Source organism: Rhodococcus sp. GB-02, from assembly GCF_053470465.1.
The window spans coordinates 2,471,732-2,701,443 of sequence record NZ_JBPUKE010000001.1 but is presented as its reverse complement, the minus strand read 5'-3'; the positions used below and the strand labels follow the sequence as shown (position 1 = coordinate 2,701,443).

General features: G+C 63.0%; 222 protein-coding genes, 2 tRNA genes, 1 other RNA gene and 3 pseudogenes (2 of these 228 running past the window's edge). 90 read left to right on the top strand and 138 right to left on the bottom strand.

Annotated features, from left to right (window positions below):
• The 3 genes in view from ACSW29_RS12810 to ACSW29_RS12800 are tightly spaced (at most 29 nt apart) and all read left to right on the top strand, a layout consistent with a single transcriptional unit that may run on beyond the window.
• A protein-coding gene (locus tag ACSW29_RS12810; RefSeq protein ID WP_448277374.1) for a class I SAM-dependent methyltransferase crosses the window boundary here: on the top strand, positions 1–336 show its 3' portion. It extends 474 nt beyond the left edge of the window; 336 of the gene's 810 nt are visible here — the last part of the coding sequence; its start codon lies off the left edge, out of view; it ends in the stop codon at positions 334–336.
• A 29-nt stretch (positions 337–365) separates the two neighbouring features.
• Entirely contained in the window at positions 366–1,892 is a 1,527-nt protein-coding gene (locus tag ACSW29_RS12805; RefSeq protein ID WP_448277440.1) for a 1,4-alpha-glucan branching protein domain-containing protein, read from the top strand.
• Positions 1,889–3,133 (top strand): glycosyltransferase family 4 protein, encoded by a 1,245-nt coding sequence (locus ACSW29_RS12800; RefSeq protein ID WP_317827910.1) that lies wholly within the window; start codon positions 1,889–1,891, stop codon positions 3,131–3,133. Before ACSW29_RS12805 ends, ACSW29_RS12800 begins: the two co-directional genes overlap by 4 nt.
• 8 nt (positions 3,134–3,141) lie before the next feature.
• Here ACSW29_RS12800 and ACSW29_RS12795 read toward each other — a convergent pair whose 3' ends face one another.
• Together ACSW29_RS12795 and ACSW29_RS12790 are read right to left on the bottom strand one after the other, a co-directional pair.
• On the bottom strand, positions 3,142–3,777 hold the full coding sequence (locus ACSW29_RS12795) for a maleylpyruvate isomerase family mycothiol-dependent enzyme (RefSeq protein ID WP_230812791.1): 636 nt from the start codon (positions 3,775–3,777) through the stop codon (positions 3,142–3,144).
• Between the two features lie 97 nt (positions 3,778–3,874).
• Positions 3,875–4,630 (bottom strand): acyltransferase, encoded by a 756-nt coding sequence (locus tag ACSW29_RS12790; protein WP_230812790.1) that lies wholly within the window; start codon positions 4,628–4,630, stop codon positions 3,875–3,877.
• 137 nt (positions 4,631–4,767) lie between these two features.
• Here ACSW29_RS12790 and ACSW29_RS12785 point away from each other — a divergent pair, with 137 nt between their 5' ends.
• Positions 4,768–6,075, top strand: coding sequence for an outer membrane protein assembly factor BamB family protein (locus tag ACSW29_RS12785; RefSeq protein ID WP_448277373.1), 1,308 nt, complete (start codon positions 4,768–4,770; stop codon positions 6,073–6,075).
• Between the two features lies 1 nt (position 6,076).
• On the opposite strand, the gene ACSW29_RS12780 is transcribed toward ACSW29_RS12785, so the two are convergent.
• Genes ACSW29_RS12780 through ACSW29_RS12760 form a run of 5 tightly spaced genes read right to left on the bottom strand, consistent with a single transcriptional unit; the run spans position 6,077 to position 10,792 of the window.
• Positions 6,077–7,234, bottom strand: a complete 1,158-nt coding sequence (locus tag ACSW29_RS12780) for a THUMP-like domain-containing protein (protein ID WP_448277372.1) — start codon at positions 7,232–7,234, stop codon at positions 6,077–6,079.
• A 1-nt stretch (position 7,235) separates the two neighbouring features.
• The gene (locus ACSW29_RS12775) at positions 7,236–8,252 is read right to left on the bottom strand and encodes a class I SAM-dependent methyltransferase (RefSeq protein ID WP_003944733.1); all 1,017 of its coding nucleotides are present in this window, start codon (positions 8,250–8,252) and stop codon (positions 7,236–7,238) included.
• A gap of 53 nt (positions 8,253–8,305) precedes the next feature.
• On the bottom strand, positions 8,306–9,085 hold the full coding sequence (locus ACSW29_RS12770; RefSeq protein ID WP_230812784.1) for an enoyl-CoA hydratase/isomerase family protein: 780 nt from the start codon (positions 9,083–9,085) through the stop codon (positions 8,306–8,308).
• Positions 9,086–9,095: 10 nt separating this feature from the next.
• Positions 9,096–9,914, bottom strand: coding sequence for an NUDIX hydrolase (locus ACSW29_RS12765; protein ID WP_230812783.1), 819 nt, complete (start codon positions 9,912–9,914; stop codon positions 9,096–9,098).
• Between the two features lie 56 nt (positions 9,915–9,970).
• Positions 9,971–10,792 (bottom strand): ABC transporter ATP-binding protein, encoded by an 822-nt coding sequence (locus ACSW29_RS12760; RefSeq protein WP_003944728.1) that lies wholly within the window; start codon positions 10,790–10,792, stop codon positions 9,971–9,973.
• A gap of 51 nt (positions 10,793–10,843) precedes the next feature.
• Here ACSW29_RS12760 and glgX point away from each other — a divergent pair.
• Positions 10,844–12,886, top strand: a pseudogene (gene glgX / locus ACSW29_RS12755) (glycogen debranching protein GlgX); the annotation flags it as partial.
• Here glgX and yczE read toward each other — a convergent pair.
• The 4 genes from yczE to ctaD form a co-directional block, all read right to left on the bottom strand.
• A complete protein-coding gene (gene yczE, locus ACSW29_RS12750) occupies positions 12,799–13,593 on the bottom strand; it encodes a membrane protein YczE (protein ID WP_448277439.1) in 795 nt (264 codons plus the stop codon). The pseudogene glgX and the gene yczE overlap by 88 nt on opposite strands.
• 38 nt (positions 13,594–13,631) lie before the next feature.
• Positions 13,632–14,417: a peptidyl-tRNA hydrolase gene (locus ACSW29_RS12745; RefSeq protein WP_448277371.1), complete on the bottom strand. Its 786-nt coding sequence runs from the start codon at positions 14,415–14,417 to the stop codon at positions 13,632–13,634.
• Entirely contained in the window at positions 14,414–15,634 is a 1,221-nt protein-coding gene (gene serB / locus ACSW29_RS12740; RefSeq protein ID WP_020969288.1) for a phosphoserine phosphatase SerB, read from the bottom strand. The genes ACSW29_RS12745 and serB overlap by 4 nt, the downstream gene beginning before the upstream one ends.
• Positions 15,635–15,751: 117 nt before the next feature.
• Entirely contained in the window at positions 15,752–17,542 is a 1,791-nt protein-coding gene (gene ctaD, locus ACSW29_RS12735; RefSeq protein ID WP_448277370.1) for an aa3-type cytochrome oxidase subunit I, read from the bottom strand.
• Positions 17,543–17,892: 350 nt separating this feature from the next.
• Between ctaD and ACSW29_RS12730 the strand changes: the two genes are divergently transcribed.
• From ACSW29_RS12730 to ACSW29_RS12720, 3 genes are all read left to right on the top strand, one after another.
• Positions 17,893–18,888 carry an ABC transporter substrate-binding protein gene (locus tag ACSW29_RS12730; RefSeq protein WP_448277369.1) on the top strand — a complete coding sequence of 332 codons (996 nt, stop codon included), beginning with the start codon at positions 17,893–17,895 and terminating at the stop codon, positions 18,886–18,888.
• Positions 18,889–18,937: 49 nt separating this feature from the next.
• Entirely contained in the window at positions 18,938–20,014 is a 1,077-nt protein-coding gene (locus ACSW29_RS12725; RefSeq protein WP_448277368.1) for an iron-siderophore ABC transporter substrate-binding protein, read from the top strand.
• 66 nt (positions 20,015–20,080) lie between these two features.
• Positions 20,081–20,554: an NUDIX hydrolase gene (locus tag ACSW29_RS12720; protein ID WP_448277367.1), complete on the top strand. Its 474-nt coding sequence runs from the start codon at positions 20,081–20,083 to the stop codon at positions 20,552–20,554.
• A 141-nt stretch (positions 20,555–20,695) separates the two neighbouring features.
• Here the strand turns inward: ACSW29_RS12720 and nrdF are convergent, their stop codons facing one another.
• Positions 20,696–21,661, bottom strand: coding sequence for a class 1b ribonucleoside-diphosphate reductase subunit beta (nrdF, locus tag ACSW29_RS12715; RefSeq protein ID WP_230812777.1), 966 nt, complete (start codon positions 21,659–21,661; stop codon positions 20,696–20,698).
• Between the two features lie 170 nt (positions 21,662–21,831).
• Between nrdF and ACSW29_RS12710 the strand changes: the two genes are divergently transcribed.
• Together ACSW29_RS12710 and ACSW29_RS12705 are read left to right on the top strand one after the other, a co-directional pair.
• A complete protein-coding gene (locus tag ACSW29_RS12710) occupies positions 21,832–22,749 on the top strand; it encodes an SPFH domain-containing protein (RefSeq protein ID WP_317825527.1) in 918 nt (305 codons plus the stop codon).
• A gap of 12 nt (positions 22,750–22,761) precedes the next feature.
• The gene (locus ACSW29_RS12705) at positions 22,762–22,974 is read left to right on the top strand and encodes a hypothetical protein (protein ID WP_448277366.1); all 213 of its coding nucleotides are present in this window, start codon (positions 22,762–22,764) and stop codon (positions 22,972–22,974) included.
• Between the two features lie 61 nt (positions 22,975–23,035).
• Here the strand turns inward: ACSW29_RS12705 and nrdE are convergent, their stop codons facing one another.
• From nrdE to nrdH, 3 genes are all read right to left on the bottom strand, one after another.
• Positions 23,036–25,219 (bottom strand): class 1b ribonucleoside-diphosphate reductase subunit alpha, encoded by a 2,184-nt coding sequence (nrdE, locus tag ACSW29_RS12700; protein ID WP_003944756.1) that lies wholly within the window; start codon positions 25,217–25,219, stop codon positions 23,036–23,038.
• The gene (nrdI, locus tag ACSW29_RS12695; RefSeq protein ID WP_230812772.1) at positions 25,177–25,656 is read right to left on the bottom strand and encodes a class Ib ribonucleoside-diphosphate reductase assembly flavoprotein NrdI; all 480 of its coding nucleotides are present in this window, start codon (positions 25,654–25,656) and stop codon (positions 25,177–25,179) included. Before nrdI ends, nrdE begins: the two co-directional genes overlap by 43 nt.
• An 82-nt stretch (positions 25,657–25,738) precedes the next feature.
• A complete protein-coding gene (gene nrdH / locus ACSW29_RS12690; protein WP_019747886.1) occupies positions 25,739–25,969 on the bottom strand; it encodes a glutaredoxin-like protein NrdH in 231 nt (76 codons plus the stop codon).
• 291 nt (positions 25,970–26,260) lie between these two features.
• On the opposite strand from nrdH, the gene ACSW29_RS12685 reads away from it, so the two are divergent.
• A complete protein-coding gene (locus ACSW29_RS12685; RefSeq protein ID WP_448277365.1) occupies positions 26,261–27,088 on the top strand; it encodes a siderophore-interacting protein in 828 nt (275 codons plus the stop codon).
• Positions 27,089–27,160: 72 nt separating this feature from the next.
• Here ACSW29_RS12685 and ACSW29_RS12680 read toward each other — a convergent pair whose 3' ends face one another.
• Entirely contained in the window at positions 27,161–27,727 is a 567-nt protein-coding gene (locus tag ACSW29_RS12680; RefSeq protein ID WP_317825525.1) for an NAD(P)H-dependent oxidoreductase, read from the bottom strand.
• A gap of 106 nt (positions 27,728–27,833) precedes the next feature.
• Between ACSW29_RS12680 and ACSW29_RS12675 the strand changes: the two genes are divergently transcribed.
• Both ACSW29_RS12675 and ACSW29_RS12670 read left to right on the top strand, forming a co-directional pair.
• Complete coding sequence (locus tag ACSW29_RS12675) at positions 27,834–28,433, top strand: TetR/AcrR family transcriptional regulator (protein WP_003944690.1); 600 nt, start codon at positions 27,834–27,836, stop codon at positions 28,431–28,433.
• 35 nt (positions 28,434–28,468) lie between these two features.
• On the top strand, positions 28,469–29,248 hold the full coding sequence (locus ACSW29_RS12670; protein WP_448277364.1) for an META domain-containing protein: 780 nt from the start codon (positions 28,469–28,471) through the stop codon (positions 29,246–29,248).
• 19 nt (positions 29,249–29,267) lie between these two features.
• On the opposite strand, the gene ACSW29_RS12665 is transcribed toward ACSW29_RS12670, so the two are convergent.
• Positions 29,268–29,822 (bottom strand): nucleosidase, encoded by a 555-nt coding sequence (locus tag ACSW29_RS12665; protein WP_317825523.1) that lies wholly within the window; start codon positions 29,820–29,822, stop codon positions 29,268–29,270.
• 68 nt (positions 29,823–29,890) lie between these two features.
• On the opposite strand from ACSW29_RS12665, the gene nadE reads away from it, so the two are divergent.
• A complete protein-coding gene (gene nadE / locus ACSW29_RS12660; protein WP_448277363.1) occupies positions 29,891–30,715 on the top strand; it encodes an ammonia-dependent NAD(+) synthetase in 825 nt (274 codons plus the stop codon).
• 3 nt (positions 30,716–30,718) lie between these two features.
• Here the strand turns inward: nadE and ACSW29_RS12655 are convergent, their stop codons facing one another.
• The 4 genes from ACSW29_RS12655 to moaA all read right to left on the bottom strand — a co-directional run bounded on the left by ACSW29_RS12655 (position 30,719) and on the right by moaA (position 32,617).
• Positions 30,719–30,934, bottom strand: a complete 216-nt coding sequence (locus ACSW29_RS12655) for a hypothetical protein (protein WP_448277362.1) — start codon at positions 30,932–30,934, stop codon at positions 30,719–30,721.
• Positions 30,935–30,965: 31 nt separating this feature from the next.
• Positions 30,966–31,163, bottom strand: a complete 198-nt coding sequence (locus ACSW29_RS12650) for a hypothetical protein (RefSeq protein ID WP_448277361.1) — start codon at positions 31,161–31,163, stop codon at positions 30,966–30,968.
• Between the two features lie 145 nt (positions 31,164–31,308).
• On the bottom strand, positions 31,309–31,566 hold the full coding sequence (locus tag ACSW29_RS12645) for a MoaD/ThiS family protein (RefSeq protein ID WP_230812759.1): 258 nt from the start codon (positions 31,564–31,566) through the stop codon (positions 31,309–31,311).
• Positions 31,559–32,617: a GTP 3',8-cyclase MoaA gene (moaA, locus tag ACSW29_RS12640; RefSeq protein WP_448277360.1), complete on the bottom strand. Its 1,059-nt coding sequence runs from the start codon at positions 32,615–32,617 to the stop codon at positions 31,559–31,561. The genes ACSW29_RS12645 and moaA overlap by 8 nt, the downstream gene beginning before the upstream one ends.
• 111 nt (positions 32,618–32,728) lie before the next feature.
• Here moaA and ACSW29_RS12635 point away from each other — a divergent pair, with 111 nt between their 5' ends.
• The 4 genes from ACSW29_RS12635 (at position 32,729) to ACSW29_RS12620 (ending at position 37,006) form a co-directional block, all read left to right on the top strand.
• A complete protein-coding gene (locus ACSW29_RS12635) occupies positions 32,729–33,931 on the top strand; it encodes a molybdopterin molybdotransferase MoeA (RefSeq protein WP_448277359.1) in 1,203 nt (400 codons plus the stop codon).
• Between the two features lie 14 nt (positions 33,932–33,945).
• On the top strand, positions 33,946–34,932 hold the full coding sequence (gene moaCB, locus ACSW29_RS12630) for a bifunctional molybdenum cofactor biosynthesis protein MoaC/MoaB (protein ID WP_448277358.1): 987 nt from the start codon (positions 33,946–33,948) through the stop codon (positions 34,930–34,932).
• Positions 34,925–35,338 carry a molybdenum cofactor biosynthesis protein MoaE gene (locus ACSW29_RS12625; protein WP_448277357.1) on the top strand — a complete coding sequence of 138 codons (414 nt, stop codon included), beginning with the start codon at positions 34,925–34,927 and terminating at the stop codon, positions 35,336–35,338. Before moaCB ends, ACSW29_RS12625 begins: the two co-directional genes overlap by 8 nt.
• Before the next feature lie 228 nt (positions 35,339–35,566).
• Complete coding sequence (locus tag ACSW29_RS12620; protein ID WP_347872134.1) at positions 35,567–37,006, top strand: DEAD/DEAH box helicase; 1,440 nt, start codon at positions 35,567–35,569, stop codon at positions 37,004–37,006.
• 32 nt (positions 37,007–37,038) lie between these two features.
• Here the strand turns inward: ACSW29_RS12620 and bluB are convergent, their stop codons facing one another.
• From bluB to ACSW29_RS12605, 3 genes are all read right to left on the bottom strand, one after another.
• Entirely contained in the window at positions 37,039–37,668 is a 630-nt protein-coding gene (gene bluB, locus ACSW29_RS12615) for a 5,6-dimethylbenzimidazole synthase (protein WP_448277356.1), read from the bottom strand.
• A complete protein-coding gene (locus ACSW29_RS12610) occupies positions 37,665–38,717 on the bottom strand; it encodes a CobW family GTP-binding protein (protein ID WP_448277355.1) in 1,053 nt (350 codons plus the stop codon). Before ACSW29_RS12610 ends, bluB begins: the two co-directional genes overlap by 4 nt.
• Positions 38,718–38,798: 81 nt before the next feature.
• Positions 38,799–39,401, bottom strand: a complete 603-nt coding sequence (locus ACSW29_RS12605; protein WP_317825514.1) for a lipocalin family protein — start codon at positions 39,399–39,401, stop codon at positions 38,799–38,801.
• A 203-nt stretch (positions 39,402–39,604) separates the two neighbouring features.
• Between ACSW29_RS12605 and ACSW29_RS12600 the strand changes: the two genes are divergently transcribed.
• The gene (locus tag ACSW29_RS12600) at positions 39,605–42,139 is read left to right on the top strand and encodes an alpha/beta fold hydrolase (RefSeq protein WP_448277354.1); all 2,535 of its coding nucleotides are present in this window, start codon (positions 39,605–39,607) and stop codon (positions 42,137–42,139) included.
• Between the two features lie 10 nt (positions 42,140–42,149).
• Here ACSW29_RS12600 and ACSW29_RS12595 read toward each other — a convergent pair whose 3' ends face one another.
• Positions 42,150–43,265 carry an NAD(P)/FAD-dependent oxidoreductase gene (locus tag ACSW29_RS12595; protein ID WP_448277353.1) on the bottom strand — a complete coding sequence of 372 codons (1,116 nt, stop codon included), beginning with the start codon at positions 43,263–43,265 and terminating at the stop codon, positions 42,150–42,152.
• Between the two features lie 391 nt (positions 43,266–43,656).
• Between ACSW29_RS12595 and ACSW29_RS12590 the strand changes: the two genes are divergently transcribed.
• Both ACSW29_RS12590 and ACSW29_RS12585 read left to right on the top strand, forming a co-directional pair.
• Positions 43,657–44,502, top strand: coding sequence for an acyltransferase (locus ACSW29_RS12590; protein WP_448277352.1), 846 nt, complete (start codon positions 43,657–43,659; stop codon positions 44,500–44,502).
• Between the two features lie 345 nt (positions 44,503–44,847).
• Positions 44,848–46,059: a hypothetical protein gene (locus ACSW29_RS12585; RefSeq protein ID WP_448277351.1), complete on the top strand. Its 1,212-nt coding sequence runs from the start codon at positions 44,848–44,850 to the stop codon at positions 46,057–46,059.
• A 1,239-nt stretch (positions 46,060–47,298) separates the two neighbouring features.
• Here ACSW29_RS12585 and ACSW29_RS12580 read toward each other — a convergent pair.
• The 7 genes from ACSW29_RS12580 to ACSW29_RS12550 all read right to left on the bottom strand — a co-directional run bounded on the left by ACSW29_RS12580 (position 47,299) and on the right by ACSW29_RS12550 (position 52,003).
• Complete coding sequence (locus ACSW29_RS12580) at positions 47,299–47,967, bottom strand: hypothetical protein (RefSeq protein ID WP_448277350.1); 669 nt, start codon at positions 47,965–47,967, stop codon at positions 47,299–47,301.
• Positions 47,967–48,482, bottom strand: coding sequence for a hypothetical protein (locus ACSW29_RS12575; protein WP_448277349.1), 516 nt, complete (start codon positions 48,480–48,482; stop codon positions 47,967–47,969). The genes ACSW29_RS12580 and ACSW29_RS12575 overlap by 1 nt, the downstream gene beginning before the upstream one ends.
• Positions 48,483–48,548: 66 nt before the next feature.
• The gene (locus ACSW29_RS12570) at positions 48,549–48,866 is read right to left on the bottom strand and encodes a hypothetical protein (RefSeq protein ID WP_448277348.1); all 318 of its coding nucleotides are present in this window, start codon (positions 48,864–48,866) and stop codon (positions 48,549–48,551) included.
• 81 nt (positions 48,867–48,947) lie between these two features.
• A complete protein-coding gene (locus ACSW29_RS12565) occupies positions 48,948–49,433 on the bottom strand; it encodes a hypothetical protein (protein ID WP_448277347.1) in 486 nt (161 codons plus the stop codon).
• A gap of 322 nt (positions 49,434–49,755) precedes the next feature.
• Positions 49,756–51,552 (bottom strand): AAA family ATPase, encoded by a 1,797-nt coding sequence (locus ACSW29_RS12560; protein ID WP_448277346.1) that lies wholly within the window; start codon positions 51,550–51,552, stop codon positions 49,756–49,758.
• Positions 51,549–51,680 carry a hypothetical protein gene (locus tag ACSW29_RS12555; RefSeq protein ID WP_448277345.1) on the bottom strand — a complete coding sequence of 44 codons (132 nt, stop codon included), beginning with the start codon at positions 51,678–51,680 and terminating at the stop codon, positions 51,549–51,551. Before ACSW29_RS12555 ends, ACSW29_RS12560 begins: the two co-directional genes overlap by 4 nt.
• Before the next feature lie 89 nt (positions 51,681–51,769).
• Positions 51,770–52,003 (bottom strand): helix-turn-helix domain-containing protein, encoded by a 234-nt coding sequence (locus ACSW29_RS12550; RefSeq protein WP_448277344.1) that lies wholly within the window; start codon positions 52,001–52,003, stop codon positions 51,770–51,772.
• 206 nt (positions 52,004–52,209) lie between these two features.
• Here ACSW29_RS12550 and ACSW29_RS12545 point away from each other — a divergent pair, with 206 nt between their 5' ends.
• Together ACSW29_RS12545 and ACSW29_RS12540 are read left to right on the top strand one after the other, a co-directional pair.
• Complete coding sequence (locus tag ACSW29_RS12545; RefSeq protein WP_448277343.1) at positions 52,210–52,608, top strand: hypothetical protein; 399 nt, start codon at positions 52,210–52,212, stop codon at positions 52,606–52,608.
• Complete coding sequence (locus tag ACSW29_RS12540; RefSeq protein WP_448277342.1) at positions 52,605–53,780, top strand: tyrosine-type recombinase/integrase; 1,176 nt, start codon at positions 52,605–52,607, stop codon at positions 53,778–53,780. The genes ACSW29_RS12545 and ACSW29_RS12540 overlap by 4 nt, the downstream gene beginning before the upstream one ends.
• A gap of 61 nt (positions 53,781–53,841) precedes the next feature.
• Here the strand turns inward: ACSW29_RS12540 and ACSW29_RS12535 are convergent.
• The 13 genes from ACSW29_RS12535 to ACSW29_RS12475 all read right to left on the bottom strand — a co-directional run bounded on the left by ACSW29_RS12535 (position 53,842) and on the right by ACSW29_RS12475 (position 65,175).
• Positions 53,842–53,917, bottom strand: a tRNA-Ala gene (locus tag ACSW29_RS12535).
• 145 nt (positions 53,918–54,062) lie between these two features.
• Entirely contained in the window at positions 54,063–54,803 is a 741-nt protein-coding gene (locus ACSW29_RS12530; protein WP_230812730.1) for a DsbA family protein, read from the bottom strand.
• Positions 54,804–54,845: 42 nt separating this feature from the next.
• Positions 54,846–55,334, bottom strand: a complete 489-nt coding sequence (locus tag ACSW29_RS12525; RefSeq protein ID WP_317825506.1) for a MauE/DoxX family redox-associated membrane protein — start codon at positions 55,332–55,334, stop codon at positions 54,846–54,848.
• Between the two features lie 25 nt (positions 55,335–55,359).
• Positions 55,360–56,613 carry an MFS transporter gene (locus tag ACSW29_RS12520; RefSeq protein WP_317825505.1) on the bottom strand — a complete coding sequence of 418 codons (1,254 nt, stop codon included), beginning with the start codon at positions 56,611–56,613 and terminating at the stop codon, positions 55,360–55,362.
• Positions 56,614–56,655: 42 nt separating this feature from the next.
• Positions 56,656–58,293, bottom strand: coding sequence for a phosphoglucomutase (alpha-D-glucose-1,6-bisphosphate-dependent) (gene pgm / locus ACSW29_RS12515; protein ID WP_448277341.1), 1,638 nt, complete (start codon positions 58,291–58,293; stop codon positions 56,656–56,658).
• Between the two features lie 97 nt (positions 58,294–58,390).
• Positions 58,391–58,735 (bottom strand): fluoride efflux transporter CrcB, encoded by a 345-nt coding sequence (gene crcB, locus ACSW29_RS12510; protein WP_317825503.1) that lies wholly within the window; start codon positions 58,733–58,735, stop codon positions 58,391–58,393.
• Positions 58,732–59,109 carry a fluoride efflux transporter FluC gene (locus ACSW29_RS12505; RefSeq protein WP_448277340.1) on the bottom strand — a complete coding sequence of 126 codons (378 nt, stop codon included), beginning with the start codon at positions 59,107–59,109 and terminating at the stop codon, positions 58,732–58,734. The genes crcB and ACSW29_RS12505 overlap by 4 nt, the downstream gene beginning before the upstream one ends.
• Positions 59,110–59,132: 23 nt before the next feature.
• Positions 59,133–59,936, bottom strand: a complete 804-nt coding sequence (locus ACSW29_RS12500) for a DUF1295 domain-containing protein (RefSeq protein WP_448277339.1) — start codon at positions 59,934–59,936, stop codon at positions 59,133–59,135.
• Positions 59,933–61,249, bottom strand: a complete 1,317-nt coding sequence (locus ACSW29_RS12495; RefSeq protein WP_448277338.1) for a class I SAM-dependent methyltransferase — start codon at positions 61,247–61,249, stop codon at positions 59,933–59,935. Before ACSW29_RS12495 ends, ACSW29_RS12500 begins: the two co-directional genes overlap by 4 nt.
• Positions 61,246–62,535 carry a cyclopropane-fatty-acyl-phospholipid synthase family protein gene (locus tag ACSW29_RS12490; RefSeq protein WP_317825499.1) on the bottom strand — a complete coding sequence of 430 codons (1,290 nt, stop codon included), beginning with the start codon at positions 62,533–62,535 and terminating at the stop codon, positions 61,246–61,248. The genes ACSW29_RS12495 and ACSW29_RS12490 overlap by 4 nt, the downstream gene beginning before the upstream one ends.
• A complete protein-coding gene (locus ACSW29_RS12485; protein WP_448277337.1) occupies positions 62,532–63,275 on the bottom strand; it encodes a DUF1365 domain-containing protein in 744 nt (247 codons plus the stop codon). The genes ACSW29_RS12490 and ACSW29_RS12485 overlap by 4 nt, the downstream gene beginning before the upstream one ends.
• Positions 63,266–64,546, bottom strand: a complete 1,281-nt coding sequence (locus tag ACSW29_RS12480; protein ID WP_448277336.1) for an NAD(P)/FAD-dependent oxidoreductase — start codon at positions 64,544–64,546, stop codon at positions 63,266–63,268. The genes ACSW29_RS12485 and ACSW29_RS12480 overlap by 10 nt, the downstream gene beginning before the upstream one ends.
• The gene (locus ACSW29_RS12475) at positions 64,543–65,175 is read right to left on the bottom strand and encodes a dienelactone hydrolase family protein (RefSeq protein ID WP_317825496.1); all 633 of its coding nucleotides are present in this window, start codon (positions 65,173–65,175) and stop codon (positions 64,543–64,545) included. Before ACSW29_RS12475 ends, ACSW29_RS12480 begins: the two co-directional genes overlap by 4 nt.
• A 52-nt stretch (positions 65,176–65,227) precedes the next feature.
• Here ACSW29_RS12475 and ACSW29_RS12470 point away from each other — a divergent pair, with 52 nt between their 5' ends.
• From ACSW29_RS12470 to ACSW29_RS12455, 4 genes and pseudogenes are all read left to right on the top strand, one after another.
• Positions 65,228–66,046: a GNAT family N-acetyltransferase gene (locus ACSW29_RS12470; RefSeq protein ID WP_317825495.1), complete on the top strand. Its 819-nt coding sequence runs from the start codon at positions 65,228–65,230 to the stop codon at positions 66,044–66,046.
• A gap of 109 nt (positions 66,047–66,155) precedes the next feature.
• Positions 66,156–66,488 (top strand): annotated as a pseudogene (locus ACSW29_RS12465) (DUF222 domain-containing protein); the annotation flags it as partial.
• 143 nt (positions 66,489–66,631) lie between these two features.
• Positions 66,632–67,435, top strand: a complete 804-nt coding sequence (locus tag ACSW29_RS12460) for an HNH endonuclease signature motif containing protein (RefSeq protein WP_448277335.1) — start codon at positions 66,632–66,634, stop codon at positions 67,433–67,435.
• Between the two features lie 76 nt (positions 67,436–67,511).
• Positions 67,512–68,501, top strand: coding sequence for an alkaline phosphatase family protein (locus ACSW29_RS12455; protein WP_448277334.1), 990 nt, complete (start codon positions 67,512–67,514; stop codon positions 68,499–68,501).
• 100 nt (positions 68,502–68,601) lie between these two features.
• Here ACSW29_RS12455 and ssrA read toward each other — a convergent pair.
• The 3 genes from ssrA to ACSW29_RS12440 all read right to left on the bottom strand — a co-directional run bounded on the left by ssrA (position 68,602) and on the right by ACSW29_RS12440 (position 71,599).
• Positions 68,602–68,972: a transfer-messenger RNA gene (gene ssrA / locus ACSW29_RS12450) on the bottom strand.
• 66 nt (positions 68,973–69,038) lie between these two features.
• Positions 69,039–70,631, bottom strand: a complete 1,593-nt coding sequence (locus tag ACSW29_RS12445; RefSeq protein ID WP_448277333.1) for an SDR family oxidoreductase — start codon at positions 70,629–70,631, stop codon at positions 69,039–69,041.
• 20 nt (positions 70,632–70,651) lie between these two features.
• Complete coding sequence (locus ACSW29_RS12440) at positions 70,652–71,599, bottom strand: NAD(P)/FAD-dependent oxidoreductase (RefSeq protein ID WP_230812704.1); 948 nt, start codon at positions 71,597–71,599, stop codon at positions 70,652–70,654.
• A gap of 65 nt (positions 71,600–71,664) precedes the next feature.
• On the opposite strand from ACSW29_RS12440, the gene ACSW29_RS12435 reads away from it, so the two are divergent.
• Positions 71,665–72,249: a helix-turn-helix domain-containing protein gene (locus ACSW29_RS12435; protein ID WP_448277332.1), complete on the top strand. Its 585-nt coding sequence runs from the start codon at positions 71,665–71,667 to the stop codon at positions 72,247–72,249.
• Positions 72,250–72,285: 36 nt separating this feature from the next.
• Here the strand turns inward: ACSW29_RS12435 and ACSW29_RS12430 are convergent, their stop codons facing one another.
• From ACSW29_RS12430 to prfB, 7 genes are all read right to left on the bottom strand, one after another.
• The gene (locus ACSW29_RS12430; protein WP_448277438.1) at positions 72,286–73,143 is read right to left on the bottom strand and encodes an EamA family transporter; all 858 of its coding nucleotides are present in this window, start codon (positions 73,141–73,143) and stop codon (positions 72,286–72,288) included.
• A gap of 8 nt (positions 73,144–73,151) precedes the next feature.
• A complete protein-coding gene (gene smpB, locus ACSW29_RS12425; protein WP_003942330.1) occupies positions 73,152–73,625 on the bottom strand; it encodes an SsrA-binding protein SmpB in 474 nt (157 codons plus the stop codon).
• Between the two features lie 87 nt (positions 73,626–73,712).
• Positions 73,713–74,618, bottom strand: coding sequence for a permease-like cell division protein FtsX (gene ftsX / locus ACSW29_RS12420; protein ID WP_003942367.1), 906 nt, complete (start codon positions 74,616–74,618; stop codon positions 73,713–73,715).
• A gap of 81 nt (positions 74,619–74,699) precedes the next feature.
• Positions 74,700–75,380 carry a cell division ATP-binding protein FtsE gene (ftsE, locus tag ACSW29_RS12415; RefSeq protein ID WP_020969258.1) on the bottom strand — a complete coding sequence of 227 codons (681 nt, stop codon included), beginning with the start codon at positions 75,378–75,380 and terminating at the stop codon, positions 74,700–74,702.
• A gap of 71 nt (positions 75,381–75,451) precedes the next feature.
• Positions 75,452–75,937 (bottom strand): hypothetical protein, encoded by a 486-nt coding sequence (locus tag ACSW29_RS12410; RefSeq protein WP_124566371.1) that lies wholly within the window; start codon positions 75,935–75,937, stop codon positions 75,452–75,454.
• Positions 75,934–76,818 carry a mechanosensitive ion channel family protein gene (locus tag ACSW29_RS12405; protein ID WP_003942304.1) on the bottom strand — a complete coding sequence of 295 codons (885 nt, stop codon included), beginning with the start codon at positions 76,816–76,818 and terminating at the stop codon, positions 75,934–75,936. Before ACSW29_RS12405 ends, ACSW29_RS12410 begins: the two co-directional genes overlap by 4 nt.
• Positions 76,819–76,840: 22 nt before the next feature.
• On the bottom strand, positions 76,841–77,947 hold the full coding sequence (gene prfB, locus ACSW29_RS12400; RefSeq protein WP_003942364.1) for a peptide chain release factor 2: 1,107 nt from the start codon (positions 77,945–77,947) through the stop codon (positions 76,841–76,843).
• A gap of 133 nt (positions 77,948–78,080) precedes the next feature.
• On the opposite strand from prfB, the pseudogene ACSW29_RS12395 reads away from it, so the two are divergent.
• From ACSW29_RS12395 to ACSW29_RS12385, 3 genes and pseudogenes are all read left to right on the top strand, one after another.
• Positions 78,081–78,266, top strand: a pseudogene (locus tag ACSW29_RS12395) (carbonic anhydrase); the annotation flags it as partial.
• A gap of 64 nt (positions 78,267–78,330) precedes the next feature.
• Positions 78,331–79,113 carry a histidinol-phosphatase gene (gene hisN / locus ACSW29_RS12390; protein WP_448277331.1) on the top strand — a complete coding sequence of 261 codons (783 nt, stop codon included), beginning with the start codon at positions 78,331–78,333 and terminating at the stop codon, positions 79,111–79,113.
• A 137-nt stretch (positions 79,114–79,250) separates the two neighbouring features.
• On the top strand, positions 79,251–80,789 hold the full coding sequence (locus tag ACSW29_RS12385) for a multicopper oxidase family protein (protein WP_448277330.1): 1,539 nt from the start codon (positions 79,251–79,253) through the stop codon (positions 80,787–80,789).
• Here the strand turns inward: ACSW29_RS12385 and ACSW29_RS12380 are convergent.
• Together ACSW29_RS12380 and ACSW29_RS12375 are read right to left on the bottom strand one after the other, a co-directional pair.
• Positions 80,783–81,421, bottom strand: coding sequence for a response regulator (locus ACSW29_RS12380; RefSeq protein ID WP_230812689.1), 639 nt, complete (start codon positions 81,419–81,421; stop codon positions 80,783–80,785). The genes ACSW29_RS12385 and ACSW29_RS12380 overlap by 7 nt on opposite strands.
• Entirely contained in the window at positions 81,418–82,563 is a 1,146-nt protein-coding gene (locus tag ACSW29_RS12375) for a sensor histidine kinase (protein WP_448277329.1), read from the bottom strand. Before ACSW29_RS12375 ends, ACSW29_RS12380 begins: the two co-directional genes overlap by 4 nt.
• Before the next feature lie 103 nt (positions 82,564–82,666).
• Between ACSW29_RS12375 and ACSW29_RS12370 the strand changes: the two genes are divergently transcribed.
• From ACSW29_RS12370 to ACSW29_RS12360, 3 genes are all read left to right on the top strand, one after another.
• Positions 82,667–84,115 (top strand): acyl-CoA dehydrogenase family protein, encoded by a 1,449-nt coding sequence (locus ACSW29_RS12370; protein ID WP_050655137.1) that lies wholly within the window; start codon positions 82,667–82,669, stop codon positions 84,113–84,115.
• A 27-nt stretch (positions 84,116–84,142) separates the two neighbouring features.
• Positions 84,143–85,348, top strand: coding sequence for an acyl-CoA dehydrogenase family protein (locus ACSW29_RS12365; protein WP_003942363.1), 1,206 nt, complete (start codon positions 84,143–84,145; stop codon positions 85,346–85,348).
• A gap of 173 nt (positions 85,349–85,521) precedes the next feature.
• The gene (locus ACSW29_RS12360) at positions 85,522–87,156 is read left to right on the top strand and encodes an acyl-CoA synthetase (RefSeq protein WP_448277328.1); all 1,635 of its coding nucleotides are present in this window, start codon (positions 85,522–85,524) and stop codon (positions 87,154–87,156) included.
• Positions 87,157–87,162: 6 nt separating this feature from the next.
• Here the strand turns inward: ACSW29_RS12360 and ACSW29_RS12355 are convergent, their stop codons facing one another.
• The 3 genes from ACSW29_RS12355 to ACSW29_RS12345 are packed head-to-tail and all read right to left on the bottom strand — an operon-like array spanning position 87,163 to position 90,714.
• Positions 87,163–88,491, bottom strand: a complete 1,329-nt coding sequence (locus ACSW29_RS12355) for an amidohydrolase family protein (protein ID WP_448277327.1) — start codon at positions 88,489–88,491, stop codon at positions 87,163–87,165.
• Between the two features lie 40 nt (positions 88,492–88,531).
• The gene (locus ACSW29_RS12350; protein WP_448277326.1) at positions 88,532–89,509 is read right to left on the bottom strand and encodes an isopenicillin N synthase family dioxygenase; all 978 of its coding nucleotides are present in this window, start codon (positions 89,507–89,509) and stop codon (positions 88,532–88,534) included.
• A gap of 14 nt (positions 89,510–89,523) precedes the next feature.
• On the bottom strand, positions 89,524–90,714 hold the full coding sequence (locus ACSW29_RS12345) for an ABC transporter substrate-binding protein (protein WP_448277325.1): 1,191 nt from the start codon (positions 90,712–90,714) through the stop codon (positions 89,524–89,526).
• Between the two features lie 251 nt (positions 90,715–90,965).
• On the opposite strand from ACSW29_RS12345, the gene ACSW29_RS12340 reads away from it, so the two are divergent.
• The 4 genes from ACSW29_RS12340 to ACSW29_RS12325 are packed head-to-tail and all read left to right on the top strand — an operon-like array spanning position 90,966 to position 94,419.
• Entirely contained in the window at positions 90,966–91,748 is a 783-nt protein-coding gene (locus ACSW29_RS12340) for an ABC transporter ATP-binding protein (protein ID WP_317825482.1), read from the top strand.
• Positions 91,745–92,647 (top strand): ABC transporter permease, encoded by a 903-nt coding sequence (locus ACSW29_RS12335; RefSeq protein WP_347872103.1) that lies wholly within the window; start codon positions 91,745–91,747, stop codon positions 92,645–92,647. Before ACSW29_RS12340 ends, ACSW29_RS12335 begins: the two co-directional genes overlap by 4 nt.
• A complete protein-coding gene (locus tag ACSW29_RS12330; protein ID WP_448277324.1) occupies positions 92,644–93,714 on the top strand; it encodes an isopenicillin N synthase family dioxygenase in 1,071 nt (356 codons plus the stop codon). Before ACSW29_RS12335 ends, ACSW29_RS12330 begins: the two co-directional genes overlap by 4 nt.
• A 60-nt stretch (positions 93,715–93,774) precedes the next feature.
• Positions 93,775–94,419 (top strand): GntR family transcriptional regulator, encoded by a 645-nt coding sequence (locus ACSW29_RS12325; protein WP_317825554.1) that lies wholly within the window; start codon positions 93,775–93,777, stop codon positions 94,417–94,419.
• A 105-nt stretch (positions 94,420–94,524) separates the two neighbouring features.
• On the opposite strand, the gene ACSW29_RS12320 is transcribed toward ACSW29_RS12325, so the two are convergent.
• Positions 94,525–94,598, bottom strand: a tRNA-Met gene (locus tag ACSW29_RS12320).
• A gap of 450 nt (positions 94,599–95,048) precedes the next feature.
• Here ACSW29_RS12320 and ACSW29_RS12315 point away from each other — a divergent pair.
• Positions 95,049–95,603: a transglycosylase family protein gene (locus ACSW29_RS12315; protein ID WP_019747833.1), complete on the top strand. Its 555-nt coding sequence runs from the start codon at positions 95,049–95,051 to the stop codon at positions 95,601–95,603.
• Positions 95,604–95,692: 89 nt separating this feature from the next.
• On the opposite strand, the gene ACSW29_RS12310 is transcribed toward ACSW29_RS12315, so the two are convergent.
• Entirely contained in the window at positions 95,693–98,608 is a 2,916-nt protein-coding gene (locus ACSW29_RS12310; RefSeq protein ID WP_230812673.1) for a UPF0182 family protein, read from the bottom strand.
• Positions 98,609–98,782: 174 nt separating this feature from the next.
• Between ACSW29_RS12310 and ACSW29_RS12305 the strand changes: the two genes are divergently transcribed.
• Complete coding sequence (locus tag ACSW29_RS12305; protein ID WP_448277323.1) at positions 98,783–99,385, top strand: PPA1309 family protein; 603 nt, start codon at positions 98,783–98,785, stop codon at positions 99,383–99,385.
• A 12-nt stretch (positions 99,386–99,397) separates the two neighbouring features.
• Here the strand turns inward: ACSW29_RS12305 and ACSW29_RS12300 are convergent, their stop codons facing one another.
• Positions 99,398–100,420: a YlbL family protein gene (locus ACSW29_RS12300; protein WP_317825479.1), complete on the bottom strand. Its 1,023-nt coding sequence runs from the start codon at positions 100,418–100,420 to the stop codon at positions 99,398–99,400.
• Positions 100,421–100,543: 123 nt separating this feature from the next.
• Between ACSW29_RS12300 and ACSW29_RS12295 the strand changes: the two genes are divergently transcribed.
• From ACSW29_RS12295 to ACSW29_RS12285, 3 genes are all read left to right on the top strand, one after another.
• Positions 100,544–101,944 carry a zinc-dependent metalloprotease gene (locus ACSW29_RS12295; RefSeq protein ID WP_448277322.1) on the top strand — a complete coding sequence of 467 codons (1,401 nt, stop codon included), beginning with the start codon at positions 100,544–100,546 and terminating at the stop codon, positions 101,942–101,944.
• 101 nt (positions 101,945–102,045) lie between these two features.
• Positions 102,046–102,978 carry a hypothetical protein gene (locus ACSW29_RS12290; protein WP_448277321.1) on the top strand — a complete coding sequence of 311 codons (933 nt, stop codon included), beginning with the start codon at positions 102,046–102,048 and terminating at the stop codon, positions 102,976–102,978.
• A 4-nt stretch (positions 102,979–102,982) separates the two neighbouring features.
• Positions 102,983–104,326, top strand: coding sequence for an ABC1 kinase family protein (locus tag ACSW29_RS12285; RefSeq protein ID WP_230812669.1), 1,344 nt, complete (start codon positions 102,983–102,985; stop codon positions 104,324–104,326).
• A gap of 26 nt (positions 104,327–104,352) precedes the next feature.
• Here ACSW29_RS12285 and ACSW29_RS12280 read toward each other — a convergent pair whose 3' ends face one another.
• Both ACSW29_RS12280 and ACSW29_RS12275 read right to left on the bottom strand, forming a co-directional pair.
• On the bottom strand, positions 104,353–104,619 hold the full coding sequence (locus ACSW29_RS12280; protein WP_269590699.1) for a WhiB family transcriptional regulator: 267 nt from the start codon (positions 104,617–104,619) through the stop codon (positions 104,353–104,355).
• 569 nt (positions 104,620–105,188) lie between these two features.
• Positions 105,189–107,327, bottom strand: a complete 2,139-nt coding sequence (locus ACSW29_RS12275; protein ID WP_448277320.1) for an ATP-dependent DNA helicase UvrD2 — start codon at positions 107,325–107,327, stop codon at positions 105,189–105,191.
• A gap of 103 nt (positions 107,328–107,430) precedes the next feature.
• Between ACSW29_RS12275 and ACSW29_RS12270 the strand changes: the two genes are divergently transcribed.
• Complete coding sequence (locus tag ACSW29_RS12270) at positions 107,431–107,688, top strand: mycoredoxin (RefSeq protein WP_003942350.1); 258 nt, start codon at positions 107,431–107,433, stop codon at positions 107,686–107,688.
• Positions 107,689–107,718: 30 nt separating this feature from the next.
• Here the strand turns inward: ACSW29_RS12270 and nudC are convergent, their stop codons facing one another.
• On the bottom strand, positions 107,719–108,618 hold the full coding sequence (nudC, locus tag ACSW29_RS12265; protein WP_007731249.1) for an NAD(+) diphosphatase: 900 nt from the start codon (positions 108,616–108,618) through the stop codon (positions 107,719–107,721).
• A 38-nt stretch (positions 108,619–108,656) separates the two neighbouring features.
• A complete protein-coding gene (locus tag ACSW29_RS12260; protein WP_230812664.1) occupies positions 108,657–109,724 on the bottom strand; it encodes a potassium channel family protein in 1,068 nt (355 codons plus the stop codon).
• A 168-nt stretch (positions 109,725–109,892) separates the two neighbouring features.
• Between ACSW29_RS12260 and ACSW29_RS12255 the strand changes: the two genes are divergently transcribed.
• Positions 109,893–110,294: a DoxX family protein gene (locus ACSW29_RS12255; RefSeq protein ID WP_230812662.1), complete on the top strand. Its 402-nt coding sequence runs from the start codon at positions 109,893–109,895 to the stop codon at positions 110,292–110,294.
• On the opposite strand, the gene ACSW29_RS12250 is transcribed toward ACSW29_RS12255, so the two are convergent.
• Together ACSW29_RS12250 and ACSW29_RS12245 are read right to left on the bottom strand one after the other, a co-directional pair.
• A complete protein-coding gene (locus ACSW29_RS12250) occupies positions 110,291–113,683 on the bottom strand; it encodes an ATP-dependent helicase (protein ID WP_448277319.1) in 3,393 nt (1,130 codons plus the stop codon). The two genes, ACSW29_RS12255 and ACSW29_RS12250, sit on opposite strands and share 4 nt — an antisense overlap.
• Entirely contained in the window at positions 113,684–117,046 is a 3,363-nt protein-coding gene (locus ACSW29_RS12245; protein ID WP_317825473.1) for an ATP-dependent helicase, read from the bottom strand.
• A 52-nt stretch (positions 117,047–117,098) separates the two neighbouring features.
• Here ACSW29_RS12245 and ACSW29_RS12240 point away from each other — a divergent pair, with 52 nt between their 5' ends.
• From ACSW29_RS12240 to ACSW29_RS12230, 3 genes are read left to right on the top strand one after another with little or no spacing between them, the layout of a single operon-like run.
• Positions 117,099–117,887, top strand: a complete 789-nt coding sequence (locus tag ACSW29_RS12240) for an alpha/beta hydrolase (RefSeq protein ID WP_317825553.1) — start codon at positions 117,099–117,101, stop codon at positions 117,885–117,887.
• Positions 117,888–117,897: 10 nt separating this feature from the next.
• Positions 117,898–118,194: an MGMT family protein gene (locus ACSW29_RS12235; RefSeq protein ID WP_448277318.1), complete on the top strand. Its 297-nt coding sequence runs from the start codon at positions 117,898–117,900 to the stop codon at positions 118,192–118,194.
• Between the two features lie 50 nt (positions 118,195–118,244).
• Positions 118,245–120,002 (top strand): NTP transferase domain-containing protein, encoded by a 1,758-nt coding sequence (locus tag ACSW29_RS12230; protein ID WP_448277317.1) that lies wholly within the window; start codon positions 118,245–118,247, stop codon positions 120,000–120,002.
• 18 nt (positions 120,003–120,020) lie between these two features.
• Here the strand turns inward: ACSW29_RS12230 and ACSW29_RS12225 are convergent, their stop codons facing one another.
• Together ACSW29_RS12225 and ACSW29_RS12220 are read right to left on the bottom strand one after the other, a co-directional pair.
• Positions 120,021–120,419 carry a hypothetical protein gene (locus ACSW29_RS12225; RefSeq protein ID WP_317825471.1) on the bottom strand — a complete coding sequence of 133 codons (399 nt, stop codon included), beginning with the start codon at positions 120,417–120,419 and terminating at the stop codon, positions 120,021–120,023.
• The gene (locus ACSW29_RS12220; RefSeq protein ID WP_347872093.1) at positions 120,416–120,994 is read right to left on the bottom strand and encodes a hypothetical protein; all 579 of its coding nucleotides are present in this window, start codon (positions 120,992–120,994) and stop codon (positions 120,416–120,418) included. The genes ACSW29_RS12225 and ACSW29_RS12220 overlap by 4 nt, the downstream gene beginning before the upstream one ends.
• A gap of 77 nt (positions 120,995–121,071) precedes the next feature.
• On the opposite strand from ACSW29_RS12220, the gene ACSW29_RS12215 reads away from it, so the two are divergent.
• Positions 121,072–121,839, top strand: a complete 768-nt coding sequence (locus tag ACSW29_RS12215) for an 8-oxoguanine DNA glycosylase OGG fold protein (RefSeq protein ID WP_448277316.1) — start codon at positions 121,072–121,074, stop codon at positions 121,837–121,839.
• 3 nt (positions 121,840–121,842) lie between these two features.
• Here ACSW29_RS12215 and ACSW29_RS12210 read toward each other — a convergent pair whose 3' ends face one another.
• From ACSW29_RS12210 to ACSW29_RS12180, 7 genes are all read right to left on the bottom strand, one after another.
• Positions 121,843–122,490, bottom strand: coding sequence for a maleylpyruvate isomerase family mycothiol-dependent enzyme (locus tag ACSW29_RS12210; protein WP_448277315.1), 648 nt, complete (start codon positions 122,488–122,490; stop codon positions 121,843–121,845).
• Entirely contained in the window at positions 122,435–123,184 is a 750-nt protein-coding gene (locus tag ACSW29_RS12205; RefSeq protein ID WP_347872230.1) for a sirohydrochlorin chelatase, read from the bottom strand. The genes ACSW29_RS12210 and ACSW29_RS12205 overlap by 56 nt, the downstream gene beginning before the upstream one ends.
• Positions 123,171–124,331: a uroporphyrinogen-III synthase gene (locus tag ACSW29_RS12200; RefSeq protein WP_347872091.1), complete on the bottom strand. Its 1,161-nt coding sequence runs from the start codon at positions 124,329–124,331 to the stop codon at positions 123,171–123,173. Before ACSW29_RS12200 ends, ACSW29_RS12205 begins: the two co-directional genes overlap by 14 nt.
• Positions 124,328–124,741 carry a nitrite reductase small subunit NirD gene (gene nirD / locus ACSW29_RS12195; RefSeq protein WP_230812643.1) on the bottom strand — a complete coding sequence of 138 codons (414 nt, stop codon included), beginning with the start codon at positions 124,739–124,741 and terminating at the stop codon, positions 124,328–124,330. Before nirD ends, ACSW29_RS12200 begins: the two co-directional genes overlap by 4 nt.
• Before the next feature lie 90 nt (positions 124,742–124,831).
• Entirely contained in the window at positions 124,832–127,333 is a 2,502-nt protein-coding gene (gene nirB / locus ACSW29_RS12190) for a nitrite reductase large subunit NirB (protein ID WP_230812641.1), read from the bottom strand.
• A 52-nt stretch (positions 127,334–127,385) separates the two neighbouring features.
• Positions 127,386–128,786, bottom strand: coding sequence for an MFS transporter (locus ACSW29_RS12185; RefSeq protein WP_448277437.1), 1,401 nt, complete (start codon positions 128,784–128,786; stop codon positions 127,386–127,388).
• Positions 128,787–128,899: 113 nt separating this feature from the next.
• Entirely contained in the window at positions 128,900–130,162 is a 1,263-nt protein-coding gene (locus tag ACSW29_RS12180; RefSeq protein ID WP_448277314.1) for a CynX/NimT family MFS transporter, read from the bottom strand.
• A 104-nt stretch (positions 130,163–130,266) separates the two neighbouring features.
• On the opposite strand from ACSW29_RS12180, the gene ACSW29_RS12175 reads away from it, so the two are divergent.
• Positions 130,267–130,947, top strand: a complete 681-nt coding sequence (locus tag ACSW29_RS12175; RefSeq protein ID WP_448277313.1) for a FadR/GntR family transcriptional regulator — start codon at positions 130,267–130,269, stop codon at positions 130,945–130,947.
• Here the strand turns inward: ACSW29_RS12175 and ACSW29_RS12170 are convergent.
• The 3 genes from ACSW29_RS12170 to ACSW29_RS12160 are packed head-to-tail and all read right to left on the bottom strand — an operon-like array spanning position 130,944 to position 134,125.
• Positions 130,944–131,798 (bottom strand): TIGR02569 family protein, encoded by an 855-nt coding sequence (locus ACSW29_RS12170; RefSeq protein ID WP_007731227.1) that lies wholly within the window; start codon positions 131,796–131,798, stop codon positions 130,944–130,946. The two genes, ACSW29_RS12175 and ACSW29_RS12170, sit on opposite strands and share 4 nt — an antisense overlap.
• A gap of 45 nt (positions 131,799–131,843) precedes the next feature.
• Entirely contained in the window at positions 131,844–133,031 is a 1,188-nt protein-coding gene (gene moeZ / locus ACSW29_RS12165; RefSeq protein ID WP_448277312.1) for an adenylyltransferase/sulfurtransferase MoeZ, read from the bottom strand.
• A 47-nt stretch (positions 133,032–133,078) separates the two neighbouring features.
• Positions 133,079–134,125: a DUF3152 domain-containing protein gene (locus tag ACSW29_RS12160; protein ID WP_448277436.1), complete on the bottom strand. Its 1,047-nt coding sequence runs from the start codon at positions 134,123–134,125 to the stop codon at positions 133,079–133,081.
• A gap of 330 nt (positions 134,126–134,455) precedes the next feature.
• Between ACSW29_RS12160 and ACSW29_RS12155 the strand changes: the two genes are divergently transcribed.
• The gene (locus ACSW29_RS12155; protein WP_230812633.1) at positions 134,456–135,127 is read left to right on the top strand and encodes a TetR/AcrR family transcriptional regulator; all 672 of its coding nucleotides are present in this window, start codon (positions 134,456–134,458) and stop codon (positions 135,125–135,127) included.
• 69 nt (positions 135,128–135,196) lie between these two features.
• Here the strand turns inward: ACSW29_RS12155 and ACSW29_RS12150 are convergent, their stop codons facing one another.
• Both ACSW29_RS12150 and ACSW29_RS12145 read right to left on the bottom strand, forming a co-directional pair.
• Positions 135,197–135,427 (bottom strand): DUF3107 domain-containing protein, encoded by a 231-nt coding sequence (locus ACSW29_RS12150; RefSeq protein ID WP_230812632.1) that lies wholly within the window; start codon positions 135,425–135,427, stop codon positions 135,197–135,199.
• Between the two features lie 108 nt (positions 135,428–135,535).
• The gene (locus ACSW29_RS12145; RefSeq protein ID WP_317825550.1) at positions 135,536–136,231 is read right to left on the bottom strand and encodes a ferritin-like fold-containing protein; all 696 of its coding nucleotides are present in this window, start codon (positions 136,229–136,231) and stop codon (positions 135,536–135,538) included.
• Positions 136,232–136,631: 400 nt separating this feature from the next.
• Here ACSW29_RS12145 and ACSW29_RS12140 point away from each other — a divergent pair, with 400 nt between their 5' ends.
• Positions 136,632–138,221 (top strand): DEAD/DEAH box helicase, encoded by a 1,590-nt coding sequence (locus ACSW29_RS12140; RefSeq protein ID WP_448277435.1) that lies wholly within the window; start codon positions 136,632–136,634, stop codon positions 138,219–138,221.
• Between the two features lie 9 nt (positions 138,222–138,230).
• The gene (locus ACSW29_RS12135) at positions 138,231–139,433 is read left to right on the top strand and encodes an Rv3212 family protein (RefSeq protein WP_448277311.1); all 1,203 of its coding nucleotides are present in this window, start codon (positions 138,231–138,233) and stop codon (positions 139,431–139,433) included.
• A gap of 15 nt (positions 139,434–139,448) precedes the next feature.
• Here the strand turns inward: ACSW29_RS12135 and ACSW29_RS12130 are convergent, their stop codons facing one another.
• Entirely contained in the window at positions 139,449–140,246 is a 798-nt protein-coding gene (locus ACSW29_RS12130; RefSeq protein ID WP_317825462.1) for a ParA family protein, read from the bottom strand.
• 71 nt (positions 140,247–140,317) lie between these two features.
• Here ACSW29_RS12130 and ACSW29_RS12125 point away from each other — a divergent pair, with 71 nt between their 5' ends.
• Positions 140,318–140,941: an acid phosphatase gene (locus tag ACSW29_RS12125; RefSeq protein ID WP_317825461.1), complete on the top strand. Its 624-nt coding sequence runs from the start codon at positions 140,318–140,320 to the stop codon at positions 140,939–140,941.
• 42 nt (positions 140,942–140,983) lie between these two features.
• A complete protein-coding gene (locus ACSW29_RS12120; protein WP_003940724.1) occupies positions 140,984–141,463 on the top strand; it encodes a GNAT family N-acetyltransferase in 480 nt (159 codons plus the stop codon).
• A gap of 20 nt (positions 141,464–141,483) precedes the next feature.
• Here ACSW29_RS12120 and ACSW29_RS12115 read toward each other — a convergent pair whose 3' ends face one another.
• Positions 141,484–141,966, bottom strand: a complete 483-nt coding sequence (locus ACSW29_RS12115) for a hypothetical protein (RefSeq protein WP_230812619.1) — start codon at positions 141,964–141,966, stop codon at positions 141,484–141,486.
• 41 nt (positions 141,967–142,007) lie between these two features.
• On the opposite strand from ACSW29_RS12115, the gene ACSW29_RS12110 reads away from it, so the two are divergent.
• Positions 142,008–142,964, top strand: a complete 957-nt coding sequence (locus tag ACSW29_RS12110; protein ID WP_448277310.1) for a diacylglycerol/lipid kinase family protein — start codon at positions 142,008–142,010, stop codon at positions 142,962–142,964.
• A 255-nt stretch (positions 142,965–143,219) separates the two neighbouring features.
• Complete coding sequence (locus ACSW29_RS12105; protein ID WP_003940950.1) at positions 143,220–143,474, top strand: WhiB family transcriptional regulator; 255 nt, start codon at positions 143,220–143,222, stop codon at positions 143,472–143,474.
• 119 nt (positions 143,475–143,593) lie between these two features.
• Here ACSW29_RS12105 and ACSW29_RS12100 read toward each other — a convergent pair whose 3' ends face one another.
• Both ACSW29_RS12100 and ACSW29_RS12095 read right to left on the bottom strand, forming a co-directional pair.
• Positions 143,594–145,096 carry a sensor histidine kinase gene (locus ACSW29_RS12100; RefSeq protein WP_230812615.1) on the bottom strand — a complete coding sequence of 501 codons (1,503 nt, stop codon included), beginning with the start codon at positions 145,094–145,096 and terminating at the stop codon, positions 143,594–143,596.
• 8 nt (positions 145,097–145,104) lie between these two features.
• Positions 145,105–145,320, bottom strand: coding sequence for a biotin/lipoyl-binding carrier protein (locus tag ACSW29_RS12095; RefSeq protein WP_007731208.1), 216 nt, complete (start codon positions 145,318–145,320; stop codon positions 145,105–145,107).
• 136 nt (positions 145,321–145,456) lie between these two features.
• Here ACSW29_RS12095 and ACSW29_RS12090 point away from each other — a divergent pair, with 136 nt between their 5' ends.
• Positions 145,457–145,531, top strand: coding sequence for a 50S ribosomal protein bL37 (locus ACSW29_RS12090; protein ID WP_022597109.1), 75 nt, complete (start codon positions 145,457–145,459; stop codon positions 145,529–145,531).
• A 120-nt stretch (positions 145,532–145,651) separates the two neighbouring features.
• On the opposite strand, the gene rsrA is transcribed toward ACSW29_RS12090, so the two are convergent.
• Both rsrA and ACSW29_RS12080 read right to left on the bottom strand, forming a co-directional pair.
• Complete coding sequence (gene rsrA, locus ACSW29_RS12085) at positions 145,652–145,933, bottom strand: mycothiol system anti-sigma-R factor (protein WP_003940722.1); 282 nt, start codon at positions 145,931–145,933, stop codon at positions 145,652–145,654.
• Entirely contained in the window at positions 145,930–146,628 is a 699-nt protein-coding gene (locus ACSW29_RS12080; protein WP_374227958.1) for a sigma-70 family RNA polymerase sigma factor, read from the bottom strand. Before ACSW29_RS12080 ends, rsrA begins: the two co-directional genes overlap by 4 nt.
• A 207-nt stretch (positions 146,629–146,835) precedes the next feature.
• On the opposite strand from ACSW29_RS12080, the gene ybaK reads away from it, so the two are divergent.
• Positions 146,836–147,330, top strand: coding sequence for a Cys-tRNA(Pro) deacylase (gene ybaK, locus ACSW29_RS12075; protein ID WP_317825457.1), 495 nt, complete (start codon positions 146,836–146,838; stop codon positions 147,328–147,330).
• Between the two features lie 24 nt (positions 147,331–147,354).
• The gene (locus ACSW29_RS12070; protein WP_230812611.1) at positions 147,355–148,083 is read left to right on the top strand and encodes an SIMPL domain-containing protein; all 729 of its coding nucleotides are present in this window, start codon (positions 147,355–147,357) and stop codon (positions 148,081–148,083) included.
• Between the two features lie 3 nt (positions 148,084–148,086).
• Here the strand turns inward: ACSW29_RS12070 and ACSW29_RS12065 are convergent, their stop codons facing one another.
• Complete coding sequence (locus tag ACSW29_RS12065) at positions 148,087–148,839, bottom strand: SOS response-associated peptidase (protein WP_317825455.1); 753 nt, start codon at positions 148,837–148,839, stop codon at positions 148,087–148,089.
• A gap of 49 nt (positions 148,840–148,888) precedes the next feature.
• On the opposite strand from ACSW29_RS12065, the gene aroA reads away from it, so the two are divergent.
• Entirely contained in the window at positions 148,889–150,202 is a 1,314-nt protein-coding gene (gene aroA / locus ACSW29_RS12060) for a 3-phosphoshikimate 1-carboxyvinyltransferase (RefSeq protein WP_448277309.1), read from the top strand.
• Positions 150,151–151,188, top strand: coding sequence for a ribosome small subunit-dependent GTPase A (gene rsgA / locus ACSW29_RS12055; protein WP_230812605.1), 1,038 nt, complete (start codon positions 150,151–150,153; stop codon positions 151,186–151,188). The genes aroA and rsgA overlap by 52 nt, the downstream gene beginning before the upstream one ends.
• Before the next feature lie 105 nt (positions 151,189–151,293).
• On the opposite strand, the gene ACSW29_RS12050 is transcribed toward rsgA, so the two are convergent.
• The 6 genes from ACSW29_RS12050 to ACSW29_RS12025 form a co-directional block, all read right to left on the bottom strand.
• Positions 151,294–152,535 carry a fatty acid desaturase family protein gene (locus ACSW29_RS12050; RefSeq protein ID WP_317825453.1) on the bottom strand — a complete coding sequence of 414 codons (1,242 nt, stop codon included), beginning with the start codon at positions 152,533–152,535 and terminating at the stop codon, positions 151,294–151,296.
• 138 nt (positions 152,536–152,673) lie between these two features.
• A complete protein-coding gene (locus tag ACSW29_RS12045) occupies positions 152,674–153,936 on the bottom strand; it encodes a fatty acid desaturase family protein (RefSeq protein ID WP_317825452.1) in 1,263 nt (420 codons plus the stop codon).
• 24 nt (positions 153,937–153,960) lie between these two features.
• On the bottom strand, positions 153,961–155,079 hold the full coding sequence (locus ACSW29_RS12040; RefSeq protein WP_230812599.1) for a ferredoxin reductase: 1,119 nt from the start codon (positions 155,077–155,079) through the stop codon (positions 153,961–153,963).
• A 92-nt stretch (positions 155,080–155,171) separates the two neighbouring features.
• Complete coding sequence (locus ACSW29_RS12035) at positions 155,172–155,672, bottom strand: DUF6912 family protein (protein WP_020969223.1); 501 nt, start codon at positions 155,670–155,672, stop codon at positions 155,172–155,174.
• 23 nt (positions 155,673–155,695) lie between these two features.
• Positions 155,696–157,105 carry a WS/DGAT/MGAT family O-acyltransferase gene (locus ACSW29_RS12030; RefSeq protein WP_230812598.1) on the bottom strand — a complete coding sequence of 470 codons (1,410 nt, stop codon included), beginning with the start codon at positions 157,103–157,105 and terminating at the stop codon, positions 155,696–155,698.
• Positions 157,099–157,524, bottom strand: a complete 426-nt coding sequence (locus tag ACSW29_RS12025) for an HAD-IA family hydrolase (protein WP_317825450.1) — start codon at positions 157,522–157,524, stop codon at positions 157,099–157,101. Before ACSW29_RS12025 ends, ACSW29_RS12030 begins: the two co-directional genes overlap by 7 nt.
• Before the next feature lie 131 nt (positions 157,525–157,655).
• On the opposite strand from ACSW29_RS12025, the gene ACSW29_RS12020 reads away from it, so the two are divergent.
• Positions 157,656–158,177, top strand: a complete 522-nt coding sequence (locus tag ACSW29_RS12020; RefSeq protein ID WP_317825449.1) for an Rv3235 family protein — start codon at positions 157,656–157,658, stop codon at positions 158,175–158,177.
• A 50-nt stretch (positions 158,178–158,227) separates the two neighbouring features.
• On the opposite strand, the gene secA is transcribed toward ACSW29_RS12020, so the two are convergent.
• The 18 genes from secA to ACSW29_RS11930 all read right to left on the bottom strand — a co-directional run bounded on the left by secA (position 158,228) and on the right by ACSW29_RS11930 (position 178,704).
• Positions 158,228–161,071 carry a preprotein translocase subunit SecA gene (gene secA, locus ACSW29_RS12015; RefSeq protein WP_448277308.1) on the bottom strand — a complete coding sequence of 948 codons (2,844 nt, stop codon included), beginning with the start codon at positions 161,069–161,071 and terminating at the stop codon, positions 158,228–158,230.
• Positions 161,072–161,202: 131 nt separating this feature from the next.
• The gene (gene hpf / locus ACSW29_RS12010; RefSeq protein ID WP_003940893.1) at positions 161,203–161,883 is read right to left on the bottom strand and encodes a ribosome hibernation-promoting factor, HPF/YfiA family; all 681 of its coding nucleotides are present in this window, start codon (positions 161,881–161,883) and stop codon (positions 161,203–161,205) included.
• Between the two features lie 175 nt (positions 161,884–162,058).
• Entirely contained in the window at positions 162,059–162,757 is a 699-nt protein-coding gene (locus tag ACSW29_RS12005; RefSeq protein ID WP_347872085.1) for a ComF family protein, read from the bottom strand.
• A gap of 30 nt (positions 162,758–162,787) precedes the next feature.
• Positions 162,788–164,566 (bottom strand): MtrAB system accessory lipoprotein LpqB, encoded by a 1,779-nt coding sequence (lpqB, locus tag ACSW29_RS12000; protein WP_347872084.1) that lies wholly within the window; start codon positions 164,564–164,566, stop codon positions 162,788–162,790.
• Entirely contained in the window at positions 164,563–166,302 is a 1,740-nt protein-coding gene (gene mtrB, locus ACSW29_RS11995) for an MtrAB system histidine kinase MtrB (protein WP_269590691.1), read from the bottom strand. The genes lpqB and mtrB overlap by 4 nt, the downstream gene beginning before the upstream one ends.
• Positions 166,299–166,976: an MtrAB system response regulator MtrA gene (mtrA, locus tag ACSW29_RS11990; RefSeq protein ID WP_003941013.1), complete on the bottom strand. Its 678-nt coding sequence runs from the start codon at positions 166,974–166,976 to the stop codon at positions 166,299–166,301. Before mtrA ends, mtrB begins: the two co-directional genes overlap by 4 nt.
• A gap of 116 nt (positions 166,977–167,092) precedes the next feature.
• Entirely contained in the window at positions 167,093–167,734 is a 642-nt protein-coding gene (locus ACSW29_RS11985; protein WP_448277307.1) for a dTMP kinase, read from the bottom strand.
• An 80-nt stretch (positions 167,735–167,814) separates the two neighbouring features.
• The gene (ahcY, locus tag ACSW29_RS11980) at positions 167,815–169,293 is read right to left on the bottom strand and encodes an adenosylhomocysteinase (protein WP_021332564.1); all 1,479 of its coding nucleotides are present in this window, start codon (positions 169,291–169,293) and stop codon (positions 167,815–167,817) included.
• A 60-nt stretch (positions 169,294–169,353) separates the two neighbouring features.
• Positions 169,354–169,995 carry a TetR family transcriptional regulator gene (locus ACSW29_RS11975; RefSeq protein ID WP_317825445.1) on the bottom strand — a complete coding sequence of 214 codons (642 nt, stop codon included), beginning with the start codon at positions 169,993–169,995 and terminating at the stop codon, positions 169,354–169,356.
• Between the two features lie 48 nt (positions 169,996–170,043).
• Positions 170,044–170,226, bottom strand: coding sequence for a rubredoxin (locus ACSW29_RS11970; RefSeq protein ID WP_448277306.1), 183 nt, complete (start codon positions 170,224–170,226; stop codon positions 170,044–170,046).
• Positions 170,223–170,408 carry a rubredoxin gene (locus tag ACSW29_RS11965; RefSeq protein ID WP_317825443.1) on the bottom strand — a complete coding sequence of 62 codons (186 nt, stop codon included), beginning with the start codon at positions 170,406–170,408 and terminating at the stop codon, positions 170,223–170,225. The genes ACSW29_RS11970 and ACSW29_RS11965 overlap by 4 nt, the downstream gene beginning before the upstream one ends.
• Positions 170,408–171,634, bottom strand: coding sequence for an alkane 1-monooxygenase (locus ACSW29_RS11960; RefSeq protein WP_448277305.1), 1,227 nt, complete (start codon positions 171,632–171,634; stop codon positions 170,408–170,410). The genes ACSW29_RS11965 and ACSW29_RS11960 overlap by 1 nt, the downstream gene beginning before the upstream one ends.
• A 111-nt stretch (positions 171,635–171,745) precedes the next feature.
• Positions 171,746–173,242 carry an amino acid permease gene (locus ACSW29_RS11955; protein ID WP_317825441.1) on the bottom strand — a complete coding sequence of 499 codons (1,497 nt, stop codon included), beginning with the start codon at positions 173,240–173,242 and terminating at the stop codon, positions 171,746–171,748.
• 86 nt (positions 173,243–173,328) lie between these two features.
• Positions 173,329–174,285 (bottom strand): cation diffusion facilitator family transporter, encoded by a 957-nt coding sequence (locus tag ACSW29_RS11950; RefSeq protein WP_448277304.1) that lies wholly within the window; start codon positions 174,283–174,285, stop codon positions 173,329–173,331.
• Positions 174,286–174,304: 19 nt separating this feature from the next.
• Complete coding sequence (manA, locus tag ACSW29_RS11945) at positions 174,305–175,558, bottom strand: mannose-6-phosphate isomerase, class I (protein ID WP_448277303.1); 1,254 nt, start codon at positions 175,556–175,558, stop codon at positions 174,305–174,307.
• Complete coding sequence (locus tag ACSW29_RS11940; protein WP_448277302.1) at positions 175,559–176,653, bottom strand: tobH protein; 1,095 nt, start codon at positions 176,651–176,653, stop codon at positions 175,559–175,561.
• Between the two features lie 163 nt (positions 176,654–176,816).
• Positions 176,817–178,190 (bottom strand): phosphomannomutase/phosphoglucomutase, encoded by a 1,374-nt coding sequence (locus ACSW29_RS11935; RefSeq protein WP_230812563.1) that lies wholly within the window; start codon positions 178,188–178,190, stop codon positions 176,817–176,819.
• A gap of 127 nt (positions 178,191–178,317) precedes the next feature.
• Positions 178,318–178,704, bottom strand: a complete 387-nt coding sequence (locus tag ACSW29_RS11930) for a DUF3499 domain-containing protein (RefSeq protein ID WP_007731177.1) — start codon at positions 178,702–178,704, stop codon at positions 178,318–178,320.
• An 80-nt stretch (positions 178,705–178,784) separates the two neighbouring features.
• Here ACSW29_RS11930 and ACSW29_RS11925 point away from each other — a divergent pair, with 80 nt between their 5' ends.
• Positions 178,785–179,273: a metallopeptidase family protein gene (locus ACSW29_RS11925; protein ID WP_230812560.1), complete on the top strand. Its 489-nt coding sequence runs from the start codon at positions 178,785–178,787 to the stop codon at positions 179,271–179,273.
• Positions 179,274–179,448: 175 nt separating this feature from the next.
• On the opposite strand, the gene ACSW29_RS11920 is transcribed toward ACSW29_RS11925, so the two are convergent.
• Complete coding sequence (locus tag ACSW29_RS11920) at positions 179,449–179,727, bottom strand: WhiB family transcriptional regulator (RefSeq protein ID WP_020907098.1); 279 nt, start codon at positions 179,725–179,727, stop codon at positions 179,449–179,451.
• 380 nt (positions 179,728–180,107) lie between these two features.
• Between ACSW29_RS11920 and cofD the strand changes: the two genes are divergently transcribed.
• Genes cofD through ACSW29_RS11905 form a run of 3 tightly spaced genes read left to right on the top strand, consistent with a single transcriptional unit; the run spans position 180,108 to position 183,046 of the window.
• Positions 180,108–181,100: a 2-phospho-L-lactate transferase gene (gene cofD / locus ACSW29_RS11915; protein ID WP_448277301.1), complete on the top strand. Its 993-nt coding sequence runs from the start codon at positions 180,108–180,110 to the stop codon at positions 181,098–181,100.
• A complete protein-coding gene (locus tag ACSW29_RS11910) occupies positions 181,097–182,482 on the top strand; it encodes a coenzyme F420-0:L-glutamate ligase (RefSeq protein WP_347872080.1) in 1,386 nt (461 codons plus the stop codon). Before cofD ends, ACSW29_RS11910 begins: the two co-directional genes overlap by 4 nt.
• A gap of 3 nt (positions 182,483–182,485) precedes the next feature.
• Complete coding sequence (locus tag ACSW29_RS11905; RefSeq protein WP_230812556.1) at positions 182,486–183,046, top strand: NUDIX hydrolase; 561 nt, start codon at positions 182,486–182,488, stop codon at positions 183,044–183,046.
• Between the two features lie 12 nt (positions 183,047–183,058).
• Here ACSW29_RS11905 and ACSW29_RS11900 read toward each other — a convergent pair whose 3' ends face one another.
• Genes ACSW29_RS11900 through rfbD form a run of 4 tightly spaced genes read right to left on the bottom strand, consistent with a single transcriptional unit; the run spans position 183,059 to position 186,741 of the window.
• The gene (locus ACSW29_RS11900) at positions 183,059–183,832 is read right to left on the bottom strand and encodes an SGNH/GDSL hydrolase family protein (protein WP_230812555.1); all 774 of its coding nucleotides are present in this window, start codon (positions 183,830–183,832) and stop codon (positions 183,059–183,061) included.
• 32 nt (positions 183,833–183,864) lie between these two features.
• Entirely contained in the window at positions 183,865–184,947 is a 1,083-nt protein-coding gene (locus tag ACSW29_RS11895) for a sugar phosphate nucleotidyltransferase (protein ID WP_019747766.1), read from the bottom strand.
• Positions 184,944–185,858: a glycosyltransferase family 2 protein gene (locus ACSW29_RS11890; protein WP_448277300.1), complete on the bottom strand. Its 915-nt coding sequence runs from the start codon at positions 185,856–185,858 to the stop codon at positions 184,944–184,946. The genes ACSW29_RS11895 and ACSW29_RS11890 overlap by 4 nt, the downstream gene beginning before the upstream one ends.
• Positions 185,859–185,901: 43 nt before the next feature.
• Positions 185,902–186,741 carry a dTDP-4-dehydrorhamnose reductase gene (gene rfbD / locus ACSW29_RS11885; protein WP_317825432.1) on the bottom strand — a complete coding sequence of 280 codons (840 nt, stop codon included), beginning with the start codon at positions 186,739–186,741 and terminating at the stop codon, positions 185,902–185,904.
• Positions 186,742–186,807: 66 nt separating this feature from the next.
• Between rfbD and ACSW29_RS11880 the strand changes: the two genes are divergently transcribed.
• Entirely contained in the window at positions 186,808–188,340 is a 1,533-nt protein-coding gene (locus tag ACSW29_RS11880) for an LCP family protein (protein WP_448277299.1), read from the top strand.
• Positions 188,341–188,378: 38 nt separating this feature from the next.
• Positions 188,379–189,092 (top strand): TIGR03089 family protein, encoded by a 714-nt coding sequence (locus ACSW29_RS11875; RefSeq protein WP_347872079.1) that lies wholly within the window; start codon positions 188,379–188,381, stop codon positions 189,090–189,092.
• Positions 189,093–189,095: 3 nt separating this feature from the next.
• On the opposite strand, the gene ACSW29_RS11870 is transcribed toward ACSW29_RS11875, so the two are convergent.
• From ACSW29_RS11870 to ACSW29_RS11840, 7 genes are all read right to left on the bottom strand, one after another.
• Positions 189,096–191,546, bottom strand: a complete 2,451-nt coding sequence (locus ACSW29_RS11870) for an ABC transporter permease (protein ID WP_347872078.1) — start codon at positions 191,544–191,546, stop codon at positions 189,096–189,098.
• Positions 191,543–192,340, bottom strand: a complete 798-nt coding sequence (locus ACSW29_RS11865) for an ABC transporter ATP-binding protein (protein ID WP_448277298.1) — start codon at positions 192,338–192,340, stop codon at positions 191,543–191,545. Before ACSW29_RS11865 ends, ACSW29_RS11870 begins: the two co-directional genes overlap by 4 nt.
• 135 nt (positions 192,341–192,475) lie before the next feature.
• Entirely contained in the window at positions 192,476–193,168 is a 693-nt protein-coding gene (locus ACSW29_RS11860; RefSeq protein ID WP_230812545.1) for a response regulator, read from the bottom strand.
• 36 nt (positions 193,169–193,204) lie between these two features.
• A complete protein-coding gene (locus ACSW29_RS11855) occupies positions 193,205–194,392 on the bottom strand; it encodes a sensor histidine kinase (RefSeq protein WP_230812542.1) in 1,188 nt (395 codons plus the stop codon).
• A gap of 42 nt (positions 194,393–194,434) precedes the next feature.
• Entirely contained in the window at positions 194,435–194,812 is a 378-nt protein-coding gene (locus ACSW29_RS11850) for a hypothetical protein (RefSeq protein ID WP_230812540.1), read from the bottom strand.
• Between the two features lie 7 nt (positions 194,813–194,819).
• The gene (gene purE, locus ACSW29_RS11845; protein ID WP_317825429.1) at positions 194,820–195,332 is read right to left on the bottom strand and encodes a 5-(carboxyamino)imidazole ribonucleotide mutase; all 513 of its coding nucleotides are present in this window, start codon (positions 195,330–195,332) and stop codon (positions 194,820–194,822) included.
• Positions 195,316–196,584: a 5-(carboxyamino)imidazole ribonucleotide synthase gene (locus ACSW29_RS11840; RefSeq protein ID WP_448277297.1), complete on the bottom strand. Its 1,269-nt coding sequence runs from the start codon at positions 196,582–196,584 to the stop codon at positions 195,316–195,318. The genes purE and ACSW29_RS11840 overlap by 17 nt, the downstream gene beginning before the upstream one ends.
• 122 nt (positions 196,585–196,706) lie before the next feature.
• On the opposite strand from ACSW29_RS11840, the gene ACSW29_RS11835 reads away from it, so the two are divergent.
• A complete protein-coding gene (locus tag ACSW29_RS11835; RefSeq protein WP_448277296.1) occupies positions 196,707–197,342 on the top strand; it encodes a GtrA family protein in 636 nt (211 codons plus the stop codon).
• Between the two features lie 26 nt (positions 197,343–197,368).
• Here the strand turns inward: ACSW29_RS11835 and ACSW29_RS11830 are convergent, their stop codons facing one another.
• From ACSW29_RS11830 to ACSW29_RS11810, 5 genes are all read right to left on the bottom strand, one after another.
• Positions 197,369–198,691: a sensor histidine kinase gene (locus ACSW29_RS11830; RefSeq protein ID WP_283303545.1), complete on the bottom strand. Its 1,323-nt coding sequence runs from the start codon at positions 198,689–198,691 to the stop codon at positions 197,369–197,371.
• 26 nt (positions 198,692–198,717) lie between these two features.
• Positions 198,718–199,398, bottom strand: coding sequence for a response regulator transcription factor (locus ACSW29_RS11825; RefSeq protein ID WP_003940916.1), 681 nt, complete (start codon positions 199,396–199,398; stop codon positions 198,718–198,720).
• Positions 199,399–199,435: 37 nt separating this feature from the next.
• Positions 199,436–200,002 carry a PH domain-containing protein gene (locus tag ACSW29_RS11820; RefSeq protein WP_317825425.1) on the bottom strand — a complete coding sequence of 189 codons (567 nt, stop codon included), beginning with the start codon at positions 200,000–200,002 and terminating at the stop codon, positions 199,436–199,438.
• A 58-nt stretch (positions 200,003–200,060) separates the two neighbouring features.
• Entirely contained in the window at positions 200,061–200,636 is a 576-nt protein-coding gene (locus ACSW29_RS11815; RefSeq protein WP_230812521.1) for an HdeD family acid-resistance protein, read from the bottom strand.
• Positions 200,637–200,753: 117 nt separating this feature from the next.
• A complete protein-coding gene (locus ACSW29_RS11810; protein WP_448277295.1) occupies positions 200,754–201,608 on the bottom strand; it encodes a biotin--[acetyl-CoA-carboxylase] ligase in 855 nt (284 codons plus the stop codon).
• A 115-nt stretch (positions 201,609–201,723) separates the two neighbouring features.
• Here ACSW29_RS11810 and ACSW29_RS11805 point away from each other — a divergent pair, with 115 nt between their 5' ends.
• From ACSW29_RS11805 to ACSW29_RS11795, 3 genes are read left to right on the top strand one after another with little or no spacing between them, the layout of a single operon-like run.
• Positions 201,724–203,364 (top strand): acyl-CoA carboxylase subunit beta, encoded by a 1,641-nt coding sequence (locus ACSW29_RS11805; protein WP_448277294.1) that lies wholly within the window; start codon positions 201,724–201,726, stop codon positions 203,362–203,364.
• A complete protein-coding gene (locus ACSW29_RS11800; RefSeq protein WP_230812517.1) occupies positions 203,361–203,702 on the top strand; it encodes an acyl-CoA carboxylase subunit epsilon in 342 nt (113 codons plus the stop codon). The genes ACSW29_RS11805 and ACSW29_RS11800 overlap by 4 nt, the downstream gene beginning before the upstream one ends.
• Positions 203,703–203,720: 18 nt before the next feature.
• The gene (locus tag ACSW29_RS11795) at positions 203,721–204,362 is read left to right on the top strand and encodes a Maf family protein (RefSeq protein WP_007731146.1); all 642 of its coding nucleotides are present in this window, start codon (positions 203,721–203,723) and stop codon (positions 204,360–204,362) included.
• Positions 204,363–204,455: 93 nt separating this feature from the next.
• Here ACSW29_RS11795 and ACSW29_RS11790 read toward each other — a convergent pair whose 3' ends face one another.
• Complete coding sequence (locus ACSW29_RS11790) at positions 204,456–205,778, bottom strand: DUF222 domain-containing protein (protein ID WP_448277293.1); 1,323 nt, start codon at positions 205,776–205,778, stop codon at positions 204,456–204,458.
• Positions 205,779–205,839: 61 nt separating this feature from the next.
• A complete protein-coding gene (locus tag ACSW29_RS11785; protein WP_448277292.1) occupies positions 205,840–207,537 on the bottom strand; it encodes an MFS transporter in 1,698 nt (565 codons plus the stop codon).
• Positions 207,538–207,686: 149 nt separating this feature from the next.
• On the opposite strand from ACSW29_RS11785, the gene ACSW29_RS11780 reads away from it, so the two are divergent.
• The 9 genes from ACSW29_RS11780 (at position 207,687) to ACSW29_RS11740 (ending at position 216,631) form a co-directional block, all read left to right on the top strand.
• Entirely contained in the window at positions 207,687–209,180 is a 1,494-nt protein-coding gene (locus tag ACSW29_RS11780; protein ID WP_230812510.1) for a condensation domain-containing protein, read from the top strand.
• The gene (locus ACSW29_RS11775; protein ID WP_448277291.1) at positions 209,180–210,643 is read left to right on the top strand and encodes a condensation domain-containing protein; all 1,464 of its coding nucleotides are present in this window, start codon (positions 209,180–209,182) and stop codon (positions 210,641–210,643) included. Before ACSW29_RS11780 ends, ACSW29_RS11775 begins: the two co-directional genes overlap by 1 nt.
• Before the next feature lie 118 nt (positions 210,644–210,761).
• Complete coding sequence (locus ACSW29_RS11770) at positions 210,762–211,667, top strand: sulfurtransferase (protein ID WP_448277290.1); 906 nt, start codon at positions 210,762–210,764, stop codon at positions 211,665–211,667.
• A complete protein-coding gene (locus ACSW29_RS11765) occupies positions 211,664–212,080 on the top strand; it encodes a SufE family protein (protein WP_448277289.1) in 417 nt (138 codons plus the stop codon). The genes ACSW29_RS11770 and ACSW29_RS11765 overlap by 4 nt, the downstream gene beginning before the upstream one ends.
• A gap of 4 nt (positions 212,081–212,084) precedes the next feature.
• Positions 212,085–213,485: a condensation domain-containing protein gene (locus ACSW29_RS11760; protein WP_448277288.1), complete on the top strand. Its 1,401-nt coding sequence runs from the start codon at positions 212,085–212,087 to the stop codon at positions 213,483–213,485.
• A gap of 138 nt (positions 213,486–213,623) precedes the next feature.
• Complete coding sequence (locus tag ACSW29_RS11755; RefSeq protein ID WP_448277287.1) at positions 213,624–215,420, top strand: acetyl/propionyl/methylcrotonyl-CoA carboxylase subunit alpha; 1,797 nt, start codon at positions 213,624–213,626, stop codon at positions 215,418–215,420.
• Positions 215,421–215,496: 76 nt separating this feature from the next.
• Positions 215,497–215,922 carry a DUF1707 SHOCT-like domain-containing protein gene (locus tag ACSW29_RS11750; RefSeq protein WP_448277286.1) on the top strand — a complete coding sequence of 142 codons (426 nt, stop codon included), beginning with the start codon at positions 215,497–215,499 and terminating at the stop codon, positions 215,920–215,922.
• On the top strand, positions 215,922–216,272 hold the full coding sequence (locus ACSW29_RS11745; RefSeq protein ID WP_448277285.1) for a hypothetical protein: 351 nt from the start codon (positions 215,922–215,924) through the stop codon (positions 216,270–216,272). Before ACSW29_RS11750 ends, ACSW29_RS11745 begins: the two co-directional genes overlap by 1 nt.
• Positions 216,269–216,631, top strand: a complete 363-nt coding sequence (locus ACSW29_RS11740) for a VanZ family protein (protein WP_317825394.1) — start codon at positions 216,269–216,271, stop codon at positions 216,629–216,631. The genes ACSW29_RS11745 and ACSW29_RS11740 overlap by 4 nt, the downstream gene beginning before the upstream one ends.
• Here ACSW29_RS11740 and ACSW29_RS11735 read toward each other — a convergent pair whose 3' ends face one another.
• Positions 216,632–217,432 (bottom strand): tyrosine-protein phosphatase, encoded by an 801-nt coding sequence (locus ACSW29_RS11735; RefSeq protein ID WP_230812498.1) that lies wholly within the window; start codon positions 217,430–217,432, stop codon positions 216,632–216,634.
• 130 nt (positions 217,433–217,562) lie between these two features.
• Between ACSW29_RS11735 and uraD the strand changes: the two genes are divergently transcribed.
• The 6 genes from uraD to ACSW29_RS11705 all read left to right on the top strand — a co-directional run bounded on the left by uraD (position 217,563) and on the right by ACSW29_RS11705 (position 224,278).
• Positions 217,563–218,081 carry a 2-oxo-4-hydroxy-4-carboxy-5-ureidoimidazoline decarboxylase gene (gene uraD / locus ACSW29_RS11730; protein WP_347872066.1) on the top strand — a complete coding sequence of 173 codons (519 nt, stop codon included), beginning with the start codon at positions 217,563–217,565 and terminating at the stop codon, positions 218,079–218,081.
• Positions 218,078–218,407, top strand: a complete 330-nt coding sequence (uraH, locus tag ACSW29_RS11725; protein ID WP_347872065.1) for a hydroxyisourate hydrolase — start codon at positions 218,078–218,080, stop codon at positions 218,405–218,407. Before uraD ends, uraH begins: the two co-directional genes overlap by 4 nt.
• Before the next feature lie 64 nt (positions 218,408–218,471).
• Positions 218,472–219,389 carry a factor-independent urate hydroxylase gene (gene pucL / locus ACSW29_RS11720; RefSeq protein WP_230813208.1) on the top strand — a complete coding sequence of 306 codons (918 nt, stop codon included), beginning with the start codon at positions 218,472–218,474 and terminating at the stop codon, positions 219,387–219,389.
• Positions 219,390–219,442: 53 nt separating this feature from the next.
• Complete coding sequence (locus tag ACSW29_RS11715; RefSeq protein ID WP_448277434.1) at positions 219,443–220,756, top strand: 8-oxoguanine deaminase; 1,314 nt, start codon at positions 219,443–219,445, stop codon at positions 220,754–220,756.
• A gap of 7 nt (positions 220,757–220,763) precedes the next feature.
• Complete coding sequence (locus tag ACSW29_RS11710; RefSeq protein ID WP_347872064.1) at positions 220,764–221,573, top strand: FAD binding domain-containing protein; 810 nt, start codon at positions 220,764–220,766, stop codon at positions 221,571–221,573.
• Complete coding sequence (locus tag ACSW29_RS11705; protein ID WP_448277284.1) at positions 221,570–224,278, top strand: molybdopterin-dependent oxidoreductase; 2,709 nt, start codon at positions 221,570–221,572, stop codon at positions 224,276–224,278. Before ACSW29_RS11710 ends, ACSW29_RS11705 begins: the two co-directional genes overlap by 4 nt.
• Here the strand turns inward: ACSW29_RS11705 and lat are convergent.
• Together lat and ACSW29_RS11695 are read right to left on the bottom strand one after the other, a co-directional pair.
• Positions 224,275–225,603: an L-lysine 6-transaminase gene (lat, locus tag ACSW29_RS11700; protein ID WP_448277283.1), complete on the bottom strand. Its 1,329-nt coding sequence runs from the start codon at positions 225,601–225,603 to the stop codon at positions 224,275–224,277. The genes ACSW29_RS11705 and lat overlap by 4 nt on opposite strands.
• A 65-nt stretch (positions 225,604–225,668) precedes the next feature.
• Entirely contained in the window at positions 225,669–226,133 is a 465-nt protein-coding gene (locus ACSW29_RS11695) for an Lrp/AsnC family transcriptional regulator (protein WP_003940830.1), read from the bottom strand.
• 30 nt (positions 226,134–226,163) lie between these two features.
• Between ACSW29_RS11695 and hglS the strand changes: the two genes are divergently transcribed.
• Positions 226,164–227,474 carry a 2-oxoadipate dioxygenase/decarboxylase gene (gene hglS, locus ACSW29_RS11690; protein ID WP_448277282.1) on the top strand — a complete coding sequence of 437 codons (1,311 nt, stop codon included), beginning with the start codon at positions 226,164–226,166 and terminating at the stop codon, positions 227,472–227,474.
• Positions 227,461–228,966 carry an L-piperidine-6-carboxylate dehydrogenase gene (amaB, locus tag ACSW29_RS11685; RefSeq protein WP_448277281.1) on the top strand — a complete coding sequence of 502 codons (1,506 nt, stop codon included), beginning with the start codon at positions 227,461–227,463 and terminating at the stop codon, positions 228,964–228,966. The genes hglS and amaB overlap by 14 nt, the downstream gene beginning before the upstream one ends.
• Here the strand turns inward: amaB and ACSW29_RS11680 are convergent.
• Together ACSW29_RS11680 and ACSW29_RS11675 are read right to left on the bottom strand one after the other, a co-directional pair.
• Complete coding sequence (locus tag ACSW29_RS11680) at positions 228,917–229,702, bottom strand: alpha/beta fold hydrolase (protein WP_448277280.1); 786 nt, start codon at positions 229,700–229,702, stop codon at positions 228,917–228,919. The genes amaB and ACSW29_RS11680 overlap by 50 nt on opposite strands.
• On the bottom strand, positions 229,699–229,712 hold the end of the coding sequence (locus tag ACSW29_RS11675; protein WP_448277279.1) for an isopenicillin N synthase family dioxygenase. It continues 1,051 nt past the right edge of the window; only the last 14 of its 1,065 coding nucleotides appear in the window; its start codon lies off the right edge, out of view; its stop codon occupies positions 229,699–229,701. Before ACSW29_RS11675 ends, ACSW29_RS11680 begins: the two co-directional genes overlap by 4 nt.

Below are 229,712 nucleotides of genomic sequence, written 5' to 3'. Positions count from 1 at the left end.
CTCAACCCTTTCCACACTCGTGAGCTCAACGCCGCCGAAATGACCGAATTGCTCGAAGACGCCGGATTCCGCGTTCAGTTGATGACCGGTGTGCACCACGGTTCGCGCCTGAAGGAACTCGACGCCAAGCACGGCGGATCGTTCATCAATGCGCAGATCGACCGCGCGCTGGCCGGTGAGCCCTGGCCCGAAGATCTCACCCGCGACGTCGAGGGCATCACCGTCGACGACTTCAGCATCAGCGAACCCGACATCGACGACAGCCTCGATCTCGTCGCAATCGCCGTGAAAGACACCGCTGTCAAGGACGCTGCCATGAAGGAAACCGGCGAGTGAGTAACGCAACACCCGTCACCGAACCGGGGATGTTCGCCCTGGTTCTGCACTCCCATCTGCCGTGGCTCGCCAACCACGGCAGATGGCCCGTCGGCGAGGAGTGGATCTACCAGTCCTGGGCTGCGTCATACATTCCGCTCGCCGCCGCGCTGCGACGCTTGGCCGACGAGGGCCGATCGCACTTGCTGACGCTGGGAATCACGCCGGTACTCGCAGCCCAGTTGGACGATCCCCACTGCCTCGCCGGAATGCATCACTGGCTCGGCAACTGGCAGATCCGTGCCCACGAGGCCGCAGGCATGCCGGACGCAGCACACCGCGAACTCGGAGCGCGCGAACACCGGGCGTCAGCAGCTGCTCTCGAGGATTTCGAGACTCACTGGCAGCACGGTGCCTCACCGGTATTTCGCGACCTCATCGATCGTGAGGCATTCGAGCTTCTCGGCGGGCCGCTGGCCCATCCGTTCCAACCACTGCTCGATCCCCGCTTGCGGGCCTTCTCCCTCCGCGAAGGTCTCGCCGACGCGCACGCCCGGTGGAACCACACCCCTACCGGGATCTGGGGACCCGAGTGCGGGTACACCCCGGGCATGGAGCGCGGCTACGCCGAAGCGGGCGTCACCCACTTCATGGTCGACGGCCCCGCATTGCGCGGCGACACGTCCCTCGGCCGACCGGTTCGAGAATCCGACGTCGTCGCTTTCGGCCGCGATCTGCAGGTCAGCTACCGTGTCTGGTCCCCCAAGTCCGGATACCCGGGTCACGCTGCCTACCGCGACTTCCACACCTACGACCACGAGACGGGCCTCAAGCCGTCGCGGGTCACCGGACGGACCGTCGATTCCGCCGACAAGTTGCCGTACGACCCCGATCTCGCCGCGGCCGCGGTCGACAAGCATGTCGCCGACTTCGTCGAAACCGTTCGGGTGCGTCTGCGCAGTGAATCCGCCCGCATCGGCCGCGACGCCCTCGTGGTCGCCGCTTTCGACACCGAACTGTTCGGGCACTGGTGGCACGAAGGTCCGCAGTGGGTCGAGAAGCTCCTGCGCGCGCTCCCCGAAGCCGGAATCCGCGTCGGCACCCTCGCCGACGCGAAGGCATCGGGATACGTCGGCGAACCCGTTCAGCTCGAGGACTCGTCCTGGGGATCGGGTAAGGACTGGCGCGTGTGGGCCGGCGATCAGGTATCCGACCTGGTGCAACTGAACTCCGAGGTAGTAGAGACCGCGCTCAGCACCGTGGACAAGTCTCGCGGACGCGACAACGCACCCGGACGACCGGAACTGCGAAACCGCGTCAACGATCAGGTACTTCGCGAGACACTGATGACAGTTTCGAGCGATTGGGCATTCATGGTGAGCAAGGATTCGGCCGCGGGGTACGCCCGCGAACGCGCGCACAAGCACGCCCATGCGACCAGGGAAATCTCCGAAGCGCTGGTATCCGGCCGCGATGCCGTCGCCGTGAGACTCGCCGAAGGCTGGAATCGCGCCGACGGATTGTTTCCGGGACTGGATGCTCGCCGTCTGCCTGACACAGAACTGAGTCCGTCGTGAAAATTCTCATCGTCTCGTGGGAGTACCCACCGGTCGTCGTCGGCGGGCTCGGTCGACACGTCCACCATCTCGCCACCGAATTGGCAGCCGCTGGCCACGAGGTCGTGGTGCTCTCACGCCGCCCGTCCGGCACCGATTCATCGACCCACCCGACAGTCACGCACATTTCCGAGGGCGTTCTCGTCGTCGCAGTGGCCGAGGACCCGGCGCACTTCGTCTTCGGTGAGGACATGCTCGCGTGGACCCTGGCCATGGGCCATGCGATGGTCCGTGCCGGGATGGCGCTGCACAAGCCGGGCGTCGGCGAAGGTTGGCAACCGGATGTGGTGCACGCGCACGACTGGTTGGTTGCACATCCGGCAATCGCCCTGGCCGAATTCTACGACGTACCACTGGTTTCCACGCTTCATGCCACCGAAGCCGGTCGGCACAGCGGTTGGATCTCCGGCCGAATCAACCGTCAGGTCCACTCCGTCGAGTGGTGGCTGGCAAACGAATCCGACTCTCTCATAACCTGTTCGGCGTCCATGCAGGAAGAAGTGACCGAGCTCTACGGCCCGACGCTTCCACCGATCACCGTCATCCGCAACGGAATCGACGTGACCACGTGGAACTTTCGCGAACGCGGACCGCGATCCGGACCGCCGAAACTACTCTTCGTCGGGCGACTGGAATACGAGAAGGGTGTGCAGGACGCTATCGCGGCACTCCCCCGAATCCGTCGTAGCCACCCCGGCACGACCCTCGCGATCGCGGGCGAAGGTACTCAGTTCACCTGGCTCTACCAGCAGGCACGCACGCATCGCGTCGCGCGGGCCGTCGACTTTCTCGGCAACCTCGATCACACCGAACTGCTCAGCTGGCTGCACGGCGCGGATGCCATCGTCCTGCCGTCACGCTACGAGCCGTTCGGGATCATCGCCCTCGAAGCGGCGGCAGCCGGCACTCCGCTGATCACGTCCACCGCAGGCGGACTGGGCGAGGCCGTCGTCGACGGGGTGACAGGCATGTCTTTCCAACCAGGCGACATCGCCGGACTCACCTCGGCAGTTCGCGAGGTTCTCGACGATCCCACCGGGGCACAGGAGCGGGCTGTGGCGGCCCGGGCACGCCTGACGTCGGACTTCGACTGGCATCAGGTCGCCGAGGAGACTGCGCACGTCTACGCGGGCGCAAAGCGTCGGGTGCGGCAGCCGCTGGCACGTCCGCAGATACCCGAGCGTCCGCTACCTGGGCGCTGACCTCAGTCTCAGGAGGTCGGGAGTGGCGCGGTGAAGCGAGAACCCGCATCCCCGAGCAGATGGCCTGGCGGCAACATCCGGCCGCACAGCACCAGCAGCAGATCCTGCGCCGCTCCGTGGACCTCGGCGCCTGCACCGTATTCCCAGTCTCGGTCGTCGGCGTGCAACCGCGCGCCATCGAGATCCGTCCCGAAATACTTCACTGTTTTGGGCGAGAGGCCGCCGAGGACGCGGCTGAGCCGATCTTCCGGCACCACGTAATCGTCGCCGAGTGCCACGCGAATGTCCTGACCGTGGATCACGTCGTGCGAGAGCGCACCCTCGAAGCCGCCGCCCGGCGGCTTCCACGGGTGTGCAACATTGTCACGAAGTGAGGCAAGCAGTTGTTGTTCACCAACTTCCGACGCGTCGGCGAGCGCTCGCCGATTCGACATCTTGTTGAAATTTCCGCGTGACTTGACCATTTCCAGGACGAATCGCGGCGCCGAGTATCGGTACGGCATGGTGATGTGCGCGATCACTTCGCGGACGCGCCACCCGTCGCAGAGGGTCGGCGCATTCCACTGCTCTGCACTCAGGCCTTCGAGAAATCCCACCAGTTCGCGGCGCTGCGCCACGACCCATTCGGGTGTCTGTTCGCTCATGTCGGCACTCCTTTCACCGGCGCAGACTTTCGGCGCCGATACCGATACAGACCGGTGGCGGCGCCGAAAGTAATCGCTGGTTCTGCCGAAAAGTGAGCTACGAGGTCGACGATGCGTCGGCAGCAGCCTTCTTGCGTGCGATGTCCTCTAGCGCCGCGACGTACTTCGCGCGATCGGCAGCGCCGGCTTCCCAATCGGACTTGCGGTTCTTGACCGCCTTCGCGGGCGAGCCGACGGCGATGCTGTAGTCCGGGATGTCTCCCTTGACGACGGCGTGCGCCCCGAGGACACACCCACGTCCGACGCGAGTGTTCCGCAGCACCGTGACCTTGGCGGCAACCCAGGTGTCCGGGCCGATACGGACAGGGCCTTTGACGATGCCCTGGTCCTTGATCGGTGTGTTGATGTCGTCCATGCGGTGGTCGAAGTCGCAGATGTAGCACCAGTCGGCTACGAGCGTCGAAGCACCGATTTCGATGTCGAGGTAGGTGTTGACGACGTTGTCCTTGCCGAAGACGACCTTGTCACCGATGCGCAGCGAGCCTTCGTGGCACCGGATCGCATTGCCGTCACCGATGTGCACCCAGCGCCCGATCTCGAGGCGGGACAGGTCGGGGGTGGAATGGATTTCGACGTTCTTACCGAGGAACACCATGCCACGCAGGATCACGTGCGGGTTGGCCATCTTGAACTTGGCGAGACGGTAGTACCGCACCAGGTACCAGGGTGTGTACGCCTTGTTCGCCAGAACCCATTTGAGGGAATCGACCGTCAAGAACTTGGCCTGATCGCTGTCGCCTCGGCGTGATCCCCGCCATCGAGTGCGCAACGGTGCGCCCCACATGCTCGTCATGAGTGTTCAGCCTACGTGGGGCCGACTCACCGACCCTCGGGGTGTGCCCCGTCACGTTGCCCCGGTCGGGATAGTCTCTGGTCCGGGCTTGTGCAGTTGTCGAAGGCTCTTGACGAAGTGAAGGCAGGGAGATTGTGATGCGGCGGGTCCTACGGTCGTCCGTGATGGTGTCGACGGCGATCGCTGCGGTCCTGATCGCCGGTTGCGGCAGCGACGACGGCCGGGTGGACCGGTACGCGTCGGCGGGTTGGCCGGCCATGCATGCCGACGCACGCAACAGCGACACGAGTCCGGTCACCGGGTCACGCGATATCGAGTTCGCGTGGTCACGGCCCCTCGGCGGTCCGGTTGCCGCGTACGCCTCGGTGGCCGCGAACGGCCAGAGCTTCGTCACCGCCCGCACCGAGAACGGCTGCAATCTCTTTTCGTTCCAGATGGATTCGGGTCGCAAGAAGTGGTGCGCTCGACTCAACGACGGCGTAGTCGCCTCGACGCCCATCGTCGACACGGCCACCAATGTCTACGTCGGCGAGAGCGGCGCGATGATGTCGTTCACCGAGACAGGCCAATTACGTTGGCGCACGCTTGTTGTCGGCACGCCGCTCTCGTCGCAGTTCACCGGCGACGGTAACCTGCTGTTCATCACGCAGCTGGGCCAGATCAACGTGCTCGATCCGCAGACCGGCGCCAAAGTGGTTCCGTCGTTCGACCTGATCCCACCGCCGTCGATCGACCAGGGCGCGAATGCAGAACTCATTCCCGACAACAAGGGTTTGAACGAGTGCTTCCTCGGCACGTCCGGCTGCCCGGTGGCCAATACTCCGGCAGTCGACCTGGGCACCGGCAAGTTCTACTTCACCTTCTACGGACCCAGTTCTCAGGCAGCCGATCTGGTCGCCATGAAGTACACGGGCGGCGACAATCCGTCCATCACCCGCGAGTGGTCCACCGATGCGCTTCCCGGGGGGACTGCGTCGAGCCCGGACCTGTCGAAGGACGGCAAGACCGTGTACGCCACCGACAACAACGGGTCGCTGTGGGCAGTGGACGCCGAAACCGGCGACACCAGGTGGAGTCACGACATCGGCTTCAACTCGGCCGGCAGCGCCTCGACGTCCGACGACGGCCTGATCATCCCCGCCGGCGGCGACAAGGGGCATCTCCTTGCCGTGCGCGACGAGGGAGATCATGCCGAACTGGTCTGGGAGCGTAAGGACCTTCTGCAGCTAGGTGTTCCGGCACAGACCGCCGGAAACACCGGATACACCGTCGTACGCGAGGGCGAGAACGGACTGAGCCTGATCACCTTCGACACCCAAACCGGCGAGACGGTGGATCAGGACACGTTGCCGGGCGCGGTCGGCTTCACCGTCGGCACCTCCATCGGCCCCAAGGGCGAAGTGTTGACGCCCAGCGCAATCGGTGAGCTGTTCGTCTTCAAGTGATCTAGCGAGATGCCTCACAGATGAAGGCCGACGCCGATCGCCCGATCCGCACGATCACGACGCTCAGCGCAAGCGAGCCCTTGAGCTTGAGTCGCGGACGCAGCGCTGCCGGGTCGACGTCGACGCCCCGAACCAGAATTTCGACGACACCGCAGTCCCGCTTGGCCAGCGTCTGCTTGAGCAGTTTCTCCGAGTACTTGATCTGCTCGAGGATCCGGAATCCGCGAACGCCCTCAGGGACACTGTCACCGGTCAGATAAGCGATCCGCGGATCCAGTTGCCACAGTCCGTGTCTGGCCGCGTAGTGGCGCACGAGGCCCGCGCGTACTACCGCTCCGTCCGGGTCGATGATCCACTCCCCCGGCGATTGCTCCGGAATCACGTCGTCCTCCGCGTCGGTGACCGCCCACCCGCTCCCGTCGGAGCGAAGGACCGAAGCTCGACGCGTGACACCGGACTCGGCCAATCCCGTCGACCACAGGCAGGCTTCCTTGACACCGCCATCGAGCGAGACGACCTCGACTTCGCCGGCCCAGCCGAGGTTGTCGAAATCGAGTCCGGGAGCGCACTTCACGGCGAGATGACGGCCGGAGTACGCCTCGATGAGGTCCGGTAGCGGCGGCATCAGCGCTGCCGGATCGTGAGTGCGGCGACCGCCCGATCGCCGCGCGGGATCTGCCAGTACGACGGTCCCGCGTGTCGTGGGGCGGAGTGCGTCGGCCCGCAACAACGCTGCGCTCGGCACATTGCGCTGTGCCATCGCCAGCCGAACGGAATCGATGTCGCTGCCGATCACGCGATGCGCAACTCCGGTCAACGCATGCAGTTCGGCGCCGATCGAACACGTCACGTCGTGGACGTCGCGCCCGATCAGACGCTGCGCGCGGTGCGCCGCCACGACGCCGGGAGTGGCCTGCTGCATCGCGTCGTCCGTGAACAACCACTGATCACTGCCCGGCAGTTTCGTAGTGGCCTTGCGTCGAAGCAGGACGGTGTCCACGAGCGCAGGCATGTGATCACCGAAACGCGTACGCGCCCGGCCGATGTCGGCCAGACGCGTACGCGTGGACAGTTCGAGCTGATCCACCTCGGCCAAGGCAGCTACGCCGGAATCACTTCCGAGATAGTCGACGTCGCCGAGGTTGAAGTCATAACCCAATTCAGTTGCCGGGCTTCACGCCGGTGATCATGACGTTGTAGAAGAATCCGCGAGGAACGACATGGCGAAGCACCTTCTCGTCGACCCAGCTGAGCGTCTTCCAACCACCGAAAGCGAATCGCCCCCAGCCCCAACCGAGCTTCTCCGGTGGAACAGCCGCTTCGAAAGTACGGACAGGCCAGCCGAGAAGCGCCGCGGCGAATTCCTCGGTGGCAGCGTGGACCTGATCGGCGCCCGCAGACTTCGCCATGTTCTCGAGGTCGGTGGGGTCGAACGTGTGGATGTCGACGACAGCTTCGAGCGCTGCTGCGCGGGAGGACTCGTCGAGCTCTTCCTGCGGGCGACGCCAATCTGCCAGGAACGGCAGCTTCGTCACGCGTGTGGTTGCTTCCCACGTCGCGCGGCCGAGCCAGCGAGCGTAGAAGTTGCCGACAGTGGTGGGCTCACCGGCGAAGACGAAACGTCCGCCGGGCTTGAGGACACGAAGGACCTCACGGAGCGACTTCTCGACGTCCGGAATGTGGTGCAGCACGGCGTGGCCGACCACCAGGTCGAAGGTGTTGTCCTCGTACGGAATGGTCTCGGCGTCGGCAACACGGCCGTCGACCGGAAGGCCGAGGCTTTCGGCATTGCGCAGTGCGACCTTGACCATGCCGGGCGAGAGGTCGGTGACCGAACCGGTCTTGGCGACTCCACCCTGCATCAGGTTCAGGAGGAAGAATCCGGTGCCGCAACCCAGTTCGAGCGCGCGCTCGTACGGCAGCGGCTGGTCGCCTGCTACAGCGTCGAAACGACCACGTGCGTAGTCGATGCAGCGCTCGTCGTACGAGATGGACCACTTGTCGTCGTAGGTTTCGGCTTCCCAGTCGTGGTAGAGCACCTGGGCGAGCTTGGTGTCCTTACGAGCGGCCTCGACCTCTTCGGCCGTGGCGTGCGGCCGCGGCGCGGGGTCGACTACCGAGGTGTCGGTAGCGGCGGGCGGCGTGACGGTTGCGTCGTCATTCGGGCTGGCTGTCATGGCGGCTATCCTACTCGCTGGTAAGAGATGAACAAGTTCTAGTTTAGGGGAGCCTACTCGCCCGTGAACTCGGCCTTGCCCGGACCGTTGGCGATGAACGACTCCATGCCGATCGTCTGATCCTTGGTCGCGAACAATCCGGCAAACAGATGCTGCTCGATCTTGAGGCCGGATTCCAGATCGGTGTTCAGACCCTCGTCGATGGCCGCCTTGGCAGCAGCCAACGCACGCGATGCACCTCCGACGAACTGCGAGGCCCACGTGCGGGCTGCGGTGTAGACGTCGTCGGGAGCGACGACCTCGTCGACCAACCCGATGGCCAACGCCTCGTCAGCCCCCACGAAACGGCCGGTGAAAACCAGATCCTTGGCCTTGGCCGGCCCGATCAGGCGAGCCAGGCGCTGCGTTCCGCCGCCACCGGGAATGATTCCGAGCAGAATTTCCGGAACTCCGAGCTTGGCGTTGTCTCCGACGATCCGGCGATCGGCCGACAATGCAACTTCGAGTCCGCCACCGAGTGCGTATCCGGTGATCGCGGCAACGGTCGGCTTCGGGATGGACGCCACGGCGCCGAGTCCTGCCTGCATGCCGCCGATCGCGTCACGGATCTGGCCGTAATCCATCTCGGCCATTTCCTTGACGTCGGCGCCGGCAGCAAAAACCTTCTCCCCGCCGTAGACGATGACGGCCTTGACCGCCTTGTCGACGGTCGCAGCGTGTGCGGCAGCGGCCAACTCGTCCTGAACCTGACGGTTCAGTGCGTTCATGGGCGGGCGCGCCAGACGGATGGTGCCGATGCCTTCGGAAACTTCGAGAGTCACAAATTCAGCCATGATCGAGAATCTACTTTGCCGCCTTGATCGACCACGGATGCGGTCCGGCGGTGTAGTACCCGTCCTGGTTCGGGAATTCGACGCGCAGCGTTTCCTCGTCGGTGATCAACGTGGGCAGGATGACGGGGATCTCCGGCTCGGCTGCGAGTATCTCCGCCACCGAGCTGAACTTGGCCAATTCGGTCAGCTGACTCCACGTCGGCGGCAACAAGATGCTGCCGCCCTCACGCCAATGCGCAAGAGCATCCTGCGGGCTCTGCCAACGGACCTCGGCGGCCTCGGAGGTGACTCCGTCCGCAATCTGTCCGGTCGGTGACGCTGCGACGAAGAAGCGGGTGTCGTAGCGGCGGGTCTCGCCCACCGGCGTGATCCAGTTCGCCCACGGCCGCAGCAGATCCGTTCGCAGGACCAGGTTCTCCTTTTTCAGGAAATCACTGAACGACAGCTCGTGCTTTTCGAGGGCAACCCTGTCCTGCGCGTAGCCGGCCGTGTCCGCGACGACCGTGTCGGCCGTGGGGCCGGCAAGCAGGACGCCGCACTCCTCGAATGTTTCCCGAACCGCAGCCAAGACGAGGGCCTTCGCCCGAGCCACATCAGTGCTGAACCGCTCGGCCCACCACTCGACCGACGGGCCGGCCCACTCGACCTCGGCAGTCGCGTCGGACTTGTCGACCCCGCCGCCGGGGAAGACTGTCATGCCCCCGGCAAACGCCATCCCCTGTACTCGTTGAAGCAGGAAGATTTCGATACCGGATTCGGCATCGCGCACCAGGATGACGGTCGACGCATCCTTGGGCTCGGGGACAGCACGTGCATTCTCGTTAGCCATGCTTCGCGAACCTACGCGATCTGTGATCTGGGCCGCATTTCAGGTCCCACTGAAGCTCACGCGCGATGAGCTCCGGACGGCCTCGCGCGGCGGGCGAAGTACCGGCCGTCCGCCTTGTCGAGACTGATGGACTGGCTGAATGCCGCGCTCAGATTTTCGGCGGTGATGACGTCGTCCAGAAGCCCCTGGGAGACGACCTCACCTTCCTTGAGAAGGAGTGCGTGAGTGAATCCCGGCGGGATTTCCTCGACGTGATGGGTGATCAGAACGGTTGCCGGGGCGTCCGGATCGGCAGCCAGTTCTGCGAGTCTGGCCACAAGTTCCTCACGGCCACCGAGGTCGAGCCCGGCGGCGGGCTCGTCCAGGAGAAGAAGTTCGGGATCGGTCATCAAGGCTCGCGCGATGAGGACGCGCTTGCGCTCACCTTCGGAAAGCGTCCCGTACGTCCGATCCGCCAGATGCTCGGCGCCGAGGCTTTCGAGCATCTCGACAGCACGCGAGGTGTCCATGGATTCGTACTCCTCACGCCACCGACCGAGGACGGCGTAGCCCGCCGACACGACGAGGTCGCTGACCTTCTCGTCGCCGGGAACGCGGTTCGCCAACGACGACGAGGACAGTCCGATTCGCGGGCGCAACTCGTTGACGTCGACCTTGCCGAGAACTTCACCAAGGAGGTGGGCAGAACCACTGGTCGGGAAAGTTTCACCGGCAGCTATTCGCAGCAGCGACGTCTTGCCCGCGCCGTTGGGTCCGAGCACCACCCATCGCTCGTCGAGCTCCACTTTCCAGGTGACGGGGCCCACGAGAGTGGACCCTCCCCGGCGGATGAGTACGTTGTCGAAATCGATGAGCAGATCTGGATCAGGTAGCGGCACCCGAACATCTTCCCGCACATTCTCCGGCCGTTCACGGCAGGATCATCTTGCGTGTCGCCTCTCATCGAAACTCACACCCCGACGCCCGGGTCTCCGTTCCCCCTCGGCGCCCACATCGTGGACTCCGGAACCCAGTTCGCGGTCCACGCACCGGCCGCGTCGAGCGTCCACGTCTGCCTGATCGACGAGGACGGGAACGAAGATCGCGTAGAACTTCGGCAACACACGTACGGAATCTGGCACGGAATCATCGCCGGGATCGGTGCGGGGCAGCGATACGGAATCCGGGCGAGCGGCCCGTGGAATCCTCGCGCCGGGCTGAGACTGAATCCACACAAGCTGCTCGTCGATCCGTGGGCGCGCCGCATCGAGGGGGATCTCGGTGATCACCGTGCCCTCCTGTCGTACGCCGACGATCCCTTCGGCGACCCGTCGACGCTCGACTCGCTCGGCCACGTGCCACTGTCCGTGGTGACTCCAGGCCTCGTGCCCGCCGCCGCCCGCCTCGAGACGCCGTGGGAGGAAAGCGTGATCTACGAGCTGCATGTGGGCTCGTACACCGCCACGCATCCAGGAGTTCCCGCAGCCCACCGCGGAACGTACCTCGGTCTGACCGCGCCGGCTGTGATCGATCACCTCGTCGCACTCGGCGTCACCGCCGTGGAACTGCTTCCCGTACAGGCGTTTCTGACCGAACACAGCGTCCGCGAGCGAGGGATGCGCAACCACTGGGGTTACTCGACGGCGTCGTACTTCGCCCCGCATCCCGGATACGCGGCAACGCCGGGCAGCGAAGTCACCGAGTTCCGGATCATGGTCGACGCACTTCACGCGGCAGGTATCGAGGTCATCCTCGACGTCGTCTACAACCACACCTGCGAGCAGAGCGTCGACGGAATCAGTGTCAGCTGGCGAGGTTTGGATGGTCCCGGCTACTACCTCCTCGACGGCGACGGCCGCGACATCGATCTCACCGGGTGCGGCAACACGGTCGACGCCTGCTCCCCCATCGCCGTCCGCATGATCACCGACAGCCTCCGTTACTGGGCCACCGAAATGGGTGTCGACGGCTTCCGATTCGATCTCGCGAGCGCGTTGGGTCGACCGCGCGGCGGCGGCTTCGACCAGCGCGCTTCAATCCTGTCGGCTATCTCCTCCGATCCGGTACTGACACGGTGCAAGCTCATCGCCGAACCGTGGGATGCGACCGCCGACGGCTACCAGGTCGGAAACTTCGGACTCCAGTGGTCCGAATGGAACGACAAGTACCGCAGCACCATTCGCCAGTTCTGGAACGGCGGCTCCAGCGTCCGGAAGGTCGCGTCGCGCCTCGCCGGTTCCGAGGACATCTTTGCCGGCAGCGGCCGCCGCCCCTGGGCGTCGATCAACTTCGTCACGGCGCACGACGGGTTCACCGCTGCCGATCTCGTGGCATACAACCACAAGCACAACGAGGCCAATGGCGAAGACAATCGTGACGGCGCCGATCACAACGATTCGTTCAACCACGGAATCGAAGGCCCGAGCACCGATCCCGAGATTCAGGACGCCAGGGCACGTCACGTACGGGCGCTGCTGGCCACTCTCGTGCTGTCGACAGGTACACCGATGCTCACCGCCGGAGACGAGTTCGGCCACAGCCTGGGCGGGAACAACAACGCGTATTGTGTTCCCACACTTGCCTCCCCAGCCGATTCGTGGGCACTGGACTGGACGAGCGCCGATCAGTCGTTGGTGCAGTTCGTCTCCCGAGCGTTCGGATTACGCCGAGCGGCACCGGCGTTGCGTCAGCCCGAATTCTTCGAGGGCAGAAGGAGACTGGAGCACCCGGACCTCGTCTGGTTCGACTCTGCCGGCGTCGAGTTCGACGACACCGCATGGTACGACGAGAGTCACCGAACGCTGCAGGCCTGGATCGACGGAGCCGACGTTCGGTCTCACACTCGGACCGGGCGCCCGCTCGGTGACGACAGTTGGCTCCTGATCCTGCATTCCGGCGGACCGGTTCAGGTCACCGTCGGCACTCCGGAATGGTTCGACGGCACCTTGACTGCATCGTTCGATTCGGCGTCACCGACCGGCGAACCTACCTCCACGGCGGAAGTTCCCGTCGGCACCGAGATCTCGTTGACCGGCCCCACGGTCTTGGCCTTACGTTCGGTGTCACGTCCGCCGGTCACCGCTGCTGTCATGGAATCCGGCAGCACCTTGATCAGGAATTGAATGGTCGGTCCGATTCCGAAGGCGTACAACACGGTTCCGACGCCAACGGTTCCACCGAGAAGCCATCCGGTAGCGAGGACCGCGATTTCGATGCTGGTACGCACAAGCCTGACCGACAGGCCGGTGCGAGCGACCAGTCCTGTCATCAATCCGTCGCGGGGACCCGGCCCCATGCCTGCCCCGATGTAGAGAACGCTGGCCAGTCCGTTGAGGAGGATTCCCGCGACCATGATCGCGGCGCGAACTGGCATGGAATCAAAGACCGGCAAGAAGGCCAGTGAAGTATCCACCGAGATTGCAATGACAACGACATTGGCGACCGTGCCGAACCCTGGCCGCTGACGGATCGGAATCCAGAGCAGCAGTACCACCGCACCGGTAATCGCAGTGATCACGCCGAAACTGAGCGAAACATGCTCGGCCACACCCTGATGAAACACATCCCATGGGTCCAGTCCGAGGCCGGCAGTGATCATCATGGCCATCGAGAAGCCGTACAACCACAGACCGACGAACAGCGAGGCGAATCTCCGTATCAACACTCGACCATCTTGAAGGCCACTGGACTGTTCATCCATAGCCAAGTTGCCGACACTGGACTGGTCGGGTGAGGTCTCTACGGAACCGCGATGACTGTCACGGAGCCTGGTGCCACCTCTGTGAACCCTGCATCACGAACCGCGACGGCCTCCGACCTCTTCAATCGACCTACTGCCTCGGCCCACTGTTTCGGACTTGCGTCGCGTACCGAGCAACGGAAGTCGTTCTGCGCCCACGCCCAGCACTGTTTCTCGGACATGGCCGCTGCCAACAACATCGAGGCATGCCCGACCTGTGCCGACGCCTTGCCTACCGTCATCTCGAGCGCCGAGTCGATCCACAGCACCGGAAGGCCAGGCTCGGGCTCGCCAGGCTCGTCGTGCTCGAGGTCGGTGCCACCGATCTGCAACTTCTTGATTCGCGGGTCCAGTTCTCCGACCGGCCCGGGAACCAGAGCCCGCGCCTGGGCACCATCCACGTCGACGGTGATTCCCGGTACCTCTTGCGCGGCGAGCCACTGGGCTCCACGCGCTCGGCGAGACACTTTCCGGATCCGGGCACCCACCCACGCCGAATAGTCCTCGTGCCACGGGCCGGGCTCCCCGTCTTCGGTGAACCCGACGCGTTCGTCCAGGCACAGCGCCACTGCCGCCGTTGCGGCAGCCTCGAGCAGTGCAGTGCGCTTCGGCGGGTCTGCCTTCGGGATGTGGAGAATGATCGGCATCGCCAACACCAGCGCCGGATCCGCGGGATCGTTTCGCCCACCGTACCCAGCGGCCAACACCGCGTGGCGCTCGCGCCAGCGAGAATCGGGGCCGGACTTCACAGCTGGATCGGAACTGACTGCTGGATCGGAACTCATGGAATCGGTACGCGTCGTACGCCACCGTCGACGGCGTCCGCAGCCTCGACCTCGTCGCGGGTCACACCGAGAATGAACAGCACGGCATCGAGGAAGGGATGCGACAAAGCCGCGTCCGCGACCTCCCGCAACGCAGGCTTGGCGTTGAACGCCACACCCAGACCTGCAGCGTTGAGCATGTCGATGTCGTTGGCGCCGTCACCGACGGCGACGGTCTGTTCCATCGGCACACCGACCTGATCGGCGAACTTGCGCAGCGCGACGGCCTTCGCCGCGCGGTCGACGATTTCACCGATCACACGTCCGGTCAGCTTGCCGTCGACGATCTCGAGGGTGTTGGCGTGCACGAAGTCCAGTTCGAGTTCGTGTGCGAGGCCTTCGATGACCTGGCGGAAACCGCCGGACACCACGCCGCAGTGGAATCCGAGGCGGCGCAGGGTGCGAATCGTGGTGCGCGCACCCGGCGTCAGTTCGATGCTCTCTGCCACCTCGTCGATGACGGAGGCGTCGAGACCGGCGAGTGTCGCCACACGCTGGTGCAGTGATTCGGTGAAGTCGATCTCGCCGCGCATTGCAGCTTCGGTGACGGCGCGGACCTCGTCCTCGACTCCGGCCTTCGCGGCGAGCATCTCGATGACCTCGCCCTGAACGAGCGTCGAGTCCACGTCGAACACGATCAGACGCTTTGCCCGGCGAGCGAGACCTGCGCGCTCGACCGCGATGTCGACGTTTTCGAGTGCGGCAACCTCGGCGAGTCCGGTGCGCAGCTTCGCGTCGCCGTCGACGGTATCCGCCGCACTGACGCTGAGTTCCAGACCGGTGACGGGATAATCGGCGACACCACGGATGGAATCGATGTTGGCGCCCTGCTTCGCGAGTTCGCGTGCAACCGATCGCATAGCGCGAGCATTGACCGGGCTGCCGAGAACGACTACCGCGTGGGTGGACACCGCGGGCCGTCCGGGATCGGCACCGATTTCGATGTCGACGTTCATTCCGACCGTCGCCATCGCCTGTTCGAGTTCTTCCTGAAGGGCTTCGGGATCGTTCGGGCAGGCCACCATGACGCCGAGTGTCAGTCGACCTCGAATCACCACCTGCTCCACGTCGAGTAGACGCACATCGTGCCGCGACAGTGCCGCGAACAGTACCGAGGTGACGCCAGGGCGGTCCGGCCCGGTCACAGTCACCAGAACAGTGGTGTCAGAGGCACCCACCGAAAACTCCGATCGTTTCTTTGTTCGCGTCTTGATCGTCACTATTGTGCCAAGCGAAAGGCCCCACCCGTTACTCGGGCGGGGCCTTTTGCTGGTTACTTCAGTGTGTTACTTCGCTCAGGAGCGGCTGTCGGTGCCGGGGTCGCCTTCGTCCCCGACTGTCAGCGGCTCGTGACGAGCATCTTCGAGCACGGTGCTGGCGTTCTTCCCACCGTGGCCCGGGCCGACGTGCGCTTCCGCGCGCATCCGCTCGACCATGTGCGGGTAGTGCAGCTCGAACGCCGGACGCTCGCTACGGATGCGCGGCAACTCGGTGAAGTTGTGACGCGGCGGCGGGCAGGTGGTCGCCCACTCCAGTGAGTTTCCGTAGCCCCACGGATCGTCGACGGTGACCACTTCGCCGTAGCGGTAACTCTTGAAGACGTTCCAGATGAACGGAAGCGTCGAGGCACCGAGTACGAAAGCGAAGATCGTGGACACCGAGTTCAGAACCGTGAATCCGTCCGTGGGCAGGTAGTCGGCGTAACGGCGCGGCATGCCTTCGGCACCGAGCCAGTGCTGGACGAGGAACGTGCCGTGGAAACCGACGAACGTGGTCCAGAAGTGCCACTTGCCGAGGCGCTCGTCCATCATGCGGCCGGTCATCTTCGGGAACCAGAAGTAGATACCGGCGTACGTGGCGAACACGACCGTACCGAAGACCACGTAGTGGAAGTGGGCGACGACGAAGTAGCTGTCCGTGACGTGGAAGTCGAGCGGCGGGCTCGCGAGGATGACGCCAGACAGACCGCCGAAGAGGAAGGTGATCAGGAAGCCGATCGAGAACAGCATCGGCGATTCGAAGGTCAACTGCCCCTTCCACATCGTTCCGATCCAGTTGAAGATCTTCACACCTGTCGGCACGGCGATCAGGAACGTCATGAACGAGAAGTACGGCAGGAGAACAGCGCCGGTTGCGTACATGTGGTGAGCCCACACCGCGATCGACAGAGCGGCGATGGCCAGCGTTGCGTACACCAGGCCGCTGTAGCCGAAGATCGGCTTACGGCTGAAGACCGGGAAGATCTCGGAGACGATGCCGAAGAACGGCAGCGCGATGATGTACACCTCGGGGTGACCGAAGAACCAGAACAGGTGCTGCCACAGGAGCACACCGCCGGTTGCCGGGTCGAAGATGTGGCCACCGAGATGGCGGTCGACGAACAGGCCCATGAATGCAGCGGTCAGCAGCGGGAACGCCAGCAGGATCAGGATGCTGGTGATGAAGATGTTCCAGGTGAAGATCGGCATGCGGAACATGGTCATACCGGGTGCGCGCAGGCAGATCACGGTGGTGACCATGTTGACGCCACCGAGGATGGTGCCGAGGCCGGCGACAGCCAGACCCAAGACCCACAGGTCGGCGCCGACGCCGGGGCTGTGCAGCGCGCTGGTCAGCGGCGTGTATGCCGTCCAACCGAAGTCTGCTGCGCCACCGGGCGTGACGAATCCGGCCGTCGTGATGATCGCGCCGAACAGGTACAGCCAGTAGCTGAACGCGTTCAGACGCGGGAACGCAACGTCGGGTGCACCGATCTGGAGCGGAAGAATGTAGTTCGCGAAGCCGAAGACGATCGGGGTCGCGTACAGCAGCAGCATGATCGTGCCGTGCATGGTGAACAGCTGGTTGAACTGTTCATTGGAAAGGAATTGCATGCCGGGTACAGCAAGTTCGGCACGCATCATCAGTGCCATGAGGCCACCGATGAGGAAGAAGGCGATGGAAGTCGCCAAGTACATGATTCCGAGCACCTTGGGATCGGTGGTCGTGATCATCTTGAAAATGAATGAGCCCTTGGGTCCCTGCCGCGGCGGGTAAGGCCTGGCCGGCGCTATCGTGGGGACTGGCTGGGGCGCTACGGCAGTCACTGATCCTCCTGAATGTGCCTTTGGTCGCTCCGCAGACTCCGTCAAAGAGCCCTTGGTTGCGCCCGCAGGGTCCGTCGCCCGGGCTGCGGACAACGGCTTCTGGCTTGCGCTCATCGAATCGTAGACCGTGACTCCGAGGCACCGCGACCCGGTCCTACTCTGCGTCGTACTCGAGCATCCGTTTTTCACGGCACCGAACGAACGACCTGCGGTTTATGTTCCCTCGGGAGTCCGAACCCACTTCCCAATCGGCGTGTCGTACCCGTCGAAGAATTCGGCCGGTGTCCGTTTTCGGCCAACTCCTCCACTGATAAGGTCACCCTCGCCTAACTCATCTCAGGAGTCAATAAGTGAAATTCTTTCCCCGCCGGGCCGCGCTGGTAGCGGTCGCAGCCTCGATCGCCTTGGTCGTTCCGGCCTGCTCGAGTAACGACGAGCCCGCTGCAGCCACCACCTCGACCGAGTCGGGCGCATTCCCCCGCACCGTCGAGCACTTCCGTGGAAGCACCGAAATCCCGGCTGCACCCCAGCGGATCGTCGCGCTCGACAACAGCTTCACCGACTCCGTCCTGCTCCTCGAATCCCCGCTCGTCGGCTATGTCGACTACCGCGAGCCCGGTCTACCCGACTACCTCGGATCCTCCCGGGAGGAATTCGCCGCGGACGCCGTCTCGGTTGGCACGGTCAGCAGCGCAAGCCTCGAGAAGATCGCCGCACTGCAGCCCGACCTCATCATCTCCGCCGAGGTCCGCGACGGGAAGAACTACGACCAACTCTCCGCAATCGCGCCCACCGTCTTCACCCAGACGACAGGCCCGACGTGGAAGGACAACATTCGCCTGGTCGGTGAAGCCCTCGGCAAGGAGTCTTTGGCCGAGTCAAAGATCACCGAGTACGAAACCCGAGCGGCCACCGTCGGCAAGGAAATCAACGAGAAGGCCGACAACCCGGTCGTCTCGGTGGTCCGATTCGCCGGTGAACCGACCGCACGCCTCTACCGCACCACCTCGTTCAGCGGCATCGTTCTTCAGGACGCGGGACTGAAGCGCCCGGACAATCAGGGACCCGACCCCGCCGACGCCGGCAACATCATGATGAAGATCAGCCCCGAGCTGATCAACGAAGCCGACGCGGACGTCATCTTCATCAGCACCTGGCAGGACGCCGAAGGCAAGAGCGCCGAAGCTGCGAAGCCGTTCCTCCAGAGCCCGCTGTGGCAGACCCTTCGAGGACGCAAGGTCGACGTGGACGATTCACGTTGGATGTCGCCGGTCAGTATCCAGGGCGCGCACATGATCCTCGACGACCTCTCGGACACGTTCGAGGTGGACAAGCAGAACAGCTGAGTCGAGCAGCTAACCTGAACGGCGCCCGCTCACACAGGAAGCCGTCGACTTGTCTGTTCTCTCACGCACGACCGCCCGCACGTCCATTCGTCGTGTCTCGATCCTGGGGATCGCCGCCACGATGCTCGTCCTCGGTGGTTGCTCGTCCGACTCGTCGGACGATCCCGCGAGCACCATCGTCCGGACCACTACGTCGATCGCCGGTGCCGGCGTGATGGGCATCGAACGCGACACCGCCACCGCGTGCCCGACGCCGACGCAAGCCGACTCGGGAGCGGGCCCCGAGGTGAAGCGTCGAGTCGTACACACTGCGGGTGAAACCGAGGTTCCTTCCGATCCCCAACGGATCGTGGTCCTCGACAGCGTCTCGATGGACGCCGTGTGCGCCCTCGGCCTGTGGGAGCGGGTAGTGGGCGCCGCGACCGGTGTCGACTCACCTCAACCGTCGTACCTGGGTTTCGGAATCTCGGAGATTCCGAGTGTCGGCCCCGTGAGCGCACCTGACGTCAACGCCGTGAAGGCCGCCGCGCCGGACTTGATCCTCGGGTCCAGTCCGGCGTCCGACGGCTTGTACGGGCAACTCGACGCCATCGCCCCCACGGTGTTCGCGGGCTCGGATCCCGTGTACTGGAAAGCGCAGTTCGCCCTCGCCGGCCAGGCACTGGGCCGTTCGTCCGCGGCTGCGACGGAGCTCGACCGCTACCAGCAGGACGTCGTGCAGCTCGGCGACGCATTGAATGCATCGCAGACGCAGGCATCAGTGGTTCGGTTCGGTTCGAAGGACCTGCAGATCGAGGGCCCTGCATCCTTCGCCGGACAGATCCTCAGCGACGTCGGCGTCCGGCGCCCACCGGCGCAGCGATTGACCGATGCGACCACGGCACCGATTCCGGCCGACGATCTCAGCGCCGCCGAAGGGGACTTGATCTACGTCCTCTTCGACGGGCCGAACGGTCGTAGCTACGGCACCGAGGTCATGAAGAGCGACCAGTGGCAGGACCTCGCCGCTGCCACCGACCGGCGCGTGTTCGTAGCGGAAGACGACATCTGGAACGGAAACGGGATGACTGCTGCCCGTGCCGTATTGGCGGACTTGAAGGGAACCTTGAACGGATATGCGAGCTGACTGGAACGAACCACAACTCCGACATTCGAAGCGGTTCGCCCCAGCTGTGAAGTTCGGGTTCTGATCATGCCGATCCCCGAATTCATTGTTGCACTGCGCGAGAAGGTCGGTCATGCGCCGCTCTGGCTGTCCGGAGTGAGCGTCGTGATCCGCGACGACGACGGTCGGGTCCTGCTCACCCGCCGCGCCGACAACGGTCAGTGGGCCGTCGTGTCCGGCGTTCTCGAGCCTGGGGAGGAACCGTCGGCGGCGGCGGTGCGCGAGGCGAAGGAAGAAACCGGCGTCGACGCCGAATTGGTTCGGATCACGAGTGTCGATGTCACAGAGCCCATTACGTACCCCAATGGTGACGTGACTCAGTACCTCGACGTGTGTTTCCTGGCCAGGTGGACCGGCGGAGATGCACACGTGGCGGACGACGAAAACCTCGAGGTCGCGTGGTTCGCGCCGAGCGAATTGCCGTCGGACATGACGGAAACCTCGCGTCTGCGCCTCGCAAAAGCGTTGCTGGACAAGCCGGAAGCGTGGTTTCAGCGCTAGTCCACTCCCCCATACATGACCGAAGCCCGATTCCCGCGTGTGCAGGAGTCGGGCTTCGGTGTGTAGGGCGCTCTAGAAGTCCCGAGCGGGTCGCTCTAGAAGTCCCGAGCGGGTCGCTCTAGAAGTCCCGAGCGGGTCGCTCTAGAAGTCCCAGTCGTCGTCTTCGGTGTTGACGGCCTTGCCGATGACGTAGGAGCTTCCCGAGCCGGAAAAGAAGTCGTGATTCTCGTCCGCATTCGGTGAAAGTGCCGACAGGATAGCCGGATTGACGTCCGTCTCGTCCTTCGGGAAGAGGCCTTCGTAGCCAAGGTTGTTGAGCGCCTTGTTGGCGTTGTAGCGCAGGAACTTCTTGACATCCTCGGTCAGGCCGACACCGTCGTAAAGGTCCTGGGTGTAGTCGACCTCGTTCTCGTAGAGCTCGAAGAGCAACTCGAACGTGTAGTTCTTGAGCTCTTCACGCTCGGCCTCGGTGAGCTGTTCGAGGCCCTTCTGGTACTTGTAGCCGATGTAGTACCCGTGCACGGCCTCGTCGCGGATGATGAGGCGGATGAGGTCTGCGGTGTTGGTGAGCTTGGCTCGCGAGGACCAGTACATCGGCAGGTAGAAGCCGGAGTAGAAGAGGAAGCTTTCGAGGAGCGTCGAGGCGACCTTGCGCTTGAGCGGGGACTCGCCGTTGTAGTAGTCGAGAACGATCTGCGCCTTGCGCTGCAAGTTGGGGTTCTCCTCCGACCAGCGGAACGCGTCGTCGATGTCCGGGGTGGAGCACAGCGTCGAGAAGATCGAGCTGTAGCTCTTGGCGTGCACCGATTCCATGAAGGCAATGTTGGTGTAGACCGCTTCTTCGTGGGGGGTAATCGCGTCCGGGATGAGGCTGACTGCGCCGACGGTGCCCTGAATGGTGTCGAGCAACGTCAGACCCGTGAAGACACGCATCGTGAGCTGCTTCTCCTGAGCGGTCAGCGTTCCCCAGGACGGGATGTCGTTGGAGACCGGCACCTTTTCGGGCAGCCAGAAATTGCTGACGAGGCGATCCCACACCTCGGCGTCCTTCTCGTCCTGGACGCGGTTCCAGTTGATGGCGGAAACGCGACTGACCAGCTTGACCATAATTCCTACCTAGCGAGAGAGATACTGCCGAATGTTGGCTTGCCTGAACACTACCCGTTGTGTCGGGTCCACGATGCCAACACAACAACATGTGTCGCACGCGCCCCTCCACAAGCATAAACAATGTGATATCAATTAAATATCACTTACCGATGGAAAGCGAGTCTCACATGACCAGCACCCCTACCGTGGCCGAGAAACCGACCGGTGTCGCCACCACAACGATCGCCGAACGCCCAGGCTGGGACCTGTCCGGCAGCTGGATGCTCCTCGGCGGGTTACTTCTCTTCCTGGCCGGAATCGCACTGTCCGTCGTTGGCGGAGTTCTGGGACTCTTCGCCCTGATTCCGGTCGGAGTGGTGCTGTTCATCGCGTCACTCCCCCTGCTGATGGGCCTGACCTTGGTGCAACCGAATCAAGCCCGAGTTCTGCAACTCCTGGGAAGCTCGTACAGCGGCACCCTGCGCACGCCGGGACTGCGATGGACAAATCCGCTGACTGTCCGTCGATCGATCTCGACGCGTATCCGAAACCACGAGACCGGTCAGGCGAAGGTGAACGACGCCGACGGCAATCCCATCGAGATCTCGGCGGTGGTCGTCTGGCAAGTCGCCGACACTGCGCTCGCCTCGTTCCAGGTGGACGACTACGAGGAGTTCGTCTCGGTGCAGACCGAAGCGGCCGTCCGTCATATCGCCGGCAGCTATCCGTACGACGCCGAAGGCCGAGTCTCGTTGCGCGAGAACGCCGATATCATCACGACTACCTTGTCGGAGGAGGTTCACGCCCGCGTGCGTGCGGCGGGTGTCGAAGTGATCGAGACACGCATCAACAGGCTCTCGTATGCACCCGAGATCGCCAGCGCAATGCTTCGGCGCCAACAAGCGGGTGCAGTGATCGCTGCCCGCAAGCAAATCGTCGAAGGTGCGGTGTCCATGGTCGACATGGCACTCAAGCAACTCGAGGAAAAGCATGTCGTCGAACTCGACGAGGAACGCAAGGCCACGATGATCAGTAACCTTCTGGTCGTGCTGTGCGGCGACCGAGACGCACAACCGGTGCTCAACACCGGTTCGCTCTACCAGTAAAGGAAAGGCCACATGGCCACGGATCCAGCTCCGAGATCCGAGCGTAAGAAGATCCTTCTTCGGTTGGACCCAGCGGTGCACGACGCCCTCGCCCGCTGGGCCGCCGACGATCTCCGAAGTACCAACGCCCAGATCGAGTTTCTCCTTCGGCGCGCACTCACCGAGCACGGTCGTATGCCGCAGAATGCCGGCAAGATGCACGGTCCAGGCCGTCCGCCGGCCTGATTCCCCTGTGCGCCTTTTCGGTAGCAGTCACTACCGAAAAGGCGCACGGGGGCGGAGCCCTTTACAGCATGCAGGAAACGCAGCCCTCGACCTCGGTGCCTTCGAGTGCCATCTGACGCAGACGGATGTAGTACAGCGTCTTGATGCCCTTACGCCACGCGTAGATCTGCGCCTTGTTGATGTCGCGGGTGGTTGCGGTGTCCTTGAAGAACAGCGTCAGCGACAGGCCCTGGTCGACGTGTTGCGTTGCGGCAGCATAGGTGTCGACGATCTTCTCGTACCCGATTTCGTAGGCATCCTGGTAGTACTCCAGGTTGTCGTTGGTCAGGTAGGGCGCCGGGTAGTAGACGCGGCCGATCTTGCCTTCCTTGCGGATCTCGATCTTCGACGCCACCGGGTGGATGGAGCTGGTGGAGTAGTTGATGTACGAGATCGAGCCGGTCGGCGGGACGGCCTGAAGGTTCTGGTTGTAGATACCGTGCTTCTGAACCGAAGCCTTCAGCTCACGCCAGTCGTCCTGAGTGGGGATGTGCAGCTTCGCATCGGCGAAGAGTCCGCGAACCTTGTCGGTTGCCGGCTCCCAAGCCTGATCGGTGTACTTGTCGAAGAATTCACCCGAGGCGTACTTCGACTCCGGGAAACCCTTGAAGTACGAGCCGCGCTCGATGGCGATCTTGTTCGACGCACGCAGTGCGTGGAACAGCACGGTGTAGAAGTAGATGTTCGTGAAGTCGATGCCTTCTTCGCTGCCGTAGAAGATCCGCTCACGAGCGAGGTATCCGTGCAGGTTCATCTGACCGAGGCCGATGGCGTGAGAGTCGTTGTTGCCCTGCTCGATCGACGGCACCGAGTAGATGTGTGTCTGGTCGGACACTGCCGTCAATCCGCGGATCGACACTTCGATGGTCTTGGCGAAGTCGGGCGAGTCCATGGTCTTCGCGATGTTCAGCGAACCCAGGTTGCAGGAGATGTCCTTGCCGACCTTCGAGTAGGACAGGTCGTCGTTGAACAGTGAAGGCGTCGAAACCTGCAGGATCTCCGAGCACAGGTTCGAGTGAGTGATCTTGCCTTCGATCGGGTTTGCCCGGTTCACCGTGTCCTCGAACATGATGTAGGGGTAGCCCGATTCGAACTGCAATTCGGCGACGGTCTGGAAGAACTCGCGAGCCTTGATCTTGGACTTGCGAATTCGCTTGTCGTCGACCATCTCGTAGTACTTCTCGGAGACGTTGATGTCGGAGAACGGAACTCCGTAGATGCGCTCGACGTCGTACGGCGAGAACAGGTACATGTCCTCGTTCTTCTTCGCCAGTTCGAACGTGATGTCCGGGATCACGACGCCGAGAGAGAGCGTCTTGATGCGGATCTTCTCGTCGGCGTTCTCACGCTTGGTGTCGAGGAAGCGGTAGATGTCGGGGTGGTGCGCATGCAGGTACACGGCGCCGGCGCCCTGACGCGCACCCAACTGGTTGGCGTAGGAGAATGAGTCCTCGAGAAGCTTCATGATCGGGATGACACCCGAACTCTGGTTCTCGATCTTCTTGATCGGGGCGCCGTGCTCACGAACGTTGGTGAGCAGCAAGGCAACTCCGCCACCGCGCTTGGACAGCTGCAGTGCCGAGTTGATGGAGCGACCGATGGACTCCATGTTGTCTTCGATACGAAGCAGGAAGCAGGACACGGGCTCACCGCGCTGCTTCTTGCCCGAGTTCAGGAACGTCGGGGTGGCGGGCTGGAAGCGTCCGGCGATGATCTCGTCGACGAGTTCGACGGCCAGGTCTTCGTTGCCTGCGGCCAGGGTGAGCGCAACCATGCAGACACGATCTTCGAAACGCTCGAGGTAGCGCTTACCGTCGAAGGTCTTGAGCGTGTAGGAGGTGTAGTACTTGAATGCACCCAGGAACGTCGGGAAGCGGAACTTCTTGGCGTAGGCGTGATCGATCAGGAACTTCACAAAAGTACGTGAGTACTGATCGAGAACCTCTGGCTCGTAGTAGTTTTCCTCGACGAGGTAGTCCAGCTTCTCGTCGAGGTTGTGGAAGAACACGGTGTTCTGGTTGACGTGCTGCAAGAAGTACTGACGGGCTGCAGCGACATCCATCTCGAACTGGATCTCACCGTTGGCGCCGTACAGGTTGAGCATGGCGTTGAGTGCGTGGTAGTCGAGGCCGTTGGTGGAATCACCGCCGCGTGCATCACGCTCTACGCTTCCTGCCGCGATCGTGTCAGTGATGGTTGGCGCCACTGCCCGTGCTCCTTCTCTGTTTCGAGATGATTCCAGAACTCCCCCAAGCCTTCTCGTACTCGGTCGACGTCTTCGGCAGTGCCCATGAGTTCGAACCGGTACAGAAAAGGAACGTGGCATTTCTGGGAAATGATGTTTCCTGCATAGCAAAAGGACTCACCGAAATTGGTGTTTCCCGCCGCGATCACTGCTCTGATCAACGACCTGTTGTGTGGATTGTTCAAAAAACGAATGACCGGCTTCGGCACATAGCTGGTGTCGCGCCCTGTCACGGTGGCCCCGCCACCATAGGTGGGCAGAATCAGCACATAGGGCTCGTCTACGCGAAATGAGCCGTCACGGTCATGGATGGGTATACGTGTCGCAGGCAGGCCGAGACGTTGAACGAATCGGTGGGTGTTCTCCGACACGCTGGAAAAATAGACCAGCGAAGTCATCGGTTGTCACCATTTTCTTGTACGGTGCCCGGAACTACTCAGATGTGTCGGCGGAGGTGTCCACCGCCGACACTGCGGCGCTTCAAGCAGCGACGGTCAGGGTCTTGATGCGATCGGGACGGAAGCCCGACCAGTGATCTTCACCGGCAACCACGATGGGCGCCTGGAGGTACCCGAGAGCCATGACGTAGTCGCGGGCTTCGGCATCCTCGGTGATGTCGATGATGTTGTATTCGAGACCGGCCTTGTCGAGGGCGCGGTAGGTGGCATTGCACTGAACGCAAGCGGGCTTGGTGTAGACGGTGATGCTCATGAGAGTCCCTCTTTCGCTTAGCCAACAAAGGCCGATGTAGTGATGTTCAGCACCGATTCGACCGATTGCCGGAGTCTCGCTCAAGGCGTTCCGCGTTGTGGTCTCTCAGTGCTCAAGACACTACACCTAGTGGCCGACAGAAACACATAACGCGAGATGTTGTGAGTCACATCGTTGGAATTCCCAGGTCGCCCCAGTTCAGCGCCCTCATTTCCCGGCGCGTCGGCGTGTTGCCCGTCACATTTACTTTTTGTGCTCGCCGGCCTCTCGGAGCCGCGTCCCGGACCTACCATGAGCGTCGTGGAAACACCCCCCAAGGACGAAGCACCGCGCCACCAGGCAACCGTGACGAGAACGCAGCAGGTGACACCGCTGATGCGCAGAATCACCTTCGGCGGCACCGGCCTGAGCGACTTCGAGACGAGCGGGAGCCCCGACGAACGAGTGCTCGTCAGATTCCCTCTCGATCCCCCTCACGCCCGCAGTTACACGGTCCGGCGCTGGCAGCCGTCGAAGAACGAACTGGTGATCGACTTCGTTCTCCACGGCCACGGCGGCGCGGCACTCTGGGCCAAGAATGCGCAACCGGGCGAGACCGTCCATCTCTCGACTGCGAGCGGGTGGTTCACGCCGCCGACAGAGTGCGACTGGCTGCTACTCGTCGCCGATCACGCCGCACTGCCTGCGATCGGGCGGATCTTGGAAGAAGCACCCGACGGTCTACCGATCCACGTCATCGCGCAGGTACCCGCGCCGAGCGAACAGCAGACGTTCACGACGCGCGCCGACGCTCACTACCGATGGATCGAGGAATCGGACTCGCTGCTCGCCGAATTGGCCGGCGCTGCCCTGCCTCCCGGCGAGGGCTACATCTGGTGTGCAGTCGAGGCCGCGGCCGCCAGACGCATCCGCACCCATCTGCGTCGAACATCGGAAATCCCGGCAACCCGCATGCACGTGATGGGTTACTGGCGGGAGGACAAGGAGAGCTGGGAGCGTCGGTACGCCGCCGTCGCAGACCGTATCGATGCCGCGATGGGCGAAGCGATGATGGCCGGCAAGGATTTCGAGTCGGTTCGCGACGCCGTCGACGACGCGATGGAACGCGAAGGGCTCTAGCGTGCATATGAGCCTGACTCGCATACGAGTGAGGGCCATACCTTCCGGCATGGCCCTCACTCGTGAAACGGATTACGCGTTGACGAGCTGCTTGCTGGCGTCGACGAGGTCGGAGACGACCTTGGAGACCTGAGCGAGCACCTCTGCGTTCTCACGCGGGTGCAGCTCACCGAACAGTGCGCCGGTTCCACCGATGCTCAGTGCAGTGTCCTCGACGACCTTGCCGCCGGCGATACGGACTGCCTTGGTGGTGTCTTCGTGTGCCCACTTGGCGCCGTTGCCACTGGGCGAAGCGCTGATGACTGCGACAGCCTTGTCCTTGACTGCACCGACACCGTACGGACGCGAGATCCAGTCGATGGCGTTCTTCAGAACGGCGGGGATGGTGCCGTTGTACTCGGGGGTGACGAGCAGGAACGCGTCCGCGTTGCTCGCAGCGGAGCGCAGCGCGTCGACAGCGGGAATGGAAGCACCCTCGACGTCGATGTCTTCGTTGTAGAAGGGGACGTCGGCGAGGCCTTCGAAGACCGTCAGGGTGGCACCCTCGGGTGCGGCGGACACAGCCGTCTCGGCAAGCTGGCGATTGACGGATCCGGCGCGCAAGCTGCCGACGAGAACGAGAACATTGGTCTGTGACATAACGAGATTCCTTCGAAAGTGGTGCGGTTGGTGGCTCCGGTTGAAAGTTATATCAACTAAACGGACCGCGGTCCACTTACATTCCCCGGCCCTGTAACCTGATCCCGTGAGCGCAATCCCCCTCCCCCAGATCGGCGCCGCGCCGGTCGAGCGCGGTGACGCAGCACGTAACCGCGTACTTCTGCTCGACGCAGCAGCCCTCCTCGTCGCCGAGCGAGGTGTCGACGCGGTGACGATGGATGCCGTCGCATGCCGAGCGGGTGTGGGCAAGGGCACAGTTTTTCGGCGCTTCGGCAATCGCTCGGGACTGATGCAGGCACTGCTCGATCACACCGAGCGAGAACTGCAGCAGGCATTCATGTTCGGCCCCCCACCGTTGGGTCCGGGCGCACCGCCGATCGAGCGCCTCATCGCGTTCGGACGAGCCCGAATCGCCATGGTGGAAGTACAGGGCGAAGTCCTCCGTGCGGCGGAAAATGCTCCTGAATACCGCTTCGGCGGTCCGGCCCGGGCGCTCGGCATCGCTCACGTCATCGGACTTCTTCGAGGAGCAGGCGTCGAGGGCGACCTCGATCTGCTCGCTTCAGCACTGTTGGCACCACTCGAAGCATCGCTTGTCCTTCACCAGGTGCGCGATCTCGGGATGACCACCGAGCGTCTGGCCGCCGGCTGGGAAGACCTTGCCCGGCGCGTTACTCGATGCTGACTCCCCAGATCCGTCCCACCGCTTAATGTGAGCCCATGCGCATCGCTGCTGCCGTCATCGGCGTCCTGACCATCGCCGCGGTAAGCGGTTGCTCCGCGTCGTCCGACTCCCCCAAGGACAAGTCGGACCCCTCCGGGCGCGTCTTCATCTCGACCTCGGTCGACGGAACACAAATTCCCGGCGGCGGCCCACTGACTCTCGATTTCAGCCAAGCGGGTCGAGTGTCCGCGAGCGCCGGATGCAACACGGCAAACGGCTCGATCGAGTTCACCGACGGCAAGCTGACCACCGGCACCATGGCGTCGACCATGATGGGCTGCCCTCCCGGCATCGACGAATCCGACACCTGGACAACAACATTGCTGACCTCCGCGCCGACGTGGAGCCTCGACGGCGACACCCTCACCCTGACATCGGACGACGCCACAGTGACTCTGCAGGACAAGAAGATCGTCACGCCGGATCGAGTGCTCCAGGGCACGACGTGGACCGTCACGTCACTCATCAGTCCCGATGCGATCAGTACGAGCCTGGCTCTGGAGACGTCAGCTCCCGAACTCACGATTGCCGCAGACGGTTCGGTCAGCGGAACCACCGGATGCAATCGCATGACCGGAAGCGCCCAGACGTCCGACACCACAGTCACGTTCACGCCGATGGCAACCACGCGTATGGCTTGCCCCGAGGAGAACACGGACATCGAGCGCCAGATCCTGGCGGTGCTCGACGGCGACGTGAGCTACACCATCGACGCCGGCACGCTGACCCTGCGCAAGCCCGACGACACCGGATTGATACTGACTGCGCAGGCCTGATCAGACGCTCCAGGCTCGATCAGACGTTGTCGAGCAGCCAGCGCCCCAAATCGCGGGCGCTGGCATCGATCATCGCGGGCCAGTCCATGGCCGAATCGTCCGCATGGTCGCTGACGTGTTTGACGAGGCGGCAGGGAGCACCCGCAGCCTGTGCGGCGAACGCGATGGCAAAACCCTCCATGTCGACCAGATCAGCTCGCTGTGCAAGGGCGTCCCGGGTTGCAGCGTCGGCGATGAATGCGTCGCCGGTCGCCAACACCGAGTCGTCACCGCCGGCGAGCACCAAACGGTCCGCGACGTCGTGCCCCAGCGCTCGGATCGCGGTGCTGCTGATGTCGTGATTGATGACAACCCCGGGAACATAGAGGCCGCCGTGGTGCGCGTGCAGCGCACCGGCGGTCCCGATGTTGACGACCAGCGGCAGATTCTCCCGCTCGTACCGCGCGAGAGCAGAGGCGACTGCTGTTGCAGCACTGACCTTTCCAATCCCCGTGATCAGCAGTTCGTATCCTTGCGGCACGTATGCCGCTTCCGACTTCGTCGCACTGACCACCAGAACGTTGTTCGCACTCATGTGCGCGACCGTACCGCCCCGGATACGGTGGCACTGCACGCGCCTGCTCACATCGCTAGAGTCCATTCATGGCCACACTGCGTGAAAGCATCATCGAAGAACTCGGCACAAAGCCGACAATCGACGCCGCAGCGGAGGTTCGCGCGCGAGTCCAGTTCCTGAAGGACTACGTGCGCTCGACCCCCGCCAAAGGGTTCGTTCTGGGAATCAGCGGCGGTCAGGACAGCACGCTCGCCGGAGTCCTCGCCCAACGCGCGGTCACTGAACTTCGTGAAGAAGGCCACGAGGCCGAGTTCGTCGCCGTTCGACTCCCCTATGGCGCGCAGGCCGACGAATCCGATGCTCAGATCGCACTCGGCTTCATCAAGCCGGACCGCTCTCTCACGGTCAACGTCAAGCCTGGCGCCGACGCCACAGCCCGTGAGGCCTCCGAGGCGTTGGGGAACGGCGAACTGCGCGACTTCGTCCGCGGCAACATCAAGGCGCGCGAACGAATGGTCATTCAGTATGCGATTGCCGGTCAGCTCGGCTACTTGGTGATCGGTACCGACCATGCCGCGGAGGCGATCACCGGCTTCTTCACGAAGTTCGGTGACGGCGGCGTCGACATCACGCCGCTCACCGGCTTGAGCAAACGCCAGGGCGCTGCATTGCTGCAGGAATTGGGCGCACCGGAGAGCACGTGGCGCAAGGTGCCGACCGCCGACCTCGAGGACGACCGACCCGCGCTGCCCGACGAAGTTGCCCTCGGCGTCACGTACTCACAGATAGACGACTACCTCGAAGGAAAGGACGTTTCCTCCGAGGTAGCCGAAAAGCTCGAGAAGATGTTCACCAACACTCGTCACAAGCGCACGGTGCCGGTCACCCCCCTGGATGACTGGTGGAAGTAGCTCTTACCAGCGACTAGAGGCCGAATCCTTCTTTGCGAAGTTGGTGGTGAATCCGTTGAAATGCACCGCATCGACCAGCGTCGAGGTTGCAGCGGAGCCGGTCCCGACACTGACGCCGTAGTGGTCGACTACCGCTTTCGGGTTCGCGGCGACGATGTCCGCCAAAGGCACTGACACGCGGTCCTTGGCGCCGTCGATGTTCTGAGTGCCCCACCACACGCCCTTCTGCAGATCCGCGTGAACGCCGCCGTCAGCCGTCGGCGTCGCGTCCGGGGACCCATTCGTTCGGCGCCGCTTCGGTGGACAGGGTCGAGCACGAGGCTTCCGGTGCAGAAGAGCCGAGCGAACCGGTGGAGGGAAGCGCAGTTGCGAATGCCGGAGCCGTGAGAGCAGCTGCTCCGAGGAGCACTACGACGACGCTGATACGTCGGGTGGAATTAATCGACAAAGTGTGAACTTACTCCCCCAAAAATTAGGAGATGGAGATAGACGCCACTTGAACTGAGTGATCAAGATCGACCTATTTGAGCCAGGCCACCGAAATTTGACAATAGTTCGGCAGCCGACAAATAACTACGTCGACAATCCCCGGACTAGCCTCCGGCGAAAGGCGGAAGAATATCGACAGCACTACCGGAGGTCCGAGAGACGTCGCGGGTCAACTCGTCACCGACGAGGAAAGCCGAGACCGACAGCACTCGCTCCATCTCCGGCCCGTATCGCCCGACCAACACCGCCACCAACTCGGCAAGTGTGGTGCCAGGCGAGAGGGCGACTACCTCGCTACGGCAACCGGATACATCCGCTGCAGCAGCAAAGTATCGAACCGAGATCGACTGCGAATCAGCCACCAATCGCTCCCATGCTTCTTTCCGGCGGAACGAAATCCGCGGCGTCGATGCCGTGCCCTGCCCACTTGTTCCACATCGCACCGCGCCACAAATCCGCAAGTTCATCATCACTTGCTCCCGACCTGAGCGCCGCACGCAAATCGACCTCGCGATCACTGAACAAACATGACCGAATTGTCCCTTCGGCGGTCATTCGGGTCCGATCACATTCACTGCAGAACGAGCGGGTCACGGAAGCGATGATTCCCACCGTCATCGAGGTCCCATTGACACGCCATTCTTCAGCTGGAGCCGACGGGTCTTCGCGGCCGATTGCTTCCAATTCGAAACGACCACTCAATACGGTCAACAATTCAGCTGCGGTCACCATATTCTCGCGAGCCCATGCATGATCTGCATCCAGGGGCATTTGCTCGATGAAACGCAATTCGACGCCGGCATCGAGGCACCACTGCAAAAGATCCGCCGCGCCGTGGAGTGTTTCACGCATCAGCACCGCATTGATCTTCAGTGGCGCGAGCCCGGCTGCCGCAGCCGCTCGAATTCCCGCGAGAACTGATGGCAACCTGTCTCTACGTGTCAATTCAGCGAAATGGGCGCGATCAACTGAATCCAGGGAAACATTGATGCGAGTCAAACCCGCTGCGGCCAACTTCGCCGCACGATGTTCGAGCCCAACAGCATTGGTAGTCATGGAAAGTGGAATCCCCGGCACGCGAGCTGCGCACCCACCGATGATTCTTTCGAGGTCGCTGCGCATCAGCGGTTCCCCGCCGGTGAATCTCACTTCACGAATACCGACTCGCTCGACGCCGATTCCGACCACTCGAATGATCTCGTCGCGACTCAGAAGATCTTCCGCCGCGATGGCCGGCAGGCCCTCTTCCGGCATGCAATACGTGCAACGAAGTGAACACTTCTCGGTGATCGAGACTCGCAGATCTCTCGCAACACGCCCGAACCTGTCGACCAGGAGATCCGTCTCAGGACGACCGGCGGTGGAGGCAGCGTCAAACCGCACGGTGGGAATTCCCATCGACACCACTGTCATCACGTCACCAACTTCCGTATTGCTCCAGTATGACCGAAAGCCGTACTCGGTGTGTCGGACGGACCACACCGCCTAGGATCAAAACATGTCGAGGTTGTCGAGGTTACTGTCATGAGCGCGCGTTCGGTCGAGGAACACGCGTCGCACATCTCCGAATTGCTCTCGGGCCTGCACACCCTCTCTCCAACGGCAGTGCCGACGGCAGAAGCGTTGGGGCGCATAACTTGCTCCGACATCTCATCGCCCGTGGACCTCCCGCTCTTTCGCAACTCACAGATGGACGGGTACGCAGTCGACGCCGCCTCGGTGGCCTCGGTTCCCACCACGCTGACGGTTCGAGGTGTGATCGCCGCCGGTAGCGGAAAACCACCGAAACACCTTCCAGGATCGGCATTTCGCATCATGACCGGTGCGCCGCTCCCCGAGGGTGCCGACGCCGTCGTTCCCGTCGAGGACACTACGGGCGTCACCGAACACGTCGTCACCATCGAACGGGGCAGGTCTGTAGGCGAATTCGTTCGCGAACGTGGCAGTGACATCACTGCCGGAATGCTACTGGTCACGGCGGGAACGCACTTGGAACCTCGCCATATCGCTGCGCTGAGCGCCGTCGGGTTGGCCTCACTCGACACGTACACGAGGCCACGGGTCGCCGTCATCACGACGGGCGCCGAACTCAAGAGTGCCGGAACAACTCTCGAACCCGGTGAGATCTACGATTCCAACGGTGCAGCTTTGGCAACATTGGCCGAAGCCAACGGTGCCGATGTCGTATCCGTCGCTCGAAGCAGTGACGATCCGGTGGAGTTCCGCGAATTACTCTCGTACGCAACCTCGGTCGCCGATCTGGTTTTCACCTCCGGCGGAGTATCGATGGGCGACTTCGAAGTGGTGAAGGAAACCCTCACACCCTTGGGTGCGCAATTCGGCCACGTCGCAATGCAACCAGGTGGCCCACAAGGCACCGCCGTGGTGAACGGAGTGCCCGTACTGAGCTTCCCGGGCAACCCGGTCAGCACGATGGTCTCGTTCGAGGTCTTCGCACGCGGGGAGCTGCGCCGCGCGGCGGGCCTGCCAGAGATCCCGCACGAGCGACTGCCGTTGACTGCACCGCTGCGTTCCGTGGATGGCAAGCGGCAGTTCCTGCGGGCGCGCAGAACTGCGGACGGTATCGAACTCGTTGCTGGACCCGGATCGCACCTCGTTGCAGCCATGGCGTGGGCCGACGTCCTGATCGACATCCCCGCCGCCGTGACCGAACTCGGCGCGGGCGATCTCGTCGATGTGATTCCACTCTCGACTACCTCGATCTGATTCAAAGGACACTCATGACCGAATTGACACACGTCGACAGCGAAGGCCGCGCGCGCATGGTCGACGTCAGCGCCAAAGCCGAGACGACGCGAATCGCCGTCGCTGCCGGTGAACTCGTCACGACCGCCGAGGTTGTTCGGCTCGTCCGCGCCGACGGCATGCCCAAAGCCGATGTCCTCACCACCGCGCGCATCGCCGGAATCGCCGGCGCAAAGAAGACGTCCGAGCTGATTCCGTTGTGTCATCAACTCGCACTTTCGTCGGTCAAGGTGGAATTCGGATTCACCGAAACCTCGATCACCGTCGAAGCGACGGCAAAGACTCGCGGACAGACCGGCGTCGAGATGGAAGCGCTCACCGCCGTCGCGGTAGCCGGCCTGACCTTGCATGACATGGTCAAAGCGGTCGATCCCGGAGCCACCATGAACGGTGTGCGTCTGCTCACCAAAGACGGTGGTAAACACGGACATTGGACCCGCAACGCTCAGGGTGCCCCGGCTTCTCCGGCGCACGTCTTCACCTCGGCACGGTCCGCGACCGTCCTCGTCGCTTCCACCGGCGGCGCCAACGGAACCAGACCCGACACCACCGGGCCGACGATCGCGGCCTGGCTACGCGAGCGAGACTTCGAGGTGCGCGGACCGCTCGTGTACGCCGACGCAGACATCGCGGGGGGCATAGTCGACGCGAAGGCGGGCTCCCCGTCGCTCGTCATCAGTACCGGCGGCACCGGCGCTTCCCCCACGGATGCAACCCCGGAAGCTACCCGTTCAGTCTTGACCCGTGAGTTGCCCGGGGTCGCAGAAGCGATCCGAACCAAGGGCCTCGAGAAGACCCCACACGCATCACTGAGCCGTGGTGTGGCAGGTCTCACAGGTACGACGGTCATCGTCAATCTTCCGGGTTCTCCCGGCGGAGTGAAGGACGGTCTCACCGTCCTCGAACCCATCATCGATCACCTGCTCGCGCAGGTCGCAGGCGGAGGAGCACACGATGAGTGAGTTACTGGCTCGGATCTCCGAACAACCGATTCACGCAGACACCGTCGACGCCGCCGTTGCCGGCCCGAAGAACGGTGCTGTTGTGGTTTTCACCGGGACGGTGCGCAATCACGATGGAGGTCAAGCGGTTTCAGCGTTGGAGTACCAAGCACACCCGGATGCTGAAAGCTTCCTCCATACGTGCTGTCAAGAGGTTGCAGCCTCGACCGGCCTACCGGTTGCCGCGATTCATCGCGTCGGGCATCTCGAGATCGGCGACCTCGCACTGGTCGCCGCCGTCGCTGCGCCACACCGCGCGGAGGCGTTTGCCGCGTGCGCCGAACTTGTCGAGCGCATCAAGCACGAGGTACCGATCTGGAAGCGGCAACACTTCGCGAACGGCGTCTCCGAATGGGTCGGGTTGTAGGTCGAACGCTCCGGGAAGGTAGAGTTGCGATCACTAGGTGTCCGAAATCGGGCATCCAGCGTCGTAGAACGCAAAATTTCTTGCTGAGTGCTCAATGCACCCGCTCTTCTTACGGCGAAGAAGCCTGCCGACCGGCAGCGCCGCCACCACTGTGCTTGATTGCTCGACCGGTTAATTCCCGTGTCGGCATCCGGGCACGAACACGTGCCCGAAAGGCTCTGAACACACTTGTCTGACATCTCTACGCCCGCTACCACCTTCGCAGCCCTCGGTGTGCGCGCACCGCTGGTGAAAGCTCTCGAAGACGGCGGAATCACTTCCCCGTTCCCGATCCAGATCGATACCCTCCCCGACACTCTCTCGGGTCGCGACGTACTGGGCCGTGGAAAGACCGGAAGCGGAAAGACCCTCGCGTTCTCCATCCCCATGGTCTCTCGCCTCGCCGGCGAACTGTCCGGGGGCAAGCGTCGCCCGGGTCGACCACTCGGCCTGGTGCTCGCACCCACGCGTGAGCTCGCCACCCAGATCACCGCAACCCTCGAACCGTTGGCCGCCGCATACGACTTGCGCGTGACCACGATCTTCGGCGGTGTCTCGCAGCACCGCCAGGTTCAGGCCCTGAAGGCCGGCGTCGACATCGTCGTCGCCTGCCCCGGTCGCCTCGAAGACCTCATGAAGCAGAAGTTCGTGAGCCTCGACGCCGTCGAGATCACCGTGCTGGACGAGGCCGACCACATGGCCGACCTCGGCTTCCTGCCCGTCGTCACCCGCATCCTCTCGTCCACGCCGCAGGACGGGCAGCGCCTGCTGTTTTCGGCAACGCTCGACAACGGAGTCGACAAGCTCGTCAAGCGGTTCCTGAAGAACGAGGTCATGCATTCGGTCGACGAGGCCAACTCCCCCGTCGCCGCGATGACGCACCACGTGTTCGACGTCGACGGCGTCGAAGCCAAGAAGGCTCTGGTCGAGAAGCTCGCTTCCGGTACCGGTCGTCGCATCCTGTTCATGCGCACCAAGCACCAGGCTCGTAAGTTGGCTCGCCAGCTCACCGAGTCGGGCATCCCGTCCGTCGACCTGCACGGCAACCTCTCACAGGCCGCTCGCGACCGTAACCTGGCGGCATTCTCCGCCGGTGAAGCGCGCGTCCTCGTCGCCACCGACGTCGCAGCGCGCGGCGTCCACGTCGACGATGTCGAGTTGGTCGTTCACGTCGATCCCCCGGCCGAGCACAAGGCTTACCTGCACCGCAGTGGTCGCACCGCTCGCGCAGGCAGCGCCGGCGACGTGGTCACAGTGGTCTTGCCCGAGCAGCGTAAGGATCTCGCGATCCTCATGCGTAAGGCCGCCATCAAGGTGACGCCGGTTCGTTCGACGGCCAACTCCGAGCACGTCGTCAAGTTGGTCGGCGACATCGCACCGCACGTCACTCCGGCTCCGAATGCTCCGGCCCAGCCGAACGGCGGACGCGGACAGCGCCCCGCCGGCCAGGGTGGACGCGGCGGCGCAGCACGTTCAGGTCAAGCTCGCTCCGGACAGGGCGGTCAGTCACGCGGTGCACGCACCGGCGGCGCTGCCCGTCAGGAACATGCCGGCGGCGGCGCTCGCCGTCCCCGCACCGGCGGCGGCGCTCGCACTGCGGGCTCCACCGGTGGGCGTGCCACGCGCTAGGTCGTCCCGCGCGCTAGGCCACCCCGCACAATTCAATAGGTTTCGTAGTGGACAGCGTCGGCCAATGGCCGGCGCTGTCGCCATCCGTAGCGCTCGAGATCCGGAACCTGTTGGAATTCAGTCACCTTCCCGACACAGAGCCAGGCGATGGGGCGAACAGGTGAGGGGATGCCCATGAGTTCGGTGAGGTACTTCTCGTCGTAGAACGAGACCCAGCCGATGCCGATCTCCTCGGCTACCGCGGCGAGCCACAAATTCTGAATTGCGAGTACCGCCGAGAACAGTCCGGTGTCGTCGACGGTATGACGGCCGAGGATGTTCGGGCCACCGCGCGACGGGTCGTAAGTGACGACGATGCCGGTACCACTCTCGGCGATTCCCTCGATCTTGATGGGGTCGAACGTCGAGCGTCGATCCTCGGGCAAAGACTGCGCGAACTTCAGCCGGGCATCGCCGACGTGCGCCGCGAAGGTGTTGAGCGTCTCCGGATTACGAACGACGACAAAATCCCACGGTTGCGTGTTTCCCACGCTGGGCGCGCGATGGGCGGCGTCGAGAATTCGCATCAGAGTTTCGTCCGGGACAATCTCTCCCGAGAACTCGGCGCGAACGTCTCGTCGTCGACGGATCGCTTCGTACACGGATACCGCTGATTCACTCACGCTCCGACGGTATAGCGGTGCAATCCCAGCATGGCGTCGGGGTGCGGTTCGACAGTTTTTTCGCGCACGCAGGTGCGGAGGGCACTACCTACCGCTGCCGAATCCATCCCGGTACCGATCACAACCAGTTGCGTAGTTCGAGGCTCGCCCGACTTCCATCGCAGCGGGGTGATCCGGACATGATCACCGACCGATTGGATCTCGAATTTTCCTGTGTAGCCCGGAATCTCGAAGTTCACGAATCCCTTGATGCGGTAAACACCCGAAGGCTGGTTCTCGAGAAAGTGCGTCAGAGCCCTGGCATCGAGTGGCATCTCCGATATGAAATCAACCGACTCGTAGCGATGGTGCAGGTGATCGTGGTGACAGGAACCGTCGTCGTGGTCGTGGTCGTGTCCGTCGCGCAGGAGCTCGTCGAGGCTCAGTTGATCACCCGGGGCGGGAGGGGCCACCTCACCGGAATCGAACAACAGAGCGGGGTCTATCCGCGAGTGCGACGTTTCCACTATCGGCGCTCGCGGATTCAACTCACGAATTCCGGCAGTGAATCGCTCGCGCTCGGCGACGGGAACGCCGTCGATCTTGTTGACTACCACCAGATCTGCCAGGCGGACATGTTGATCGAGTTCGGGATGCTCGATGCGAACGGTGGAGAAATTGGCTCCATCGACCATGACCACCAGTCCGCCGTAGACGACGGATGGGTTCTCACTCCCGAGGACGAGACGAATCATGTTCCGCGGCTCGGCAAGCCCGCTGGCCTCGACGACGATCACGTCGATACCGGATTGTCGGTGCGCCAATTTGTTCAGCATCTCGTCCATGTCGGAGACGTCGACAGCGCAGCACAAACAGCCGTTGCTGAGCGTGACCATCGAATCGACCTGACCGGCGACCATCATCGAATCGATGTTGACGGAGCCGAAGTCGTTGACGATCACGCCGATGCGTACGCCGTCGTTGTTACGCAGAAGATGGTTGAGCAGCGTCGTCTTGCCCGAACCGAGAAAGCCTGCGACGACTATTACGGGGATCTGCTTCTTCGCCACCACACAACCTTCCGAAACCACACGTACCGATCAGTGATCGTAGTGGAGTGTGGCTCCGGAAGGTTCAAGCTGACAGCAGACTCACACAGTGCAGAGTGGGCGGATGTCCGAAGTGCCCTCCGTGGTCGGTGACGTCAAGATCGTGCACGCGTTGTATCCACGGGATTCGGCGACCCGACGGATCTCACTCCAGCCAGCCGCGTCGACGACCGGCGACCGTGAGAGCACGAACCCGGAAAGCCTGAGCGGATCACCGACCAGGGCCCACGAATAGTCGTCGGCTATGTAGGTGACGATGTAGTTGGGCGGACCGTCCAGGCCGTCCTGTGTGGGCACCCCGGGGAAGCTCACATGCAACTGTGCACCCGTTGCCGGGTCGGTAACTCGGGCATTCCCGACGATCTCGTTAGCCTGGCCGGTCCACGTCGTGCACGTGTTCTTCACACTCACGTTCATGGAATCGACAATCCCGTAACTCGCTCGGGTGTCCTTGGCGCACGCGAGGTTGAAGGGCTGAGGAATCGCCGCCACCTGGTTCCACTCACCGACGTAGCGGGCGGCGTCCAGGTTCGCCACCGGTTGTAGCGGCTCCCACAACGGCGCTGCTTGCGCGGTGCCCGAGAACATCGACACTGCAGTACACAATCCCGCGATTACGATCGCGCTTCGCCCCGACCACTTCATGTCACTCCTCCTCGTTGACGCACCGATTGTCATACCGGTTCGCGCAACGCACGACCGGCGTTGCTTCAACAACGCATTCGGAGCTGTTGGCCTGACGGATTGGCTAAACATGAAAAACTACTTTTGGTTTGTTATAGACGGCTTTGACAAACCTTATGTAGTCTTTGCCAAATGATAGCTAATGGCCGGACGGAGCTACTGTGATGAAGGTTGTCGACTTAGGTCTCGAGCGCACGCGCTATGCAGTCATCGACGAGACAATCGAGTCGAGGTGGCGCCGAGTCGCCTCGATGCAGCACGACACCGTTGCCGTCGTGACTCCGCGCGACCGGATCACTTTCGCCGAACTCGAACTCCGGACCGACGCATTGGTCCGCGAACTTCGCCTACGTGGGTCACACGGATCGTGCCCGGTTGCGGTTGATCTCGAACCAACCGCCGAGTCGGTGCCCGCCATCCTCGCAACTCTGATTTCCGGTCGGCCCTTGGTCATGATCGACCCACAACTCCCCGAGGCCCGGCGAGCGCACATCATGAGCACCTCGGGTGCCGTCACGCTGCAATCGATACTCGACGAATCGGCCCCTACGGGCTTCCGTTTCGACAACGCGCTCGAACCGTCCAGTTCCGACCCTGCCATGATCGCGTTCACGTCCGGGACCAGTGGAGCGCCCAAGGGAGTCGTGCTGAGCCACTCCATGTGCCTGAACAAGGCCGACGAACTTGCCGCAGCAATCGACCTGCGACCCGACGATCACATCGGGAACCTGTTGCCCGTCAGTTTCGGAGCCGGAATCACGGCCCTGATCATGGGGTTGATGAACGGAGTCACGGTCTTCTGTTGGGACCCACGTACAGACGGAGTCTCGGGAATCGATGACTGGCTGATCGAGAACTCGCTCACGACCGTGCACTGCGCTCCGTCATTTCTACGAGCATGGTCGGATCTAGAATCCGTTGAAGCATCGGATAATTCGCCCGGGTCGCTGCGGGTCGTCGTGACGTACGGGGAACCAGTTCACGGCGAGGACTACGCGCGCCATCGCAGTCACGGCTTTGCTCGCGTCACTTACGTCAACTGGCTGGCCACAACGGAGACCGGCGTCGTCGCATACAACGCGTTCCCGCCGAACTCCGAACTACCCGCCGGAGTGGTACCGGCCGGACGCGCTCGCGATGGCAAGCACGTACAGATCGTCGATGTGAACGGCGTACCTCTTCCAGACGGAGAGATCGGCGAGATTCAGGTTGTCTCCAGCGATCTTGCCGATGGGTACCACGGCGACCCGGATCGCACAGCAATGCGATTCACACGTCTCGGAGACGGAGTGAGTATCTATCGGACCGGTGACCGAGGCCGCATCGACGAACGCGGCGAACTACAACTGAGGGGGCGCGTCGACGATGCCGTCAAGATTCGGGGCTACCTGGTAGAGCCGATAGAAGTCGAGTCGCACATTCGTCGAATTCCCGGCGTCACCGATGTTTTCGTGGCTGCCGTTCTCGAGAACGATCGATCGGAGATTGTCGCCTACGTGGTCTTGACCAAAGCCGTGATGGCGCGCTCGGGCGCCGAGATGCGGCGCGAATTGGCGAAATATCTGCCGGCCTGGATGCTTCCCCGACATTTTGTTCTGATGGCGGAATTGCCCCGCAACGAAAGGGGAAAGGTCGACCGAAAAACATTGCCGCCCGTCACGGTGAGGTCCACTCCCCCAACTCTCGCCGGGCCTGCAGAATTGTGGCTGTCCTCGATCTGGGAGTCGATTCTCGGCATCGACTCCATCGACCGTGAGGACGACTTCTTCGAGCTCGGCGGCGACTCCCTTGCTTCGACCGAGGTGGTGGCCAAGATTCACGACATGTTCAGGGTCCGGATCACGGCGGCAGAGTTCGCGACCGCGAGCACCGTCAAAGACCTTGCAGCGCTGATCGATCGGTGCACGATCGATCCCAAAGATCGCGTCTCTCACAACACGATGGTTCCACTGAAGCTCGAAGGGTCAGGGCGGCCTCTGTTCATCATGAATGGTGCAGGGTGTCCCTCGACGACACTGTCCACCTTGTCGAACGCGCTCCACACCGATCGCCCGGTCTACGCACTTCAGCCACACGGCTTCGAATCTCGCGGACTGCCCGATCGGTCGGTAGAGGCAAGCGCTCGCCGTTTCATATTCGAAATCAAGAAGATTCAGCCCACCGGCCCGTACCTTCTCGCCGGCTACTCGTACGGCGGCTACGTGGCGCTGGAGATGGCGTCACAGCTGTCCGAGTCCGGTGACGCTGTCGAGCACGTCACCGTTCTCGACACCAGAATCCCCACCGACACTGCCGCACGACTAGCCGACCGAGCGGGCATCAGTCTGGATCCGTCGATCGTCGACCTCGCACCACAACCGTCCACCAATGCCCGCTGGAAGCCGACCAGACGCACCGTCGCGGCGATGTGGATCCGCACGCTCTTCGCCGGCGTTCTGCAGTACCCACCGGCCACCCAGTGGACAGTGTTCCTCTACATCGGGGGCCAGGCGTTGCGGAAGCACCGGATGCGGACGTGCTCTGCGCCCGTCACCGTGATCCGTGGAGCCACCAACAACCGTGGACGCGAGATCTGGTCACTCATTGCCACGGGCTCGCTCGATTTCGACGACGTCGACGCGTGTCACGAAGACGTCGTTCGCCAACCCTACGTCCGGAGGACTGCTGCGATCATCGACCGAATCTGTGATCGAGCGTGACCAGCGCTGTTCATGTCCAACTGTAGAAGGCGGAACGGCGCGGGGTGACAGCCCAGTCGGTCGTCGACGAACAGACTCTTTCCTTGACGAATGCGCCTCCCCTGCCTGCGATGAACATGCCCGTTGCGTCGTCGACACGAGTGGTCCGCTGGAACACACCTCGCCGCCTCCCGAGACTGATGCACCGGCCGGTGAACTTCGGAATCACCGGACGCGGCGCGGAACCGTCGAGCCGATGCAGGATCGTTTCTGCCGCATGGACTCCCAAGGGGATCGCGGCCTGGCAACTCATCCTCAGTGACAGATCACCGACCGCGACCGCATCACCCGCACCGACGATGTTGGGGTGGGACGGGCATTCGAGTCGGTCGTCGAGTTTCAGGCGACCGAGACCGTCCACGGGAAGGCCACTTCGGCGCGCCAGTTCGGGGACACCGAATTCCGTCGCGAGAATCGTGCATTCGGCCTCCACCCGTATGCCTCCCGCTAGCTCGCAGGACGAACCCTCGATCCGAGTCACCCGGGATTCGGTGACAATATCGACCCCAAGATCGGTCAATGTTCTGACAACTGCCGATCGTGCGCGCTCCGAGAGGTTTGGAGCCACGGTTCCGCCGGTCACCAAAGTGATTCGGCTGCTTCGATGCTCAGCCAGTTCTGCGGCAGTCTCGATCCCGGTGAGACCGCCGCCGACAACGCAGACTGCAGCCTTCTCGTCGAGAGTCGCCAGCCTGGATTCGAGGCGTACCGCGTCCTCGAATTCGGAGACGCTGAACCCGTGCTCCGCCGCCCCGGCGATAGTGTCGGGCAACTTCCCACTTCCGACTGCGTAGACCAGATAGTCGTAGTCGAGCACACTGCCGTCGTCGAGGGTGAGCCTGCCGAGCGCCGCCTCGATCGTCGTCACCTTTCCGAAGACTCGGTGTGCCTCGCGCGGAAGCGCCCTGTCGAAGGAGACCGTCGCATCGTAGCCAGCCGCGATCATCTGATGGAGCCTGATTCTTTGCACGAAGTGTGGGCGCGGATTCACGACGGTGACCGTGACGTCCGAACGAGTTCTCAGCAGCCGCTTCGCTGCCATGGCGCCGGCATAGCCTGCGCCGATTATCACCACGTGTGCGCGCATTATTCCCCATTCCGCCGCTGGTCTCCGTACCGAGAATGCTCGGGCCGATCAGGCCTCACAGCGGACAGTATTGCTCACGAAAACAACAAATGCTCTGCACCGATTGGTGCAGAGCATTTGTCTTGGGTGGAGCTAAGGGGACTCGAACCCCTGACCCCCACACTGCCAGTGTGAATAGACCTGTAAGCGTGCGTTCAGTGCGTTTCGAAACGTCCACGCTTTCAGTCTTTTCCGTCTCATGCGTCTAGTGCGTGTGCCCCTGTAGTCAGGTGTCCTAGGACAGCACTAGGACACTCTCAGGCGATGACGGCCGCGCCTCGATGGTCCTGACTGCCGACCTCGATCACGCCTCTGGACACAATGCGTCCAGTTGGTCTGGTTTGATCTGAGCATGAATCCTCGTGTACCTGCACTCTTGTTGAGTGTCATCGCGGCGAGCGTCCTCGCTACATCTTGTTCATCGACCGACGACGGCGCAGCGCGCCCCGAAGCGTCATCGCAGTCCCTCACGGCCTCAGCCGATCCAACGAACAAGCGTGGGGCTGTCGAGGTCGACCTCGGCCAGCGAGCTGAGGTGAAGGATGAAACCGGCGCGCTCTTGCTCGCCGTGTCCGACACAGCTCTTTCGATCGAGGGCTGTCCGCTCAACAGTGAGCATCCTGGACTCGTCAGCAAGAATCGATTCTCCGCATCCATTGAGATCGGTGCTGCGCCAAGCACTGAATGGCTGTGGCCTTCCGACTTCTACTATGTCGACGCGGGCGGCAAAGTCGTCAAGAACATCGCGTTGTCTGACGCGAATCCCTGTTCGAGTCCGGGGAGTAGCAAGTTCATCGACCTACCTGCCAACTCTTCCGCCGACGGCGCAGTGACACTCGACATTCCGCACACGGCGCGGTTCATCGGCTATCAGTCCAATCTCAGCGGGCAAGATGTTCGGATCGAGTGGCGGGTGCCGGAGGGAATGCTTGTCACCGCTACAGCTGAGAGCACCGCCTCGGCACCGAAGCCCACGACAGAAGCTCCGCAATCCGTACCGACGACGAATCCAGTCGATAACCTGCCGAACCCGTACCCCAACTCGATTGATTCCGAAGGCCGAGCCACAGGAACTGGCGGTAGCGAACTCGTCGGGTGCGCTGACACTTCGCTCTACCAGCCGGGAACCGGCATTTACAGCGACGGGTCTATGGACTACGCGGCTGAGTGCCTCCAAGGCGGATCGATGGCGAACTGAGATGGGTGACAATACTGATCGCTGTTCTGGCGCTCCCCGTGGCGCTCGTGGCTTTGTTGCGGGACACCAGAGAGCACGGACTTCACACGGCCTGAACAATTCCCTCCCTGGGACGGTTTCTCACCTAATTGAGCTGGAAGCAGTCATGCGACCAGAGTTACGTCCGCGAGAAGTCTGACTGTTCTGTCAGCAGTGCGGCCTATCGTGAACCGCATGGAGACTGCATCCGAGGCAACGAACTCGATTGATCCGAAAGAACAGGTTCGAGACTGGGGTCTCAGATTAAGTGCGCTTCGTGAGGCACTCGGTGCAATCGAAGCGACGACAGCTCTCGATTTCTGTGAATTGGCGCTCGCTCAGCTGATGGAGCAAGTTAAGTTGTCCCCGCCGCTCAGGGGCACTGCGGCAAACATCTTGGTGATGGATGTCATGAACGTGTCCATGGGTTTCTGCGCTCGGTCAGGGATCGAAGAAGACCTGTCCGCGAGTGACGCTCGGCTGGCAATTACTGCCGCGGTCGGCAGAGCGATCGGCGAAATTGAAGGCTGGATCGCGAGCGGCCTCCCGAATGACGCCGAGATCGCACGGCGGTTCGACTCCGCAACGACCGGCATGGGGCAGTCCCAAGAGGAGCTTGAGTCGACGGTGGCAGCGCGCCAAGCTGAGGACGACGCTGCCTCGAAGCATGGCGCAGTTTTGGGATATACAGATCCGACAGTTGACGCGAAAGTGATCTACACGCAGGTATGCGAGTTCTCCTCGGAGGAGCACGAGCGATATTCCACGGCGTATCAGCGTCTTACAAAGAAGCTCAATCGGGATTTGCTGCGGTACGTCCAGGACTCGGTGGGGGCGTTTAGAGAAGTTCGTGAGCAAGCTCTTGTCGCCTTAGCTGACGGAAGTTTTCCTATGCACAACCCGGACCTGTCCGACGAGTTCGCGCACCGAATTCGGTCCGCGACGCTCACTGCCTCGAATGCGTTCCATATCCATCAGATGCAGACATACTGGGCGGCGCAGCACTCATTCGGGAAACCGTCTCCTGAATATGCCAAGCTCACCGAGCTGTTTCATGGTCTGTATTCGGGATGCCACGGATACCGCTGGCTACTTGAACTACGCCACACCATGCTGCACATCAGCATGGAGGCAGTGAGCCTCCGGGTTGCTGTCGAAGTGGATCACGATCCTACAGTCGCCGTGACGATGGACCGAGAGTGGATGAAGGAATCGAGCGGTGTCATGGATAAGGCGTACAAACGCACGGAACTGCTGGCAATGACCTCTGATCCGAGCGTTGTGACGATGATCGATGAGGCTTTGCCTGCTCTGACCACAATTCAAGACCAGATCGAGAACGTGCTGTTTCCTGATCTGGCTGGCGACGCAGCAACGGTACGCGAACTAATCGGCCGGTTTCAGGGACGTCGCGGCACCTATGCCTTGCAACTTGGACCGGGTTTTACTCCACGACTGCGGATTCCACCAATGCGGCGGTTGTCCCCTCGCGTTCTCTCGTACGCCGACGACTATCCGATAGGAACGCCGACGAGCTGACGACAACCGGGCATGATGCTCGGCCGTCGTAGTCGGTGGCGCTGGCTCGACGAAACTCTCACTCGGTGGGCAAGGATACGGCGAGCCGCTTCTCGTTTTGACGGAAGACTTCAGGTTGTTGCCAGATTCTTGTCGGTGACCGTTGCTAATTTCAGCGAATGAGCGCAGCAAACGAAACGGTCTGTCGATTTGTCGTGGTGTCGCCAGATGGGCGCCGGTCGAGTAAATGGCGAGTATGGACTGCACAGGAGGGTAAGGCCCCGTCTGACGACGTGTACCTCGCGCCTCGGTCCCATGTGGTCGATTTCAAGATCAGCCTGCACTACGGCGACAACACGGGCCAATACGGGTTGTCACAAGCCATTCGGGACGCTTCTCGGCCAGGCGACAAGAAATCGCTTCTCAGGTGGGATCTGGCGACAGCTGAGATTTTCCCCGGTTGGAAGCCTGCATATCTCTTGCAATTTCCCGAGAGTGAACTCGCTGAGGTTCCGCTGAAGGGCAAGTCCGCGATTATCCTTCCAGCGCCGGACGTCGGGTCGGCACTTCAGATCATGGTCTTGACCGGTACTCCAGGTGCGGAAATACCCGCTGGATTGCGCGACGGTGTTGTAGGCATCCTCGATCGAGAGAACGGAGGCAACGTGGTGATCGTTTCGATGCCGACTCCGTTTGATCCCGAAGTTTTCAAGAATCTTGATTCACCCGCGAGAACTATGTCCGGGTGGGCGATTCCAGGCACTCGGGCAGCCTCGGGGCCATTTGGGTGGGTGACTCACCAGGGTGAGGGAGGCTTCGTACGTTCGACGGAGTTCAACAAGGATTTACATGCCGAAGGGGGAGCTGAGCTATCGCTGCCATGCTTTCCAGGGATAGTTCGACCGTGGGACGAACGGCCGTCAGTTGATTTGGACATTGTGTGTGCCGTGCTCGTATGTCCGGCGACTGCGGAGCCACAGCTATTCCTTGACCCGCGATCTCGGTGTAACCATCAGCATCTCGACAAGGACGCCACAGATCTTGTGCGAGCGCACCAGCGTGGCGAGACCGACGACAAATGGGGGCGGCTGCCGAACGGCGATCTCTTTACGTGCCTTGCCATGCCACGGGTGCTTAGCGAACTAGGCGGACTCGACCCTAGCCAGTGGGCGCCAGGACCAGGCTCAACGATTCGCTGAGAACGACGGTCGATCGCGAAGCTCGGCCGTCGCCGTCGATAGTGCTAGTTCGATGAAATACTCAAGCAGAAAACGGCGGGCAGTGATGAGTGAGCCACTGCTCGACGTGTCGGAGTGGTCCCTCGCTTTCAGGTAGCACCACGAATTGCCGTCCACCTCGGACAAAGACTTCCAGGGCGCGCCAGGCGGTTGGATCATCGAAGCGGTGCGGAAGCAGTCGGTTACCTCGTTCGGAGGTGACCAGTCGCCACCGCTCCACACCGACGGCGTCGTAATTCGGAACCTTCTCCAGGATCAAGCCGTGCTGTTCGGCACACAGTCTGACCCGAGAGATCCTGTCCTCCAGCGCTTTACGCGCTGCCGATTCCTCGGCGCAGCGCTGCTCCCGCTCGGCTGCCTCACGGTCAGCCGCATCATCGCGGTGTGTGATCCGCTGGTGAAACGCTGCTCGCCGCTGCTCAGCCTTGTCGATCTGACGGCGTGCTCGCCGCGCGACTACCTCCAGATCGTGCAGTACGTCGAGCAATTCCCCGACCGCACGCTGAGCGGCGATGTCGTCGTGCAGGTTGTCGAGTGGTTGACCGAGGTCGGTCAGGAAACCGCCCACGATCTCATCGGCGTCAGGTCCAAGGATCGCGGCCAAGCGTCCCGCCACCGTGAAGCTGTCGAGATCGGAAAGGGTGAGGCTACGAACGTCGCTCGGTTGTAGTCGCGGCTCGGTGGTGGTCATCAGTTCGTCCCGTCGTTGGTGCCCGATACATGGATCCAGGTGGACATATCGGTGTCGGTGGTTTCGGTTGGTGTGCTTGATCGGTCGATGGTGGGTGGCGGCGTGAAACCCATGTCTCGCATCATCGTGGCGAAGATCGCGGCGAAGTCCTCATCGGTCGGCATTTCCTGTTGGCTCAGGATGAGCTTCTCGGGCACCGCGAGTCCGAGCAGCTTTGTCCGCTGCGCGCTGACTTTGAGCACGAACTCGGCCGACTTGAGATCGCCGGTCAGCGCGGCCTTCCAGTGCATCGCCTGGAGCGCGTCGAGACGCGCGGCCTCCACTTCCCGGTAGTCGGCTACCCGTGCGGATTCCACGCGGTCGAGCAGACGCTCGACCGCGTGGCGTGGTCCGCTGCGGTCGGCATAGCCTTCGACTTCCGCGATGACTGTCCAGGTGTTGCCCTGGAGTTTCATGTCGAGGCATCGCTGTGCGCGGGCACGCTCTTCGGGCTGTGACTTCGCGTTACTGGTCATCGGTCCTCCCTGGGGACAGCGATTGAGGGGACACGTAGTGGTCAGGCTGACGGTTGTTGTGATGACTCATCCGAGGACGATCGCGACTAGGTCGTGGCGTCCTCGGCACACGCCACCGCACCTGCTCCGGTCGATCGCGGCCAGGGACGCGCGTGCGCGGTCGAGATCGTCGTGGAGGGTGATTGTGTGGGCGCCAGGTCGGCATCGCGCGACGACGGCGTAGGGGCCACCCCCGGAGATCCAAGCGGCGGACGGCCAAGCACAGCGCGCCAACGTCCGATAGCAGGGATGAGTTCCGGTGTAGCCGTGGACCTTGTACCGCTTCGGCGGCGTCGTGGCCGGTGCGGTGAACGGGTCGGCCTGCGGCTCTGTCGTGATCGTCATTGTGCCTCTATTCGTCGGTGCTGTTGGTGGTCAGTCGCGCTCGGGAACTCGACCCCTGAGGCGTCGGGGTCGAGTGGTGCGCTACGTCGGGTCGGACACGCTTGCGGCAATGGTGCGGATCAGCTCGGGTGAATGGTCATCGAGCCAGTCGGAGAGTGCGTCAGTCACCAGTTGGCGCAGCAGTTCGGAGGTGGCGAGTCCTCGGCGTGCGAGCCACGACTCCGTGGCCCGCTCGGTCGTTGTCTTGACTACGCCGAAGATCTCATCGGTGTGCGCGTCGAGCCAGTCAGCCAACGGGATGGGCGCGGCTTCGGCAGGAGCCGGGTCGGAGGTAGTCATCGAATCCCTTTCGGTGGTGGGTGTGGTGCTCTCGCCGTCGGCGTCGGGTTGACACCGCGCACGCAGCCACGGGCACGTCGTGTCGTGACGGGTTGTCATGCCGTAGTCCCGTGGACCGACCTGCGTCACCTCGTCGTAGCTGTCGCAGTCGGCGCAACTGCCGGCGAAACGACGGCCGACTAATGGACCGAAAATGCTTCGGCGCCCTGTCGTGGACTTGGATTCCATCGCTCAATTCCTCTCGGTTGTGAAGGGCGTGCGGATAGTGCCCCGTGCCCCGGCCGTTCGGCCGGATCCTTATAGAGATCCGGCCGACCTGCCGAGGTCTCTCGCCGGATATGGATGGAAAACTGCCGAGGTCGGCCGAGGTCAGCACTAAATATGGTTTGAACTGCGTAGATACTTCGGCACTTGCTTGGCTGCCGAGGTCGGCCGAGGTCGCTGAGGTCAGTTTCGGAATTACACGCCAAAAGTGCGGAAACGCTGTGTGAGCTGCGGTTCCGACCTCGGCAGCTTTTACCTGCCGAGGTCCACGCAGTTGCGTGCATTGTCAGGCCGTCGGAATAGGGACTGCATAGGCGTCCGCTGGGGTCGAGAACGGGTCGCCCTGAGTAGCTCCAGCAACCGCGTGCCACTGTGGATATGCACGGCCGAGATCCTCGATCATGCGGCGCTCGGACAGTCGCGCACACGCCGCGTAAACCCGCTTCACCGAGAATCCGACAGCGGTGTGCAGAGTCGTGCCGTTGAGTCCCGGTCGAGATCGCACAGCCTCCAACACGGCCGCGTCGTCGGCGTCGAACTGTGAGGTGCGTTTGGCCGTGGACTTCTCGGACTTGACCTCGGACAGATCCTTCAGAGTCAGCCGGTGATCGCTGCCGAGGGTGAGCACCGCCGCCTCTATGTCGACGCCGCGCCCGTATGCAGAGAAAGTTCGCTGAGTGTCCGACGCCAGCGGACCGTCGAGCTGGATACGTGCCAGCACGTCCGGCCAGCCCTCGATCGAGCTGTGCCCGCGTGCACCTCGCTCGGAGTCCTTGCCGAGGTGGTGAACCATGATCGTCCCGAGCGCCGCGCAATCGGTGGACAGTGCACGTAGCCCGAGCAGTACCGCCGCCACGCCGTCGTCGTTCTCGCTGATTCCGAGCGCAGCCAGAACCGAGTAGAGGCAGTCGAACACGATGATCGAGCCGGGGGCGATACGTTGCGCCCACTGTGCGCGAATCTCGGGTACACGCACGTCGAAGCTGCGTTCGCACCCCTTGATCGACGCCACCCGCAGCCGGTCGAGACCTTGGACGCCAGCGCGGCGATATTCATCCTGGAGGTTGTCGAGAGGCATCTCGGAGTCGATCAGAACCACCTCGATGTCCGGGTCCACCTCGACGGGAAACCGCCCGAATACGTCGCCTCCGTCGAGCAGTGACCGGATGATCTCTCGTACGGCCGTGGACTTACCGGCCTTGAACTGTGCGAAAAGTCCCAGGTTGGTGTCGCGACGCATGAGACCGTCGATCACCCACGGATCGGACGACGGGACATGCTCGGCAAGGTTGACAAACTCCGGCAGCTCGATGCCAGCGGCGGCATTCACAGCCTCGATCTGCCGGGCGCGGCTCTGTGTCTCCATCTGTTCGACGCGGCGCTCGGTGTCGGCGTGCCGCACCGCTTCGGCCAGGTCGGACTTGGTGGCAGGCGGTAGCGCGGCGACCTCATTCGTCGGCGCGCCGAACCACAGCACCAGCTCGGTTCCCTTGTAGCCGAGTCGCAGTTCCTTGCGGTCGCGGCTTGATCCCGGCGCACGGGTAAGGGTGTGGTCGTCGCGCAGCGCGTCGAGGGCGAGCCGTGCCCACAGCGCCCCGTCGGGTGCGTGTTGCTCGATGATCGCGGCCGTGAACAGCGCGTCGACCTTGCTGCCGTGGTCGCGCAGCTTCGCCTCGGCTGCGGTTGCAGCTGCCTTTTCTGCGGCCACCTCCTCGGCTTTAGCTGCGACCTCATGCGGATCCCGCAAGCCACGCCTTGCGCTGTCGGCGACGACTTCGGCGCGGGTCACAGTGATGCCAGGAAACGCCGCAATAGGGAGGACGTCGGCCTCGTCGAATGTCTCGGGCATGTCGAGGCCAAGAACTCCAACGAAGCACATCACAGCGTCGTAGCTGTCAGGGTCGAGAAAACTGTCGAGGCGCCCGTCATAGGGGACGACGGGGTCAGGATCTCCGAGGTTCTCACGCCACTTACTCAGCCTGTAGGCCAGGTGTAGACCAGTGACGCATTCAGCACGCTGTGTCAGGTCGTCGGTGTTGCTCGGCGCTCCAACGGCGATCGTGACCAGGTCGGTGGTGCTCACGGGGTCACCGCCGCTGTACTGCCTAAACGGCCGGTAGTGTCGAGATCCGAGGACTCGTCACCCTCGTCGTGGTGGTTGTAGCTCCCGGCTTGCTCGGGCCGGGAGCGGGCCACAGTTCGGTCATTCATTCGGGAATCCAGTTCGCTCGCAGGTGCGTCGTCACTACGGGTTCGGTCCCTTGAGTCGCGGCGTCGGTGCCGCTCTCGAATCGCGCTGTTCAGGGGCGCGGCTTGTCGTCAATCGCGCCTAGCATCCGCAGCAGCGCCGCACTCGGGACACGCTTGCGGCGCGCTCCCAACTCGATGGTGGGCAGACGCCCAGACTTCACCATGCGGTAGGCGTAGGAGCGCGAGACGCCAAGGAACTGCCCTGCTCGCTCGATGCTGACGGTCGGGGGTCCGCTGCGCAGCTCGTTAATTGTGGGGACGGTTGGTCTTGTCTGTGTGCTCATGTCTATAGCGTGCAGGTTGCGGTGATGAATGTCCACTACATACACTCACCAACATGAGCGCAGAACGAGGAGAGCCAACACCCGGTGATGTCGAGTCGATTACGTCTGGCGAACCCGGACACACCGAAGGACGCGTGCCGAAACAGGATGAGCGCGTAGCGATTCGGCTATACGACCACCCTCGTCGCTACGTCGTTCGTGTAGCGGTGACGAAACAGGAACCGCAGATAATCGAGCTGACAATCATCGCGGATGACAGAAGCCCGATCGATCACCGCGCGCTGAGGGAGATCCCGACGCGCCGTCTCGCACACTCGGCCGCGCAATGGCTTGTCCGTGCTGGCGGGCAGATCGCCTTCCCCGGCGACACTACTGAGAGCGACAGCCAGCCGGAGAATGTGGACCCCCGTGTATGGCAAGCCGCCCGCCGCGTCGAAGCCGCACTTGCGCTCGGTCTGCCGGTCCGCAAGACCGTCGCCTCCGAGATGAATGTCAGCCCATCGACCGTCGATCGGCTGATTGCCAAGGCCAAAGCCGAGGGGTTTCTCGACGCCGCCGCACTACCCAAACGCCCGCAACCACGGCAGAAGGACACCAACCGATGACGACCGACAAGACCACGAAGCGGGCAACCCGCACCGACAGCTCGATCACCAAGCTGACGGGCGGCAAGGGATGGCGCGCACGCCCGACACTCGGTACAGATCCCATCACGCAGAAACAGGTACGACCGACCAAGGTGTTCACGACCAAGAAGGCCGCGCAGGATTGGGTTACCGAGCAGCGCGAGCAGTGGCGCGGTCGTACCTGGTCGGCCAAATCCGATCGCTCATTCGATGAAATTGCCGACCACTGGATGAAGGTCCGCGAGGCCGACGACGACGTTCGTCCGAACACAGCTCGGGCCGACAAAGAGAGCCTGGCTTACTCCCGGCGCACATTCGGCAAAGTTGCCGTGCAGCGGCTCACCCCCGAGATCATCACCGACTGGTCGCTATCCCTCACGGGCGTTACCGGCAAGCCTCTCGCTCCGGCAACCAAGCGGCGCGCAATCGTCACGGTTCAGGCCGTCATGGCGCACGCGGTCACTATGAAGTGGATTTCGCACGATCCATCTGAGCACGTAAAGCCTCCCGCCCAGAAAGTGATTGTTGCCGTCAAAGAGGGCGACATCTGGACTCCCGCGCAGATGGTGTCTTTCCTGGACCACATCGCCGCTCACCGGCTGGCCGGATGCTTCGCGCTGACGCTGCTCGGACTGCGCCGCGAAGAAGTTGGCGGGCTGCGCTGGTCCGACATCGGCCTCGATACCGCTGATCTGCGGATACGTCAGGCGCGTGTCGACGTGAACGGTAAGGAGTTGATGGGCGATCCGAAGAACACGCGCAGCGTCCGTGATCTGCCCCTGCCCGCTCGCGAACTCGCGATGCTCAAAGCGATGAAACGAGTTCGGAAGGTGGAACGCCTGGCAATGGGGCTGCCTCTGGACGAAAGTGAACTGTTGCTGTCGCGCGCGGACGGAACCTGGTTGCCGGTTAAGGAGTATTCGCGAATATTCGCACAGCAGCGCCGCGAGGCCGGACTGTCGAAGATCACGCTGCGGAACCTCCGGCATTCGTCGGTGTCACGTATGCGCGCAGCCGGAGTCCCCGCCGACGTCGTCGCTGCCTGGCACGGCCACTCGGAACGGATGACTCAGGCGGTCTACGGGCGCGTGTCGGACGATCGGTTAGTGGCCGCTTCGGCCGCACTTTCTGAGGCCGTAGGACAGAGTTAGGACAACATTCTCGAATACAAAAAGACCAGGCCGGAGGAATATCCTCTGACCTGGTCTTTTTTGGTGGAGCTAAGGGGACTCGAACCCCTGACCCCCACACTGCCAGTGTGGTGCGCTACCAGCTGCGCCATAGCCCCGTATTCAATTAACTCTAACAGTCGAACTCGCAGCGGCTTTTCTGCTTTCCGCTTGCTTGAAGAAAGTTACACCACTTCGATCCTGGGCAACAAATCGCCTGTTCAGAGGGAGGCGGCCGCTCCTCGTCGGAGCGGCCGCTTCGACTCAGGAAAGCTTGGAAACCCAGTCGCTGCTGCGTGTGTCAACGATCTTGCCGTTCGCCACTACGGTGGGGGTCCCGGTCGATCCGGCATCCTTGAGCGCCTGGCTCGCGGCTGCGGCGTTGGCTGCGGCGGCCTCGACGTTGGTACCGGAAGAGATGCAGGTTGCCACATCCTCGGATGCTCCCGCATCACGAGCGATCTGGGCGAGGTCGTCGTTGGTGTGATCGCTGCTGCCGCCCTCCGCAGGCTGCGTGTCAGTCGCGAAAAGCTTTGTGTGGAGTGCGGAGTACGCGATCGCGTCGCCACTCTGAGCAACGCACAGCAGAGCGGCGCCAGCCCGTGTGGAGTAGTCACCGCTGCCCGACGCCCGGTTGAGGAAGTTCAGCATATGGTAGCGAACAGCGACGTCACCGTTGTCAACGGCAGCCGAGAGCGCCTGGCCACTGAGGTGCTCGAGAGCAGCGCAGGCCGGGCACAGCGGATCCTCGAAGAGATCAATGGTCGTTGCGGCGCTGGGCTTGCCGAGCAGCACCACGCCGTTGTCCTGCACCGTGACGGCAACTTCGGAATTCTGCACGGAGCCGTAGCCGTCGTTCTGGGGCTTGTTCTTGTTGTTCGTCCACAAGACGCCGCCTATGACGAGGGCCGCGATCACGAGTACTGCGAGGCCACCGATGATGTAGGTGGAGCGGCTCGAGACCGGTTCGGGCGAGTATTTGTTCTTGCTGCTCTTGGTGCTCACGCTGATGCAGTCCTTCGTGCGTCGAAACGATTTACCGATTGCTTACCTTGCCACTGAAGGCTGAGTATCCACTGAGAACGCCGCGCGTGATCCGGGGCCCAATGCCAGCGGCGAACGCGGGAACACGAGCAGCCACACGGCAAGCGCCATGAAGCCGAGGTCCCGGAGAATTTCCTTCAGATAGTCCCAAGCGCCGACGTCAGCAACACCACCGCCGCCGAAACATCCACAGTCGATGGACAATCCCCTGGCCCACACCGAAATGATCACCGCAATGAGGACCGTGAGAATCACCACCGAGACCGCGGCGGATACTCGAACCGCCAGACCGACGAGGATCAGCAGTCCCAGGACTATCTCGACCAGAGGAAGAGCCGTTGCCACCGGACCCACCAGTGACTCGGGCAACAGTTGATAGGCACGCACCGCGATCTTCGTCTGCACGGGATCAAGGAACTTGAGCCCGCCGGAAATCAGCCAGACGGCCGCCAGGCCCAATCGGGCTACAAGACTCACGATACGAATTGCCACCCGATCGAGAGTACAGAATGCCCGGTCAGTCCAGGTTTGTCCGTGCAGGCGTATCCGTAAGCACCGTCACATCAGTCAGATCCTCGACGACGGATTCGACTGGCTTCGTTCGCGACGGGACGAACAACCAACCCGTCGCCGACACGACGACTACGGCTCCCATCACCGCGAAGGCCGCCGAGTACGACACATGCTGGGCGATCAGCCCGGCACAAATCGGCGCCACTACCCCACCGATGTCGGACATCATCTGAAATACCGCCAGAACGGGTCCGCCGCGGGCCGTCGATCCGACAACATCGGCAACCGCGGCCTGCTGGGCCGGGCTCATGAGCCCTGAACCGACGCCCGTCACCGCCGCAATGGCAAAGAACACCACGAGGTTGTCCGTGAATCCCATCGCGATGGTGCCCACGCCACAGATGAGCAGGCCGCTCACGACAAAGGGCTTGCGTCCGAAGCGGTCCGAGAGTCGTCCGGAAACGATCAACACCAACGCATTGCCGACGGCGAAGATCGTCAGGGCGTAGGCCGCAATCGACGGATCCCGATCGAGGAACTCCACGACGAACAGGGGGACCATGGCAACGCGAACTCCGAAGATAACCCCGCCGAAAGCGAGGTTCGATCCGAGCGCTGCCCGGTACACCGGCGACTGGAGGCCTTCTGTGAGAGTCATCGACTTCACATCGACAGCCTTGTCCGGTGACGCCAGGTGAGATCCACGCAGGCTCACGAAGACAACGAGCGCGGCGATCACCAACGCAATTGCGTAGATGATGAACGGCATCCGGAGACCGAACTGCAACAGCGCACCGCCGACCAGCGGGCCGCCGATCGATCCCATGAGAAAGCTTGTCGCGTACAGACCCGACACGCGGCCGCGACTGTCCGGCGGTGACATGCGAATGATCAGCCCGAGAGCCGACACCGTGAACATGGTCGACCCGATGCCGCCCAACGACCGGAACAGCAGAAGTTGCCAGTACTCCCCCGCGAAAGCGCACGCGCCGGTCGAGACGGCGACGATCAGAAGGCCGACGATGTAGACCGGCCGCTCACCGAGTTTCTGGACCAAAGAGCCGCTCATCGGCGCGAACACCAATCGCATGAACGCGAAAGACGAGATCACGATCGTGGCAGCCGTGACCGATACGTCGAAGCTTCGCGCGAACTGCGGTAGTGCCGGAGCGACCAATCCGAACCCGAGGGCGATGACGAAGCTGGCGGCGACCAGTACCCAAATTTCCTGTGGCAGCTTGGCTGCACGAGTTTTCATGTCGCCCGGAATTCTAGCCGGGCGACATGAGGGGTCCGCGGGCTAGTTCGCCTTCAAGACTCCGGACACCAAGTCCTTCGCCGCTGCCTGAACCTGAGCCAGATGATCGGTGCCCTTCATCGACTCGGCATAGATCTTGTACACGTCCTCCGTGCCGGACGGCCTCGCTGCAAACCACGCGTTTTCCGTCGTCACCTTGAGACCACCGATCGCCGCGCCGTTTCCGGGCGCCGCGGTCAGTGTCGCGGTGATCGGTTCACCCGCCAGTTCGGTTGCACTCACCTGATCGGGAGACAGTTTTGCCAAGACTGCCTTCTGTGCGCGTGTCGCGGGCGCATCGATCCGTGCGTACGCCGGGCTCCCGAACTTCTCGGCCAACGCGGCGTAGTGCGCCGACGGAGACTTTCCCGTCACAGCGGTGATTTCCGATGCGAGCAGCGCAAGGATGATGCCGTCCTTGTCCGTCGTCCAGACGGAACCGTCGTGTCGGAGGAAGGACGCGCCGGCGCTTTCCTCGCCGCCGAATCCCACGGACCCGTCGAGCAGGCCGGGAACGAACCATTTGAACCCGACCGGAACCTCGAGCAATTCGCGGCCCACACTGCTGACCACGCGGTCGATCATCGAGGAACTCACGAGGGTCTTGCCCACCTTGGTGTCTGCGCCCCACCCTGGCCGGTTCGCGAACAGGTACTCGATGGCAACGGCGAGATAGTGATTCGGGTTCATCAAACCGCCGTCCGGAGTGACGATGCCGTGGCGGTCGGAGTCCGCATCGTTTCCGGTCGCGATGTCGTAGCGATCCCGAATCCCGATCAGCGACGCCATCGCGTCGGGCGACGAGCAGTCCATGCGGATCTTGCCGTCCGTGTCGAGCGTCATGAACCGCCAGGTCGGATCCACGAGTGGATTCACCACTTCGAGGTCGAGTCGGTGAGTTTCGGCAATCGCGCCCCAGTAGTCGACGCTTGCACCCCCGAGCGGGTCGGCACCGATCCGAATGCCGGCATCGCGGATCGCATCGAGGTTGAGAACACTGGGGAGGTCTTCGACGTAGTAGCGGAGGAAGTCGTAGCGTTCGACGCGGTCCAGCGCCTGCGCCGCCGTGACACGCCGTACCCCGGAAAGCCCCTTGCGCAGTAGCTCGTTCGCTCGATCGGCGATCACCAACGTCGCATCCGTATCTGCGGGTCCGCCGTGTGGCGGGTTGTATTTGAAGCCACCGTCACGCGGCGGATTGTGTGAAGGCGTCACGACGATACCGTCGGCTTTCGCCTCGGGTCCGGTCGAGTTGTATCGCAAGATCGCGTGACTGACAGCAGGTGTGGGCGTGTACGCATCCCGTGAGTCGACGAGGACGACGACGTCGTTGGCGACCAGGACCTCCAAGGCCGACAGCCAGGCAGGCTCCGAGAGCGCATGTGTGTCCCGGCCGATGAACAGTGGTCCGTCGATACCCTGCGAAGCGCGATACTCGACGATCGCCTGGGTTGTCGCCAGGATGTGAGCTTCGTTGAACGCCGAGTCGAGACTGGAACCGCGATGTCCTGAAGTGCCGAAAAGTACCTGCTGCATCGGGTTCTCGGGATCCGGAGTGCGCGTGTAGTACGCGGTGACCAGATGAGGAACATTGATCAGATCCTCTGGCAGAGCCACTTGTCCTGCTCGTTCGTGCGCCACGAATCCCCCTCGGCCCGGTGGTCGACCACTGTGTCGACGCGACTGTGGACAATTGTCTACCCTGGCCGCGTGGCGTGCACGCTCGACGCCGGATCGATCAATCAGTGATCTGGATTCCCACCCACGCAGCGGACAAGCCGACGATCAGACTGACGACGATGTAGACCAGCGAAAGCGTCGTCTGACGCCGCTCGACCATACCGACGTTCTCCGTCGCGAAGGTCGAGTAAGTGGACAGGCCACCGCAGAAGCCTGTAGCCAGGAGGGCGGCCATCTCGGTGGAAAGAGCTGCTCCGGTGAACAATCCGAGGAGGAAGCAGCCGATCACGTTCGCGGCGAACGTCGCAGCCGGGAATCCCTTGTACGCGGGCACATACCGCGCCAACAGGTATCGGCCACTCGCACCAGCGCCGCCGCCGAGTGCCACCAGGAGAACTGTCATGCCGAGGCTCCGTCCCGCGTGCGGATCCAGCGTTCACCGAGCCCTTTGCCCAGTGCTGCGGCGAGGATCGCGGGGATCAGCGTCCCGAGTACATAGAGAATCGATCGCCATGGACTCTCCGTCACGGCGTGAACCGCGAAGGACGAGAAGGTGGTGAAGCCGCCGCAGAACCCGGTGCCGAGAAAGAGGTACCCAGCCTTGTTGTGGACGAGGAGGGCCGCGAGAACACCGAGCACGAACGAGCCGACGACGTTGATGACCAGCGTCGTCCAGATGTGGGGAAAGAGCTCGCCCAGCGCGTATCGGCTCAGTGCCCCGAATGCTCCGCCGACGGCAACCGCGCCCACCGCACCCGGCAGCTTCAGATCACCCATGCTCTCGCCTCACCCGAAAGAGCCTACGTCCCGGATCGGGCTCTCGGTGGGCGCGGAATGAAGTAACTTGTCCTCTGCTGATACTCGCGATAACCCGGACGCTGCTCCATATGTCGCTCGAGCAACCGCGCTCCGGTGGCGAAGACCAGGAAGTACGTCATGGCGATCGGAGAGAGAACGGTCAACACTCCCGGCCACACGGACGCCGAGACGAGGAAGATCCCCCACCAGACGCATGCGTCGCCGAAATAGTTGGGATGCCGCGTCCACGCCCACAATCCTTGATCCATGATGTGGCCACGGCTGCCCGGATCGGATTTGAACTCCTCCATCTGCCGATCGCCAATCGTCTCGAACGTGACGCCGACAATCCACAACGCGATCCCGAGCACAACAAGAAGCCCGAAGCTGCCGTTCGAGACCGCAGCGACCTGGATCGGCAGGGAGACGAACCACAATGAAATCCCTTGCGTGAGATAGATCTTGCGGATCGCGTATAGCGTTCGATTACCCGTCGCTCGTCCGAGCATTTCTTCGTACCGCGGATCTTCACCCTTGCCACGCGATCGGATCGCCATGTGAGTCGCCAAGCGCAGACCCCAGATCGCTACGAGTGCAAGCATCAACAGTCGGCGCCAGAGGTCGCCGCTTCCGACTACCGCTGACACGAGTGCGATCACCACGAAACCCGCGCCCCAGGAGACGTCGACGACATTGTGCCGCCCGATTCGCACGCCGATGGTGGCCGTCACTGCCATCCCGATGGCGATCGCCAGCAGACTCGTGAGTGTGACCACTCCGAACGCGCCCCAGTCGAATCCGTTCATCGCCGCGACACCCACTGCGGCCGTACCGGTTCCATACCCGATCGACCATCACCGAGCGGCCGGACCGACAAAATCTGATCGACGCCCATCCTGCCGTCCCGAAAAGCCATTCCCCCGCCGACGAGGTATAGACGCCACACCCGAGCGACTTCGACGCCTACGAGTTCCACGACGCGGTCCCAGTTCGATTCGAAGGTCTCGATCCACGCGTCGACGGTCCGCACGTAGTGCTCGCGCAGGGCGTGGACGTCGCGGACTTCGAGTCCACCTTCCTCGATCATCGCAACGGTCCGGCCCACAGGCCTCATGTACATGTCCGGCGCGATGAACGACTCGATGAACGGGCCTCCCCCGGGATGCGCGCCGGTGCGAGACATCTGCTGAATCAGCACACGCCCACCCGCAATAACGTTGTCGTGGAGCGCTTTCACGTACGTCGAATAGTTGTCCTCACCGACGTGCTCACCCATCTCGATCGACGCGACCGCATCGAAGGGACCGTCTGGAATCTCTCGATAATCTTGGAGCCGAATTTCGACCCAGTCTTCCAAACCGAGTGCGCGGATCTTCGCGTCGATAAAAGCCTTCTGCTCCGCCGAGATCGTGATGCCGACGACCCGCGCGCCGTACTCCCGCGCTGCATGCAGGCTCAGCGAGCCCCAACCACAGCCGACGTCGAGAAACCGCAGGCCTCGCGCCCGATCAAGACCGACTTTGCGGCACACCAGGTCCAGCTTGTCTGTCTGCGAGTCTTCGAGCGTGTATTCCGGTGCATCGGAAGTCCAGTATCCCGAGGAGTACGCCATGTTCTCGTCGAGGATCAGCTCGTAAAAATCGTTCGACAAATCGTAGTGGTGACCGATCGCCTCGCGGTCGCGGGCGAGACTGTGCAAGCGGCCCTTCACTTGGGCCTGCGACACCGGTGGAGCCAAAGGTCTCCCGAAAGCACCGAAGGACCGCGCGGCCTTGACCGCAGCCAGGACGAGCGACGGCGTCGCGGTAATCGACCCGAGTCCCCGCTCGGCAGACACCTTCCACACGTGTGTGAGCGCATCGCCCAGATCGCCCTCGACATCGAGTTCGCCGAGAACATATGCCTGCGCAACTCCCAACTCGCCGGGATTCCAGAGCAAGCGTCGCAACACGTTAGCGCTGTAGAGCGTCACCTTCGGAGCGCCGTCCGGTCCTGCCGTGCTGCCGTCCCACGCAGTCAACCGCACCGGAAGCTCGCCGCCGACAAGTGGACTGAGGATTTCCGACAGGCGGCCCGCAACACCGGTATCTTGTATCGCTCGATCCATCGTGGCGGTCATCGCTGGTTCCTCCGATCGAGAACAATTTGCTGGACGTCGAGATACCCCGATCGGAACCCCGCCTCGGAGTAGCAGAGATAAAAATGCCACATGCGCGCGAACACTGCGTCGAACCCGAGCGCGGACGCCTCGTCGGTGCGAGCGCTGAATCGCTCGTCCCACAGTCGCAACGTCTGCGCGTAGTGATCGCCCATCGACATCCGCTCACGCACCCGGAGGGTTGTCATGCGGTCGGTGACGTCCTCTATCGCCCGCACCGACGGGAGAAATCCGCCGGGGAAGATGTACTTGTGCACCCAGGTGTAGGTGTTGCGGGTCGCGAGCATTCGATCGTGCGGCATCGTGATGGCTTGGATCGCTGCGCGGCCACCCGGTGCCAGAAGGGCGTCGATCGTCTGGAAGTAACTTCCCCAGTACTGGTGGCCGACGGCCTCGATCATCTCGACCGACACAACGGCGTCGTACTCCCCTTGCACCTGCCGATAGTCCAGAAGATCGACCTGAACGCGATCCGCCAGTCCCGCAGCGCTAATCCGCTTCGCTGCCAATTCCTGCTGTTCGACCGAAAGAGTCACCGAGCGCACCGTTGCGCCGCGCTCGGCCGCCCGGATCGCCAATTCTCCCCAGCCTGTGCCGATTTCGAGCACTCTCGAACCTGGACCGACACCTGCGCCGTCCAGCAGGCGATCGATCTTCCGGTGCTGAGCAGCTGCGAACACATCCCACGACGGGGATGCTCCTACCGACAGATCCTCGAAGAGTGCACTGGAATAGGTCATCGTGTCGTCTAGGAACAGTTCGAACATCTCGTTCGAGAGGTCGTAGTGCCTGGAGATGTTCGAGCGCGTGTTCTGCGTCGAATTCCGCTCACTGCGAGGCTGCTTCGGAATGTACAGGCCTCGCAACCGCTGCAGGAAGTCGGGAATCAGCGTCGCGACGCGGGAGGCGAAGACTTCCAGGACCGCGGTGAGATCGGAAGCTTCCCAATCGCCCGCCATGTACGATTCGCCGAATCCGATCAAGCCACTGTCTCCCACACGAGCGGCGAAGTCGTCCGGGCGATGAATAACCATCAACGGCGAATCCGGACTACCACCGCCGGAGAACTCACCATTCGGCATCTGAACACGCAGCGGCAAGCGCGCGACCGCCTTGTGGAACAGAGCGCGGGCAACCGGTGATGCAACCCGCACTTTGAGCCCGCTCGGCACTGTGGCGACGCCCGGCCACCGCTCGGTTTCGATCGTGTGAGCGGAAGGTTCGGTGCCGAGAGTCGTTGTGGTCATTGCACTGCCTCCTGCGTGTGATGTTGCGGTCGGGGAACGATGGGTAAGCGCCTGGCCCACAGCCGGATTCCTTGAAATCTGATCTGCGCGGCCACTCGGAGAGGAGCCAGCGGGACGGAGAGCGCACTGCGGACGATCTCGCGCGTCGTTGCCGGCACGCAACGACCTGACACTGTGGCTACGAATGGCGCCTTACCGTCTCGGGCCAAAACTATCGAAAGTGCGAGCGCGGTGTCGGGTAGCGGGAGCCGCATCCGGTACTCGCCGTCCAGATCGTTGAACGGCGACACGTAGAACTCTTTGGACGTGCGAGCGGCGCCGCGTTCGTCGGGTTCGAGCAGGTAGCAGTGCCGCTCGCCGTAGGTGTTGTGAACCTCTGCAACAACGCAACGCTGAGTTCCGTCGTCGTTCAAGCACCAGAACACGCTCAACGGGTTGAAGACATGGCCGAACACACGTGCGTTCGCGAGCATGAGGATCCGGCCACCCGAGAAGTCGAATCCGTTGGTCGCCAGAAAAGTCTCGACGTTGGCACGAATCGATCGGGTGGGGTCACCGAGGTGATCTCCGGCGTCGAACGTAGCCAAGGGACGCAATGCCTTCGGGAGCTTGGGCAAATCGTCGAGGTCGACGAGCCAGCTGTAGCTTCGGTACTCGAACTCGTTGTGCAACGGCTGCGTTCGTACATGCCGAATGTTCGTGTGAACGATGGACGGTGTGATGGGTGCGGTCACGGCCACCGACCTCCGACGCGTTCGGCGGCGCGCAGGCCCGACAGTGCACCGTCCTCGTGGAAGCCCCATCCGTGGTACGCACCGGCAAACGCGAGTACGTCCGAGTCCAACTCGGGAAGCCGTCCCTGAGCTGCGACGGAAGTCGGTGTGTACTGCGGATGCTCGTAGGTCATCCGATCGATCACCGACTCCGGCGACACCATCTCGCCTCCCCCCAAGGTCACTAAGTATCGCCGGCCGGTATCTGGGAGCCGCTGCAACCTCGTCATGTCATAGCTGACCAGAACGTGATCGGGCTTCGCGTTGCATTCAGGGATGTAGTAGTTCCATGACGCGCGCGCATTGGTGTTGTCGGGCAGCACATTTTCGTCGGTGTGAAGTTGGGTGTGGTTGACGGAGTAGGGCATTGCGCCGAGAACCTGCGATTCGACGGGCGTCGGTTCGGCCAAGATCTTCAGCGCTTGCTGCGGATGCGTTGCGACCACAGCTGCGTCGAAGGTCTGGATTTGGTCGTCGCCGTCGCGAATGTCGACGCGATCGCCGAACCGGTGGATGGCGCGCACCGGGGTGTTCAGCCTGATGTCGCCGATACTCTTGGCAACGAGGCGAACGTATTCAGCCGATCCCCCGGTAACCGTCCGCCAGGTCGGCGATCCCGTCACGCTCAACATTCCGTGATGATCGAGGAACGAGAACAGATACCGCGCAGGATATTTCAGCGCCGAGCCGGGATCACACGACCAGACTGCCGACACCAGCGGCGTCATGAAATGAGCGGTGAAGTAGTCGGAGAACCGGCCGCTGCGCAGAAACACTCCCAGTGTCTGGTCGGGTGCCGACGGATCCGTGTTGTCGAGCAAAGCACGGGCACGGCGATGGAAACGCTTGACCTCCATCAACATCGACAGAAAACTGCCGTTGACAAGGAGCCCCGGCGTCGGGAGAACGCCGCGCAGCCCTTGGCCTCCCGAGTACTCGAGCCCGCAACCGCCACATCTGACCGACATACTCATATCGGATTCCTGCGTAGGCACATCGAGTTCCGCGAACAATCGCAACAATGTCGGATAGGTGCGGTCGTTGTGGACGATGAACCCCGTGTCGATGGCTAGACTTCGCCCTTCCGGATCGGTGACCGAATGGGTGTCCGCGTGCCCGCCGAGCCGTGAATCCGCTTCGTAGAGGGTGACGTCACTGTCCTTACTGAGCACCCACGCCGCTGTCAGGCCCGCGACCCCACTCCCGACGACTGCAACCCTGCGCTTGTCGGAACTCATCGTCGTTCTCCCGTCTTCGTTGCGGCTACCCCGCGGCTCATCCCTGCAACTGCATCGGCGACGAGGCGGTGCCAGGTCGCCGCCCGGCGGAGCATGAAGTGACCTGCGCCGTCGATGCCGAGCCATTCAGCGCTCTTTCCCGACCTCTGCAGTTCGTCAACTTTCCGACGAGACCCTGCCGGGTCGGTCCACGAGTCGGCGATACCGTGGAGCACTATCAGTGGTGTGCCCGAACGCAGATTCACCGACACTCCATCGGGCCACCACGGCGCCAGCGCAACCACACCGACCACAGCCGGATCGCGACACAGTTCAGAGGCAACTCGTCCACCCATCGAGTGCCCAAGCAGAATCACCCGAGCTTGTGCACCACGTTTCGTGATCGCGTCGAGAGCGGCTCGGGCATCCGCGACCGGACTGCGCTCGGCGCCGTTCCAACCACGCACCCGGTACCGAACCTGCACCGCTGTCACACCGGAGCGGCGAATCTGAGCAGTGAACGGGCGCATCCGAAGGTTGGACAGGTGCCACGCGCGAGCCGGGCGATGGCTCGAGACCTTTCCACCAGGCAGCACGAGCACCACCAGGTGCTGGTCACCGTCCTGTTCTTGCCGTCGGTTGGGCGTCATGCATGGCATTCGGAGCCGAAAACCATTTGGATGGGGTTCGTAGAATTTCTTTGTGAATCGTGAAGAACTCGTCGGTGACGTCCTCGACGCCATAGACGCCAATTTGGTCTCCCATGCCTGCCACCTGCATGAACACTTACCGACTGCGTCGGTCACTCTCGCTGCAGATGTTGTCGTCGCAGACAGCGGCCTCGCCGACGATACTTTCAACATCATCGCTCGCGCTCGCTTAGCCGTACCTGATAAAGCCCCCGACGAAGACCAACGACTGGTCGACATTCTCTCGTCGATTCGAGCAACGGGACGTCCGTTCTCCTGGTGGACGGGTCCGCGCGACAAGCCATCAGACCTCGGCGCTCGCTTGTCAGCCCTCGGCTGCGTGCGCTCCGAGGAAGAACGAGCGATGACGGCAGACCTAGACGTCGTCCCGCGCCCAACGCCTGTCCCAGAACTCTCCGTTCAACGAGTGACGACTCGTTCACAGCTCGCCGACTATGCCGCCGTGATGGCCGCTAATTGGTCGCCGCCCTCGGCGGCAGTAATTGGCTTCTTCGAACAAACTGCCGATGCCGTCCTTGATGAGCGTTCGCGCAGTTCGTTTGTCGTCGGGTACGCGAACTCCCAGCCCGTCGCCGGAGCCGAGGTCCATTTTGCTGCCGGCGTCGCCGGACTGTACGGCGTCGTCACACTCGACGCGGCCCGCCGACGCGGATTCGGCTCGGCGGTCACCCTTGCCGCGCTCGACATCGCCCGCGAGCGGGGTGCCCGAATCGCCGTACTTCAGGCGTCCAGCGACGGCGCCCAGCTCTATCGAAACCTCGGCTTCGAGGATGTCGGCACCTACGCCGAGTACTCGATCGGCAGCCGATAGACGTCCCCGCGGGGACGCTTTCAGTCCGCATCCATGAATGTGTGTCGGTACCCACATCTAGTATCGAACGTACATTCGAAACAATGTCGGACGTGGCCGGGGAGCAACGATGAACGCAGCACCGATCGATGAAGAAACGCGGGGTTCCGCCCGAGACGACGTGAAGGAAGTCGGGTTCGAAATCTGCGCTCTCGCCGGCCAGATCGCCGCGGCCACCGCCCGATTCCTCACCCTCCTGTCAAAATTCGACGAAGACCGCGGCTGGACCGGCCCTGGACTGCATTCGTGCGCCCACTGGCTGTCGTGGAAATGTGGAATGAGCCTGCACACCGGCAGGGAATACGTTCGCGTCGCCAAAGCGCTCCGACCTTTGCCCGAGATGCGGAAGGCCTTCGAGCAAGGCCAGCTGTCCTACTCGAAGGTTCGCGCACTCACCCGGGTCACCACGCCGTCCAACGAAAAGCAGATGGTTCGGTTCGGATGCGAGGCGCCCGCAGCCCAGATCGATCGCCTCGCCGCCGGTCTGCGTAAAGCAACCGACAAAGAATCCGGCAAAAGCAAAGCACCCGAACACCTTCAGGTCCGGTGGCATTGGGACCCGGATACGGGCGAATTTGTCATCAAGGACGCCTTCCGGCGCAGGACGGCGCCAGAATCCTCGCAGCGTTGGCGGTGGCGGAACGTGAACGCACCCGAACCGCTGCCATCCGCCCTGTCGACGAGACGGCCACAAAGAACCCAGTCGGAAACATCGGGCCAGGCCTGGTCGCTATGGCCGAGCTCGCCACCACAGCGGTCGCAGACCGCACGTCCAAGGCCGCTACCAACGAAGTTGTGTTCTTCCACGAAGCGGACACCGTCCGAGTACCGAGCGGACCCGCGCTCCCCCAAAATGCCGCCGAGGAAGTGCTCTGCAACGCGAAACTTCGTCTGGGAACGACAAAGGAGGGATGCGTTCTGAATCTGGGCCGACGAACTCGTGTCGTCAGCGCCAAACAAATGTTGGCGTTGAATTATCGCGACGGATGTTGCCGCACACCAGGTTGCGGGCGGACTCGTTTCCTGCACGCGCACCACGTCAAATTCTGGGGGCGCGGCGGCACCACGAATCTGGACAATTTGATCATGCTTTGCGGAACCTGCCACCGCGCGCTGCACGACGACCAGTTCACGATCACCGCACTCGGCGAGCAGAAGTTCGAGTTCCTTTACGCCAATGGTGACGTCATCGACCCAGCACCGCCGGCCGAGGGATTCGCCGATGCCCTACTGCGCGGAGACATACCCGACGATGCGATCGTCCCGACGTGGGACGGCGAACCCCTCCGCCTCGATCACGCGGTCAGCGTCATCCTCGACGGCTGGGCGCCTGAGAAAACATTGGTCTAGTCCAATCTGAATCTGCCGTGAACAATCGGACAACCCTCACATCCAAGTAGTGCAATTGGTCTAGTCCTATCGCAAGATGCTTAGCGTGACCAAGAAAATCGCACGCACCTCAGCCGCCATCACACTCCTCCTCGCCGGCGCGGTAGCAGCCGGAACTGCAACCGCTGCAGCAATTCCCGGTTCATCTGACCTCAACCCGTCGGCCACCGAGAAGACAGTTGTCATCGGCCTCGACGGCACGATGCTCAGCCACATCAAGACCGCCGACGCTCCCCGTCTCCAGAAACTGATCGCCGAGGGAACCAGCGGAGAATCTTCCATCCTCGGCCACACCACCATCTCCGGACCGTCGTGGTCGACCATCCTGACCGGAGTCTGGGACACCAAGCACGGCGTCAAGGACAACACGTACGCAGGCGCCCGCTTCGACCTCTACCCGAGCGTGTTCACACGGCTGGAAACCGCACAGCCCTCCCTGCTCACCGAGTCGATCTCCACCTGGGGCGGCATCGACAACATCGCCTCCAGCGGCACACCGAAAGCCGACGTTGTCGTCACCACTGCCGATGCAGGTTCAGGAGCGGCCACCGATGCTGCGACGGCAGACGCCGTCGCCCGGGACATCACCAACAAGGGACCTGACCTGATCTTCACCCAACTCGATCAGGTGGACGGCGCGGGGCACAGCGGCGGCACCAACGGCGCTGCTTACGAAGAGTCGATTGCCTCGGTCGACGCTCAGGTGGGCAAGATTGTCGATGCTGTCGATCAGCGCGCAGCGAAGACCGGTGAGAAGTGGACTGTACTGGTCACTGCGGACCACGGCCACAAGCCCGCCGGTGGGCATGGCGGTCAGACACCGGCGGAAGCAACGACATTCGTCATTGCACGCGGTGCGGGATACGCGGCCGGCAAGACCACCGACGCGTACACGATCGCCGACATCACTCCGACAATCCTCCAGAGCCTGGGCGTTGCATTACCTGCTGATCTGGACGGTAAGCCACTAGCCAAGGAAGCTCCCGTCTTCGTCGGCTCGGTCGAACTGGGATTCTTCGGCTCCTGATCGCAAGAAGGCCCGAGCACGGCAGCAAAGCGCCGCAACAAGACAGCAGCAAGACAGCAAAAGGTCGGGCCGGAGAGCGTGTGCTCTCCGGCCCGACCTGTTGTGGAGCTGCCGGGAATTGAACCCGGGTCCTACGTTGAATCGCTAGGGCTTCTCCGTGTGCAGTTCGCTAAGTCTCTACTTGGATCTCCCAGTCTCGCGAACAAGCCAGGATGACGATCCCAGTCACTGTTTGATGTCCCATTCGACTCCGTGACCGAGCCGAACAGTAAAGCCCTCTAGCTGATGCCAGGAACCGGGTCGAGGGCAACCCCGGGCTGACAGACACGCTTCGCTACTTAGGCAGCGAGAGCGTAGTCGCGCTGATTGGAATCGGCGCTTATAGGTTTGCAGCGACGCTTACGGTGGTCTCTTGCCTGCACCGACACGCTTCCCCTAACTCAACACACGCAGTCGAAACCGTTCAGCCCCGTGTGTGCCCCGCGTCTTTCGTGGGGCTATTCACTATAACGCGCCGAAGTTCGGAAGTCATACCAATTAATCGGCGGCACTTTCTGTGTCCTTCGCCCCAGTTGATTCCTGGACCCCGGCCGCTTTCTGCACCCCAGCCGTTTCCTGCACTGCAGCCATCTCACGCTCAGCAGCCATCTCACGCTCAGCAGCACCGGTGATGTTGGTGATCATCCCCTGGAAGACAACTCCGTGGAAAGGCAGGATCGAGTACCAGTACGCCCGGCCGGCGAGCCCACGCGGGAAGAAGACTGCACGCTGATCGAGGTGCGATCCCACCGGCCGTCCGTCGGCACCGGCTGGGCCTTCTGATACTCGCAACTCCAACCATGCCCCGCCGGGGACCTTCATCTCGGCGCGCAAACGGAGCAACTTGCCTCGATCGATCTCTTCGACCCGCCAGAAGTCCAGGGCTTCACCGGTGTTGAGTCGCCGGGGATCGCGTCGACCTCGGCGTAGCCCGACACCGCCAACTGCTCGATCCATCCACCCCCGGATCGCCCACGCCAAGGGGAATGAATACCAACCGTTCTCGCCGCCGATCGACTCGACCACCGACCAGAGGGTTTTCGGATCCGCCGCGCAGTCACGTGCGCGATGATCGACGTAGACCGCTTCACCGGCCCAATCAGGGTCGGAAGGAAGAGGATCGGAGGGTGCTCCCGCGATCGTTGCACCGGACCACGCCGTCTCCACCTCACCGGTCTTGATCTTGCGAAGCGCCAGCCGCACCGCTTCCCGATACGGCGTGAGGCCCTCAGCGGGAGGCGGGATGAAGTCGTCGATGTCGTGGTTGTGCATCACCGCGTCGTTCTGCAGTGATTCGATCAGTGGCATCGCCAAACCTCGTGGGATCGGCGTGACCAATCCCACCCAGTGACCTGCCAGGCGCGGGGTGAGGACGGGCAGGACGAGGATGCGTCGGCGCACTAATCCTGCGACGTCAGCGTAAGTGTTCATCATCTCGCCGTACTGCATGACATCTGGCCCACCGATGTCGAAGGCGCGGTTGACCTCCGGCGTTGTCGCCGCGGCTGCGATCAAATAGTGGAGTACGTCACGCACCGCGATCGGCTGAATGTTGTTGTGCACCCACTTGGGTGTGGTCATCACCGGAAGCCGATTGGTCAAGTGGCGCACCATTTCGAAGGACGCCGAACCCGACCCGATCACCACTCCAGCTTGGAACACCACCGTCGGAACCTCGGATTCGAGGAGGATCCGACCGACTTCGAGCCGAGACTGCAAGTGAGTCGACAACTCTCGATCGGACGGATGAAGCCCACCGAGGTAGACGATCCGGCGCACCCCCGCATCGCGCGCAGCGGCGGCGACGTTCTGCGCGCTCCGCTTGTCGATGTCAGAGAAAGACCCGCCCCCGCCCATGGCGTGAACGAGGTAGTAGACCACGTCGATATCGTCGAAAGCACCTGAGAGGGAATCACTGTCGGTCAGATCCCCACGCGTGATCTCCACGGAATCGTGCCAGGGCACATCGCGTAGTTTCTCCGGGCTGCGCACCACCACTCGCACTCGATGACCCTCTTCGACCAGGCGAGGGGCAAGACGTCCGCCAATGTATCCAGTCGCACCCGTGATCAACACTCTCACTGCGTCCATCACCCCACGCTACGCAGAATTCAACGACGAAGCGCGAGTGCAACCTCGAGGTCGTCGTTGGTCAACATCATATTGATCCCCGCTCCGGCCTTCGCCCCGGCCGCCGCGGCCATGATGACCTGGGCACCTGGGTCGACGACGTTGCCCGCCGCGAACACACCGGGCACGCTTGTGGCCCCCATCATGTCGACAGTGACGAAATCGCCCATCATCGTCTCTGCGCGCTGCGCGCCGAATGTACGCAAGATCGCATCGTTGGGATCCATCGTGAGGGCGCCGCCGACAAAAACTGCCGAACGCGCGACCACGGTGCCGTCCACCAACCGCACGCCCACCAACCGATCATCCTCCACGGCGGGACCGGCGACCTCACCCTCGACGATCGAAATATCGCGAGCTGCAAGCTTTTCCCGATCTTCGGCACTCAGTTCGGTGATTCGATGGAGGAAGAGAACCACGTCGTCGGACCACTGGCGCACCATGAGTACCTGGTGCATCGCAAACTCCGCGCTCTTGGCGATCACGCCGAGCGGCTGATCACGCACGCTGTACCCGTGGCAGTACGGGCAGTGCAACACGTCGCGGCCCCAACGCTCACCGAAGACTTCTAGTTCTGCCGGTAGACGGTCCGTCAGTCCCGTTGCGACAAGGACTTTGCGTACCTGAATCTTGCTGCCGTCAGTGAGTTCGACCGAGAATTTCTTGCTGTCCCGTGTCACGGAGACAACTGTGCCGTCGTGGAACTCGCCGCCGAATTTCCGGACCTCACCTCTGCCGATGGTCAACAGTTCGGCAGGGTTCATGCCGTCACGGGAGAGGAAGCCGTTCATATGGTCGGCGGCCGCGTTTCGTGGCGATCCGTTGTCGAAGACGATCACGGACCTGCGTGCCTGACCGAGAATGAGTGCGGCGTTGAGGCCTGCCGCGCCGGCTCCGATTACTGCTACGTCGAATGAGTTCTGCGTCATGAATCCAGAATGACAAGAGAACGCAGTCTTGACAAACACTGTTGCCACTTTGGCAAAATGAATGCATGACCGAAGCATCGTTCGAAGCCGTACTAGCCGGCATCGGCCCTCGCCTACGTGCGTTGCGCCAGCAGTCCGACATGACCTTGGCCGATTTGTCGGAGGCCACCGACATCAGCGTCAGCACACTGTCGAGACTCGAATCAGGTACTCGCCGAGCCAACTTGGAGCTTCTACTGCCGATCGCCAAGGCACACGGCGTCCCGTTGGACAACCTCGTGAACAGCAAGATCAAGGATCCGCGCGTGCGAGAAGAACCTCGGACGGTCGGATGCATGACGGTCATTCCGCTGACGAGCCAGCCGGGCAATCTGCAGGCCTACAAGATGATCATCTCGCCCACCGACGACGATCGCGAGCCGGGATCTCACGAGGGCTACGAGTGGGTCTACGTTCTGTCCGGGCGCATCAGACTCCAACTCGGCGACCGTGATTTCATCATGGGTGCCGGCGAGGCAGCCGAATTCGACACACACATCCCGCACCGCATCAGTGCTGCCGACGGTCGACCTGCCGAGGCGATCAGCCTCTTCGGAAAACAAGGCGAGCGGGTTCACCTACGCGCTGCACCGGCCGACAGACGCGGCTGAAACACTAGGACTGAAAACGCTGGAGCTGAAAAGAAACTACGCGCCCGCGACGGCAATCATGCCGACTGCCGCCAGCGCCAACAGCATTCCCGCTTGTTGCACGCGGCTGACCCGCTCGCCCAGCATAACCATCGCGAGCAGAACCGTCGCAGCTGGATACAGCGAACCGATCACGCTGACCAGCGAGAGCATTCCGCCTTGAAAGGCGTAGATCATCGTCCCGTTGGCGACTACGTCGAGGACGCTGACGTACACCGCGAGCTTGAGTGGCTCACCTCGCGGGAGAACGAAGTGACCGGCCGCCAACGCGACAAACCACACCACGACGGTCGCGGCGCCGCGCGATACGGCCAACGCCCACAGCCCGCTGCCCTCGCCGATCTGGTGAAGTGCGATGAACGAGAGTGCAAATGCGCCACCGCTTCCGACGGTCAGCAGCGCCACTTGTCTGGTGAAGCGGAGCGTGATGCCGCCGGCAACCTCACCCGCGGTGTCGTCGGGCGACTCGCGGCTGACCAGAACGACAGCGGCCAACGCGACGGCGATACCCAGGTACGCAATCAGCCCCGGCCGCTCACCGAAAGCGAATCCGACGAGCACCGGAATACCCGCCACCAGAACGGCGGTGAGCGGCGAAACCACCGACATGGGGCCGGTCGCCAACGCGAGATAGAACCACCACACCGCCAGACCACTCGTGATGCCGGCGATCGCACCCCAGATCAACCCGTTCAGCGTCGGCGTCCCGGAAACGAAAGGTGCTGCGATCAACACGATGACGAGCGAAAGCGGATACGAGACGATCACCACGCGCAGTGCGGCAACCCGTCGTGACGCAACTCCGCCGACGAAGTCGCTGACTCCGTAGGCAACTGCCGCCACGAGGGCAAGCAGGATGGAGGTCAGCGCATGCCCTTGATGCGACGACCGAGTTCGCGGGTCACCTCGCGCTCGGCGGTGCGCTTGGCCATGTCCTGGCGCTTGTCGTAGTCCTGCTTACCCTTTGCCAGCGCGAGTTCGACCTTGACCTTGCCGTCGTTGAAGTACATCGACAGCGGGACCAGCGTCTGGTTTCCCTCGCGGGTCTTGCCGACGAGGTGCTCGATCTCACGCTTGTGCAGCAGAAGCTTTCGGGTACGACGCGGCGAATGGTTGTTCCACGTGCCTTGCGTGTACTCCGGAATGTGCAACGAGCGCAGCCATACTTCGCCGTTGTCCACGGTTGCGAAGGCGTCGACGAGCGATGCCTTGCCTTCACGCAAACTCTTGACCTCGGTCCCGACGAGAGCGATGCCGGCCTCGTAGGTGTCGATGATCGTGTAGTTGTGACGTGCTTTGCGATTGGTCGCAATGACCTTGCGGCCCTTTTCCTTCACTGTCCGGGCCTCTCAGTCCGCTGTCTTGCTGTCGAATACTGTCTTACCGTCAAATACAGTTCCAGCATAGAAGCTCGTGCAAACCGATTATTCGCGGACGTACAGACGCAGCGTCACGTATGCCGTCACCGCGGCCATTCCGACTCCGGCAAGCACGAGGATCGGCGAGACGAACAGCACGTCGCTGTTGGAAATCCGCGCCACGATATTGGCTTCGTAGACGTCGGACAGGACCCCGTCGATGAAGACGTTCTTCGCCGTGAACAGTCCGGCGATGGCGAGCACAGCACCGATCAAGGCCGCGACGACGGCTTCGAGGAGAAACGGAAGCTGGGTGTACCAACGCGTCGCGCCGACCAACCTCATGATGTTGACCTCGGTACGACGCGTGAACGCCGCGATCTGGACCATGTTGGCGATCAGCAGGATCGCTGCGATCGCCTGGACGATCGCGATCGCGAATGCCGCATTGCGCACTCCACCCAGCACGCTGAAGAGTCGGTCCACCAACTCGCGCTGATTGAGCACACTTTCGACGCCGGGCCTCGAACCGAAGGTGTCGTTGATGACGCCGAACCGCTCCGGGTCACTGAGCTTGACCTTGAACGACGCCGGGAAGCTGTCCGGGCTCACCAGCGCTGCCAGTTCGGGCTGGTCCTTGAACACGCGCTCGGTGGCGTCCTTCACCGCGTCTTCACGGTTGAGGTACTGAACCGCGACGACGGACGGAGTCTGCTCGAGTTCCTTGCGCAGCGAACTGCAGATCTCCTGCTCGCAACCGGGATCGGCTGAAGAGATGTCGTCGGTCAGGAAGATCTGCACCTCGACGCGTTCGAGGAAGATCTGCTGGGTCTTGCCTGCCATCTGCACGACCAGCAGACCACCGCCGAAGAGACCGAGGGAGATCGCCGTCGTCAAGATCATGGCGATGGTCATCGTGATGTTGCGGCGTAGGCCGGTCAGTACTTCGCTGAAAATAAAGCTGGCGCGCATCGGGGAATCCGATTCCTTTTCGAGAGGCCGGTTGTTTCACGACAACCGGTGGGCGTACGGGACGTGTGGTCGTAGTCGGCGCTACCTGCCGACGCCGTACACACCCCGCGCTTCGTCTCTGGTCACCTTGCCGAGATCGAGTTCGATGACGCGTCGACGCATGGAGTCGACGATGTGATGATCGTGGGTCGCCATCACGACGGTGGTGCCTGTGCGGTTGATCCGTTCGAGCAGCAGCATGATGTCCTGGCTCGTTTCGGGGTCCAGGTTGCCGGTGGGCTCGTCGGCGAGCAGGACGAGCGGGCGGTTCACGAATGCACGAGCGATGGCGACGCGCTGCTGCTCACCGCCGGAAAGCTCGGTGGGCAGTCGATCGGCTTTACCGGCCAGACCGACCATGTCGAGCACCTCGGGAACAGTGCGCGCGATGACGTTGCGGGGCTTGCCGATGACTTCCAACGCAAAGGCGACATTCTCGGAGACCGTCTTCTGCTGAAGCAAGCGGAAGTCCTGGAACACACAGCCCATGCTCTGACGAAGCTTCGGTACACGGCGGGCCGCCAACTTGTTGACGTGGAAATCCGCGACCTCGATATCGCCGGACGTGGGCGACTCCATCTTGAGCAGCAACCGCATGAAGGTCGACTTGCCAGAGCCGGAGGGGCCGATGAGGAAGACGAACTCCCCCTTCTCCACCTCCACACTGACTTTGTCGAGCGCCGGCCTGGTGGAGGCCTTGTAGGACTTCGACACATTCTTCATGCTGATCACAACTAGCCAGTCTAGCCGTTATCTAACGGTGACCTTGGCGCCACGCGCGACGAGCCTCGTCCTTATCCGGTACCGGTGGTCTCAGGTGACTGCGGCACCGATGTCGGTGCCTGCATTGCCGCGCCAGGTTGTGGGACGGTCGTCGTCGCCGGAGTGGTCGGCACTGTGGTTGCGGACTGTTCGGCGTTTCCCGGAGCAGGCGCGGGACCCGACGTCGGCGTCGGCGAACCGGAACTGCCCGTGCTCGATTCCGAGGACGGAGTCTCGGATGTGGTCGTCGGCTCGGTCGAAGACGGCACGGGGGTCGTCGTCGACGGTTTGACCGACGGAGCGACGTACGGCTCGGTCTGCGACGTGTCCACGCTGGGCGGCGGTGTCGCTGCGGGCTGTTCCTCAGGATTGAGGTACGTATGCAACAGATACGTCGCCAGCCACGCCACGATGAGGATGAAGGTCGACGTTCGCATCCGGCCACCGAAGAGCCGTGACGGTAACCAGTCCAGGTGAAACAGTCGGTCGAGTCCGCGGCGCGGTTCCTGATCGGTCATTCGCTCGCCTCCTCGGTCCGTACGGTATGCAGATCCGGTGACACCGTGATCCCCTGACGTCGCAGTGCCGCGGCGACGCGGACACGAAGAGCGCGACCGACCTGGAATTGTTTGCCAGGAAGCGTGCGCGCAACCATCCGCACGTTGACCTGATCGACCTCGAGGCTTTCGACGCCCATGACGGTGGGCTCGTCGAGAAGAAGTTTCTTGAGTCCGCGGTCGGCCATCGCGTCGACTCCGACCTGGCGAAGTACCTCGTTGACCCGGGTGAGGTCGGCGGTCGCCGGAACCGGAACGTCGATGACGGCGCGGGCCCAGTCCTTGGACAGGTTCGTCGCTTTCACGATCTGGCCGTTGGGGACGGTGATGACCTCGCCGTCGGAGTTACGCATCCGCGTCACGCGCAGCGTCACGTCCTCGATGACGCCCTCGGCGTCGTCGGAGGAACCGGTGATCGCAAGTCGCACAGTATCGCCGAAGCCGTACTGGCGTTCGGTGATGATGAAGAAACCGGCAAGGATGTCCTGCACGACGCGCTGCGCGCCGAAACCGAGCGCCGCACCGAGAACAGTTGCCGGCGCCACGAGACTGCCGATCGGCAAATTCAGTTGGTCGAGAACCTTCAGCGTCGCGATCACGTAGATGAACGTGATGACCACCCAGGTGATGACCTGCGCGACCGAGTGACGATGCTTGGTCGCCTCGGAGCGAACCAGCGCATCGCCCAACTGATAGTTGGAGTCGATCTGGTCGGTGACCTTGTTGCCGCCCCAACTGACCAACCGGGCGAGAATCATCGCGCCGAGCACGGTCATGAGGACGGACAAACCGGTGGTTTGAAGCCAATCGAGCAGGTTCTGCCCAGGTCTGAGTAAAGTCATCGTGCCTTTCGATATCCGAACGCTATGCGGACTGGTTCTCGCTCATACGCCAACGGATGCCGGCCTCGAGGAACCCGTCGATGTCACCGTCGAGCACTGCCGACGGGTTGTTGACCTCGTACTCGGTACGCAGGTCCTTGACCATCTGGTACGGATGAAGGACGTAAGAACGCATCTGGTTGCCCCACGAGCTGCCGCTGTCGCCCTTGAGCGCATCCATCTCGGCGCGCTCTTCCTGACGCTTGACCGCGAGCAGCTTGGCCTGCAGAACGCGCATCGCAGACACCTTGTTCTGGAGCTGCGACTTCTCGTTCTGACAGGTGACGACGATTCCCGTCGGGATGTGTGTGAGTCGAACCGCGGAGTCCGTGGTGTTCACGGACTGACCACCGGGACCGGACGAGCGGTAGACGTCGACTCGGATGTCGTTCTCGTTGATCTCGATGTGGTCGGTCGTCTCGACGACCGGCAGGACCTCGACCTCGGCGAACGACGTCTGGCGACGCCCCTGGTTGTCGAACGGGCTGATTCGGACGAGCCGGTGGGTGCCCATCTCGACGGACAGCGTTCCGTAGGTGTACGGGCCCTTGATCGCGAACGTCGCGCTCTTGAGTCCGGCTTCTTCGGCGTACGACGTGTCGTAGACCTCTACGCCGTAGTCGTGCTTCTCAGCCCAGCGGATGTACATACGCATGAGCATCTCGGCCCAGTCTGCGGCGTCGATACCGCCGGCGCCGGAGCGGATGTTGATCAGTGCGTCGCGCTCGTCGTACTCGCCCGAGAGCATGGTCTTGACTTCCATCGCCGCGATGTCGTCACGCAGACTCGCCCGCTCTGCGTCGGCATCGGCCACCGCGTCGGGGCCTTCGTCTTCTGCCAGTTCGTAGAGGATCGGCATCTCGTCGAGCCGCTCGCGCAGTGCCACGATGCGCCGCAGTTCAGCCTGCGCGTGGGAGAGCTGGCTCGTGACCTGCTGGGCGTGTTCCTGGTCGTTCCACAGACCCGGGTCGGCTGCCTGGTGCTCGAGCTCGTCGATGCGTCGGCGCAGCTCCTCGACGTCCACAACCGATTCGCAGGTGCGAAGGGTGGTGTCGAGGGCGTTCAGGTCTGCAATTACGTCGGGATGCACGGTTCTCAAGGCTACCGGGTGCCGACCTCGGCTCTGCCGTGCGTCACCTTCTCAGGTCCGCCGCGCGTCACGCATCGAGATCACCGGGACTCGAAGCCTTGCCAACGTCGGTCCGAGGGGACCTACTGGAACGATGGCTGTCACCGACCAATACCTCCAAAACAACGCCGTCTACGCCGAGTAGTTCACCGGAGCGCTCCCCCTCCCACCCAGCAGACACGTTGCCGTCCTCGCCTGCATGGATGCCCGCGTCGACGTCTGTCGGGTGCTGGGAACTACCGAGATCATCCTCATCCATCACACCGACTGCGGATTCGTCTTCGACGTCGCGACCGGAAAGCTGAACGAAGTCCTCCCCGTTTGAGCCGGTAAGTTGTGTACCCGTGACCGATCGCGCATCCGACCTCGCACTCGCCCTCCGTATCGCCGACGAGGCTGACGCGATCACTCGCGCCCGCTTCGGCGCACTCGATCTTCGAGTGGACGACAAGCCAGACCTCACCCCCGTCTCCGACGCCGATCTCGCTGTCGAGCGGGCAGTGCGCGCGACGCTCGGTGAGCATCGGCCTGCAGACTCCGTGCTCGGCGAAGAATTCGGCGGCGACGCAGTCTTCGAGGGCAGGCAGTGGGTGGTCGATCCCATCGACGGGACCAAGAACTTCGTCCGCAACGTGCCGGTGTGGGCCACGTTGATCAGCTTGCTCGAGGACGGCGTCCCGGTCATCGGCGTCGTGAGCGCACCCGCACTGAATCGGCGATGGTGGGCTGCAACAGGTTTGGGCGCACATACGTCCTTCGGGGACAGTGATGCGCGGGCGATCCAGGTATCCGCCGTCGATCGCAGCGAGTCAGCGAGCCTGAGCTTCTCGAGCCTCTCGGGGTGGAAGGACCGCGGAATTCGCGATCAGTTCGTCGAACTCACCGACCACGCATGGCGCGTGCGCGGTTACGGGGACTTCTTCTCCTACTGCCTAGTGGCCGAAGGCGCCGTCGACATTGCTGCCGAACCCGAGGTTTCCCTGTGGGATCTGGCAGCGCTCGACGTATTGGTCCGTGAGGCCGGCGGCGCGTTCACCGATCTGGACGGCGGCGCAGGTCCGCACGGCGGCAGCGCGGTCGCCACCAACGGACTGCTGCACGAAGACGTTCTAGCCCGCCTGCGGTAACCACCCGGATACCAGAACATCCCACCCGCCGCAAGGGTCCGAGGGAGGAGTTCCGACAGGCCCGTCGGCAGGATTCGGCACGACATCTCGGCCCGTTGACTGGAAGTAGTTGATCACGCACTACTTCCAGGAGAACGATGAACCGGATTTCCAGGCGCACGATTCTGTTCGGTCTGGCCGCAGCGCCCCTCGGGCTCGCGGTGGGCTGCGGCGCCGACCCGGCAGCGAAGAGCGCCACGTTGGCGGAGGCCGGAACTTCGCGTCCGCTACCGATTCCGCCGCTGGCCGAATCCACCGTCGACGACGCCGGTGTTCGCCACTTCACACTTCGTGCCGGTGCCGGGACCACCGAGATCGTCGCGGGAAAACTCACCGACACTTGGGGTTTCAACGGATCCATTCTGGGGCCCACCGTCCGCGCCGAACGCGGAGAATCTGTCGCATTCACGATCGATAACACACTGGCAGAGCCCACGACCGTCCATTGGCACGGCATGCATCTGCCCGCCAGATACGACGGTGGCCCGCACCAGACCATCCAAGCCGGCGGACGCTGGGAACCGGCGTGGACGATCGGTCAGCCGGCGTCGACGCTCTGGTATCACCCACACCCGCACGGATCCACCGAACGGCACGTGCAGCGCGGTCTTGCCGGACTGTTCCTGATAGACGACGCCGACACCCGGGCGTTGGACATCCCCAAAACCTATGGTGTCGACGATGTTCCGCTGATAATCCAGGATCGTCGATTCCTCGCCGACGGCAGCTTCGACGAATCAGATCCGACCGACATCGGCCTGCTCGGCGACACGATCGTCACCAACGGCATCTCCGACGCCTACCTCGACGTCACCACCGGGGTCGTCCGGTTGCGCATCCTGAACGGCTCTTCCGGCCGTCTCTACAACCTGGGGTTCCCCGACGACCGCACGTTCGATCTGATTGCCACCGACGGCGGACTGCTCGAATCACCGATCGCGATCAAGCGGATTCAGCTCAGCCCCGGCGAACGAGCCGAGATCGTGGTTCGCGTCGACCCCGGTGCGACGACCACACTGGTGTCGTTCCCGATCGAGGACGGCGGTGGCGTGAACTCATCGGACGCAGAGAACTTCGGCATGAACGACCGCTTCGACATCGTCGAACTGCGGGGCGTCGGCAATCGCGCGTCGCGGTCGACTCTCCCGCCGCAACTGGCCACCCTGGCGCGCCTCGACCCGTCGAAGGCACGCGCTTCCCGAACCTTCGATCTGCAGTGGTACATGATCAACGGACAACGAATGGACATGAACCGCATCGACTTCGAGGCCGAGGTAGGCGCGACCGAAGTGTGGACGATCACCAACAAGGACAACTGGCCGCACAACTTCCACGTCCACGACGTGCAATTCCAGGTCCTCGACGTCGACGGTCGCACTCCCCCGCCTCACTTACGCGGACTCAAGGACACTGTCTACACACCACCGGGCAGTAGGATTCGCGTCGCGCTGCAGTGGTCCGAGTACACCGATCCCACCTTCCCGTACATGTTCCACTGCCACCTGCTGATGCACGAGGACCAAGGGATGATGGGCCAATTCCTCGTACTTGGGCCAGGACAGAAAGCCATGCCGATGCAGATGGACATGCCGATGGACATGCCGATGCCGTCGTCTGGTGCGCACTCCGGTCACTGACGGTTCTGCAGGTGGTACACGGCGAGGCGAACCCGATTGTCACAGCCTGTCTTCGACATCAGGTTCGCCACGTGCGTCTTGACCGTGGTCACACCCAGATGGAGCGCGTCCGCGATCTCCTGATTGCTCTGCCCTTCCGCCACCAATGCGAGGACCTGCGATTCGCGCTCGGTCAGCGGAACCTTTTCCGTCACAACAGTGTCGGCGTCTGCGCCGATCACCGCCCGATCCACGACGCGGCGGAGCAGTTCCGGGGAGAACACCATCTCTCCCTCGGCGATCCGTCGAATGGCGCTGAGCAACTCGGTCGGTTCGGTATCTTTCACCAGAAACCCGGAAGCCCCTGCAGCGAGCGCGGGATACAGGTGATCGTCGTCGTCGAAGGTTGTCAGCACGAGAATGCGTGCTCGCCGACCGGCCTTGACGATCTGCTGTGTGGCACCGATCCCGTCGAGCCCGGGCATCCGCAAGTCCATCAGAACCACGTCGGGATCCAGTTCGGCAGCAAGCGCTACCGCCTCGACCCCGTTCGAGGCTTCACCCGCTACGGTCATGTCCTCGGCTGCCGTGCACAACATCCGTAAACCAGCACGCACCAGTCGCTGGTCGTCGACGATCAGCACCTTGATCACGAGGCACCGCCTGTGATAACGAGTGGAATACTCACGTGCACTTCCCATTTCCCGTCGATGTTGGTGCCGGCAGTCATCTCGCCGCCGACCAATTCTGCACGCTCACGCATTCCGACCAGTCCGTGTCCTGCACTCCTTGCCGATCCCTCGCAGCTGTTGATCACCCTCACGTCCACCCGACCGTCGAGACGACGAACCGAGACCGACACCGACCCCTTCCGATCGCCGTGCTTCATGACGTTGGTCAGCGATTCCTGAATCACCCGCAACAACGTCAGCCTGCCGATCGCATCGAGATCAGCTGCGCCCGACTCGATATTCCCCTGAACATTGAAGTCCGCCTGCACCTCGAAACCCGCTGCACGCACGCGATCGACCGCCGCCTCGATTTCCGCGTCGACGGCATCCGGCTCGACCAGAGCGACCTCGCCGAGCGAGGGATCACGAAGTGCTACCAGAAGGCGACGAATATCGGTCAGCGCATCCGACGCCGTCGCACGCACATCCGCGAGGACCTCACGAACGACCTCGTCCTGGGGCGCCAAGACATGCTGAGCCACACCGATTCTCAGGACGATCGACGCCATGTGGTGCGCAACGAGGTCGTGGAGTTCGCGGGCGAGCGCGCTCCGCTCCGCAGCGCGGGTCTGCGCAAGATTGTTCGCGGCCAATTCACGCTGCGAGCGCAGATACAGCCCGAGCAGCAGCGGCAATCCGACGTACGCAAGCACTTTCACAGCCGTGGTGACAGACCAGAGTGCTTCGTGAGATTCGAACCAGATCCCCGCGAGCACCGAACCGCACCAGCCTGCTGCCGAAAGGGCGACCAACTCTCTGCGATCGGCCCGCATCGTGACGTCGACAACGGCTACCGCGCCGAGGTACGGGACAAGTTCGGACAGCCCCCAGGCGTCGGCGACGAACATCGGAATAGCCAGCGCCGAGACGGCCAGGGATGCGAGGACCGGCCATCGACGGCCGGCGACGAAGACGAGCGCCGACAGCAGCGAGAAGATCCAGTAGGTGAGCGGGACTCGATACTCCCCGGGATACGTGCTGGCGATCAACAGACACGGAACAACCACCAGCGGTACGTAGCGCACGTACCGCTGTATCCGATCTGGCACCTCTGTCCGGTTCACCCGTCGAGCCTATGACGCGCATCATTTTGCCGTTTCTCGACAACAGACCTTACTGGTGAGTAAGATAAGAATCGTCCAACGCCCCAACACCGAGAAACAGCTGGTGATCATGACCAAGCAAGACAGTGTTGCCCCCGACAAGAGCGCTCAGCGCAGCGAATCGGGCGCGCAGCGCGGCGGCGCCAAGGGTGCGCCCCGCGACACGTCCGCCGTCGGCCTGAACCCGATCAAACGCGACGCCATGGGCGCAGCCATGCGTGTGCTTACCAAGATCACCGGTTCAGAACTGGCCGAGAAGTTCAATCTGCGTCAGACCATCGATCGCGTGACCTACGAGGGCACCAAGACGGGCTTCAAAACCCTGGGCGCTGCTACTCGTGGATTCCAGAAGGTCTCGGGCAACGGTGCACCCAAGCGCCTCCCCGACAACCCGAGCAAGAATGCCGACTACTTCGACCTCACCCCGGACGACGATCAGAAGATGATCGTCGAGACCGTGCGCGAGTTCGCGGCCGAAATTCTGCGTCCCGCGGCCCACGACGCCGACGGTGCAGCGCAGGCACCCGCCGATCTCTCCAAGCGTGCGGCCGAGCTCGGTATCACGCTGATCAACGTTCCCGAAGAACTCGACGGAGCGGCCGCCGATCGTGGCGCGGTCACCAACTCTCTTGTTGCCGAGGCACTTGCGCACGGAGACATGGGTCTGGCTCTGCCGATCCTCGCACCCAGTGGTGTTGCAGTCGCACTGACGCAGTGGGGCACCGACGCGCAGCAGAAGACCTACCTCCCGGCGTTCACCGGCGAGCAGGTCCCCGGCGCAGCAGTGGTGGTCAACGAGCCTCGCGCTCTGTTCGATCCGTTTGCCCTGCAGACCAAGGCAGTTCGCTCCCCCAGCGGCTACAAGCTCAACGGCGTCAAGAGCCTGGTGCCGGCTGCGGCCACATCCGAGCTCTTCGTCATCGCTGCAGAACTCGACGGCAAGCCGTCCTTCTTCATCGTCGAATCCGACACCAAGGGACTCGTCGTCGAAGCAGATCCCAGCATGGGTCTGCGCGCCGCCGGCCTGGGTCGCCTGATCCTCACCGACGTCGCTGTGCCGGAGTCCGCACTGCTCGGCGACGGTGACGCCGAGCAGCGCAAGGCCGAATACGCCGACGCGATTCGCCTGGCTCGCCTCGGTTGGGCGTCCATGGCCGTCGGAACCAGCCAGGCAGTTCTCGACTACGTGATTCCGTATGTCAACGAGCGCGAAGCGTTCGGCGAGCCGATCAGCCACCGCCAGGCGGTTGCCTTCATGGTCGCCAACATCGGCATCGAACTCGACGGACTGCGTCTGGTCACGCTTCGCGGCGCTTCACGCGCCGAGCAGGGCTTGTCCTTCGCCCGCGAATCCGCTCTGGCCCGGAAGCTGGCTTCCGAGAAGGGCATGCAGATCGGCCTCGACGGTGTGCAACTCCTCGGTGGACACGGGTTCACCAAGGAACACCCGGTCGAGCGCTGGTACCGCGACCTCCGTGCCATCGGCGTTGCCGAGGGCATCGTCCTCATCTGACGCCGCTGAACTTCCAGGAGAACCACGATGATCAACCTCGAACTTCCCAAGAAGCTCAAAGCATCAGCGAACCAGGCACATCAGGTCGCGGCGCAGATCTTCCGACCCATCTCGCGTAAGTACGATCTTGCTGAGCACGAGTACCCCGTCGAGCTCGACACCATGGCCGCCATGGTCGAAGGCCTCTCCGATTCCGGTGGAGACATCGGCGGTGCCAGCGGCGGACGGTCCGACGCGAGCGCCAAGGGCGGCAACGCCAACGGCGGCAATATGTCTGCCCTCCTCAACTCGCTCGAAACATCTTGGGGCGACGTCGGACTCATGCTCTCGATCCCCTACCAGGGGCTCGGCAACGCCGCGATCGCCGCAGTGTCCACCGACGAACAGCTCGAACGTTTCGGCAAGGTGTGGGCCTCGATGGCCATCACCGAACCGAGTTTCGGTTCCGACTCCGCCGCCGTGACCACCACCGCCGTTCTCGACGGCGACGAGTGGGTTCTCAACGGCGAGAAGATCTTCGTCACCGCCGGTGAGCGTTCGACGCACATCGTCGTGTGGGCGTCGGTCGACAAGTCGAAGGGACGAGCGGCCATCAAGTCGTTCGTCGTACCGCGTGACGCCCCGGGCCTGAGCGTTGCTCGCCTCGAGCACAAGCTGGGCATCAAGGCTTCGGACACCGCCGTACTCCTGCTCCAGGATTGCCGCATTCCGGCGGACAACATCCTGGGCAGCCCGGAGGTCAACGTGGAGCAGGGCTTTGCCGGCGTCATGCAGACGTTCGACAACACCCGGCCCCTCGTTGCAGCCATGGCCGTCGGCGTCGGACGCGCAGCTCTCGAAGAACTGCGCGGCATCCTGACCGAAGCAGGTGTCGAGATCTCCTACGACACACCGGTCTACAACCAGCATGCAGCTGCAGCCGAGTTCATCCGTTTGGAAGCCGACTGGGAGGCCGCGTACCTGCTGTCTCTGCGCGCGGCGTGGATGGCGGACAACAAGAAGCCGAACTCGCTCGAAGCGTCGATGTCCAAGGCGAAGGCCGGCCGCACCGGCACCGACGTGACGCTCAAGGCAGTCGAGTTGGCCGGCACTTACGGCTACTCGCAGCGCCCGTTGCTCGAGAAGTGGGGCCGCGACTCGAAGATTCTCGACATCTTCGAGGGCACCCAGCAGATCCAGCAGCTGATCGTCGCACGCCGCCTGCTCGGAAAGTCTTCCGCCGAGCTGAAGTGACGGTCGAACTGAAGTGACGGTCGCACGGACCCGATCCCGAAACACTCCGCCCCGCCACCTTTCGAGGTGGCGGGGCGGAGTGCTCGGTCGCCATCGTGAAACTTCACCACCGAAACCTGATTGCCCATTAGTGTGTAATCAGTCCTACAACGACGCTCGGAAGAGGTTCACGTATGCCCGGATTGGTCACCAAGGTCACTGACACCATCGGCGCGGCGGGGGTCATGTTCCGAGCCGGGCTCGTCCCGTTCCCTCGCCTCGATCGCGGGCTCAAATCCATTGCAGCCGTGGATAAGTACGGACCCTTTGCCGGTCCGGTCCATGCACACGCCGAGAACGGCTACGACGCGGTGGCGATCATCGACGAGCGCGGACCCATCACCTATGCCGAGCTCGAGCGTCAGAGCAACGCGTTGGTCCGGGCGTGGCAGGCCGACGGCATCACCTCCGACTCCGTCATGGGTGCGATGTGCCGTAACCATCGAGGCTTGGTCCTGACCATGCTGGCGGCAGCGAAGAACGGCACAAAGCTCGTTCTCATGAACACGGGCTTCGCTCGGCCCCAACTCGTGGACGTCGCAGCGCGTGAGAAGGTGGTCGCCTTCGTCTACGACGACGAGTTCGCGGACATCGCCGATGCCTTGCCGGACGACGTCGTCGTCTATCGTTCCTGGCCAGAGGGCACGGCCGCTGACGGTTCCACGGCAGCGACTCTCGACGAGGCCATCGCCGGACGCACCACGTCGCCGGTGCCGGCCCCCGAGAAGAACGGTGGCTTCGTCCTCCTCACCAGTGGCACAACAGGAACTCCCAAGGGCGCGCCGCGTGGCCACACCTCCCCTCTCGCGTCGGCGCAGTTCCTCGACCGCGTTCCGTTGCGCCGCGGACAGACCATGATGATGGCCGCCCCGGCCTTCCATGGCACCGGCGTCTCGCAGTTCGCTCTCGCGTTGGCGCTCGGGCAGACCGTGATCATGCATCGAAAGTTCGACCCGGAGAACACGATCAAACTTGTCGCGCAATACAAGTGCGACAGTCTGGTAGTGGTCCCGACTATGCTCACTCGCATCATCGACCTCGGTCCCGAGGTGCTGTCCAAGTACGACACGTCGAACCTGAAGATCATCTTTTCAGCAGGTTCGTCGCTCTCCCCAGACCTGTGTAAGCGAGTCACTGCCTCGTTCGGATACGTCCTCTACAACCTGTACGGATCCACCGAGGTCGCAGTGGCCACAGTCGCGACCCCCGAGGATCTGACCATTGCGCCGGGAACCGCGGGCCGCGCGCCGGTGACCTGTCACGTCGAACTGTTCGACGAGAACAACAAGAAGATCACCACCCCACACACGATCGGCAGGATCTTCGTCGCCAGCGGACTGAGCTTCGAGGGATACACCGACGGGCGTGACAAGGAACGTATCGACGGACTTCTCTCGACCGGCGACGTCGGACACTTCGACGCCAACGGCCTCCTCTTCGTCGACGGCCGAGACGACGACATGATCGTCTCCGGTGGCGAGAACGTCTACCCGCTCGAAGTCGAGAACCTGCTCGCCGATCGCGAGGACGTCTTGGAAGCGGCAGTCATCGGAGTCGACGACGCCGACTTCGGGCACCGCCTGCGAGCGTTTGTCGTCGTCGCCCACGGCGCCGACCAGAACTCCGAAGAGCTGAAGGATCACGTCCGGTCGAATCTCGCGCGCTACAAGGTTCCCCGCGAGATCGTCTTCATCGACGAACTTCCCCGCAACGCCACCGGAAAGCTGTTGCGCCGCGTCCTGATCGAGATGGAGATCAGCGAAGACTGAGCACAATCACAAAGCGCTGAGCGTCCGGATCAATTCCGCCTCGTCGACGCGAGTGGAGTGACCGTCGCGGAGCACGACCTCGCCCGCAACCAACACCGTGTCCACGATCTGACGACTGCCCGTCGTGAGAATGGACGCGCCCGGATCTCGCACCGGGAGGCAACCGAAGTCGCGTTCGAACCGAATCATGGTGAGGTCGGCGGGATCGCCCACGGAGATCCCGCCAGACCTGGCCGGCAGACCGAGTGCTGCGTTCGCACCGCCGGATGCGATGTCGATCATGGCTTCGAAGCCGAGCAGGTCGGCGCGGCCGCGCGCGGCTCGCTGCACGTAGGCGCCGGCGCGCAGCGTCTCGAGCATGTCCTGAGTGTCGTTGCTGGCTGCGCCGTCCACACCCAAACCCACCGCGATCCCCGCGTCGAGGAAACTCGGGACGGGCGCGATTCCGCTACCGAGGCGCATGTTGCTGACGGGGTTGTACGACACTCCGACGCCGCGCTCCGCCAGCACCTTCTGACCACGGACGTCGAGTTCCACGCAGTGGACCGCCAGCACCCGGTCCCACAAGAACCCATGGGAATCCAGGTAGTCGACCGCGTTCATGCCCGCGTGTTCGGTACACATCGTGTTGTCGGTCTGCGTCTCGAGCAGGTGGATCGAGACTGTCAGGTCGCGAGCCTGCGCGAACTCACGCACTTCCGACATCCCGTCCGGGGTCAGCGAACGCGGGTTCGGTACCGCGACTGCCACGTCAATGCGGGAACCGGCGACGTCGCGCATCATCTGATCCGTATGTGCGAGAACATCTCCGAGTGGTTGCATGAGCCGCGGATCGAAGCCCCACTTCCTCGTCTTGTCCCCCCGGTCTGCGGTTCCGCGTCCCAGCACCGCACGAATCCCGGTGTCGTGCAACGCCCGGATCACAGCGTCGTGAACCTCGCTGGACGGGTGCGGCCACATGTGTTCGACCAGGGTGGTCGTACCGCTGCGCAATGCCTCCAGCGAGGCTGCGACAGTGGCCGTGTATGCGCGCTCGGGAGTGATCTGAACCGACTCTTCTGCGACCGCGAGTAGCCATTCGAGAAGCGGTGTTCCTTCGGCGATCCCACGCATCAGTGACTGCTGAAGGTGCGTATGGGTGTTAACGAACCCAGGGATCAGATAGGCCCCCGATCCGTCCACACTTCCAGGTGTGGCGGTGCCGGTCGACTTCTCGATCGATTCGACCACCCCATTCGAGACGACGACGTCGCGGCCGGTCAGCCATTGCCCGCCGCTGTACAACGTCACGTCCCGGATGATCGCGTCGGTCATGTTCTTGGGCGCGGTAGTCATCGCCAGTTCTCCTGAAAGTGTGTGACGGAACGGATACGGATCAACGCGCGAAGTTCGCGCGTACTCTCTGGTCGATGTAGTCCTCGGCAGTGATCGGCGGGTACTTGCCCGCTGGCCCCTCGATGGTCACGTCGCGGTTCGCCTGAGCGAAGAACGCGAGACTGTAGCGGGCTCCCCGATAGTCGGTGACTCCGGGACTCTTGACTCGATGAAAATTCGACGGCAGGACGTCATCACTCCATCTCATCAGCATGTCGCCGATGTTGCAGGTGATCGCTTCCTCGGCCGGCACCACCGACGTCCATTCCTGGGTGTCCATTTCCTTGCCCGGGCACAGTTGCAACCCGCCCTGACCGTCACGCTGGAAAAGCAATGTCAGGCAATCGAAATCGGTGTGCGCTCCGGCACGCCACATCCCTTCGACATCTGCGTCGGCAGCAAGGGGGAAGTAGTGGAGTAGTCGCAGTGTGCTCTGGTAGGTGGCCACCGACGAGTCATGTGCCCTGGTGAAGAAGTCTCGTTCGAATCCCAGCTTCTCGGCGAAGCACGACAACAGGTCCATCGCAATGCCCCAGCACTTGGCTTCGAAGTCCAGGATCGTTTCGCGGAATCCACCCAATTCGTCTGCAGTGGGCCACAGATCACCCATATGCGGGCGGGTCACCTGGTAGGACTCTTTCTGATCAGGTGTTCCGATGGACGGACGCACCTGCGTCATGCTCTCCCAGCCGGAGTTGAAACCCTTCTTGAGCGGATACTGCGCTTTGACCTCAGTGGGCAGTGCAAAGAATCGCTCGGCCGCCGCGAAAGCCTCGCGGACCTGGTCCAGATCGATTCCGTGATTGACGATTTGGAAGAATCCGATGTCGGTCGCTGCCGACCACAACTCCTCGGCGATCTCGCTGCGCCGGTTCTCGAAATCCGAGAGATCGATTCTTCGGACCTCGCGGTCGGTGGTCTCCGTGCCCAGGCCACCCATGCGAGTCTCGCGGTTGAGTTCTGTCATGTCGTAGGTCATTTGCGTGAGCTCCTTCAGCGGATTCCGATGGACCGATCGGTGAATTTGTCGGTGTAGATCTGTTCTGCGGTCAGTGACTGCGGTATCGCCGCACCCCCGGCGTTCAGGATGGGCTTCAGTTCTTCGACGGTGTGGGCGACTCGCGTCATGTCGAACGTGCCGACGGATCCGTCCGCCTCGTTCGCGATCAGGCCTTTCTCTTTCAGGAGCTGGGCACTGAACGCCGCCTCACTCTCCGTGTACGGCGAGAACGACACGTCTTGTGAGACGACGTCGACAATGGCCGCATTCGCCGCATCCGGCGCTGTGATGTAGTCCGCGGTGGCCTGCTGAATGATCGGAACCAGCTTGCTCAAACACGACGAGAGTGTTTCGACCTTGTCGGCACGAACGGAAACATTGGACGCGTAGATGTCGAAACCCGAATCTTTCAGCAGGTCATAGGAAACCGGCTTGTCCCACGCCGGCGTCTCCTTCTCGTACGTGTACGGTTCCGAATTCGCGAATCCTTGCTGAGCGATGGTCGGGTCACCGACAAATCGCGAGGGAGCTCCGTCGTAGCTCGTGTCGAGCTGAGACTGCTTCAGTAGTCCTTTCGCCACGAGCCACTGCGGAAAGAGTTGTTCCTTGGAAACGACGACACTCGCGTCGGACTTGCCGATATCGGCAACACTCGTCCAGTCCGGATGAGACTCTTTGTCCCACATGAGGATTGCCGGGCTGTATTTGAGCAATGGCGTGACGGCCACAACGGGCTGACTTGCCGCTGCCGCGATCACCTGATCGCCGTGCACCAAGCCGAGAGTGATGGAATCGTCGACGTACATCTGGGAGCTGACGGATTGGAACCCGATTGCCGGTCCCCCGGCCCGCAAGGTCAGGTCGACTCCGGTGTCCTTCCCTCCGGCGACAAGAGTCCCACTGACGGACTTGTCGTCGGTGTCGACCGAATAGCCGGGACCGAGCATCTCGAAGAGCGCTCCCATATCCGACTGTGGCTGCCATTGGAGTTGAACCACAACGTTTTCCGGACAGAGACCCGCCAGGTTCTGCGCCTCGGCAGCTGGTTCGAGAGATTCGGCTTTGGTCGTCTCAGCCTCACTGGAGCTGCACGCAGTCAATCCGATGGCTGCACACATGGCCAGTGCCGCGCCCGCCGCTCCCACACTTCTGCGATTGGGATGCACCTTGCGATTTGAATACACAGCGTCTCCTTCGTGAAAACAATTGGGATGTGGGCGAACCAAGAAGGGTGATCCGATGAGCACACTCTGCAGCACGTGGATTACATGCAATCAACTCGTTGTTTCCATCAGGTAACGCGCGTCGAGATTCTCGCTTCACCTGCAATGTCACCTCACATTTACATTCGGCAATCTAGGCGACATACATGCAATTCAAGATAGTTCCTACATCTTGAAGAACTTTTGCATGCATTACCGAACCGGAGGCTCAGATGGAACTCGCGAACACGATGCAGGATGCCGACGCTCGCAAGCTCACCGCGCCGATGCAGATGGCCTTTTCCGATGTCGTCAAGAAGTTCGATACCGGCACTGTCGCGCTGGACGGCATCGATCTGGACGTGGAGCGAGGAGACTTCGTCGCCGTGGTCGGACCCTCCGGCTGTGGCAAGTCGACTTTGTTGCGCATGGCGGCCGGCCTCGAGCGACCGACCAGTGGTGCGGTTGCCCTCGACACCGAATCAGTTGGCTTCATCTTCCAGGAGCCGACTCTCCTCCCCTGGCGAACCGTGCAGGCCAACGTCGAATTATCGGCTGAACTCGGTGGCGGCGACAAAGCAGCGCGAAAGTTGCGCGCCGACGAGGCAATCCGCGCAGTCGCCCTTGCGGACTTTGCGAAACAACTGCCCAATGCGTTGTCAGGCGGAATGAAGATGCGTGTCTCGTTGGCGCGTGCGCTCACCCTCGCACCTGCTGTGATGCTGCTCGACGAACCTTTTGGTGCGCTCGACGAGATGACACGACTGGAGATGCAGGTAGAGCTCCAAAGGCTCTACACCGACAAAGGGTTCACCTCGATGTTCATCACGCACTCGGTATCCGAGGCCGTGTACCTCGCAAACAAGGTGGTTGTCATGACCGCCAGGCCTGGACGAATACATTCGGTCGTCGACATCGACTTCCCTTACCCACGTAGTCCGGAACTGCGCTACGACGCCCGCTACACCGAATACGTCGCCGATATCTCGGCCAGTTTGCACGGGAGCCTACGATGACCGAAGTTCTTGCAGTTCAACGAGGCAACACCACACGCACCGCTGTTCGCTCTGATTCTGCGACCAACACACAAGCAGAGGCACAGACCGGACGGAACTCTCGACTGAGAGCGCTTGGTGCCCTCGTCCTCTATCCGCTGCTCTCCCTTGCCGGCGCGGTCGCTGCCTGGTCGATCGTCAGCTACCTCGTCCTCTCCCCCGAACGTCGGTTTCTCCTCCCGCCACCGGGTCAAGTACTGACAAAGTCGCTGCTCGACTGGAAACACCTCTCACCCATGCTCGAAGCCCTCGCAGTGACGGCGCAGGTTGCGCTGGTCGGCTTCGTCGTCGCGGTGGCAGTCGGCGTCGGAACCGGCGTGCTGATGAGCCAAGCAAAGTGGATCGAGCGGATCGTCTATCCGTACGCCGTAGTGCTGCAAGTCATTCCCATCCTCGCCATCGTGCCCCTCATCGGCCTCTGGTTCGGCTACGGCATGACCGCTCGTACTCTGGTGTGTGTTCTCATCGCAGCCTTCCCGATCATCACCAACACACACTTCGGATTACAGTCGGTCGATCGCGGATTGCACGAACTCTTCACCCTCGGACGAGCGTCGCGTTGGGATCGACTGGTGAAACTCGAACTGCGAGCGGCGATGCCGGCCATTCTCACCGGTATCCGTACCGCATCCGGCCTGGTTGTCGTCGGCGCCATCATCGGCGACATGTTCTTCGCCAAAGGACAACCCGGGATCGGAACTCTGCTCGACGTCTACCGAAGCCGCCTTCAGTCCGAGGACCTGATCGCCGCGATCGTGATCGCGTCGGTGTTCGGCGTCCTCGTCTTCTCTGCCTTTGGATTCCTCTCACGTGTGCTCGTCGGTAAGTGGCACACGTCCGGCCGCAAGGACTTTAAATGACCCACGAATTTCCCGCCTTCGAAATCCCTACGATCGATATCAGCCCGTACATCCGCGGCGAGGCAGCGGCTGCAAACGCCACCAACAGCACTGCCTGTGCGGAAGTGGCAGCTCAACTCGATCGCGCGTGCCGGGAGGTCGGATTCATACAGATTGTCGGACACAGCATTCCACGATCGGCGACCGACGGACTGGCCGACGCCCTCGACGAGTTCTTTGCTCTCCCACTGACGGTGAAGAACAACTATCACCGTCCCTCGTCCGAGAACCGTGGCTACTCGCCACCGAAGTCGGAATCACTCAGTATGAGCCTGGGCGTCGCCGCTGCGAACCAGATGAACGATTTCTACGAAGCAATAGTCGTGGGCGCAGAGGTGAGCGACTATCCGGGCGTCGACCTGCCCGAGTCCAGCTACGCCGCCAACACTTGGCCTGAGGCCGCGCCCGGATTCCGACCGGCAATCGAAGAGTATTTCCGTCATGCCCAGGGCTTGGCACGAATCCTGATGTGCGCCTTTACCGACGCCCTCGGATTGCAGCCCGGGTACTTCGATTCGATGCTCGACCATTCGATCGACGCGATGAAGATGAACAACTACGCACTGCCTGCGGGCGAGATCCGGATCTCCGGCGACATGACGGGAATGGGCGCTCACACCGACTTCGGAATCTTGACCATCCTGTGGGCAGATCAAGTTCCGGGCCTTCAAGTTCTGAGTGCCGATGGCGTATGGCACGACGTCCAACCTGCCGACGGCGCACTCTTGATCAACCTCGGCGACGCAATGGCACGCTGGACGAACGACCGATGGCGCTCGACAGTGCACCGAGTCGACCCACCTATCGTCGATGGTCAGATCATCCGACGTCGCTCTGCCGCATTCTTTTTCGACGGAAACTACGACGCCGTCATCGAAGCACTGCCAGGGACTCTCGAACCGGGCGAGGTGGGATACCCGCCGATCACGATCGCCGAGAACATCGCGGCCAAAGTGGCCGGACTGAAAGGCGCGATGGCGCCCGACGTCGACCGTCGCAGCGCTGACCGGGTGCGCGCCGCCGGGTGACGGTGCCGGGTGACGGTGCCGGGTACCGTCGATATCGTGCAGGATCGAAGTGAGGACAAGATGACCACCACCGAACGAGCTTTGCTCACCGAGTCCGTGCACGAGACGCTTCGCGAACTGATCTTTTCGGGAGAGCTGGCGCCGGGGACACCACTGAGTGTTCCCGCGCTGGCGAGCAAACTCAATGTCAGTCGCACGCCGGTCCGCGAGGCCGTACAGCAGTTGATCTACGAGGGCATCGCCGTCCACACCCGAAATGCGGGTGCAAAAGTCGATTCACTGGACGCGGAGTCGCTGCGCGCTGTTTTCGAGGTGCGTGAGGTGCTCGACGGCCTCGCAGCGTTCAACGCGACTGCGAATGCCACTCACGAAACCGTGTCGCGGCTCAGCAAGATGGTGCAGGTGCAACGCGAACTTCTCGAGAGTCCGCCGGATCAGCGACGGGATTCGAAGCTGGACCTCGAGTTCCACACACTGATTCGTGAAACGGCATGCAATCACCCACTCAGTGAAGCCCTGCACCGTCTGGATGGGCAGTCACATCTCTACCGTTCTGACATGTGGAGCCTCGAGCTCAATCGCCGGATCGCTGTCACCGAGCACGCTCGTATAGTCGCGGCCATCGAATCGGGTGACGCCGTGGGAGCGAGAACAGCCGCGAGCGCGCACGTAGCCGGGCTACTCGTCCGAACAACCCGAACCTGACGCCCAGACTCGTGAAGCACGGACCCGAAGCGCTTCGCCTGAGCTGTACAGCTGCACGCAAAAAGGACCGCCGCACTGGATTCCAGTGCGGCGGCCCTTTTCTAGTAGCGGGGACAGGATTTGAACCTGCGACCTCTGGGTTATGAGCCCAGCGAGCTACCGAGCTGCTCCACCCCGCGATGCATTGACAAAGTTACACGAGCAGATGAACGGAACGCAAATCGCCTGCGCTGGAGCGAAATACACGCCTGAAAGTCGACGAATCGGGTGACTGGGTTCACAAAATGCCCGTGAGCATCAACACATAACAAGCATGTAACGAACGTACCTCGAAACGGCATCGGAAAGGCTCTACCAGCACAAACGCCGAAAATCCTGGATGGGAGAAGACCAGGTGGTCCGGAAAATCGCGAATCGACCCTCGTTCAGCGCTCCCGTACGGTCGGTCCCGGCCCGAATCAACCGGGCGAACGCCGACCCGCCGCTGCTCCACTCTGCCCCGCGGGATCGGAACCCCCGAAACCTTCGAGGGGCAGAGACACGGAGAGACAAGCGCCCGGGAAAGTCAGCATCATCGCCGACCCGCAGGCCCGCCGATGTCAGCAAGCGCGGAGAGGATTTACCCCGACATGACGTACACCAGCATCAGCAAGCGTGCATTCGGCACATTGGCAGTAGCCGGCGCACTTGTCGCAGTGCCCCTCACCATGAGCACCGGCACCGCTTCCGCAGCCACCCACAACTGGGACGGCGTCGCACAGTGCGAGAGCGGTGGCGACTGGAACATCAACACCGGAAACGGCTACTACGGCGGCCTGCAGTTCTCGCAGAGCACCTGGACCGCCAACGGTGGCACCGGCTCGCCCGCCAACGCTTCCAAGGAAGAGCAGATCCGCGTCGCCGAGAACACCCTGCAGAGCCAGGGCCCCGGCGCATGGCCCGTCTGCGGCCAGCGTCTGACCGTCGCAAGCGAGCCGGCAGTCGAAGAGGCTCCCGCCGCAGCACCGGCTCCCGTCGCCGAGGCACCCGCAGTTGCTCCCGCCGTCGAAATCCCGGCCGAGCTCAAGCCCGCCGCACAGCAGGCTTACGACACCGCTCGTGACCTCGCCGGCCAGTACGGATTCGCCGCACAGTTCCAGCAGCTCTCCGATGCCAACGCACCGATCGTTGCAGCACTGCGCTGATTCAGCTCATACAGCTTCACCTGAGCACACAAGAAGGCCCACCATCCGATCGGATGGTGGGCCTTCTGCTGTTCATGAACTGACGCCGCTTACCTCGGCAGCGCCTGGTACGCGTCGACAGCCTTCTGTAGGCGGTCGAGCGCAGCACCGTAGCTGGTGAAGTCACCGCTCTGTTGCGCCGACTTCAATGCCGCCATTGCCGAATTGACCTCGGCCAGCGCCTTCGTGACGTCATCCGAAGAAGCCGGCGGGGCCGGTGCCGTCGGCGTTGTCGGCGTTTCCGGTTGCGCTCCGGTATCCGGATCGGGTGCCGGCTGGGTGACAGTCGCTGCCGAACCTGCGCCCGGCCAAATCTGACTGATCGCCTCGGAGACGGTCGGTGCATAACCGATCCGAATGCCGTTGGTGTCGCTGAAGCTCACCAGCACACGCGCCAACTGAGGGAACGCGTTCTGCGAGTTTCGCTGCGAGTACAAAGGTTCGACGTAGAGGATTCCGCCCTCGGCAATCGGCAGAGTCAGCAGGTTTCCGTACTGAATCTTGTTCGACTGCTTGAGCAGTGACACTTCCGAAGCAACACGCGAATCCGATGTCATCGCAGACTGAGCCTGCTGTGGACCCTGAGTCTGCGTATCGGTCGGCAACTGCAGCACCGTGAACTTGCCGTAGTTCTCCTTGTCGTTCGCCACCGAGATGTAGGCCGACAGCAACTCACGACTGAACCCGACCATCGGACTGGTCAGACGGAAATCCGCCTTCGCGGTGTCCTTGTCGCCCACCAGCACGTAGTACGGCGGCTGGTTGGCCGACGTGTCGATCGTCGGATCGCTCGGAACCGACCAGAACGCGTTGTTGGTGAAGAACTCACTCGGATCGTCGACGTGGTACTTCGCCAGCATCTCGCGCTGGACCTTGAACATGTCTTCCGGGTACCGGAAGTGCGCCTGCAGGTCGTCCGAAATTTCGCTCTTCGGCTTGACCGTGTCCGGGAAGACCCCCATCCACGCCTTCAGAACCGGATCCTGCTCGTCGACCTGGTACAGCGTGACGGTGCCGTCGTAGGCATCGACCGTGGCCTTCACGGAGTTGCGGATGTAGGAGAACTCCTGGCGCGGAATGAGGCGCCCGGTCGTCTGGTCGATACTGTCCTCGACCAACCCGTCGAGCGAACTGCGCTGCGCGTACGGGTAGTCCTGGGCGGTGGTGTAGCCGTCGATGATCCACTGCATCTTGCCGTCGACCACTGCGGGATAAGCAGCGCCGTCAGTAGTCAGCCAAGGCGCAACCTCCTCGACCCTTTCCTTCGGATCACGCTTGAAAATGATCTTGGAGTTCGAACCGATTGCACTCGAGAACAGGATGTTGCGCTCGGTGTACTTCGCCGCGAATGCAAGACGGTTGAACCAGTTGCCGATCGAAACACCACCCGAGCCTGTGTAGGTGTACTTCGAGGTGTCGGTGTCGTACTCCCGCGGTCCCTCACCGTCGACGGAACCGACGATCGAGTAATCGGCGTCCGACTGACTGATTACCTCGCCGTAGTACGAACGAGGATTGTCCACCTTGAGGTTCTCGTTCTCGGGCGTGGTCGTCAGGTCGCTCACCGAGTAGATCGGGTAACCACCGGTGTTGTTCTGACTGTCGCCCTGGACCGCCGTGACTTCGTTCGCCTGGGCAGCGACGAAGCCGTTGCCATGCGTGTAGACCGTGTGCTTGTTGATCCAGTCCGTCTGGTTGCCGGAAAGGTTGTTCGGCGACAGCTCACGCGCTGCGACAACGAAGTCGCGCAACTGGCCGTCTTGTTCGTAGCGGTCGACATTGAGGGTCTGCGGGAACCCGTAGAAGTTCTTGAGCTGACGCTGAGCGGTGAACGTCGGCGACAGGATGGTCGGATCCAACAGTCGCGTGTTCGCGATCGTGGTCCGGTCGGCTGGAACGTCCTGGGGCTGCTTGGTGCCGATGCCCGGATAGTCGACGTAGTCGACGTTCTCTTCGGTGATCCCGTACGCCTGACGAGTCGCTTCGATGTTCCGCTCGATGTACGTGCTCTCCTTCTGCGCCGCATTGGGCTTGACGGAGAACTGCTCGACGATCATCGGGTAGACCGCACCGACGAGCACTGACGAGAGAACCAGGAGAGCGACTGCCATGGCCGGTATCCGAAGATCCCGCGTGAAGATCGCCGCGAAGAACGCCAACGCACAGATGACTGCGATGGACAACAGAATGAGCTTCGCCGGCAGCACCGCATTGATGTCGGTGAAGCCAGGACCGGTGAAAGTCGGTTCCTTGCGACTGCTCGACATCAACGAGTACCGATCGAACCAGTACGCAACCGCCTTGAGGAGCACGAAGGTTCCGGCGATAACAGCGAGTTGAATACGAGCGGCAGTGGTGAATGTCCCAGCGCGCCCGGCCAATTTGATTCCACCGAAAACGTAGTGGGTGATCAGATTTGCCACGAATGCCAGCAGGATCGAGACGAACAACCAGTTCAGAACGAAACGGTAGAACGGCAGATCGAAGGTGTAGAAGCCGACGTCCAGATGGAACTGGGGATCGGTGATGCCGAACTGCTGACCGTTGAGGAACAACTGGATGGTGACCCAGTTGGCCTGCGCGATGAGACCGGACAGGATGCCGATCGCTACCGGAACGATCACGCCGAACAGACGAAGTCGCGACATGACGGTGGTGCGGTAGCGCGCGATCGGATCATTGGGTCCGGAAACCGGGACGAACACCGGACGTGCACGGTACGCGAGAAGCATCGCGAGCCACACGATGGCTCCGACGACAATTCCGACTACGAGGAAGAGAACGAATCGCGTCAGCAGAACCTTGGTGAACACACCACGGAAGCCGACTTCGCCGAACCACAACCAGTCCGTGTACATGCCGATCAGTCGCGGCCCCACGAGCAGCAAGGCCGCCACAACGACAGCCACCACCAACAAGATTCGACTGCGTCTGGACAGAGAGGGTAAACCTGCGGGGGGCCGCATGCCCACGTGCCACGCTCCAAGATTTGGCGACGCCGTGGCGTCGCAACCGATTGCATCGATCACTGCGGCCACGCCCGAGTGGACTTGGCCGTTTCCGACCACTCTACGTAACAACGGTCACGGGTTGACAACACGGAGAGCGGGAAGCCAGGCAGAAGGTGCGAGGATGAACGTGTGAGTGAAGAGAATATGAGCAGATCACCGAGTGCCCTCGCCCGGTGCGTTCATGAAGTAGTCGACCACATCGACGCCGAGGGCTGGGATCAACCGCCGAAGCTGTACGCGTTGGTACCCACCGAAATGCTCGCCGCGGCCGAACCCGGCCTGCTGGACCAACTTGCCGAGGGTGCCGAATACACACCGATCGAGCAGGAATCGCTCCCCGAGGACATCATCGGCGGTTCACGGGCACTCGACGAGTTCCTGGCAACGACGCATTGGCCCGAGTCGGTCCAGGGTTGCATCTTGGTGCAGGAAATCGTCGTCCTACCGCCCGAGGCGGAATCGGATCTCGACCACGCCACGGCGCCGGTGTTGACCGATCAGCACGCGGCGGACGAGGTCGCTCGACTGACTGCCAACGCGAATCCCGATCGACGCGAAGCTCGGCTGTTCGTCGGCGTGCTGCGTGACGGTCCGTCGCTGTCGCTGTTGCAGATGCGTCCCGACGAGGACGCGGATCCGTACGGCGACCTGGAACTGCTCACCTACGACGGTCTCGCACCTCACCTCGTGCACGCGCTGTACGCGACGCTCGACGAGGTCGAAGAAGACTGACAGAGACTGCTTTCAGCAGCGGGGTGCGTCGCCGCCGGTGTTGAGGCTCTCGAGTGAGTCCACTGCGCCGGGCAGGTTGTCGACCTTGACGAGTCGAAGCCCGTCCGGCGCATTCTGTTTCGCCTCGTCACAATTCTGGGCGGGTACCAGGAATGTCTCCGCACCTGCTTCGGACGCGGCGATCAACTTGTACCTGATGCCGCCGATCGGACCCACTTCACCGGCGGAGTCGATGGTGCCCGTTCCGGCCACGAACTTTCCGCCGTTCAGCTCCCCTGGAGTCAACTTGTCCACCAAGGCCAGTGTGAACATCAGTCCGGCAGAAGGACCACCGATGTCGGCGAGGTTGAACTGCACGGTGAAGGGGACATCCGGGACCTCGGTCGGCGTGACGCCGAGGTAACCCGATTCGGGCTTGTTGGGCCGCGCCCCGACGGTGACCGGCACAACGGTCTCCACACCCGCGCGAACGACGTTGACGTTGATCGGAGTGCCGGGCGCAATCGCCCCGACCGTGTCCTGAACGCCGCTGATGGTGGTCACCGGAGTGTCCCCGATCTTGACCAGGACGTCGCCTTCTTGCAGCGCACCCGCAGCGGGACCGTCGGGTGTCACCTTCGAAACAGTCAGTGCCACCGGCTTGCCGAGAAAGTGGAGTGCGGCCAACTCGGCACTGTCCTCGGACTGCTGGAAGTCGGCGGTGTTGGCCTGCTGGATTTCTTCCTTCGACTTCTCGGGCGGATAGATCTCCGAGCGTGGGACGAGTCCGTTACTGCCGCTCGCCCACAGTCCGAATGCTTCGAAGATGTTGAGGCCGTCGCGAACGGACACCGTTGTCATGTTGAGGTTGCCTTCGGTGGGATCGACCTCGGCCCCCTGGATGTCGACGACGGGCTTACCGTCGACGTCGCCGAGCGTGTTGAAGGTGGGGCCCGGACCCAGTGCGACATAAGGAACAGTGACCATTGTTCCGACGACTCCCAACACGACGATGGGTGCGAGTGCGGCCAAGAGCGTCACTATCCGTCGATTCACCTGATCCAGAGTAAAGCGCGAAGGCGCCGGAGCACCGATCGCACCGCCTGAGCGCCGTGCGTGTTCGCCGTCAGCGTGACTCGGAGGGCGACTCCGACCGCTCAACCCTTGTACCGTTGAGGTATGAGCAATATGCCGTTCGGCTTCTCCAACTCCGACGACGATCCCGATCGCGACAAGAACGCGGCGGGTGGCAATCCGTTCGGGGGTGGTGACACGCCGTTCGGGTTCGGCGCGGGCGGTGAGGGATTCGATCCGGCTCAACTCGGCCAGATGCTCACTCAGTTCGGTCAGATGCTGAGCGGAATGGGCTCGTCGATGGGCCAGGGCGGTACGTCCGGCCCTGTGAACTACGACATCGCCAAGAAGCTGGCACGCCAACAGATCGGATCGGTCACACCGATCACCGAGGGCAATGTCAAGGCGATCGCCGACGCTGCGCACCTGGCAGAGATGTGGCTGGACGCCGCGACAACGCTCCCCGCCGGAGCGAGCCGCACCCTCGCCTGGACGCCGAACGACTGGCTCGACAATACGATCGACACGTGGAAGCGACTCTGTGATCCGGTAGCCGAGAAGGTATCGGGCATGTGGGTGCAGGGACTTCCTGCCGAAGCACAGCAGATGGCGGGCCCGATGCTGGGCATGCTCGGCCAGATGGGCGGACTCGCGTTCGGCTCGCAATTGGGCCAGGCACTGGGCCAACTGTCCACCGAGGTGCTCTCCTCGACGGACATCGGCTTGCCCCTCGGACCCGAAGGCACCGCGGCTCTTCTCCCCGCTGCGGTTCAGGCTTTCAGTGAGGGTCTCGAACAGCCGCATCAGGAAGTTCTCGTGTTCCTCGCCGCGCGGGAAGCAGCTCATCAGCGCCTCTACAGTCACGTTCCGTGGCTGCGCCAGCGCGTCCTCGCGACAGTCGAGGAGTACGCCCGCGGGATCACGATGGACTTCTCCGCGATGGAAGAATTCGCCAAGGACCTCGACCCGTCCGCTCTCACCGATCCGAGCAAACTCGAAGCGCTGATGCAGCAGGGCACGTTCGAGCCGCAGAACACACCGGAGCAGAAGGCCGCTCTCGAGCGTCTCGAGACACTGCTTGCGCTGGTCGAGGGTTGGGTGGAGACGGTCGTCACCGCCGCACTCGGCGAGCGACTGCCGGGTGTCGCCGCGATGAGCGAGACGTTGCGGCGTCGCCGTGCCACCGGCGGCCCCGCCGAACAGACCTTTGCGACGCTCGTCGGACTGGAACTTCGTCCTCGTAAGGTCCGTGAAGCGGCAGGATTGTGGCAGAAGCTCACCGCGGAAGCCGGTATGGACACTCGTGACGGCGTCTGGTCGCATCCCGACCTGATGCCCGATTCGAGCGATCTCGACGCACCGGACGGATTTGTCGCCCGTGTCCTCGGCGACGGCGAAACCGGCAATTTCGACGACCCGATCGCCCAACTGGAAGCCGTCGAGGCAAAAGAGCGTGCGGCTGAGGCCGCGATGGACAAGACCCTCGAGGACGACGAAGAGAAGTAATTCCTTCTCGACACATTTTCGCAGTTCAACCAAGCTGAGAGCCTGTGGATAACTGCCGCTGAGGCGGACTCGCCGGCCGAGCGTCATGCCAGCATCGAGCGATGACCGGTGACACGCAGAACAGCACGACACAGAACACACAGCGATCCGTGGGACCCCGATGGGATCCACGGATCGCTGTTCTGTCGCGCCCGGACGGTCGGCTTCAGCTGGGATGGACACCCGGGCGTGCTGTCCTGCTGACGCTGCCTGTCGGGGTCGATGCGCGGGCGGTGAAGTCGATCCTGCGCGCGATGGACGGCTCGAGATCCCGCGCGACCATCCTCTGGGAAGCGTCGAAGCGCGGAATTTCGACGTCGGTGACGGAGGAGCTACTCGAACAACTCGCCGATTCCGGATTCGTCCACACTGCCGGCACAAGCACCGCGTCCGTCCGGATCCATGGCGTCGGTCCTCTCTCGGACGCCGTCGAGCGCGGACTCGTCACCAGCGGCACCAGCACGCGACGCTCGCGCGGGTATCGCAACACCGACGTCGTGCGCACGTGGAACGAACAACTGGTGGTCTTGGCCGACGACGTCGTCACAGATCCTCGCTTGGTCAGCGATCTCGTTCGGTGCGGACTCCCCCACCTTTCCGTCCGTATCCGGGACGGCAACGGTGTGGTCGGCCCTCTTGTCCTACCGGGTCAGTCGAGTTGCCTGCGGTGCGCCGACATCATCCGATCCGAACTCGACCCTCATTGGCTTCATCTGTCCGCGCAGCTACTCGGCAGCGCGGGCCACGCGGAATCGGCGATGATCCATGCAAGTGTCGCGCTGGCCCTGGCCGAGATCGACGCGGCTCTCAGTGCCCTGGACCTACCCAGTGTCGTGGACCTTCCCAGTGCCGCCTCTGCAGCAAGTCTGTCGTCGACGCTCGAGATCGCGCTCCGTCCGTATCGAATCACAACGAGGCGCTGGCCTCGGCAAATATCCTGCAGTTGCCAATACCTGGCACCTGTTTCGGGCAAAGGACGCGCCAGTCAGACATGATGGTGTGGTGTCCGAGATCCCACGCAAGAGTTCTGCCCGTACTGCCAAACTCGCGAGCATCCCCCTGGGGATGGCCGGTCGCGCCGCCATGGGCTTCGGACGCAAGCTCGCCGGCGGCGACAAAGGCGAGATCGACGCGCAGTTGAGCGCGAAGGCCGCCGAGCAACTGTTTGCGGTGCTGGGCGAACTCAAGGGCGGCGCGATGAAGCTGGGCCAAGCGCTCAGCGTCATGGAGGCGGCAATTCCGGAGGAATTCGCCGAGCCGTACCGCGAGTCGCTGAACAAGCTCCAGGCCGCCGCCCCGCCGCTACCGACCAAGCAAGTACACAAGATGCTCGACCAGCAACTCGGAACCAAGTGGCGCGACCGATTCCAGTCGTTCGACGACGAACCGACCGCGTCGGCAAGCATCGGGCAGGTTCACCGAGCCGTCTGGGCGGACGGACGTGACGTGGCCGTCAAAGTTCAGTACCCCGGCGCCGACGAAGCTCTTCGCGCCGATCTCAAGACCTTGGGCAGATTTGCCGGCCTGTTCGGTTCGGTCATGCCCGGTGTCGACGTGCGACCCGTGATCGAAGAGTTCACCGCCCGCACGGAGGAAGAACTCGACTATCGGATCGAGGCGAACAATCAGCGAGCATTCGCGAAAGAATTCGACGGGGATCCGCAATTCGTGATCCCGCACGTCGTTGCGAGCGCGCCGAAGGTGGTCGTGACCGAATGGATGACGGCAACCCCGTTGACCAGAATCATCGAAAGCGGAACGCCGGATCAGCGCAATGCTGCCGGTGCACTACTCGCCGAGTTCCACTTCGCATCTCCGGCCCGTGTCGGCTTGCTCCACTGTGATCCGCACCCCGGCAACTTCATGCTTCTCGAGGACGGCCGACTCGGCGTCATCGACTTCGGTGCTGCAGCGCCGTTCCCGAACGGACTGCCACGGGTTCTCGGCACGATGGTGCGTCTGGCGGTCGAGGAACAATTCGATGAGTTAACGGAGTTGTTGCGCGCCAACGGTTTCGTGATTCCCGGACGCACGGTGACCGACAAGGAGATCGCGGATTACCTGCGACCGTTCACCGACCCGATTCAGACCGAGTCATTTCACTTCACTCGGGCATGGCTGCAAAAGGCCGCCGGAACCGCCACTGACTTCAACAGTGCGCAGTTCCGAACGGCTCGTGCACTCAACCTTCCGGCCGAGTATTTGATGATCTTCCGTGTTCTTCTCGGTTCGGTCGGCATATGCGCCCAGTTGGACGCATATGCCCCGTACATGGAAATCCTGACTCGTTGGTTGCCAGGGTTCGCGGAGCCGGTTCTGGATGACACCGGCTCCGCCGAATAAGACACCGGCTCCGCCGAATAGGGCTCTCACGCGCACACGAGTTGCTTGCGTGGGCGCCCCCTCGGTCTCTTGCGCGCTATGACGGCACCCTGATCGAGGATCTCGCCTCCCCACACCCCCCAGGGCTCGGCGCGGTCGAGAGCCGCACTGAGACAACGGGAACGGATGGGGCACTGCGCGCACAGTGCCTTGGCCTGCTCGAGTTCGGCCGGAGCTTCGGCGAACCAGAGATCGGGGTTGGATGCCCGGCACGGCAGGTCGCGGCGGGTGGACGCGACCTCGATGAATGTCACTGCAGCCGAAGTGACGTCGGTGGATGTTACTGCAGTGGTGGAGTTTTCGGATTCCACGCGGATTGTCTGGGCAGACAACTCGGTCTCCTAGTGCTCGGATGCGAAACTATGTCGCACGATATGGGTTCGATGGGTGCGAACCTGAGCCGAGTCGGAAACCAGATCAAGAGGGGTATCCAACACAAAGGCCACGGTCCGCAGGGGCTGCGGGTCCGTGGCCGTAAGTGAACGGATGTGTCCTACCGAGAAATACCTCGATGGCTTAAGAACACGGACTCGACAGCTGCTTTCTTTGCTGCTGCTTGAGGGCGCAGGCGGAACGCATGCTGCGCCCATCCCGCTGCACGCGGCAGCATGGGGGCGGCAACAGCGAACTTTGCGCTTGCGCACGCTTCGTAAGAGATCAAGTTCGTCATTTATTTGCCACCTCCATTTCGTGTCGGTCCGGATAGTTTCTGCGCACAGGTTGCCCCGTAACACTGAAAACCAGAGTAGAGAATCTCTCGAATCTGCACAACCTATTTTTGACCTGCGGTTATGTAACTCACGGTTGTCGATTAGATGTGTTGTCAGATATCGAGTGTTGCCGCTCTCAGTTCACCGCGAATGACAGCAAGTACGTCCTCACCGAAATTGTCGAGTTTCTTCGGCCCGATTCCGGGAATCGAGACCAGCCCACGATTGTCTTGTGGTCGTTGTTCGGCAATAGCCATCAGTGTGTTGTCACTGAAGACGACATAGGCCGGAACTTTGAGTTCACGGGATTTGTCCAGACGCCAGGCCTTGAGATGTTCGAGCAATTCCAGGTCGACATTGGACGGGCACTTCTCGCAGCGTCCGAGCATTGTCGCCGACGTCCCGATCAACGGTTTGCCGCATACGCGGCAGCGCGGACGCTTCTTGTTCCCCGACGACGGCGCGGCAACGCGCGAGGCCGGCGAATCCTCCGGGATGAGTCCGTTGAGGAACCTCGACCGACGACGGGACTTGCGTCCGCCCTCGTTGCGGGCCAGCGCCCACGACAGTTGCAGATGCTCACGAGCGCGGGTCACCCCCACGTAGAGAAGCCGACGCTCCTCCTCCACCGCGACGTCGTCGGCGCCCGAATTGGCGTCGCCGAGAACGTGTTGGATCGGCAGGGTGCCGTCGTTGAGGCCGACCAGGAACACCGCATCCCATTCGAGCCCCTTGGCCGCGTGGAGCGAAGCCAGCGTCACGCCCTGCACTGTCGGTGGGTGCCGCGCCTCAGCTCTGGCCGTGAGCTCCTGCAGAAGCCCGGTCAGCGTCAGTTCGGGTTCGTGGACGAGTTGTTCTTCGGTCAGCGCCACGAGAGCCGAGAGCGACGCCCAGCGTTCGCGTGCCTGAGTACCCGCAGGCTCCTCGTTGGTCAGGCCGAGCGGAGCGAGTACGGCGCGGACGAGTGAGACCAGCGCTTCGCCGTTGTCTGCACCTTCGGGGAGGTCGTCGCGTCCGGCAGCCTGGCGCAGCGCCGCCACCGCCTGACGGACCTCGGTGCGGGTGAAGAAGCCCTCGCCGCCGCGCACCTGGAACGGGATGCCGAGCTTGGTGAGCGCCTGCTCGTGCGCCTCGGACTGGGCATTGATCCGGTACAGAACAGCGATCTCGGCGGCGGGGGTGCCTGCCGCGATCAGCCGTTTGATCGCCCGCGCAACGCCGAGCGCCTCGGCCGGCTCGTCGTCGAACTCCATGAACTCCGGGTCGGGCCCCGGTGCGCGCTGCCCGATCAACTGCAGACGCGTCCCGGCGATCCGCCCGCGCGCCGCACCGATCACGCGGTTCGCCAACGACACGACCTCAGGCGTGGAGCGGTAGTCCCGTTCGAGCCGGACGACAGTCGCCTCGGGGAATTTGCGGGAGAAGTCCAACAGGTAGTTCGGGGTGGCGCCGGTGAAGGAGTAGATAGTCTGATTCGCATCGCCCACCACGGTCAGGTCGTCGCGGTCCCCCAGCCAGGCGTCGAGCACACGCTGCTGAAGTGGAGTGACGTCCTGATACTCGTCCACGACGAAGCAGCGATACCGCTCGCGGAACTCGTCGGCGACCGTCGAATGCTCTTCGAGAGCTGCCGCTGTGTGAAGTAGGAGATCGTCGAAGTCCAGGAGCATGCCGTCCTGGCCGCGTGCCTTCAGCTCTTCGTATGCCGCATAAACCTCGGCCACCTTGGTGGCATCGACCGGTGCCTCACGGCGAATCTTGGCGATCGCGCGTGGGTAATCCTCCGGCGCGATCAGCGAAGCCTTCGACCATTCGATTTCGCTGGCGAGGTCCCGGACGCTTTCCGTGCTGGTGGGCAATCCCACCCGAGCTGCGGCGCTACTGACAACTGCAAACTTTCGGTCGAGCAGACGCCAGGGCGTGTCACCGACAACCTGCGGCCAGAAGTACTTCAGTTGCCGGAGAGCAGCGGCGTGAAAGGTTCGAGCCTGCACCTGCGGCCCACTCCCGCCGACGCCCAGCTCACGGAGACGTCCACGCATCTCCCCGGCCGCACGAGCTGTGAATGTCACGGCAAGCACCTGACCGGCCGACACATGACCGTCGGCAACCAGATGAGCGATCCGACGTGTGATGGTGCGGGTTTTGCCTGTTCCAGCGCCCGCAAGGACGCACACCGGGCCGCGTGGCGCGAGCACGGCGGCCGATTGTTCTGGATCCAGTCCGGTGTCCGCAGGCATGGGCACCATCATGGCAGGACGTTCCGACACTCCAATCGCCGCGCCCGACGGTATGTGGGCAAGAGAACACGGGCCGATACGGAACAACGCTCTCGGTCGTGGTGTTATATCGGCCGTGACTTCTACCGAAAACGCGCCTGCCCTGACCATCTACTCGACCACGTGGTGCGGCTACTGCCGCCGCCTCAAGACGCAGCTCAATGCGTCGGGGATCGAGTACACCGAGATCGACATCGAGAACGATCCGGCGGCAGCCGATTTCGTCGGCAGCGTCAACGGTGGCAATCACGTCGTTCCGACCGTGAAGTACGGCGACGGCAGCGTCGCGACCAACCCGTCGCTCAACCAGGTCAAGCAGGCCCTAGGTCTGTAGAACTTCTCCGGCTGCTACTCGATCCAGCTCTTACTTGACCCAGCTCTCGAGCATTCCGCGAGCGATGGAGATCGATCCGGGCAGCAGCAGTGGCGCGTCCGCTTCCGAACCCCAGTCGCCGAGTTCGAGAGCGGCGCGCACCTCGTCCTTGGTGAACCAGGTGCCCTCGGCGATCTCGCCGTCCGCGAACAGCAGCGGAGCTGCGGGATCGCCGATTGCGGCAAAGCCCAACATCACCGAGCGCGGGAACGGCCAGGGCTGGCTGCCGAGGTATCGGACGCTGTGCACGTCGATACCGACCTCTTCCTTGATCTCGCGGACAACACACGTTTCGAGCGACTCCCCGGCCTCGACAAATCCCGCGAGAATCGAGAAACGCCGCTGCGGCCAGGTCGGCTGACGCGCGAGCAGAACTCGATCGCCGCCGTCGTGCACCAGGCAGATGACCGCCGGATCGGTTCGGGGAAACTCCTCGTGGCCCGTGGACGTGGAGATGCGAGACCAGCCGGACATGGTGGGCTCACTCGGTGCGCCGTCGATAGCGCTGAATCCGGCACTGTCGTGCCAGTTGAGAATCGCGACGGCACCGGTCAACAGGCCGGCGTCCGCGTCGTCGAGTGTTCCGCCGAGCATCCGCAATTCGGACAACGTGCCCGCCAACAGCGACACCCGCACCGCCCACACGTGGCGATTCTCGCGAATTCCCAGGAACACCGCACCGCGCACCGGTTCGGGTCCCAACTCGGTTGCCTCGGCGAAGACCAACTGACCTTCCGGCGACACCTTGACCTGACCCCGTGAATTCACCCGTAGAAGCAGCGCATCCGCCCACCCCGTGGTCAGTGCAGCGGCGTCCGACCGCAATTCCTCGGCGCGGCCGACGCTCGAACGTGAGAGCAGAGGTGTTTCGGTCAGCTGGAAGTCGTTCACGCTCACGACATTACTGCGCGCACGAAGCTCGGTAGCACTCAGTTCGTGACGCGGCGGATGTACAGCAGGCGATCGTTCTCCTCGACCGCGTCCACCTCGGGCGAACCGACGCGAACCAGACGGCCGTCTCGAACGACTCCGAGCACGATGTCGGAGAGATGACGCGGAGAGCCACCGACCTCGTCACGCTCGACGGCGCGCTCGGCGATCGCGAATCCGGCTTCCGGAGTCAGCAGGTCTTCGATCATCTCCACGACGGTCGGCGTCGTGGTCGCGATGCCGAGGAGTCGGCCGGCCGTCTCCGAAGAGACGACCACCGAGTCTGCGCCGGACTGACGGAGGAGATGCGCATTGTCGGCTTCACGGATGGCTGCGGCGATCTTGGCCTTCGGCGCAATTTCCCGAGCTGTCAGCGTCACGAGCACTGCGGTGTCGTCGCGGTTGGTTGCCACGATGATCGACGACGCATTCTGCGCGCCGGCCAACCGAAGTACGTCCGATTTCGTAGCCGAACCGAATACCGTCACCAACCCCTTACTGGCAGCGGAATCCAGTACGGCCTGATCGGTGTCGACGACCACGATCTCCGACGCCGGCACACCGTCCCCGAGCATGGCTTCGATTGCCGTGCGCCCCTTGGTTCCGTATCCGACGACGACGGTGTGATTACGCACGTGCTGCCTCCAACGCTGAATTTTGAACGCCTGACGCGAACTCTCGGTCAGAGCTGAAAGTGTGGTGCCGACCAACACGATCAAGAAGAAGATTCGAAGTGGCGTGATCAACAGAACGTTGACCAGGCGCGCGGACGGCGTGAACGGGGTGATGTCGCCGTAGCCGGTGGTCGAGAGCGAAACCGTCGCATAGTAGATGCAATCGAGTAGGGAAAGTTCGTTGTCCTGAGCGTCACGGTAGCCCGCACGATCGATGTACACGATCAACACGGCGGCGCCGAGAGCACTCAACGCGATGAGAACTCGCTTGTAGATGGCCCGAGCTGGACTGGTCTGCAGCTGGGGAATTCGCAGCACCCCGACAAGGGCGAAGTCAGGCTGATCGGTCAATGCTTCCGACCTGGTCAAACGCGCCCGGAGCTTACCGGCCATACATCGACTCTCTCACTCGAACTTACGAAATACCTACACGGACATCGGCAGGCAGCGTAACCCTCGAAGATCGACTTCGGAACTCGGGCGCCGAATAGCGCGCCGGTAGTGGCGCCGATACCGGCACCGGTACTGGCAAGTGGAGCCACCGTCAGGCAGGCTGGGCAAATGCCTTTCACCAGTTCGACGTCCACTCCCAGCCAAGCAGCCGCTCTTCGTTTGTCGGCCATCCTTCTCGGCGCAGGGACCATGCATTTTGTCGCGCCCTCCTTCTTCGACAGCACCGTTCCCCGCCAGCTTCCCGGTCAGGCGCGCACCTACACGCAGGTGTCGGGTGTCGCGGAATTGGCGATCGGCGCGGCCTTGGCTGTGCCGAAGACTCGCAAGCTCGGCGCGGGCCTTGCCGCCGCGCTCTTTGTTGCCGTGTTCCCCGCCAACATTCAGATGGCGATCGACTGGTGCCGAAGCCCGAAGACATCCACGCCGCAGAAGATCGGTTCGATCGCACGTCTCCCCCTGCAGGTTCCGCTGGTGACCGAAGCGCTCAAAGCTCGTCGAAACGCCAGCTAGTCCTGCGCGCCTGCCGTTCGGATGAGGTGCGCGAGAGCCTCACCGTCCGGCAGGTTCTCGGGGGCGATGGTGCGACCCGATCGCACGTAGTGAAACGCCGCGCGCACCTTGTCGGCCGGAAACTGTTCGTTGCGCCCTGCCGAACGAGCTCTGGCTGACATCAATTCGGCCCAGGCCACCCGATACGCGGCCAACTGCATCACAACAGCGTCCTCGTTGGCGGCCGAAGGTTCGGCACCGGTCTTCCAGTCGATCACCGTCCATCCGCCGTCTGGATCGGCGAACACAGCGTCGATCCGACCTCGCAAAACCGTTCCCGCAATAGAAGTCTCGAAGGGAACTTCCACTTCGATCGGGCTGCGATTGGCCCACGGGGACCGCAGGAATGCATCCTGCAGTTTCACCAGATCGGTCTCGGGGCCCGCGCCGGTATCCGCGGCGCCGGGTAGTTCGTCGAGATCCAACAGCCGGGTCGCACCGAACCTTCGCTCGATCCAGGCGTGAAAAGCCGTGCCTCGCCGAGCGAGCGGATTCGGTGGGTACGGCAGTGGTCTACGCAGACGTGCCGCGAGTTCGTCCGGATCGGCTTTGAGGTCGACGAGCTGAGTCACCGAAAGCTGTGCGGGAAGAATCACTTCGGCACGCGCGTTTGCCCGGGCTTCGCGCTCGGCCAAGAGAACGTCGGCGTCCGAAGCCCAGTTTTCCGGATCGTCCTCCGGTTCTTCCGTCTCTTCACTGTTTTGCGGCAGCGATACGAGAGCGGACAGGACGCTCGCGGCTCCCGCCTCGACGGCCCCGCGGCGCCCACCCAGCGGATCGGGTGGCCACTGCGCCGTCCGGGGCGTAGATGCCAACGGGTTCTCGGTGTCGGGTTCCGGCGCCGGCGCCCATTCCTCCACAACGCCGATCACACCGCGTGAACCATCTTCACCGGCGCCGTTTTCGGCAGTGACCATCTGATGCAGCTCGTCCAGGAACTCCGAAGGCCCCTTCGGTTCCGAACCGGATTCTGCCCAGTGATGAGCCGAGATGAACAGTGCCCGTTCGGTTCTGGTCAGCGCGACGTAGAACAACCGACGGTCCTCGTCCAGTCGACGGTTGGACAGTGCCTTCTTGTGAGCCGCTATCGCGTTCTCGAGGTCCTTGCGGTTGTACAACTCCTCGAGGTCGAGCACTGGCACACCATCCGCCGAATCCGCGTCGACGGCCCGGTCACCGCGCAACGACGGCGGCAGTTCGGCGAGGGCACCGAGCCAGGACCCGGACGCGGTGGACGAGGGGAACACCCCGTCGCTGACATGCGGGATCGCGACCACTTCCCATTCCAGACCCTTCGCCGAGTGCACGGTCAAGATCTGCACGCGATCCGGCGCCACCTCCACCTCGCCCGGGGCGAGGCCCTTTTCGATCTGTTCAGCGGCCGCGAAGAATGCGAGCATCCCGGTCAGATTGGCCGTCGGACGCGTCGCGTAATTGGCGACGACGTCGGCAAACGCGTCGAGATGCTCACGGCCAGCAGTGCCGACGACACCGACTCGGGTCCGCGCTCCCGCCTCGATTCCGATACCGAGCACCCGCTCGACCTCCGCCACCAATTCGGTGAGCGGTTGGCCGATGCGTTCGCGCAAGGACGCCAACTCTGCCGCTATCGCGTTGATGCGTGTGTACCCGAGGGCTGAATAGCGCTCCGCCGGACCTGGATCGGAGATCGAGTCGACCAAGCCTGCTTGCTCGGCGTTCTCCCCCGGCAATGCATCGTGGACCGCCGAGGTGAGCGCCTCGGCGTCGGTGACCGCACCTGCAGTTCCGTATCCCGCGGAGATGGCGAGTTCGCGGGAGCGTTGCGAGAGTGCGGCGAGGTCCTTCGCCCCGATTTGCCATCTCGCTCCGGTGAGTAGCCGAACCGCTGCGCTGCCCGCCAGCGGATCGGCGACCACTCGGAGCATGGCGATCACGTCCGCCACCTCAGGGGTGTGCAGAAGCCCACCGAGTCCGACCACTTCGACCGGCAGACCTTTGGACCGCAGAGCTTCGGCCAGCGGGGCAGCGTCCGCGTTTCGGCGGATCAACACTGCTGCCGTGGGCGTCGGGCGGTCTTCGGCGCGTGCCGCCTCGTATTCTTCGGCGATTTTCTCCGCCACCCACTGACGTTCCTGTTCGACGTCGCCGAGTAACGCCAGTCGAACGTCTCCGGCGACGGCTCCTGGCCGCGCACGAAGAGTGCTGACGGCCACGCCGCGTCGACGCAACGGCGCCGAAGACAGGTTGGCCAGCTCGAGAGCCTCCGGCGGGTTGCGCCAACTGGTGAGCAGTTCGAGTGTCGGAGCCGGCTTTCCGTTGGCGAGCGGGAAATCGGTTGCGAACCGGGGCAGGTTGGCCGCCGACGCGCCGCGCCAACCGTAGATCGACTGCATGGGATCGCCGACGGCCGTCAACGCCAACCGGCCGTCAGCTCCCCCACCGAACAACGACGACAACAACACTCGCTGAGCGTGACCGGTGTCCTGGTACTCGTCGAGAAGGACTACCCGAAAGCGCTCACGCTCGGTCTGCCCGACCTCGGGATGCTCTGAAGCGACCCGCGCCGACAGCGACATCTGACTTCCGAAGTCCAATGCACCTTCGCGCCGCAACGTCTCGCCGAGCCGGGCGACGAGGGGCAGTAGCTCAATGCGTTTGTGTTGCACATCAAGGTAATTCAGTAGTTCTTTGCTCGGTCCACCCCGCTGTTTCGGACCGGCAGGCAGAGTGTGAATCAACTTGTCCAACTCGGTGTGCGCCTCGAGCAACTGCTCGGGATCGACCAGATGCTCCGCCAACTGACCGGCAAGGGCCAGAACGGTTTCGGTGATCGACCCCGGATTCTTGTCGGTGTCCAGATCGCTGTCCCAACCGCTCACGACGCGGTGCGCGACCTGCCACAGTTCGGTCTCGGACAACAGCGTCGCCGAGGGTTCGATGGGCAACAGCAGTCCGTGTTCGGACAGCAACCGTCCCGCGTAAGCGTGGTAGGTACTGACTTCGGGTTCCCCGGCCAGAATCCGGGAGCGCACTCCGCCGGTGGGGTCGAGTGCCCGCAGCACGTCCGAACCCGCCAGTCGCGCCAAGCGCTTGCGGATTCGCGACGTGAGCTGTTGCGCCGCTTTGCGCGTGAAGGTCAATCCGAGAACGGCCTCGGGATCGACGAAGCCGTTGGCCACCAGCCACACGACGCGAGCAGCCATCGTCTCTGTCTTACCGGCACCGGCGCCGGCGACCACCAATGTCGGACCGAGCGGTGCGGCGATCACTGCCGCCTGCTCCGGCGTCGGCGGGTGCTGACCGAGCGCGACCGCGAGGTCGACAGGGTCGATCTTCGGTCGGCGTGCCTTTTGCGTCGCGGCAGCCACTTAGTTACTCACCTGTCGTCCCTCGTCGTGTGCCGGGCAACTCGAACGCACCGGGCAATGTCTACATCCGTCGTTGACCCTGGCCAGGTACTCGGGTCCTTGAGTCGCTGCCGCAGCGTTGTGAATGACGTCTCGCCACATCTCGACTGCTTCGGCAGTCAACGGCGGCTGAACTCGCTGCGCCGCGCCGTCTTTCTTGTTGGACTTGGCCACGAATACCAAGCGTGCGCCACCGGGTTGTGTCGCCGGTTCGCCTGCTATCGCACCTTCGGCCGCTGCGACCTGGTATGCCGCCAACTGCGCGTGAGATTGCGCGGCCTCGTTACTGACGGGATTTCGCGCAGTCTTCACGTCGACGACCACCGGGCGTCCTTCGGTGTCACGTTCGAGCCGGTCGATCCGGCCGCGAAGCTTGACCGCAGGCGCTCCTTCTTCGCGCGGTTCGAGGACCCCCTCGACCGCAACCTCGACGCCGACTTCGGTCAGTTCACCGCGAGTTGCGTTCATCCAGGCGGTGAACGTCGCCAGCATCTCGCGCGTTCGATTGAGCTCGCGGCGCGAGTACCACTGCGAACCCAGATCGATCGACTCCCAGGCATTTTCGAGTGCCTTCTCGACCTGGTCCGGTGGAATCCGGCCGGCCAGTGCCTGGACCAAGGTATGGACCAGGGTGCCGGCGATCGCGTGGGTGTTGTCTCCGTCGCTGCCACCATGACGCTCGAACACCCATCGGAGAGGGCATGTTTCGAGAAGCTCGATGGTGGACGGCGAGAGTGATACCGGTCCGTCCTCGGGTTGCCACATGGGAGCAGCCGTGCTCGGCTCGGCTGTGCCGTACCACTGATCCGGATGAGCGCCTCGTACTCCGGCAGCAGCGAGACGCGCCAACTGGTGTGCGGCGCGGGAATGCTTCTCGGGGTCGAAATGCGCGATGTCGGGATCACACACCACACTGCGAAGCTGTGCGACCAGTGCCGGCAGCGACAGAACACGGGTATCTCCGGTCTCCGGTGCAACGACGTCGAGATCGGAAGTCGGGTCGTCCGAGTACGCGTCACCCCGGATCAATTCGTCCACGAACCGCGAAGGCACCAGATCGGTATCCCCCGAAGCCGATTCGACTGCGGTGATCAGCAGACGGCGACGAGCACGGCTACAGGCGACCAGGAACAACCTGCGTTCTTCGGCCAGCAGGGGCGCGGTTCGCGAGAGTCGTTCAGCAGCCGAGTCACTGCCGTCGGAGACTCCGTTGACCAGGTCGATCAGCGCTTCGGTGCGCAGCAGCGATCCGCGTGCCCGCAAACTCGGCCAGAGCCCCTCCTGCACACCCGCCACCGCCACGACGGCCCATTCGCGACCCGCCGCGGCGTGAGCGCTGACCACGGTGACGGCGTCGGGAGCAATGACCGATCGGCTCCGCGAGTCGGTCGGTATCTCCTGGCTGGTCAAATAGTCGACAAAACCGGCGAGTTGCGAACGCGGCAGCCGGTCGACGTAGTTGGCGGCCGCGTCGAAGAGTGCGACGACGGCGTCCAGGTCGCGATCAGCTTGTGAGCCGATAGGTCCCCCACGTGCCGACGCAGCCGCCCAGCGCCGTTCCAGGCCCGTCGCTTGCCAGGCCGCCCAGAGAACTTCCTCGACCCCGAGACCACGCTCGAGAGGTACCCGGGCCTTGCGAAGGACCGACAGCACTCGATTCAGGGCAGCAGCCTCGACGTCCGTCAGTTTGCCCATGAGCCGCTTGGATTGCGCACGATCCTCGTCGATCAGGATCAGCCGCAACAACTCCGACGAGTCCCGATCACTTCCCGACGCCAACTCGACGCGGCGCAGACCACGACGCAACCGGCGCAGGGTAACCGGTTCGGCGCCGCCGATCGGGCCGGCCATCAGGGCCAGAGCGTCGTCCCCGGTGAACTGATCGCCTCCGAGCGCCCGAAGGACCAGCAACAGGCCGGACACGCCGTGTTGCCTGGCGAGCGGCAATTCGGTGGCAGCAGTGGTGACGGGCACCCCCGCGGCGAGCAGGGCCCGCCGGAGAGGGGCAAGGGTGCGCGGGACCGACCGCACGATGACTGCCATGTCGGACCACGCAATCCCGTCCAGCAGATGTGCCCGGCGCAAGGTATCTGCAACAACTGCCGCTTCTTTGGCCGTCGTGCCGAGAACACGCACCGACGCCCGTCCGGGGTCCTCATCGGTGAGGTCGGACGGAACCGCGATGCGGTGAGCGAGATTGCCGGGCAGCCGCGCAGCGATCTTGGCCGAGATCGACGCGACGTCGGCATTGTTTCGAAACATTGTGGGCAGGACGATCTGGCGCTCGTCTCCGCGCTCGGCGAGTCCGAGCAGGAACGCCGAATCCGCACCGCGGAACCCGAAGACCGACTGATCCGGATCGCCGGCGATGACAGTGCCCACGGTTCCGGTTCCGATCAGTCGAACCAGTTGCGCCGCCTGAGGATCCAGGTGCTGCGCGTCGTCGACCAGCAGGTGCCGGATACGGGCGCGCTCGGAGCGGAGGAGCTCGGGGTCGGTGGCAAACGCGGTCAGCGCGGCGCCGATCAACTCAGCTGCGTCCAGCGCCGGCGCTGTGGCCTCCGGAGCCTCGACACCGACACTGCCGCGCAGCAGCACACCCTGCTCGTACGCCTCGGCGAACCGGCCGGCCGCCACCCACTCGGGTCGGCCGCGCTTCTTGCCAAGCTTGACCAGATCTTCGGGACCGAGTCCGCGTTCGTTGGCACGCAGCATCAGGTCTCTGAGTTCTACGGCAAAGCCGTTCAAGCCCAGCGCGGGTCGCAGGCGCTCCGGCCACCGGAGCGCGCCGTCTTCGATGTCGCCGCGCAACATCTCTCGCAGCACCGAATCCTGCTCGGCGCCGGTGATCAGGCGTGGCGGCGCGTTGCCGTGTGCTGCAGCTTGAAGCCGAAGAACAGCAAAGGCGTAGGAGTGAACGGTGCGGACCAACGGCTCACGAGTTGCCTGCGGCCCGCGTTCTTGTTCGTACCCGAGCAATCCGGCTGTGATCTGCTCTCGGACCTGCGTCGCTGCCCGGCGTGACTGGGTGAGCACCAGGACCGATTCAGGATCTTCGCCACCGGAGATCTTCTGCACTGCCAGATCCACGAGAAGGGACGTCTTGCCGGTTCCGGGGCTGCCGAGCACCTGCCAGGGATTCCAGGCGGCCGCCGAGCCGAATGACACCGAGCCGAATGCGAGCTGGAATGGATCTTCTGACGGCGGAGCGAACAGCCGCGCCGTCCCTTCGTCCCACGATCGGGGTATCGGAGACGGCGCAGTTCGGTGCACCAACCGCGCCCGCGGAATGGTGACCTTGCTGCGTGTTGCCGTCTCACTCACCCAGGCATTCCACCAGAGCGCACCGACAACTCATGCATCGCCTGCATCCGGCATGATTGCTCGTGTGTCTGCACTCCATACGTATCTCTACGGACCCGTCGGGGCGCCGGAGATCCTTTCGCTGCACGGCCTGACCGGTCACGGCCGGCGTTGGCAGTCGATGGCCGAGAACCAACTGCCCGAAGCGCGCTGGATCTCGCCGGATCTACGCGGTCACGGGCGCTCCACGTGGGCTCCCCCCTGGAACATCGAATCCCACGTGGCCAGCCTGCTGGAGACGCTCGACGAACATGCCACCGGACCGGTGGTGATCGTCGCGCATTCGTTCGGCGGAATGCTGGCGCTGCACCTCGCGGCCACCGCACCCGAACGCGTTCGTGGGCTCGTCCTGCTCGACCCGGCGATCGGTTTGGATCCAACTTTCATGCAAAAAGTGGCTGAACTCACAATCGGCTCACCGGATTACACCGATGCGGCAGAGGCTTACTCCGAGAAGATTCACGGCTCGTGGGGTGAGGTTCCCACCCCGGATCTCGACATCGAGATGGCCGAGCACCTGATCCAGCTGGGCAACGGGCGCGTCAACTGGCGCCTGTCCACCCCTGCGATCGTGACCGGGTGGGGTGAACTCGCTCGCCCGATCGTGCTGCCACCGTCATCGATGCCGACCGTGCTGGTTCAGGCAATGAAAGTTCAGCCTCCGTACGTCACCGACGAGTTCCGGGCAGCGCTCACCGAACGCCTCGGTGAAAATCTGACCAGTGTCGAATTCGATTGTGACCACATGGTCCCGCACGTGCGGGCCGACGAGGTGGCGACCCTCGTCCGGACAATGCTCTGACGAGGCCCCGATGGCAGCCACCACGGAAGAGCAGATCGAAGAGGTAAGGCGACTCATCGCCTCAATTCCCGCCGGCTTCGTGGCGACGTACGGCGACATCGCCGACGCCGCAGGGCTTTCCAGCGCTCGCACGGTCGGCTGGATCATGCGGACCGACTCTGCCGATCTGCCGTGGCATCGGGTTCTCGGCGCCTCCGGCAAACCGTCGGCGCACCTGGCTCATCGTCAGATCGCCAAGCTCGAACTCGAAGGCGTGCCGATCAAGGACGGTCGGATCGAGCTGAAGAAAGCTCGGTATCACTTCTGATTCACGTGTCACCGGTCGTCGTGACCCGGGCGATGGGGCAGCATGGAGGTATGACCATTACGCCGCCGACCGCCGCCGTCATTCTGGCGGGTGGTCGCGGGACCCGCATGGGTGGTGTCGACAAGCCTGGCCTGCTCGTTCACGGCCGCAGGCTCCTCGACATCGCGCTTTCAGCGACGGCGCATCTGGACGCCGTCGTCGTTGTCGGTCCGCATCGACCCGAACTGGATGCGCGCATCACCCAGACCCAGGAATCTCCGATCGGCGCCGGCCCCGTTGCGGCGATCTGGGCGGGGTTGTCCGCGACCGGGTTGTCATCCGAGTTACCTGAAGACGCCCTGGTGGTCGTGCTGGCATCCGACCTACCGCACATCGAGGCCGAATCGGTCGACGCGTTGATCGTTGCGACGTCGACGGACAATCCGGTGACGTGCGCAGTGGACGAGAACAACCGAAGCCAATTCCTGTTCTCCGCGTGGACTGTTCGTGAACTCCGAAAGCGCCTCGCCACTTTGCGCGATAGCTCAGGACTCGAGAACCAACCGATGAAAGCAATTGTCACCGAACCGTTCTCGACCCTGCGTGTGGCTGGTACCACCGACTGCGACACACCGGCGGACATCGATCGCGCCCGAAGCCATCCTCGCCTGACGATCGATCAAGCCCGCATCGCCATCACGAACGCCTTGACACCGCTGTCCCCGCACCGGACCGAACTCGCCGACAGTCTCGGAGCGACCCTCGCGCAGCCTCTCGTCGCCCTGGGTGATCTTCCTCGATCCGATGTCTCGGCAATGGACGGGTACGCCGTCTCCGGCGAGGGTCCGTGGCGGGTGCGTACCGAGATCCGCATCGCGGGCGCCGACGGGCAACTCGAACTCGGCGAAGGCGAAGCGATTCGCATTGCCACGGGAGCACACCTGCCCACCGGTGCCACCTCGGCGATTCGGGACGAGTACCTTTCCCTCGACGAGCAGACTCGGATACTGCGACGACTGCCGGATGCGCCGTATCGCAACGACGCTCGCCCACGAGGGGAAGACTGGACCACCGGATTCACGATTGCCCCGACTGGCACCGCGGTGACCCCGTCGGTAATCTCGGCGGCTGCCAGCGGAGAAGTCTTCAACGCCCTCGTCCGTGGTCCTGTCCGGGCACGCCTGATAGTCACCGGCGACGAGATCCGGCGGACCGGCCCACTGCGGGAAGGTCAGACTCGCGACTCCGTCGGCGGAATTCTTCCCTACCTACTCGAACGCAACGGTGTACGGTGCGAGTCGAATTCGCACCTGCGCGACACGGCGGACAGTTTCGAGCGCGTGCTTGCGGATGCGACCGAACAGGACCTGCTTGTTGTCATCGGTGCGACGGGTGGCGGCGCAGCCGACGAAATGCGCAGTGCACTCGATCGACTCGGCGCTCGCACGATCGTCGGCCGGGTTGCCTCGCGCCCGGGCGGATCTCAGATAACGGCGGTCCTGCCCAGCGGTCGGGTGGTTCTCGGCCTCCCCGGCAACCCCTACGCCGCAGTGACCACCCTGCTGACCATGCTGCCTACCGTCGTGGCCGCCCTGACCGGGCGCGAGACGCCGCGGCCGCTGCTCGGCATCATCGAGAACGCTGCTGCAGTGAGTTCCGATGCGGTACGCCTACTTCCGGTCACACAATCCCCCGACGGTTACTGGCGAGCCGATCCGTCCGTGCGTACCGCGCACCTTGCAGGGTTGATCGGACGCTCGGCGTTTGCACTCGTGCCGGCACACGCACAGAACGGCGCCGTCGCCGAATTGATCGTCCTCCCAGACTGATCGGGACAGCACTCGCAGTCAGAACTCCCGGTAGGACGACGCCGCCGCGGCATGGCTGACCCCGAGACTGTCCCGGCGCTTACGTCGGCCGACCTCCGCCATCCCGATCACGCCGACAACTATCGCGAGCACCAGCGAATACACGCCCCACAGCACCACGAACGGAAGCAGCCACCCGGCATCGACGGTCTGACCGCGCGACCCGACGCAATACAGGGTGAAATTGGTGGACGTACCGTCGCCGTCGGTAAAGGTGTCCGAGACGACCATCGCGCTCGATGTCGGATCATCACAGAAGATCGGCGCCAACTGGGCTACCTGCCCGGGCCAGATCACCGAAGACAACAGTGCGGCAAAGATTCCCACGACCACGATCATCACTACCGAGATGACCAACGGAACGATACGGCGGCTCACAGCGGCTGCACCAGAAAGGGAGTTCCGTCAGGGTCGAAGACCACCAGCACCTGAGAGCGTGAGGATTCCACCATCACGGAGGCGTGTATCGCCTCGGTGCGACTGACCGAGATCCCGGTGACTTCACCTTCGTCGATGCCGCTGCTCGCAAGCGCGTCGTCGACCAACTTCTCGACGTTCGCCAATGCCGGAACCTGATCCAACGTGAACGATCGTGCATCAAGATCTTCGGTGACGCTCACTTGCACGGGGCTCGGCTCGCCGAGAATGACGCCGTCGAAAGAGAACCGGTCGAGCTGCGACGGCTTCCCCGGGTCTCGAACAGTAACCCCGAGCGTCTCGATCGGACTGATGTCGACGCTGGTCACCGACACCGCGTCGACGCCGTATCGCTCTGCGAGGCTGTCGAACCCGTTCCGCACCAGATCCGACGTCATCCCACCGCCACGTTCACGCATCTGATCTTCGAAATCCATCCGGTCGACGGCACCGATGCATCCGCTCAGACTCGAGGCCGTCAGGACGAGGGCCGCAATCCACAGCACCGGCCGCACCCGCGAGGACGCCAATTTCATGAGCGGAGCGTACCGCGAGTGTCCGGTTCGATCAGGTCGACCGGGTTTCTGTCGGCGACTCGTGGGATCATCGCGCAATGAATCGTGTCGACGAAGGATTCGAACCGCCGGACGCATTGGTCGAGTGGTGCCGCTCTCGCACCTTTCCACTGCACGTCCTCGACGACGAAGCGACCGTCGACCTGGACTGGTGGAACGCACACCTGAAGGATGCCGGCCACACGATCAGCCTGCGCGGGCGCGATCTGGACGGCAAAGTGATCACCGAAGGCCGAGCCATCGTTCAACGCAACGACCTTCGCCCGTCGAGCGACCTCGTCGTCGCCCAGCACGACGGTCTCGGACTGCTGTTCCTCTGCGCAGCCTGGCAGGGCTCGCACGAGAGCAGACGGTTCACGCGGCGGTTCCCCAACGTCTTCAACCCGCATCACCGCGAAGACGAGGATCCGCTCACCCAGATCACAGCCATTCTCGATCACTGTTCGAAACACAAGTCCATGCCCGTCGTTCGGCGCGACACCTGGTCGGGTTGGCCACTCACCCCCGGCGTCGGGGTATCGCTGATAGCCGCATTCATGTGGGCGGTGGGCGTACAGGACGAAGGCCGACGCGCTCAGATGATCGACCAGTACGGCGTCTCGACGCTCATCCACGAGGGCTGGCTCGAGGATCCTTCCGTCACCGGGTTCACCACGCGCCGCTACCGCCGGTACTGCGAACTGCTCGACAGTTGGGCCTATGCCGCCGGCACCCAACCCGAGATCGTCGAGATGTGGTTGGTGAAGCGGTGGAGTGCGCGACTGGCCCAAGCGCGCAACGACGTCAGCGCCCCCACCCTGTTCTAATCGTCAAAACGGCCAGGCAGGGAGCGTAGGCAGCCCGATTCTCGTCGGCCTCCCGACCAACCAGGCCAGGGTCTCCGCGTCGGACAGTGACGGCACTCGTACACCCGGAACAGCCGTCTCGAGTGCGCCCAACTGACTGGCGAGCGTGAATTCCACGAACGCGGCCGGCCAATCGTGGCAGGTGTAACCGATGTCGAGGTCGAGCAAGTGAATCTCGATCTCGTTCCAGCGCAGGATCGGTAGATCGAATGCAGTGACAGGTTTGCGCCACGGAACCGGCGTGTCCAGCCGATCTGTCGGGAGGTCAGCCAATGCGTCGACCAGTCTCGTCCCCGAGAAGCGATAGTCGAGTGCCAACAACTCCGCCGGGCGATCTGCGCCTTCCTCGATTGCAGCATTGCGTGCGTCCGGTCCCCCTGGATACATCTCCCCCGATTCGCCGCCCTGCACTCCGGCAACAAATCTGCCCAGCGCGTCGGCATTGCGCGACATGTGTGTCACGACGTGCCCCCGACTCCAGCCGGGTAGCCCCGACGGCTCGCGTGCCTGCTCTTCGGTCAGTTCACCGATGAGAGCCTGTGCCTTGACGTCGGATTCACGAACCGCTGCGGCCAGGTCGGCATACGTCGGAGTTACGGAGTGAGACGTCATGCAGCGATACTAGTTCCCCTCGCGCACTCTCATACCGATTCACGACAAGGTCCACCACTCCTTGGTCGACACCGAGCGGTTCGGTGACACCGTCGGCTCCCGCAGCGTGCAACCTTTCGTGAAAAAGTCCGTGTGCGAGAAGGTACGAGGCGACAAAAACTCGCTTCGCGCCGCGAACGCGTGCTGCTGCAACAACATCGGCTACCTTCGGCTCTCCGGTCGCGATGTACCCGACATCCACGCGATGTCCCGCCACTTCGGCGAGCGTCAGCGCAGCACGCTCGACGTCTCGTAGCGCGCGGGCATCGGAGGACCCGGCAGCAGCAAGCACTATCGAGTCACCCGGGTTCCACCCCGCCTCGGCCAATCGTCCAAGCAGTACCCTCGCCAGGGCCGGATCGGGTCCGAGAGCAGGCGTCACGGTCACGGCCGCGTGCTCACTGATCGCAACTTCGCGTCGAACGTCGGTGTGGACGTGATAGCCCGACGCCAGGAAAGCGGGCACAAGAATCGCTCGGCCCGGAGTGTCCCGGAGAACTTCCGAAGGAGACGGACCGAGCACATCGACGAAGGCAACGCGAGTACGCCCGACGCGTTTGCCGACGGCTTCGGCAAGTGCGGCAACCATTTCCACGCCGCGTGCACTACGCGTGCCGTGAGCTACCAGTACGAGTACGTCGTCATCGCGTTGCATAGTCACCTGAATTCTGTATGTAGTCGCCGGGGTCGAGGGCAAGTCGGTAGCCTCGTTTGACCACGGTCTGAACGGCTTTGGGGGCGCCGAGGCACGCGCGTAATCGGGCGACGGCGGTCTCGACGGCGTGGGTGTCGCCGCCGCCACCGGGAAGTGAAGCGAGGAGCTCGTCGCGAGAGACGACTCGGCCGGGACTGGCCCCGAGCGTGCGGATCAATGACATTGCCGCCGGCGGCAACTGCTTCACTTCACCGTCTACGACGACGCATCCTCCACGGATACTGATTTCATGTTCACCGGCTTGAATCTTGTTGGCTCGCTGCGGGAGTTCGTCGACGATATGACGCGCGAGCGCCCCGAGACGCGCTCGCGCCGGAGCCGTGGTCGGCACGTTCAATGCGTCGAGCGGCGCCGACGTCACCGGGCCGACACACATCGCCGCTACCGGGCCCCGCATCGCGTCGAGCATGTCGCCGAGGTCCCCGGTCTTGTCGGCCCGCATCAACATCGAGGCTACGGCCGGCGCACTGGTGAAGCTGACGGCGTCGATTCCGGCTGAAGCGATGGCGTCGATCATCCGATCGAGCAGCGTCGGATCCTCCGGAGGTTCCCATCGGTAGACCGGCACCGCGATGACCTCGGCGCCGGCCTCGCGCAGCACCTGACAGAAATCGGGAATCGGTTCCCATTCAGTGGTTGCACCGTGCAGTTGCACTGCGATTCTCTTGCCCGAGACACCTTCTGCAAGAAGATGTTCGAGCACTTCGGCGGACGACTCGGACGCCGGCGACCATTCTTCACGCAGGTCGGCTGCGCGGATTGCGCCTTTGGCTTTGGGGCCGCGCGCAAGCAGACGAGCCGAGCCCAACGCGGATCCGAGATTTTCGGCCTCACCCCACCCGTCGGCTGCTTCCAGCCAACCCCGGAATCCGATCCCGGTAGTCGCGACAACCACCTCGGGGGGATCCGAGATGATCTGCTGTGTCACCCTTTCGAGTTCGCGGTCGTCGGCGAGTGGAATGATTCGGATCGCCGGAGCGTGAACGACATCGGCTCCCCGACGAGTCAGCAATGTCGCGAATTCCTCGGCGCGGCGCGAAGCGGTGATACCTACAGTGAATCCAGCCAACGGCATGTCGTCACTCACGAGACTGCATCGGGGACAGTCGAGCGAACGCCCTGCATTTGTAGGCTGTGTACCTGAACCACGCCGGCCCAGACGCGCACCCCGTATACCGGCAGCGCGACCGAGGAGTCGTCCAGCGCTCGGCCGTCGACCAGCGAGAACGCCTGCTTGAGCAGCGGCGAGACCACGATCGGTTCACCGTCACGGTCGCCGACGAGTCCGCGCGACATCACCGCAGCGCGTCCGTACGGATCGAAGTTGCTGACGGCTCTCAGCGTGCCGTCCTCGAGCAGGAACAGTGCCACCTGCTCGCCGCCGCGTAGAAGCACGGCGACCCCCCGTCCAGGGATCAGATGGCTCAGCGGGCAGGCCGACGTCCATTCGAGTCGATCCGAATCCAGCTTGGCGATCTGCGCATCGATGACACTCATCGAAGTCCTCCTGTCGATCCGGCGACAACGTCGCGCGGGTTCTTGTCTACGTTTCTACGGACCCCGTGTTTCCCACGGGTTACGCGACTATTACCGGCGCGTAGGGATGCTCGGCATACCCATCAGGACTGGAACCTTGCGCACTCCGGTCTCGTCGAACACAACCGTCGGGTCGGCTTCTTCCGGTGCGTTGACAAACGAGACGAACCTCGACAACTTCTCCGGATCGCCCAGAACACCAGCCCATTCGTCCTGGTAACCCTCGACGTGCTTGGCCATCAGAGCCTCGAGTTCTTCGCCGATTCCCAGGCTGTCTTCACAAATCACGGCCTTGAGGTGGTCGAGTCCGCCTTCGAGTGATTCGACCCACGGCGCAGTGCGCTGCAGGCGATCGGCAGTGCGGATGTAGAACATGAGGTAGCGGTCGATGTACTTGACCAAGGTCGCGTCGTCGAGGCCTCCGGCAAGCAGCTGAGCGTGTTTGGGTGACTGCCCGCCGTTGCCGCCCACGTACAGATTCCAACCGTTCTCCGTCGCGATGACGCCGACGTCCTTGCCACGCGCTTCGGCACATTCACGGGCACAACCCGAAACGCCGAACTTGATCTTGTGCGGCGAACGCAGGCCGCGGTAGCGGTTCTCGAGATCGACGGCCATGCCCACCGAGTCCTGGACGCCGTAGCGGCACCAACTCGAACCGACACAACTCTTGACGGTACGAAGAGATTTGCCGTATGCCTGGCCCGATTCCATCCCAGCGTCGACGAGACGCTTCCAGATTGCCGGCAACTGTTCGACGCGGGCGCCGAACAAGTCAATGCGCTGACCGCCGGTCACCTTCGTGTACAGGCCGAAGTCGCGCGCCACCTCGCCGATGACGATGAGCTGTTCGCCCGTGACCTCGCCGCCGGGCATCCGCGGGACCACCGAGTACGTACCGTTCTTCTGGATGTTCGCGAGAAAGTGATCGTTCGTGTCCTGCAGCGACGCCTGCTGCCGGTGCAGGATGTGATCGGAATCCGTCGACGCCAGAATCGAGGCGACAACCGGCTTGCAGATATCGCAGCCGGCTCCCTTGCCGTACTTGGCGATCAGAGCCGAGAAGGTTCTGGTCTGTGTCGACTGCACGATCTGGAACAGCTCAGCGCGTGACTGTGCGAAGTGCTCACACAACGCCTTCGACATCACGACGCCGGAATCGGCCAGCAGCTGCTTGACAGTGGGAAGGCAACCACCACAAGTGGTTCCGGCGCTGGTACATGCTTTCACCGAAGCGATGTCGCAAGCACCGGCTGCGATAGCGCCGCAGATGGCACCCTTGGTCACCGCGTTGCACGAGCACACCTCGGCGTCGTCGGGCAGCGATCCCGCACCCGGCTTCTCCCCCGCAGGCGAGATCAATGCCGCCGGGTCGCCGGGCAATTCGCGACCGACCAGCGGGCGCAGCGACGCATAGGCTGACGCGTCACCGACCAGAATGCCGCCGAGCAGAATCTTCGCGTCGTCGGAGACGACGAGCTTCGCGTACGTCCCTTTGGATGCGTCACTGAGGACAACTTCGAGAGCGCCCGGCGAGGTTGCCATCGCGTCACCGAAGCTGGCGACGTCGACACCCATGAGCTTGAGCTTCGTGGACATGTCGGCGCCCGGGAAATCCGCCGCACCGCCGAGCAGGCGGTCGGCCACGATCTCGGCCGTCGTGTAACCGGGAGCAACCAGTCCGTAGCAACGACCCTCCACCGCAGCACATTCGCCGACTGCATAGACGTTCTCATCCGACGTCACGCAGCCGAGGTCGGTCAGGATACCGCCGCGCTCACCCACCGCGATGCCGGCGTCGCGAGCCAGCTGATCGCGCGGCCGGACTCCTGCGGAGAAGACGAGCAACGACGCGTCGATGGTGGAACCGTCGGACAGCTCGACCACAATTCCGTTGTCGGCCTGAGAGATTCCTGCTGTGCCGACACCGGTGTGGACGGTGAGCCCCAACTCGGTGACGAGCCGGGCGAGCAGCGCGCCGCCACCCTCGTCGACCTGCATCGGCATCAGTCGCGCATTGTGTTCGACAACGTGTGCCGTCATTCCCATGAGCGAGAGCGCATTTGCCGCCTCGAGTCCGAGAAGACCGCCACCCACCACGACGCCGACAGCACCAGGGCCCGCCTTGTCGGCGGCAGCCCGGATACCGTCGAGGTCGTCGAGAGTGCGGTAGACAAAACATCCGTCACCGTCGTGCCCCGGTACGGGAGGTACGAACGGATACGAGCCGGTCGCCATCACCAGAGCGTCGTAGGAGATCGTGTTGCCGGCGGTTGTCGTGACCGTGCGGGCGTCTTTGTCGATCGAGAGCGCGCCCTCCCCCACCCGGAGATCGACCAGGCTGTCGCCGACGTAGTCGTTGCCGGCCAGTGCCAATTCCTTGGGGTCCCACGCTCCGACGTACGAGGACAGCCCGACTCGGTCGTACGCTGCGTACTGCTCGTCGCAGAGCACGGTCACCGACCAGTTGTTCGCTTCGTCGCGCGAACGCAGTGCCTCGACGAATCGGTGTCCGACCATTCCGTGTCCGATGACAACAACCGACTTGCTCATGACGCCTACTTCCTGAGGTACGAGAGAGTTCTGAGATTCTGCGGAGCGGCCGTCATACCGTGAGGGCGACCTTCGCCTCGTCGACGTCTGTGGTCAGCGTCGACGGCTTGCGCAGGAAGACGAACCAGGTGACTGCGATGCAGGCGATGTAGAAGGCCAGGAACACCCAGAAGGCCATGGTCGCCGACTTCGCGGGGCTGCTGTACGACGCGCGCAGGACCAGGTTGATGCCGACGCCGCCCAAACCGCCTACCGCACCGGCAAATCCGATGAGCGCGCCGGAAATGCTGCGCGACCACGTTGCCTTCTCGCTGCGATCCATGTGATCGAAGCTCTGAGCTTTCGCTTCGAAGATTGCCGGGATCATCTTGTAGACGGATCCGTTTCCGATGCCGGAGAGCAGGAACAGGGCGATGAACCCGAGAACGAATGTCACCATGATTCCAGCACTCGCGACGCCCGCGGTGTTGTCGTCCATCGTTCCGGCCGTCACGAGGATCGATGCCGCGAATGCCATGGCGACAAACGTCCACATCGTGATCTTGCCGCCACCGATGCGGTCGGCCAGCTTGCCGCCGAGGGGGCGAGCGATCGAGCCGAGGAGCGGTCCGATGAAGGCGATCTGTGCCGCGTGCAGTGCAGCCGCTGCCGGAGTGGCACCGCCGGCGAGGAAGTTGATCTGCAGAACCTGACCGAAGGCGAAGCTGAATCCGATGAAGGAACCGAACGTACCGATGTACAGGAAGCTGATCACCCAGGACTCGGAGAACTTCAGCGCCTTGGCCATCGATCGCAGGTCCGACTTCTGGTTGCCCAGGTTGTCCATGAACAGCGCAGCGCCGACGGCAGCGGCCGCAATGAACACCAGATAAACAGCGCAGACGATCCACGGAGCTCGGTTGCCCACGGTTGCGATCACCAGAAGGCCGATCAGCTGGATCATCGGTACACCGATGTTGCCGCCGCCTGCGTTGAGCCCGAGCGCCCACCCCTTGAGGCGCTGCGGGTAGAAGGCATTGATGTTGGTCATCGACGACGCGAAGTTGCCGCCGCCGATACCTGCTGTGGCCGCCACCAACATGAACGTGGTGTAGGACGCGCCCGGATTCATCATCAGGTAGAGCGTGAGAAGTGTTGGTATGAAAAGGAACAGCGCACTCATGACCGTCCAGTTGCGACCGCCGAAGCGTGCGGTGGCAACCGTGTACGGAATGCGGAGGACCGACCCGACGAGTGTGGGCACTGCGACGAGGAAGAACTTTCCGGCCGCGTCGATGCCGTAGATATCCGTCGGCATGAACAACACCATCACGGACCAGATCGACCAGATCGAGAAGCCGACGTGTTCGGCCACCACTGACCAGATCAGGTTTCGCTTCGCGATGTCCTTGCCGCCGGATTCCCAGGCGTCGACGTCCTCTGCATCCCAATGCTCGATGTAATGACTCACCAGGGCCTCCTGAATATGTTGGAGACCCAAAGGTAGAAAACTGTTATTGCGCCGGTGCTGCGCGCGATGACCGCTAAGTCAATTGATCCTCACCCGGTAACAAGGCCGGGTGTGAGCTAGTTCTTCGCGGGTGCGTGCCAGGAATCCTCGAGCATCCGAGGCTTACATGCCTGGTAGGCACCCAGAAGCACCACGATCACCGCGACGACGAGCAAGCCGAACGGCGCAGCGTATCCACCGGACACGTCATGGAAAACGCCGAACAGGAGCGGACCGAGGCAGGCAACGGAGTAGCCGATGCCCTGGGTGAAACCGGACAGGGCGGAGGAGCCGATGTGCGAACGTGTGCGCAGATTGATCAGTGTGAGTGACATCGGGAACGTACTCGGGCCGAGGCCCAGAACGACAACCCACACGATCGGTGCCGCCATCGGGGCGAAGTAGAGTCCGCCCATTCCGACGAGGTAACAGACGGCACACGCGATCACGACGGGGAACGGATTGGCCATGCGGGCGCACAGCGTCGGTGCCCCGAAAGCTGCGACGAGCCCGATCACCGAGAACATACCGACCATGGTTCCGCCGAATGCGTCGCTGGCGCCGGCATCACGAAGGATCGAGGGAATCCACGTGAACATCGAATAGGTGATCAGCGAAGTCATGCCGAACATGCCGGCCATCCCCCAGGCCACGGGCGAACGCCAGACCTGACCGCGCGGCTGTTCCGTCGCTGCCGCAACAGATTCCGATGCATTCTCGACGGACCCGGCTTCGTTCGCACGAGCCTTGCGTGAGCGAGCGAGGGTGATCAACCACGGCACTGCGGCGGCGAAGCCGAAGGCCGACCACCAGCCGATCGAGAACCTCCACCCGAAGGCATCGGCGACCGGAACGGCGACGAACGCCGGAACGATGGTGCCGATCTGCACGGCCACGATGTAGACCGAACTCATGGTGGCGAGGCGATCGGAGAAGTACCGCTTGACCAACGGCGGAATCACGACATTGCCGATTCCCATGCCGGCCAGCGCCAGAGCCGACAGAGCCAGCAACGACCACGTCTGAGACATCATGGCGCGCAACAGCATTCCGACGCCCGCCATCAGCATCGCGATAAGGGCCGTACGTTCGAGTCCGATACGTTTCGCGATGGCCGGGGTGATGAGCCCGAATATCGCGAACATAGCGGTCGGAACCATGCCGAAGACGCCGACGATCGAGGCGGAGAAGCCGATCTCGTCGCGAATCTCTGCCGCCAACGGCGAGAACGAGGTCACCGCAAGTCGAAGTACGAGCGCAGACATCGCAATAGCGGCGAAGACGAGCACACGGCCTTGTACCAACGAGCGGGTTTCGGTTCTCTCCAGTTGAGCAGTCACCGGCAAATCATAGGATGACCGGACGAACTCGCACAAGCGCGGTACTCTAACGTCACATTCACACCACTACCCAGAGCCACAACCCGGACCCGAGGAAACACCACGTGCAACCCGTTCGACGCGCAAGCCTCATCTCGCAGGTCACCGAACAACTCCGCAACGAAATCCGGAGCGGCACCTGGCCGATCGGCTCCAAGATCCCCACCGAACCGGAACTGTCGGAGCTGACCGGCACCGGACGCAACACGGTGCGCGAGGCAGTCCAGGCGCTCGTTCACGCCGGAATGCTGGAACGTCGTCAGGGATCGGGCACCTACGTCGTTGCCCTCTCCGACCTCGGTGGCACTTTGGGCAACTACTTTGCCGGCGCCCACCAGCGGGATGTGCTCGAACTCAGGCGCGCGCTCGACATCACCGCGGCCACTCTCGCCGCCGCACGCCGAACCGACGACGACATCGCCGAACTGACGCGGTTACTCGCACTCCGCACTGCGTCGTGGGAGGGCCAGGACATCGACGGCGCCACCACTGCGGACGTCGCCCTGCACCGGGCGATCGTCGCGGCCAGCCACAACGAGGTCTACCTGGAGTTCTACGACTCCCTGCTCCCGGTCATCGAAACCACGATTCAACAGCACATCGATGCGACCGGTGAGGGATTTCACTCGCAGCACGCGAAGCTCGTCGAGGCTGTCGTCGACGGGGACACGGTGGCCGCCTCGAACGCCGCACGCGAATTGTTCGAGGGCCTGGTCTCGGACTTCGGTGCAGGTGCGGCGCTCTAGAGCAGCAAGCGCACGATGTCGGACGTGCGGGCCAGTCCCGGAAACGCGTCCGCCGTCGAGCGAGGATGAAGAACATGAACGGCCAAGCGGAACATCACCGCACGTAGAAGCATCTGCGGCCACTCGGGTAGGTCTTCCCAACGGCCGACCAGCGCCTCGTCGGCACCGCCCCACGAGATCGCGTCGACCACCGCGACGGCGGCCGCCCACGCTGCCGGACGCCAATACGGCGTGATGTCGGTGATTCCGGGCGCCATACTGCCCGAGAACAGCACTGTCCCGAACAAATCGCCGTGCACGAGCTGGTCGGGACTCTGTACCGGCTTACGCAAAGTCGCGAGCCCGGCAATCAGTTCCAAACTCTTGCGGCCGTCCGGCGTAGGCGTCTCGAGCTGCTCGACGCCCTTCGCGATCCTCAGCGGAACCGTCTCCCACGCCGCGCGATCAGCCGCGACGAATACGTCGACCTCGGCCCACGGCGGCACCGGCGGTTGCGCAAGGAAGCGCGGGCGCTCGAGCGAGGCCGTCGCCGCATGCAGTCGGCAGGACATCGAGACCACTTCGTCGTGACGCGGTTCCGGCGATCCGACGATGAATGTGTCGGCGCGCCAGCCCGAAACGACGTACCGACCGTCGGTCGAACGCACCGGCCGAGCCAGTCGAACACCGTCGACTTCGAGGTTCTCTCGCACCTTCGCCGACCACGCTGCGCGGGCATGATCCGCAACTGCTGAAAGGACGACGTCTCCACACAGCCAACCGCCGTCCCAATCCGCACCGAGTGGGATGGGGTCGACTTCACGTAGGCCAAAGGTGGAGCACACGTGCTGGGGAGGTTGGCCTGTGCTCACACCACAACGCTACCGGTGTGCACCGCTGCCTCCCGCGAGGCGCGCCTAGTAGACCGGCAGACTCGCATCCACTTGGTTCGCCCAGGCGATCGCGCCGCCTTGAACGTGAACTGCGTCGGCGAAGCCCGCGTTCTTGAGAAAGGCCAGTGCCTCGGCCGAACGAATTCCGGTCTTGCAGTACAGGACTATCTGCTTGTTCTGCGGCAAGGTCGCCAGGGCTTCACCGGACAGGATGCGGTCCTTCGGGATCAGCACCGCCCCCGGCAGATGCATGATGTCCCATTCGACCGGTTCTCGTACGTCGACCAATTCGATCGATCGACCCTCGCCGATCATGGCCTCCAGTTCCGGCGCCGTGATCGTCGAGCCGGCAGCGGCAGCGCTCGCCTCTTCGGACACGACACCGCAGAACGCGTCGTAGTCGATCAAGGCGGTGACCGGAACTCTGGTCGGATCACGCTGAAGGCGGATCGTCCGGAACGTCATCGCAAGTGCGTCGTAGATCATCAGGCGTCCGAGAAGAGGTTCACCGATTCCGGTGATGAGCTTGACCGCCTCGGTCGCCATGATCGAACCGATTGTCGCCGGCAGGACTCCGAGAACACCGCCCTCGGCACACGAGGGGACCATGCCCGGCGGCGGCGCCTCGGGGTAGAGGTCGCGATAGTTCAGTCCCGCGCCGTCCGGGGCGTCTTCCCAGAAGACCGAGACCTGCCCTTCGAAGCGGTAGATCGAGCCCCACACATACGGCTTTCCGGCGATCACGGCGGCATCGTTGACGAGGTACCGCGTCGCGAAGTTGTCCGTGCCGTCGAGGATCAGGTCGTATTCGGAGAACAACTCGACCGCGTTGGAATTGTCCAGGCGAAACTCGTGCAACCGGACGTCGACGTGTTCGTTGATCTCGAGAATCGACTCTTTCGCGCTGACCGCCTTCGGGCGTCCGACGTCGGAGCGTCCGTGAATCACCTGACGCTGCAGGTTCGACATGTCGACCTCGTCGAACTCGACGACTCCGATCGTGCCCACTCCTGCAGCCGCGAGATAGAGCAGTGCGGGCGAACCCAATCCACCGGCGCCGATGAAGAGAACTCGCGCATTCTTGAGCCGCTTCTGACCGGTCATGCCGACGTTCGGAATGATCAGGTGCCTGCTGTATCGGGCAACTTCCTCCCGGCTCAACTCGGCTGCCGGCTCCACCAGTGGTGGCAATACGACGGGTGTTGCAGACACCGCGAAACACTCCTAGTTCAAGACGAGATCAGGGGTTCTTGATCCGGTCACGCTCGGGGGTACGGCCACGGATTGAAGCGGCACGTGAGTCCGTTCATCGGAACGACGCCCTCGGGGTCAAGCCTAGCGATGTCGTTGTTCGCGGTTCCGAAGGTCTGCTGCATCATGATCGGTGCGAGTCCGCCCTCGGTCTCGCACGGCTGATGAGCGGCGTAACCGATGGCATGGCCGACCTCGTGATTGATCTGATACTGCCGATACGAGCCGATGTCACCCTGGAACGAAATGGCGCCTCGAACCCACCGCGGTTCGTTGAGCAGGACTCGGTCCATGCTCGGGTTGTAGCAGGATCCTTCGAGTTCGATCTCGTAGCCGCAGCCTTCGCGGATAGTCATCTGTGAGGTCAGGGAGATGCGGAAGTCCGGCTCGCCCGTGTCGACGCGCCGGAACGCGACCTTGGGATCGTTGGTCCAACTCTTCGGATTGGCCAGTGTCTGATCGACCATGCGTCCGTACGATTCGTCACCTCCGAAGCCGGTGGTGTCGACGCCGTCCTCGATCTCGACCGTGTACGTGAACTCGCGTTCGGTTCCCTGTCCCACCTTGCCCGTCGTACCCGGTACGACATGCCACGTACCGCCGCCGGCGACGGTGAACGGACCACCGTCGGGAAGTGCACCGGACGGTATCGACGACGCAAAAGTTCCGTCTCCGGCCGGTGGTGCGCCGATGACGTCGGTTCCGTCGGTGCTGTGCGCGAGGTCGGCGGTGGCCGACGTCTTACTCGCGGACTCGGTGGTGTCCGGACGTACTGCATCGACGATCACGAGGATGGTGAGCACCACGAGCACCGGGATCGCGTAGGCCCGCCAGCCGTACGTCGAGACGAAGCGCCCGAGCTTGCTCTGCTTTCGCGCTGCCCGGTCCGGCCGCGGATTGCGCGGCGTTCGGCCCACTTCTCGTTTGGTCGGATCCCATTGGGCACGCAAAGGCTGATGGGAGGAAATACCTCGATAGTCGCGTTCGCCGTAGGCACGATCGTCCGGCACCTCCGGCCGACGTTCGTCGCGGGGTGCTCCAGTTCCGCTACGCATTCGAAGTTCCTCACGATCAGGGTTCTGCGTAGTTCGTCCACGCATGCGCGGTCCCCCTGGGTCAGTCACGTCGTCCAGAATCTCACACACGGCAAGTCGCTCGCCCAGGCTGACCGAAACCTGCTGGTCCTGGCGTGTCATGGCGACCCGTCGTGTAACGAGAAAGACCGCCGGTCTCGCTCACCGAGGCACACGCGACTCGCCCGGGCGACACACGGTATCGTTCATTCGGCTACGACCGGTGTGACGGAGGATACTGGCGGGTACGCACACGCGACTCGCGGATCCGCGCGCCGACCGAATTTTACTTTTGCTCAGATTGGAAGCGACATGACAGAACTCGCGGATCGGACAGACTCCGATCGCGGTACAACGGCCGGCAAGCCTGCCGGAACACGTCGCAGCACCCGCCTCCCCCGCGATGCGCGCCGCCTCCAGCTCCTCGCAGCTGCAAGCGAGGTCTTCGTCGCGAACGGGTACCACTCGGCCGGTATGGACGAGATCGCCGAATGCGCCGGTGTCAGCAAACCAGTCTTGTACCAACATTTCCCAGGCAAGCTCGAGCTGTACGTAGCGGTTCTCCAGAGCTACGTCGACAGTCTCATCTCGGGAGTTCGCCAAGCTCTGCGATCGACGACGGACAACAAACAGCGTGTCCGCGCCGCAGTCCAGGCGTTCTTCGACTTCGTCGACAACGACTCGCAGGGCTTTCGCTTGGTGTTCGAGTCCGACATCATGGGCGAACCCCAGGTGCAGACGCGCGTCGAACAAGCCACCGAAGCCTGCGTCGACGCCGTGTTCGACCTGGTCAGCCAGGATTCCGGACTCGATCCGTATCGTGCACGCATCCTTGCCGTCGGGCTTGTCGGCGCCAGCCAGTTCACCGCGCGGTACTGGCTCGAAGCTGCACGGCCTATTCCCAAGGAAGAAGCCGTCGAGATCACGGTGGCACTGGCGTGGGGCGGCCTCTCTCACGTGCCGCTGCAGGCCGAAACCAAGTAACCACGCCAGAACGAGAATGGGCGGGCAGTCGTAACGACTGCCCGCCCATTCTGCTGTTACAGCTACGCCTCAGACGGTAGGCGCGAACCCGACCTTGCGGATATCGGACGGGCCGATCTCCACGTACGCCACACGAGCAGCCTGCACCAGGAACTTGCGGCCCTTGTCGTCGACGAGTGCCAGAACCGGCTCACGGCCACCGAGGACAGCCGCGACCTGTGTCTCGACCTCGTCAGGGGTCTGTTCGCTGTTGACGATGAGCTCACGCGGGCTGTCGATTACACCGATCTTGACCTCCACGGTCAACCTCCGAACTGTTCGTGAATTACATCCGTTGTCGACGCAAGGCTAATGCAGCAGAGACCGCGCACGCTCCTCCGCACGCTGTGCCCAGAGCGAACACGACACCTAGACGAGCCCGAGAATCGCCATCCGCTCGGCATGCTTGGCCTGCATACCGTCGAACAACGCAACAACTCCGTTGAGGTCACCGGAGGCCGAGATCACCAGATCAGTGAGGTCCTCACGCTGCGCCAACACGAACTGTGCCTGTGTGATCGCCTCACCGAGGAGTCGGCGTCCCCACAGCATCAACCGGTCCTTGGCGCGGGTACTGGCCTCCACTGCAGCCTTCACCTCGAGCACCACGAACTCCGAGTGGCCCGTTTGAGAGAGCACGTCCTCCACGATCTCGGCCACATCCGCCGGGAGGGAGTGCCCGATCTCGCGGTAGAAATCGGCAGCGATTCCGTCTCCGACATACGCCTTCACGAGCGATTCCAGCCACGTCGACGGCGTGGTCGACGCGTGATAATTGTCGAGAGCGCGAACGAACGGGTCCATGACGGCAAAGATCTCGTGGCCACGTTCCGTGAGGGCTGTTTCCAGAGTCTCGAAGTGGTCCATCTCGGCGGCGGCCATGCTGGCGAACGCCACCTTGCCTCGCAGGTCCGGTGCCATTTGTGCGTCTTCCGCCAAACGGTAGAACGCCGAAATCTCGCCATACGCGAGAACGGCAAACAAATCGATCACGCCAGGGTGATCGGAAGCGACTCGGCCTCCGGTTCCAGCGGCCGTCGAAGCATCAAGATCGTGTGCGCCCATAACTACGAACTGTAGTGCTTCGACGGCCGACGCGACCGCCAAGGACCGCATGTCTGATTCGGTGATCTTCGACATGTCATCGCGAGGGGCGGACAACGTGCAGCTACAATGGTCTTGGGAGTTCGCCAGTTCCCCCGGCTCTTATGGTTCGCTGGGACGGCTGCTTTAGATCAGCCGACACGACTGTGCTCACGCGGACCCCACCGATAATGTGCGCGCACCTGCATCGACGGTTGTTGCCCGCTTCGCCGAGATCTCCGGACAGTTCGAATTCGTCCGAGTGGAATTCAGTGCTGAGGCGTAGGCATGGCCGAAGAAAAAGAGGGCATCGACATCGGCCGACTTACGGCCTGGCCCCTTACCTTGTGCGTGCGTACCGCCACGAGGAAAGGCTAGTCCCCTGAGCAAGATCACTGTCGACCACGAAGACGAAGCAACCGAGAACACCGTTTCCGTCCAGCTCGACGACACGCATGTACCCCCGACCTTTGCCGAGCTCGGTGTCCGCGACGAAATCGTCCGCGCACTGAACGAGATCGGCATCGAGCGCACCTTCGCCATCCAGGAACTCACCCTTCCGTTGGCTCTCGCCGGTGACGACCTCATCGGTCAGGCACGAACCGGAATGGGCAAGACCTTCGGTTTCGGCGTCCCGCTTCTGCATCGCATCGTCACCGCCGAGAACGGCACGGCTGTTCTCGACGGCACGCCCCGCGCCTTGATCATCGTTCCCACCCGCGAACTGTGCATCCAGGTCGCCCGCGACCTCGAGAACGCCAGCAAGTACCTCCGCGTCGGCGATCGTGGTCTTCAGGTTCTGCCCATCTACGGCGGCCGGCCGTACGAGGCGCAGATCTCGGCACTCCAGAAGGGCGTCGACGTTGTCGTCGGCACCCCGGGCCGCCTGCTCGACCTCGCAAACCAGTCGCATCTGATCCTGGGCAAGGTCGGCGTCCTCGTCCTCGACGAGGCCGACGAAATGCTCGACCTCGGCTTCCTTCCCGACATCGAACGCCTCATGGGCATGGTCCCTGACAAGCGTCAGACGATGCTCTTCTCCGCGACGATGCCCGGCCCGATCATCACCCTGGCGCGCACCTTCCTGACACAGCCGACGCACATCCGCGCCGAAGAGGCCGAATCCTCCGCAGTGCACGACCGCACGAGCCAGCACATCTACCGTGCACACGCGCTCGACAAGGCCGAGATGGTCGCCCGCGTTCTGCAGGCCGAAGGCCGCGGCGCGACGATGATCTTCACCCGTACCAAGCGCACCGCCCAGAAGGTTGCCGACGATCTTGCCGAGCGCGGCTTCTCCGTCGGTGCCGTCCACGGCGACCTTGGACAGATCGCCCGTGAAAAGGCACTGAAAGGCTTCCGTAACGGAAAGGTCGACGTTCTGGTCGCCACCGACGTCGCCGCCCGCGGTATCGACATCGACGACGTCACCCACGTCATCAACTACCAGTGCCCCGAGGACGAGAAGACCTACGTCCACCGCATCGGTCGTACCGGCCGTGCAGGGCGCACCGGCATCGCGGTCACACTGGTCGACTGGGACGACATCCCTCGCTGGCAGCTCATCGACAAGGCCCTGAGCCTTGGAATCCCCGACCCGGTCGAGACGTACTCGAGCTCGCCGCACCTCTACGAAGAGCTGTCGATTCCGGCCGATGCCAAGGGCACTGTTCGCAAGGCGAAGACTGCGCCCGAGAAGGCAGCAACGGACAAGGCAGACGCGCCGAAGACGACCGACTCGGACGGCAGCGAAGAGAAGGCCGCTCCCCGCCGCAACCGGACCCGTCGACGCACCCGCGCCGGCGCTTCGGCCGACGCCGCGACGTCCACCACCGCTACCGCGACCACCGCTCCCCCTTCGGCACCCGCCGCAACCGGTGCCGAGAACACGGACGACGACGGAGCAGCCAAGCCGCGCCGACGTCGGCGTCGTCGCCCCGCGGCTACCGCGACGGCAGGCGCCGCAGAGTAAGCTGCCGATGTGCTGGCTCCTGAAAGGCGTACTCGCTCAGATCTGATCGGTGCGCTGGCTCTCGCGCTGGCCGTAGTCGTAGCGGTGACCGTGGTGTGGTTGCGCAGTGATGCGCACGGAACCACCTCGGTCACCGCTGACACGTCACTCCCACCTCTGTCGACGTCGGTGTTGTTGCCCGACATCCTGAAGCAGACGTGGGAATCCCCCAGCGCCGCCTCGACGGCGCCCATCACCGTCGGAAATGCCGTTGTCACCGCCGACGGTTCCGAAGTGATCGGCCGCGATCCGGCTACGGGCGAAGAAGTGTGGCGGTACGCGCGCAACATCCCTCTGTGCGGCGCGATCGGTTCGTGGGATCGCCTCGTCAGTGTCTACCAAGACAATCGTGGGTGCTCACAGGTCACGTCGCTGGTCGCCGACACCGGTGCCCGCAAGGACCAACGCAACAGCGACGCCGATTCCGCGGTCAGCCTTTCAGCGGACGGCACCTACCTGATTTCGCGCGGCAGTGAGCGAATGGAACTGTGGCGTTCGGACCTCGTCCGAACCCTCGAGTACGGCCGGGTCGACGCGAAGGTCAACCCGAACAAGCAGCCCCGCACCGGATGCACGCTGCTCGATGCTGCGTCGAGCGCCAACCGAGTCTCCGTACTCGAACGCTGCCCCGGTGAAGCCTCCAACAGGTTGACGGTGATGAATCCCGCACCCAAGGACGCCCAGGAACCCGAAGAGTACGGATCCGCGATTCTCCTCGACTCCGAGGGCGCACGCCTGCTTGCCGTGGCCGGCGAAAAGACCGCGGTCTATCTCCCCGCAGCCAACGGAACCGTTTCTCGCATAAGCATTTTCGACGGAACCGGCAATCCGATCGTCGACTATCCGATCGAGGGAGCGGTGACCGAAGGCGCCCGCACCCACGCCGACAAAGCGTCGATCACGTGGTGGACCGGCTCGCAGACCGTCAACCTCCGCCTGAGCGATCTCGCTCCGACGTGGATCGTCAACGGAACGTCCGGGCCCGGAAGCATGGTCGCCGGTCAGATGCTCATCCCCGTTCCGGGCGGCATTGCAGCCGTCAGCCCTTCGGACGGAACCGTTCAGCGCATGATTGCAGTCGACCGCGGTGAGACGGCCACACCGATCGTGCTCGCCGGTGCGGGCGAGACGATTCTGGAACAGCGCGGCGACACCGTGTTCTCGCTGCGCTAGAATTTCTCGCTGCGGTCAGAGCGTCAGCTCCGGCGCGAAAGTCACGACTTCGTTTCCAGCCCAATGCTTTAAAAGATTGTCGGCGAGTTCACGATAGGCGTCCGCGCCCTTGTTCTTTCGTCCCGCTAGGACCGTCGCGCCCGAAGCAGAGGCCTCCGCGAACTTGACGGTGCGTGGGATCGGCGGCGCCAGAACGGCCAGGGAGTAGCGATCACTGACGTCGGCGAGCACGTCGCGACTGTGAGTGGTCCGAGCGTCGTACAGAGTCGGAAGTGCGCCGAGCAGAACAAGATCCGGGTTGGTGATGGCCTGGACTTCACGAACCGTACGCAGCAGCTGGCCGACGCCGCGGTGCGCGAGGGTCTCGCATTGCAGCGGGACCAGAACCGACTGCGCCGCAGTCAAACCGTTGAGTGTGAGCACTCCCAACGACGGCGGGCAGTCGATGATGATGACGTCGTAACTACCCAGGAGCGGAGACAGCGCCCGCTTGAGCGCGAACTCTCGACCGGGTCGCATCAGGAGCAGCGCTTCGGCGCCCGCGAGATCGATGGTTGCCGGCAGGAGGTCCATGCCGTCTTCCGTCTTCAGCACGGCGTCAACCGCGTCGAGATCACCCGCCAGGACCTCGTTGACCGAACGCTCGAGGCGATCCGGATTGTGTCCGAGCGAGAACGTCAGGCAGCCCTGCGGGTCGAGATCCACCACCAGGACTCGCTGTCCGAGCGCGGACAAAGCCGCACCGAGGGAGGCGACCGTGGTGGTTTTAGCCACGCCGCCCTTTTGATTCGCCACTGCGAGAACCGTCGTCACACGTAGATCCTTGCGCACTTCGCGCCAGGAGGCGAGCTACACACGCGAGGCAGCCTGCAATGATGGTCCACATGGCTTCCCAGTCCGCCCCCTCGGCTATCCCCCTCAACGCTCGCGTCGTACTCATGCGCCACGGTGAAACCGAGTGGGCGCGCACCGGGAAACACACGGGACGGACCGAGGTTCCGCTGACTCCGCTCGGCGAGATGCAGGCCACCGCGACCGGAAACCGCCTGCGGACTCTCGACCTCCGCAATCCCATGATTCTCACCAGTCCTCGCTTGCGCGCTCAGTTGACGGGTGATCTCGCCGGGCTGCCGGAGGAGCGAACCTGGGATGCGCTCTCCGAATGGGACTACGGCGACTACGAGGGCCTCACGACGCCCGAGATCCGCGCAACAGTGCCCGATTGGACCGTCTGGACACACCCGTGCCCCGGCGGCGAGCAGTCAGATCAGATCCATGCCCGCACCGACATGGTGCTGTCGATGGTGCGTTCACAACTACCCGAGCGGGACGTGATCTTGATCGGGCACGGACACTTCTCGCGCGCACTCATCGCCCGCTGGCTGGAGCTCCCGGTGACGGAAGGAAAGCGTTTCGCGTTGTTCCCGGGTGCATACACGGTGCTCGGCTACGAGCACGGCGCCACCCATCTCGTTCATCACAACGTGCCGCCGCTCGTCGAGACCTAAGTTCGTCGAGGCCTAGGTTCGTCGAGGCTTAAGATTCTCTCCATGATTCGACGCGCCACGCCCGCAGACGTCCAGCCGATCACCGACATGATCTACGAGTTGGCGGACTATCAGAAGGCCCTCGACGAGTGCACCGTGAAGGCGGAACAGATCGGCGAGGCTCTGTTCGGGCCGGCCGCGACGGCCTTCGCACACGTAGCTGTGAATTCAGCCGACGACGTCGTCGGCATGGCGCTGTGGTTTCGCAATTTCTCGACCTGGGACGGCGCGCACGGCATCTACCTCGAAGATCTGTACGTCAAGCCCAGCCAGCGCGGATCAGGGCACGGAAAGGCTCTTCTGGCCGCACTCGCCAAGGAATGCACCGACAACGACTACACGCGGCTGTCCTGGTCGGTGCTCAACTGGAACACCCCCTCGATCAAGTTCTACGAGTCACTCGGCGCCGACGCGAAAACCGAGTGGACCACGTATCGCCTGACCGGAACCCACCTCGGAGCTCTCGCCGCCGAAGCAGAGTAGGCCTGAAGCCGAGTAGGCGTTCAGCCCTTCTTGTCCCGCGGCTCTTCGGGCTCGTCAGCGCCGGGGTTTCCCTCTTCCGGCGATACCTCGTCTGCGTACGCTCCGTACTCCGCTGCCATCCACCGAGACGTCGGCGCCGAGAACAGGCAGCCGAGGGCGCCGAGAACGACGACACCCAGAACGACGCCGAGCGGCACCTGATGCGAATCGGTCAGCAGCGACCAGGCGACCGGCAGGAGCAGCAACTGGGCGACGACGGCGATTGCCCGGCCCCACCGGCGACCGGTCAGCAGAGCGATACCTGCAGCCAACACCGCGCCGCCGAGAATCGCGACCCAGGCAGCGAAGCCGTACCCGTTGGTGACGCTCTGATCGTGCCCGGTTGCGCCGCGAATCACCGCGACGATCGCGAACCCGGCGGCAACCAGCCCTTGCAGCGTCACGAGGGCACCTGCCCATCTGACTGTCTTGGGCAGGGCGTTCGGACTGGCGGTATTCGGCACGAGGCCAGCCTAGAACACGACACCGGATAGGCTCATGCCCCGTGCGCGCACTGCTGATCGTCAATCCCAATGCCACCTCCACCACCGCCGCCGGTCGTGACCTGTTGGCACACGCCCTCGAGAGCCGGGTGCGACTTACTGTGGCGCACACCACACATCGCGGACACGCTGCCGAACTGGCGCGCGAAGCCCACGAAGACGGCTTCGGCTCGGTGATCGTCCACGGCGGCGACGGAACGGTCAACGAAGTGGTCAACGGACTGCTCGGGGCACCGCATCCCGCGTCGATGAAATCGGTTCCGGTCGGTCCGATCCCGACGATCGCGGTCGTTCCAGGGGGCTCGGCAAACGTTTTCGCGCGTTCACTCGGTATTGCCGCCGACCCGATCGACGCCACAAACCAACTCGTCGACCTACTCTCGGCGCGGACGAGACGCCGAATCGGGCTCGCACATTGTGACAACCGTTGGTTCACGTTCAATGCCGGAATGGGCCTCGACGCCGATGTGTGCGAAGCCGTCGACGCCAGCCGCAAGAATGGTGACGCTGCCACTCCAGCACGATATGTCCGAACCGCGATCGCAGCGTTCTTCCGCGCGAAGCGAGCCGAACCAGCCCTGACGGTCCACCTTCCCGATCAGGATCCCGTCTCCGGAGTCCACTACGCGTTCGTGTCGAACTCGAGCCCGTGGACGTATCTGGAAGAGCGTCCCGTACACACCAATCCGGGAACTACCTTCGACAGCGGACTCGGAATCTTCGCTATGACGAGCACCAAAGTCCTACCGTCCCTGCGGGTTGTGCGGCAGCTCCTCGCACGCGGCGCAGAGCCGAAATCGAAGGTCCTCCTACGCACCGACGACGTCCCGACCATCACCATCGAATCGTCGCGACCGATCGGACTCCAGATGGACGGCGACTACCTCGGACTTCGCGAAAAGGTCGAATTCACCTCGGTCCCGGATGCACTGGAAGTGTTCGCGCCGATTACGACGTGAGTCAGGCAACACGTTTGACCTGCAAAAACTCTGGTGCCGAATAGCCAAAATCGGGTAAAATGCCGGTGACGACCAGGTGGCCGTCAGGTGTGTCACAAATTAGTGAGTTGGCCCACGAACCCGTTCAAACCTATTGACATACCGCGAGTTCGTGAAAGCATTCACAAGTAACAGTGCGGAAACGTTGATGACGCACACACAAACTCATTGGTACCAAATGGTGTGAATACGCACCCAATTAAGGAGCGAAAAAAGATGGACTGGCGCCACAACGCAATCTGTCGCGACGAGGATCCCGAACTGTTCTTCCCCGTGGGAAACAGCGGACCGGCCCTCGCTCAGATCGCTGATGCCAAGGTTGTCTGCAACCGCTGCCCCGTCACCGCCGAGTGCCTGTCATGGGCCCTCGAGTCCGGTCAGGATGCAGGCGTCTGGGGCGGAATGAGCGAAGACGAGCGTCGCGCACTCAAGCGTCGTAACGCACGTACCCGTGCACGCACTTCCGTCTAGGTAGAACCGAGACGTTCGACTCGAGGCGGAGAACAGCCCCTCCACACAGTCGAAGACGACAGCCCGGCACCACATGGTGCCGGGCTTTTTGTCTGCTCGAATTACTGGCGCTGCTCGAATCAGTAACGCGCAGTGCGCCTACCGAGCGGCACACGCAGAACCGCGTCGGTGCCGCCGCCACTTCCCGGGTGCAGTCCGAGCGAGCCGCCGAGTTCGGCGCCCAGCAGAGTCCGCACGATCTGAAGTCCGAGGCGATCGGACTTCTCGAGGTCGAAGTTCTCCGGCAGGCCGCGCCCGTTGTCGTGGATGATCACGTCCAACCAGCGCGCAGAACGCTCGGCGCTGAGTGTGACCGTGCCGGTGAGTCCCGGATCGAAAGCGTGCTCGATCGCGTTCTGCACCAACTCCGTCAGCACCATGACCAGCGGGGTGGCGCGCTCGGCGGAGAACACTCCGAAACTGCCCTCGCGCCGAATCGTCACCGGCACACCCACTCCCGCGACATCGGAGAGCATGGGAACCAACCGGTCGATCACCTCGTCGAGATCCACCTCTTCGTCTACCGACATCGAGAGGGTGTCGTGAACGAGGGCGATGGACGTCACGCGTCTCACCGATTCCGTCAATGCTTGTCGCGCTTCGTCGTTGCCGGTTCGCCTGGCCTGTAGACGCAGCAGCGCCGCGACGGTTTGCAGGTTGTTCTTCACCCGATGGTGAATCTCGCGGATGGTCGCGTCCTTGCTCAGGAGCGCGCGATCACGACGCTTGACCTCGGTGACGTCGCGAACCACGACCGCAGCACCGACGTGCCGACCACCCGGCTTGAGAACCAGAGCGCGCAGCAGAACGGTCGCCCCACGCGCCTCGATCTCCATTCGACGGCCAGGCTTGTCCGCCAACGTATCTCGGATGTAACCCGCGGCTTCCTGAGACTCGAACGGGTCTGTGACCAACGAACGGGTCAACGCCGCGAGATCTTGTCCCACCAGATCCGAACTCAGACCCATCCGGTGATACGCCGAGAGGGCGTTCGGGCTCGCGTAGACGACGGTGCCTTCGGTGTCGAGACGGATGAAACCGTCGCCGGCACGTGGGCTCGAGTTCGTGTCGGAGCGCGATTCTCGGATCGGGAAGGTTCCGTCGCTGATCATCTGACACAGGTCTTCGGCGCAATCGAGATACGCGAGCTCGAGCGGACTCTGCGCTCGCTGGTGCGACAGGTTGGTGTCGCGGCTCAGAACCGCGATGACTCGCCCGTCCAGACGCACCGGAACTGCTTCCTTGCGCGGTGGCATCCCCTTACGCCACGTCTCGTCTTCCCCACGCACGACGCGGCCCTCCACGAGAGCGCGAAGAACCTGCGGATGCTCGGACTCGGAAACGACCGTTCCGACTGCGTCCTCCGGGAAAGCCGTCGAAGCCGTGGTCGGCCGGCAGTGCGCTACGCAGATGACCGTCCCTTCGGATCGGTTCTTCTCCGATTCGGTGCCCACCCACAGGAGAACGTCTGCAAAAGAGAGGTCGGCGAGCAGTTGCCACTCCCCCACGACGCGCTGGAGATGGTCGACCGCCGCACCCGGCAGATCGGTGTGTTCGGCGAGGAGGTCACTGAGAGTGGACATCGGCTTACTTAGGAGATCACGGCGATCAGATCGCCTTGCTGAATCACGTCGCCGACCTTGACGCCCACCGTCGTCACCGTTCCCGGAACCTCGGCCAGGACGGGAATTTCCATCTTCATCGATTCGAGGATGACCAGGGTGTCGCCGTCCGCGACGACGTCTCCCTCGCTCACGACGACCTGGTAGACCGTCGAAACCATCTCGGCGCGCACGTCTTCTGCCATCGTGAACCTCACTTCTGTCGGAACTGCACTCTGACCACGAAACTACGTCGATGGATTACTCGATCGACCTGCCAATGGAACCACACCGGCATCGGCGTGAAACAATGACGCGAAAGAAACAGAAGGGAGACCAATCATGGGTAAGCGTGGTCGTAAGAAGCGCAGCCGTAAGGGCAACGCCGCTAACCATGGCAAGCGTCCAAACGCCTGACATGTAGCGCAGCAAAACGTCCGAGGGGCGGGGAAGCATTGCTTCCCCGCCCCTCGGACGTTTTGCTTTCGGGCGTAGTTGCTCTTCGAGGTTGCTGCCCCTCAGATCTTCACTGAGGGGTCAGCTGTCGGTTTCGGTAGTCGTGATGACGATGGTCCGACGCAGTTCGACGGTGAGCCGCTGACGCAGGCTTTCCGGTGCGTGATCCCCGCCGCACTTGCGGTTGATCAGGCTCTTGACCTTCTCCTCGATCCCGTAGGCCTCGAGGCACGATCCGCAGTCGTCGATATGACGTTGTAGACGAGCGCGACTGGAATCGTCGCATTCACCGTCGAGCATCAACCAGACGTCGGCGATGACTGCCGAGCAGTCGAGCCTTTCGAATTCGTCCTGCTCACTCATCGTTTGACACCTTCCGCCTCGGTGGCTGCGGCCGTGGCCGTGTCGACTGCGCCGTCCCGATTGAATCCACGGTCTTTGGCGACATCGGCCAAGAGACCGCGCAATTGCTTACGACCACGATGCAGTCGTGACATCACCGTTCCGATGGGTGTGCCCATGATCTCCGCGATCTCCTTGTACGGGAATCCCTCGACGTCGGCGTAGTACACCGCCATCCGGAATTCCTCGGGCAGCGACTGCAGCGCCGCCTTGATGTCGTCGTCCGGCAGCGCGTCGAGAGCCTCCACCTCGGCCGAACGTAGCCCGGTGGACGTGTGCTCTGCGGTGGCGGCCAACTGCCAGTCGGTGATCTCGTCCGTCGGATACTGCGCGGGTTGGCGCTGCTTCTTGCGGTACGAGTTGATGTAGGTGTTGGTGAGAATCCGGTACAGCCAGGCTTTCAGGTTGGTACCGGCACGGAACGAGCGGAAAGCCGTGTACGCCTTGACGTACGTCTCCTGCACGAGGTCTTCGGCATCGGCCGGGTTCCTCGTCATACGCAGTGCAGCGCCGTACAACTGGTCGAGCAACGGGAGCGCGTCACGCTCGAACCGGGCAATCAACTCATCCGCAGTTTCGGGCGTTTCGGACACCGCGCCATCGACAGGTTCGGAAACCTCCGACGGTTCGTCCTTGGGCCGGTCGTGTTCCAGCACTCTGATCCCTTCACTAGCCGTAGGGATCAAGGTTACCGCCAACTGAAGATCCGACCCACGGGCCGGTGGTGGCTCACACACAGCCAGCACGGTCGCTCCTTCGCTTCTCGGGACAAGTTTCATCAACTGGTACCAACAAGGGAGCCTGCGACTCTGTTCCCGACCTGGTAGGAGTCCAGAAAGAGTGGCTCACCTAAGGTCTTCGTCATGGCCGGAACAGCGACTCCTGCGACCGCACTGCTCGACAAGTCGAAGACTCCGCACCGCGTTCACAGCTACGACCACGACCCCCGCGCCGAATCGTTCGGCGACGAGGCTGTCACGGCTCTGGCCGAGTTGGTTGGCGTCGAGGCCGCCCAGATCTTCAAGACCTTGGTCGTCAAACTCGACACGGGCAAGCTCGCCGTAGCGGTTCTGCCGGTACCGAACAAACTCTCACTCAAAGCTGCGGCTGCTGCCCTCGGTGCAAGCAAAGCCGTCATGGCAGATCGCGCCGAAGCCGAGCGATCGAGCGGCTACGTCTTCGGTGGTATCTCACCGCTCGGCCAACGCAAGAAACTGCCGACCGTGATCGATGCCTCGGCTCTCGACTGGGATCGGGTTCTCTGCAGCGCCGGACGACGCGGCCTTGAAATCGAACTGGCTCCGACCGACCTTGCCCAATTGAGCGGCGCGGTCACCGCACAAATCACAGCGAGCTGAGGATCCGGTCGCTACGGTCTGTTCATGCGTCCACAAACCAAGCGTCCACCCCTGAAAATTTTTACACTGACCGCTGCAGCCGCGGCCCTCGCCGTCTCACTGACTGCCTGCGGGAGTTCCGGCAGTGCCGCCAAGGAAGTCACGGTGGTCGGGTCAGGGCAGGTTCGCGGGGCACCGGACATCCTCAACGCGGACATCGGAATCGAGGTTGTCGCTCCGGACGTCTCGGGAGCGGTTTCCGAGTCGAATGACAAGGCCCGCCAGATGATTGACGCGATAGTCAATGCCGGCGTGGCCGCCGAGGACGTGCAGACAAGCGATCTGTCAGTTCAGCCGCAGTACGACGCCAGTGGTGGGCCGTTCGTCGGCGGTAACGTGACGGGCTACCGGGCAACCAACTCGGTACGAATCGTCGTCCGCGATCTCGACAAGGCCTCTTCTGTCCTGGACGCCGGCATCGCGGCGGGCGGAAACGCGGCACGGCTCGGTAACGTCGCCTTCGCCATCGACGACGACTCTCAGCTTCTGGCCGACGCTCGCACCCGGGCCTTCGAGGACGCGAAGAACCGTGCCGAGCAGTACGCGGATCTGTCCGGCACGTCGCTCGAGAACGTCGTGACCATCACCGAGGCACACGACACGAGTGGCGGTCAGACCATGCGCGCTCCCGACGCCTCGATGTCCGACATGGTTCTCGCCCCGGGAACCCAGCAGGTCTCGTTCGAAGTGACCGTTACCTGGGCTCTCGGCTGACCGCTAGAGCAGGCTGATCTGCTCGCCGGCACGGTCGACGTCCGGCTCGATCAACTCGTGTCCGTTGTTCTTGACACTGTTGACCATCGGCCGGACTCGATCGATGTCGATCCGCTCGACGAGGTCCGATACCGGTTCGAGCAGGGCCGAATCGACGGTGTTGTCGGGATCGAGCCACGCCTCCCAGCGGTCACGAGGTAGGGCGAGGGGCATCCGGTCGTGAACCTGCTCCAGGTGGCCGAGTGAGTCGACTGTGACGATCGAGCAGCTCAGGACGGGGCTCGCATTCTCGACCTTCGGGTCTCGCCAGGCAGACCACACACCGGCCATGAACAGCCGTGATCCGTCGTCGGGGTGCATGTAGTAAGGAATCTTCGCTGCCTTTTTCCCACCGGTGGCCTCGGTCTGCCACTCGTACCACCCGTCCATCGGGACCAGGCAACGCTTGAACTTGAACGCGGTCCGAAACGCCGGCTTCTCCGCCAACGAGTCGGCACGAGCGTTGAACAGGACCGGGCCCTTACCCAGTTCCTTGGTCCACGAGGGCACCAATCCCCAGCGCATCCGCCGAATCCTCTTGGTCGGATCGCTGTCGGGGTTTTCCCGATCGTGGCGTTTCACGACGGTCAGCACCTCGGTCGTCGGAGCCACGTTGTAGTCGGCTTCGACGGGCGCCGAGTGATCGGTCTCGTCGAGCGCATCGAGTTCCACCGCCAGGGTGGCCGGGTCCGCTGTGGTCGCATACCTTCCGCACATGACACCCAGGGTGGCACGGTTTCGACCATTCCCCCACCGATGAGAGAAGATGGACCATGTGAGTCTGAGTCTGTGGAGCGCCCCGAGGGCCCAAGCACCCGTCGATGCAGTGGTGACGCTGCCCGGATCCAAGTCCATCACCAATCGAGCTCTGATTCTGGCCGCGCTCGCAGATGGCCCCTCCACGATCACGGGTGCACTTCGCAGTCGTGACGCGGACCTGATGATCGCCGCTTTGCGCGACCTCGGTATCGGAGTCGAGGAAGCCGGCGATCCGACCACACTTCGTGTAGTTCCCGGTCCCCTCCGCGGCGGAGACGTCGACTGCGGTCTCGCCGGCACCGTCATGCGCTTCCTGCCGCCGCTCGCCGCGATGGCCGACGGAATCGTCCGCTTCGACGGCGACGAGCAAGCACGCACACGACCCCTCGGCACCATCCTGGAGGCACTGCGCGGACTCGGCGCACACATCGAGGGTGACGCACTCCCGTTCACCGTTTCCGGAACCGGATCCCTACGCGGCGGGACGGTCACCATCGACGCATCCGGTTCGTCGCAGTTCGTCTCCGGTCTCCTCCTCTCGGCCGCTGGCTTCGAAGAAGGCGTCACCGTCCATCACGACGGAAAGCCGGTCCCCTCGATGCCACACATCGACATGACCGTCGAAATGCTCAGGCAGGCCGGAGTTTCCGTGACGACTCCCGCCACGGGTGGCGACGCTGACACCTGGCGTGTGGCACCGGGACCCGTGCGCGCCGTGGACTGGGCGATCGAACCCGATCTCTCCAACGCCACCCCGTTCCTGGCCGCTGCCGCAGTCACCGGCGGAACCGTCAGCGTCCCGATGTGGCCGTCGTCGACGACGCAGCCGGGCGACGCGATCCGCGGAATCCTCGCGTCGATGGGCGCCGACGTCACTCTTGCCGACGGCGTGCTGACTGTTCGCGGTCCGGAGAAATTGCGCGGCATCGACATCGACCTCCACGACGAGGGAGAACTCACCCCCACCGTCGCGGCGCTGGCCGCTCTCGCCGAGGGTACCTCGCACCTACGAGGTATCGCGCACCTGCGCGGGCACGAGACCGACCGTCTGGCAGCCCTCGCCGACGAGATCAACAAGCTCGGCGGCTCCGTCACCGAAACCGACGACGGACTGACCATCGTCCCCACGGAACTCCATGGCGGACAATGGCTCTCGTACGCCGACCACCGCATGGCAACAGCCGGTGCCATCATCGGCCTGGTCGTCGACTGCGTCGAGGTCGACGACGTCGAAACCACTGCCAAGACGTTGCCCGGCTTCGAGAACATGTGGGTCGACATGCTCGACAGTTCGACCGCGACGCCGAAGGCAAGCTTCTGACTCCGCGGCAGTACGACGAGTCCGACGTCCGGGTACGCCCCGGACGCGGATCACGCCCCCGTACGAAGACTCGGCCCGAACACCTGTCGGCTGAATCGGGGATGGTGGTGTCGAAGGATCGTGGCCGTTGGGGTTGCGTCCTGGGCGGCGATCCCGACCGGCTGATCGTGACGATGCGCGCCCGCGAGCTGGGCCGCACCCCCATCGTCGTCGGCGATCAGGTGGACATTGTCGGCGACCTGTCGGGCAAAACCGACACCCTCGCTCGCATTATCCGGGTCTCCGAGCGTTCGACGGTTCTGCGCCGAACAGCCGACGACACCGATCCCTTCGAACGCATCGTCGTCGCGAACGCCGAGCAGTTGCTCATCGTCGTGGCACTCGCGGACCCCCCACCGCGCACGGGCTTTGTCGAGCGCGCACTCGTCGCCGCCTACGTCGGCGGCCTGACGCCGATTGTCTGCCTGACCAAGAGCGACCTCGAACCACCCGAGGAATTCGCGAGCACTTTCGCCGACCTCGACATCCAAGTGGTGGTCGCCGGCCGCGACGATCCCTTGGACGAACTGACGCAGATCCTCGAGCACAAGTTGACCGCCCTGATCGGGCACTCCGGCGTCGGAAAGTCGACGTTGGTCAATCGCCTTGTCCCCGATGCCAATCGGGCGGTCGGCATCGTGTCCGGCGTGGGCAAGGGGCGGCACACATCGACACAATCGGTGGCACTCCCCCTCGCCGGTGGTGGCTGGGTGATCGACACCCCGGGCATCCGTTCGTTCGGTCTGGCGCACATCTCGCCCGAGAACGTGGTGGCGGCATTCTCGGACCTGGCTGCGGCCATCGAGGATTGCCCGCGCGGATGCACGCACCTGGGGCCGCCCGCAGATCCCGAATGCAAGCTCGACCTGCTGGAGGGCAAATCCGCTCGACGCGTCGTCGCTGTGCGGCAACTGTTGGAAGCGATCAAGTCCAACGATCAGTACTGAACCAGAACACCGAGCAAGAACCCTGAGCAGGACCCCTGAGCAACAACAGAGAAGCGGCCCGACACCATCGAATGGTGTCGGGCCGCTTGTCAGTGCAAGTGGGGATCAGCGCAGTCCGAGGAGGCTGCGCAGCTTTCCACTCTTACGCTTTCGTGCGATGGCGCTCTTGAGACCGCTACGACGCCCGGTCACGGGATCGACAGTCGACGTCGGATCGCCGTCGAACATCCGCTCCGACGCCGTCTCGGGCGCATTGTCGACAGTGTCCTTGAGGTACTTGTTGGGCAGCGACAGCTTGGCGATGGTGCGCCACGACTTGGCGTACTGCACGGCGAGCGGGCCCGTCGTGTACGGGAGGTCGTACTTGTCCGCGAGCTGACGCACCGTGACCGCGATGTCCTTGTATCGGTTGCTCGGCAGATCGGGGAACAGGTGATGCTCGATCTGGTAGCTCAGGTTGCCCGTCATGAAGTCCATGAGCGCGCTGCCCTCGATGTTGGCGCTGCCGAGCATCTGGCGCAGGTACCACTGAGCCTGCGTTTCCTTGTCGATGTCTTCCTTGGTGAACTTCTCGGCGCCGTCCGGGAAGTGGCCGCAGAAGATGACCGCGTTGGTCCACACGTTCCGCAGGGTGTTGGCGGTGAAGTTGGCCGACAACGTGCTCTTCCACGCCGGGCCGGTGATGGCCGGGTAGATGACGTAGTCGCGCAAGACCTGCTTGCCGATCTTCTCGCCGACCTCACGGAGCTTGCGCTGCGTCTCTTCCTTGTCGGCGCGGCCCTTGGCAACCTTGCCCAGCTCGAGGTGCTGAGCAGCGATGCCGTACTCGAAGAACAGGGCGAGCAAGGTGTTGTAGACCAGGTTGCCGGCGTTGAAGGGCTTCCACCGCTGATCGCGGGTGACGCGGAGGAGCCCGTATCCGACGTCGTCGTCCATTCCGAGGACGTTTGTGTACTTGTGATGCAGGTAGTTGTGGGTCTGCTTCCAGTGCGCAGACGGGCCGGTGACGTCCCACTCCCATGAGGTGGAGTGGATCTCCGGGTCGTTCATCCAGTCCCACTGCCCGTGCATCACGTTGTGCCCGAGTTCCATGTTCTCGATGATCTTCGAGAGCGTCAGCAGTCCAACTCCGGCGAGCCACGCCGGACGGCGACGGCTGGCGAAAAGCACTGCGCGGCCACTGATTTCGAGTGAACGCTGCAGGCGAATGACGTTGCGCACGTAGCGCGCGTCCTTCTCGCCGCGCGACTCCTCGATGTCGCGACGAATCGCGTCGAGTTCGCGGCCGAGCGCCTCGATGTCAACGTCCGTGAGATGTGCGTATTCCTTGACATCTGCAATCGCCATGGAAAGCCTCCTAGCAGTGAGTTAGGCGCAAAGTAGTAAGTGCAGAACGATCATGATTTCGAATCGTTCAGATCAACTGCACCTACTGTAGCGTAACTTACGGCACCGTAGGTTAGGTTTTTCCCGATGTAACCTATATCACTTCCGGCGCTTCGGCATGCGGGAACGAGCCTGCGACTTGAGTGCAGTCAACAATCCCAGACGCTTACCGGTGACCGGATCGGTACGCAGGTCCTCGACCATCGCCATGGCTGCGTCCCGGAACCCGGAATCACGGAACCGTAGTTCCGAGGACGTTTCCGGAGCATTGTCCGAGGTCGCAGTCAGCCACTTGTCCGGCAACGCCAGCTTGTGGATTGTGCGTAGTGCCAAAAGATACTGCTTGAAGAGCGAACCGGTGGTGTACGGAAGATCGAACTTCTCGCACAGCGCACGCATCTTCACGGCAATTTCGGGGTAGCGGTTGCTCGGCAGATCAGGGAACACGTGGTGCTCGATCTGGTAGCTCAGGTTGCCACTCATCAGACCCATGAGCTTGCCCGAATTGAAGTTCGCACTTCCGAGCATCTGGCGTAGGTACCACTCGTGACGAGTCTCCTGCTCGAATTCGGCAACTGTGAACTTCTCTGCGCCGTCCGGGAAGTGGCCACAGAAGATGACGACGTACGCCCACAGATTGCGCACGAGATTCGCGGTGGCATTGGCCGTCATGGTCGACTTCCACGCCGGCCCCGTCAGCGCCGGGAACAAGATGAAGTCCTTGCCGACCTGACGAAAGATCTTGCGCGCGAAGTCTTTGTTCGCCTGCGAGTTCAGTTGCCCCTTTTCCGCGCCCTCCAACTCCGATGCCGCCGTCAGGTCGTGCAGCGCGATACCCCACTCGAATGTGGCCGCCAAGATCACGTTGGCGATCGGCTGGAAGAGGTTGATCGGCTTCCACGGCTCGTCACGCGTCATACGCAGAATCCCGAAGCCGAGATCCTCGTCCATCCCTACGACGTTGGTGTAAGTGTGGTGTTGGTAGTTGTGTGCGCGCTTCCAGTGCTCGGAAGGACCGGTCTGATCCCACTCCCACGAGACCGAGTGAATCTCGGGATCGTTCATCCAGTCCCATTGCCCGTGCATCACGTTATGCCCGAGTTCCATGTTCTCGATGATCTTCGACAGGCTCAGCAGGGTTGTACCGACCAGCCACGCCGGTCGATACCGGCTGCCGAACAGCGCGATACGCCCGCCGAGCTCCAACGCGCGTTGCACGCGAATAACGCGACGAATGTAGCGGGCGTCCCGGACTCCGCGAGAGTCTTCGATGTCGAGTCGAATCTGATCGAGTTCACGTCCGAGAGCTTCGACATCGGCCTCGGTGAGGTGCGAAAACTCTTTGATATCGGTGATGGCCACCGTGGTCCTCCGTGTGCCTAGAAGCTATGCGTCCAGCGTACAGTCGCCCGCGGCGGCGGAGATGCACGTCTGGATGCGCTCGCCCTCCGCGTGCTGTTTCCCCGAGCGTAGATCGATCGCGTGGCCGGCAACGAGAGGTACGACACACGTTTGGCAGATGCCCATGCGGCAACCGAACGGCATCAAGGCACCGGACTGCTCGCCGGCCTCCAGAAGCGTCGTCGCGCCGTCGACAGTGATCGTCTTACCCGACTTCTCGAAGGTGACCGTGCCGCCGTCCGCGGAAGCGTCGATGCGCGATACCGCGAATCGCTCCATGTGGAGTCGATCCTCGATACCTTCCGCCTTCCAGACGTCTTCGAGTTCGTCGAGCAACGGAAGCGGTCCGCACGCCCAGGTGTGGCGCTCGCGCCAATCGGGGCAGACCGTGTCGAGAGAGCTGAGTTTGAACTTTCCGTCACGCCGTGTGAGTTGGACGTGGCTGACGAAGTCCTCGTGCTCGACGTGCAGCGCCGTGAGTTCGTCGGCGAACATGACGTCGGATTCCGTCGGAGCCGAGTGGATGTGCATGACGTCGGGCAATTGACCGCGCCGGTTCATCGTCCGCAACATGCCCATGACCGGGGTGATGCCACTGCCCGCAGTGATGAACAGGATCTTCTCCGGCGGCGGATCCGGCAAGGCGAAGTTGCCGGACGGTGTGGCCAGTCGAACGATGGTTCCCGAAGGAACCGCGCCACTGACGAGGTGACTCGAGAGGAAGCCCTCGGGCATCGCCTTGACCGCGATGGAGATGCGCTTGTTCTCCCAGTTGGGCGGAGAAGTCAGGGAGTACGAGCGCCAATGCCACCGACCGTCGATGTGGAGGCCGATACCGATGTACTGCCCCGGCTGGTAGTTGAAGTCGAATCCCCAACCCGGCTTGATGACGATGGTCGCCGAATCCGTGGTCTCGGGCCGAACTTCGACGATCTGACCACGCAGCTCGCGGGCCGACCACAACGGATTTGCTAGGTGCAGATAATCGTCGGGAAGCAATGGTGTGGTCAGTCGAGCCGCCGCACCGCGAAGCAGATTGAGCTTCGACCGCGCTGCCGGAACCACCGACGCTGCCGGTGCCTCGATCCAGTCCTTCAGACCCATCAGACCTCCACCTCTCACCTTCCGAACCCACTGCCTACGGTACCGTAGGTTATCAGGTTACGGTACCGTAGGTTACTTCACGGTAAGCACATTCACAGCAGGTCGAGCAAGAACGGCAACTCCTGCGCGGCGTACCACGCCAACTCGTGGTCCTCCGCGTCGCCGAGCGTGAACTCGGCATCGGCGTCGCCGAGATCCGCCGCGTCGACTATGCCAGCAGCGCGCTCGATGTCCGATTCTGCCTGTTCGAGGTCGACATGCACAGATGCAACCTGCGCCATCGTGACGGGACCCGCCAATCGAACCACCGAATCGTCGAGATCGGGCCGCAGTTTCACGTCGGCGTCGTCGACGTCGGCAGCGACGACGGCGCGCCGGAAGGTGACGTCACCCTCGGTTCCGGCGATCAACCGCAGCGACGCACGCGCAGCCTCACCCATGGCGACCTCGGCCAACTCGTCGTCGTCCCCCGCCGCATATGACTCCCGCAGAGTCGGGGTGACCGCAAAAGCCGTCCGGCTCATCGGGTCGAACTCCTGATCTGCGACCAACTTCTGCAAAATCTCGACCGTCGCCGGCACGTACACCCTCATGAGACCACCTTCATGCTCGTTCGTCACCGACTCGCATCCGTCAATTCCTCGAGTGACTCGAAGATCAGCGAACGAACGACGTCGACGTCCGACATCGCGTCACGGTCGGCATTCAAACCGTAGTAGACATTTCCGTCGTACGACGTCAGGGCGATGCTGAGTGTCTGATTCTTGAGCAGTGGCGACACCGGATACATCTCCAGCATCCGAGCCCCGCCGAGGTAGAGCGGAAACTGCGGCCCCGGCGCGTTGGTGATCATCAGATTGAACATTCGCTGCGAGAGACTACTGGCCGCGCGCGAACTCATCGCATGCAGCGTCGCCGGCGCAAACCCGGACATCCGCACCATCGTCTGTGCGGTCACCCGCCGACCCTGGCGTGCAAACGCCTCCGTCGCATGCGCCACGTGCGAGAGCCGAACCACCGCGTTGGGTTCACCGACAGGCAGGTCGATCAGGAACGAGGAAACATGTCCCGGCGCCTGCGGATCGTCGACGTCGGGACTCTCGGGGCCGTCCGTGTAGACCGACATGGGAACCATCGCTCGCACGATGGTCGCCTCGGTCACCGGTTCGCCGCGCGAGAGGAGCCAGTTGCGCATCGCACCAGCGATGACGGTCAGAATCACGTCGTTGATCTCGCACCCGTACCTCGCCCGAATGCGTCGATAGTCTTCGAGAGACGTCTTGGCCACCGCAAGGCGTCGATTGCGCGAGATGGTGGCGTTGAGCGGGCTCGACGGGGCCACCTGCGTCGCCGTTCGGACCACTTCGGCAAGTTTTCCGAGTGCACTCACCGCCTCGGTGAGAGACGTGGTCACGTCGTTGAACGTTGCGCGGGCCTGCGCGATCCCCTCCCCCGGGCTCGTCACGAGATCTGCCAGAGCACTGACCAACAAGCTGGTGTCGCTCGGCGGCCTGGCCGGCATCCACAGTTCCTCGGGGCCGGGCGCTCGATTCTTCTCCGGATCGAAGATCACCTGGCTGATCTCGGGAGCCGCTTCGCCGTCCACCAACGACGAATGAGACTTCGTGAAGATGGCAAATCTGTTTCTGGTCAGCCCCTCGACCAGGTACATCTCCCACAAAGGCCTCGTGCTGTCGAGCGGCCTCGACGTCAGCCGGGCGATCAGGTCCATCAGCTGTTCATCGGAACCGGGCTTGGGCAGAGCCGATCGGCGTACGTGGTACGTGATGTCGAAATCCGAGTCGTCCACCCACACCGGACGGGCCAGGCCGAACGCCACCTCACGAACCCTCTGGCGGTACCGCGGAACCGATCCGAGCCGATCTTCGACCAGACGAAGCAATTCCTCGTGATCGATCCCGTTTCGCAGTTGCCGGAAAATCCCCAACGAGCCGACATGCATCGGCGTCGTCCCGGCTTCGAGGAAGTAGAAAGCCGCGTCCTGAGTGGTCAGTCTGTTCACCATGGCTTCGTGTCCCCTCCTGCGCCCAGATCGAACAGAATCGACAACTCCTCGATCGTTGATTCCGAGCCGACGTGGTGGACGCCGACCATCCCGACGGCCACCGCCGCGCGCACGTTGACCTCGAGGTCGTCCACGAAAACGAAGTCCCCCGGGTCGACGCCCAACCGACTCGCCGCCAACCGATAGATCTCGGCATCCGGCTTTGCCATCGCTACGTCACCGGACAGGATCACATCGTCGACCAAGACCCCGTCGCCGAGATCCCGCAACCACTGAGCACTGGCGCCGCCGGGATCGTTACTGACAATTCCCGTCACGATTCCGCGCGCCCTCACAGCGCGCACCAGCGCGCTCAAGCCCTCGAGATCCGATCCCGGACCGAACAGCACGCCACCGACATCCAACAGAAGTCCCCGCACGCCATCACCCTAAGTCGCGATGGTGATCACGGCGACATCTCGAGCATTTCGTGTCATGCTTCTCACCATCGCTCGGGGGAGCGAAAGTCCGAATCGGCCAACTCGGACGCACGATCATCCGGGGGGATGTCATGGAGCAGGACTGCAAAATTCTTCTCGAGCCGGCACCACAATTCGAGCCTCACGCGCACACCGTCGTGCTGTCGCGGCCGCAGTGTCGACCAGACCGAGCGCAGTGCCGAACCGACCGGATGCTGCGTCGCCCGCGCAAGACGCCACACAACGGAACGTCGGCGCATGCCACTCCTGATCCGAGTTCTCCCGATCCGAATGCGGCGGGTGCCGACATCTTCTGGAACCGATCACTTCGACTTGTTCTCGAAACCGTCGACCGACGACGAAATCCACGACAGCTGAAAGGCGTGCTGACGCCGGCCGTCCTGGAAGTTGTTGCGCGACTGTACACTTCAGACTCTGCGGCCCGAAAAATGGGCGGCGCGGCCGTTCACCGCACCCACGTTCAAGCGGTTTCAGAGAGTGCCGCCGAAGTCTGTGCGACGTACACACGAGGCACGCAGACATTTGCCGTCGCAGGTCGGATCGACCACGCAGACGGAACAGGCTGGACGGTCACCGCCCTACACATGGTGTGACCGTCCAGCCTGTCGAGCACTATCTCTGAAACCTCAGTCTGTACTGAACCTCAGCGCTTGCGCTTGGACTTCGGAGCCCGGTTGCTCTTCGACTGCGTCCGCGCTGCTTCACGACGTTCGCGACGTGAGGCGGCACCGTCACCGGAGTCGGCGGCCGAGTCGCGGGTTGCCTTTGCCTTGCCGTCCTCGTCAGGGCCGGTGTACGTCAACCGTGACGGACCTTCGTCGTCAAGCCCCTTGGCGCGCAACGCCGTCGGGGCAGCAGCCCCGGTTGTCCTGGCCGCGGCTTCCTGCGTCGGGAGCGGCTTGGGCGCCGTGGCGGACGCCGCAGCAGCCGAGCCCGCCGTGACGGAAATTCCGCTCGCGGGCTGTGCCGGAGCCGCCTCGACCTGCAGGTTGAAGAGGAATCCGACAGACTCTTCCTTCAGACCGTCGAGCATGCCGATGAACATGTCGTAGCCTTCGCGCTGGTACTCGACCAGTGGGTCACGCTGGGCCATCGCACGCAGGCCGATTCCCTCCTTGAGGTAATCCATCTCGTAGAGATGCTCACGCCACTTGCGGTCCAGGACCGAGAGGAAGACACGACGCTCGAGTTCACGCATACCGTTTTCGCCGGCGATCGAGTCGATCTCGGCTTCGCGCTTCTTGTACGCCGCGTGGGCGTCTTCGAGCAACGCGGTGCGCAGGTCGTCACGGCTCAGGTCGCTGTTGATACCTGCACCGTCCTCCCCCGCCAACGCCTTGTGATCGATACCGACCGGGTACAGCGTCTTGAGCGCCGTCCACAACTGCTCGAGATCCCAGTCCTCGACGTAGCCCTCCGCGGTCGCGCCGTCCACGTAGGCGGTGACCACGTCGGTGATCATCTGCTCAACCTGGCCCTCCATGTCCTCACCCTCGAGGATCTGGCGGCGCTCCTTGTAAATGACCGTTCGCTGCTGGTTCATGACCTCGTCGTACTTGAGGACATTCTTGCGAATTTCGAAGTTCTGCTGCTCGACCTGCGTCTGAGCGCTCTTGATGGCCTTCGAGACCATCTTGGCTTCGATCGGAACGTCGTCAGGCAGGTTGAGGCGCGTCATGATCGACTCGAGTGCCGAACCGTTGAAGCGGCGCATCAGCTCGTCACCGAGCGAAAGGTAGAACCGCGATTCGCCGGGATCACCCTGACGTCCGGAACGACCACGTAGCTGGTTGTCGATACGACGCGATTCGTGACGCTCGGTGCCCAGGACGTACAGGCCACCTGCATCGCGGACCTTCTCCGCGTCTTCCTTCACTTCAGCCTTGACCTCGTCGAGGACGGCGTCCCAGGCTGCCTCGTACTCGTCCGGCGTCGTCACCGGGTCGAGGCCCTTCTTGCGCAGCGCGATGTCCGCGATGATGTCCGGGTTACCACCGAGCACGACGTCGGTACCGCGGCCGGCCATGTTGGTCGCGACGGTGACCGCACCGGAGCGACCGGCCTCGGCGATGATGGTCGCTTCCTTCTCGTGAAACTTCGCGTTGAGGACGTTGTGGGCAACGCCACGCTTGGTGAACTGCTTGGACAGGTACTCCGAGCGCTCGACGCTGGTGGTACCGATCAGAACGGGCTGGCCGTTCTCGTGACGCTCGACGACATCGTCGACCACGGCATCGAACTTGGCTTCCTCGGTCTTGTAGATGAGGTCGCCGTTGTCGACTCGGACCATCGGACGGTTGGTCGGGATCGGGATCACGCCGAGGGTGTAGGTCTGGTGAAGCTCGGCAGCTTCCGTCTCGGCGGTACCCGTCATTCCCGACAACTTGTCGTACAGACGGAAGTAGTTCTGCAGGGTGATGGTGGCGAGGGTCTGATTCTCGGCCTTGATCTCCACCTTCTCCTTGGCCTCGATCGCCTGGTGCATGCCCTCGTTGTAGCGGCGTCCGACCAGCACGCGACCGGTGAACTCGTCGACGATGATGACCTCGCCGTCGCGGACGATGTAGTCCTTGTCCTTGGTGTAGAGCTCTTTGGCCTTGATCGCGTTGTTGAGGTAACTCACCAGCGGCGAATTCGCGGCTTCGTACAGGTTGTCGATACCGAGCTGGTCCTCGACCAGTTCGACGCCCGCCTCGTGCACACCGATGGTGCGCTTGCGGATGTCGACCTCGTAGTGAACGTCCTTCTTCAGCAGCGGCGCGATGCGGGCGAACTCGCTGTACCACTTGCTCGAGCCGTCAGCCGGGCCCGAGATGATGAGCGGGGTTCGGGCTTCGTCGATGAGGATCGAGTCGACCTCGTCCACGATGGCAAACGCGTGGCCACGCTGGACCAGGTCGTCCAACGAATGCGTCATGTTGTCACGCAGGTAATCGAAGCCGAACTCGTTGTTGGTGCCGTAGGTGATGTCCGCTGCGTAAGCGACGCGGCGCTCGGCCGGCGTCATGCCCGAGAGGATCACGCTGGTCTCGAGGCCGAGGGCGCGGTGAACGCGGCCCATCCACTCGGAGTCGCGCTTGGCGAGGTAGTCGTTGGTCGTGACGACGTGAACGCCGTCGCCGGCGATCGCGTTGAGGTAAGCCGGAAGAACCGACGTCAGGGTCTTGCCCTCACCGGTCTTCATCTCGGCGACGTTGCCGAAGTGCAGGGCCGCGCCACCCATGATCTGCACGTGGAAGTGCTTCTGATTGATCACGCGCCATGATGTCTCACGGGCCACGGAGAAAGCCTCGGGCAGCAACTCGTCGAGAGTTTCCCCGGCGGCGTAGCGCTCACGGAACTCGGCGGTCTTGGCTTTGAGTTGCTCGTCTGTCAGGCCTTCGACATCGGGCGACAGAGATTCGACATGCTCGGCGATGTGCTTGAGCCGCTTGACCATGCGACCTTCACCAACACGGAGCAGCTTCGATAGCGACAGCGACGGCACAGTCTTCTTCGTCCTCAATCTTCGGCGACAGGGGGTCACACACTGAAAATCCGGCCGGGGTCCGAAAACTCCGGCCGGATTCCATGGTAGGCGCTACCGGCGGCGAGCGAGCAAACCCACCACCGATTGGGTCATGTCAGGCGGATCAATCCATAGTCGAAAGCGTGACGACGGTAGACGACGGACGGCTTGTCCGACTCCTTGTCATGGAAGAGAAAGAAGTCGTGTCCGACCAGTTCCATCTCGTAGAGAGCGTCGTCGATGGTCATCGGCTCGGCCGGGTGATCCTTCGTGCGGACCACGCGTCCGGGGCCGTCGTACTCGTCCGGCTCTTGACCGTTCAGCGAAATGTCCGGTGTGACTCCGAGTGAGTCTGCGTCGACGAGAGAGGCGGTTGCCTCCGCGACGGATACCGGTCGCTTGTCACCGTAATGGACCTTCTTGCGGTCCTTGGTTCGACGGAGGCGACTCTCGAGCTTGTCGATCACCGATTCGAAGGCGGCGTAGAAGCTGTCTGCGGACGCTTCGGCTCGGGCCACCGGGCCTTTACCTCGAGCGGTGATCTCGACGCGCTGGCAACTCTTGGCCTGTCGTCGGTTGCGTTCATGTTGGAGTTCCACGTCGAAGTGGAATATGGAGGGGTCGAAGTGTTCGAGTCGCGCCAGCTTTTCCGAAACGTAGATTCGGAAGTGATCGGGGATCTCGACATTTCGTCCCTTGACTACGACGTCGGATCTCGGAGCTGCGGCATTCTCGGAACGCTCGATGGTGGCGTCCTCGATGAAAAACGAGGCTTGCGAAGGGGTCGTCACTCGTACCTCCCAATTACGGCCCCGCCCCACGGTGGGCGGCGGCAAATTCTGCAAGTACCGAGAGGGGATCCGCCCGGCACCAGTATCGAAGTACCACCTCCTACCAGTATTTTCGGGTGTGCCGCCGACGCTAGTACGTAACGCGCGCGAGTGCCACTGTTCCAACGAAATTCATCTAAGCCCCTGCAAGGACAAGCACGAGAGTTGTCCGAATCCCACGGAGCGAGAGAGCCCGAACCGACTCTGCCGCAGTCGCTCCCGTGGTCAGGACGTCGTCGAGCACGACGATGTCGCAGTCCTGCGCCATGGAAGAGATCGCTGTGGTGTCGAGAGACACACGACCGTTCACATTGGTCACCCGGTCGGCCGCGGACAGCCCGACCGAGTCACGTACGCCCCGCGTCATCCGGAGAATCGGACACACTCGTATCGGACGAGCCACAGCGGAACCGGTTTCGCGCTTTTCGCGCACACTCTCGGCTATCCGGCGAACCGGATCACCCCCTCGAGATCGCGCCGCCCGGGCGCGCGTGGGAGCCGGAACCAGGACGATCGGTGCACGATTCCCGCCACCGAGCTCGCCCCACCGTTCCAGCATGGCCAATGCACCGGCCACAGCGATCCCCAGAGGCACCGTGAGGTCCCGGCGACCGCGTTCCTTCATCTCGATCACACTGCGACGCCTGGGGCCGTCGTAGCGGCCGAGCGCCCACACCGGCACGCCCGGATCGACGCGCGGACTCAGTTGAACCGGATGGTCGCGCAGCAGTTCCGCGCACTCACGACACCACAGAGTCCCCGTGCGGGCGCACCCACCACACTCGCGTGGCAACAACAGATCGAGCAGGCCGGCACCGAATTTCTTGTCCCCCATGGCCGAATCATGAACGAGAGCACCGACAAGTCAGCCAGGTAGAACCGGAATCGCTTTCTGTCCGGTCAGCACAGTCACTTCACGCCAACGACGATCACCGGCAGGATCGTTGTTGTTCAGTTGGAACACCGCACGCGCGTCGGCGACGTACTCGGTGGTCGGCGACGCATCCACGGAGGTGACGGGGGCGGTCAGGTTTCCACTCGGCAGCGCGTCCATTCGGGAACCGTCGATCGCGACCTGGACGACCGGTATTTCGGCTCCGCTACGCGCGATCACGATGGTGTCACTGTTGCTCCAGTCGAGTGAGAGTGCGGTACTGCCCAAGCCCGAGGCCACCGCGCGCGGACTCGTCAGGGCGTAGACCCCGCTGGCTGTGCGCACGACCACCGCCAGGTAGACCTTGCCGTCGATGATCATCGCGGCTCGCACGCCGTCGCGAGAGAGACGCAGTTCCGAGATCGTGGAACCGACCGACGTCAGGGCCCCGACGTCGACATTGGTGACCGACACTCGACCCGTTCCGGGTTCACGGACGACCCGAACGACGGTATTGCCGTTCACCGCCGCCCAGACCGCGTTGTTGTCCAGCTCCCACGAAGGTCGGGTGATGGCGCTGCCTTCGAGTACCGGAACGGCACCTTCGCCGTACGTGCCGAGCGAGAGTGCAAACCGTGTACCTGGATCGGGACGAGCGGTGTCCGAGACGGCGGCAACCAGCTTGCCGTCGCGGGAGAGAGCTGCCCCCGTGAGGTTGCCCGCATTGCCCGCGAAGCCGGGAACCGGAACCGCCTCCTGCTCTGTGACGCTCACCAGTGAGCCGTTGCGCAAGGCGTGCAGGCCGACGGTCGCACTCGTTGTGGCCAGCGGATTGGTGGACGCAACGTCAGCGGTGGTCCAGCCGTCAGCATGAGCGGCGTCCAGCGGCTCGCCGTCGATCTGCAGAACGTACGGTCCCGCGACGTCTGCATTGGCGAGCGTCCAAATGACCTGCGCTGCAAACAAACCGCGAGTCGCGGCATCCATCGGGTTGTCCAGGCGGAAGTTGATGCGCACACCACCGAGACCGACACCGACCTGTCCCGGCCGGCCGTCGGCTTTCGTGATCGGACCGATGACCGACACACCATTGCCGAGTTCGTTTCGTACAGCCGGCGCGAGCGCTGCCTTCGGTCCGTCGATCATCAGACCGATCAACTGAGCCGCCACCTGATCCTGCCCACCGGAGATCCAGCGGAGATCGGGGACAACCGTCTGACTCGTCGGGTCGAGGAAGAACAACGATTTCCGCTGATAGGCGCCGAGGAACTGAGGGCGCTCCATGATCACACCGGGAGGCAGGTCACTGATCCGCCATTCGCCGTCGGTCAACGTCAGCGTCATCTTCGCTTCGAAGCTGCCCTCTTCGGGGACGTACAGGCCGCCCGGGTCGAGGCGACCGACCTTGTTCACACGAATCGTGTACACCGCTTCGGAACTGGTTCGCGAGGCCGACAGGGTGTCGATCTTGTCGACGATGACTGCACTGGCAGCATCGTCCCAACGCGCCGACGCGTCCTTGGTGAGGTACTGACGTGCTGCGGCGTGCCGGTTGGACGGGTCGGTACTCGCCTTGACGAAGTCGCGTACCAGTAGGTCCGGCTCTCGACCCGAGGCCGGTGATTCGACCGACGTTCCGGGCACGGCTGTTGCCAGAGTTCCGATTGCCTGCGGCGACGAGGACTCCGGCAAACTGGCGCACGCACCGGTCAGCAACAGCACGCTGAGCGTGGTTGCAAGAAGTCCCAGACGACGGCGGGTTCCGATCATGATCGATCCCCACCGTTGGACTCGTTCCGTGAGTCAGGTTCGCGCGGGGTCGGCAGTGATGACGTGACCTCGCCGACGGTATCGGCGACGATGTCGGCTTCGCTCGGCGTGCGCACGAATTTGGTGGTCGTGGGCTTGAGTGGCAGCGGACTCGACACGACTTTCTTGCCGCGGGTACGCGAGAGCGTCAGCCGGAAGCAGGCGCCAACTCCCGGTTCGCCCCAGGCTTCGAGCTTGCCGTCGTGCAGATTCGCATCCTCGACGCTGATCGCGAGGCCGAGTCCCGTGCCACCACTGCGGCGTACGCGGGACGGGTCCGAGCGCCAGAACCGGTTGAAGACCAACTTCTCCTCACCTGGCCGCAACCCCACGCCGCTGTCGCGGACGATGAAGGCGAGTGCATTCTCGTCGGCGCGAAGGCGAAGCAGAATCGGCTTCCCCTCACCGTGGTCGATGGCGTTGGCCAGGAGATTTCGCAGGATGCGTTCGACGCGGCGCGGGTCAACATCTGCCATGACCGGCTCGTCGGGCATGTCGACGATCAGTTCGGTGCCGGATTCGCGGGCGAGATGGCGAACCGTGGAGACCGCCGCTCGCGCACACATCCGCACGTCGAGTTGTTCGGACGCCAGCTCCGCGACACCGGCATCGTGTCGGGAGATCTCGAGGAGGTCCGCCAGGAGCCCTTCGAACCTGTCCAGTTCGGCGACAAGCAGTTCCGAAGACCGGCGCAACATCGGGTCGAGGTTCTCGCTGCCGTCGTAAATCAGGTCAGCGGCCATTCGGACCGTGGTCAGCGGTGTGCGGAGTTCATGGCTGACATCGGACGTGAAGCGTTTCTGGAGACTGCCGAACTCCTCGAGTTGTGTGATCTGTTTGGACAGACTCTCGGCCATCTCGTTGAAGGACATGGCCAGACGCGCCATGTCGTCCTCGCCGCGGACCGGCATTCGCTCCTTGAGTCGGCCGTCTGCGAAACGCACCGCGATTCGTGAGGCCGATCGAATGGGAAGCACGACCTGCCTGGCGACCAACAGCGAAATCGCCGCGAGGAGCACAAGCAGGACTGCTCCACCGATCAGCAGGGTGCTTCGAACAAGCGACAGACTCCGGTCTTCGCTGGCGAGCGGGAAGATCAGGTACAGCTCGAGACCCGAGATCGACGACGCGGTAGGGCTGCCGATGATCAGCGCGGGACCGGAATATCCGTTCGGATTGGACACCGTCGCGAATTGGTAGCTGATCTGGCCTCGCTTGACGAACTCACGAAGGTTGTCCGGGATCTGCTCGACCGGCCCCGAACTGGTGGGCTGGCGCGGCCCGTCGCCCGGCACGATCAGCACCGGGTCGAAGGTGCCGGCCGACCCGGAGGCTTGGCCCGAGGTCTGGTTTCGACGACTCGTCAGTCCGGACGCAGCACTTTCCAATTGGACGTTGAGTGCCGTCGAATCGTCGACGCCCGCGAGTTGGTCTTCGACGATGCCGCGGGCACGGTCCATTTCCTCGGTCGCTGCGGTGATTTTCGTTTCCAGCAGCCGATCGGTGATCTGGCTGGTGAGCACGACACCGAGAATGACGATGACGATCAGAGACAACGTCAAAGTCGAGACGACCACTCGCAACTGGAGCGAGCGTCGCCACGTGTGCGCGAGGGTGTTGCTCATCGAGTGACACCACCGCAGAAATGGCGTCAGCCGTCGGTTGAGACGACGACGCCACCTGGAAACTCCGCTCACGGCGGTCCGGCCTTGTAGCCGACCCCCCTGACCGTCAGAACCACTTCGGGATTCTCGGGATCAGTTTCGACCTTGGCGCGCAAACGCTGAACGTGCACGTTCACCAGACGGGTGTCGGCGGCGTGGCGGTATCCCCACACCTGCTCGAGAAGGACTTCACGGGTGAACACCTGGCGCGGCTTGCGCGCCAATGCGACCAGCAGGTCGAATTCGAGTGGTGTGAGCGAGATCTGCTCGCTGCCGCGGCTGACCTTGTGAGCCGGAACGTCGATCACGATGTCGGCGATGCTCAGCAGCTCCGCCGGCTCCTCTTCGGTGCGGCGCAGACGAGCGCGCACCCGCGCCACCAACTCCTTCGGCTTGAACGGCTTCATGATGTAGTCGTCCGCACCGGATTCGAGGCCGAGCACGACGTCGACGGTGTCGGTCTTGGCCGTCAACATCACGATGGGCACACCGGAATCCGCACGCAGAACCCGGCATACGTCGATCCCGTTCATTCCGGGAAGCATGAGATCGAGCAGGACGAGATCGGGGCGAGTCTCACGCACTGCCGCGAGCGCCAGGGTTCCGTCGCCTACCACGTAGGGATCGAAACCCTCACCACGCAGCACGATCGTGAGCATCTCGGCGAGTGCCGTGTCGTCGTCGACAACCAGAATCCTTGGTTTCATATCCCTATCGTTGCATCTCGGAGCGATGAATCAGACCGTTACGAGGCCGTGCGGCGTGCCGCGTCTTTCCCTCTACTGTGCCGGAAAGTTCGAATCCCGGCTGCAAGGGTGACCGATCACGCGAAATCCGCGAGCCTGCGCGCCAGGTCGGCCGGGTCCGTCTCCGGCCCCAAGATCCACCAGGGTGAGACCCAGTCCGTCGCTGCCAACTGGGTGTACAGCTGACCGGTTCGGGCCTGCAGGCCGCCGTCACGCTCGTACGCGTCGAGCTGACGCGACGCGTCCTCGGCCTCACGGGAGCGGGCGCGCTGCTCGGCGAGGGCTACCGGAACGTCGAGGTACAACTGCAGATCGGGAGAGGGCAGAGCGAGTCGGCCCAACTCCAATTCACGGACCCAGGCGACCATCTCGCCGTCCACGCCCTGATACACTCGCGCCGCGTTGTAGGCAGCGTTGGACGCCACGTAGCGATCGAGCAGAACAATGTCGTTGGTGGACAACAGTTCCGAGATCTGACCCGCAGCACCGGCGCGGTCCAAGGCGAACAGAACTGCCATCGCGTTCACGGACTCGGCCAAGTCTCCGTGTGAGCCTTTTAGCGCCTCGGCCGCCAGATCCGCGTGGATCGACTTTCCGTACCGCGGAAAATCCAGAGTCGCGATCGACGTGCCGCCGCGGCGGAGTTCGCCCTCCACTTTGCCGATCAACGTACGCTTTCCAGCTCCGTCGAGGCCTTCCAATGCCACCAGTGTTCCCACGGCGGACAAGCCTATCCCCCGGCCTGCTTGCACAGACCGGGGGACGGCGGACACTACATCCTCAGCGATGAATCACCGGGTCAGTAGCGGTAGTGCTCCGGCTTGTACGGGCCTTCGACGTCGACGCCGATGTACTCTGCCTGATCCTTGGTGAGCTTGGTCAGCGTGCCACCGAGTGCCTCGACGTGGATCTTGGCGACCTTCTCGTCGAGGTGCTTGGGGAGGCGGTAGACCTCGTTGTCGTACTCGTCCGGCTTTGTCCACAGTTCGATCTGCGCGATGACCTGGTTGGAGAAGCTGTTGCTCATCACGAATGACGGGTGGCCCGTCGCGTTGCCGAGATTGAGCAGGCGGCCTTCGGACAGCACGATGATCGAGTGGCCGTCGGCAAACGTGAACTCGTCGACCTGCGGCTTGATGTTGATCCGCGTGACGTCGCCGGACTTCTCGAGGCCGGCCATGTCGATCTCGTTGTCGAAGTGACCGATGTTGCCCAGGATGGCCTGGTGCTTCATGGCCTTCATGTGCTCGAACGTGATGATGTCCTTGTTACCGGTGGACGTGATCACGATGTCGGCCCAGCCGATGGCCTGCTCGACCGTCTTGACCTCGAAGCCGTCCATGAGCGCCTGAAGGGCGTTGATGGGGTCGACCTCGGTGACCGCGACGCGAGCGCCCTGGCCGCGAAGTGCCTCGGCACAACCCTTGCCGACGTCTCCGTAACCGCAGACCAGCGCAGCCTTGCCACCGATCAGAACGTCGGTGCCGCGGTTGATGCCGTCGAGCAGCGAGTGGCGCGTGCCGTACTTGTTGTCGAACTTGCTCTTGGTGACCGAGTCGTTGACGTTGATCGCGGGGAACGTGAGTTCACCGGCAGCGGCAACCTGGTACAGACGCAGAACGCCCGTGGTGGTCTCCTCGGTGACGCCCTGGACGGACTCGGCGATCGCGGTCCACTTGCCCTTGTCAGCGGCGAGCGACTGACGCAGAAGCGCGAGGAAGACCTTGTACTCGTCTGAATCCTGGTCGTCGTCCGTCGGCGGCACGACGCCGGCCTTCTCGAACTGTGCGCCCTTGAGCACGAGCATGGTGGCGTCGCCACCGTCGTCGAGAATCATGTTGGCAGGCTCACCCGGCCAGGTCAGCATCTGCTCGGCTGCCCACCAGTACTCCTCGAGGGTTTCGCCCTTCCAGGCGAAAACCGGAACGCCCTTGGGCTCTTCCGGAGTGCCGTGCGGACCGACGACGATAGCGGCGGCAGCGTGGTCCTGCGTGGAGAAGATGTTGCACGAAGCCCAGCGCACCTCGGCACCGAGCGCGGTCAGCGTCTCGATCAGAACTGCGGTCTGAATGGTCATGTGCAGCGAGCCGGAAACGCGAGCGCCCTTGAGCGGCAACACCTCTGCGTATTCGCGACGAAGCGCCATGAGGCCGGGCATCTCGTGCTCTGCCAGACGGATTTCCTTGCGACCGAACTCCGCGAGCGAAAGATCTGCAACTTTGAAGTCGATGCCGTTACGGCTCTCGGCCACGGGCGTTGTTGAAACTGAGGTCGTCATCTGCCTCTCCTGGTTGACGTGCATACTCTGCACAAGCCTATCGGTGCACAAGGCTATCGGTTAGACGCCCTCTCTCGCCCGACCATCTCCCGCCCGGCCCGCGCGCGCCACATCGATGAACGGTCCGAGCAAAGTACCCAGATCCTCCGCGACCGAAGCTCCGGACTCCGGCGGCATCGAAATGTAGCTCAGCCCGAGGCGCGCAATCGCCCTCGCCAGAATCCCGGCATCAGCAGGTGACGCTTGGATCCACCCTCGCTGGAAGCTCTCCGCGAGCCGCGACGACGCCCGCTCGATGATGACCGCACTGTCGGTGGTGATCAGACGAAGCAGGTCCGGCTTGGCCTCACCGGTGAGCAGCGAGATCACCAGCGGGTCGGTGGCACTGGAGGCGAAAAACGCCCCAAAGCCTGCCATCAGTGCTTCGACTGCACGCCCCTCGTGCGCCACCATGGCCTCGTCCACCGCGTCGACGAAGCCGTCGGCGAGCCGGAGCGCGTACGCCTCGGCGAGCCCTTGCCTCGAACCGAACTCGTTGTAGAGCGTCTGACGGCTCACACCTGCATGCTTGGCCAGAACTGTCAGGGTCACCTCGGACCAGTCGCGTTCGGTCAACAATTCACGCATCGAATCGAGCACCGAGGTACGCAGCAGCAGTCGCGACGCTTCTTTCTGCGGTAGGCGGGTGGGCGTCGAAGTCATGGTGACGACATTACCGCCGCACCTAGGTCCGTTCGACGCCGACGCATCTCACTGCCGCTCGACCTCCACCATGAAGAAGTCACTCTTCGCCGCCCCACAGTCGGGGCAACTCCAGTCATCGGGAATGTCGTCCCAGCGAGTCCCCGGTTCGATACCGTCCTCCGGCCAGCCGACCGCCTCGTCGTACTCGAATCCGCACTGCGCGCACTGATACAGCTTGTAGTCGTTCATGATTCACTCCCCGCCGTTGCCGGCATCGGATCGAAGTCCAGCTTTTCCCGCACGCCGCAGTCCGGGCAGCACCAGTCGTCCGGAACGGCATCCCACAGTGTTCCCGCCGGAAACCCTTCTCGTGGTGCACCCTTCGACTCGTCGTAGACATACCCACACACCGGGCATCGGTAGCTGCTCATCACGCCGCTCCATATCGAGCGAGGATGCGATCACGCTTGGACGGCTGAACGTTGACTCGGGTGATGTCACCGTCGTAATGGGCAAGCACTTTGGGGTCCATGATTTTTCGCCACAACGGCGGAACGTAGGCGAGCATGATCATGCTCGCGTACCCGCTTGGCAAGTTCGGTGCACCGTCCATGCTTCGTAGCGTCTGATATCGGCGCGTCGGGTTCGCGTGATGGTCACTGTGGCGCTGGAGGTGATACAGGAAAATGTTGGTGCAGATGTGATCGCTGTTCCAACTGTGCTCCGGTGCAGCGCGCTCGTACCGCCCGCTGTCCAAACGGCGACGCTTCAGTCCGTAATGCTCGAGGTAGTTGACCGTTTCGAGCAAGCAGAACCCGAACACGGCCTGCAGCACCAGGAACGGCAGCACCGATAGCCCGAAGACGGCGACGAGGACACCGAAGAGCGCAACGGACATCAACCACGAATGCAGGACGTCGTTGCGAATTGTCCACGGCTTCTTACCCAGTCGATCCAGTCTGGCTTTCTCCAGGGACCACGACGAGCGCAAGGATCCCCACACGCTGCGCGGCAGGAAGGTCCAGAAGCTCTCACCGAAACGAGACGACGCCGGATCCTCCGGCGTAGCGACACGTACATGGTGTCCGCGATTGTGCTCGATGTAGAAGTGGCCGTAAAACGACTGCGCCAGAGTGATCTTCGACAACCAGCGCTCGAGATCATCCTTCTTGTGACCGAGTTCGTGCGCCGTGTTGATCCCGATTCCCGCGACGCAGCCGATACTGATCGCCAAACCGATCTTGGAGATCAGCCCAAGTCCCCCGTCGATCCCGAGCCATGACAGGTCCGTCGCCGACCAGAGATAGCAGGCCAGGACGAGGCTGGCCAACTGGAACGGTATGTAGATGTACGTGCAGTACCGGTAGTACCTGTCGTTCTCGAGACGCTCCATCACCTCGTCCGGTGGATTCTCGCCGTCCGGGCCGAAAAAGATGTCGAGGATCGGGAGCAGGACGTAGACGAGCAGCGGCCCGATCCACCACCAGACCGGTGCGACCGCATTCCATCCGAGATTGTCGAACAACGCGACCAATCCGACGGCGATGAAAACCGCCGTCGGCGGCACCAGGCCGAGCAGCCAGAGATACCTCTTCTTGTCACGCCACTGCTCCGGCGGGAGCGCCTGCCCGGACTGCGAGTTCACGTGCGTCGACACGGTCTGCCTCCTCGATTCGGACCGACTCGATAACTGTGAGTCAGTTCACTATGAAGTAGACAGTACTACTTGATTTGTACACGCGATAGACAAATCACAAACTTTGTACAATCACTCTATTTCGCCGCGCTCACGCTTTCCGATCAACGAATGCTGTCTGCTGTAGGCGAAGTAGATGACAACACCGAGAGCCATCCAGACCACGAACCTCATCCAGGTCTCCACCGACAGGTTGAACATCAACCAGAGACACGCGAGTACCGCCAGGATCGGGACCAGCGGGACAAGCGGAACCCGGAACCCGCGGGGTAGGTCCGGCCGCGTCCGACGAAGCACGAGAACCCCCAACGACACGAGAACAAACGCGAACAGCGTGCCGATGTTGACCATTTCTTCGAGGGTGCCGATCGGAAACACTCCGGCGAGCACCGCGACCACAACGCCGACCAACACGGTGATCCGCACCGGCGTTCCGTGCTTGCCTGTCGGCGCCAACCGTCGCGGCATCAGACCGTCGCGTGCCATCGCGAAGAGCACCCTGGTCTGACCGAGCATCAGCACCATCACCACTGTCGTCAGACCTGCCAACGCGCCGAACGAGATGACGTTTTTCGCCCACGTGATGTCGTGGAAGGCGAATGCCGTTGCCAGGTTGGAGGTATCGCCCTCGAGTTCGGTGTACTTCACCATCCCGGTCAACACGAGTGTCACCGCCACGTACAGAACCGTCACGATCAGGAGAGAGCCCAGGATGCCGCGAGGCAACGCCTTCTGCGGTTCCTTCGCCTCCTCCGCCGTCGTGGCGACGACGTCGAAGCCGATGAACGCGAAGAACACCAGACTGGCTGCCGCGAGCAATCCGTACCACCCGAACGTGCTGCCACCGGCCCCCGTCACGTACGAGAACAGGGACTGGTGAATGCCCTCCCCCGTCGATCCCGCTTCAGACGGCGGAATGTACGGCGAGTAGTTGTCGGTGTCGATGTAGAAGAGCCCGACGATGATCACCAGCAACACCACCGCGACCTTGATCGCCGTAATCACCAGCGAAACCCTCGACGAGAGTTTGGTACCGGTCGCGAGCAGCACCGTGATGACCACGATCACCAGCACCGCTCCCCAGTCGAAGGAGATCGGCCCCAACTCGACGATCGGACTGCGTGAGCCCATCACTTCGCCGAGGTACAGCGACCAGCCTTTTGCGACCACCGAAGACGCCAAGGCGAATTCGAGGATGAGATCCCAGCCGATGATCCAGGCGACGAATTCGCCGAATGTCGCGTACGAGAATGTGTAGGCGCTACCGGCAACCGGCACCGTCGATGCGAACTCGGCATAACAGAGCGCTGCAAGTCCGCAGGCGATGGCGGCAATGACAAACGCCAGGGAGACCGACGGCCCGGCGACATTTCCCGCAGTCCGAGCCGTGAGTGTGAAGATGCCCGCGCCGATGACCACCGCGACACCAAACACGGTGAGATCCCACGAGTTCAGTTCTTTCCGGAGTTTGGTTTCCGGTTCGTCCGTGTCCTTGATGGACTGCTCGATCGATTTCGTTCGAAACAGCTTCGACCGTCCAGATCCGTCCTGCTCGTCCTTGACAGCCATTGCCGCCTCCTTGCTGGGGACCAGCAGGTCCCACTATGGGCAAGTAGAGAGATGGCATCAGCCTAAGCCCGCAGGCACAGCTTTGTTCAGGGTTTGTCGGGAGCCTGTAGATCTGTCTCAAGGCGATCTGCCCTGAGACGATCCAGGTCCGGCTCGAGGTAGATCACCCGCGCCGCACGTACGGCAGCGCGCACGCGGGACTCGGCCTCGTCGATCGCCGTCGCCACATCCGAGATCGTCGATCCGATCGGCACCGCAACCTTGGCAGCAACAAGAATCTCCTCGGGACCGAGGTACTGCGTCTTGCAATGAATGACGCGTTCGATACGAGTTCCGTCGACCAGGGCGTTCAGGATCAGTTCGGTCTCCACCGCCGTTGCGCCCTCACCGATCAGCAGCGACTGCATTTCGATGATCAGAATGATCGCGATGATGCCGAGCAGGACACCGATGCACAGAGTTCCGATGCCGTCGAAGACCGGATTTCCGGTCACCATCGTGAGGCCGACGCCGCCGAGCGCAAGGACCAGACCGATCAATGCGCCGGTGTCCTCGAGCAGCACAACCGGAAGTTCCGGGCTACGAGAGGTTCGGATGAAGATCCACCACGACGCGTTTCCCTTGAGCGGTCGTGATTCCTTCGCTGCGGTCCGGAAGCTGTAGCCCTCCAGACAAATCGCGATGACAAGAATCCCAATTGCCACGAAGGCCGAATTGAGTTCTTCCGGATGCTGAATCTTGTGAATACCTTCGTAGATCGCGAACAACGAGCCGAGGGTGAAGAGCACCAGTGCAACGACAAAAGAATAGAAGTATCGGTTGCGCCCGTAGCCGAACGGGTGCAGTTGATCTGCCTCACGTTCTGCCTTCTTCTGCCCCAGGAGCAGCAACCCTTGATTGGACGTGTCGGCCACCGAGTGCACTGACTCGGCGAGCATCGACGACGATCCAGTGATCAAGAATCCGGCGAACTTCGCTACGGCAATTCCGGCATTGGCTGCGAGAGCCGCCAGGATTGCCTTCTTGCCACCATGAGCCGACACACTGTCTCCTAGTTGACGACTACAGGCTGTTGCCGACTACTGCACTGAATACCTGCGCAGTCGGAGTCCGTGCGCTCAGGTGTATCGCGGGCTCGTCGGCCGCGATCCACGCCGCTCGGCCCCGATCGAGGTCGAGAGTGTCGGCGCCGCACGTCGCGGTGACCGCGCCGTCGGTGCAGATCAGAATCCGCGGGCCGGAAGAGTCGACCATGATGTCGGTGGAATTCGAGTCGAACTCCAGACGCGTCAGACGAAATTCGGGTGCGGGCGTGACGTACTCGTACCGACCTGATCCTGACCGACCTGATCCCTTTTGACTCGATCGTGATGCCGGAACCGGATCGAGCACTTCGATATCCGCCCCTACGAAGTCCAGAACCCTCAACAGTTCGGGCACGTCGACGTGTTTGGGCGTCAGTCCGCCGCGCAGCACGTTGTCGGAGTTGGCCATGATCTCCACCGCAAGTCCATGGAGATATGCATGGAGATTGCCGGCAGCGAGGAACAGTCCCTGTCCGGGCTCGAGTGTGACGCGGTTGAGCAGCAGTGCGGCCAGTACGCCCGCGTCGCCGGGATATGCCTCGCTCAATTCCAACGCGGTGCGGATCTCGGTCACGAATTCGGCTTCGTGATGCGCGACGTAAGTGATGCACCCGGCAAGTACGGCAGGGAGCAACGTCCCGAGCACCGTGGACGGCAGCGTGATCCACGTGGTGAACAACGCCCGGAGCCCGTCGGAATCGGGTTGGCCTTCGAGCAGACCGATGTACGGTTCCAACTCGTCGACAGCCAGAGCGCGCAGCAGTTTGACAGTGCGCGTCGGCTCACGGAATCCGGCAAGAGCTTCGAATCTGCTCAGCGCGACAACGAGTTCGGGCTTGTGACTGCCGTCCTTGTAGTTGCGAATCGGCGATTCCATGGGAACGCCGAGAGCGTTCTCACGACGAAAGCCCTCGTCGGCTTGAACAGCACTGGGATGAGCCTGCAGCGACAGCGGTTCTTCCGCCGCAAGCAACTTGAGCAGGAACGGGAGTCGCTCACCGAAAGCCTCGAGGTTCTCACGCCCGAGTTCACGCTCGGGTTCGCGGTGCAGGACCTCGAGCAACGACTCGCTTCCGGATTCGGTGATCACGCGCGCCGGGTCACCCGGATGCGCGCCCAACCACAACTCCGCTTCGGGATGATTCGACGGGGTCGCGAGGCCGCGCAGTTCGGCAATTGCCGTTCGCGAACCCCACGCGTAAGAACGAAGTGCACCTTCGAGTTCACGCACTTACTTCGCACCACCCGTCAACTGCACGTACGCCGCAGCCATGTCCACTCGAGACGCCAACACGAACACCTGCTCCATCTCCGATATCACCACGTTGGTCTGGTCTTCGTCTACCGCCACCACCAGATCCGCGTCGGCCAGTGCTTCCATCCGTCGTTTCGCCTCCCCGCGCGTGGATTCGGTCGCGAAAACGAACGCGCGCGCCGGCGCAGTCGGCAGTGCGCCGTCCAGTTGCGGATCGTGAAAAAACGGGTCGTGGAAAACCGAATCACGCGAAGCTGCGTCCGGCGCGAACAGCGCTCGTGCCGAACGGATCACCTCCGACATCTCTGCGGCGGCGGCGTTCAGGCCCGAGCTCATCAGCGAAATACTGGAGAACTCTGCGAGTGCTGTTGTCACGGAACCACTTCCACACAGAACGACCCGTCGGCCGCTCATTCTGGTGGCCAACGACTTAGCCGGGTTGTGGAATACCTCGTTGGCCGGCCCGTCCCGCAGCGCTTCCGCGTCAACCGCGTCGGCGATTCGACCGAGCACCGCCGAACGGTCATCGATCGATCCCTTGCCCTCGATTTCGGCGGCAACCGCGAGGAAAACGGCGAGGAACCGTGTCATCGTGTGCCTCGGCGAGGCGTAGAGCCGCGGCGGCAACGGCATGGTGCGCCCGGCCGCCACGGCTCGCATGGGCCCCTCGTCCGGAACGGCGACAACAACTTCGGCGCCACGGCGAACGGCACTGTCGACCGATTCGACCAGGCGTGGATCACCCGCATCGTCACCGGCGACGACGATCACGTCCAACGGTCCGGCCCACGACGGCGTCCGGTCGAGCACGATGAGCGGACACCCGATCGAATCTCCGACGAGGGCGAGCGCGATCCTGGCTCCGTGTCGAGCGCCACCGGCGCCGGCGATCAGCACGACGCTGCGCGGGCGCAGACCGGCCAGCCGAGAGATCACCCCCTCGCCGACCGCCGACGCGGTGGCTCGAATCTGTGCGCCCCCCATGGCTACAGACCGCAGTAGCCCCTCCGAATCGGCAGCCGACAAACCCTCGCTGTCGTCGAGGTCGAGAAGCGGCATCGGCGCTGTCATCTCACCGCACCCCCTTCTCCGTTAGCAGTTCCCGCACCATCCAGCATTCCAGCTCTACGCGGTTCGTGGTGGCAAAGCCTTCGTTCCCGACGCCGTCGTTCCCGAAATAGTCCCCCAACTATCCCAGGGCTTCGGCTCACCGACAAACCGATCAGACTCGGATTCAAGCCCGGACGATCGCCAGAATTTCGTTCACCAGTGCGTCGACATCGGCGGACGTGGGTGCTTCGACGTTGAGTCGCAGCAAGGGTTCGGTGTTGGACGCACGCAGGTTGAACCAGGCATTTCCCTCGAGGCTGACCGTGACTCCGTCGAGGCGATCCACCGACTCGGTGCGGTCCGCGAATGCTGCCAGTACGGCGGCCGTGCGATCGGCTGCGTCCGCCACCGTGGAGTTGATCTCGCCCGAGGCCGCGTAGCGCGTGTACTCCGCCATCAACTCCGACAACGGGCGGTCCTGCTCGCCCAGCGCAGCGAGTACGTGCAACGCCGCGAGCATGCCGGAGTCGGCGCCCCAGAAGTCGCGGAAATAGTAGTGAGCGGAGTGCTCGCCGCCGAAGACGGCACCGGTCTCGGCCATCTCCTGCTTGATGAACGAGTGGCCGACTCGGGTACGAATTGCGACGCCGCCGAGTTCTTCGACCAGTTCGGGCACTGCCCGTGACGTGATCAGGTTGTGGATGATCGACGCGCCCGGTTCCTTCGCGAGTTCACGCTTGGCGACAAGTGCCGTCACCGCGGACGGCGAGACTGGGTCGCCCTTCTCGTCGACAACGAAGCAACGGTCCGCGTCACCGTCGAATGCCAAGCCGATGTCTGCTCCGGTTTCGCGCACGTATGCCTGCAGGTCGACGAGGTTGGCCGGATCGAGCGGATTGGCTTCGTGGTTGGGGAACGTGCCGTCGAGCTCGAAGTACAGCGGGAGAACCTCGAGAGGCATCGGCCCGAATACGGCCGGCGAGGTGTGTCCGCCCATGCCGTTGCCGGCGTCGACTGCGACCTTCAGCGGACGCAACGCAGCCAGGTCGACCAATCCGCGTAGGTAGCTCGCGTATTCCTCGAGGACGTCCTTGGTGCTGGCGGTGCCTGCCGGTCCGTCGTATGCGGGAACACCCGAGACGACCTCGGCGGAGATGGTTGCGAGACCGGTGTCCTGACCGACCGGCTTGGCGCCGGCCCGGCACATCTTGATGCCGTTGTACTTGGCCGGATTGTGACTCGCTGTGAACATCGCGCCCGGGCAGTTCAGCAAACCCGATGCAAAGTAGAGCTCGTCCGTCGACGCCAGTCCGATGTAGACGACGTCGAGCCCTTGAGCGAGCACACCGTCCCCGAAAGCCGAAGACAGCGTGGGCGACGATGCACGCATGTCGTAGCCGATCACAACCGTCGTGGCGGCGCCGGCCTCGTCGCGGACCAGACGGGCGAACGATGCACCGACATCGCGGACAAAATCTTCGTCGATCTGCTCACCGACCACGCCGCGCACGTCGTACGCCTTGATGATTGCAGCAACCGACTCGGCTGTTCGCCCCACTGAAAACTCTCCTTGTGCATGCACCCTCACAGACGGGAACGTCCGGGCGCGTGGCGTCCGGAGATTCGCAGTACTCGGGTGTGGAAGTACTCGGTCGAGCCTAGCGTCTGCGGCGACGAATCTCGCGTCAGTTGGACGGGTCGGGCAGAACGCGGAGGTGTCCACGACGCCCTGTACGGGCAGTACTCGGAGCTGCGGGACGTATGTCCTCATCTGCGTCGACGTTGGACTTGCTGCGATCTCCGAGACCGGCTTCACGTACGGCTTCGGCCAAAGCGGTCAAATCGTCTTCGTCGGGAGTGCTCGATGCGAATCCACCTTCGTGGCGAACCAGTTCCCAACCCTTCGGGGCAGTGATTCGCGAGCCGTGCGTGTCACACAAATCCCACGAATGAGGCTCGGCGACGGTTGCCAGCGGCCCGACAACCGCAGTGGAGTCCGAGTAGACATACGTAAGCGTCGCGACGGCGGGGTTCTTGCACCCGGGGCGGCAGCAGCGACGCAGAGATCTCACAGGTACGGAGCCTAGCCCTCCCCACGTCCGGAACCTACTCGGACACACCGAGCAGTTTCTTCTGTCGTAATCTGGGCGCCATGCCACAAGCCCGCCGCCGACGCTCGGTCACCACTCGTTCCATCGAGCGACACGGCCGTGGCCTGCGCGGACCGCTACTTCCCCCGGAGGTGCCCGCAAGGCGTACCCGGGCCGAGAAGTTCGATCTCCTGGTGCTCGACGCCTTCTCGCCCGTCGACCTCGCGTGGCACGACCGGTTGACGAAACTCGACATCGCAGTCGACGAAGTCCCGAAGATCCACGCGCACGATCCGGAGTCCGTCACGTGGCCGCCGGAGGTCATCGCAGACGGCCCGGTTCCACTGTCACGACTGATTCCGGCCGGAATCGACCGTCACGGAAATACGACTCGCGCAAGAATTGTGCTGTTTCGCCGCCCATTGGAGCAGCGCGCGAAGGATCCGGAAGAACTCACGGATCTGGTGCACGACGTGTTGGTCCATCAAGTCGGCACGTATCTGGGCGTCGACCCACAGGTCATCGACCCCACCATGCCTGACGAGGACTGATACTGCCCGACGAGGACTGACGCACCGTCAGACGAAAAAACTGATGTCACACGAAGAAGTAAATCCACACGAAGAACAAAACAGTCGTTGCTTGACCTGCAATTCCCCGTTGCAGGTCAGACTTTCGAAGACCGCCCGTCAGCCCCGACGCTGACAGAACCGATTCAGCAGCAGATCAGATGATCCCCCGCTTGAGTCGCCGACGCTCGCGCTCGGACAACCCTCCCCAGATTCCGAACCGTTCATCGTTCGCGAGCGCGTACTCGAGGCACTCGTCACGAACTTCACAACCGAGGCAGATCCGTTTTGCTTCCCTCGTCGAACCACCCTTTTCAGGAAAGAACGCTTCGGGATCGGTCTGCGCGCAGAGAGCACGCTCCTGCCACTGATCCTCGATGGTGTCGAACAATTCTTCGAAGCCGGTGACGAGACTCAGCACTGGCCGAGTACTCATACCGTCGAACTCACTGCTGCAGGCACCTTCTGCTGCGCCTGCTCGGGAATCGGTCTGCGGTTCGTCGCTTACTGTCATTGCGAGAGAACTGATCTCGACATTTTCATTGGGCATCGTTCCGCCTCCTCACCTGTAATAGCGCAGAATTTTCACTCCATCTTCAACCCCACCCCGTCGACCGTTCGAAACTGTGTTCGAAACCGGCCCCGCTGCAAGTGAACTCACAAGTAGCGGTTGGAATGACACATTTGAGATTACACACGTCCAGCGTGTCGCGGTCAAGCTAAACGAGATGAATCCATTAGTATTCCGGCCCCCAATTGACGGGACCTTCTGCCCGCCAGACACGACGACGCGCCGACCGCCTAGGCTCTGTTGTCGTGAACGTGACTGTATTGGTTGGCGGCGTCGGCGGGGCCCGTTTCCTTCAAGGTGTGCAAAATGCGCTCGGAATCGTCGGTGGTGAATCCCTCGAGAAATACGAAGGCCCACATCGCATCACGGCCGTCGTCAACGTCGGGGACGACGTCTGGATGCACGGTCTGCGCATCTGCCCCGATCTGGACACTTGTATGTACACACTCGGCGGCGGTATCGACACCGAACGCGGGTGGGGGCACGCCGGCGAAACCTGGAATGCGAAAGAAGAACTCGCGGCATACGGAGCGAAGCCGGACTGGTTCGGCCTCGGAGATCGCGATATCGCAACACATTTGATTCGCAGCCAGATGCTCCGCACGGGATATCCGTTGTCCGCGATCACCGAAGCGTTGTGCAATCGCTGGAATCCAGGTGTCGCACTGCTTCCCGTGAGCGACGACCGCAGCGAGACACACGTTGTGATCACCGATCCGGAAGACGGTGAGCAGAAGGCGATTCATTTCCAGGAGTGGTGGGTACGCCATCGAGCACAGGTGGAAACTCACAGCTTCGCTCACGTCGGAGCTGAGCAGGCCAAGCCCGCGCCAGGGGTGGTCGAGGCGATCGACGGTGCCGACATCGTGCTGATCGCACCGTCCAATCCCGTCGTGAGCGTCGGCGCGATCCTCGCGGTGCCCGGAATTCGCGGAGCCCTGCGAACCACTGCAGCGAAGGTTGTCGGGCTCTCCCCCGTCATCGGCGGAAAACCGTTGCGCGGCATGGCTGACGAGTGCCTTGACGTCATCGGGGTCGACACGACCTCCGAGGCGATCGGTCACCACTACGGAGCTCGTTCGATCAACGGCATTCTCGACGGCTGGCTCATCGACGAAGGTGACACGGCCGACATCGACGGGGTGGACGTGCGAAGCATCCCACTTTTGATGACGTCCCCCGAAGAGACCGCAAAAATGGTTCGAACGGCTTTCGAGATCGCCGGAGTCGAACTGTGACCGAACCCCGAACCGCAGCAAGCCGCGACAGAAATCACTCCCCCGGCGATCACTCCCCCGGCGCCGCAATCGAAGTCATTCCCGTGCTCGGCCTTCCCGAGTTCCGGCCCGGAGACGACTTGGCCGCCGCTGTCGTCGACGCGACGCCGTGGATCGAGAACGGCGACGTCGTTGTCGTTACGAGCAAGGTGTTCTCCAAAGTCGAGGGTCGCATCGTTTCCTCGCCGACCGATCCGGAAGAGCGCGACGCAGCACGGCGCCTCCTGGTCGATCAGGAAGCCGTCCGGGTAGTGGCGCGCAAGGGCCGCACTCTGATCACCGAGAACAAACTCGGGATCGTGCAGGCAGCATCGGGCATCGACGGCTCCAACGTCGACGGTGCCGAGCTGGCTCTGCTCCCCCTGGATCCCGACGCAAGCGCTGCGGGCCTGCGCGCCCGAATCTTCGAGTGCACGGGCAAGTCCGTCGCCGTCGTCGTCACCGACACGATGGGTCGTGCGTGGCGCAACGGGCAGACCGACGCCGCAATCGGTTCGTCCGGCATTCCGGTCCTGCACGGCTACCTCGGAGCACAGGACAGCCAGGGCAACGATCTGATCGTCACCGAGATCGCGATCGCTGACGAGATCGCCGCTGCCGGCGATCTGGTCAAGGGCAAGCTGGGCGGCGTTCCCGTCGCCGTCGTTCGTGGACTCCGGTTCGAGGACGACGGTTCGAGCGGCCAGGATCTGATCCGCCGCGGCCCCGACGATCTGTTCTGGCTGGGCACCGAGGAGGCCACGGTGATGGGCCGCGGCCAGGCACTGCTGCTGCGTCGGTCGGTTCGGCAGTTTGCAAGTGACCCCGTCGACGCGGAGATCATTCGCAACTCGATCGCCGAGGCACTGACCGCTCCCGCACCACACCACACGAGACCGGTTCGATTCGTGTGGCTGCGTACCGAGTCCGTCCGCACGGCTCTCCTCGAGAAGATGCGGGAGCGGTGGGCCGCCGATCTGCGTGCAGACGGTCGTAGCGACGAATCCGTCGAAGCGCGGGTTGCCCGCGGAAACATCCTGTTCGACGCCCCCGAGGTCGTCATTCCCTTCTGCGTGCCCGATGGCGCACACAGTTACCCGGATGCCCGACGTACCGCCGCGGAGTCCACGATGTTCACGGTTGCCGCCGGCGCGGCAGTGCAGGGCCTGCTGGTCTCGCTGGCCACACGCGGCGTGGGAAGCTGCTGGATCGGCTCGACGATCTTCGCCGCCGACCTCGTACGTGCACAGCTCGATCTCCCGGCGGACTGGCAGCCACTCGGCGCGGTCGCAATCGGGCACCCACTCGAGTCCCTGACTCCGCGCACCGTCTCCGCCCCCGGGGACGCGTTGGTGGAGTTGTAAGTCATGTCAGCCGAATCGCTGCACGCCTCGGCCAAGGGCGTTCTGGAGGACTGGGCGACCCCCTCCGAAGCGGACGAGTCACTGCGGCACACGATGCTCGCGTTCCTCGATTCGGCTCCGGACGGATGTCTTCGTCGCCATGCACCGGGACACATCACCGCGTCGTCTCTGGTTCTCGACGAGAGTGGCTGCCACGTCCTGTTGACTCTGCATCCCAAGGTAGGCAGGTGGATTCAGCTCGGCGGTCATTGTGAGCCCGACGACGAGACGGTGGTCGATGCGGCCTTGAGGGAAGCTCGCGAAGAGTCGGGTATCCACGACGTTCGGATAGACGCGGACCTACTCTCCGCCCACACACATCCGATCACGTGCTCGCTCGGAGTTCCGACTCGCCATCTCGATCTACGGTTTCTTGTTGTGGCACCGGACAATTCGCATATCGTCCGGAGCGCGGAGTCCACCGACCTCCGATGGTGGCCGGTGGACGCGCTGCCGCCGACTGCCGAACGCGAGACCATCGACCACCTGGTCGCGCTCGCACATCAGCGCAAGAATCAGGACTGAAGCCGGGCTACCTCAGAAATGCAGTGTGGGCGCCAACCCTGGCTGCTTGGCGCTGACGCCGTCGCCCGAAGACGTTCCCTTCACTCGCCGAGCTACCCACGGCACCAAGAACTCTCGCGCCCATTGACGATCCTCGCGACGAGTTTCGGCTTTGGTGAGAACCGGCGCCGGCCCCAGATCGGGCGGGGTCAATCCGTGTTCGACGCCCAGGACGTCGAGCACCCGCGTCGCCATGTTCTCGTGCCCGGCGGGCGACATGTGCAGTCGGTCCCAGTCCCACATCCGTAGGTCCTGATATTCGGAGAATCGCCAAAAGTCGACGAGTGTCGCACCGCGACGGTCCGCGACCTCGCGAACAAGCTCGTTGTAGATCGCCAGGCGTCCGCGGAGCTTGCCGAAGAAGGCGGACCATCCGGTGTCGTACGCGGTGAACATGAGAACCCGAGCGCCGGATTCGGTGAGTTGGCCGATTGCCGAATCGTAGCGGGCGACCACTGCGTCGATGTCGAGCTTCGGACGCATCATGTCGTTTCCGCCGGCGTAGATGGTCACCAGATCGGGCTTCAACGCCAGGGCGGGTTCCACCTGCTCGTCGAGGATCGGTCCGAGTAGGCGACCACGAATCGCCAGGTTGGCGTAGCGGAACTCGGGATTGTTCACCGCCAACTGTTCGGCCACTCGGTCTGCCCACCCGCGCAGACCGTTGGGGAATCGTTCGTCGGCGTCGCCGACGCCCTCGGTAAACGAGTCACCGAGGGCAACGTAACGGCTCGGAAGAGAAGTCATACCCGCCAGTATTCCAGTAGGCCAGCTAACGATCACACATCTGTGCTGAAGCGCACGCCACCGTCCGGCAGCGTCACCCCCGGCCACACGCGTGCGCCGCGCAACAATTCGCACCGCGCACCGATGTCCGCGCCGTCACCGATGACGGCGTCGCGGACCAGCGCGCGAGGTCCGATGCGGACGCCGAATCCGAGGATCGATCGCTCGACCACCGCACCGGCTTCCACAACGGCGCCGTCGAAGAGAATCGCACCGTCGAGGCGCGCACCTGCGCCGACTTCAGCGCCTCGACCGACAACCGTGCCGCCGATCAGGACGGCGCCGGGTGCGATTCCAGCTCCGGGGTGTACCAGCGACTCGCCGCGCGGACCTTCGAGAGCCGGCGAGGGCGCGATGCCTCGCACCAGGTCGGCGGAACCGCGGACGAAGTCCTCGGGGGTTCCCATGTCACGCCAGTACGACGAGTCGACGTGGCCGAACACCCGCTTGCCCTCGGCAAGGAGATTCGGGAACACCTCGCGCTCGACCGACACAGGTCGTCCCTCGGGGATCTGCTCGATGATCTCGCGCTTGAAGACGTAGCAACCGGCGTTGATCTGATCCGTCGGCGGATCCTGAGTCTTCTCCAGGAATGCCGAGACTCGTCCGTCCTCGTCGGTCGGAACACAACCGAATGCACGCGGGTCTCCCACGCGAACCAGATGCAGGGTCACGTCGGCGTCCGTCTTCTCGTGGGTCTCGAGAATGGCGTTCAGGTCTGTGCCACCGAGCACGTCACCGTTGAACACCATGACGTTGTCGCCGCGCAACTTCGGGAGCACGTTGCGGATTCCGCCGCCCGTGCCCAGCGGTTCGGTCTCGAAGACGTAGTCGATCTCGAGGCCCATCTTGGAGCCGTCGCCGAAGTAGTCCTCGAATACCTCGGCCTTGAAAGACGTTCCGAGCACCACGTGCTTGATACCGGCCGCCTCGATACGGGCGAGCAGGTGTGTCAGGAACGGCAGGCCTGCTGTCGGAAGCATCGGCTTGGGCGCAGACAACGTCAACGGACGCAGCCGAGTGCCCTTGCCGCCTACCAGGATTACGGCGTCGGTCGGATTCGGATCGGACATCATTTTCCCCCGTGGTTCGAAACTGATGGGTTGTCGGTCGACTTGTCGGTGCGAGCGCGCTCGCGGACAGCAGAAGCTACGGCGATCTTGGACCGCACGGCCAGCCCACCGCGCAAGGCAAGTCGTAGCGGAGCCTGCCACCAGTGCGGATGGCGATCGGCCTGGAACTGGTAAGCGCTGCGATGATGGGCCGGCAACATCAGTTCCGGATGACGGCCTGCCGCATGGCCTTTGGCGTGGGTGACAGTGGCCGAGGGTACGAAGATGTTGAGCCACCCGGCTTTTCCGAGGCGGTCACCGAAATCGACGTCCTCCATGTACATGAAGTATCGCGAGTCGAAACCGGAGATGGCATCGAAGGCGTCGCGTCGTACCAGCAGGCACGAGCCGGAAAGCCAGCCCACTGCGCGCTCGGTGACGGCCTCGTTCTCTTGACGGTACCGAGCAGTCCACGGGTTTTTCGGCCACACGGTGCCGAGCAATGCGTGCCCGACGCCCGAGGTGATGTCGGGTACCGTTCGCGCCGACGGATACACGCTGCCGTCTGGTTCGAGGACCTTCGGCCCCAGTGCACCGGCCCTTGGCCACCGATTTGCCGCAGCGACCAATTCGTCGAGTGAACCGGGTGCCCATTGGACGTCCGGATTGGAAATCACGACAAATTCGATAGACGAATCGATCTCCGCCACAGCCCGATTTATCGCTCCGCCGTAGCCGATGTTTCCACCGGTTCGAAGCAGACGGACATGCTCGTACTTGGCATCAGCGGCCTCGGGGGCGCCATCGGTCGACCCGTTGTCGGCCATGATGACCTGGGGTTTTTCTGTCGTCGCCTCGGCGAGCGTGCTCAAGAAATTCTCGAGATGCTCGCCTGGCGAGTAGGTCACCGTTACCACGGCCAGCTTGGGACTCACGCCGGTCAGCCTAGCCGTCCGCGGGCACTGCCCCGAACAATGCTCACGCCAGAGCGGCGTGCAGAGCCTCTCGCCACGGACGCAGCGGCGTCATTCCCGCGGTAACCCATGCGCGCTCGGACAAGACCGAATATGCCGGGCGGGGAGCAGGGCGCACGAAGTCCGCGCTGCTGCACGGCCGCACCCGAGCCGGGTCTGCGCCGATCTCCTCGAACACCGCGCGCGCCAACTCGTACCAACTTGCTTGCCCACCATTGGTCACGTGGAATGTCGACGAACCTGTGAAGTCCCGCAGCGCGAGTTCGACGATGCCGCCGGCCAGGTCAAGGCTGTAAGTAGGTGACCCGACCTGATCGTCCACGACGTTCACGAATTCACGTTCGGCTTCGAGCCTTCGCATCGTGGCGACAAAATCCGAGCCGACACCGGAATACACCCACGCAGTACGGACAACCGCCACGTCCGCCCCGGACTCTCGGACAGCTGTCTCGCCGGCCAGTTTCGTTCGTCCGTATACCGTCGCCGGACCGGTCGCTGCGTCGACCTCGTACGGTGTGCTCGCGTCGCCGGGAAACACGTAGTCGGTCGAGACGTGGATCAACCGCGAACCCACCCGCGCACAGGCTCGAGCGAGATTCCGCGGTCCGATCTCGTTGACCGCCCTCGCCGCCTCCTGGTCGGTCTCGGCGGCATCGACGGCCGTGTACGCGGCGCAGTTGATCAGCACCGAACCGGGCGAGACGAACTCGTCGACGACATGGCTGTCGGTGATGTCCAGCTCGTCGGATCCGACGGCCGTGACGGGAAGACCCGCCGAGGTAGCGAGGGTTTCGACACGGGTCCCGAGTTGCCCTCGGGCGCCGGTGAGCAGGATATTCGTCACACGGTTCAGTCTGGCACGCCGCGTCGAGGTACCCGCGGCCGAGCATCGGACCAGTAACCTGAAGGAGTGTCCCACCAGCAACCGCAGCGCCGCGCGCGTCCACGACCTGCGCCGATTCGGACCAAGACGAGCCCAGCTCGCATAGCGGTCGCTGTGCTGTCCGTGCTCGTACTGCTGGTCACCGGGTTCGCATGGCGAGGTGTGGACTCGTTGAGGAGCAGCCTTGCCACTGCCAGCGGCCTCGGCCTCGGTGGCGGCAAGGACGGAGCCATCGACATCCTGATGGTGGGAACCGACAGTCGCACCGACGCACACGGCAACCCGCTCTCACAAAGCGAACTCGACTCGTTACGCGCTGGTGAGGAAGTAGCGTCCAACACCGACACCATCATCTTGATCCGCGTCCCCAACGACGGAAGTTCCGCAACCGCAATCTCGATTCCCCGCGATGCGTATGTCAACGTCCCCGGTATCGGTATGTCGAAGATCAACGCCGCATTCGGTGCCACCAAGGAAACCGAACGACTGAAGTTGGTGAACAACGGGTCGTCCGACAGCGACGCCGACAAGAAGTCGACGGAAGCCGGCCGGACCGCGCTCATCGGAGCCGTGGCCAATCTGACCGGTATCACCGTCGATCACTACGCCGAAGTCGGTCTGCTCGGATTCGTCCTGCTGACCAACGCAGTGGGCGGAGTCGACGTCTGCCTCAACGCCCCGGTCGACGAACCGATGTCCGGAGCCAACTTCGCAGCCGGGAAACAGACACTCGACGGCGCCGACGCGCTGAGCTTCGTCCGTCAACGACACGACCTCCCCCGCGGCGACCTCGACCGGATCGTGCGCCAGCAGGTGTTCATGGCGTCCCTGGTCAGCAAGGTGCTCAGCGCAAAAACCCTCAGTGACCCCGGCAAGCTCAGTCAGTTGACCTCAGCCGTTCAGCGTTCCGTCGTGATCGACGACGACTGGGACATCATCGAATTCGCCAAGCAATTGCAGAATCTGGCCGGCGGCAAGGTGCAGTTCGAGACGATCCCCGTCCTCGACATCAACGGCATGACCGACTACGGCGAGTCCATCGTCAAGGTCGATCCCAAGGCCGTCAAGAAGTACATCGCCGGATTGGTGGGCGCCGACAGCGAAGATTCGGAGGCGACCTCCGAGGCACCGACCACCGTGAATGCGTCCTCGATCACCGTCGACGTCGCGAACGCCAGCGACATCGCAGGGTTGGCCAGCGGGGTTTCCGAGGCGTTGAGTGCCCTCGGGTACAAGCAGGGTCAGGTCGGCAACAACACCGGCGCCGACGTCGCCGAATCGACGGTATTCGCAAAGTCTGCGGACGACGACGCTGCCCTCGCTGTGGCCGAGGCACTCGGCGGTCTGACGGTCAAGGCGGATTCGTCATTGTCCTCGGGCAAGGTTCGGGTTGTCATTGCCGAGGACTACAACGGACCGCAGTCCGCGGACGCGGTATCTCCGTCCGAAGGCGCAGCAACCACGACTGAATCGGCGGGCACCACCGAGACCAGTCCCACCCCTGCCCCTCCCGGTCCCCCGATCGATGCAGCCTCCAACGGCCCCCGCTGTGTCAACTGAAAGACTGTGTGAACCGAACGGCTGCGTAAGCTGATTACGTGCCTTCGCCTGTAGACAACCTGACCGACGCCCTCCTCGGACCGATCTTGACTGCCGACCCAGCCGGCCCTCGCGTGACCTACTACGACGACGCCACCGGCGAGCGCATCGAATTGTCTGCGAGCACGCTGGCCAACTGGGCGGCAAAGACAGCGAACCTGGTTCGGGACGAGTTCGCTCTCGAGCCCGGCGGCAAAGTTGCCGTGCTGCTTCCCGCGCACTGGCAGAGCGTCGCTGTGCTGTTGGGTGTGTGGTGGGCAGGCGGCGAGGTGGTCCTCTCCCCCGACGCTGACGCCGAACTCGCTTTTGTCACCGCCGACCGTCTGGAAGATGTTTCGGACGTACCCGAAGTCGCTGCACTCTCACTCGACGCGTTCGGCAAGGGCCTGAGCGATCTTCCGCTCGGTGTTGCCGACTACGCGACCTCCATTCGAGTACACGGCGACCAATTCCGTAGCGCCGGAGCCGGTTCGGCACTGGAAGGCCGGTCCGTTGCGGACACGATCGACGCGGCACGGGAATCGGCGAAGAACTCCGGACTGGCATCGACAGATCGTGTCCTCTCGAGCCGCACGTGGGGGACGGCCGGCGACTTGATCGATGGACTTCTGGCAGTTCTCGCTGCAGGCGCCTCACTCGTGCAGGTGGCCCACCCGGACGCGGAAGCTACCGCGCGCCGAGTGGGCACCGAAAAGGTCACGAAGCAGTTCTGAGTGTCAACTCGCGAGAGCTGTCACCGGTGAGACCAATCCCGCCCGCCGAGCGGGGAGCAGTGAGGCGATCACCCCGCAGATTCCGCCGATCAACACGATGGCCACCAACTGCACCCACGGGACTGCGCTGAGGGCGACGTCCTCGACCCCGAACACCGAAGCGGTACCGGCTACACCGAACACCATCCCGAACAGCACTCCGATCACCGATGCAACTCCTGCCACCAGCAGTGCTTCCCAGATCAACATGGCTCGAATTCCCTTCTTGGTCAGTCCGAGTGCGCGAAGCAGTCCGGATTCGCGGCGCCGTTCGAGAACGGACAGCGCCATGGTGTTTCCGACGCCGATCAAGGCGATCAACACCGCCACCGACAGCAACCCGGCAACCACCATGAGCATGGTGTCGAGGATCGAATCGAGGGCCGAACGCATTTCGGTCATCCCCTGAACATCGCTGCCCGGAGCTTCCTGGCGTGCGAGTTCGGTGATGCGGTCGGTGGTGGCCAAAGCCTGTTCGTCAGAATCCGTCCCCAACCTGACCCAGTACGAATCGGTGGTCGGTGCGGAGGCCGCTGCACCGAGATCTCCTCGATCCAGCAGTGCTGGTTGACCTTTCACCCCTTCGATCACGCTGACGTTCACGGCGCCGCGATCCCCGCGCACCGTTGCCGTATCGCCCGCCGAGAGGTTGTATCCGCTCAGATCGGCCGGAGAGAGCACCAGTTGACCGGCAGCAGGTACCGAGATCTCGGTACGCAGAACATCTTTCACCTGAGCGGCGTCGACACCGAATCCGGCCAACGAGCCACGCCCGTCGATCGTCAGCTCGGACTTTTCCAGACCGCTCACTGCGCCGACCCCGTTGACGGCGGCGATGTCGGTCCCCAAACCGGCAGGAAGGGGCGCCGAACCGGAACTGCTCACCATCACGTCGACGGGGAATTGGCTGTCCATCGCCGCGGGTGCAGCTTCCTTGACCGTCGCGATTCCCACGACGAGCGTGCTCGTCAAGGCGACTCCGATCAACAGTGCCGTGGCTGTTGCCGAGGTCCGGCGTGGATTCCGACCGGCGTTGCCTGCTGCCAGGCTGCCCACGGGACCGATCACCCTCGCCAACACTCCACCGGCCGCATTGATCAGTGCAGGCACAATTCGACCGGACAGGGCTGCAATCCCCAGGAACGAGAACAGTCCACCGGCGGTTGCCGCCAGCACCTGCTGATTCGTCACTCCCAAGACGGTCATCGCGATGCCCGCGAGCAGGATCACTATGCCGAGAACCCGGCGCACCACCGATACCTGAACGCTCTCGGGCTTGGACTCCATCGGCTGCAGTGCTGCCAACGGGGACAGCCTCGTTGCCGCGCGACCGGGCGCAGATGCAGCGAGCATCGTCATCACGATGCCGACTGCAAGGCCGACCAGCACGGTCACCGGGGTGACGCTGAGTGACGAAAGTGGAACCGGTACATCCACAGCCGTGGCCACGCGACCGATCGCCCAGGCGAGTCCGATACCGAGCCCGACACCGATCACCGAGGCGATCACACCGACCGCCGCGGCTTCGCTGCGAATGCTCCGGCGAACCTGCTTGGCCGTGGCGCCGACGCATCGGAGCAACGCGAGTTCCTGAGTGCGCGCCGCGAGGAGCACGGCAAACGTATTGGCGATCACCAGCGCAGCAACAACAACGGCGATGGCGCCGAAGGCGAGCAGTACCGTGCTGAGGATCTTGGTGCCGCCCATGTACTCCGCTGCCGCATTGTCGGTAGCTTCTTCTCCGGTCAGCACAGTGGAGCCCGCAGGCAGCGCGCTCTCAACCGAATCCACGAGCTGCCGCTGCGAGCGAGAGCCGTCACCGGCGACGCGGAATTCACGTGTGGCGCTCTCCCCGGCCCACGCGCTCACTTGCTCGGCAGTGGTGAACACTTTAATCCCGCCCAGGCGCTGCGCCGAACCGGAGAGGTCGACCAGTCCGACAACCTGTGCAGTGGGTGCAGCGGCGCCCACCGCCGAATCCCGTGCCGTGACAGTGATTCGAGCACCCACCGGTATACCGGAGTCCGCACTGACCAACACCTGACCGAGACCGACAGGAAGCGAACCCTCCGACAGCTTCTCCCAACGCAATTCGGGGTTGCCTGCGATCGAGAGCGCATCCCCGTAGGACGCACCCTTTGCCTCCGAATCGACACGAACATACGTCGACACGTCGTCGGCCACCGCCGAGACACCCGGCACTGCGCTCAGCAAGGCTTCCGTCACGCCAGGACCGGAGGCGACAACGTCCGTGGTTTCATATTGTGATGCAAGTGATTTGCTCACACTCGCGTCAACCGTCGAGCTCAATGTCAAAGTCGCGACGATGTATCCGACCGCGATCACCACGGCAAGTATCGACGCCACATAACGCCCGGCATGCGCCCGCGCCTGGGCAAAAGCCAGACCCTTCATCGCAGTGCGCCCGAAGCTGCGGGAACATCGGCCAGGTCGTCGGCACCGAGGGCTCGCATGGCACCGATCACCGAGTCGACGGTCGGAGCGTCGATCTCGCCGGCGATGCGCCCGTCTGCGATCAACACGACGCGGTCCGCGTACGACGCCGCCACCGGATCGTGCGTCACCATGACGACGGTCTGACCGGTCTCCCGGACACTGGTCCGCAAGAGCCCCAGAACCTCTGTCCCGGAACGTGAATCCAGGTTTCCGGTGGGCTCGTCGGCAAAGATCACGTCGGGCTGCGGCAGTAGTGCGCGGGCGACGGCTACGCGTTGCTGCTGACCGCCCGACAGTTCGTGCGGAAGGTGATCGAGGCGCTGCGCAAGGCCCAGCTTGCCGATCACCTCGTCCATCCACTCGGGCGAGGGTTCACTGCCCGCCAACTTCATCGGCAGCAGCATGTTCTCCCGAGCAGTGAGCACCGGCAGCAGGTTGAACGCCTGGAAGACGAACCCGATTCGCTCGCGTCGCAGTTCGGTGAGTTCCGTGTCGCCGAGTTTTGTGACCTCGGTGTCGCCCAGGAAAACCTGCCCACCCGAGACCGTGTCGAGTCCGGCAAGGCAGTGCATGAGCGTCGACTTTCCGGAGCCGGACGGACCCATGATCGCGGTGAACCGCTCGCGCCCGAAGTCCACGTCGACTCCGCCGAGCGCGTGCACCGTAGTCTCACCGGTGCCGTACACCTTGGTGACACCGCGGGCAGTGATCGCCGGCACTTCGGCTGGTTCCGTCGTGGTGTGCGCATGCATTCTTTTGCCCTCCGTAAAGCTTCTCGCTATGACGGAATCGACGTTATTGCAGCGCAAGTGGTCTCCGCGTCGGAGCGCGGGGCGATCTTGGAAAGCCCGGTGTCATCCCGGGGTAGGACTGAACAGAGCTGCTCGTCAACCCTCGGTACCGAGGAGATCTGCGCGCCGGACAAGCCCGATCTGGAAAGCGAAGACGACTGCCTGCACGCGATCACGTGAATGGGTCTTCGAAAGAACCCGTCCGACATGGGTTTTCACTGTCGTCTCAGAGACGTGGAATTTCGCGGCGATCTCCGAATTCGACAGCCCGTACGCCATGGCCTCGAGCACCTCGACCTCGCGCGGTGTCAACTCATCAGGCAACTGCGCTTCGGGCGCCGAGCCTTCCAGGAGCGGTCCGACGTGCTGTAGCAGTCGCCGAGTGGCTCTGGCCTCGATCACCGCGTCCCCGCGGTGCACAGTGCGGATGGCGTCGAGCAACTGCTCCGGTGGGACGTCCTTGAGCAGGAATCCGCTGGCGCCCGCCCTGATGGCGGACATCACGTACTCGTCATTGTCGAAGGTGGTGAGCACCACGACCTTCGGCGCATTCGGGTCGGTCAGCAGCCGACGTGTCGCCTCGATGCCGTCCATCTTGGGCATCTGGACATCCATCAGGACAACGTCGACATGACGGGCGGCCAATTCGGTCAACGCCTGCTGACCGTCCGATGCCTCGACCACCACAGACAGATCCGGCTGCGAGTCGATGACCATTCGGAAACCGGCGCGGACCAGCTGTTGATCGTCGATCAGTGCAACTGCGATCGGAGCCACGTGTTCGTCCATGCCACCCACCTTAAGACCTACGCAGACGTTTCATGTTTACCCAGACGTTCGTTCGTATGGCAGGACGGCCCGGACGCTGTATCCGCCGCCTGATTTCGGTCCGGCGGTGACTTTGCCTCCGTGCAGTTTGGCGCGCTCGGCCATCCCGATCAGTCCCTGTCCGCCTGGTGACGATTCGACCAGCGCGGCGCTGCCACCTCGTCCGTCGTCGGTGATGCCGAGAACGAGTTCGGTGTCACTCCACGTCATCTCGACGCTCGCCTGCGCCCCCGGCCCGGCATGCTTGAGAACATTCGTCAGCGATTCCTGAACGATGCGGTACGCCGTCAACCCCGCGCCGGCGGAGAGTTCACGCGGTTCCCCGCTGACGCTGACGGTGATATCGAGTCCGCTGCTGCGCAACTCGTGGAAGAGACTGTCGATGTCGCCGGCGCCCGGGATCACCGAGAAATCGCGTGGTGTGTCCTCACGCAGGACGGACAGAAGCGATCGCATGTCGGTCAACGCCTGGCGCCCGGTGGAGGCAATGGTTTCGAGTGCCTGAATTGCAGCCTGAGGATCCTTGGCCGCACTGTAGCGTCCGCCGTCGGCCTGGGCGATGACAACGGTCAACGAGTGGGCGACGATGTCGTGCATCTCGCGCGCAATCCTCGACCGTTCGCTGATCGTCGCAATTTCCGCTTCCTGCGCGCGCTCGAGTTCGAGCAGCCGAGCGCGCTCGGTCAGCCCTTCCAACTGTTTGGTGCGCACTCGGCGCAGATCACCGAACGCCCAGACCGCGAGCATGAAGATCATGACGGCCACGGACTGCATCACCTGCGAAGACACGGGGATTCCGTTGTAGCCGAAGTATCGAACGGTCCCGGCAATCGAGCCGAGCAACGCAAGCACCAGGCCCGTGAGAGAACTCCACCGTGCGCCGTAGGCAGCAAGTGCGTACAGGGAGATGGGAACCACGACGGCGGACGCGAGCAGGGTATTACCGATGACGATCACGTGCAGAACCGCGAACGCCGCGATGACCATGCCGGAGAGTTCCGGCCGTGAGCGTCGCCACGCCAGCGGAACGGTCATGCCCAGCGAGATGAACACCGCAAGCGGACTCGCCTCGACCGCAACGACAACGCTGAACAGTGCGGCAACCGTCGCAATGCAAATGTCCACACCGCGAGCATGATCCGCGCTCCAACGGACGAAGCGCTCACTAGTCGGAAAACGAGCCATGCCGCCAACAGTAGCTTTTACTCAGCTTCGGCAACTTTCAACTCAGGTGCGGTAACCGCCGTCTTCGAGTCCGGCCTCGATTTCGAATCGGTTCTGCGGCCCCCTGTGACGCAGTTCCTCGCGGAGGTACAACAACCCGAATGCGATTCCGTACGTGGCCCATTGGTCTGCGTGAACGGCCTCGTGACGAAGGACGGATCGAGTCGTGTTTTGCCGGGTGAGATATACACCACCGAGAGTTGTTCCGCCTCTGGCGAACCCGCCGCGCAATCCGGAGGCGACAAAGATTCCGGACTCGTCGTCGAAGCTGATGTCCGCGCCGAGAATCCCGGCGTACAGCAGGGCGACGCGAGTGACGAACGCGGACTGCCTGCTACCCCGACTCGCTCGGATCAGCGGCAGCCCGCGCCGTGCACACATGAGAAGATCAACCCAGCAGCTTTTCGCGGAGCGCCTTGTCCTTGTCGAGGACCATCGACTCGAGGCTCTCCTGGAACGCCACCATCCGCTGCTGCAGTGCGGGATCCGAAGCACCGAGAATCCGAACAGCCAGCAGACCGGCGTTGCGAGCGCCACCGATCGACACTGTCGCCACCGGGACGCCGGCCGGCATCTGGACGATCGAAAGCAACGAATCCATACCGTCGAGGTACTTGAGCGGCACCGGAACACCGATGACGGGCAACGGCGTGGCCGAGGCAACCATGCCCGGAAGATGCGCGGCGCCTCCGGCACCGGCGATGATGACCTTGAGTCCGCGGCCGGCGGCTTCCTTGGCGTAGTCGAGCATCCGCTGAGGCGTGCGGTGCGCCGAGACGACACCGACCTCGAAGCGGATACCGAACTCCGCAAGAGCTTCGGCTGCAGCTTCCATGGTCGGCCAATCCGAATCGCTGCCCATGATCAGGCCGACCTGCGCGCTCTCACTCACCGTGTACATCCCATCCGTCGGTCCAAACTGCGTACGAAAGCCAATGTGCTGCACGCTCGGCGCGTTCCCGAACTGCGGCAACGTAATTCGGATCGTCGATGGATCCAGCGCCGCCCACGATGTTGACGTGCCCTATCTTGCGATCCTTGCGCTCACCCTTGCCGTACAGGTGGATCTTCGCGTCAGGCATCCGAGCGAACAGGTGATGGACACGCTCGTCCATCGTCATCTCGGGAGCTTCCGGTGCACCGAGAACGTTGGCCATCACGGTGACCGGCGCGATCGGCGACGTATCGCCGAGCGGGTAGTCGAGAACCGCGCGCAGGTGCTGTTCGAACTGAGAGGTGCGGGCGCCGTCCATCGTCCAGTGACCGGAGTTGTGCGGGCGCATGGCCAGCTCGTTGACCACGAGAGTGCCGTCGGTCGTCTCGAACAGTTCGACGGCCATCGAGCCGACGACACCGAGCTCCGACGCGATGCGCAACGCCAATTGTTCGGCTTCCTCGGCAACGGCACTCGAAAGCTCGGGGGCAGGTGCGATCACGACGGCGCATTGTCCGTTGCGCTGAACCGTTTCGACGACCGGCCACGTAGCGCCCTGTCCGAACGGCGACCGCGCCACCATGGCGGACAGCTCCCGACGCATCGAGACCATTTCCTCGACGATCAGCGGAACACCCTTGTCCAGCTGCTCGGTGACGATGGCTTCTGCTTCGTCCTGATCATCGGTGATCCAGACGCCGCGGCCGTCGTAGCCTCCGCGTGTTGCCTTGATGACAAGCGGCCAACCGTGTTCGGAGCCGAATCGAACGACGTCTTCCGCCCACGTCACTTCGGCGTACGCGGGTACGGGTGCGCCCAGTTCGGCAAGTTTTCGACGCATGAGCAGTTTGTCCTGAGCGAAGATCAGAGCCTGCGGCGGCGGCTGAACGTTCACGCCTTCGGCAACAAGAACCTCGAGGTGCTCGGCCGGCACGTGCTCGTGGTCGAACGTCAATGCGTTGGAACCGACCGCTGCACGGCGGAGAGCATCGAGGTCGGTGTGGCTGCCCAGTACGACGTCGGGGCTGACCTGAGCTGCCGGTTCGTCCGCGGTCCCGGAGAGCACTCGGAGCGTCTGACCCAGGGCCACCGCCGCCTGGTGCGTCATCCTGGCCAATTGTCCGCCACCGATCATGGTGACGACGGGCATGGACTCTTTCGCCGGCCGCGGCGGAGTAGGGCGGGCGGGCGATTGCACGGGATCGTTGTTGCCGGTCACGGCTCTCTATGTTGTCATGTGTCGCGATCGCCCGTTCATTCAGCGTTCCCAATCTGTGATTCTGCTGATGATTCCGCGGCAAATTGGTGGTAGCACGGTTTCGTTTCGTAAACTCATCTGTTGTGCCATTTGTCGACGGGGTCATTGCCCGCATACCCCAACCGTTTCGTGACATCGCTCTGCGTCACAGCGAGCTGATCAAATTCGCGATCGTCGGCGGCACGACCTTCCTGATCGACTCCGGCATCTTCTACACACTCAAGCTGTCGATCCTCGAATCCAAGCCGATCACGGCCAAGATCATCGCCGGCGTCGTCGCGGTGATCGCGTCGTACATTCTCAACCGCGAGTGGTCGTTCAAGAACCGCGGCGGCCGTGAACCAGCGCACGAAGCTGCGCTGTTCTTCATCATCAGCGCCATCGGTGTCGTTATCAGCTTCATCCCGCTGTACATCTCCAGTTACGTCTTCAACCTGCGCGTACCCGAAGTGAGCTTGGCGACGGAGAACATTGCCGACTTCATCAGTGCGTACGTCATCGGAAACTTGCTGCAGATGGCGTTCCGATTCTGGGCCTTCCGCAAGTTCGTGTTTCCCGACGAGAATCCAGAACCGCTCGAACTGTCGGACACCACGGCGCTATCCGAAACCACGGCGCTGTCGGAAACCACGGCGCTATCGGAAACCACCGCGCTATCGGAAACCACCGCGCCCGACCCGGTAATTCCGGACGCCGAAGAGGAACTCGGACACTCCTGAGTCTTCCGTCAGCGCGAGCCTTTCGGTCAGCGCGGTTCGCGGTGTGGAACGACGTCCGCGGGCGGAGCAGTGTTGGCCACGGGCAGGAAGACCGCGAACAAGGCAGGCTTACGCCGCTGCAGTTCCAATCGCCCCCCGTCGGCTTCGATCAGAGCGCGTGCGAGCGCCAACCCGACGCCGGTGGACCCGGCCCCCGAGAATCCTCTGTCGAAGATATGCGGTGCAAGATCGTTTTCCACGCCGGCGCCTTCGTCGGTGACCTCGACGCACACCATCGAGTCACGACGAGACGAACTGCGCCCGGCACCGTCGATCAATCGGACAGACACCGTGCATGTGCCTTCACCGTGTTCGAACGAGTTGTCGACCAGAACGGAAACAGCTTCACGCAGACGCGATCCGGTGGTCGCGGCCATCACTGTGCGATCGCCTCGCAGGCGGAGCCTGCGCCCCTCTCCGTCGAACTGAGCCTGCCAGTCGCGGGTCACCTGTTCCAGCTCGCCGACTACCGACACCAAACTTGCCGACGACCCGCTGGTACGCGACGAGCGAATCAGGTCGTCGATTCCGTCGGTGAGCCTGTCGACTTGCGCCATGGCTTCCTCTGCCTCGTTGACGACGTCAGGATCTTCGTGAACGGACAACTCGTCCAGGCGCAGCCGCACCGCGGTCAGTCGACTGCGCAGTTGATGAGAGACGTCCGCAACCAGCGCGCGTTCTCGTTGCAGCCGCACGGAGATCTCCACGGTTGCCGCGTCGAGGACGTCGGAAACGCGGTCGAGTTCGGGGATGTCGTGCCGACGAGGATCTGGACGGAAGTCGCCTTCGGCGAGGCGCGCCGCCCGGTCGGCCACGTCCTGCAGCGGATCGGCAAGCCGCCGCGCAGTGACCACAGCGACCACGGTGCCTGCTGTGATGGACAGAAGCACGAGTACGCCGACCGCCATCACCGCCTGCTTCTGCTGGGTGCGCAGGTTCTCCGACGGCACCTCGAGGCGCAACGATCCGGAGGTGCCCATCGCGAGCGATTCGACGAGTGCGTTCTTGACCGTCGCCTCGCCGACGTCGACACGCGCAGCGCCGTCGACGGCAGTCGGATACACGACGACGAGCCGCCCGTCGTTGGGAGTGAGGACCTTGAGCGAATCGGTGTTCAACGCACCTTCGACGAGTCCGTTCGTCCCTTCTTGCGCAATGACCTCGGCGGCCATCCGGTCGAGTCGCACCCGGAGATCACTCCGCGTGACGTCCTCGACCCAGAGCCACGCCGTGTAGATCAGCGGAACCCCCAGCAGCAACGCCGTCATGATCACGACAGCGAGAATCGACTGCAATATGCGACGTCGCATGCCGGCAGTTCCTGATTCTCGAGAAGCTAGTCGGTGTTGATTCGGAATCCGACACCGCGGACGGTGGCGATTCTGCGTTCCACGGCCGGGCCTTCGTCACCGATCTTTCGGCGCAACCACGACATGTGCATGTCGAGCGTCTTCGATCCACGTAGCTCGACGTCGCCCCACACCTCGCGAAGGATCGTATCGCGCGAGACTACTTCCCCGGCATGCTCGAGGAGGACTCGAAGAAGTTCGTATTCCTTATTGGCCAAGGCGATTTCGGAGCCGTTGACGAGTACGCGACGCGCCGCCGGCTCGAGCCTGATGCCACCGACCTCGACGATCGTGTCCTCGCGGCCACCGTGGCGACGCAAGAGTGCTCGCACACGTGCCATCAACTCGGCGAGGCGAAACGGCTTACTGACGTAGTCGTCGGCGCCCGCGTCCAGGCCGACCACAAAGTCGACTTCGTCGGTTCTGGCGGTCAGCATCAGAACGGCAAGCGAGGTGCGATGCGCACGAATCTGTCGACAGACCTCGAGGCCGTCCATGCCGGGAAGGCCGAGATCGAGAATCAACAGATCGAAATCACCTTCGAGCGCCTGCTGCAACGCAGCGGGTCCGGTCGGTTCGACCGTCACCGAATACCCTTCACGCCCCAATGCGCGGGAGAGGGGTGCAGCAATGGCCTCGTCGTCTTCGGCTAGCAATACGGCAGTCACACGAACAGACTACGGACAACACGCCTTTGCACGTTGATTACCAGCCATTTCGATCGTTCGGGTCGTCGTTTTCACCTGGCGGCCGCTGTGGCGGAGGCGGTGGTGGCTGCTGCGTGGAATCGAAAACCTGGTGATACAGCAGGGCGTGAACGTGCTCGACATCCGGAATGTCGTCGAACTCGAGCGGATCGTCACTGGCAGAAGCGATGACCAGAGTTCCGGTCTTGAGCATTCGATCGATCAAGCCGTGGCGGAACTGAACATTGCTGATCCGCCCCATGGGAATGTCGATACCGGTGTGCGTGAGCACTCCGTGGCGGATGAGCACACGTCGATCGGTGACGATGAAATGCGTGAACTTCCAGACAGTGAACGGCGCAATCGATCGCCAAGCCACGACGGCGAGCCAGACGATTCCGACGGCGATGGACGACACGGCCCGAGCCGTGCCGTCCAATCTCGTCTGAGCGAGGCCCAACAAGAACCCGGCGACGGCCGTGGCAAGCACGAACGTCAGCGCCGGAAGCACCAACATCTTCCAGTGAGGATGGCGATGCAGTATCAGTTCCTCGTCTTGAGCGAGGGCGTCTTCGGGATATCCCATGACGGGAAGTCTGCCATCCCGCACCGACTTTCAGGCACACCGTCAATCAGGCCAACTCTCAGGGCTGGGCGATCTTTCGCAGCACCAACGGGGTCACGACGATGATGATGCCGTACAGCACCATCCACACACCGACCACGATGCGGAAGACGTCGAGTGAAAGTTCCGGCTGCAACAGGACGATTGCGCCGGCAACGATGCTGATGACTCCGAGCACGATCGACAGACCTCGATCGACCGTGTGGCCGGATGCCGCATCGACCAGGTCGAGCACCCCTCGGAATACCCACCACGCGCCGATCACCAATGCGATCAGGACCACGGTCTGCAAAGGGCTTCGGAGAACGAGGAATCCTAGGAGCACTGCCAACGCGCCGGAGATCGCGACCAACGTCCGGGTTCCACCCGTAGCCGTCACGTCCGCGAACGAACGGATTATCTGGACGAGTCCGAATCCGAACAGCTGAATCGCAATGACAACCGCCACCACGAACAGGGTGGCATCCGGCCACGCGAGTACCGCGATACCCAGGCCCAATGTGAGGACACCGAGCAGCACCGTGACGCCGGTGAGTACGCGGCGGGCGCTCTCGGCCGTCTCGGCTTCGGTCGGAACAACGATCGGTGTGGTCATGACGCCCCTAGGCAGCTAAGTAAATCCCGCAGTCGAGTGAAATGAAGGACGGACGGTTGGTTCGAAACAGGTCCGGGCCAAAAATTAGCACTTTGGTGCCAGAAAATCCGGCAAGGCTCACGATTCGGTTACCGGGGCGGTCCGAAGGTGTGTGATGTCACCAGCTGCGACCGCAAAGCTCTCTCCTTCTGCTCCCTCGATTTCGATGACGACGCGACCGGAAGTGTCGACGTCGGTCGCGATACCGAACACCTCCTTGTCGCCCGGCAAAACCGCGCGGACTCGTTTACCCAGCGTCCCGCAGCGCTGCCGGTACTCGGCAGCCAACACAGATGTATCCCATTTCGACGATTCCCAAGCACGGAATTGAGTCGCCAACTCGCGGGCGATTGCTCGAACGAGGGTGTCACGGTCGACGGTCGATGCTTCTTCGATCAGGAGCGATGTGGCGGTCGGGACGGGCAGCTCCTCGACACCCAAGCTCACGTTCAGTCCGATGCCCACCACCACCGCGGGATCGGGCGCCGTCCTTGCCACCTCGGCCAGAATTCCGGCCACCTTCTTGTCACCGATCAGAACGTCGTTCGGCCACTTGAGTTCTGCGGGCACCTCTGCCACGTTGCGCAGTGCGTCGACGACCGCGATTCCCGACAGCAGCGGCAGCCAGCCCATGTCTGCGAGATTCATTCCGGGCATCGACAACAGAACCGACATCGAGATCTGCGCTTGCGGAGGACTCACCCAAGTGCGCGAATGACGGCCGCGCGCACTCGCCTGATATTCGGCGATCAGAACATGACGGTCGGCATCCGGATCTGCCGCTCGCGCAAGGAGATCCGCGTTCGTCGAGCCGGTCTCCTCGACAACGTCGAGGCGGTTCCAGAAAACGCGCGCATCGTCGTTGTCACTGCGCACGAGTGCGCGTCGTAGGGCATTGCCGTCGAGGGGCGGTCGGTTCAAGTCGGTCCACATAGTCCCAGCCTATGACGACAGCGAGAATGTACTGGTCAGTAGCTTGAGCCTGCAAGACAGCGACAATCGGACCTGCCTTCGAAGCCCCCCACGCACTCTCGTTAAGCTCACGTCCATGACCACTGTCCAAGAGCCGAACGCGCCGGCGGCGGCGGCCGCACCCGATATCCACACGACCGCGGGAAAGCTCGCGGACCTGCGGAATCGCCAAGCCCAGGCGCAGGCACCGAGCGGCGAAGCCGCCATCGACAAGGTGCACGCCAAAGGCAAGCTGACCGCCCGCGAGCGCATCACCGCCCTCCTCGACGAGGGCTCCTTCGTCGAACTCGACGCACTGGCACGGCACCGAAGTGTGAACTTCGGTCTCGCTGACAACCGCCCGGTCGGCGACGGCGTCGTCACCGGTTACGGCACCATCGACGGCCGCGACGTCTGTGTCTTCTCACAGGACGCCACCGTCTTCGGCGGATCGCTCGGCGAAATCTACGGTGAGAAGATCGTCAAGGTCATGGACCTCGCGATCCGCACCGGTCGCCCCCTCGTCGGCATCAACGAAGGTGCAGGCGCGCGCATCCAGGAAGGCGTCGTCTCGCTCGGCCTCTACGGCGAGATCTTCCACCGCAACGTCCAGGCCTCGGGTGTCATCCCCCAGATCTCACTGATCATGGGACCCGCCGCCGGCGGCCACGTCTACTCCCCCGCGCTGACCGACTTCGTCGTCATGGTCGACGAGACCTCCCAGATGTTCGTCACCGGCCCCGACGTCATCAAGACGGTCACCGGTGAAGACGTCACGATGGAAGACCTCGGCGGTGCTCGCACCCACATGGTCAAGTCCGGTGTCGCCCACTACGTCGCTTCCGGCGAGCAGGACGCACTCGACTACGTCAAGGACCTACTCAGCTACCTGCCGTCCAACAACCAGGCAGCCGCTCCCCGCGGCGAGATCACCGACCCGATCGTCGGTTCGATCGAAGACAGCCTGACCGCCGAGGACATCGAACTCGACACCCTCATCCCGGATTCGGCCAACCAGCCGTACGACATGCACGAGGTCATCCGTCGCATCCTCGACGACGACGAGTTCCTCGAGGTCCAGGCCGAGCGCGCGATGAACATCATCGTCGGTTTCGGGCGCGTCGACGGACGCTCGGTCGGCATCGTCGCCAACCAGCCCACCCAGTTCGCGGGCTGCCTCGACATCGACGCTTCCGAGAAGGCCGCTCGCTTCGTGCGCACCTGCGACGCGTTCAACGTCCCGATCATCACCCTCGTCGACGTTCCCGGCTTCCTCCCTGGAACCGAGCAGGAATACAACGGCATCATCCGCCGCGGCGCGAAGCTCCTCTACGCGTACGGCGAAGCAACGGTCGGCAAGATCACGGTCATCACCCGCAAGGCTTACGGCGGAGCGTACGACGTCATGGGCTCCAAGCACATGGGCGCCGACGTCAACCTGGCATGGCCCACCGCTCAGATCGCCGTCATGGGTGCATCCGGGGCAGTCGGATTCGTCTACCGCAAGCAGCTTCTCGAAGCCGCCAAGAACGGCGAAGACGTCGATGCACTGCGCCTCAAGCTGCAAAACGAGTACGAGGACACACTCGTCAACCCGTACGTCGCCGCTGAGCGCGGATACGTCGACGCAGTCATTCCCCCGTCGCACACCCGCGGACAAATCGTCTCCGCATTGCGACTGCTCGAGCGCAAGGCCGTTTCCCTTCCGCCCAAGAAGCATGGGAACATTCCCCTATGACCGCAACCACCGAGGACATTCTCAGCGAAGATGTCGCACTGGCGGAGACTGCACCGACCAACGGTGCAGTCGTCGAGGGAAGCGCGACGGACGTCTCGCTCACCGAGCTGACCGAGACGTCGACATCCGACGCGTCGGTCATCAAGATCGTCAAGGGTTCACCCACGGACGTCGAGATTGCGGCACTGGTCAGTGTGCTCGCTGCAGCTGCCGGCAGCGGTCAGGCTCCCGAGTCCAACGTTCCGGCGGAGACCTGGGGCGACCCGACTCAGTTCCACCGCACGCGTGCACCGTTCTCGCCGTACGCGTACCTGAACCCCGCGATCCGTCGCAGCTGACAATCAGTATCTGCTGACGTGACTCAACTGGTTCTAGCTTCAGCGTCCCCGGCTCGCCTCGCAGTTCTGCGGGCGGCCGGGGTTTCGCCGCTTGTCCGTGTCTCCGGTGTCGACGAGGACAAGATTGCCGACAACCTCGGCCCCGACGCCGCTCCCGAAAAAGTCGTGACGGTGTTAGCCGAAGCCAAGGCCGCCGAAATCGTCCCCGGCCTCGCCGCCGACAATCTAACCGACGTCGTGGTTGTAGGGTGCGATTCGATGCTCCTGATCGACGGGCAGCTTCAAGGTAAGCCGGGCAGCGTCGATATCGCCCGAAAGCGATGGGCGGCAATGGCCGGTCGCAGTGCCACCCTCTTGACCGGGCACTGTGTCCTGCGCGTGGCCGACGGCCGCATCGTTCGCATGGCCTCGGATCACAGCGCAACGGTCGTTCATTTTGCGCAACCTTCCACCGAGGATCTCGAGGCATACCTGGCAACGGGCGAGCCGCTCCAAGTTGCCGGAGCATTCACCCTCGACAGTCTCGGGGGCTGGTTCGTGGAGAGGATCGAGGGTGATCCCTCGAGTGTCATCGGCATCGGATTACCTTTGGTGCGAACACTTCTCGAGCGCGTTGGGGTTTCCGTCTCGGATCTCTGGCGCACTCAGAGCATCTTCTGACGAGTTTTCTCCAAGCACGACGACCAGCCCCGCATCGGGTCCATGCCGATGCAAAGCTGGTCGTTTCTGTTGTCTCCGAAGAGGTTTGCGCCTTCAGGTTTTGAAGGTGGTGTTCGCCGGCCGTGGGTGCTGCCCGGGGTCGATCGAGGGCGGCGGAATGAACCACGGTTTGTTGTCGACACCGATCCGGATTTCCCATCTCCCGACGAACCCGGTCTTGCGGTGCATCAGCCGGTGATGTGAACGGCACAGCAGGACAAGGTTGCTCATCACCGTCGGGCCACCGTTAGCCCAGTGCCGGATATGGTGCGCATCAGTCCACGCCGGAACACATGAACACCCCGGGAACGCACAGCCCTTGTCGCGGGCAATCAACGCGACTCGTTGTTCGGCAGTGACCAATCGCTTTCCGGGTTTCGCATCGAGCGGCGCGCCATGATCGTCGAGCAACACGGTCGAGAGGAAACAATCACACCCCAACAACCTCGTCTGCGACACCGACAACGGTCCCATCCACGGCATGTGCCCCACATCGAGATCCGGCAGGTTCAGATCATGTGAGCCTTCGTCGTCCACATCAGTAGCAGAAGGCGCGGCGGCGCAGTCCCGGTGCTCAGCCAGGTCGCGGGCGTTGATGTGCACGTTCACGTGCGGACGCTGCCCGCCATCGGTACCGGTCTTGGCGCAATCCAGATAGCGGCGGATCAATTCGGTGAACCCGTCCGCTGTCCGCTTCGCCGCGGACCGAGCGTCAGGAGTGCCGTCCGGTGCTGGGGTGGGCATCGTCAGATTCGACAACGCCGACAGCAGCATTTCGCCGGTGAGGGCGTCGAAATCTCCGCGGACCACCACCCGACCGTTCAATGTCGAGGCGATCCGCAACTCGTTGCGATCGACATCTTCGGCGGGCGGAATTTCATCCGATTCGAACAACCGCTCCAAGGTTGCGATGACGTGCCGCACCTTCGTTGTCGTCGCTTCCACACCCGACGCAGCCGCGAGCAGCAGGTCGATGCACTTTGTTAGCGCTTCCTCAGGCATGCCTTTAGGTGGGGATTCACAGAACGAGACGATCAGCGCGGCGTGCTCGAAGGAGCAATCCCCGTCATCGAAGCCTGCCGCTACGGCCGGGAACGCGCGCAGCGCTGCACCGAGGGCGGCGATCTTCTTCCCGTCCCGTACCTGCAGCATCGTGTTCGCCGCCAACCACGACCCGACACCGCGACTGGCAATCACCTGATCGTCGGGACGCATCGACAGCTCGTCCACCACGGCCACTCGAACCGCTTCGAGACGAAGAATCTCCGCACTCGCCTCGACAGCGGCCGCGCGTAACTCCGCGGCCGTCAACTGCCACAGACGTCCACGCAACCCCACCGCAGAACCAGACACCACGTCCGACAAATCGACACTCATAGAATCCCCCGATCCCCACCCCCAACAATACTCGAACATCCGTTCGAGTCGAGGGTAACTCTCAGACAGGCGAATTGACCCGAGGCAGGGCAGTCGACGCCAACCCGATGCCGAGCGCAATTGCTGCGATGATCGCGAGTACACGGCGCTGAGCTTCGAGAAATGCTTCGCCGGCAGCGGCCCGAGTGGATGTGTACGCGGCATCAACTGCCACCTGAACGGATTGACCCCCGGCACCAGCGGAGCCGTCGCGGCGACATTGCGGCGCCACCTCCATCGGCGTTCCCGATGCCAATTGACTTGTCGCACAATCGACAAATGCCCTTTCTGCGATGTCGACGAGGCCAGGGCCTACGCCGGCCGCTTCGAGGTGCGCAACGTATTCAGGCCGCTCCCCCTGCACCGCTTGCGGCGCCTGCCCTGCCACGAGCGAGAAGAACACCACGCCGATCAATGCCAGTCCGATGGAGCTACCGACTTGCTGAACAGTCGGGAGAAGCCCGGACACCGAACCTGCGTGTGCGGGCTCGACCGTCGCGAGGATCGCGGTTTGCAGAGGTGCCACGAACAGTCCTAACCCAGCGCCTCCGAGAAGCAGTGGCCCGGCGAGCGCCAGCCAGCGTGGATCAGTTCCCTCGCGTTCGAGGATGACGGACAACGCGATCAACGAGCCGGCAAAAACTACCATTCCCAGAATCAGGACACGGTTTCCGAGCATCCGGTACACCGCCGATGAGAGTACCGCCGCCACACCCATCCCGACGGCCCACGGCAGCGTCATCACGCCCGCTCTCAGCGCGGAGAATCCGAATCCGAACTGAAGCGTGAGGCTGATGGTGAAGATCAGCGAAGTCAAGGTCCCGAAGAACACGAACGCAAGAATCGCACCGATGGCAAAGGCTCGGTCGCGGAAAAGCTCGAGACGAAGGACGGGATCGCCGCCTCGTTTCCCCAGACGCGATTCGTAGAGCACAAAAGCCAATGCCACCGGCACAGACATCGCGAGCATCACCACCAGCCCTGCAGGCCATCCACGCGCCCTCCCCTCGGCCAGGGGAAGGATCAGCAGGAACAGCGCCAGCGACGACAGCGCAGCACCGATCAGGTCGAGTGAGCGCACATGCTCCGCGCGAGCATCGACGAGATGGAAGAACCCGAGAATCAAGGCCGCGATACCGATGGGGACGTTGACAAAAAAGATCAGGCGCCAACCCCAGTCGAACAGATTCCATTCGATGAGCAGCCCGCCGACCAGGGGTCCACTGACCGTTGCCAGGCCTATCGTCGCGCCGTAGATCCCGAACACCCGCGGATGCCTGGCCTTCGGGAACAGACCCGAGATGATGGCAAATGTCTGCGCGGACATCGCACCCGCCGCCAGCCCTTGCAGGCCGCGGAAGACGATCAACATCGTCGCACTCTGAGCGAGCCCGCACAGCAACGAGGCTGCGACGAATACGGACAGGGCGGTCAGAAATACAACTCTGCGACCGAACAGGTCCCCCAGCCTGGCCGCGGTGATCAAGGAACACGCGAAGGCCAGGATGTAGACGCTGACCATGAGCAACTGCGCCGATACGCCGGCTTGAAGATCCACGGCGATGCTCGGAAGCGCAACATTGACGATGGTTGCGTCGAGCAACTGCATGAACGCAGCCGCCAGACTCGTGGCCAACCCGAGCCAGGGCGTCAGAGAAGTGGATCGCCGTCCGCCCTTGTGGTCGGCGCCGACAGCGTCACCTAAAGGGTCCGGAAGCACCGAATGATCCTAATCGACACGACCCTTCTAGAACCTGTTCTTGTTTAGATTGTAGTATTTCGGACAATTCAGTCCCGCAGATGGGATAGTTCGTCGTCTGCCCATTTTCAGAGCAGGCTTCTCGACGACACACGCAGGAGTTCTACTCGATGGATCTGAACTTGATCACCCATTGGCACCCGCTTCCTGGACGGGTAATCGAATGGGGCGTCACGCACGCTTCCGCTCAGCGAGCCGCCGAAGCCGAGATCGACCGAGAACTACCCCCGACCACGATGCAGGATCGCCACCTGCGACGCGCCCGCGTCACCGCAGAGAAGGGCGATCCGCAGTCTCCGTGGATCGGTATCGCCTTCGATTTCGCCGGAACCCTCGACCGCGACGCCATGACGCGAGCCCTGCAGCGCTACGTCCGACGCCACGACACACTGCACAGCTGGTTCTCCTTCGACGAGGCCACCACCGACGCAGCGGACACCTCGTTCGAGGTCCGTCGACACGTCGTGCCGGTGGAGAGCATCGAACTCGAGTACCGCATCGGCGACGACGTCTCCGAATCCGAGGCGATCCGCGCGCTCGTCGCCACCAAGTTCGCCACGGAGACCAGCGCGCTGCAGTGGCCGGCATTCGTTTTCGGCGCCGTCGAGCACGATCACACCGACCCGGAAGCCAAGCCGAGTTTCACCTTGTTTCACGCCGTCGACCATGCCCATTCGGACATGAACTCGATGGTCCTGATGTACGCAGAATTGCGTCAGCTGTACGCAGCGGAAACGACCGGGTCACAGCCCGAGCTAGGCCCCGCGGGAAGTTACGCACAGTTCGGTCGTGTCGAGCGCGCGCGAACAACCGAACTGACGATGCAGTCACCCGCAGTGCATCAGTGGCTCGGCTACCTCATGCGCAGCGGCGGTTCGTTCCCCGGATTTCCCCTCCCGCTCGGCGCCGACGACGCCCCCAAACCGGCCATCGGTTCACGCTTCGACTTGGCCGACGACACCGAGTGCGAAAAATTCGGTGCGATCTGTAAAGCCAACGGCGCCAACTTCATCGGTGGGATCTTTGCCGCCCTCGCGATCGCGGAATTCGAACTGGCCGGGCGCGACAAGTACATCGCTCTCTCGCCGGTCAGCACGCGAACCGAGGCCGACTCGTTTGCGCAGGGCTGGTACATCAATCTGATCCCCGTCGGCATCGACGTCGACGACAAGCGACGTTTCACCGAGTTGGCGAAAGTCGGGCAGCAGGGTTACCACGACGGCAAGGCACTGCTCGATGTCTCTGTGCAGCAAGTCATCGACCTGGTTCTGTCGAGCTTGGCCGACTCGGATTCCGCTCCCGGCGGACTGTCGAAGACGCTCACCCCGCCGCCGATCGTGTCGTACATCGACGGTCGACGCATGCCGGATCCATACAGTTACGTCGAGACGAAGGCAACGGGAATCGTCGGCGGCAAAGAGACTCAGATCGCGTCGATGTGGATCAACCGGATGCACACCGGTACGTGGATCGCCGTGTCCCACCCTGACACCCCCATTGCCCACGAGTCGGCCACCCGCTTCGCGGAGCACGTCTCCAACATCATCAAAACTGTTGCAGCTCAGGGCGATTACTCGTTCTCTGCACCAGAGGGAGTGTCCTGATGCATGTCACCTCGATCGATCGATACGGACTCGAGCCCGGAATCGTCACCGAATGGTCGCTCCAACCCGCTGACGGCGCCGTCACGGAGTCGGAAGTACCACCGTCGTACAACCAGCATTTTCATCTCGAGACTGCGCGGACACACGGCATGGGCCGGAGTGTGTGGATGGCAGCCGCATTCGACCTTCCCGGCGAACTTGATCGGCCGGCACTCGATCTCGCGCTGCGCCTGTTCATCAGTCGCCATGACACGCTGCACACGGGATTCGAGGTGGGCGAGTTCACCACCACCCGAATGGGACTCGACCCTGACGGCACACACATCGAGATTTCCGATCCTCTGAAATTCGATTCCACCGAAGACCTCCGAGCGCACCTCAAGAAGCGATTCACGACGGTGTGCGATCCACTGACCTTCCCTGCCTACACGTTTGCCACGGTCGAACGCGAAGAGCACTACACGGTTCTGAGCGCCTTCGATCACACACTCGTCGACGGCTACTCGTTGGTCATCGCTCTCGGGGAACTGCGACAGATCTACGAGGGACTGATCGCCCTCCCCGAACTCGACGACCACGAGGCCGTCGACGCAGTGATGAGCCGACTGGGTGACCCGGGAAGTTTCGTGCGGTACTGCGAACTGGAGGCCGACGCTCTACTTCCCGTCGATAACGACCCTCGAATCCGGGAGTGGGCCAGGTTCTACGAGATCTGCGGTGGTACATCGCCGAGTTTCCCCTTGGATCTCGGCGTCGAGGGCGGAAAGCCCGCGCCGCAGGGCGCCGATGTGCGCGTGCTACTCGACGAGGAACTGACGGCGACGTTCGACGAGATCTGCCTTTCCGCCGGTGGTAGCGTGTTCACCGGAATCCTCACTGCGATGGGCCTTTCCGTTCACTCGTACACCGGACAGTCGACGCTTCCCCTGCAATTCCCACTGCACATCCGCAAAGATCCGCGGTGGGCCGACGCAATCGGTTGGCTCACCACAAGTGCGCCGATCACGGTGCAGATCACTCCCGATGCGGATTTCGGTGCCTCCCTTGCGCATACGCACGCGTCGTTCCGAGTTGCGTTGACGCTCGAGGGCGTCACCATGGCTCAGGTCCGAGATGCTTTGGGCGACAAGATTCGACGCACGCGCACCGACGTCTTCATGGTGTCGTACATCGATTACCGCAAACTGCCCGGCACCGACGATCACGATCTCCTCAACGCTCATCACATCAGCAACGTGACGGTCGCCGACGATGCCCAGTTCTGGATTTCGCGAACGAACCGTGGCCTCTCGCTGCGTTCGCGCTTCCCGGACACGAAGACGGCAAACGAAACCATGGTGAATTTCCTCACCGAACTCGACCGGATCCTGAGAGAGGTCTGCGCCCGGGGTGTAACCCCGATCGGAAGTGTCACCGAACAATTGAGAGATTCGAGCGTCGGAGCAGGAACACCGAGAATTTAGTATCGGCAACGGGTACGAGCAGGCAGAACCTGCTTCCGGGCGTCTCACCTTGCGCACAGCGCATAGAATCGATCAAGTCCGTGTTCGAACCGAACGATTCGTCTTCAGGAGTACGCCCGTGCCCGTTGCCCCCGACCCCTCAACCGCGTTTGCCGAGTTCGCGCATCCCGACCGGTTGGTCTCGACGGAATGGCTCTCGGCGAATCTCGGTACGCCGGGCCTCAAGGTCGTCGAATCCGATGAAGACGTGTTGTTGTACGACGTCGGCCATATTCCCGGAGCAGTGAAGATCGACTGGCATCTCGACCTCAACGATCCGGTCACCCGCGACTACATCGACGGTGCGAAGTTCGCAGAGTTGATGAACCGCAAGGGCATCAGCCGCGACGACACCGTGGTCATCTACGGCGACAAGAGCAACTGGTGGGCCGCCTACGCACTGTGGGTCTTCACACTGTTCGGCCACGAGGACGTCCGTCTTCTCGACGGTGGCCGCGACGCATGGATCGCCGAGAACCGCGACACCGCTTTCGACGTTCCCGACATCACGTCAACCGATTACCCGGTCGTCGAGCGCAACGACGCTCCCATCCGCGCATTCAAGGACGACGTTCTCGCGCACTTGGGCGACGGACCGCTCATCGACGTTCGATCTCCGCAGGAGTACACCGGCGAGCGAACCCACATGCCCGACTACCCCGAAGAGGGCGCGTTGCGCGGTGGACACATTCCCAGCGCTGTCAGCATCCCGTGGGCGAAGGCAGCGGCACCGGACAGCCGCTTCCGCACCCGCACCGAACTCGGCGAGATCTACGGCGCTCTGTCGGCCGAGGACAACATCGTCGCGTACTGCCGCATCGGTGAGCGTTCCAGCCACACCTGGTTCGTGTTGACCCATCTTCTCGGCTACCCGAACGTTCGTAACTACGACGGTTCCTGGACAGAGTGGGGCAATGCAGTGCGCGTCCCGATCGTCCAGGGCGAAGAGCCCGGCGCAGTTCCTTCCTCCGTATCGGCGTCATGAGCACTCTTCCTTCGGCTCTGGCCGAGATCGTCGACGACTTCGCAGCCGTCGGCGCCTCGGACAAGCTCACTCTTCTTCTCGAGTTCAGCCGAGAGCTACCGCCGTTGCCGGCGGAGCTCGAGCAGAGCGCGATGGAGCCGGTCCCCGAATGTCAGTCGCCGCTGTTCCTCTCGGTCGACGATTCGGATCGCGACAACGTCCGTCTGTACTTCAGCGCGCCCCCCGAGGCTCCCACGACGCGTGGTTTCGCATCGATCCTCGCGCAGGGGCTCGACCGTCACAGCGCGGACGAGATCCTCGCTGTACCCGACGACTTCTATTCGGCGCTCGGTCTCGCAGAAGCTGTGAGCCCGCTCCGTCTGCGCGGAATGTCGGCCATGCTCGCGCGCATCAAGCGGCACTTGCGGGGCTGAAAACATGGAGTTCACCGAACTGGCCGACTATGCGATTCCGGCCGGCGCACTCGTCGAATGGTTGCCGTGCGCAACCGGGCCTTGGGTTCCGGATCCGCGGCCCGTCTCCTACATTCACGAGGCACATCTCAACCGTTCCGCTGCAGGTGCGGGCGACAAGTCTTGGCTGGGAACAGCTTTCGAGATTTCCGGCCCGCTCGACGTCGATGCGTTCCGAGTCGCCCTCGGCCGCTGGATCGACCGTCATGAAGTTCTGCGCTCGCATACCGTCCTCGAGCCCTCGAGTGGCGAGATCACCCGGCACACCGTCCCAATCGGCGGAATCGACATCGGCGTCGTCAGCCACGGCTACGACGCGTCCAGCCAGGACAACTTCGATCACCTTCACCGCTTGTTCGACGATTACGCGTCCCCGCACAGTTGGCCGTCGTATGTCTTCGCGACGTTGACGCCACGCGGTGGCGACGGTCCGTTCACCGTGTTCTTCGCGGCGGATCACTCGATCATCGACGGTTTCTCGATCGTCCTGGTCGCCCACGAGATCGGTGCGCTGTACCGCGAGGCCTCGACCGGTAGTGCTGCAAATCTGTTTCCGGTGGGCAGTTACGTCGATTTCGGTGCCGTCGAGCGCGAGCAGATGGCCGACATGGAAGCCGAGAAGGCTGCGGTCGAGATCTGGCGTAGGGCTCTCGACACGGACGGATTACCCCAGTTCCCGCTACCGATCGGTGAACGTGGACCCGATTCTCAGAACGGCCTGTCGACCTGGCTGCTCGACGCCGACCAGTCAAAGGCCTTCAGTTCGACGTGCGCAGCCGCCGGTGTCGGGTATTTCGCCGGTCTTCTCGGTTGTCTTGCCGCCGTGGGTCGTGAAGTCGCGGCGGCCGATCGATTCGAGGTCGTGACGCCGGTCCACACCCGCAGCGCTCAGGAGTGGGCGGGGGCGCTCGGTTGGTTCGTCGGACTGTGCCCGGTCGAGTTCGTGGTCGGATCGGACTGTTCGTTCGGCGACCTCGCGAAGCGCGCCGCCGACTCGATCGCTTCGGTCAAGCCTGCCGCCGCTGTCCCGTTCGATCGGATCGGCGAGCACCTCGGAACGCCCATCCGACCGCGATTCGTGGTGTCCTACATGGACGTTCGCTTTGTACCCGAGGCCGCACAGTGGCCCGAATGGAACGCTAGAGCACTCCGAAGCAAGGCATACACGCACGACGTCTACATCTGGATCAACCGCACACCCCAGGGCCTCAACCTCGCAGTCAGGTACCCAGGCAACGAGACGGCGAATGCCGCGGTCCACGCCTACGTTGCCGCACTGCGCCGGATCGTCGAAGAAATCGTCACCGAACCGGACACCGGCACCTCCGACAGCTACTCATCGGTAGTTTTCGAAACCGTTTCCTAAGCCGGAGTGGGCTTTAGCGATCCGGTTACAACCAGCGCCGAAGCGATGCATACACTCCGAAGTGATGCCAATCCCCCGATGGTGAAATCCCAGAGGAATACACCGCGGAGACAGACTATGCGAACCACAGGAGGCTCAGTGCCCAGTCATGCCAGCGCGCACATTACGAAGGTGCTTGTCGCGAACCGCGGTGAAATCGCGGTACGGGTCATCCGGGCGGCCAAGGATGCCGGCTACGGCAGCGTTGCCGTCTACGCCGAGCCCGATGCAGAAGCGCAGTTCGTGAAGCTCGCAGACGAGGCATTCGCCCTCGGTGGACAGACGTCCGCCGAGTCCTACCTCGTGTTCGACAAGATCCTCGACGCAGCCAAGAAATCCGGCGCCGACGCCATCCACCCCGGCTACGGTTTCCTCTCCGAGAACGCCGACTTCGCCCAGGCGGTCATCGACGCGAACCTGATCTGGATCGGTCCCTCGCCGCAGTCCATCCGCGACCTCGGCGACAAGGTCACCGCTCGCCACATCGCGGAGCGTGCGAAGGCACCGATGGCGGCCGGCACCAAGGATCCCGTCAAGGGCGCCGACGAGGTCGCGGCATTCGCCAAGGAATACGGCGTACCGGTTGCGATCAAGGCTGCCTTCGGCGGCGGTGGGCGCGGCATGAAGGTCGCGCAGACCATCGAGGAAATCCCCGAGCTGTTCGAGTCGGCAACCCGTGAGGCCATCGCAGCCTTCGGTCGCGGCGAGTGCTTCGTCGAGCAGTACCTCGACAAGGCCCGCCACGTCGAGGCTCAGGTCATCGCCGACCAGCACGGCAACGTCGTCGTCGCCGGTACCCGCGACTGCTCGCTGCAGCGTCGCTTCCAGAAGCTCGTCGAAGAGGCTCCCGCCCCCTTCCTGACGGACGACCAGCGTGCACGTATCCACGCGTCCGCGAAGGCCATCTGTAAGGAAGCCGGCTACTACGGCGCCGGAACGGTCGAGTACCTGGTTCAGGGCGACACCATTTCCTTCCTCGAGGTCAACACCCGCCTGCAGGTCGAGCACCCCGTGACAGAAGAGACCGCGGGCATCGACCTCGTGCGTCAGCAGTTCCTCATCGCCAACGGCGAAGAACTCTCCATCAAGGAAGATCCCACCCCGCGTGGACACTCCTTCGAGTTCCGCATCAACGGTGAAGACGCCGGTCGCGGCTTCATGCCTGCCCCCGGCCCGGTCTCCGTCTACCGTGAGCCCACAGGCCCCGGCGTTCGCGTCGATTCCGGTGTTGTCGCCGGCGACGTCATCGGTGGACAGTTCGACTCCATGCTCGCCAAGCTCATCGTCACCGGAGCGACCCGCGAAGAAGCCCTCCAGCGGGCATCGCGCGCCCTGGCCGAGTTCGAGATCGACGGCCTCGCGACCGTCCTCCCGTTCCACCGCCACATCGTCGAGAACCCGGCATTCGTCGGTGACGGCGAGAAGTTCGACATCTACACCAAGTGGATCGAAACCGACTGGGAAAACACCATCGAACCGTACGCCGGTTCCGGTGCCCCGGCCGACGACGAGGACGAGGCTCTGCCGCGTCAGAACGTCGTCGTCGAGGTCGGTGGACGTCGCGTCGAGGTCTCCCTCCCGGGCCAGTTCTCGCTCGGCAACGGCGGCGGCGCTGCCTCCGGAGCGATCCGCAAGAAGCCGAAGGCGCGCAAGCGCGGCGGCGCCGGCGGAGGTGCAGCATCGGGTGACGCTGTCACCGCTCCGATGCAGGGCACCGTCGTCAAGGTCGCAGTGACCGAAGGCCAGGAAGTTGCCGAAGGCGATCTGATCGCGGTTCTCGAAGCCATGAAGATGGAAAACCCCGTCAACGCGCACAAGGCCGGTGTCGTCACCGGACTGTCCGTCGAGCCGGGTGCAGCAATCACGCAGGGAACGGTTCTCGCAGAACTGAAGTAGGGCCTCCGGCCCCGTGCGCCTTTCCGGTAGTCCCCACTACCGGAAAGGCGCACAGTCGTTTGAGTAGGCTGTAACGATGGCTGACGTCCCCGACATTCGCATCGGCACTGCAGAACGCGAGCAGGCACTTGATCTCCTGAGCGAGCACTTCGCTGCAGGGCGCCTCACCGTCACGGAATTCGACGAGAGAAGCGGAATCGTCAGTGCCGCAACAACTCGCAGTGAACTCGTTCCGGTGTTCGCCGATCTACCGGGCAACTATCAAGCCCCCGGCACCGCTCCCCTGTCGATGGTGACGCCTCCCGACGCACCGGCGGAGCGAGGGTTCAACCCCGACTGGTCCGGACGGATCATGGCCGTCATCCCGATTCTCGCGGTGATCCTGTTCTTCGTCACCGGTACCTGGTTGTGGTTCCTCGCCATTCCCCTTGCCGGTGCGCTGCTGTTCGGCACCGACAGGGAACGCAAAGCCAAGCGCCGCCGCGCGCGGGACTCCGACTGATGGAGCCGATCGAGATCAACGCAGGTGGCTGGTATCTGCGGGCATTGCGCGCAGACGAGCGTGTGGACGACCGCCCAGCGCTTGCCGACGGCGGTATCACCGACCCCGAGTACGTGAGTCAGCGGAGCGTTCAGTGGAATGAAAACAGCGTCTACTCCTGGGCCGTGTGCCAACCCAACACCGGTGAGCTTCTCGCCGAGGTCGTTCTGACGCCTCTCGACTCCACCGCTCTGCTCACCGGCTGGGCCCGCGAAGGGCACACCGAGGCACTCTCGACAGCTGCCGAGGCTGTCACGAGGTTCGCAGAGGGTGCACTCGGACTCGTTGTCGTCGAGGGGCAGACGAATTGAAGAACAACCGATACTGGCCGCTGGCGATAGCCGTGGTCATTGCCCTGATCATGTTGTTCTCTCCGGGCTCCACCGTGCCGTCGAGCCCGGAGAACACCGACAAGATCACCCACACGTTGATGTTCGTGGTGTTGGCGATCACCTCGCTGCACGCCCGGATCCCGGCGTGGCTCACGGCGGTGTGGCTGGTGATCTTTGCCGCGATATCCGAGGTTCTTCAAGCAGCGCTGCCCATTTCGCGTTCGGGTTCGATATGGGACGGCACCGCCGACCTGCTCGGCATTGCCATCGGGATCGGTATCGTCAGCCTCGTGATGCGGCGTCGAACGGCCCGCGACGACGAGCCGAGCAGGTCCTGATCAGCTGAGCAGGTTGCTCCGCAATTGGTCCTGGGTCGACGCGTCGATCTTCAGGCCGTCAGCGAAGTACGCCTCGATCGATCCGTGGACCTGCTCGAGCTCTGCCATCGACGCCTCCAGGTACTCGCGCCTGACACCGAGGACACCTTCGAGCAGAGTCGGGTCGATACCCTTCGCCTCGAATCGTTCGAGGAGTGGCGCGAACATCGGCAACAGAATCTTGTTGGTTTCGAGGTAGTCCGCGAAGACCGCGTCCTCGGAGGCACCCAGGAACAGCAGTAACGCGGCCGCTGCCCAACCCGTGCGATCCTTGCCCGTGGTGCAGTGAACGAGAGCCGGCGAGCTGGACGGCTGCGCCAAGTCGACGAATAGTTGCCGGTACGACGCGACCGCACTCGGCAAGGTCACGAAATCGCGGTAGCTTCCCTGGAAGTATTCGAGTGCCTGGCCGCTGCCCAACGCTTCGGCAGCGAATGCCGGGTCGGCGATCATCTGCTGCATCTGAGCTGGAATGGCGCGATACTGCTTGTCCGCCAATACGTCCAGGCCGAGTTCCCGGATACCTTCCGGCGTCAGGTCCGGCGCCGTCTCACGTTCGGATTCGGTGCGCAGATCGTAGATCGTGACGATTCCCAGATCGGCGAGGGTCTGTGCTCCCTCCGCACTGAGCGATGCCAGGTCCGTGGAACGAAACACGCTCCTGGTGCGGACGGTGCCACCGAAGCTCGATTCGGGGCCACCGATGTCTCGGAGGTTCGCCAGGGACGGTACGACGGAAGACAGCTTCGGAGTGTCGGTCATACCTGAGAATGTATCGGTCGCCAAGAAAGTGTGATCCGGAAAGGGCGGCCGGAGAAACAAGATCGAGACACATCATCTCCCGTAATTGCTGCGCTACAGATCCGTAACATGCTCAAGTAATCCTGTGGACATGCCTACAACGAATTCCAGTGGTCTCGGAGCCTTCGACGCGCTCGGTGACCGCCAGGCAGTCGCAGCCCTGCTCGAGTGTTGCCATTCCGCCATGTGGGCAGAGCAAATCGCCGGGTCGCGCCCCTTTGCCGATCTGAAGGCTCTGTTCGACACGGCAGATGCGGTGCTGGCCAAGCTTCCCGAATCCGAGATCGACGACGCACTGTCCGGCCACCCGCGAATCGGCGAGCGAACCGAGAGCGCGTCCTCGATCCGAGAGCAGTCGGGCGTTTCGTCCGCGACAGAAGATGTACTCGCGGAACTTCGGCAGAAGAACGCCGAGTACGAGGACAAATTCGGCCATGTTTACCTGGTCTGCGCGTCGGGGAAATCTGGAACGGAGCTCCTCGACATCCTTCGAGGTCGTCTCCGAAACGACCCGGCGACCGAGCGTTCCGTGCTTCGAACCGAATTGGCCGCCATCAATCGGATCAGACTTGCCCGTCTGATCGATTCACTCGCCGGAGGCGCAGCATGAGCAAGTCCCTGAGCACGCACGTTCTCGACGCGACGACGGGCAATCCCGCGGCGGGGATTCGCGTCGAACTTCGCGATCGAGACGGCGCCACGATCACCACTGCCGAGACCGATTCCGACGGCCGTATCCCCGAACTTGCTCCGGGCGGCCTGACCGCCGGCCACTACACCCTGACTTTCGACACCGGAACGTATTTCGAGACCAACGGACAAGAGAACTTCTACCCGGAAGTGACAGTGACCTTCCGGGTGGACGACACGGCACGGGGCTATCACGTCCCATTGTTGCTGTCGCCCTTTGCTTATTCCACCTATCGCGGGAGCTGAACACGTGACTACCGAAAACATCACAACCGGCAACATCACGACCGGCAATACAAGCGCCGAACGGTTGAGCGGATCGATCGAACTCTCGGGTCACCAGTACGGCAAAGCGGAAAATCGGGTAGTCCGAATCTATCGAGACACCCCCCGTCACGAGATTCACGACATCAACGTCTCCACCTGCCTGCGTGGAGATTTTGCCGACGCGTACCTCACCGGTGATCAGTCGAAGGTTCTGCCGACCGACACGCAGAAGCAAACGGCCTATTCCTATGCCAAGGAAAAGGGTCTGATCTCGATCGAGACGTACGGACTCGAACTCGCCCGCCATTTCGTCGACGACATCGAACCGGTCAGTGGCGCGCGGATCGAGATCGAGGAATACGCCTGGGAGCGTGCGGTTGTCGACGGCAGCGAGCACGACTACACCTGGATTCGGAAGGGGCAGGAAGTTCGAACGGCGTCGATCACCATCTCCGATACGGGGACAGCCGATGCCGGGACGTGGGTGATCGGCGGCTTGAAGGACCTGGTGATCCTCAAATCGACCGGTAGTGAGTTCTCGGGTTTCCTCGAAGATCCGTACACGATTCTGGAGCCGACCGACGACCGCGTCATGGCGACGACGTTGGTCGCCCAGTGGCGATTCGTCACCACCGACGTCGACTGGGAATCGGTCTACGCGGGCATCAAGGCACAGATCGTCAAGCAGTTCGCACAGGTACATTCACTTGCCCTGCAGCAGACGCTCTTCCACATCGGCAAGGCAATCCTCGAGGAATTCCCGATCATCGCGGAAGTTCGACTGTCCGCCCCCAACAAGCATCATTTCGAATATGCACTCGGCCGCTTCGGAGTGGAGAACGACAACGAGGTGTTCCACGCTGCGGATCGTCCGTACGGCCTTATCCAAGCGGCGGTCAGTCGATCCGACGCGCCAGACGCGGGACCCTCGTGGACCACCTATGCCGGCTGGTTGTCGTGACCGAATCAGCTCTCGGGACAACACTCGTCGTGGCGGGCGCCCATGTCGTCACGATGGACGGCGACCGCTCCGAGCACTCCGACGGCTACGTCGTGATCTCGGGCAACAAGATCGTCGACGTGGGGGCCGGAAAGGCGCCCGTGCACCCGAGTGCGCAAGTGATCGACGGCAACGGTTGCCTGATCACACCCGGTCTGGTCAACACTCATCATCATCTCTACCAATGGATCACCCGTGGCCTGGCAGCAGACTCGACACTCTTCGAGTGGCTGACCACGCTGTACCCGGTCTGGGCGGGTATCGACGCCGACGCCGTCCACGTGGCGGCTACCGGCGGCCTCACTTGGTTGGCAAAAACCGGATGTACGACCACCACCGACCACCACTACGTCGTTCCCCGCGACGCCGGCGACGTTTTCGAAGCCGAGATCACCGCCGCTGCGCAGGTCGGCCTTCGATTCCACCCGTGTCGTGGGTCGATGGATCTCGGCCAGAGTTCCGGCGGCCTGCCACCGGATCACGTCGTGGAAGAACTCGATGACATCCTGACCGGCACGCAGTCGGTGGTCGACCGTTGGCACGACCCGAATCCCGGTTCGATGCTGCAGATCGCGGTAGCCCCCTGCTCACCCTTCTCGGTGACGGAGTCATTGCTCCGAGAGTCCGCGACGCTGGCCCGCGAAAACGTCGTGCGTATGCATACGCATCTGGCCGAGACCCTGGACGAGGAGAGCTTCTGCCGAGAGCATTTCGGTTGCACGCCGGTCGAATACATGGAACGCGTCGGCTGGGTGGGCCCGGACGTCTGGTACGCCCACGCAGTCCATCTCGACGATGCCGGTATCGAGACGATGGCGCGAACCGGAACTGCGGCGGCGCACTGCCCGACCTCCAATGCGCGCCTGGGAGCCGGTATCGCCCGTGCCGCCGATCTGGTGAACGGCGGGGTCACTGTGGGCCTCGGTGTGGACGGCGCGGCGAGCAACGAAGCATGCAGCCTGATCGAGGAGTCTCGTCATGCGCTTCTGTTTGCTCGGGCCAAGGGCGGACCGCAGACGATGACGGTGCGAAAAGCCTTGGAATTGGGAACGATCGGCGGCGCACGAGTTCTGGGCCGCGACAGCGAGATCGGATCGATCGAGGTCGGAAAACTTGCCGACCTGGCGGTGTGGAAACTCGACACCGTCGCGCATGCCGGCATCACCGATCCGGTGGCAGCGCTCGTGCTCGGCTCGACTCCCCCGCTGAAGTTACTGCTTGTCAACGGGCGAATCGTAGTTGCCGACGGACGAGTCACCACCGTCGACGAGGACGTCGTGGCCTCGGATGTCGCGCGCGCACAGCGCGACCTACTCGGAAAGGCTTGAGGTCGCGATGGACCTGCACAGCGTCGACGAAGTTCTGGTGCCGCGGACCCGCGCCGAACTCCCCTGTGCGTCACCCGGCATCGGGTTCATCGGCGGCGGCACCTGGCTGTATTCGGAACCGCAGCCACACCTGACCACGCTCGTCGACTTGTCCGGCCTCGACTGGAGGGCAGTCGAGGTCAGCGATCACGGGATCGAAATCGCGGCCACCTGCACCATCGAGGAACTGTGCCGCGCCGAACTGCCCGCGTCGTGGACCGCCGCACCGCTCTTCCGGCAGTGCGCCGATGCATTGCTCGCATCGTGGAAAGTCCTGCGATACGCGACAGTCGGCGGCAACATCGCACTGTCCTTCCCGGCCGGTGCCATGACGACACTGTGCACTGCCCTCGATGCCGAATTGACGATCTGGCGCCCGGATGGAACCGAATACTCGTTCCCCGTAGTCGAATTCGTCATCGACGATTCTCGCAACGTTCTCGGTCCCGGCGAGATCATCCGCAGTATCCGGATTCCCGCACACGCACTGACCGCACGCACCGCGATGCGGAAACTGGCGCAGACGTCGCTCGGGCGCTCCGCTGTCGCCGTGGCCGGCCGGTGCGGCGCCGACGGTTTCACCCTAGCGGTCACCGCTGCCACCCGCCGTCCGTACGCTCTGAAATTCGACAAGCTCCCCGACACCGCTGCACTCGCGAATGCGTTGCGCACCAGGATTCCGGAAGACGCCTACTTCACCGATGTTCACGGAACTGCGCCATGGCGGCAGGCGATGGCTGCGCTCCTCGCCGAAGAAATCCGAGGTGAGCTGGAATGAAGTACTCGGTGGACGGAGTTCCCCGCGACGACCAACCCCGCCCTGGGCAGTGCCTGAGAACCTTCCTCCGCGAGCATGGAACGAACTCCGTCAAGAAGGGGTGCGACGCCGGGGACTGTGGGGCGTGTTCGGTGCTCGTGGACGGGCACCCGACCCACTCGTGTATCTTTCCAGCCCATCGCGTCGACGGCCGCGAGATTGTCACCGCTGCCGGACTCGGTACACCGGAGAGCCTGCATCCCACTCAACAGGCCTTCGTGGATGCGGGCGGCTTCCAATGTGGTTTCTGCACAGCGGGAATGGTGGTCACGGCATCGGCACTGTCTCCGGAGCAGAAGACCGATCTCGCCTGCTCGATGAAAGGTAACCTGTGCCGCTGCACTGGATACAGATCGATTCGTGACGCCCTGGCTGGTACTGCCAACACCGAGACTGCCGCGTTGGGCTCAGCCCAAGGCCGTTCGATCGCAGCACCGGCTTCCGCTCGAATCGTCACGGGTACCGAGCAGTTCACGATGGATTTCGCCCCGGGCGAGATGCCGAACGGCCTGCTCCACACCGCGGTGCTCGGGAGTCCGCACGCACACGCGCACATCACCCGGATAGAGACGGCAGCAGCCGAAGCGGCGCCAGGCGTCGTCACGGTACTCACATTCCATGACAGTCCGGACGTGTTGTTCTCGACTGCTCGGCACGAGGACCGCAACGACGACCCCGACGACACACGGGTGTTCGATCGCACTCTCCGTTTCCGCGGCCAACGCGTCGCCGCGGTCATCGCCGAAACCCCTGAGCAGGCTTGGCGCGCCCTCGCCCTGATCGAGGTGGATTACGAGGTCGTCGACGCGGTTTTCGAACCCGACCGTGCGCGCTCCCCCGGCGCTCCGCTCCTGCACGGTGACAAAAAGGAGAGTTCCCGGATCGCCGCGGCCTCCCGCAATGTGGTTGCAGCACTTCACGATGGTGTCGGTGACCTGGATCGCGCGCTGCAGGATGCGACTGCCGTCGTCGAGGGCACCTGGCAAACCGCACGGGTCCAGCACGTGGCATTGGAAACCCACGGCGCAGTGGGATGGATCGAGGAGGATGACCGCCTCGTCATCAGAAGTAGCACGCAGGTGCCGTTTCTGGTTCGCGACGAGTTGGCCCACATCTTCGACCTCGACCGCGGCCGCATCCGCGTGTTCGCCAAGCGGGTGGGCGGAGGTTTCGGCGGGAAGCAGGAACTACTCACCGAAGATCTGGTCGCACTGGCCGTCCTGCGAACCGGTAGGCCCGTTGCTTACGAGTTCAGCCGAAGCGATCAGTTCACCATCGCACCGTCGCGGCACCCGATGCGAGTATCGGTACGTGCCGGCGCCGATGCCGACGGCACTCTCACTGCGCTCGCCATCGACGTCCTTTCCGACGCCGGGGCGTACGGGAACCATTCGATCGGAGTCATGTTCCACGGTTGCGCCGAATCGATGGCGGTCTATCGGGCTGCGACCAAACGCGTCGACGCCGAGGCGGTTTACACGAACAACGTTCCGTCCGGAGCCTTCCGTGGTTACGGTCTCGGTCAGATCATCTTCGCTGTCGAGTCGGCCATTGATCAGCTCGCGGAGCGTCTCGGCATGGACCCCTTCGAGTTTCGGCGGCGAAATGTCGTCGTTCCAGGAGACGATTTTGTCGACTGGCACGTCGAAGACGGTGATCTCGAATTCGGCAGCTACGGACTGGACCAGTGCATCGACCTCGTCGACAGGGCACTGTCGAGCGGACGCGGAGAGACTGCACCGGCGGGGCCGCGTTGGCAGATCGGACGGGGCATGGCAATTGCGATGATCGCGACGATTCCGCCGCGCGGTCACTTCTCCGACACCTCCGTCACACTCGAGGCCGACGGTCGGTACGTCGTGAACATCGGGACTGCCGAGTTCGGCAACGGAACCACGACGGTCCATCAACAGATCGCTGCCACGGAATTGCGGACGACAGTGGATCGCATCAAGATTGTTCAATCCGACACCGACTCCGGTGGATACGACACCGGAGCGTTCGGGTCGACGGGAACGGTTGTTGCCGGAAAGGCTCTCCTGATCGCCTGCGAACGCCTCCGTGAGCGGATACTGACCCGCGCTGTACGGGCAAGCGGGCACGGAGCGCAGGTCCGCGATCTTTCGCCGGACGGTGTCGAAACATCCCACGGTTGCCTCGATTTCGCGACGCTACTCGAAGGTGGCCCGCTCGCCGCTGACGGTCGCCACGACGGAACACCGCGCTCGGTCTCGTTCAATGTTCACGGTTTTCGCATTGCCGTCGACACGGATACCGGCCGGGTGAAGATCCTGCAGTCGGTTCAGGCCGCCGATGCCGGCACCGCCATCAACCCGGCCCAACTCCGAGGGCAAGTGGAAGGCGGTGTGGGACAAGCACTCGGCGCTGCGCTGTCGGAGGAGATAGTCATCGAAGAAGGTCGGGTGATCAATCCGCAGCTGCGCAATTATCACGTTCCCCAGATCGGGGATCTGCCGATCACCGAAGTACTGTTTGCCGACACGTACGACAAACTCGGGCCTTTCGGCGCAAAATCGATGAGCGAGGCCCCCTTCAATCCTGTAGCACCGGCGTTGGCAAACGCGATTGCCAACGCGTGTGGAGTCCGTATGTACTCCACACCGATGACACCGGATCGAGTGTGGGGCGAGCTGCAGAGGCCCTAAGTCTCGTGTGCGAGCACGCGCTCGACCGCGTCGACCGCGTCGTCCAGCTCAATGGTGGTCACCGTCAGGGCGGGCCGGAATCTGATTCCTTTCTTCCCGGTTGGCAGTATCATCACGTGCTCGTCTTCTCGTAATCGCTGTACGACGCGATCGCGAAGGTCACTGTCTTCCAGGGTGATCGCGCACATGAGGCCACGACCGCGCGGCTCGGTTGCCGCCGCGTACCGCCCGCAGACTTCGGTCAACCGGGCAAGGAGATGTGCACCCGTGAATCGCGCGCGGTCGATCAGTCGGTCCTGTTCGATGACTTCGAGTATCCGCCGGGCACGCACCATGTCGGTGAGGTTGCCACCCCACGTCGAATTGATCCGGGAACTGACGTGAAACACGTTGTCGTGCACTTCATCCACGCGCCCACCGGCCATGATTCCGCACACCTGCGTTTTCTTGCCGAACGCCACCACATCCGGACTCAGTCCCAATTGTTGGTAGGCCCAGGCAGTTCCGGTGATTCCGCAACCGGTCTGTACTTCGTCGAGAATGAAGAGGGCGTCGTTTTCATGGCACAACTCCTGCATCGCCCGCAGAAATTCCGGCCTGAGATGATGGTCGCCGCCCTCGCCCTGGATCGGTTCGGCGATGAAACAGGCAATATCGTCGCGGTTGTCGGCAAAAGCTCGGCGCGCTTGATCGAGAGCTTGTCTCTCCGCAGCTTCGACATCGCGGCCGTCTGCCAGGTACGGCGAGTCGATACGTGGCCAGTCGAACTTGGGGAATCGCGCGACCTTGCCCGGCTCGGTGTTGGTGAGCGACATCGTGTAGCCACTGCGGCCGTGAAAAGCCTCGGTCAGGTGCAGGACCTTGGTCCCCAGATCTGCTGACAACCCACGGCTTTCGTTCCACCGACTCTTCCAATCGAAGGCAACCTTGAGTGCATTTTCCACCGCCAGGGCTCCGCCGTCGACGAAGAACAAGTGCGGGAGTCCCGAATCCCCCAGTACCCGAGCGAAAGCCGCAACGAAGCGCGCCATAGGTTCGGTGTAGATGTCGGAGTTACTCGGCTTGTTGGAGGCCACGACGGCCAACTCCTGTTGGAACTCCTCGTCGCCTGTGATCGCAGGGTGATTCATACCCAGGGCCGAAGAGCCGAAGAAACCGAACATGTCCAGATACTCGGTCCCGTCTCGCAAGTCACGGAGATAGGAACCGCGCGACCCTTCGACGTCGAGAATCAGATCGAATCCGTCGACGAGGATGCTGGCCTTCAACACCTCGTAGACCGGAAAGAGCGCACTGTCACCGAAGTCTCGCATCGCAGTACTCATACGCGAAGGTTATGTCAATTTTACGAGAGTGTCGATAGAACACCGTAAAAGTTATTGAACATGCGTCATTCGTCGTAAAAAGTTTGTAGGATGATGGTGCTTCGTGTGTTGACGTTGGCTGCTGTACGGATCTCCTGCAGCAATCGCTCCAACGCCCGAGGTGACGCCACCCGGACCAGGAGGACGTAGCTTTCACTCCCGGCCACCGAGTGACACGAGACGACCGCCGGCAGGTGACGCAAGCGAGCAGGCGCATCGTCGGGCTGCGAAGGATCGAGAGGAGTGATGGCGACAAATGCGGACAGATTGTGACCGAGTGCCTCAGGATCGATCTTCGCCGAGTAGCCACGGATCACCTTGCGAGACTCCAATCGACGCACTCTCGACTGGACTGCGGAGATCGAGAGTCCAGCCTTCTCAGCAAGACTCGCGAGAGTGGCACGGCCGTCCAAGACCAATTCACGCATCAAAAGTCGATCGGTTTCGTCGACCGGAACACCGGCAACGTCACTGGTTTCTGTTTCTCGCACCTGCGCAGGCTAACGCAATCGGACATTCGTATGGTTGAAACCTGGGAGCTACGTGCACGGTTCGCAGCGGCCCTCGCCAAGATGTATGGCGACGAGGTCCCCGCTTACAACACCTTGGTAGATGTAACGCTGCAGGTGAACCGTGACTTTGCTGCCGAACATCCGGATTCCGCGGAGCGCCTGGGCAGCCTGGCGAGAGTCAGCGCCGAGCGCCACGGCGCCATCCGACTGGGGACTCTCGACGAACTACGTGACGTAACCACCGTCTTCGGCGGATTCGGTATGTTTCCGGTCGGCTACTACGACCTCCGGCTCACCGACTCCCCCATTCCCGTTGTCTCGACGGCTTTTCGCCCCACCGAGCCTGCCGAACTCGCCCGGAACCCGTTCCGTGTTTTCACCTCGGTACTGACCGGCTCCGATTCCAGGTTCTTCGACACCGACCTCGAGCGTCGGATCACCGGGTTCCTGCGTCGCCGAACCCTGTTCTCTCCCGCACTTCTGCAATGGGCCGGGCAAGCAAACCGCGAGTGCGGCCTCCCGGAGCCCGAGGCGACACACTTCGTCGAAGCGGCAACCTCGGCGTTTCGGCTCGGCACCGAACCCATCGACGCCGGTTGGTATCGCGAACTTGCCGCGATCTCACCTGTCGCCGCAGACATCGCCGGCCAGGGCTCGACACATGTCAACCACCTCACCCCACGGGTACTCGACATCGACGAGTTGTACCGCCGAATGACCGAGCGCGGAATCGCCATGATCGACCGTATCCAAGGCCCGCCCAGATGGAATGGGCCGCCACTGCTTCTGCGGCAGACGTCGTTTCGGGCACTGGCCGAAGACAGACGTTTTCGCCGGCCGGACGGATCGGTCACCACAGAACCTGTCCGCGTCAGATTCGGCGAGGTCGAGGCACGCGGAATCGCGTTGACCCGCAGCGGGAGGGCGATATACGACCGACTGATCGCCAGGCCCGAGGACGACGACTGGGGCAGCGAATTTCCGCACACCGAGGACGGACTCGACGACGCGGGGTTGGCATACTTCACGTACAGAAGCGAAGGAACTGTCGTCGTCCGCGACCCGATCGTCTACGAGGACTTTCTACCGGCGTCCGCGGCCGGGATCTTCGCGTCCAATCTCGATTCCGTGACCGGATTCGTTTCCGATGCGCCCGGCGTCGAATACGGGCAGGATCGATTGGAAGGCGCCATCGACCGCACCATCGAAGATCCGTTCGAGCTGTACCGCGCACAACAAGAGGCATCACGTGCCGTGCTTTCTCCCGCCCACAACCACTCCCGCCTACAACCACAGAGGACTCCCAGTGAACCTGCCTGATTCTTCGAGCCTCGCCGATCGCGCCGAGAGTGCCCTCGCTGCCTGCGGTGTCGAGTGGCCCGCCGGCGATCTGAGCGCACATACTCCGATCACCGGTACACAGCTGCGTACGGTCCGGCAACACTCCGGCCGAGAAGTCGACGGCGCCGTCGAAGCGGCTCATCGAGCGTTCCTCACCTGGCGCACCGTCCCCGCTCCGGCGCGCGGAGCGGTCGTGCGCCGGCTGGGCAGCCTACTGACCGAGCACAAGGAGGACCTCGCGGAGATCGTGACCCTCGAAGCAGGCAAGGTCACCTCGGAGGCTCTCGGTGAGGTACAGGAGATGATCGACATCTGCGAGTTCGCCGTCGGTCTCTCCCGGCAGCTCTACGGACGCACCATGCCGTCCGAGCGTCCCGGACACCGGTTGACGGAAACGTGGCACCCTCTCGGCGTTGTCGGGGTCATCTCCGCATTCAACTTTCCCGTCGCGGTGTGGTCGTGGAATACCGCCATCGCTCTCGTGTGCGGCGACGCCGTCGTCTGGAAGCCTTCGGAAACTACGCCGCTGACTGCACTGGCTTGTGACGCCCTCCTCCGACGCGCCCTCGCCGACTGTGATGCTCCGATCGACGTGCACCAGTTGATCATCGGCGGACGTGATGTCGGTGAGGCCTTGGTGGACAACCCACTTGTGGCCCTGGTCAGCGCCACCGGTTCCGTGCGAATGGGCCGCGCCGTGGCTCCGCGGGTCGCCGAACGCTTCGGGCGAAGCCTCCTCGAGTTGGGTGGCAACAACGCCGCAGTCGTCACACCGTCGGCAGATCTCGAGCTTGCCGTACGCGGAATCGTGTTCTCCGCCGCTGGAACTGCAGGGCAGCGCTGCACCTCACTTCGTCGGCTCATCGTTCACGAGTCGATCGCCGATCACGTCGTCGAGCGCGTTGCGGCCGCGTACGCACAGCTCGAGGTCGGCAGTCCCTTCGATTCCGGTGTTCTGGTCGGGCCGCTGATCAACGAAGCTGCGTTCGAGGCGATGCAGAAGTCCCTCTCGGCCGCGTGCGCCGACGGCGGCACCGTAGTGTGCGGCGGCGACCGCGTCGGCGAATCCGGGTTCTACGTGACACCTGCCCTCGTTCGTATGCCTGCACAGACCGAGGTGGTACGGGCGGAGACTTTTGCACCCATCCTCTACGTCTTGACCTACACCGATTTCGACGACGCCATTGCGCTGCACAACGATGTGCCTCAAGGACTTTCGTCCTCGATCTTCACGCTCGATCAGCGTGAAGCCGAGCGTTTTCTCGCCGCCGACGGTTCCGATTGCGGCATCGCGAACGTGAACATCGGAACGTCCGGTGCGGAGATCGGCGGCGCTTTCGGCGGGGAGAAGGAGACTGGCGGCGGACGCGAATCGGGTTCGGATTCTTGGAAGGCCTACATGCGCCGAGCCACCAATACCGTCAACTACTCGGACCAGCTTCCGCTGGCTCAAGGGGTCGAGTTCGGCTGAACACCGGCTGGGCGAAGTCGGTGATCGCGTCGATCAACTCAGGGAGCGCCGACAACTGCGGTGCATGGTCGGTGCCCAGGCTGACCACCTGGGCACCGGGGACAAGTCTCTGCATGGCACGTTGAGCCTCGATCGGCACAGTTCGATCCAGGGTGCATTCGACATAGAGCCTCGGCACGGTTCCGAATCGCTCCTCGGTCCAGTCCGCTGCCATCAGGCGGGCTGACTCCAGTTGTGGAACGAGCATGCGCGCGGCGAAGATCGCATCAGCCACCGGCGCTTCGTGGAAGAACACAGCGGCACCGGCTTCGGGCGGAACCACCGTCGCATCCCCGTCGTCGACGGGGACCAACCAACGCGAGATCCCGATCGGACTTTCCAGACCGAGTTCTGCACACAGCATCCCGAAATCCATCTGCGACGGCAGCATCATTCCCGCGACATATACAAGACCCGTTACCTGCGAAGGCATCCACTCAGCCACCTGTGAGGCCACGATCCCGCCGCCGGAGTGACCGACCAGGATGGCCGGCCCGTCCAAGGACTCGACAACTGCCACAACATGTTCGGCAACTACATCGAGATCGATCACGTCATCGGGGTTCCAACTTCCCGAGCCGGGAAGCTCTACCACAACGGGATTGAAGCCGGCCACCTTCAGAGGGCCACGCACCCGATCCCAGACCCAACCACCTGCCCAGGCGCCGTGGATCAGGACGATGTTCCGTGCACTCACTGCTTCACCT

Bases quoted from the DNA above. Each gene is read 5' to 3' on its own strand.
- ACSW29_RS12575 (WP_448277349.1), bottom strand. From the start codon at position 48,482: ATGACCAGTAACGCGAAGTCACAGCCCGAAGAGCGTGCCCGCGCACAG.
- ACSW29_RS12240 (WP_317825553.1), top strand. From the start codon at position 117,099: ATGATTGCTCGTGTGTCTGCACTCCATACGTATCTCTACGGACCCGTC.
- ACSW29_RS12205 (WP_347872230.1), bottom strand. From the start codon at position 123,184: ATGCAACGCGATGACGACGTACTCGTACTGGTAGCTCACGGCACGCGT.
- ACSW29_RS12445 (WP_448277333.1), bottom strand. From the start codon at position 70,631: ATGGACGCAGTGAGAGTGTTGATCACGGGTGCGACTGGATACATTGGC.
- yczE (WP_448277439.1), bottom strand. From the start codon at position 13,593: ATGGATGAACAGTCCAGTGGCCTTCAAGATGGTCGAGTGTTGATACGG.
- ACSW29_RS12095 (WP_007731208.1), bottom strand. From the start codon at position 145,320: ATGGCAGAAGACGTGCGCGCCGAGATGGTTTCGACGGTCTACCAGGTC.
- ACSW29_RS11735 (WP_230812498.1), bottom strand. From the start codon at position 217,432: ATGACCGACACTCCGAAGCTGTCTTCCGTCGTACCGTCCCTGGCGAAC.
- ACSW29_RS12745 (WP_448277371.1), bottom strand. From the start codon at position 14,417: ATGAGTTCCGATCCAGCAGTCAGTTCCGATCCAGCTGTGAAGTCCGGC.
- ACSW29_RS12040 (WP_230812599.1), bottom strand. From the start codon at position 155,079: ATGGGTCTGAAGGACTGGATCGAGGCACCGGCAGCGTCGGTGGTTCCG.
- ACSW29_RS12570 (WP_448277348.1), bottom strand. From the start codon at position 48,866: ATGACGATCACGACAGAGCCGCAGGCCGACCCGTTCACCGCACCGGCC.
- uraH (WP_347872065.1), top strand. From the start codon at position 218,078: ATGAGCAAGTCCCTGAGCACGCACGTTCTCGACGCGACGACGGGCAAT.
- ACSW29_RS12315 (WP_019747833.1), top strand. From the start codon at position 95,049: ATGACGTACACCAGCATCAGCAAGCGTGCATTCGGCACATTGGCAGTA.
- ACSW29_RS11765 (WP_448277289.1), top strand. From the start codon at position 211,664: ATGAGCACTCTTCCTTCGGCTCTGGCCGAGATCGTCGACGACTTCGCA.
- ACSW29_RS12145 (WP_317825550.1), bottom strand. From the start codon at position 136,231: ATGGGCGCACACGATCTTGATGCTTCGACGGCCGCTGGAACCGGAGGC.
- ACSW29_RS11790 (WP_448277293.1), bottom strand. From the start codon at position 205,778: ATGAGTGTCGATTTGTCGGACGTGGTGTCTGGTTCTGCGGTGGGGTTG.
- ACSW29_RS12290 (WP_448277321.1), top strand. From the start codon at position 102,046: ATGACCGGTGACACGCAGAACAGCACGACACAGAACACACAGCGATCC.
- ACSW29_RS12230 (WP_448277317.1), top strand. From the start codon at position 118,245: ATGACCATTACGCCGCCGACCGCCGCCGTCATTCTGGCGGGTGGTCGC.
- ACSW29_RS12705 (WP_448277366.1), top strand. From the start codon at position 22,762: ATGGCCACGGATCCAGCTCCGAGATCCGAGCGTAAGAAGATCCTTCTT.
- ACSW29_RS12365 (WP_003942363.1), top strand. From the start codon at position 84,143: ATGATCAACCTCGAACTTCCCAAGAAGCTCAAAGCATCAGCGAACCAG.
- ACSW29_RS12480 (WP_448277336.1), bottom strand. From the start codon at position 64,546: ATGAGTTCCGACAAGCGCAGGGTTGCAGTCGTCGGGAGTGGGGTCGCG.
- ACSW29_RS12540 (WP_448277342.1), top strand. From the start codon at position 52,605: ATGACGACCGACAAGACCACGAAGCGGGCAACCCGCACCGACAGCTCG.
- ACSW29_RS12665 (WP_317825523.1), bottom strand. From the start codon at position 29,822: ATGAGTGCGAACAACGTTCTGGTGGTCAGTGCGACGAAGTCGGAAGCG.
- ACSW29_RS12125 (WP_317825461.1), top strand. From the start codon at position 140,318: ATGGCTTCCCAGTCCGCCCCCTCGGCTATCCCCCTCAACGCTCGCGTC.
- ACSW29_RS12385 (WP_448277330.1), top strand. From the start codon at position 79,251: ATGAACCGGATTTCCAGGCGCACGATTCTGTTCGGTCTGGCCGCAGCG.
- ACSW29_RS12710 (WP_317825527.1), top strand. From the start codon at position 21,832: ATGACCAGCACCCCTACCGTGGCCGAGAAACCGACCGGTGTCGCCACC.
- ACSW29_RS11860 (WP_230812545.1), bottom strand. From the start codon at position 193,168: ATGGACGAACACGTGGCTCCGATCGCAGTTGCACTGATCGACGATCAA.
- ACSW29_RS12035 (WP_020969223.1), bottom strand. From the start codon at position 155,672: ATGAGGGTGTACGTGCCGGCGACGGTCGAGATTTTGCAGAAGTTGGTC.
- ACSW29_RS12795 (WP_230812791.1), bottom strand. From the start codon at position 3,777: ATGAGCGAACAGACACCCGAATGGGTCGTGGCGCAGCGCCGCGAACTG.
- ACSW29_RS12680 (WP_317825525.1), bottom strand. From the start codon at position 27,727: ATGTCACAGACCAATGTTCTCGTTCTCGTCGGCAGCTTGCGCGCCGGA.
- ACSW29_RS12330 (WP_448277324.1), top strand. From the start codon at position 92,644: ATGACCCACGAATTTCCCGCCTTCGAAATCCCTACGATCGATATCAGC.
- ACSW29_RS12325 (WP_317825554.1), top strand. From the start codon at position 93,775: ATGACCACCACCGAACGAGCTTTGCTCACCGAGTCCGTGCACGAGACG.
- lat (WP_448277283.1), bottom strand. From the start codon at position 225,603: ATGAGTACTGCGATGCGAGACTTCGGTGACAGTGCGCTCTTTCCGGTC.
- ACSW29_RS12070 (WP_230812611.1), top strand. From the start codon at position 147,355: ATGCGTCCACAAACCAAGCGTCCACCCCTGAAAATTTTTACACTGACC.
- ACSW29_RS12605 (WP_317825514.1), bottom strand. From the start codon at position 39,401: ATGAAGTGGTCGGGGCGAAGCGCGATCGTAATCGCGGGATTGTGTACT.
- nrdF (WP_230812777.1), bottom strand. From the start codon at position 21,661: ATGGTCAAGCTGGTCAGTCGCGTTTCCGCCATCAACTGGAACCGCGTC.
- ACSW29_RS11705 (WP_448277284.1), top strand. From the start codon at position 221,570: ATGAAGTACTCGGTGGACGGAGTTCCCCGCGACGACCAACCCCGCCCT.
- ACSW29_RS12590 (WP_448277352.1), top strand. From the start codon at position 43,657: ATGAATCCTCGTGTACCTGCACTCTTGTTGAGTGTCATCGCGGCGAGC.
- ACSW29_RS11920 (WP_020907098.1), bottom strand. From the start codon at position 179,727: ATGAGTACTCGGCCAGTGCTGAGTCTCGTCACCGGCTTCGAAGAATTG.
- ACSW29_RS12260 (WP_230812664.1), bottom strand. From the start codon at position 109,724: ATGGCCGGTAAGCTCCGGGCGCGTTTGACCAGGTCGGAAGCATTGACC.
- ACSW29_RS12215 (WP_448277316.1), top strand. From the start codon at position 121,072: ATGAATCGTGTCGACGAAGGATTCGAACCGCCGGACGCATTGGTCGAG.
- purE (WP_317825429.1), bottom strand. From the start codon at position 195,332: ATGTACACGGTGAGTGAGAGCGCGCAGGTCGGCCTGATCATGGGCAGC.
- ACSW29_RS11975 (WP_317825445.1), bottom strand. From the start codon at position 169,995: ATGACTTCGACGCCCACCCGCCTACCGCAGAAAGAAGCGTCGCGACTG.
- ACSW29_RS12520 (WP_317825505.1), bottom strand. From the start codon at position 56,613: ATGAAAACTCGTGCAGCCAAGCTGCCACAGGAAATTTGGGTACTGGTC.
- ACSW29_RS11805 (WP_448277294.1), top strand. From the start codon at position 201,724: ATGACCACTGTCCAAGAGCCGAACGCGCCGGCGGCGGCGGCCGCACCC.
- ACSW29_RS11900 (WP_230812555.1), bottom strand. From the start codon at position 183,832: ATGACTTCTCTTCCGAGCCGTTACGTTGCCCTCGGTGACTCGTTTACC.
- ACSW29_RS11800 (WP_230812517.1), top strand. From the start codon at position 203,361: ATGACCGCAACCACCGAGGACATTCTCAGCGAAGATGTCGCACTGGCG.
- ACSW29_RS12020 (WP_317825449.1), top strand. From the start codon at position 157,656: ATGGAGCAGGACTGCAAAATTCTTCTCGAGCCGGCACCACAATTCGAG.
- ACSW29_RS12065 (WP_317825455.1), bottom strand. From the start codon at position 148,839: ATGTGCGGAAGGTATGCGACCACAGCGGACCCGGCCACCCTGGCGGTG.
- ACSW29_RS12790 (WP_230812790.1), bottom strand. From the start codon at position 4,630: ATGACGAGCATGTGGGGCGCACCGTTGCGCACTCGATGGCGGGGATCA.
- ACSW29_RS12595 (WP_448277353.1), bottom strand. From the start codon at position 43,265: ATGCGCGCACACGTGGTGATAATCGGCGCAGGCTATGCCGGCGCCATG.
- ACSW29_RS12050 (WP_317825453.1), bottom strand. From the start codon at position 152,535: ATGGCGATTGCAGATGTCAAGGAATACGCACATCTCACGGACGTTGAC.
- ACSW29_RS12160 (WP_448277436.1), bottom strand. From the start codon at position 134,125: ATGCGTAGCGGAACTGGAGCACCCCGCGACGAACGTCGGCCGGAGGTG.
- ftsX (WP_003942367.1), bottom strand. From the start codon at position 74,618: ATGCGCGCCAGCTTTATTTTCAGCGAAGTACTGACCGGCCTACGCCGC.
- ACSW29_RS12440 (WP_230812704.1), bottom strand. From the start codon at position 71,599: ATGACGCAGAACTCATTCGACGTAGCAGTAATCGGAGCCGGCGCGGCA.
- ACSW29_RS11940 (WP_448277302.1), bottom strand. From the start codon at position 176,653: ATGACAGCGCCGATGCCGCTTCTCGACCTCGACGACAGCGAGGGTTTG.
- ACSW29_RS12555 (WP_448277345.1), bottom strand. From the start codon at position 51,680: ATGAATGACCGAACTGTGGCCCGCTCCCGGCCCGAGCAAGCCGGGAGC.
- ACSW29_RS11745 (WP_448277285.1), top strand. From the start codon at position 215,922: ATGGAGCCGATCGAGATCAACGCAGGTGGCTGGTATCTGCGGGCATTG.
- ACSW29_RS12435 (WP_448277332.1), top strand. From the start codon at position 71,665: ATGACCGAAGCATCGTTCGAAGCCGTACTAGCCGGCATCGGCCCTCGC.
- ybaK (WP_317825457.1), top strand. From the start codon at position 146,836: ATGGCCGGAACAGCGACTCCTGCGACCGCACTGCTCGACAAGTCGAAG.
- ACSW29_RS11710 (WP_347872064.1), top strand. From the start codon at position 220,764: ATGGACCTGCACAGCGTCGACGAAGTTCTGGTGCCGCGGACCCGCGCC.
- ACSW29_RS12635 (WP_448277359.1), top strand. From the start codon at position 32,729: ATGAGCGCGCGTTCGGTCGAGGAACACGCGTCGCACATCTCCGAATTG.
- ACSW29_RS12210 (WP_448277315.1), bottom strand. From the start codon at position 122,490: ATGACGTCTCACTCCGTAACTCCGACGTATGCCGACCTGGCCGCAGCG.
- ACSW29_RS11775 (WP_448277291.1), top strand. From the start codon at position 209,180: ATGCATGTCACCTCGATCGATCGATACGGACTCGAGCCCGGAATCGTC.
- ACSW29_RS12600 (WP_448277354.1), top strand. From the start codon at position 39,605: ATGAAGGTTGTCGACTTAGGTCTCGAGCGCACGCGCTATGCAGTCATC.
- ACSW29_RS12005 (WP_347872085.1), bottom strand. From the start codon at position 162,757: ATGGGGGACAAGAAATTCGGTGCCGGCCTGCTCGATCTGTTGTTGCCA.
- ACSW29_RS12295 (WP_448277322.1), top strand. From the start codon at position 100,544: ATGAGCAATATGCCGTTCGGCTTCTCCAACTCCGACGACGATCCCGAT.
- ftsE (WP_020969258.1), bottom strand. From the start codon at position 75,380: ATGAAGAATGTGTCGAAGTCCTACAAGGCCTCCACCAGGCCGGCGCTC.
- aroA (WP_448277309.1), top strand. From the start codon at position 148,889: ATGGACCATGTGAGTCTGAGTCTGTGGAGCGCCCCGAGGGCCCAAGCA.
- ACSW29_RS12350 (WP_448277326.1), bottom strand. From the start codon at position 89,509: ATGACCTACGACATGACAGAACTCAACCGCGAGACTCGCATGGGTGGC.
- ACSW29_RS12490 (WP_317825499.1), bottom strand. From the start codon at position 62,535: ATGACCACAACGACTCTCGGCACCGAACCTTCCGCTCACACGATCGAA.
- nirD (WP_230812643.1), bottom strand. From the start codon at position 124,741: ATGAGTGTCATCGATGCGCAGATCGCCAAGCTGGATTCGGATCGACTC.
- ACSW29_RS11895 (WP_019747766.1), bottom strand. From the start codon at position 184,947: ATGATGTCCGATCCGAATCCGACCGACGCCGTAATCCTGGTAGGCGGC.
- moaCB (WP_448277358.1), top strand. From the start codon at position 33,946: ATGACCGAATTGACACACGTCGACAGCGAAGGCCGCGCGCGCATGGTC.
- ACSW29_RS12275 (WP_448277320.1), bottom strand. From the start codon at position 107,327: ATGATGGTGCCCATGCCTGCGGACACCGGACTGGATCCAGAACAATCG.
- ACSW29_RS12105 (WP_003940950.1), top strand. From the start codon at position 143,220: ATGGACTGGCGCCACAACGCAATCTGTCGCGACGAGGATCCCGAACTG.
- ACSW29_RS12455 (WP_448277334.1), top strand. From the start codon at position 67,512: ATGCTTAGCGTGACCAAGAAAATCGCACGCACCTCAGCCGCCATCACA.
- ACSW29_RS12670 (WP_448277364.1), top strand. From the start codon at position 28,469: ATGCGCATCGCTGCTGCCGTCATCGGCGTCCTGACCATCGCCGCGGTA.
- ACSW29_RS12255 (WP_230812662.1), top strand. From the start codon at position 109,893: ATGCCTTTCACCAGTTCGACGTCCACTCCCAGCCAAGCAGCCGCTCTT.
- mtrA (WP_003941013.1), bottom strand. From the start codon at position 166,976: ATGAAACCAAGGATTCTGGTTGTCGACGACGACACGGCACTCGCCGAG.
- ACSW29_RS11965 (WP_317825443.1), bottom strand. From the start codon at position 170,408: ATGAGCAGCTACCGATGCCCGGTGTGTGGGTATGTCTACGACGAGTCG.
- moaA (WP_448277360.1), bottom strand. From the start codon at position 32,617: ATGACAGTGGTGTCGATGGGAATTCCCACCGTGCGGTTTGACGCTGCC.
- lpqB (WP_347872084.1), bottom strand. From the start codon at position 164,566: ATGATCGGAACCCGCCGTCGTCTGGGACTTCTTGCAACCACGCTCAGC.
- ACSW29_RS12805 (WP_448277440.1), top strand. From the start codon at position 366: ATGTTCGCCCTGGTTCTGCACTCCCATCTGCCGTGGCTCGCCAACCAC.
- ACSW29_RS11780 (WP_230812510.1), top strand. From the start codon at position 207,687: ATGGATCTGAACTTGATCACCCATTGGCACCCGCTTCCTGGACGGGTA.
- ACSW29_RS12500 (WP_448277339.1), bottom strand. From the start codon at position 59,936: ATGAACGGATTCGACTGGGGCGCGTTCGGAGTGGTCACACTCACGAGT.
- ACSW29_RS12775 (WP_003944733.1), bottom strand. From the start codon at position 8,252: ATGACAGCCAGCCCGAATGACGACGCAACCGTCACGCCGCCCGCCGCT.
- ACSW29_RS12155 (WP_230812633.1), top strand. From the start codon at position 134,456: ATGACAGAACTCGCGGATCGGACAGACTCCGATCGCGGTACAACGGCC.
- ACSW29_RS12495 (WP_448277338.1), bottom strand. From the start codon at position 61,249: ATGACCGCCACGATGGATCGAGCGATACAAGATACCGGTGTTGCGGGC.
- ACSW29_RS12505 (WP_448277340.1), bottom strand. From the start codon at position 59,109: ATGGGTGATCTGAAGCTGCCGGGTGCGGTGGGCGCGGTTGCCGTCGGC.
- ACSW29_RS11850 (WP_230812540.1), bottom strand. From the start codon at position 194,812: ATGTGTGCACGGCGCGGGCTGCCGCTGATCCGAGCGAGTCGGGGTAGC.
- ACSW29_RS11970 (WP_448277306.1), bottom strand. From the start codon at position 170,226: ATGAACGACTACAAGCTGTATCAGTGCGCGCAGTGCGGATTCGAGTAC.
- ACSW29_RS12340 (WP_317825482.1), top strand. From the start codon at position 90,966: ATGGAACTCGCGAACACGATGCAGGATGCCGACGCTCGCAAGCTCACC.
- ACSW29_RS12120 (WP_003940724.1), top strand. From the start codon at position 140,984: ATGATTCGACGCGCCACGCCCGCAGACGTCCAGCCGATCACCGACATG.
- nirB (WP_230812641.1), bottom strand. From the start codon at position 127,333: ATGAGCAAGTCGGTTGTTGTCATCGGACACGGAATGGTCGGACACCGA.
- ACSW29_RS11810 (WP_448277295.1), bottom strand. From the start codon at position 201,608: ATGTGGACCGACTTGAACCGACCGCCCCTCGACGGCAATGCCCTACGA.
- ACSW29_RS11715 (WP_448277434.1), top strand. From the start codon at position 219,443: ATGGACGGCGACCGCTCCGAGCACTCCGACGGCTACGTCGTGATCTCG.
- ACSW29_RS12580 (WP_448277350.1), bottom strand. From the start codon at position 47,967: ATGACCACCACCGAGCCGCGACTACAACCGAGCGACGTTCGTAGCCTC.
- ACSW29_RS12785 (WP_448277373.1), top strand. From the start codon at position 4,768: ATGCGGCGGGTCCTACGGTCGTCCGTGATGGTGTCGACGGCGATCGCT.
- ACSW29_RS11870 (WP_347872078.1), bottom strand. From the start codon at position 191,546: ATGAAGGGTCTGGCTTTTGCCCAGGCGCGGGCGCATGCCGGGCGTTAT.
- nadE (WP_448277363.1), top strand. From the start codon at position 29,891: ATGGCCACACTGCGTGAAAGCATCATCGAAGAACTCGGCACAAAGCCG.
- ACSW29_RS12335 (WP_347872103.1), top strand. From the start codon at position 91,745: ATGACCGAAGTTCTTGCAGTTCAACGAGGCAACACCACACGCACCGCT.
- crcB (WP_317825503.1), bottom strand. From the start codon at position 58,735: ATGACAGTTCTCCTGGTGGCACTCGGCGGCGGCGCTGGTGCGAGTGGC.
- uraD (WP_347872066.1), top strand. From the start codon at position 217,563: ATGCCTACAACGAATTCCAGTGGTCTCGGAGCCTTCGACGCGCTCGGT.
- ACSW29_RS11815 (WP_230812521.1), bottom strand. From the start codon at position 200,636: ATGACCACACCGATCGTTGTTCCGACCGAAGCCGAGACGGCCGAGAGC.
- ACSW29_RS12720 (WP_448277367.1), top strand. From the start codon at position 20,081: ATGCCGATCCCCGAATTCATTGTTGCACTGCGCGAGAAGGTCGGTCAT.
- ACSW29_RS12405 (WP_003942304.1), bottom strand. From the start codon at position 76,818: ATGACTTTACTCAGACCTGGGCAGAACCTGCTCGATTGGCTTCAAACC.
- ACSW29_RS11865 (WP_448277298.1), bottom strand. From the start codon at position 192,340: ATGCATGCGCACACCACGACGGAACCAGCCGAAGTGCCGGCGATCACT.
- ACSW29_RS11905 (WP_230812556.1), top strand. From the start codon at position 182,486: ATGTCAGCCGAATCGCTGCACGCCTCGGCCAAGGGCGTTCTGGAGGAC.
- nrdH (WP_019747886.1), bottom strand. From the start codon at position 25,969: ATGAGCATCACCGTCTACACCAAGCCCGCTTGCGTTCAGTGCAATGCC.
- ACSW29_RS12310 (WP_230812673.1), bottom strand. From the start codon at position 98,608: ATGCGGCCCCCCGCAGGTTTACCCTCTCTGTCCAGACGCAGTCGAATC.
- ACSW29_RS12360 (WP_448277328.1), top strand. From the start codon at position 85,522: ATGCCCGGATTGGTCACCAAGGTCACTGACACCATCGGCGCGGCGGGG.
- ACSW29_RS12100 (WP_230812615.1), bottom strand. From the start codon at position 145,096: ATGTCCACTCTCAGTGACCTCCTCGCCGAACACACCGATCTGCCGGGT.
- ACSW29_RS12765 (WP_230812783.1), bottom strand. From the start codon at position 9,914: ATGGCTAACGAGAATGCACGTGCTGTCCCCGAGCCCAAGGATGCGTCG.
- ACSW29_RS12355 (WP_448277327.1), bottom strand. From the start codon at position 88,491: ATGACTACCGCGCCCAAGAACATGACCGACGCGATCATCCGGGACGTG.
- ACSW29_RS11830 (WP_283303545.1), bottom strand. From the start codon at position 198,691: ATGCGACGTCGCATATTGCAGTCGATTCTCGCTGTCGTGATCATGACG.
- ACSW29_RS12235 (WP_448277318.1), top strand. From the start codon at position 117,898: ATGGCAGCCACCACGGAAGAGCAGATCGAAGAGGTAAGGCGACTCATC.
- ACSW29_RS12030 (WP_230812598.1), bottom strand. From the start codon at position 157,105: ATGGTGAACAGACTGACCACTCAGGACGCGGCTTTCTACTTCCTCGAA.
- nrdI (WP_230812772.1), bottom strand. From the start codon at position 25,656: ATGACTTCGCTGGTCTATTTTTCCAGCGTGTCGGAGAACACCCACCGA.
- ACSW29_RS12475 (WP_317825496.1), bottom strand. From the start codon at position 65,175: ATGACGCCCAACCGACGGCAAGAACAGGACGGTGACCAGCACCTGGTG.
- ACSW29_RS12565 (WP_448277347.1), bottom strand. From the start codon at position 49,433: ATGGAATCCAAGTCCACGACAGGGCGCCGAAGCATTTTCGGTCCATTA.
- ACSW29_RS12410 (WP_124566371.1), bottom strand. From the start codon at position 75,937: ATGACCGATCAGGAACCGCGCCGCGGACTCGACCGACTGTTTCACCTG.
- ACSW29_RS11925 (WP_230812560.1), top strand. From the start codon at position 178,785: ATGCCACAAGCCCGCCGCCGACGCTCGGTCACCACTCGTTCCATCGAG.
- ACSW29_RS12550 (WP_448277344.1), bottom strand. From the start codon at position 52,003: ATGAGCACACAGACAAGACCAACCGTCCCCACAATTAACGAGCTGCGC.
- ACSW29_RS12770 (WP_230812784.1), bottom strand. From the start codon at position 9,085: ATGGCTGAATTTGTGACTCTCGAAGTTTCCGAAGGCATCGGCACCATC.
- ACSW29_RS12220 (WP_347872093.1), bottom strand. From the start codon at position 120,994: ATGAAATTGGCGTCCTCGCGGGTGCGGCCGGTGCTGTGGATTGCGGCC.
- ACSW29_RS11855 (WP_230812542.1), bottom strand. From the start codon at position 194,392: ATGGCTCGTTTTCCGACTAGTGAGCGCTTCGTCCGTTGGAGCGCGGAT.
- ahcY (WP_021332564.1), bottom strand. From the start codon at position 169,293: ATGACGACCTCAGTTTCAACAACGCCCGTGGCCGAGAGCCGTAACGGC.
- ACSW29_RS11955 (WP_317825441.1), bottom strand. From the start codon at position 173,242: ATGGCTGTCAAGGACGAGCAGGACGGATCTGGACGGTCGAAGCTGTTT.
- ACSW29_RS12685 (WP_448277365.1), top strand. From the start codon at position 26,261: ATGAGCGTCGTGGAAACACCCCCCAAGGACGAAGCACCGCGCCACCAG.
- ACSW29_RS11820 (WP_317825425.1), bottom strand. From the start codon at position 200,002: ATGGGATATCCCGAAGACGCCCTCGCTCAAGACGAGGAACTGATACTG.
- ACSW29_RS12625 (WP_448277357.1), top strand. From the start codon at position 34,925: ATGAGTGAGTTACTGGCTCGGATCTCCGAACAACCGATTCACGCAGAC.
- ACSW29_RS11760 (WP_448277288.1), top strand. From the start codon at position 212,085: ATGGAGTTCACCGAACTGGCCGACTATGCGATTCCGGCCGGCGCACTC.
- ACSW29_RS11750 (WP_448277286.1), top strand. From the start codon at position 215,497: ATGGCTGACGTCCCCGACATTCGCATCGGCACTGCAGAACGCGAGCAG.
- rsrA (WP_003940722.1), bottom strand. From the start codon at position 145,933: ATGAGTGAGCAGGACGAATTCGAAAGGCTCGACTGCTCGGCAGTCATC.
- hglS (WP_448277282.1), top strand. From the start codon at position 226,164: ATGGTTGAAACCTGGGAGCTACGTGCACGGTTCGCAGCGGCCCTCGCC.